Here is a 230,686-nt window from a genome sequence, read left to right as displayed (position 1 = left end):
AATGTGCTCCAGCCCCGGCCATACGCGACCACGGCCATGAAACAGGCGGCGGGTTTCAGTCGGAACGTTGTTCAGGGCGGCGAGTAGATGCTGTTGCAGGATGGCGAGTGCTTCAGGGGTCATGACGAAGGTCGGTTATGAAAGGCGGCGTATGGTAAACGTATTTCAGCAGATGGGAATCGCAGGGTTCAGCGAGGCATGTACCGACGTTGCCAGCGATGCGGGATTTTCAATGAAAGCAGCCCCAGCAATGCCGACAGGCTGCCGCTGATCAACAGGGCATTAAGCCCCAGGCGTTGTTCAAGCAGTGCGCCGATGACCGCCCCGATGAACATGCCAACCCACGGCACCAGTTGCACGCGCCAGCCATCCCGGCGCTCGCCCAGTATCCAGCGGCCCAGGCCACGCCCGAAACGCGACAACGCGCCGGTTACGTAGGTCAGGCCGACCGGCAGCCCGTTGACCTGTTCCACGGCGGCGTTGAGCATACCCATCGCCAGAATGGCCCAGATCAGTGCGAGCATATTGCTTTCCAGCGGCCATGCGGCTGCGGCGCACAGCAGCGTGGCGATCCCCAGCAGCAGGGGCAGGGCGCGCCGGCCGCCAAGCCGTGCAACGACGACGCCCAGCGCATTGCCGGCAATAAAGGCGAAGATGGCGAGTGCCAGGCGAAGGGTCACGCTCAGGTCGCCGGCACTGATCGCGACGGCAAGCCGGGTGGTGTTGCCACTCATGAACGAAACGAAGTCGCCGGTCGCCATGAAACCGATGGCGTCGGTCATGCCCGCCAGAACCGAAAGGCTCGCCACCAGGCACATGCCGACCCGGCCACGCCATTTCTGCATGTTGAGGTGCCTGGGGCTGGCGCTGATTCTGGCGGGCTGTGGCAGCATCGAAGGCCCTCTGGACCAATGGAAGCGCGTCTGATCGTTGGTTTCAGCGGTTCATAGTGGCTTGGCGCGTACGATTCGCTTGGCCCTGACCTCATCGGCATAGGCCTTGAGCTGATCGGCATCGCTGTAAAGGCGGTTGACCATCTGCAGTACTGCCGTCACGTCGACATCTTTCATTTGCGAGGCGAGTTTGAGAATTTCTTCCGCCGTCTTTTCCAGATTGGTTGCTGTCCCTTTCAGGTGCCGCTTTAGCTCCTGAGTCGACTTATTGAGCGCCATACGTGTTCCTGTGCCAAGACCTTGAATTCCATACCCGGAGCATGGCTTTTTCCGCGATAACAAGCAATCAGGCTTATGCCTGTCAGCCAAGGTCATCGGCCGATTCAAGGCGATCTGCAAGGCAGCCCGCTCAATCGTCGCGGGTCAGCACTTCCAGCAGCTCTATTTCAAACGTCAGGTCGGCACCCGGTTTGATGTGCGCGCCCATCGTTCTGTCGCCATAGGCCAGGTGGGCAGGCACGAACAGTTTGCGTTTGCCGCCCACCTTCATGCCCATAAGGCCCTGATCCCAGCCCTTGATAACGCGTCCAGTGCCGATCACGCACTGAAACGGCTTGCCACGCTGGTGAGAGGAATCAAAGACAGTGCCGTCTTCGAGGGTTCCGGTGTAATGCGTGGTGATCAGCGCACCTTTGACCGCTTCCTTGCCTTCGCCGGGATGCAGGTCGGTAATCTGTAATTCTTTGCTCATTACAAGGCTTCCGTTTTTAGCGCGCTCAATGAATGCCGAGAGCGTGCATTTTCGCAGCGCTTTCTCGCAGAAAAGCACGCCTGTGACAAGCGGGCGAAACGAAAACGGGGAAGCTTTCGCTTCCCCGTCGTATTCCGATTGTGTCGTTCGTCAGAGATTCTGCGAACTGACCACCATCGCCTGGGCGATATTCTCTTTCTGCTCCTGGGTGAAACCGTCCCAGATATTGGTCTTGGCGTAGTAACCCAGGCCAGCCAGGCAGTAAAGGCTAAGGGTCAGAACGATGACGATTGAAACAAAGGTCCAGCGGCCTTCGTCATCGTTTTCCCGAGTGAAGCTACGGGAATAGTTGTCCTCGGCGCTGCGGAAGAACAGCGCGGACGATAGGCGCTTGAGCCACTGGAACAAATGAACGACAACGATACGCAGCATGGGAAATCACCTCAAAGGTTAAAAGAAACGGGTCGTCCGCGATGCCGGTCACCGGCGTCGGGGTGCAAAAGCTGAAAACGAAAAAAGCCCGTCTATGACGGGCTTTCTTTTTATGATTCTGGTCAGAGGGCAGGGGATCGTGCATTCACACAAGTCGCGTTGGACACTGCGCAGGCCTGACGTTATTGCAACATTTTAAAACAAATGATTTGTGTGATCTACCCGGACACTGCAGTTGTCAGACAACTGGTCGTACCTGGAGGTGCGGCAAAACGTCGCTCCGGGTTGAGCGAGGCTTAGGAATACGGCGTGCTTTTGGTCAAGTCTTGTAATACTTATACAAAATACGAAACAGTTGTGTGTATTGTACGATCAACGCCCGTATTGATTTTCAGGACCGTATGAATACCCTCCAGGAGCCTCCGAGTTGCCTTCCCTTCACCGCTGATGGCTGGCCAGTGATATCCCATTCACCAGGCAGGCCGTTTGATTCGAACGCCGGTTTACCCTCTCTCTCGTGTTGCAATGGCCCCGACATGCCTGTGCATGGTCGCAAGGCACCTTTGCGCATGGCAATTCATTGCAGTGCGTGGCCAGCTGTGGCCAACGATGAGTTTTCCCGCCATTTTTCTCGTGAGGCTGCATAACTACCATGGAATGGATCGTTGACCCCACGGCATGGCTTGGCCTGCTGACCCTCATCGTGCTGGAACTGGTGCTGGGTATCGATAACCTGGTGTTTATTGCCATTCTGGCGGACAAACTGCCCCCCGAGCAACGCGACAAGGCGCGCGTCATCGGCCTGTCGCTGGCACTGATCATGCGCCTGGGCCTGCTGGCGAGCATCTCCTGGATGGTGACGCTGACCGAGCCGTTGTTCGAGATCTTCGACAAGACGTTCTCCGGTCGTGACCTGATCATGCTGTTTGGTGGTGTGTTCCTGTTGTTCAAGGCTACCATGGAACTGCACGAACGGCTGGAAGGCCATGTTGCCCAGCGCGCTGGTAACGCAGGTTATGCGTTGTTCTGGCCCATCGTTGCGCAGATCGTGGTACTCGACGCGGTGTTCTCGCTGGACGCCGTAATCACGGCCGTCGGCATGGTCGAACACCTGTCGGTGATGATGATTGCCGTGATCTTCTCCATCGGCCTGATGATGATTGCCAGCAAGCCGCTGACCAAATTCGTCAACAGCCGCCCGACAGTGATCATGCTGTGTTTGGGCTTCCTGATGATGATTGGTTTCAGCCTGACCGCCGAGGGCCTGGGTTTCCATATTCCCAAGGGCTATCTGTACGCGGCCATCGGCTTCTCGATCCTCATCGAGGTGTTCAACCAGATCGCCCGCAAGCGCAGCAAGAAGTCTGCTCATGGCCACCTGCCGCGTCGTGAACGGGCTGCCCATGCGGTGATGCGTCTGCTGGGCGGTCGCAAGCTGGAGTCTGGCGATGTCGATGAGGAAATCACCGACATGCTGGAAGGCGAAAGCAGCGAGCCGGTGTTTGACCGTCGTGAGCGGGTGATGATCAGCGGTGTACTGCAACTGGCAGAGCGGCCGATTCGCACGGTGATGACGCCGAGGGCCGAAATCGACTATATCGACTTGAAAGACGATGCCGAGAAAATCCGTCTGAAACTGATGCACTCGTCCTACTCGCGTCTGCCGTTGATTGGCGAGCGAGGCATCGATGAGCCGCTGGGCTTCTTGCACAAGAAAGAACTGTTCAAGGAATTGTTGTCCGGCAACGAGCCCGACCTGAAGCTGATGTCGCGCAAGGCAATCAACCTGCTGGAAAGCTTCACCATCCTCAATGCCCTGGAGCAGATGCGCAAGGAGTCGACGCACATCGCTTTTGTGGTCAACGAGTTCGGTGATTTCATAGGCGTGTTGAGCATGACCGACATTCTGGAATCCATCGCTGGCCAGCTGCCAGACGCCAGCGAAGTGGAAGGCCCGGACATCGTCAAGCAAGGCGAGGACTTCGTGGTATCGGGTGCCTTGAACCTGAGTCTGATTCGCGAACGCACCGGCTTCCAGGCCAAGGCCACCGAGGATTATCAGACCCTCGCCGGACTGGTCATGAGCCTGCTGGATCGCCTGCCGTCCACCGGCGATAGCCTGGACTGGCAGGGCTGGAACCTTCAGGTTGTTGGCGTGGAAGAGCGCCGGGTGACTCGGGTGTTGTTGCAGAAACAGCCTGATATGGGTTCTGGCAAATAAGCACGGAGCTGTAATACAAAACGGGGCCTGCTCATGTGAGCAGGACCCGTTTTCATGTGTGCGCCGCGCTTATTTTCGACGCGGACGCGACACCACAGATTCGATATTCTTGCGGCCGATCAGCTTGGGCTGCGCAGGTTCTTTGGCCATCGGCGCATCAGCCAGCCACTTGAACATCACCAGACAATCCACCAGCCCCAAGCGTGCGTGACGATAAGCCTTGGGCAAACGCCCGACTGTCTCAAAACCCAGCTTGGCCCACAGCGCGACAGCTACTTCATTGCTGGCCACCACCGAATTGAACTGCATCGCCAGAAACCCGCTGTCGCGCGCCAGTTGCTGCGAGTGCTCGCACATCAACCGCGCTACACCACGACCCCGCGCCGCATCCGTCACCATATAGCCGCAATTGCAGACATGATTCCCCGGACCTGCCGCATTGGCCTTCAAGTAATAGCTGCCCAACAGCTGGCCGTCTTCCTCGGCAATCAGCGTGTGCAGCGGCAGCTCCATCCACAGACTGCGGGCCTGCTCCTGAGTGACGGCAGGGTCGTAGGCGTAGGTTTCCTGAGCGATGACGACAGCCTGAAAGGTGGGCCAGAAGCGCTCGAAGTCTTCCGTGGTCATGGGGCGGATATGGATCATGGTGAGGCCTTGGTGGGTATGGCTTGAATTCCGGCGTGTACGTTAGCTTGGGTGTGCTACCACTTCCAGGCTTTTTCGGTGAACTCGGCGGTGGGGGGCAATACGGTGTGGAGAAAATTCAGGTATTTGTTGAACAGTACTTCGTCGACGAGGGTACGCACAGTAGTTTCTCCAACCGGCTTCGCGTTGGACCAAAATGTCAAATCTGTTTTTAATTCTAATCAATATAACGGTCCTGAATTAAAAGATCGTTTTAAATAATGGGGTGAGATATGCGGTCGCACCTTGAATCGTACATTTTTATAAATAAGTAGCAATTAGGACGGTTGTGCTGACCCGCGTAGAAGCAATAGTTGGCAGATGTCGATGTGTTTTGCTGGGTGGGGGTGAGGATAAGTATTGCAGCGCCCGTGTTGTCAGGCCGACCCATGATAATTTGCTATGGCTCGTGGCACCATCGCGTTTTTTGTGATCTTTGTGCAGCGATCTTGAAGAGTCGGCTTTGTCTGTAGTTCAAAGCCTACGTTGTTTTCAGATTTCTCCAGCTAAACCTGTCAGTCGCTGGCCTCTTATGGAGGTTCAGAATGATTGACACTGTTGCATCCGACTGGATCTGTTCATCGGGTTGCGATGTTGGAAATTAATCGCGACACCGCCTCTCGCGTTTTCAAGGATATTCAAATGTTGATGGACCTTGCAGCGATGTACTCGCCACAAAATAGACGTCTGTTCAAATTCAAAAATCTTGCCAATCCTGCGCAGGAGATGCTGCTGGAGTCTTTCAGTGGGACTGAGGGGCTTTCGTACGCCTATAGCTTTGAGCTAACGCTGCTATGCCAAGATTCCGGGATCAAGCTTAAGTCGATGATGGGTCAACACTCACTCACTCACTCACTCACTCATTGAGATTGAGCTTGCTGACGGATCTACACGCCATGTCGCCGGTTACATCACGCGCTTTGCCAGTGTAGGCAGCGATGGTGGTATCGCTCGCTACACCGCGACGCTGAACCCTTGGTTTTCAATGCTTGAAAACCGTATCGATAGCAGAATATTTCAGAACAAGACGGTAGAGGAGGTCGTTGCTCAGGTTTTTGCGTCATGCTCTGCCTATTCTCGCCATGAGTTTCGCCTCAGCAAACCGGCAAAACGCTATGGCTACATCACTCAGTATCGAGAGTCAGACTTTAATTTTGCCCAGCGTTTGCTCGAGCAAGAGGGGATGTTCTATTACTTTGAACATACCTCAGAAGGTCATACGATGATTATCTGCGATGACTCTACGAGGCTGGAGTCGTTGCCTAAGCAACCAAAGATTCGCTTCCACACAGCGTCAGTTACTGAGACCGCTGATTCAATAACTGATTGGCAGAGTAATCGTCAGCTTCAGGCCTCCAGAATATCAGTCCAAACTTTTGACTATTCTCAACCGCGCAATCGTCTGCCCGTGACAATTAACAGTATGAATATACAGGGCGATGTAGAAAATTTTGAGATTTACGATTATCCAGGTCAGTTCAGTCATAGCACCTATGACGAAGGTGGAGCTTTATTACGCTTACGAGTCGAAGCGCTTGAACTTAGAGGTAAAACCTTTCAGGGTTCCAGTAACTGCCGAGCCATGCAGCCCGGTTATAATTTTGAGCTGTTGCAGCATTATAATCACGACTGTGGTTCAGCAGAAGATAGGCAATTTCTGCTTATGAGCGTCCGCAGTGAAGGTCATAATAATTACTCAAATGATCAGCCAGCGAGCTATTTCAATACATTTTCTTGCGTAAGAAGAAAAATTGTTTTTCGTCCACAATCCGTCACACCACGGCCGACTATTTCCGGACCACAGACTGCCATAGTCGTGGGGGCGCCGGGCGAAGAGATATTTACCGACCGTCTCGGCCGAATAAAGGTCCAGTTCCACTGGGATCGAGAGGGTAATCAAGACGATAAGAGCTCTTGCTGGGTCCGTGTAGCCCAGTCTGGCGCAAGTAGTGGATTCGGATGCATTCAGATTCCTCGGGTTGATGATGAAGTAGTTGTAGTCTTTCTTGATGGAAATCCAGATAGGCCTTTGGTAATGGGTAGTCTATATAATAGCTGTAATATTCCACCTTGGTCTTTGCCTGCAAATAAGACGCAAAGTGGTTTTCTTACGCGTTCAATTAAGGGGCATGCTTCTAACGCCAATTTTTTCCGTTTCGAGGATAAGCCAGGGGCCGAGCAGGTCAGTCTACATGCTGAGCGTAATTTGGATACCGATATTGAAGTGGACGAGAGCCATGCTGTTGGAGGTGATCGGACAATCACAGTCAAAGGAAAGCATTCAGAAACTATCAAGCTAGAAACAAGCATCGCTGTTGAAGAAGGATCGTATTTCGTTACTGTAGATAAAGGAGAGGTGAAAATAAAGTCTGCTGAGTCAATTACTCTTGAGGTTGGGGCTAGTAAGCTGATAATGAACAAAGATGGGACGATCACTATCTCGGGCGTAATGGTGAACGTAGAAGGTACGACGAAGATTAATCTCAACAAAGATAAATAACTTTATAAATGAGCAGCCGGACAAGGAATAGCCTAATGCGAAGAACAAGTTTGTTCGACCGTATTTCAGAAGCCCGCATTCGTGAAGAGAAACGTTTGGAAGAGGAGCGTTTGGCGCAAGCGATTGTTGACGCCATTCCAGTACCTGAGCGGTTTCATACCAATGAGCTTAGTTTTATTCGCCCTCTGGGTTTCAAGGACAAGACTTTTCATGTATACACGCTTACAGATGTCGGGCCTAGCCCCTTGTCTGTAGTGATAGGACGTACCTCTATCGAAGGAGATAAAGATCTAGAATATTTATCTCAGCTGCTACTAGCTGATCTGAAAAAAGCACTTTCGCATCTGGAGTGGGTCGAGCCCCTTTTTCCTGTGGAGGTGGCGGGAGTGGAGGGACGACGTGTTGAGTTCAAATGGCGACAGCAAGGAACTCCCGTACATCAGCTCCAATTTATCTTTTTGCATTACGATGAGCACCGACATCCAGTTCTTATGCAGATAACAGGGACTAGTAACCATTCAGGCGGGATGACTGCTGAAGAAAAAGCAGCCTTTCATTTATTGGTTGAAACTCTAGAGTTGCGGTTTTATCCAAGTTCAGGTCAGTCGGTAGATCAGAAATGAGCGCTGCTGCTCGCCTTAATGATCCAATCGAGCACACAGGCTCGCTGACAGGACTGCTCGCTGGCCTTGCGATTGGTGCAATTGGTGCGGCGTTAGTTGTCGGGACAGGCGGCTTGGCTGCCGTTGCTATAGTTGGTGCGTTTGCTGCGACCGGGGCTGGTGTAGGCCAACTGATCGGAAGCCTATCGTGCTGCAATCACCAAACTGGCCAAATTTTGAGTGGCTCGAGTAATGTGTATATCAATGGTGAGCCTGCAGCCAGAGCACACGCTGATCAGGCAAAATGCGATGAGCATAGTTCCACGCCGCAAGTTATAGCTCAAGGTAGTAGTAACGTCTACATCAATGGCCATCCTGCCGCCCGAGTCGGAGATTGCACTGCATGTGATGCCAAGATTGTAGTTGGCTCGAGTAGCGTATTTATTGGAGGAGGAACTGAAACTACTGATCCTATCAATCCCGAAGTTCCTGAGTTGTTAACGCGAGGTATTTTGCTTGTCGGTCTGGCTAGTGCGTTTGTCCTCGTAAGCCCTGTCATTGTAATAGCTGGGCTAGTCGGAGGTATCGCTGGAGGCACTGTCGGAAGTTTGGGCGGAGCGCAGTTATTTGGTGAGGGCACCGACGGACAAAAATTAATGGCATTCGGCGGTGCTTTATTGGGCGGCGGCCTGGGTGCAAAAGGAGGCAAATGGTTTGACACTCGCTATGACATAAAAGTACAAGATGTAGGGTCGAATTTAGGCAATTTGAAAATCACTCCGAAAGGGGCTACAAAGGTTTCAAATATTGCGGAGTCCGAAGCTGCGCTTGGTCGTGCATCACAGGCCAGAGCCGACCTTCCGCAAAGTAAAGAGTTGAAGGTAAAAACTGTTTCATCCAATGATAAGAAAACATTAAGCGATTGGGGTAATAAAAAGCCCGAAGGGTACGAGAGGATTTCTGCGGAACAGGTCAAGGCTAAGTCTGAAGAAATTGGGCATGAGGTGAAATCACACCCATACGACAGGGATTATAAAGGGCAGTACTTTTCATCTCATGCAGAGAAACAAATGTCAATCGCAAGCCCAAATCATCCTTTAGGTGTTTCGAAGCCTATGTGTACTGATTGTCAGGGCTACTTTTCTCAGCTGGCTAAGTATAGTAAGGTTGAACAGACAGTAGCAGATCCTAAAGCGATACGTATTTTTAAGACCGATGGTTCTGTTGAAACAATTATGAGGTCGGAATGAATAACAAAAGTAAAATTTTGATTGAAAAGCTTCTTTTTGAGGTTGCGAAGTCGCCTGAGGGTGAGCTGACACTTCCTCTCAGAAAGCTTTTGTGGAACACCATTACTGAAGATGAGGTAGCTGCTAATAAGAAAGTTATCTTGACCGCTTTAGATGTGATGTGTGTTAGGCAGGGCGTAAATTTTTGGATAAAGAAATTTGGAGATAATGAGCCGTTAAACTGTATTCTAAACATTGCTCTTGAAACTGCTGAGGGGAAATTTGACGAGGCGAAAGCACTTGGTCTCAGGGATGAATTCTATGTTTCAATAGTTGAAGATCAAGAGTACGAGGCCGAAGAGTATCCGGCAATGTTTGTTGGGCATGCTGCTGCTAATACAATTGCAACAGCTGTTGACGATTTTCAATTTGAGCCATATGACCATCGCGTAGATCGCGACTTGGATCCCGAAGGATTCGAGTCTAGCTATCTTGTCGCGTCAGCTTTTGCAGGCGGATTGTCTGAGGATGGAGATCCAAAATTACGCCGTGCTTTTTGGGAATGGTACCTGTCGATTGCTGTGCCGCAAATTGTGTGAGTTCATTAATTGACGCTTTGGCCCTGCAACCTGAATCTCTGCATGCTACTTATGGATGTGGAGATTTGATGGCGGTGACCAAGGGTTGAAACCCTGAAGGACTGAACATGCTCAATCTGGATTGGCTCGGCAACCACATGCATCACAGCGATACGATGGCGCTTTGGCTTCATCGACAGTTTGATTACGAATTCGCATCGCAATCACTCGCTGACTGGCAACTCGATTTTTCTCAAGGACAGGCAAATGGTCGTTGGAAATGCTTGATTGCCTTGGAGGATGGTGAGTTGTTGGGCGGTGCCGCGCTGGCCAGCGACGATCTAGCTGAGCGTCCCAATCTGAGGCCTTGGCTGGGGTGTGTTCTGGTAAAGCCTGAGGCGCGAGGCAGGGGCGTTGCAGTGCTGTTGATTGATGGCATTTGTAGTCATGCAAGGTCTGTCGGTATCACCACGTTGTATCTGCATACCCACGATCAGCACAGGTTCTATGCCAAGCGCGGTTGGAGTGTGTTGGAGCGTATTGAGGCGTGGGGCAAGGAGCATTATTTGATGTCGCAGGATCTCTAGAGATCCTGTGTTGCATCGGCAAATGTAGTGCTCAGCGTTGATCCGCTTGTTACTCAACCAACTGCACCAGCTCAGGCTCCATCGAATCTGCGCCCATCTCAATCAACGCCAGCGTCACTGGCAACTTGAAACGCCGCCGCCCGGCGCTGCCCGGGTTCAGATACAGCGTGTCGCCGCGCCAATCGATGAGGGGTTTATGTGAGTGGCCAGTAACGACCAGTTTCACGCTGTCATCCAGTAGCGCCGGAACATCGGCGATGTCGTGAACCAGCAGGGTTTGCCAGCCTTCGATGTCGAAGCGCAGGTGATCGGCGATGTTTTTTGCCCACTCGGCGTCCTGGTCGTTGTTGCCGCGCACGATGTGCAGGGGGGCGATGGCGCTGAGTTGCTCGACGATGTTCTGGCTGCCGATGTCACCGGCATGGATGATGGCTTCGCAGCCCTCAAGCGCCGTAATGGCTTCAGGACGAAGCAGTCCGTGGGTGTCGGAAATCACGCCAACTTTCATCAGGGGCCTCGGGTCAGGAGCGGGGTAGGGAGGCAGTGTAACCCTTTGAGTTCGAATGGTTGATGGGGGACTGTGGCGTGCGACGCTCAGGAAGTATCCGCGCGTCGCAACCTCAAGACCGTGTCAGGCCTGACCAACCTTGATTACCACCTTACCAAACGCGCCTCTGGCCAAGTGCTCGTATGCCTCGCGAGCTTGCTCAAACGGGTAAGCGTGATCTATTACCGGACGAATCTTGTGCTCGTTGAGAAAGGCGTTCATCCGGTCAAACGACGAGCGAGGTGCTACGGCGATACCGCGAAAGGTGGTCTGGCGGAAGATCATCGGCATCAGGTTCAGCGCCGAAGTCTGGCCGGTCAGAAAACCGATCTGCGCGATGCTCCCGCCCGCTTTGGTGGCCGCAATCGAATGATTGATGCCGTCGCCACCGGCTACGTCCAGTAACAGGTCCACACCCTTGCCGTCGGTGAGTTTCACTACTTCGTCTGCCCACTCGGGATGGGTTCGATCAGCAGGAATGTCGTACGGTTAATTGATTTTGGTTGCCAGTATAGGCCCGTAAGGTCGTCGCCATTGCGGTCTACAGTTTCCCCAAGCAGGGACTCTGCGAAGCTAGCTAAAACCTGCGGTCTAGAACTTTGTTCGCGGAAGTCAACCTGGTTTGCTTTTAGGTAGTCGACGAATAGGCCAACTGCCCTACAGGCATCTCGTTGCCAAGCAGCAGAACGGGTACGCCCCAGGTCAAGAAAATATTCGAGCAATGGCCACATGGCAGTTGGTTGGCCCTGATAGTCATCAAAGAGATAGAGTACATAGTGGCTCTGCCCCTCGACTCCATGCCCTAGTATGAGGGTATGCACGACAGTGTGGTAGCTGGATATATTCGACATAATGCTAGGAGGGTGTAGACAAAATAAATTAAACTTTCACTCCCTTGTCTGAATAGCCCTCAAGCCATGCCTAAAACCGGACGTCCTCGCTCGATTGCCGCCGAGCACTATCCCGTGCTGGTGAAACTCGCTCATGCACAGCCCTATTCCAGCCAGGCCGAATTGGCGCTCGTATTCTTCGCCGAAACCGGTATCACTGCGCATCCCGACACCTTTGCAAAAGCGTTGAAAATGGCAGGGATTACGCGTGTAAAGCAGCGGGCCAAGGGAAGTTTTCAGTCACCTGAACCTAATAAAGCCTATGGCTACAATGAAACCCACCGCCGCCAACTGCCGGAGCAGCTATATCCGAGTTGCTTGACAGATACCGAGTGGGCACTGGTCGCCGACCTGTTTGAAAGCCAGGGCGGACGAGGAGTGCCACCGCTTCACTCTCGGCGCACGTTGCTGGAAGCCTGTTGCTATGTCGTACGCACGGGGTGCTCATGGCGAATGCTACCCCGCGATTTTCCTCATTGGGACAATGTCTACAAAACGTTCCGCCGGTGGAGCGCTCAAGGCAAGTTCGAGCAAATGCATGATCGCTTGCGAGCTCAATGGCGTGAGCGGGAAGAACGCGCTGACAGCCCGTCAGCAGCGATCCTGGATTCACAGTCGACCCGCAGTTCTCCTCAAGGCGGTGACAGCGGCTACGACGCAGGCAAAAAAGTGAAGGGGCGTAAACGAAGTCTGATTGTCGATACATTGGGCCTGCTGCTGGCTGTCAGTATCAGTGCTGCAAGCGTGCAGGATCGTGACGCGGCGGATGATGCGGTGGCGTACTCGAAGGAAAAATATCCGTCACTGAGCACGCTTTTTGTTGATAGTGCGTACGCAGGAAAATGGGCACAGCGCACCCATCAACTGCACGCTATCGATGTTCAAGTGATCCGTGGCCCGAATAACAGAAGAACAGGGCAATGGCACTCTGAACAAGGCGATCTATTTTCCGTGGAGCCTGTTCAGACTGGATTTGTGGTCATGCCCAAGCGATGGGTAGTGGAGCGAACTCATGCCTGGAATGAGAGAGCTCGGCGACTGATCATGCATCATGATCGCCTTTTTGCGGTAAGCGAGGCATGGGTTTGGTTGGCCGAGGCTCGAATACTCGCGCGCCGACTCACTACATGATTTTGTCTACACCCTCTTAGGAGGGTGTAGACAAAATAAATTAAACTTTCACTCCCTTGTCTGAATAGCCCTCAAGCCATGCCTAAAACCGGACGTCCTCGCTCGATTGCCGCCGAGCACTATCCCGTGCTGGTGAAACTCGCTCATGCACAGCCCTATTCCAGCCAGGCCGAATTGGCGCTCGTATTCTTCGCCGAAACCGGTATCACTGCGCATCCCGACACCTTTGCAAAAGCGTTGAAAATGGCAGGGATTACGCGTGTAAAGCAGCGGGCCAAGGGAAGTTTTCAGTCACCTGAACCTAATAAAGCCTATGGCTACAATGAAACCCACCGCCGCCAACTGCCGGAGCAGCTATATCCGAGTTGCTTGACAGATACCGAGTGGGCACTGGTCGCCGACCTGTTTGAAAGCCAGGGCGGACGAGGAGTGCCACCGCTTCACTCTCGGCGCACGTTGCTGGAAGCCTGTTGCTATGTCGTACGCACGGGGTGCTCATGGCGAATGCTACCCCGCGATTTTCCTCATTGGGACAATGTCTACAAAACGTTCCGCCGGTGGAGCGCTCAAGGCAAGTTCGAGCAAATGCATGATCGCTTGCGAGCTCAATGGCGTGAGCGGGAAGAACGCGCTGACAGCCCGTCAGCAGCGATCCTGGATTCACAGTCGACCCGCAGTTCTCCTCAAGGCGGTGACAGCGGCTACGACGCGGAAAAAAAAGTCAAGGGGCGTAAACGAAGTCTGATTGTCGATACATTGGGCCTGCTGCTGGCTGTCAGTATCAGTGCTGCAAGCGTGCAGGATCGTGACGCGGCGGATGATGCGGTGGCGTACTCGAAGGAAAAATATCCGTCACTGAGCACGCTTTTTGTTGATAGTGCGTACGCAGGAAAATGGGCACAGCGCACCCATCAACTGCACGCTATCGATGTTCAAGTGATCCGTGGCCCGAATAACAGAAGAACAGGGCAATGGCACTCTGAACAAGGCGATCTATTTTCCGTGGAGCCTGTTCAGACTGGATTTGTGGTCATGCCCAAGCGATGGGTAGTGGAGCGAACTCATGCCTGGAATGAGAGAGCTCGGCGACTGATCATGCATCATGATCGCCTTTTTGCGGTAAGCGAGGCATGGGTTTGGTTGGCCGAGGCTCGAATACTCGCGCGCCGACTCACTACATGATTTTGTCTACACCCTCTAGGGAAACTCTGAAAAAGACTTCCTAACTTTGGCAAAATCTCCGGACACCAGTCGCCGAGCTTTTCGATGATGAAACAGATGACCTTCGCCGACGCCGAGTATGCCGGCAAGCGCAAGCAGACCCGTAAGGAATTGTTCCTGATCGAGATGGATCAGGTGGTGCCCTGGAAAGGTTTGATTGCCCTGATTGAGCCCTATTATCCAAAAGGAGAAGGTGGCCGGCCCGCCTACCCACTGATGGCGATGCTGCGTGTTCATCTGATGCAGAACTGGTTCGGCTACAGCGATCCGGCGATGGAAGAAGCGCTGTATGAGACGACCATCCTGCGTCAGTTTTCAGGCCTGAGCCTGGAGCGCATTCCAGACGAAACCACGATTCTCAACTTCCGTCATCTGCTGGAAAAGCACGAGTTGGCGACCGGGATTCTCGGCGTAATTAATGGTTATCTGGGCGACCGTGGCTTGTCGTTGCGTCAAGGCACCATCGTCGATGCCACGCTGATCCACGCGCCCAGTTCGACCAAGAACAAGGATGGCAAACGCGATCCTGAGATGCATCAAACCAAGAAAGGTAACCAGTACTATTTCGGCGCCAAGGCTCACATCGGCGCCGACGACGAGTCAGGCCTGGTGCACAGCGTGGTAGTAACAGCGGCCAATGTGGCAGACGTCACGCAGGTTTCATTGTAGCCATAGGCTTTATTAGGTTCAGGTGACTGAAAACTTCCCTTGGCCCGCTGCTTTACACGCGTAATCCCTGCCATTTTCAACGCTTTTGCAAAGGTGTCGGGATGCGCAGTGATACCGGTTTCGGCGAAGAATACGAGCGCCAATTCGGCCTGGCTGGAATAGGGCTGTGCATGAGCGAGTTTCACCAGCACGGGATAGTGCTCGGCGGCAATCGAGCGAGGACGTCCGGTTTTAGGCATGGCTTGAGGGCTATTCAGACAAGGGAGTGAAAGTTTAATTTATTTTGTCTACACCCTCTAACGAAGACCTGAAGGCCTGACTGTTCTCGGTCAGGCCGATGAGTGTGTGGTTATACCCACTATCGACTGTGCTTTATGAGGTGCCGGTGATTGTTAATGCCTGTCGAGCATTAACAGACATCAGACAACTTCACTTATAAAATAAAGCAGATAATGAGGCCGGGAAGTTGTAAAGCGTGTGGAGCATGGTCGTCTCCTTCCGTTCCATTGATAGAGATCACTGTTCGTCGTCTTTTTATGTGATTCTGCAGGCCTGAAAAAAAGTCTATAAAAGTTTTAAACTTCTTGAGTGTCGCTCGGGTCATTAAAGTGTACGCCACACATTTCAGCGTTCACTGCCAATGACTCAAAGGACTCTTATTATGATTCGCGACGACCGTATTGCTCCAGGCTCCCCTGTGTATCAAGACACGCATGCTATGGCTCCTCTGCTTAAACGAATTTCCTGGAGCGCTATTCTGGCCGGTGTTGTATTGGCCATGGTTGTTTCGCTGTTGTTGAACCTGTTGGGCACTGCCATTGGAAGTGCCAGTATTGACCCAATGCAGGAAGCCAACCCGTTGTCCGGAATTGGCACAGGTACGGGTATCTGGGTTGTTGTCAGCTCGGTCATCTCGCTGTTTGTCGGTGGTTGGGCGGCTGGCCGTCTGGCTCAGCGTGAAGGCGCTTTTCATGGTCTTCTGGTGTGGGCGAGCGTATCGCTGATTACTGTCTATCTGGTGTCCAGTGCGGTAACAGGTGTCGTGCGTGGTGGCCTCAATCTGGCAGGCAGCGGTATGTCGGCACTGGGCAGCGGTATTGCTCAGGTATCGCCGGCCGTCGGCGGCAAGATTCAGGATCAGTTGCGCGCTCAGGGTATTGATTTCAATCTGGACGATATCCAGGGTGAAATTGAAACAGCCATGCGCCAGACCGGTAAAGCCGAGCTGAACCCTGACAACGTCAAGCAGGAAGCTCAGGCAACCCAGGAAGATGCTCAGAACACTGCCAAACAAAGTGCACAAAATCCTCAGCAAGCCGATGAGCAATTGGGTGGCCTGATGGACCGCATCAAAGCCAAAGGTGACCAGGCGTGGGATGCTGCTGACCGTCAGGCGCTGGTTAATCTGATCAAGGCGCGTGGCAACAAGACTGATGCCGAAGCCAATCAGATCGTCGATCAGGCTCAGGCCAGCTATCGCCAGGCTTATGCCAAGTATCAGGAGCTGAAAGCTCAGGCAGAACAGAAAGCCCGTGAAGCGGCTGAAGTGACCGCCAAACGTGTTTCGCAAGGTGCCTGGATTCTGCTGATCACTCTGGTGATCTCGGGTCTGGTAGCAGCAGGTGCCGGTGTACTGGGTCGTCGTACTCAGCCGCCAGCCAAAGTTGTTGCTGCTGTCTGATCTAATGCAGCAAGACTGAACTGAAGTACCAGACGGGGAGCGTTAATCGCTCCCCGTTTTTATTTCAGCGTTCGATATCAGGTTGGTGAAGATCATCCTCGGCTACACGTTGGTGAAGTCCATCCCTCAATCTTTTACCTCATCATCGTGAGGCTCTACAGCTGCGTAACAGGGCAACTTTCAAGGAGCAAATACTCTAACAGCGTTCTGCCGGATATATATTCAATCTCAACGCAGGATGCGGACAATGAGCCCGTCAGATTCAGCTGAGTGGTTTATCCGTTCTGGTTTCAAGCGGTTGTGCCAACTGCCGCCAGCCATAAAAAGCGAGCGCGGTAAGCAGTGCACTGAGCCAGACAATCACGCCAGCCCATAATGTGTGGGACATGAAATGCCAGCCTTGAACCACTCGCGTGGTGCCGTAGATTGCGCCCAATAAGGTCGATGCATAGAGGATTGCCTTGGCGTGACGCCAGGAGTAACGGCGTGCAACGAAATACAATGCCACCATGGTAAAACCACCCGAAGCATGACCTCCTGGCCAGCAACGACCCGCGCCCGCTTCATGGAACAGCCTGAAGTTTTCGAACCACTCCTTTTTCTCCATTGTGCCGCCATACAGAGTGGTTTCCACAGGGCAGTAAATGCTCGTGTGACTTTTGAAAAAGTGGATCATGCCGGTGATCACCGCGAAAGAGACCACGACAAACAGCAGGTCACGACGGTGACGAGCAGTGAAGCGTAACAATGGCGCTACCCGAGCGGTTTCCAGCAGGCCAATCATTCGGTCATTGCGCCCGGGTTTCAGCAGTGGCCATATAAAGGACAGCAACAGCCCGATCACCGCGGCTTCTCCCGTCCAGTCGGGGATGATCCTCGGCCAGCGGTGGGTCAGATTTTCAAATCGGCGGTCATGCTCAAACGGAAATACCTGAAGCGGGTAGTACAGCCAGTTGCTGATCGCTTCGTCGAGCGAAGTAAGATCAAAAACGACAAAGGTCAACAGCGCTATTGCCATCGGCACGCCGAAGTTCCACGCATAGAATCTTGATTTTTCGCTTTGCACTCTTTTTATTCCATAGTCATTTGCGTGGTTTGAGAGTTCATATCGATGTGCGCAAGTCTTCTGCGAGGCAGAATATACGTAGCCGCCTGTTCAATTCCTAGCGGGAGTTTCATGAAAACCGTTTCATTCAGCTTTGGCATTTTTTTCACATGTTATTGACCCGACGATGACGCGTCCTTGATTAAGCTGGCGGCCTTATAAGGACAGAGCCAGCGTGTTCGGCTGTCCATTGAACAGGCAGGCATGCGGGGCAACTTGATGAAAAGTTATGGTAAATCCGCGTTCAGGGCATCTTCGCTTCTGAGCGGCAGGATAAACGCTGTTCTGATGGCGGCCGCCATTGTGATTTCCTTGCTCGTGTTGACGGGGTACACCTATTGGCCGCGTTCGCCAGTTCGGCTTGTTCAGGGCGAGAATCTGGCCATGTCCGGTTTGTATGCCAGCTGGAAGAAAGGTGATGTGATGGTACTGGTTCGCCACGGCGAACGCTGTGACCGCTCCAGCAACGAGTGCCTTGGTGCAAACGACGGCATCACTCGCTACGGCAGTTCCGTTTCGACAGATGTCGGCCGGTCGTTCAGCGAACTCGGGCTCGCACACACCGATGTAATAACCAGCCCCTTGACCCGCACCGCCCAGACCGCACAAGCCATGTTTGGCCATCCGGTGGAGGCCCAGGAATGGTTGTACAACTGTGACGAGACAATGCTGAATGAGGTCGTGGCGCACAAGTCTCTGAATCGAAATCTGATTCTGGTGACGCACAGCGGTTGTATCGGTCAGCTGGAAAGTCTGCATGGGTATCCTCATGCTGCCACCAGCGAGTACGACAGCGCGCTTTTCATTTCGCTCGACAGTCGGGGTAAAGCGGTTATCCGGGGGGTTATAAACCCGGAGGACTGGACGCAACTTTCCCGGCTTCATCTGCTGCGGCATTGAACCCAGGTGTATTTTCGCGTTGTCAAATTTCTGTTTATTTATACACAAGGGTGAGTCTTGGGTTGTGCAGGCGTGAAAAGTGTTTAAGAGCTGTTCAACAATTATTCAACAACTCACTGTTTATAATTTATTGCCCTGTGCCTGTCGGTATCCTCTTTCTCATCAAACCGGTATCTTCCTTGATGACGTCTCGTGTGCGTTCGCCATTGCTGTTGCTGCTGTGTGTCTTGCTGTTTTTTCTCGCACTGGGAAATCACCAGTTGCAAAATTCGACGGAGCCGCGCGTTGCTGGCATCGCCATGGAAATGCACTTGAGTGGCAACTGGATTACGCCGAAACTGAACAACCAGCCTTTCCTGGAAAAACCGCCGATGAGTGTGTGGCTGGATGCGGCGGCTATTCGGGTGTTCGGTCCTGCCCCATGGGCGGTGAGACTGGCTTCTGCCTGCGCCGGCCTGCTCAGCGTGTTGCTGCTTTACAGCATGCTGCGGCGTTTCGGCCGGCCGGTATTCGTGGCCTGGGTAGCTGCTTTCATGCTGGCGACCCAGGCCAGCTTTTGGAGCAATTCGCGGCAAGTGGGCGAGGACGCCTTGCTGGCGCTGGGGGTAACCACGGCCTTGCTGGCATTCTTCCATGCCAGTAATCGCCTGCGTGGTGACGGACTCTCTACAGCGCCCTGGTTGCTGTTCACGCTGGGTATCACACTGGCGACCCTGAGCAAGGGCGTGCTGGGGCTGGCAATGCCGGGCGTGGTGATTTTCGCCTGGCTTGTTTGCGAGTCGTTGCAGAACAAACGCATTGCTATTGCTCACTGGTTGCGCCCGGCAATGTTCACCCTTGTTGCTCTGATTCCGCTGCTCGTGTGGCTGTGTTTCCTGTACGGACAGGGTGGCACGCAATCATTGAAGGACGTGCTGTGGACCAACAGCGTTGGACGCTTCAGTGGTTCCTTCGAAGAGGCGGGGCACTACGAACCTGCCTATTACTACCTGACAAAACTGCTTGAAGCATTTTTGCCATGGAATATCCTGGTTTATCTGGGGTTGTGGCATTTTCGAAAGCGGTTAATGGCCAATCGTTATCTGCTGTTCTTCGCCCTGTGGTTGGGCGCGCAGTTCCTGCTGTTGTCGCTGGCCTCCAGTAAACGCATGGTTTATCTGATGTCGCTGGCACCTGCGGCGGCAGTGATTGCTGCGGAATATGCTTTTGTTCTGGGTGAGCGATTGCAGGCTCGTTCGGGACGCTCATTTTTTGCGGCGTCGATCGTGAGGAATGGAAAGGCGCTCATGGCTGCAGGCGTTGTGCTGGTTGTAGCGAGCTATCTAAGTGCAGCCCTATGGCTCGCGCCACAAGCCGACAGGCAGTTGTCATTTCTGCCGCTGACCGACAAAGTCCACACCCTGCAGGTGCAGGGACGGCAGGTTGCCTTGTTCCAGCCCAGCGAACGGCTGGCGGGGGCCAGCGTGTTCTATAGTCAGAGCCTTCTGAAAACACTCAATAGTAACGCTGAATTGACTGGTTTTCTTACCAGCGCTGACGGCAATGTCGCTGTGATGGAAAGCATGCAGCCACCCGAACCGCCTCTGCAGATTATTGACAGCGTAAAGGTCGGGGATCGTGTCTACTATTTCGTCAGTCAGGCACCAGGGGCAGGGGCTGTCAGTAACTGACAGCCCCTCTGTACGGCGGGCGGAGCAGGGCCATTCATATGGCCTGACTGCTGGTTAACTGGTCATAGGGTGTCCACCGCTTCTGCGGGATAGGCAAATCGCATGATTCACCACGACCGATGGGGAAGTAGTGAAAGCCGCGCGTTGCCAGCCGTTCGGTGTCATACAGATTCCGGCCGTCGAAGATGATCGGTGCATTCAGCCGCTGCTGTATCAGCTCGAAATCCGGGGCTTTGAACTGTTGCCACTCGGTGCAGATGATCAGCGCATCGGCATCGTTGAGAACGGACTCAGGTGTTCCCATTAGAATCAGGTCCTTGCGATGACCATATATGCGTTGGGTTTCCTGCATGGCCTCGGGGTCGAATGCCCGCACGCTGGCCCCGGCTTCCCACAGTGCTTCCATGAGCATGCGGCTGGGAGCGTCGCGCATATCGTCGGTATTGGGTTTGAACGCCAGCCCCCATAAGGCAAACGTCTTGCCGCGCAGGTCGCCCTGGTAGAACGCATTGACCCGTTCGAACAGCTTGTTTTTCTGCCGCTCGTTAATCGCCTCGACCACAGACAGCAGGTCATTGGAGCAATGCGCCTCTCTGGCGCTGTGAATCAGGGCGCGGATGTCCTTGCCGAAGCATGAGCCGCCATAGCCGCAACCGGGGTAGATGAAGTCATAACCAATGCGTGAGTCGGCACCGATGCCCAGCCTGACGGACTCAACGTCTGCGCCCAGATGTTCTGCCAGCTCGGCGATCTGGTTGATGAAACTGATTTTGGTCGCCAGCATGCAGTTGGCGGCGTACTTGGTCAGTTCGGCGCTGCGCAGGTCCATGAACATGATGCGGTCATGGTTGCGGTTGAACGGTGCATACAGCTCGCGCATGACTTTGCGCACCGCTTCATTTTCGCAGCCGATGACAATCCGGTCCGGGCGCCGGCAATCGTTGACCGCCGAGCCTTCCTTGAGAAACTCGGGGTTGGACACTATATCGAACTGCAACAGGCGACCGGCCTGACGCAATACCTTGTCGATATGGCCTCGCAAGGCGTCGCCACTGCCGACCGGCACGGTGGACTTCTCGACGATGATCAGCGGCTCGCAGCGATGCCGGGCAATGGCTTCGCCTACCGCAAAAAAACCGCCGAGATCGGCCGAGCCATCTGCTCGGGAGGGCGTGCCAACCGCGATGAAAAGCACCTCGGCATGCTCCACCGCCAGTCGCTCGTCGGTGGTGAAGTGCAGACGTTCATGATCCAGATTGTCACGCACGAGATTGGCCAGTCCAGGCTCGTAAATGTGTACCTGACCCTGACGCAGTTGATCGATTTTGGCCTGGTCAATGTCCATGCAGACAACATCATGGCCGACTTCGGCAAGTACGGTCGCTTGTACAAGACCTACATATCCGCTACCGAAAACGCTGATTCTCATGGGAAAGATCCTGAAGTGACGGGCTGGAGATGCGCCGCAGGTTGATGGTCAAGACACCTGCCACGATCAGCGTGACACCCACAGTTTTCGATACCGTGAACGTCTCGTGGAAAAATGGCAGAGTTGCAGCCAGCGTATAAACCAGTGCATAGCTGATACTGAGGAGCGAATAGGCACGGCTGAGGGGCAAATCACGCAGCGCCAGCAGCCAGAAAAGCATGGAGAGTGCATAGGCTGTGATTGAGGCGCAGATGACGGCGATGGCACTGGACTGAACCTGCCCGATGTCCTGCAGGTCGAGCCATTGTCCAGGTGAGGGCAGGCGGCTCATGCTCCAGCGCATGCCCAATTGCGCCGAACTGACCAGTGCAACGCTGGTCAAGGCGCACATCGTTGCGCTACGGCGGGTCATGCCTGACGTCCCAGCTGAAATACGCCTACAAGGATCAACGCGATACCAAGCCAGTGCTGTGGGTCAACCGGCTCTTTGAAAACATAGCGTCCCACCAGGGTGATCAGCACGAAGTTGAGGCCCAGCATGGGATACGCGATGCCTACATCCATGCGTTGCAACACCAACAGCCAGACCAGCAGACCCAGCCCGAGGCATGCGATCGCCAGCCACAGCCACATAGAACGCAGTGCAGCCAATACGCCGGGAAATGTCTCGCGCCAGCCTTCCACAGCGTACTTTTGCGCGATCTGGCCCAGGCACGTCAGCAGGCATGCGCTCAGGAGCATCAGCCAGGTCATGGCGCTGACTTCTCATAAATGAGGATGGCCAGGTTGCCTTCGTCTTAACGCTGGCCATCCTTGGGAAGCAGTTCAAGCTCCCGCAACTCCTCATCACTCTTGCCGCGCATGATCACGCCGACCCGGCCTTCGCTTCGTGCTTTTGTAACCCAGGCGTCGATGCCCTGCAGACGGACTTGGCGGCCCTGTACATCCGGATAGCCCAAGCCGTATTCAAGCTCGCCCCAGGTATTGAAAAGCGTAATGTCCGGTCGTTTCAGGCGCCACGACAGGGCAGAGGCAGCGCCCAGATCATTGCTCAGCAAATGTGTACAGGCTGCCAGCTCCGCTTGATGTCTGGCGACAAACTGGTCGGGAGTCTTGTTGTACACCACGTCGTTTGGCAGGGCCGCGGGCAGCAATACGATCAGCAACCAGCTTCCCACCGCTGGCAGCGCCCAGAAGGTCAAAGGGCGGATGCCTTGCAGGGCGTTGGTGAGCGTCCACCCGGTAAGTACGATGACCGCCAGCAACAAGTGCATCGGTTCGTTTTCGTACACGGGCTGTTTCAACTGCACGTAGATCAGCGCTAAAAGTCCGAGGAAGGTCAATGCTGCGTTAACTATTCCGTTAACACGCAACGCCCTGCCACGGCCTTGATTGAGATGTTCGACCAGAGCGTCAGCCATGAGCAATGCCAGCGGCAGCAGGCAAGGCAGTATGTAGGTCGGCAATTTACCTTTGCTCAGGCTCAGAAATGCCAGCGGCAGGACCAGCCATAGCAGCAGGAAGGCAGTGTCGGGCCTGCTTTTTCGTTGCCAGGCCTGCTTAAACGTCACTGGCAGCAGCAGCGCCCAAGGCAGGCACGCGGCGATCAGCAGAGGCAGGTAGAACCACCAGGGTTGGGCATGCTGCGCATTGTCCCCGGCAAATCGGCGAATGTGCTCGTGCCAGAAAAAGTAACGCCAGTAGTCGGGCTCTTGCTGGTGTACCGCCAGCGCCCATGGCAGACAGACCGCAATGGCAATCACCACCGCAAGCGGGCCGAACCTGAGCAGTTCAGTCAGGCGTCTTTGCCATAGCATGTAGGGCAGGGTGATGATGGCCGGTAACGCCCAGGCCAGAAATCCCTTGGTCATGAACCCCATACCGCAGGCTACGCCGACCACCGTCCAGGCTACCAGGCGGGCTCGGTCGATGCTGTGCACGGCGTACCAGAACGCTACCAGCGTCAAGTTGGTCCAGAGGGTAAATTGCGGGTCGAGATTGCTGTAACCGGCCTGGCCGGCGACGAAACCGAAACTCATGAAAAGCAGTGCGCTGGCGAAGCTTTTGCGCGGGTCGCTCCAGATCTTTCCTGCCAGCAGGTAGGCCAGCAAGACACTTAAACCGGTGCTTATCGCCGAAGCAATGCGCACGCCGAACAGGTTCTCGCCAAAGACCGCTTGGCCCAAGGCAATCAGCCAGTAGCCGGCAGGCGGTTTTTCAAAGTAACGCAAGCCCATGAAGTGCGGGGCGATCCAGTTGCCGCTGTGAAGCATTTCCTGGCTGATCTGGGCATAACGGGTTTCATCGGGAATCCACAAACCATGGAAACCCAGCGGTAGCAGGTAGGCCAGCAAGAATGCCGCTAACAGGAGTGCGCCATCACGGTATCTGGAGTGCATCACTGTTGCACCCCCAGCCAGCCTTCGCGACCGGGCAGGTGACCGCGAACAACTTGTCCGCAAGGCAGTTGCTCGATGGATTCAGGCAGCAGCTGGCCCAGCGGGTTGAACTCGATTTCCCGTGCATCGGCCTGCCTTAAAAGCTGCCTGAAGCCGTCCGCCATGACAATGCCTTCGACTTCAGCATGAATGGTGTAGACGTTGAGCCGTTGCGCAGCGAAGCGGTTGAGGATGTATTCGTTGAAAGCACCTGGCTGGAGCTGTGGACCGACCACCTCGTCGAAGGTCGGCAAGTCCACCGGGATCTGCGGCGTGCCGAGTCTGCCATCAGCCAGTAACGGGCGAAACAGGGTAGCGCCGCGACTGTCGCTGTTGTAGCGGAAGCCAAACGCCTGCTTGGCCTGCACGACATGCTGGTCGGCACGCCAGCCCGCTGCTGCGGAGCAGATCACCGGGTTGCCTAAAATGTCGCTCAGACAGTCGACCCCACGGTGTATCTGTGCGGTCAACTGGCGATCGTTCCAGCGTCCGGCATTGGCTTGCCAGCCATGATGATCCCACGCATGCAGGCCGACCTCGTGGCCTGCATCCAGAGCGCGACGCATCAACGGGCCAAGGTCACGTCCTATCGGCTTGCCCGGCCACGCCGTACCCGCCAGCAGAATATCCCAGCCATACAGGCTTGCTGCTCTGGAGCGAAGCATCTTCCAGAAAAACGTGGGCCGTGCGAGACGCCACAGGTGACGTCCCATGTTGTCGGGGCCGACGCTGAAAAAGAACGTCGCCTTGACCTGAGCTTCATCGAGTATGTCCAGCAACCTCGGCACGCCTTCACGGGTGCCCCTATATGTGTCGACATCGATTCTTAAGCCTGCCTGCATCAGCGCATATCCGCCTTTTCAGCCATGGCTTCGCGAAGGAAGAAGTCCAGGGTTTTGCCAATCGTTTCGCTCAGCTCGATACCTGGTGTCCAGCCAATCAACTGTCGGGCGTTGTCGATACTCGGTTTGCGATGGCTGACATCCTGATAACCCTTGCCATAAAAGGACTGGCTTTCTACTTCGCGAAAGCCTGCGAATGGCGGGAAGTTGCCGCGCAACGGGTGCGCTTCGAACTGGCGCAGCAGCTCTTCACCCAATTGGCGAATGCTGGCTTCATTGTCGGGGTTACCGATGTTGATGATCTGACCATTACAGCACCCATCACGATTTTCGATAATCCGCGCCAGCGCCTCGATACCGTCGGCGACATCGGTGAAACAGCGCTTCTGGGCCCCGCCGTCCACCAGCCGAATCGGCGTACCTTCCACCAAGTGCAAAATCAGTTGGGTGATGGCCCGAGAACTGCCGATACGCGCCGAGTCCAGTCGGTCCAGGCGTGGGCCCATCCAGTTGAACGGGCGAAACAGGGTGAATTGCAGGCCTTTCTGACCATAGGCCCAGATCACGCGGTCCAGCAGTTGCTTGGACACCGAGTAGATCCAGCGCTGCTTGTTGATCGGGCCAACGATAAGGTTCGATGTGTCTTCGTTGAAGCTTGCGTCCTGGCACATACCATAGACTTCGGACGTTGACGGGAAGATCACCCGCTTGTTGTACTTCACGCAGTAACGGACGATCTTCAGGTTTTCTTCGAAATCCAGCTCAAACACCCGCAACGGGTTGCGGGTGTATTCAATCGGTGTAGCGATGGCCACCAATGGCAGCACCACATCGCATTTCTTGATGTGATACTCGATCCACTCGGTGTGGATGCTGATGTCGCCTTCGATAAAGTGAAAGTTCGGCTTGGTTCGCAGGCGCTCAATGGCGTCTGAACCGATGTCCATGCCGTAGATGTCGTAACGATCGTCCTGCAACAGGCGTTCTGACAGATGATTGCCGATGAAACCGTTGACGCCTAGGATCAGCACGCGGGTACGGCGGGCCGGGCGGCGCTTTTCTGTATCGAGCAGTTGCGAGCCTTCCACCAGCCCGAACTCGCGAGCCAGTTGTGCCCCACTGAGGTACAAGCCGTTGTCGCCGCGCTGCCCTGCGTTGATCACCAGCGAACCCTCACCGCAGGCGATACGCAATGGGTCGTGACTGATGACCGTGCCGGGTGCTTCGCCGTTGTTGCCTGCTTCGGCACTGGCGGCCCAGACAATCAACTTGTTTTCGCCTACCGCGCAAAATGCGCCAGGGTAGGGCTGCGTGACTGCCCGTATCAGGTTGTACAGTTGCGTGGCCGGAAGCGACCAGTCGATCAAACCGTCGGCCGGGGTGCGGCGACCGAAACAGCTTGCACGGGTTTCGTCCTGCGGCGTGCCTGAAAGTTGCCCGAGGGCAAGCAGCGGTAGCGTTTCACTAAGCAGGTCAGCGGCGGCTTCACGCAGTTTGCCGTGGAGCGTCAAGGCTGTATCGGTGGAACTTATCGAGACGCGTTGCTGAGCGACTATCGGCCCTGCATCGGCGCGCTTGACCATCTGATGCAAGGTCACGCCGGTCTCGCTTTCGCCATTGACCAGCACCCAGTTCGCCGGCGCTCGCCCGCGATAGCGTGGTAACAGCGAGCCATGCAGATTCAATGCGCCTTTTTTCGCGCAGGCCAGTAACGGATCACCGAGAAGTTGGCGGTAATAGAAGGAAAAGATGAAGTCAGGGGCCAGTTTATCGATGCGTTCTACCCACAAAGGATGATTAGGGTCCTCAGGAGCATGTACGGGAATGCCATGTCGCGCGCACAGCTGAGCCACGGAACCGAAGAAGGTTTTTTCCTTGGGGTCGTCGGCGTGAGTGAAAACTGCAGCAATTTCATAACCTGCGCCCAGCAGCGCTTGCAGGCCGACACAGCCAATATCGTGATAGGCGAAAACGACAGCTTTAGGGCTCATGGCGCAACCTTGTTCATATAGGGAGTTACAGAGGAATCAACGCTTTCGCTGACAACTTCGGACGAGCTGCGCACGACTTTTTCAATGAAGAAGCGCGGGCGCGCGCGGACATCGCTGTACATTCGGCCCAGGTATTCACCCAGTAATCCCATACCGATGAACTGCCCTCCGGTGAATACGAACAACACCGCAAACAGCACGAACGTGCCGTCACCGGCCCATGGCGCACCGAAGATCAGACGCAGAATGATCAGTAACGCAGCGAACAGCACACCGAGCAGCGCCATGCTGAAGCCGATAATGCTGAGCAGGCGCAAGGGCGTAGTGGTCATGCAGGTGATCAGGTCAAACATGAGGTTGACCAGGCGCATGGGGCTGTATTTCGAGTCGCCATGTTCACGTTCAGCGTGATCGACCAATACCTCCGTCGTGTGCCGCGCAAAACTGTTGGCCAAAATCGGAATGAAGGTGCTGCGCTCCCGGCAGGCCAGCATTGCATCGACAATCGTGCGCCGGTACGCGCGCAGCATGCAGCCGTAATCACTCATAGCTACGCCGGTGGAACGCTGTACTGCCACGTTGATGATCTTTGATGGCCAACGTCGCCATGCGGAGTCCTGACGATTGCTGCGCACTGTGCCGACAACGTCATATCCCTGCTCTGCAAGCGCCACCAGCCGGGGAATTTCCTCGGGAGGGTTCTGCAGATCAGCGTCGAGGGTGATCACCACATCACCTTTGCACTGCTCGAACCCAGCCATAATCGCTGCGTGCTGACCGTAGTTACGATTCAGAATCACCGCAACGAAGGGGCTGGCGCTGCGCTCGGCGGCCTGCTGAAGAATCTCTGCCGAGTCGTCGCGACTGCCGTCATCCACCAGCACGATTTCGAAGCGGTGATTCAAGTGTTTACAGGCCGCTTCAGTACGCCGTAGCAACTCGGGCAAGCTCTGGCGCTCGTTGTAGACAGGGATGACAATCGACACAAACTTGATTGGGTAGGGTCTCAATGGCTGGATTCCACGGTCGATTCAATGGCACTGACAACCCGCTCGACATCATCCAGCGTCATGTCAGGGAACAGGGGGATAGAGCAAAGCCTTGATGAGTTCCATTCGGTGTCTGGCAGGCAGACGTCAGGGAAACGTTTGCGGTAATAGCTGTGCAGGTGAGTCGCTATGAAGTGGATGCCGGTGCCGATGTTTTGAGCCTGCAAGGCCTTCATGAACGCGTCGCGATCCAGCCCGCAGCGCTCGGGATCAATGCGCAGAATGAACAAGTGCCAGGCGTGGTGCTGGGCGTAGCGGGGCAGGGCGAGGGGCAGGACCGGGCTAGAGGCCAGCCGTTCGAGATAGTGGCTGGCGAGCGCCTGACGCTTTGCATTGATTGCGTCAAGGCGTTGCAACTGGACCAGGGCAATACTCGCATTCAGGTCGGCCAGATTGTATTTGAAGCCTGGCTCCATGACTTCTGCCTGGGGTTTGCGACCCAGCGTCAGCCGGTCGTAGGCGTCGACACCCAGACCATGAAATTTAAGTTGGCGCACCCGATCAGCCAGTTGTGCATTGAATGGTGGTCACGTGCGGGGCACGATGCCGGGCAGCCAGCAGCCCAGTTACGTAAGAGGGCGCTCATCGACTTGGCTGAGTCCGGTGTGCGTAACCTTGGCAAAAACATATCCGTGCGGCACCTGAAGGAGGGAACGATCGCTCAGATCGAAGCGCTCAAGACCGATCTGATTATCCGAGAGCAGGATGGTGGGGCCTCATTTTCGTTCACCCATGACATCTTTTTTGAGTGGGCTTTTTTCCGCCTTTTGATTGAACTCAGCCCCGATTGGCAGATAGCGCTGAGCAACGCCGGAGAGCCTCCACTACTTGGGCGCGTGATTGCGCTGCTCGCGCAGAACTCACTTGCTACGCCCGGTAAATGGACTGAAGGCTATCGCGCATTGGAAGGCCAATCGCTGCGACCACAATGGCGGCGGGAATGGCTGACGGCACCGCCCTTTACTTCAGCCTTCATAAAAAGTGAAACCAGAGTGGAGTTTACAGCGTTGCTGCGTGAGGACGACTTCGCTCTCTTGGAAAAGTTACTGGTTTGGTACCAGGCGCAGCACACAATACCCAATCCGGTTGTCCTTCAAAGGCCTGATGAATCAGGGGAGGGGGAGGAGAAAATCCGTGTTGCGCACTTGGTAGGCTGGCCATCTGATGTGCGCAGTTGGGGTCGCCTGCTGGATTGGCTCTTACCGCTCGCGCCTTCACTTCCGGCTCGCCTCGTCTCCCATGTGCTCGAAGTTTTCAGCGTCTGGCAAAACATGTGTGCGAACCTTCGGAACCCTAGAAGTGCTGCGCTCGTACAACAGTGCAGCAGCTGGTTGCTTCAAATGGAGCGGTCCGAGGCCGCGGAACCTGCCGATGAGTCGGGCAACCAGTGGCAAGATCTGATGGGAGATGCCAGCTCCAGTCTCGCCAGCTCGCTTCGCTATACTTTCCTTCGCTCCGCGCGCACCTACCCTGACCCCGCCGTCGCCCTATTGGAGCGCGCTTCCATCGATGCAGATGTGCGCGAGGCGGCGTACAACGATCTCATGACATTTGCCCCGATACTTAGCGAGATCGCCCCCGAATTGCTCGTCGCTGTAACGAAGGCTGCGCTCATGGAGGAGCTGCCACAGGACAGGTTTGACCGTCAGCAACAGGAGAATGAAGCGCAACATCAACGATTAAAGAAACTGCGCGCGATTCCGGAAGCAGAGCGCACGCAGCGCGAGCGTAACGAGCTGGATTCGGCTTTTTTTCCGCTTGGCCAGGACCGCTATAGCCTTGATGACATTGGAATCAATCGACATCACCGCTACTACACTGATCCCTCGGCGCGGCACGAACCGTTTACCAGTCTCTTCGACCATGCACCTGGATACGCGCTTAAGTTAATACGCGACTTGGGCAACCATGCGGTGACCGGCTGGCGGCAAATTTATGCGCTAAATCGACGCACTATGGGCACTCCACTTCCCGTTGTGGTTGAGTTCCCTTGGGGAACACAATCGTTTTGGGGGGATTGGCACGTATACAGTTGGTCACAAGGGCAGCTGACGGCAGCACCGCTTGAATGTGCCTATCTTGCCCTCAGCTACTGGGCCTTTCAGGAGATTGATCAGGGCCGTCCCGCAGGCGATGTCATCAAATTGATCCTCGAAGGTGGAAGCGAGTGTTATGCCTCTTTGGGGCTGGCGCTAGTTCTGGCACTTGAAACCTTAGAAGTCTCAAATGTGACGTTACGTCTTGTGACCTGTCAGAAACTATGGAGTCACGATATTGCGCGCGTGGTGCATGGACCTTCTAAGGACATTGATGTTCTAGGCTTGGGCTTCGTGTCACGACTTACCGGGTCCAGGGCCCTCGCCAAAGCTTTTTTGGACAAGCGCGAAAGTCGCTTACGCGATGTGCACCAACTGGCAATGTCATTTGCGTTGAGCCGCGATGAAAACTTGCGCGAGCAGTTCAAGGCAGGAATCGAGGCGTTCCCCAATAATTTGCCTTTTGAAATCGCGGAATTGCGAGAAGATCCCAGCGCAATCGAGCACCTCAAGGAGCAGGCCAAGCGCTGGGCCGGCCTAGGCGACAAAAAAAACTATCGACAGGCCCCAGCATCCAATGACGGAGTGTTGATCACCTATCAGTCACCAGTGCCACTCGCACCTAAACAGCAAAAGCGACTCGAAGAAGCCACTGCCTTCTTGCAGGCACAATGGGCCTTCGGATGGGCTACGCAATCGCTCTCTGAAAACGTACCGCGGGCCGATTGGGATATAGCCAATGCCGTCGCGTTCGCCAAGGCTCATGACTCCGACTTAATGTTTGCGGTGCGCAGCGATGTCGGCGGCCATGCGGCACAGAGTGCCATCTCAGCCATCGCCGCCTGTGTCATTCGTTTTGATTCGACTACCAATAACCGCCAGGAGTGGGCATGGGGCGTATTAGCTCGTGTCGAGCGTATGGACGAGCCGGAATCCTATCCAGGCGCGCGAATATCATGGCACCCCGCAAACCATCTAATCGTCGCGCTGGTTCACCTGCGCCGCTCGAGAATGGCCAGCGATGACTCCGCTGCACGCTTGCTCAAACTCACCATGCATACGTTGGACGACGTAGCCCATTTCGCTTTTCGGGGCTTGCTGACGGATGCCGACGAACACGTACGTTGGGTCACTGCACAGTTGGCAATGGATCTGTCGATCTATTGGCGGCCGATATACAGCGTACGAGGTGGTCAGGATAACTCAAGAAATCAACGGGTTCGGGAAGAAGGGCTTGCACGCGCGCTGACCAGTCTTACCACCCCTATGGTGACGCCGTTTATTGATGTCCCGCCCCCGTGGACTGAGTCGCCCTCAAGGCGCACCGATGACGAGCAATGGGATGACGAGCAGAGCTGGCAGGATTCCACCCCGTCGTTTGACGCCGAATTTGCCGCCAAAATTGTTCCGCTGTTTCCCATCGAAGCGTGGTGTCAGCCCGGTTGCTATCGTGTGCATTGGCAAAATACGCTAGAGCAATTTGTGTCATGGACCGCCGATCGTTTGATGCCACCCTGGATCAAGGAAAAGGCGCGCCGCTCCCATCAGCCTGAAATTTATCAATGGCAATACGCGCTCGGGGAGGTACTTGCGCGTACCGCTCCCTGGCTGGAACAGGAGTGGGTGCGTAAGAGGTGCCTTGAGCCTTTCCTATCGAATGACGACAAGGCGTTATCGGTGCTTTCGCGATTTGCTGATAGGACGGCCTGCCGCCATGTCATGGACTCCTTGGATGTTCCCGAAAACGTATTGGACCTGTTGGAGTTATGTGTGGATCGCGTCATCAGCGATCCTACTTTCACTAGGGGTAGATACCGTGCAGGGAAGGTTTATGGAAATGACCTGCCGGCTCTCATCGAGGCACTGCTGTTTGTTTCTGTAGCGAATGCGCCCGGTGCCAAAAGATTTGCCAATGGAGACTGGTCGCAGATCGATATGATCATGCCTTTGGTCACCAAGCTCGTTACTGCCGTGGGTTGGTCTGCTTACGTCATGGATAAATTTTTGACGCTATGTGAACGCGCGGACGCTGCATACCCGCTCGATGATTTTATCCTGCAAGTGAACGCCGCCTTAGTGAAATTGCCCTCTGCTGAAGCAACTTGGATTGGAACAACGCTTGCGGCGCGCCTGGCTGGAGTCGTTCAACGTCTTGCGGACAGCAACTTCCCACTGCGTACCGAACAAGCGCAGGGCCTACTGCGCATACTTGATACTCTCATCGACCTTGGGGATCGTCGAAGTGTAGCATTGGAACAGACAGAGGCCTTCCGAGGTGTGCAGGGGCACTAAAGCCATGGTCTGTGGCTGAAGGAGGGTAGCTTGCGATTCGAGGCCCATCGAGTACAAGCACCTGCTTTCTACGCGTCTGTCATCCTCGAGGTCGAGGTTTCGGCGGTTTTTGTCGAGGCGTCGCATCAAGCGGTCGGCGAACAGACGCTGACCGAGTGTCGGCAAGTGCACCGCGGAACGTGAGCGGGCTGCGGTCTCGGAAGATCAGGCGCGGCAGAAAACCACCATGCGCACCAACAGGCAGTAGCCGCCCAAACGGCTGATAAAATTAACGTGCCCCGTTGGCCAACCCATATTGCAGCTAAAGCAGCGTGCCGCGCAGATTCTAGATCTGCATCAGCGCGAGGATTCGCTGCGCGTGGCTCAATCTACAGTGCCAGGGAAGCAGGCAGAGCAGTAACAGCACCGACTTGGAGGCTAGCCAGGTTACATCGCACCTGCTTGATTCGAGGTCACGGCCGCGTTGACCGCTATATCAAAGGTCGCCAACTACCAATAGTGGCTGCCCTGACACCAGACCAGCTTTACCCTGCTCAACAGCAAATTCAAAGGACTGGTTTCAGCCCTACGTGGAGAGTAGCCATGTCCCTCGAAAACAGAACCCGCGTAGGAAGTCTATCGGCTGGATGAGGCATGCCGGAAGGTCACAAGCAGCCTGAAATCCAGCAGACCTGAGGGAATGCCGGCGGAGAGTAGTCACTGGAGCGCGGTTGCTGGAATCCTCTCAACGGCATCGCCAATCTGTACCAGCAGATCGATCACGCGACTCCGCATCCTGGGGTCTTTTGGTGCAATGGATAGAGCGACGCTTCGAGGATCCGCGACCAGTTGTATCAGCGCATCAATATCATTTTCGTTCAGGTCAAGTTCCAGCATCACCCTGCGAGTCATATGTAGCTCCAGTAAATTGCGATGGACAGCTTTTTCAGGTTAACACTCTGAGGTACTGAAGCAGCATGGGTAGAGTTACCCTTATCGGCGGCTCGCTCACACAAGGAGGGAGGCCAGCAGAGTACCGAGAGCCTATAGAACATCCGTAACAGCATTCAATACCCTTTCGATAAGTGCCGATATCTGGACCTGATGGGGCTCTAGGTGTGGTTGCTGACGAAATCCTGGAGGATCGCCCATCTTGTACAAGATTGTGCACTCCTGGATGTTGACCGGGAAAACTAGCGCATCGTCGCTGTACATCAATCCTGAGGCGACTTGGAAAATGTATTTTGTTCGTACCCGCCCGCCCGGGGCCTGGAACCGCCCGTAGGCTATTGCGATGAGAGATTGAGCTGTCCAACGATCCGTAGCATTAAGCCAAGGCGGCAAGGCCAACTGAACATCCACAATGTCAGACGATGAGCCGTCGTAGTGACACCGGTCTAAGAACTGCACCAATTCAGCATCGCACTCAAACCCCTTTATCTGGACGCCAGCCAGGTGATCCTGCTCATCCAGCATTCCAACGTACATACGAGCATTTTCCGGCGGAGCGCTTTTCTCTTTTGCTTGCTTAGCCATAATCAGCCCTCGATGAGTCCTATAGATTGTAGTGCTATAGGTTTCAAAACGGCTTCATCGTTGCTTTTGCACGGTGAGCAAAATGGAATTGAAGGAAGCATTTGCAGAAGCCTTACGGAATATGAGATTACGCAAAGGGCTCACGCAAGAAGACTTTGGCCTGGTCAGCAGCCGAACCTACATCAGTAGTTTGGAGCGAGGTATGAAGGGCGTCACCTTGGAAAAGGTGACTCAGCTCGCAGACAGGATGGAGGTTCACCCCCTAAGCCTGCTTGTAGAATGTTTTAGGGTTCAGTCAGGCGATACGCTGGAAGTGTAGTGGTCAACTGATCCCGGACACGACGTTAAGTCTTTTTTCGGACTGAGCTGGCGGGGAGTATCAGTTTTTTTGTGTTCGGGCTGGTTAGGGCCTGCCGTCAGGCAGGCCCTTGTTTTACCAGCTCGGTCTGGTAAATCGGTCTCCGTACAGGATCGCAAATTGATTCATTGCCACTTTCCAGTCGTGTGCCGCATGACCCCAGTTGGCGGTGATGTTGCGCAACCCAAGCCATATCAGTTTCGTCGCAGCCTCATCGGTCGGGAAGTGCCCTCGAGTCTTGATGATCTTGCGTAACTGGGCATTGATGCTCTCGATGGCATTGGTCGTGTAAACCACTTTGCGAATGCCCGCCGGAAAAACAAAAAACGGTATAACCCGATCCCAGGCGCGACGCCATGCAGCAACTACAGTCGGATACTGCTTGCCCCAGGGGCCCGCTTCAAAGGCGTTAAGCTCTTGCTCAGCCACATCGGCATTGATCGCCTGGTAGATCGGCTTGAGTGCTTTGGCCAGTGCCCGACGTTTATCCCAAGCGGCATAGTCCAAGCTGTTGCGGATCAGATGCACGATGCAGGTTTGCAGCGTCGTGGCAGGAAAAACCGCCCCCAACGCCTCCGGTATTCCTTTGAGGCCATCCGTGACGGCGATCAGAACATCTTCAACGCCACGAGTCTTGAGGTCGTTGAACACCTTCATCCAAAACTTGGCACCCTCGGTGCTCTCGATCCATATACCCAGAATGTCGCGCGTGCCATCAGGTAATACCCCCAGCGCCAGATAAATAGCCTTGTTGCACACTAACCCCTCGTCCCGGATTTTGACCCGTAACGCATCGAAGAAGATCACCGGATACATCGGTTCCAAGGGTCGTTGCTGCCAAGCGCCCACCTCTTCCATGACCGCATCGGTGACTGAGCTGATGAAGTCATGGGACACGTCAGTTCCATACTGCTCAGATAGAAAAGCGCGGATCTCACGCACCGTCATGCCCCGGGCGTACATGGCAATTATCTTGTCGTCGAAGCCTGTAAAACGGCGTTCGTGCTTGGGAATCAGGATCGGGGCGAAGCTACCATCGCGGTCTCTGGGGATATCCAGGCGAAGCGGCCCGTCGTCGGTCAGAACCGTCTTGCTGCTTTTGCCATTGCGCTGATTGGTCGACTCCTCAGGGCGCTCCGCGCCCTGAGGATAACCAAGGTGGTGACCCAGCTCGGCGCCTAGCGCACGCTCGATCAGAGCCTTCTTGAACGCCATGGACGCGTCTTGAATGGCTTCGGCGCTCATCGGGCCTTTAACAAACTGCTCGATCAGCTCTTGGGGAATCGAGGGCAACTCCCTCGCTGTTGCATTGGCGGACTTCTTTTTGGTCGGCATACATGCACCTCTAGCTACATGTTATGCCCGAACACAAAATTTCTGACAGTCTCAGCTGGCGCCAGTCCGTTATTGAACTGGTGTGGCCGAATCCAGTTGTAGCGATGCATCAGATAATGACTGATGTCTCGCTGAGCCTCTTGGGCCGTCATGTAGCCCACGGTCGGTATCCACTCAGTTTTCAAACTCCGGAACACCCGCTCCATCGGCGCATTATCCCAGCAGTTGCCACGACGACTCATGCTCTGGCGTATGCGGTATCGCCAAAGCCGCTGGCGAAATTGTCGGCTGCCATACTGGGCGCCCTGGTCCGAGTGAAACAGCAGGCCCTGCGGCTTGCCGCGTTGTTCGTAGGCCATATCCAGCGCCTTGATTACCAGATCAGTATCCGGTTTGCTCGATAACGCCCAGCCCACCACTCGGCGCGCGAAAAGATCCATAACCACAGCCAGGTAATGCCATTTCCCTTGTGCCCAGATGTAAGTGATATCGCCGCACCACACCTGATTGGGCGCTGGAACATCGAATGCTCGATTCAAAATATTCGGAATATCGGGTCGCTCCACCGTCGCTTTTCTATAAGCATGCGATCCCGGTTGCTTACTGATCAATCCCAGCTCTCGCATCAGGCTACGTACCTTGAACCGGCCAATCTGCTCGCCATCTTCATGCATCATCAACACGATGCTGCGGCTGCCGGCAGCGCTTCGACTTTGTGTAAACAGCTCGTTGACCCGGCTGCGTAGCCGGACTCGCTCAACGTCTGGATTGCGCCGTCTAAGGCGATGGTTGTAGTAGCACGAGCGAGGTACTTCAAAGGCTTCGCACAGCAACTCAACCGATTCACGGGCACTGAGCTGATCAATCAGCGCATGCGCTCGTGCTCTTCCGACATCAAGAGCGCGGTAGCCTTTTTTAAAATGGATTTCTCCCGCTCAAGACGGGCAATCCGGGCTTCCAGCTCCTGAATTTTCTGCTGCTCGGGCGTCAGGGCTTTGCTCTGTGGAGTGACACCGTTGCGCTCCTGTTGAAGCTGGTTAACCCAGCGACGCAGTGCGGACTCGACAACTCCCAGCGAGCGAGAGGCCTCAATGTGGCTATAGCCTTGATCGAGCACGAGGCCTGCGGCCTCGCGTTTGAATTCAGCGGAAAAGGTACGGCGTTGTTTGGTCATCAGACACCTCTATCTGGCGAGCATTCTCGCCTAAATGGGTGTCCGGTTTCATTAGACCACTACAAAGAGCTTTTTGAGACGATTCGAGGGCAGTTGACTGAAGCACATTGATGGGGCTGTGATGATCAAGGCATTGTGAACGTTAAAAGCCCCTTCTGAGCCTATGTCAAAGTTGTCGCCGTAATTGCAGCGCGCCGGATGGGAGGAGGGGGTAGCTAAGTCGAACCAGGCTTACGCTCTTCAAGATCGGGCAGGACCATCAGCGTGTGTTCATCGTAATGCGGAAAAAACCGCTGCCATGCACGAAGTCCACCCAGTTCACCTACGGCCAAGATGATCGCCTTGTGAGAGGCTGTCAGCAAAGCGACTTGCCGCTCTAAGTCCGCTATACGCTCATCTTTCATCGCAAGAGTGGTTATCAAGTGTTTTTGAGAGTTTTTTTTCGCTCGTTCGACCCACTGGTTTCGGACCACTTGCAATTGCTGATACTGCGCAATCAAGTCGCTGCGATAGGTGTCCCGGGTGAGACTGGAAACGGCACCTAGAGTCTCGATTTTACGCACAATGGCATGGGCGGTTATTTTCTCACCGCTGTCCAGCATGGCTTCGAGAACGCGAACGAGATCATCATCAAGCTGACTCGCACTGACGGTGCGGCGGACAGGTTTGCTCAGCGCTGACATATTTTCTCCGCTAGCTAGGTAACAGGGCAGCAGCGTAAAGGTAACTAGCCTTCGAACAAGTCTACTTGATGGACCTGTACCGACAAATCTGGACCATCTGGAAAAGGCTTTTCACCCGGTCGGCACGCCAATGCTCGATCAATATTCTCTAAGGTTTTCTTGGCATGATTCAATTGGTTTGTTCTACCAATACTGTCGCTCACGCGAGCCTCAATTTTGTTAACGGCTAATGCAATTTTTTCACGAAGCCCCACCAAATTTTGCTGATGGGTTTGCAAGTCGGTAACACAAAGATGACGACACCCGCCGTAACACTCTAAGTGTTTTGGACACGGATTGGTTACGAAACTGTTGATGCAAAACCCATAAGGCGTAACGTGAAATCCATCAGCTTCTCCCGCCAGATAGAGAAAGGCTGCCTCATCGCCCATTGTTTTCTGAATCTCTCGAAACTCATCAACAACTGGACCGGAAACCTTTCCACTCAGAACCATCGCTAGCACCTGCGAACTGCCTGCCGACAATACGCCTTGCGCAGCCTGGGGTAAATCCATCGAGGCAAGTTCCTCGAGCAAACTGCGATGATCGTACTGGTACGACTGCTCAACGGTACGACGGCCATAACGTTTAGTTATGATCGTGTCAGCCACACCCATCCTAAAGAGTTCACTGTTTTGAACGTGTCGCAGAGAATGACTATTGATGGTAAGGCCTTGGTTCTCTTCGTCACGCCCATACCGTTGAAAAAATGTGGTGTTTGCACTCTGACTTTTATAGTAATGGTTTCGCAAATCGACCGTATCGAGAATACCAATAAAACAGTATTTTCGAATGTCGCACAGCCCGTCATTTCGCCCCTCTGATAGCGCGCGTATGGGCGCAAGAAATAACAGGTCATACGGCGATATCGAACCCGCAGTGGTGCGCAACGGTTTTAGGGGGGAGAGCTTGGACGGCATTTTTAATCTCACCAGTTGCTCCATCTCCGAAATCTTAAAGCACCCCGTCCTAAAGTTTACCTTACAAGGCGCGCCGGATACTGTGCGAAAAGGGGTTAGCGATTCATAGCCTTTACGCAGCACAGCGAAATACTGACGAACAACATTCTTCAGTTTTCCACCCTGTTCTTTTAATAACAACTGCCGGCGTTCAATTTCATCTAATACATCTATATCGTAATTTTTTCTGTACTGCGCAATCAGTCGAGTTTCCTCGTCATCTTCAAAAACAAACGGATTGCCGGTCAAACACGGATAGAGGTCCGCCGCGGCCACCAATTCGTCCGGTTGAAAATCAGCAAAAATCCGATTGGATTCATACTGTTTCTTAAGAGTGGTGCGGAGCGGTTGGGTAAGCAAAAGCACCCGTCCCAGAAACTGAGTAATAATCTCTCTGAATATCTCGGGAATGTGCTGAATATCTGGATACAAGAGCTTGCCGTCTTTATCCGAAATACTTCTTTTTTCCACAAAATATTTAAGGGCGATCGATGAGGAAATACCACCATACTCGCCTGCGGGAATGCCCTTTTTACTCAGATAAGAAAACTCCTGGCACCAATCGGCTGGTATGAGTGGTGTTTCGCCCATCCGCAGACCACAGAGCACCAGAATTTTGGCTTGCGCAAACCTCAACTCGTCATAAAATGTCTGTGGCTCTTCGGTAAAAACAATCCGAATCAGTTCCCAGAATGCATTGTAATCAGGAAGACGCTCAGAGCGTTTGCGCTCCGAAAGGCTCTGTCGAAAGTTAGACGTATCGTCGCGATTGTTACGGTGTTTAACGCTCACCGCTGGCAACAACGGAGTGCGATCAGTCAAACAATAAAAGTCAAATATATGCTGTACTGAATTGCTGATTCCTCTAGCCAGCTGCCCTGAAGGCTGTAACAGTGATGCGAATTTAAGTGCCGTCGCAATGTGATCAACGCTCAACTCCCACGGCTCAGCGTTGTCGCAACAAGAGGCAATGACACGAATGGTTCGCACGATGTACTGGCTCGCATGCGCTGCGGATGCACCTTTCACATAAATATAATGAATAGCGCATGCTTTGATTAAGTCTTGCCACGCATTCGACAGCATCGTCCTTGTGATGGGGGGCATGCCTTGTGCGCTGCGTTCCGCGTTGATCAACGCTAGGCTTTTTATGTCGGTCCCTAAGTCCGCAAGCCAATAAGGGATTCGGGGATTCCCCGCCATACGGAACAGCGGCCATCCTTCACCTTTTTTTACGGTCCCATCAGGTCCAGTGGGAATGTCCCAGTTGACGCCTTTGGAAGTGGCGAGCATTTTATTATTTTTAATGAAATCTCTAAAATTATTATTCATTATCAACGGCGCCATTTAGCTCATCAATAACATGTTCCACCCGCTCCAGGACATCTTGCAGTTGCGAATAAGCGGGGGAGTAGTTCTCACCTCTTGATGCGTTGTAAAATTGCAGCACAACAGGGCGCAAACCGTCACGAACCTCTTCATGAATCTTAGAATTCTGGACGGCCAGGAAACGATCACAGCCATAACATGACAATACCGGATTTTTCGCACAAAGCCCCTGGCCCAGCGTACACATACCAATTCCCGCTATGGGTATTCCGTGTGGCATACCTCCTATTTGGTGCGCGGGTAGTGCGCTCGATAAGTCCTCCGTACTGATCGTTCGGTTTCTGGCAATACGCTCAATTTTGCTACATATCGGGGAAATGGCCAATGCGCGATTCACCCGCTCAGCCTGCGTCGGTGATGATTCAAAATAAACTAGCCCGGTCATTGACCAAGTGTGCCCCATGTATTCAGCAAGTTCTTCCTGGGTAGCGCCTGCGTCCACCATACGCTGCGCAGCGCTGTGCCTGAAATCAGTGCTACTACGTCCATCCAGCCCAAGCTCTGCGGAAACTCTTGCTAGCGATATGACGACGCCTGCGGGAGTCAGCCCAAACAAGGAGTCTGGAAGGGCACCAGATGCTTGAGGGAACGCTTGGTCCGTAGTTCGCCGGCGATGCAACTCTACAAAGATATTTGCCCACTCGCGTTTTATTTTTCGTAACATCGGTATAGGCGCTGTGCTCTTGCGTTGTTTCCCTCGAAAAAATCGAAACTGCACACTGACGGAGTTTTCAAAATTAAATATATTCAGATGTTCGACTTTAAGTTTGGCGATCTGTTTGGGACGCATTGCGAGCTGATAGCAAATACATAAAATACAAACGCTAATTAAAATAGGGGTTTTGAGGTAAGCCAGATCATGTCTTGAGGCGTCATTGAGCGAATCCAGATAATCAATAACTTTCCGGTCTTCATACAAATCAAGAAATACATCACGGCGTATTTGTCCACGGCGTGTTGAGGAAGTGATGCAATTCGAGGTCTGGAATCGTTGCTCAGAAGCCCCAAGGATTGACCGCAACAAAATAATAGCAACGACTTGAGCGCGCTTAGCTGATGATTGTTACACGCTGTAACTATTTCACGACGCCACTTATCATCGATACTTAGGGTTGGGATTAGTGAGAGTTCTAACGTCGTATATATAAGGCATTTATCGAGCCTTTGCAGCGCCTGGAAATATATCTTAACGGTTGCGCATGCCAATTCAGAAACGGAACGAGCAAGCCACAGCTTCATTAGGTGTACCAATTCTCCGTCAAAGGAACTGAAGTCGAATCTTAGGAATTCACCATTAACCTCGAAGGACCATACGTTTTCCGTGGGATTTCTTATGGTTTTCCAGCAGTCTGCAAAATCATCCCAATAACGGATTACAGAGGGCAGGGGAGGCAGGGGAGCCAACGCCTCTATCAGTCTCGCGATACCGAGAAAGCCCGACTGACTCCGCTGCATGCGCTGCTCCTTCATCTGCCCCTTTTAGGAGCGCAGATGGCTGACATGGACGTCAAATGCATGATTCCAAACGGTGGCTAAGCGATCCTCAAAAAAAGCTCGTGCGTACCGTCGCGGCATATCCGAGGTGCGGGCCCAGCCAAAAAAAGCTCGCAGTCTCTGGATTGCCATCTCGAGGTCGTCACCATTTTCTACAAATTGATGAAGCCTGACAGTCGCACACGTATGCCGCATGTCGTGCGGTGTAATGCGACCGGCCCCGCGATACTGCTGAAGTGTTTGGCGCGCTTCAGCGGTGAGCTCACCTGTGATGGTGACAAAAATACCATTGACCTGGCGTAATGATAGTGGATTGCCTTCCAACGAGGAAAATAAGTAGCTGTGCCGGGTCGAGGGCCGGTAATTATCGACAAAGGTCCTGATGAGGCTGGCCAACGCTGGCGGCACGGGCAGTTGGCGGGCGGCATTGTTGTTTTTTAGGCTGGGTTGTTCCGGGCGTGGATCGCGCTGATACGGATTGTCGCCGACATTCAGCCAGTTGACGATTTCTACAGTTGGGGTGAAGCGCTTTTCGCTTTTCAATGCATCCATAGGCAGCACCAGGGTTTCACCGCGGCGTAATCCAAGATGCAACATGAGTAGGCACAATACGTAATTACGCCAGCGTAATGTACTGTTTCTAAATGGATTTTTCATCGAGTACGGATCAATGATCTGGTAAAACTCATCCAGTACCGGGCTTGGCAAGGCTCGAACAATCTCAGCTGGCGGCGCGGGCGCCATCCCCAGCGAGTCAAACAGTTTCTCCAGGCGCTCCAGGCGCATGCTAAGCCGCCAAAGCATGGCGGGATCGGCATGACTCTTCACCAGGCGCTGAACACAACTTTTGACAAAAACGTAGGCCACACGCCAGTTGGGATGATAGTTGGCTGCAGTCTGGGCGCCATGATTCTTGGCCGCGATGAAAAACGTCTCAAGACAGGCTTCAAGCTCATCGAATTTGAGTTCCGCAATCAGCCGATCAAGGCAGTCAGACTGGTACAGCCGTCTGGCCGACTGATACAGCTGTTCGATCACGGACAACTGGGTTCGTAGTGTGGACGGCGCCAAGCTGGCACCGTCCAGTGCAGACCAGACTGTTGACCAATAGCGCGGTCGTCCACGGTCATCGGTCAACAACCAACCAACGAGTCCGGAAGGCACGGAAATGTCTTTCAAATGAATAACAGGCATAAGCGCAACAGCTGAAGCTGCTCCTTATGGTAGGAAGCGTTGCAATTGAGCCTAGGTAATTTCCTGTGTAACCGCAACACACACGAACAAGCTCGGCTTACGCATAATGTGTGGACGTTATGGTACTTGCGGCCAACGGCCAGAATCGATCGTCGGGACCATTGCGCAGCCCCCGGCGATCGATTTACCCATAACGTCAATTATGCGTGGCACCACCTCTCCTGATCGCGTGTGACGCTCTCAGGCCCTCCGCAAGATCACTTCGCGCCATGATCACCCAGCTTTACCGCAACGGACCCAAATCGCACAGCACAGTCGGTTGTCGGGTCCCGGAGGCAATTTCCTTGCAGCACCTCGGGGCTTCAGGGGCGAGCCCCTGTTCGTAGCGAAGGCGGAGAGCTTCTATCGATCTGCCAGGCTAACTTCGTTTTCCTGGCATATATTCAGCACACGACCCCGTAGGGCCCGTAGGGGCAGGGCGGACAGTTCTATCGTCCGGGCTGAGTTCGGCGCAGGGCGTGGCGCTCTTTCTGTATCAGCCTTTGAATAATTTCAGGAATTTCCTGTCGTTTTTTTCGTTTTCGTCAAAGCAGCTGCCGTTGTACTCCATTTTTCCGTGTTGCCTACTGAAAAACTCTTCCAGTGCTTTCCTGCACTCTGCCTCGGTGCTGTACGGCCTCATGACGCTTGCTGTGCTTGATCCTGTCATCGCTATTGCCAATATCCAGTGCATCACGCCTCCTGCGATTTTGAGCCAGCCGGGTGGGGGTGCTGTTACACCCCCACTTTATTGTGGTTTTCCACAATTTCCGATCCTACGCCACATCGTTTTCCTGCCTTGCTGCTTCTTCCTCGAGGCTCAGAACCAGACCTCTTATCACCGCGCGTGCCTGGCTTTGCATGTTCTCAGGTAGCTGCTCCATCCGTCGGAAAAGAGCTCTCATATCTTCTGAAACACTGCGTTCTGACCTCTCAAATATCAGTTCATCAGTTGAGCATCCTAGGCACCTTGCTATTGCTGCAACCTTGTCTGCTGGCGGCGGATTTTTGTCGTGTTCCCACCCTATGTACGTATTAACCGCTGTATCTATCAGACCCGCCAAGGCTTTTTGCGATAGCCCTGCGGTCTCTCGCTTTGCTTTCAGATTTTCGCCGATGCTCATTGGTATGCCTGACATGTCGTAATTTCCCATGTGAATCTATCTCCTGTCTGCCCATCCAGTATCGGAATAGGAGTGTTGGACTACCGAAATATCGTTTGACTCCATAATCCGAGATATCGTAGCCTTTATCACAAGATTTCGGTATTGACAGGATTTGTGATGATCATCGACTGGCTGACAGTTTCACAGGAGCACGACCACGATCTGCGGGTCGTCTGTGACGTTTTCACGCTCACTATCGATGCCAACACTAACGAAGTCCTCAGCACTCGCCAGCCTCGCTTTAAGCACAAGGCCAGCCATTCGACATCCGTAACGATTCATGTTCAGGGTCGAAAAGTTCGTGTTGAGGGCAACCCCAGCAGAGTAGGTCGCCTTGATAATCTCTTTGGTTTCACCTCAGTTGAACAATGTATCTCTGTTTACAATTCGTTACTGCGCGAATACGGGCTTCCGCCTTTCACCCGTTGCACTCGCGTTGATATCCGTCAGGGAGCGTCAGGCTCTAAATCTGGTGATCGCGTCGCCGATGGGGCCAAGATTGAACGAATCGATTTAACGACTAATGTTTCTCTCGGCGAGGGTAATGTTCTTGCTTACTTGCGAGGCGTATCTAGCCAGCGTATTGGTCATTCTATTGGTTTTCTTTACCCTAACGGCCGCACAGTCTCTTGGACTCCCAAGGGCAACGGCCAGGGTGGTCGTCTTCAATATCGAAAGGCTTACGACAAAGCTTTTGAGATGGATCAAAACATTCTCCCTAAGATCAAGCGTCTATATGGGGAAACTTCGCCTGAATATGCTTATGTTCTTCGTGTACGCAACTACTGCTTTGAGTTTGGTGTTGTTCGAATGGAGCAAGAACTTAAAAGTGAATTCCTCCAGCGAGAGGCCCTATGTTACTGGGGTTTATTTGATGAAAGGCGTTTTGCCGAACTCCATTGTGAGTTTTTAAAAATTGACGAGCGTCTAAAGGTGACGGCTATGGATATTGTTAGTATTAGTGGGCAGCTTGTTGCTGAGGGCATTTGCGATAATCTTCGTTCTGCCCGCACAACCGCTAGTTATGCTCTTGAGTGGATGACTGGTGCTAACCTTGATTTCTCCAAGAAACAAGTTAACACTCACGCCGCGAAACTCAATCGCATAGGCATCAATATTCGCAATGCTCCTGATACATCCCGTTTTGCGCCTGTCTTTGTTCGTCAGTGTCGTGAAGTAACAAAGTCTTCTCTTGCTATTCCTACATGGTATCAGCGACCAAATCACCTTCAACAGGTTGCAGCATGAAGACTGTAAGCCTTCAAGGCATTCAGCTTTCACCTGGACAACGTCGCATGCTTGAACAGCAGCGTCACGTTCGTGCGTTCATGAACCCTGTTTTGACCCAGCAAGTAGCAGAAACACTTGCTGTAATTGAAGTTCGGAAAGAACAGGGCGTTAAACCTGAAAAGATTTGGTTTCATGATCGTGAGTCAAGCTGGCAAGGCACTATTTCTGTAGCTGAATGGATGGGTTACTAATGGACAAGTTCTCATATCAACAACTTCGTTATGCCGTGGAGTCTGAGCTTGATAATTTTAACTCTGGCAACGCTGATGACACTGCTTTCGTCAATTCGCTTATGCGTCTGTTTCTACAGGCTGCATCAACTGAGCAGGTTAAGTCTCAAATAGCTAAGCGTCAGTTCCTCACGTTTCGCCGTGCACCAAATCTTATTCCGCCCAGCTGGGCATATCGCAACCCGAGCCTAAGTTCTCGGCTGCCTACACTGTAAGGGGCTTTACCATGTCCATGACATTGCTTATCGAAGTAACAGGCATTCAGCGTTCTGGCGTTGCTGCCAAGTCTCAAAAACCGTACACGATGTTTCAGGCATTCGTTCACTTGCCACATATTCCTTATCCTCAGAAGACTGACTTCTATGCCTCCACTCCGTCCGAAGTTCCTCAGCCCGGTACTTATGAGTGCGATGTCATTGCCGATGTTCGTGATGGCCGTCTTGAGTTCACCTGTGATCCTCGTCAAGGTCGCCGTAAGAATATTCCGCCTCTTTCTGCTGCAATGAATAAGGCGGGTTAATAAGTGCCGACCCAGTCAGTTTTAGTATGCAGTCGCTTTTCCACTTCGTCAGAGGGTGTGACTTCGTGCGACTCTCAGACTTGGTCGGAAACTTATGTTGTATCACCTGAACAGCAGGCTCAGTTAGAACTGCTTATTACCGGTGGGTTTGACACCGAGATATACCTCCAGTTTTTCTGGGGAACAATCGGTTTGTTACACCCCCACTTTATTGTGGTTTTCCACAATTTCCGATCCTACGCCACATCGTTTTCCTGCCTTGCTGCTTCTTCCTCGAGGCTCAGAACCAGACCTCTTATCACCGCGCGTGCCTGGCTTTGCATGTTCTCAGGTAGCTGCTCCATCCGTCGGAAAAGAGCTCTCATATCTTCTGAAACACTGCGTTCTGACCTCTCAAATATCAGTTCATCAGTTGAGCATCCTAGGCACCTTGCTATTGCTGCAACCTTGTCTGCTGGCGGCGGATTTTTGTCGTGTTCCCACCCTATGTACGTATTAACCGCTGTATCTATCAGACCCGCCAAGGCTTTTTGCGATAGCCCTGCGGTCTCTCGCTTTGCTTTCAGATTTTCGCCGATGCTCATTGGTATGCCTGACATGTCGTAATTTCCCATGTGAATCTATCTCCTGTCTGCCCATCCAGTATCGGAATAGGAGTGTTGGACTACCGAAATATCGTTTGACTCCATAATCCGAGATATCGTAGCCTTTATCACAAGATTTCGGTATTGACAGGATTTGTGATGATCATCGACTGGCTGACAGTTTCACAGGAGCACGACCACGATCTGCGGGTCGTCTGTGACGTTTTCACGCTCACTATCGATGCCAACACTAACGAAGTCCTCAGCACTCGCCAGCCTCGCTTTAAGCACAAGGCCAGCCATTCGACATCCGTAACGATTCATGTTCAGGGTCGAAAAGTTCGTGTTGAGGGCAACCCCAGCAGAGTAGGTCGCCTTGATAATCTCTTTGGTTTCACCTCAGTTGAACAATGTATCTCTGTTTACAATTCGTTACTGCGCGAATACGGGCTTCCGCCTTTCACCCGTTGCACTCGCGTTGATATCCGTCAGGGAGCGTCAGGCTCTAAATCTGGTGATCGCGTCGCCGATGGGGCCAAGATTGAACGAATCGATTTAACGACTAATGTTTCTCTCGGCGAGGGTAATGTTCTTGCTTACTTGCGAGGCGTATCTAGCCAGCGTATTGGTCATTCTATTGGTTTTCTTTACCCTAACGGCCGCACAGTCTCTTGGACTCCCAAGGGCAACGGCCAGGGTGGTCGTCTTCAATATCGAAAGGCTTACGACAAAGCTTTTGAGATGGATCAAAACATTCTCCCTAAGATCAAGCGTCTATATGGGGAAACTTCGCCTGAATATGCTTATGTTCTTCGTGTACGCAACTACTGCTTTGAGTTTGGTGTTGTTCGAATGGAGCAAGAACTTAAAAGTGAATTCCTCCAGCGAGAGGCCCTATGTTACTGGGGTTTATTTGATGAAAGGCGTTTTGCCGAACTCCATTGTGAGTTTTTAAAAATTGACGAGCGTCTAAAGGTGACGGCTATGGATATTGTTAGTATTAGTGGGCAGCTTGTTGCTGAGGGCATTTGCGATAATCTTCGTTCTGCCCGCACAACCGCTAGTTATGCTCTTGAGTGGATGACTGGTGCTAACCTTGATTTCTCCAAGAAACAAGTTAACACTCACGCCGCGAAACTCAATCGCATAGGCATCAATATTCGCAATGCTCCTGATACATCCCGTTTTGCGCCTGTCTTTGTTCGTCAGTGTCGTGAAGTAACAAAGTCTTCTCTTGCTATTCCTACATGGTATCAGCGACCAAATCACCTTCAACAGGTTGCAGCATGAAGACTGTAAGCCTTCAAGGCATTCAGCTTTCACCTGGACAACGTCGCATGCTTGAACAGCAGCGTCACGTTCGTGCGTTCATGAACCCTGTTTTGACCCAGCAAGTAGCAGAAACACTTGCTGTAATTGAAGTTCGGAAAGAACAGGGCGTTAAACCTGAAAAGATTTGGTTTCATGATCGTGAGTCAAGCTGGCAAGGCACTATTTCTGTAGCTGAATGGATGGGTTACTAATGGACAAGTTCTCATATCAACAACTTCGTTATGCCGTGGAGTCTGAGCTTGATAATTTTAACTCTGGCAACGCTGATGACACTGCTTTCGTCAATTCGCTTATGCGTCTGTTTCTACAGGCTGCATCAACTGAGCAGGTTAAGTCTCAAATAGCTAAGCGTCAGTTCCTCACGTTTCGCCGTGCACCAAATCTTATTCCGCCCAGCTGGGCATATCGCAACCCGAGCCTAAGTTCTCGGCTGCCTACACTGTAAGGGGCTTTACCATGTCCATGACATTGCTTATCGAAGTAACAGGCATTCAGCGTTCTGGCGTTGCTGCCAAGTCTCAAAAACCGTACACGATGTTTCAGGCATTCGTTCACTTGCCACATATTCCTTATCCTCAGAAGACTGACTTCTATGCCTCCACTCCGTCCGAAGTTCCTCAGCCCGGTACTTATGAGTGCGATGTCATTGCCGATGTTCGTGATGGCCGTCTTGAGTTCACCTGTGATCCTCGTCAAGGTCGCCGTAAGAATATTCCGCCTCTTTCTGCTGCAATGAATAAGGCGGGTTAATAAGTGCCGACCCAGTCAGTTTTAGTATGCAGTCGCTTTTCCACTTCGTCAGAGGGTGTGACTTCGTGCGACTCTCAGACTTGGTCGGAAACTTATGTTGTATCACCTGAACAGCAGGCTCAGTTAGAACTGCTTATTACCGGTGGGTTTGACACCGAGATATACCTCCAGTTTTTCTGGGGAACAATCGGTTTGTTCGTAGTAGGTTTTGCAGCTGGAATCATCATTTCCCAAGTGCGGAAAATCCGCAGGAGTTAACACAATGAAACAAGCAATCCAGAAGTTCCGTTCCGTACCTTCGTTCCGCCGCTCCGTTGTTGGCATCACCGGTGCTGTTGTTGCCCTCGCTGGCACAGCAGCTTTCGCTGACGCCGTTACTGATGCTCAGGCAGCCCTTGCAGTTGCTCAGACTGGCGGTGAGAGCGTCGGCGGCTCCGTTGTTGCCGTTGTCTGCGCCCTGGCTGTTGTCGGTGTCATCATCGCACTCGTCCGTAAGGTCTAACCAACCTTGATCTGGTCTGCGCTGGTCGGTGTTCTTATGGCCAGCGCACTGGTTTCAGGTATCCGGTGCGCTGAATATCTATGAACTTCAGCCCTCAAACTATTGAGGGCTTTTTTTACAATGGATTTACCATGCGCTCTCTTATTTATATTATCTTTCTTCCTTTGTTTTTTTTATCATTTTCTTCTCACGCTGAAACTCGCGCTTATGGTTTAGGTTCAGGTTTTCCTTACTCTAGCGCTTATTCAGCTTGTCAAGCCTTTATAAGTTCATATCCCGGTAGCTTCTCTTCTAAGTCAGTTGATGGTGTATATTTTAACGGTTATCAAAACGGCTTTCCCTCCTATCAATGTAACGGCACTGTTGTTTATTCTGATGGTGGTACAGGCTATCCCGGCACTTTTGTTTCTTCAACGGGCGACTCTTGCCCTAAAGGAACTGAGTTCTCCGAATCTACTGGTGAATGCAAATCAACTAGTCAGAAGTGTATTGATGCCAAAGGCGCTGTCTCAAAGTCCTACCCTTGGAAGCAATCTAGTGACACTCCCCATCCACCTGATATCGGTGGTTGCGCTACATCCATTCCTGGCGTAGCTATTTGCCTTCCCTCTCGCTCTGGTGCAGGTTTTATCTGTACTGCTGATGTAACTATTACAGGTGATCCTTATGAAGCTCCGGCTCCTGATCCATCCGCCGATTCCGGCAGTGGCTCTGGCGGTAATACTGGCACTACTCCTATGCCTGGCACTGAATCTGGATCAGATTCGGGCACTGGCACGGGTACTGGTTCCGGCTCTGATACCGGCTCAGGCGGTGGTACAGGTACTGGTAACGGTTCTGGGTCTGGTTCGGGTTCCGGCTCTGGTACTGGCTCAGGCTCAGGCTCTGGCAGCGGTTCTGGTTCAGGCTCAGGTAGTGGTTCTGGTTCTGGCACTGGTTCAGGCTCTGGTAGTGGTACCGGTTCTGGATCAGGTAGCGGTTCTGGGTCTGGTTCTGGTACTGGTAGCGGCTCTGGCACTGGCACTGGCAGCGGTGGTAATGGAACTTGTACGTCCGACTGTGGTGAAGGTGATGGCCCCTCGACAACCAAGCTTAAAGCCCCCGAGCAAGGTTCGTTAGATGGTGAGGATGAAAAATGGCAGAAGAAAATCGACGATTCTAAAGATGAGATTAAGGACGGCTTAGACAAGCTTAAAAGTGTATTTTCACCTATTGGTGATCTTTCCCTTGGTGGTGGTGGAAGTCTTTACTGCCCACCGCCCGTTACCGTTTACGGCAAAAGTATAAGTTTCTGTCTTGATAAATACTCGGGCTCTCTCGACTGGATAGCCCAAGCAGTTCTATTTATGTGCGCTGTTATCGCCCTATTTATTGTCTTTGCATAGGTGATTTATGGATTTCTCTTGGTTGGCTGCATGGCTTGATAGTGTTAATACTTTCTTCCAGTACATCTGGGACTTCATGGCCAGTGGTATTTATCAGTTCTTCAAGGATGCTCTCGTTATCATAACGAAAGCGCTTATCTACTCGTACTTGCAGTTCAAAGTTATCATGCTTGACATTGCATACACTGTCGTTAAAGAGATATCAGAAGAGAGCGGGGTGGTTGCGCTTGTAAAGTCCGCATGGGGAAGTATTCCCGGCGATATCCAATCCACACTTGCGTTTTTCAAGATACCTCAAGGCCTGACTATGATCTTTTCCGCTATCCCAGCTCGCTGGGCAATGAAGTTTATTCCCGGAGCCAATTAACATGGCTATCAAAATTCATCACGGTCCCAATGGATCATATAAAACGTCCGGTGCTGTCTGGGATGACGCTGTTCCTGCTGCCAAAGCTGGACGATTGATCGTCACAAATATACGGGGTATGTCTAGTGAAAAGTTCCACAGCTTGTTTCCTGATCTTCCTGATACTTTTGATCTTCTATACATCGATCACGAGTCCCAAGAAGGTATGGAGCGAATTAGAACTTGGTTCCATTGGGTGCCTCGAAACGCCTTTATGATCTTCGATGAGGCCCAAACCTTGTTCCCTCAAAAGTGGACAGACAAATGGGTTGAGCGCTACGACTACCCGGAAGGTATGGATGCAGCCAAGGCTGCTGACCGTCCCATGAACTTTCTCGATGCCTGGACACGTCATCGTCACTGGAACTGGGACATTATTCTTACTACCCCGAATATCAAGTATGTTCATACCGATATTCGTCAGACTTCTGAGGCCGCTTATCAGCACTCTAACCTGATGCTGCTCGGTAAATGGCTTAAGTTCCTTGTCGCCAAAGACTACAAGGAGGCTATGCATTCAGCTCAAGAGAATAGGGCACCTACCGATGGATCAAACATCGTTGCACTCAGAAAAATTGACAAACGAGTCTTCCAGCTCTACGACTCAACAGCAACCGGTCAACATCGAGACACCATGGCGGGCAAAAACGCGCTCGCATCGCCTCGCGTTGTTATTCTCCTCGGAGTATTGGTTGCTATTTTCGGCACTATTTACTGGCGTAACGGGGCTAATGCTTTTAGCAATCCGCTCTCTGTGGGAACTCCTAAGCCCGTTGCGCCGGTTTCTCAAGCTCCTGTTCCTCAAGGTCCTGCTAAAGCTCCTAACGTGGCTCCTGATATTTTACCTAATAAGCAAGTTGTGCCACTTCCTAGCGTAACTTCCGATCCTTTTGGAACTTATGAGATAGTCATTAAGGGAAGTATCACTAGTGAGACTCGCGGCACTATATTCGTTTTTGAGCTATCCAAAGGCGACCGTTCTTTCACTCAAACCACCCGTGACATGCTCGCTGCCGGTTATGCCATTTTTCCACATGGCGGCTGCGTGGCTGAACTGTATTACCTTGGTGAGCAGCGTACCGTTGTTTGTCTTGGTTCATCGTCCAGCGGCGGTGGCGAGAAGTGGCTCGGTGCAGAGCGACGAGCCGCCGCCGCTGGACCGAATCCTTCATCTGCTCATTCGTCGACATCAACCCCAGGTGTACAAACGCCAGCCTCGAAAGGCGCCAGCTTCACCGTGGTTGCTGACAGCAGCCGCACGCCGCGCACGATCAATTGATCAGCGCAACGATGCCCGAGGTGAATTCCATAGGTACGCATAATGTATATTATGTTAAATTGTATCACCCTTACACCCAGGCGTTGATGGCCGCTGTGCCAGTCAGCCACCCGGACCTGCGCCAGCCGCGTCCCTTGCTCGGCGGCGATATGCCCAGCCCCAGCCGCCCGCCTTCGGGCTGCCGTTTTCATACCCGATGCCCGCATGCCCGTGCGCTGTGCAAGGAAGCTGTGCCGGTGATGGAAACAGTCGAGGCCGAACGTCAGGTGGCTTGCCACTTCTGGCGTGAAATCGCCAACGCAGGCAGCGCCACGCTGATCCTTCCGACACCCAGCGCTGCCTACACCCAGCGCCTGAATCTGTTCAAGCATCATCAATCCCTTGCAGTGGAGAGCCAGCCATGAAAATCGCACGCGTCGTGACAGGAACATTGTTATTGCTGGCCGCCAACGCTGCCTTTGCCGAATCGACGTTGCGCATCGGCATTCAGGACGATCCCGACGTGCTTGATCCGCATCGTTCGCGCACCTACTCCGGCCGCCTGGTCTACACCGCGCTGTGCGACAAACTGGTGGACGTCAACCCGGACCTGACCTACTCGCCGCAACTGGCCACCGCCTGGAACTGGAGCGAAGACGGTAAAACCCTGACCATGACGTTGCGCGAAGGCGTGACGTACCACGATGGCGAACCTTTTGATGCCGCCTCGGTGAAGTTCAACCTCGACCGAGCCCGCACCCTCCCCGACTCGCTGCGCAAAAGCGAGCTGGCCTCGGTGGACAGCGTCGAGGTGATAGACGCAAAAACCGTCGCCATCAAGCTCAAGCAGGCCGATGCCACGCTGGTTTCGCAACTCTCGGACCGCGCCGGAATGATGCTCGCGCCGAAAGCTGCGCAAGGCGAATTCGCCTCCAACCCGGTCTGCTCCGGCCCTTACAAATTCGTGCAGCGCGTGCAGCAGGATCGAATCGTGCTGGAGCGTTTTGACAAGTACTGGAATAAACAGGCGTATCACTTCGACAAAGTGGTGTTCCTGCCGATTCCGGATACCTCGGTGCGCCTGGCCAACCTGCGCTCCGGCGACCTAGACATCATCGAGCGTGTTGCACCAACCGATGTGAAAACGGTCAAGGGTGACAGCAAGCTGGCGATCTACAACACACCCGGCCTGGGCTACATGCAACTGATGTTCAACATCGGCAACGGGGAAAAAGCCAACTCGCCGATCGGCAAGGACAAGCGCGTACGCAAGGCATTTGAGCTGTCTATCGACCGCGATGCCATTAACCAGGTGGTGTTTGAGGGGCTGTACGCCCCTAGCGCTCAGCCGTTTCCGAAAAACAGCCCGTATTACGACAAGGACCTGCCGATCCCGGCCCGCGATGTCGAGAAAAGCAAGGCGCTGCTGGCGCAGGCCGGTGTGAAACTGCCGTTGGCGGTTGACCTGAAAGTGGCCAACAACCCTATCGCGCAACAGGTCGGGCAGATCATTCAGGCCATGGCTGAAGAAGCGGGCTTCAAGGTCAACCTGATTGCCACTGAATACGCGACGATGCTCAGCGAACAGGCGAGCGGCAATTTCCAGATCGGCATGAGCGCCTGGTCGGGCCGCCCTGATCCGGATGGCGATATCCATCAGTTCGTGACCTGCAAGGGTGGCCAGAACGACGGCAAATACTGCAACGCCAAGCTCGACGAGCTGTTGAACAAGGCGCGCACGGTCAACGACGTTGCACAACGCCAGGCGCTTTACAACGAAGCGCTGCGTTTGTTGGCCGATGAAGTACCGACCGCCTACCTGTATTTCGACCCGCGAATCATTGCCATGCGTAACAACGTGACCGGTTTCGTCCCTAACCCGGACGGTCTGATTCGTCTGGCCAATGTCGCGTTCAAGCCATGACTGACGGGCGCACCTGCGAGGTTCCGGTATGCTGATGTTCATCCTGCGACGCCTGCTCAGCTCGATACCGACGCTGATTCTGGTTTCGCTGTTCGTCTTCACCCTGCAGAAGCTGCTGCCGGGTGACCCGGTGCTGGCCATGGCCGGGGAAGAACGCGATCCGGCGGTCATGGAATACCTGCGCGACAAGTACCGGCTCGATGACCCGATCCCGTTGCAGTACCTCAACTGGGTCGGCAGCGTATTGACCGGCGACCTGGGCACATCGCTGCGCACCGAGCAACCGGTGACCACGCTGCTGGCGTCGAAACTGCCGGTGACTATCGAACTGGCCGTGCTGGCCCTGCTGATTGCGCTGTTGATCGGCATTCCAACCGGGATCATTTCGGCGGTGCGCAAAGGCACCGCCGTGGATTACGGCGCCAACGTGGTGGCGCTGTCGGGTATTTCCATTCCGCACTTCTGGCTGGGCATTCTGCTGATCATGATCTTTGCAGTGAAACTGCAGTGGCTGCCCGCCTCCGGCTTCGTGCCTATGGGCGAGGATTTCGGGCAAAACCTGAAGACCTTGATTCTGCCAGCCTTCGTACTGGGTGCCGGGCTGTCGGGGATTCTCATGCGTCACACCCGCAGCGCCATGCTGGAAGTATTGCGCACTGACTACGTCCGCACCGCTCGTGCCAAAGGACTGTTCCCGCGCACGGTGATTCTCAAGCATGCGTTGCGCAACGCATTGATGCCGATCATCACCCTCACGACATTGCTGTTCGGCGAGTTGCTCGGCGGTGCGGTGCTGACCGAGCAGGTATTCAGCATTCCGGGGTTCGGCAAGATGATTGTCGACGCCGTATTCAACCGTGACTATGCCGTGGTGCAAGGCGTGGTGTTGTGTGTCGCGATTGGCTTCCTGATCTTGAACCTGCTGGCCGACGTGCTTTATCGCCTGATCAACCCACGCCTGAGGACTGCCTGATGACCGCTATCGCCAGACTGTCGCACAGCGCGATCCTGCCCCGCAGTCGCTCGCCTTTTCTGAAAAAATTCCTGGCCAACAAAGGCGCAGTGATTGGCGCGGCAGTGTTGTTGCTGTTTGTCCTCGCGGCCGTTCTGGTGCCCTGGATTGCGCCCCATGATCCGCTAAAGGCCAACTTTCTCGCCGTACGCAAAGCCCCCTCGCTGATCTATTGGCTGGGTACCGACGAACTGGGTCGCGATCTGTTTTCACGCTTGCTGTATGGCGCTCGGAGCTCGCTGCTGGCCGGTGGCGTATCGGTAGCCATCGCCATGCTCATCGGCGTGCCGCTGGGCCTGCTGGCCGGGTACTTTGGTGGCAAGCTGGACATGCTTATTTCACAGGTCATGGAAGCACTGTTGTCCTGTCCGTTTCTGGTGCTGGCCATCGCTTTGGGCGCCTTTCTCGGCCCAAGCCTGACCAACGCGATGATTGCCATCGGCCTGTCCGCCATGCCGATCTTTGCCCGCCTGACCCGCGGCCAGGTGCTGTCGATCAAGCACGAGGATTATCTGGAAGGTGCCCGCGCCATCGGTCTGCCGGATCGCTGGATCATCCTGCGTTACGTGCTGCCCAACGTGATGTCGCCGCTGGTGGTACAGGCAACGCTGACCATCGCCTCGGCAATTCTGGCCGAAGCCAGCCTGTCGTTCCTTGGCCTGGGCCAGCAACCGCCTTCGCCATCGTGGGGCTCGATGCTCAATACAGCGAAGAATTTCATGGAGCAGGCTCCGTGGATGTCGATCGCGCCAGGTGTGGCGATTTACATCACGGTCCTGTGTTTCAACCTGCTGGGTGACGGCCTGCGCGATGCGCTGGACCCCAAGGGCTAAACCTTTCGTCTTCTGCCAAGAGAAACGCTTATGTTCGATGATCTGGATTACAGCCAACCTTACGCTTCGGCGCGCTCGCCGGTAATGGGCAACAACATGGTCGCCTGCTCTCAGCCATTGGCCGCTCAGGCCGGGCTGGACATGCTGCGCCGTGGCGGTAATGCGGTCGACGCCGCTATCGCAGCAGCCATGGTGCTGACCGTGGTCGAGCCCACTGGTTGCGGGATTGGCAGCGACGCCTTCGCCATCGTCTGGGACGGCAGCACGCTGCAAGGTTTGAACGCTTCCGGCCGCGCGCCACAAGCCTGGACACCTGAATATTTCGAAGGCCATAGTCAGATGCCGCAACGCGGCTGGCCTGCGGTCAGCGTGCCGGGGGCAGTGTCGGCCTGGGTGGCGCTGTCCGAGCGTTACGGCAAGCTGCCCTTCGCTACCCTGGCTGAACCGGCGATTGGCTATGCCCGCGATGGTTATCAGGTAACGCCGATTATCGCCGAGCTGTGGAAACGCGGCTCGCACCTGCTCAAGGATCAACCGGGCTTTGCCGAATGCTTCATGCCGGGTGGCAAAGCCCCCTTGGCCGGAGAAAAAATCCAGCTCAAGGACCACGCTCGCACGCTGGAACTGATCGCCCGGACCAAAGGCGAAGCATTCTATCGCGGCGAACTGGCACAGGCGATTATCGCCCATGCCAACGCCAATGGCAGCGTGATGAGTCTCGACGATCTGGCGACGCACACCGTGGACTGGATCGATACGCTGTCGGTGCCATACGCGGGCGCTGTGGTTCACGAGCTCCCACCAAATGGCCAGGGCATTGCTACTCTTGCCGGCCTGACCATGCTTGAAGCGCTGGGCGTCGGCGAGCACCCGGTGGACAGCCTTGAGACGGTTCACCCGGTGCTGGAGGCGATGAAAATGGCCCTCGCCGACCTCGACGAACATGTGGCCGATAGCGAGCACATGCGCGTCCCTTCAGAGGATTTACTGAGTAAGGCCTACCTGATGGAGCGCGCGGGACTGGTCACTGATCAGGCCGCCAATCCCGGGCATGGCTCGCCAAAACCGGGCGGCACGGTGTACCTGTCAGCGGCGGATGAAAGCGGCATGATGATCTCGTTCATCCAGTCCAACTACATGGGCTTCGGCTCGGGCGTCGTTGTACCCGGCACCGGCATCAGCATGCAGAACCGTGGCGCAGGCTTTTCTCTGGACCCGCAGCACGTCAATTACGTTGCGCCGCGCAAGCGTCCGTTTCACACCATCATCCCTGGCTTTGTCATGAACTCAGACGGTACACCGCTTATGTCATTCGGGTTGATGGGCGGCCCGATGCAGGCGCAGGGCCACTTGCAGATGATGATGCGCATCCTGCGCTACAAGCAAAACCCGCAAGCCGCTGCCGATGCGCCGCGCTGGAGGATCGAAACCGGCTTGAAAGTCGCGGTGGAGCGTGCGTTTGACCCTGATGTGGTCAGCGCACTGCGTGCAAAGGGTCACGACATCGATGTCGAAGAGCCGAGCGGCGTATTTGCCTTTGGCGGTGCGCAGATTATCCAGCGCACGGCGCATGGCTATGTGGGCGGGACCGATCCAAGGAAGGATGGAGTGGTCGCGGCTTATTGACCAAAAGTACCGGCTCGGCCAGCGCAGCAGGGCATTGACGGGAGTATCAGTTTTTTTGTGTTCGGGCTGGTTAGGGCCTGCCGTCAGGCAGGCCCTTGTTTTACCAGCTCGGTCTGGTAAATCGGTCTCCGTACAGGATCGCAAATTGATTCATTGCCACTTTCCAGTCGTGTGCCGCATGACCCCAGTTGGCGGTGATGTTGCGCAACCCAAGCCATATCAGTTTCGTCGCAGCCTCATCGGTCGGGAAGTGCCCTCGAGTCTTGATGATCTTGCGTAACTGGGCATTGATGCTCTCGATGGCATTGGTCGTGTAAACCACTTTGCGAATGCCCGCCGGAAAAACAAAAAACGGTATAACCCGATCCCAGGCGCGACGCCATGCAGCAACTACAGTCGGATACTGCTTGCCCCAGGGGCCCGCTTCAAAGGCGTTAAGCTCTTGCTCAGCCACATCGGCATTGATCGCCTGGTAGATCGGCTTGAGTGCTTTGGCCAGTGCCCGACGTTTATCCCAAGCGGCATAGTCCAAGCTGTTGCGGATCAGATGCACGATGCAGGTTTGCAGCGTCGTGGCAGGAAAAACCGCCCCCAACGCCTCCGGTATTCCTTTGAGGCCATCCGTGACGGCGATCAGAACATCTTCAACGCCACGAGTCTTGAGGTCGTTGAACACCTTCATCCAAAACTTGGCACCCTCGGTGCTCTCGATCCATATACCCAGAATGTCGCGCGTGCCATCAGGTAATACCCCCAGCGCCAGATAAATAGCCTTGTTGCACACTAACCCCTCGTCCCGGATTTTGACCCGTAACGCATCGAAGAAGATCACCGGATACATCGGTTCCAAGGGTCGTTGCTGCCAAGCGCCCACCTCTTCCATGACCGCATCGGTGACTGAGCTGATGAAGTCATGGGACACGTCAGTTCCATACTGCTCAGATAGAAAAGCGCGGATCTCACGCACCGTCATGCCCCGGGCGTACATGGCAATTATCTTGTCGTCGAAGCCTGTAAAACGGCGTTCGTGCTTGGGAATCAGGATCGGGGCGAAGCTACCATCGCGGTCTCTGGGGATATCCAGGCGAAGCGGCCCGTCGTCGGTCAGAACCGTCTTGCTGCTTTTGCCATTGCGCTGATTGGTCGACTCCTCAGGGCGCTCCGCGCCCTGAGGATAACCAAGGTGGTGACCCAGCTCGGCGCCTAGCGCACGCTCGATCAGAGCCTTCTTGAACGCCATGGACGCGTCTTGAATGGCTTCGGCGCTCATCGGGCCTTTAACAAACTGCTCGATCAGCTCTTGGGGAATCGAGGGCAACTCCCTCGCTGTTGCATTGGCGGACTTCTTTTTGGTCGGCATACATGCACCTCTAGCTACATGTTATGCCCGAACACAAAATTTCTGACAGTCTCCATTGACTGTTTCAATCGGCTTCGCTGGCCTCGCCTCGCCACTCAAAAGATCGGACCTTTCCAGCGCACAGGCGTCCAAGCTTGAGATTGCCACTCATCTGACGCCCTACAGCGTTTCAACCCAGGAAAAGCCATGACCTTTTTGATCTTCCTTCTAGCCTGCAGCGCCGCCGCAGCAACCGGCATCATCTTCAAGCCAGGAGCCTGGTACGAATCCCTTCAGAAACCGAGCTTCACCCCACCAAACTGGGCATTTCCGGTAGTGTGGACCGTGATCTACCTGCTCCTCGCCTGGGCAGGGTATCGCCTGACTCTGCTCCCTGGCAGCCAGATCGTGCTTGCCCTGTGGGCTGCTCAGATTGCACTGAATACTTTGTGGACACCGGTATTTTTTGGTGCGAACCGCATTGTCGCTGCGATGGTGATTCTTGCTTTGCTGTGGATTGTTGTCGCCACAATGATCGTAATGGCCTTGCGACTGGACATCATTACAGGGCTGATTTTGTTTCCCTATCTGGTATGGCTCTCGGTGGCAGCGGCGCTGAACTTTTCCATTCTGCGCCACAATAGATAACCGTCCCGGCTTTGCCGTCTATTGGCTCTGCGGCGAAACCGCTACAGCGCGTAAAGGCGGCAATGCTCAAGGTAGCCCTGCTCGTGACTACCGACCAGTTGAACGACGCTCGACCATAGCCAGGAGGGGGCGTCCAGGGTATCGGATCGATTGGTTTGCAGGTCCCTGATCCACGCCGCACGTGTGGCCAGATCCATCTGTCTGGCGTGGGCTTTACCCACAACTTTGGCGAGATACGCTGCGGCCTGCATGGCCTCCTGCTCAGTGAGCTCATCAAGTTCCAGCTTCATGTCCTGAGGAAGTAGCTCACGAATGAAGAACGAATGATCCAGCATTCGCACGGCAACCATTCGGCTACCCAGACCGGGCGATAGGTTCCGGGCGCCCTCCACTACCCGTTTGCCATTGTCTCTGGGCATGCGCGCCCTCGCAGTACGTGGGGCCGCCGCGGCGACGGCTTCCTTGACGTCGAGCAGGCAGAACTCTTCATCTTCTTCATCGCCAACACCCATCAGCACCGCGTAGCGAAGCAGCCCCAGAGAGCTGCAGCCTTTTACCCAGTAGGCGGAGTCGAGTAAACGCACTCGGTCATCCTGTGACCTGCCTTTTAGCGATGTCACCAACGCATGAATCTCCGGCGTCTCACAAAGCGCCTTGATTGCATCGCGTTCCGCACGTGACAGCTGCCAGAAATGTTTGCCCAGCGGAATGGTCGGTTGCGTACCTTCGAAACGCTCCTTTGCCAGATGCTTCCATGTGCGTTGTACCGCGCTACGCATCCCCGCTTTCACTTGCGCAGGACGATCCGGCTCTTCATCGTCGTTGCCAATAAAAGCCTCTTCGTAGCCCTGCATCATCTCTTCCAGCATTCTTGCCGTGGTCACTCCGGGTAGATCCGAGCCACGAGCAGCTGTCGCCAACGACAGCCCCAGCCTCACCAGGTCATGGGCCGGATTACCGATGACGGCTTGATCGAGGTCGCGGATATGCATGTCGATGCGGCCGTTCGAATCCCCAGTGGGCCCCAGATTGCCGGCATGGCAGTCTCCGCATATCCAGACCGGCGGACCGCTGGGCAGACGCCTGCCCGACTGACTGTGAAGCCACTCATAGAACTGCGCGGTATTGCCTCGAACGAACGCGTGCGCAGACCGCGCCATTTTCAGATTGCGCAGGTTGATGAGGGATTTGAGGCGTGTGTCGGGACGAGGCGTTTTCATCGGAAAACCTTGAAGAGGGTTATTCCATTGACTCGTCATGTGACACGAATGTTTCAAGATATTTCAAATCTGATCAGTAGCACTGCATTCAGTGCTCAAGTCCTACTCAGACTCCCGCGCTACATTCCAGAACGCATTCAATCCGAATGTTTTGCCATGCACCTAAAGACAGCGTTGCCTGTTGATCAGCCAGTTGTCGTGAAAATCTCCTGTTTTTTATGCGGTCCGATGTTGGCGGAGTACTCGGTGGCGACAAGACCTCGGCTGAACGCGACATCTTTGAGCAACTGCCGGTTGGACAGGCTATTGCTGTCGTCTGCCAGGTAGGCTGGCAATGCTACCCATCTAGCGTCTTCGATTTCGGCAGTGTCCAGGATGTTGATACGCTGCGTCAGGGCCGTCATTCGGCAGATGAAGTGAATATTCGATTTGCCAAATTGGTAGGGATGTCTGGTGGTAAACGCCACGATGGATTCGCACTTCGATTCGATCCCGGTTTCCTCCAGCACCTCACGCTCGATCGAATCCTGAATTCGTTCGGCGTTGTCTACATGCGCTCCCGGCAGCTTGAACCCTTGGGTGCCTCGCTCCTTCACGACAAGGAGTTCCCCTGCGTCGTTAATCACGATGGCACCCGCCCCTACAGTATGGGTAGGTATGAACGGGACGAATGCCTGCTCAAATGGGCAGCGCACCAGGGTCAGTCGATCGGTCAGACAGCTATGGAAGGAGAACCCGGCAGCCGTGAAGATCGGAATGCTCTGGGCACTGCTTATAGGCAGTGTGACCCATGCCAGCGCCAGGCGCTCGTTTTCGATGAGGGTAACCAGCGCGTCGACAGCGTCACGCAACGCTTGCGGGTCATTTGGCAGTGAAGCTGGTTCGACAATGATCCCGTTGAATTTGTCCCGTGTGAATTCCAATGTACACCTTTGGATTGCTTTGTCTGCCGGGATTGTAGTGAGGCGGGAGCAGCTTTGCGAATGCTCGTGAAAACGGGCACCGCTACGCAGGGTTTGCCAAGCAGAACCCAGGTAGGAAAACGTGTCGGCGTGCCAGGTATTATCAGGCGTTAGCCCGAGTCACCGAGCCTGCGACGATAGCGGATTACACTGTTTTATCGAGGACTGTTTTATCGAGGTCTGCGAAACCATCTTTTTAGTGTCTCGTGGCCATCATCGATATAAGTAAAATAACGGGCACTACCAACAGGCTTAGTACGGTCGATGCCGATAGCCCGCCAATGACGACCACCGCCAATCGACGGTCAGCGCCGCCTTGCGATCACCCGCCCGACACGACACCTTTTCCGCCTTTGGGTATGCGTCTGCATAGGCCCTTCACCTTCACGTCATCCGTAAAACCGTTGCCGCCAGCGCCGATTACGTTTGCAGGCGCGCCCATTACTTGCGCGCATAAAAAAACCCGCCGAAGCGGGTTGTTTTTTCCATCAATACCATTCCGACATCCTGTCGGTAGCCATCCCGGCAATGGTGATCATCCGTGACCTGTGAAGCGCTTCCTGCGCTTGCAGTTGATGGGTGTAGATTGCTCCTTCGCCGTGGCGCCGTACAGAGTGGATCCACTCCAGATCGTGTAAGCCTTTTGCCATTTTCCGGATGATCCTGTGCCCTGCCCTCAGTTGCGCTCAAACTCGATCAATACCTTTCCTATATGCTTTGCCGCAGCAAAATAAGCGTAGGCTTGGGGGGCATCAGCGAATTTGAACGTCCTGGCAACAACGGTTTCAACCCCATTTGCCTCGATTGCGCGTATGAGGTCGACAAACATCGCGCGGCTACCATTGGCAATGCCCCTGATGGTTACATTTTTCAGGATGAGGGACAGGTAATCGGGAATCGGAGAGTGCTTCTCCGGGGTCACGCCAATGACCGCGATACGTCCGTTGACGGCAGCGGCTGCGATTGATTGCCCCAGGGTGTCCTGGCCTCCGGTTTCTAGGATGACGTCCGCACCGGTGTTATTGGTGAGCGCCATGACTTGCGCAGCCCAGTCAGGGTGTGTTCGGTAATTGATGGTAATGTCCGCGCCCAGCTGGCGGGCGATGTCCAGTTTTTCGTCACTTGACGAGGTAATTGCCACGCGCGCGCCGTGGAGCCTGGCGAGCTTCAAAGCGGCCAGCGCCACCCCGCCGGTTCCGAGACAAAGGACCAGCTCGCCCGGTTTGACTTTGCACACCTCCATCAGCGCGTTCCAGGCTAGCGCACCGCTTTTCAATGAGCTCCACGCAACAGTCCGTCTGGCTCGATCAACTGTCATCGCCCCTTGACGAACGATGTCCGCAAGCCCTTAGCCCTGAAACGCTCTGTGTTGTCCGCAGCGCAGACGGCTGCTACTTCAAACGCCAAATCCCCTCCACCCGATGCGCCAGACCGCGCTCGCCGAGCGACTCGATGTACTTCTTCATGCCTTTCTCACCGCGCTTTTGCAGCAACCGGGTGGTGCGCGGCAACAGGTTGGGGAACAGCATAGCCAGACTGGATGCCAAGGATTCGCTCGGTTTCGGTGTCCTTTCCAGGCAAGGCTTGTCGAGCATGAGTAACACCTGACGTGCGACGTCGTCCGGCGATTGTGGCGGTGCAATGAACTGTAAAGCGTTGCCGCCTTCGATCGCTTCCTTGCGCAGCATTTGGGTGTCTGTCGCGGTTGGCAGGATGGAACCGACCTTGATGCCCTTCTCGGCCAGATCCAGTCCGATCGAGAGCATTGCGCCGCGCAGGCCGAACTTGCTGGCGCAGTAGATCGGTGATTCGGGCGTGGGAAATACGCCCCCCAATGAAACAGTGGATATGACCCGGGCGTCGTTCGAGCGCTTGAGCAATGGAATGGCCAGACGAGTCAGGATCAGCGGTGCGACGAGATTGATGTTGAGCTCTCGACTGATGCTTTCCACCGAGCGTGTATCAAACGCTTCGACTACTGCAATGGCTGCATTGTTGATCAACACGTCAAGTCGGCCAAACTCTGACTCTATGTAGGTCATCAAGCCTGCCAGGCTTTCCTGGTTGGTCAGATCAACTACATAGGGAAAAGCATCTTCGCCGAGGCTTTCCGCCAACACGCGCAGCTGCTTTTCGTCGATGTCTGCCAGTATCAGTTGCATGCCCCTGCGGATCAGCTGGGCGCAGATCGCCTGGCCAATGCCGCCGGCCGCGCCGGTAATCAGGACCACCGTTTTCATAAGCACGTCTCCTGAATGGCGACCTTCTGTTGCAGTGGCGCAGGAATATAGCCAGTGCCTTTACGCAGGCTTTTGTAATAACCCTCTTCGACCGCAGGCCAGCCTTGGCTGTGAAACAGCTTGCGCAGGTATTTCTTGAGCGCATGCGCCTCCAGGTACACCTCGTGGCGTTGGGATTTGACGAACTTGATTCCCCCGGAAAGATCCGGGTCGTCCGTAGCAATCAACTGATCGAAATGACTGGCCTGGGTTTTCTGATGCAATTGGTCACGCAAGTAACAAGCGACAGCATGCGCCTCGCTATCAAACAGCTTATAGGCGCTCGAGTTCGTCTCGACGTACCCGATGCCGAACAGGTTGTGATGCTCACGACTGAAAATAGACAGGTACAACCGGGGCCGACCGCCCTGCCACTCGAAATACTTCGCGGCATAGGGGCAGCTCCATTTATACCCGGTGGCATACAGCACCAGATCGAGTGGCTCACGCGTGCCGTCTTTGAACACCACGTGCTGACCCTCGTAGTGGGACACGTCCGGCTTTACCTGAATATCGCCGTGCTGCAGGTAGTGCAGCAACTGGGTATTGAGCAACGGGTGGCTTTCAAAGAGCTTGTGGTCCGGCCTGGGCAAACCAAAGCGCCGGGTATCACCATTTATGACCCGTAAAATGGTCTGGAAAACCGGGCGAGCCAGCCACATCGGCAGTTGCGGTCCCTTTTCACCGAACTCATCAACCGGCATCCCGAACAGGTGCTTGGGAATGAGGTGGTAGCCGCGACGCATGCTGATAAAGGCTTTATCGGCATGTTTGGCCGCATCGCAGGCAATATCGGCACCGGAGTTATCCGCACCGATGACCATCACCCGCTTGCCCTTGAATTCGTCGGGGTTCTTGTACGTTACCGAGTGCCGAACGGTGCCCTCAAACTGACCTTTCACTTCAGGCATGTTAGGGTCCCAGTTACAGCCGGTGGCACACACTACCGCGCGATAGCGGCGTCGTTCACCGCTGGCCAGCGTGACTAGCCAGCGTCCATCCTGTTCTTTTTCAACGTCTTTGACTGCGGTGTTGAAACGGATCCTGTCGTACAGATCGAACGCCACCGCAAAAGAGCGAACGTACTCGAAAATCTGTCGATTGCTCGGGTAATCGGGAAAGTGCGCGGGCATGGGATAGTCGATAAACCCTGACTGATCGCGAGAGGAGATAAAGTGCGCCGATTGGTACATCGGGGTTCCGGGGTTATTGATATCCCATACGCCTCCCACTTCGCCGTGTCGCTCGAACTGCTCGTAATCGAGGCCCTGACGCTTGAGCGCCCTCGCCATACACAGCCCGCCCGGGCCGCTTCCGATAATGCACACCGCGTCGGCGCAATCGTGGATCTTGTTGTTCTCGTGGCTCACTTTGTATTCCTCGGGTTCAACAGCGAGAACCCTAATTTAGCCAAGGAGGCGCGGAGCATGCAGGGGGCCAATGGACGTAAAAGGGGGTGGTAACGGACTTGTTCGGCTGGCGGGTCGGATCAATGATTAATTTAACGATTCGAGGGGTGTTTCGGCTGTTTTTTCAGGCATGCTGTGATTCGATAAAACAATAAAACCTGTCTGTAAAAGGTCCGGATCAACATGAAGCTCATTGCTGACCCACTGTTCTCTGAAGCCTCGGCTCCGCCGCAGGTATCGCGCATGCTCCTGCAGTACGCGACCGAACGTGGCGTCGATGCCGAGTGGTTATGCCGTGGCCTGGGTTTTGCCCCTGATGACCTGAAAAAGCCCGGCTATCTTCTGTCGCATCGGCAAAGCAACCTGCTGGTACGCCGAACAATCACGGTGCTGGGTGATGACGGCTTGGGTCTGTCGGTCGGCGAGCGCCAGACAGCAGTGTCATGGGGCATTGTCGGGCTGGGTATGCAGGCCAGTCCCACGCTGGGTGAGGCGCTGGACCTGGCCATCCGTTACCAGAAGCATGCCGGTGCCCTGCTCCGCCATCGAATGGAGCTTCATGAAGGTCGCTGCCTGACCTACATGGTGCCGCAGTTCTTTGACCCTGACGTGATCAGTTTTTATCTGGAGGAGGCATTCGCCAGCGCGATGGCCATTGCGCGGCATCTGACTGGGCATCATGACATGCTCCCCAGCCGCATCGAGCTTGAATATCCAGAGCCTGCGCACCGGCAACGATACAGCGAAATATTCCGCTGCCCGGTGGTATTTGCCGGTGCTCACAATCTGATCGAATTCGATGCCCTGTGGCTGGACATTCCATTGTTGACGCGCGATGACTTCGTGGCTGCAGAAGTGGCAGAGTTGCTGGACAGTGCAAACTGGGAAGATAAAGGCACGTCAGATCTTGTCGAAACCGTTCAACGGGAAATACGCAAGCGTCTCTGCGCTCCGCCGTCACTCAATGACTTTGCGCAACAGCTCAATATCGGCGAACGCACCTTAAGGCGTCGTCTTGACGAGGCGGGACAGTCCTATCAGGGCGTCATCGACTCGCTACGCAGGACCCGAGCATTGTCACTCCTGAGTCACCGTGAAACGAAATTGATCGACGTGGCGACTGAAACCGGCTTCAGCGATATTCGTGATTTCCGTCGGGCGTTCAAACGCTGGACCGGGGTAACGCCCCGCGAAGCCAGATACGAAATTCAACAATTTCGAAAAGACATCCAGGGCCTGTCAACCTCCTGAGTTTTTGCGTACTCGCAAGAACATACGTGATCATCAAACGTCCGCTGCCGCCCCCTTTTGTGTCCGCTCAACCCCTGATCGTTCTGTGACCGGTTGTTTATCGTAGCTCTCTGCTCTCCATAAATAATCAAACAAGAGATGGGCCGTGATGACAGAACGAGTGCTTGTTACCGGGGGTGGCGGTTTTGTGGCCTGCCACTTGATTCAGCAACTGCTTGCCAGCGGCAATGTCGTCAATACCACCGTGCGCAACCTCACCAACAGGGCAAAAGTGCTTCCTCTGCTGACGTTGCAAAAGCAACATCCAGGCAAACTTTACCTGTTCGAAGCAGATCTTCTTGTAGACGGCGCGTTTGATGCGCCCATGCACGACTGCACGGTTGTCCATCATGTGGCGTCGCCCTTTCTGCTGCCTGAAAAAATAAAGGACGGCCGCCGGGAAATGCTTGAGCCTGCACTGCTGGGCACCCGGAACGTTCTGAGCAGTGTCGATAAAACGCCCAGCGTCCTTCGTGTCGTCATGACCTCCACCGTCGGGGCAATCTTTGGCGATTACATTGACGTTTTGCACATGAAGAACAAGACCCTTACCGAAGACTATTTCAATACCAGCAGCACGCTTGAAACCAACCCCTATCACTACGCCAAGGTCGAGGCCGAAAAAGAAGCATGGCGGATCTGCGAGAAGCAGACTCGCTGGAGCCTGGTCACTATCAATCCGGGCATGATTCTCGGCCCTTCTCTTACGCCGGCCTCGGACTCCGGAAGCCTGTTTCTTCTGGATGAGATGTTCCGCGGTTACTTCTTCTATGGCATGCCCGACCTGAGTCTGACTACCGTGGACGTCAGGGATGTAGCGGCAGCTCATATCATCGCAGCGAACAAGGTTGACGCTCAGGGGCGCTATATCCTTGCTGAACAACATATGATTTCTTTCGTGGAGATAGCTGGCATTGTGCGCCGTTTGCATCGACGCCCCTGGTTATTGCCGCGTTACCGCATTCCCGACGCTATTGTCAGGTTGATTGGTCCCTTCTTCGGACTCACTCAGGATTATCTGAGCAAGCACCTCGGCATTCGCTTTGTGGTGGATAACCAACGCAGCCTGAATGATCTGGGCATCAAATATCGATCCATCACGGAAACGCTGACAGATCATTACCGTTGCTGGGATATGCAGCGTCAGCTCAACAGCCAGGCGAATGAGAAGCATCGGTCGTGACATTCAAGTTGCTTCACTTCCCGTAACGGAATGGAACGTGCATAGACCTCGCTTATCAGGTTTCACCCGAGGTCTCCCTATGCGCCATCTCGATACCGATTGCCTAGCTGCTTTTGTTGCTGTCATCGATTGCGGCGGGTTCACCACTGCCGGTGAGCGTATCGGCAAGACCCAGGCAGCTGTCAGCCTGATGCTGGGCCGGCTGGAATCCCGGGTCGGGCGCAAGCTGTTGGAGCGGTCACGCCGTGGCGTTACGCTGACGGAGCATGGTGAACGGCTGATCGGCTACGCCAGGCGTATCCAGATGCTCGAAGACGAGGCGCTTGCCGCGCTCGATTGCGGGCAGGAAGCCACTCGCGTTCGTATAGGCATGCCGGATGACTATCTTGAGTCGCTGGGCTGCGAGCTCATGCAGGCATTCACCCTGCGCCATCCGCATCTGCAGGTAGAAATCATCTGTGATTTTTCTTCTCGCCTCGAGTCCATGATTACCGAAGGTAGCATCGACCTAGCGATCATCACCCGCTCCGGCACCAAGGTGCAGGGTGAGTTACTTAGGTGCGAACCGATGTTGTGGTGCGCAGCGCCGGGGCATTTTCCCGAGCAACAGAAGGTTTTGCCATTGTCGTTATTTACCGAAAGCTGCCGGGCGCGTCCGCAGATCATTGAGGCGCTGGATATGTTGGGGACGCCCTGGCGGGTGGTCAGTTCTTCATCTCATCTGCCGGGCGTCATGCATTCGGTTCGGCTGGGCACCTCGGTGACGGTATTGCCCGCTTCAGTTGTTCCATCTGGCTGGCGCATCCTGAAATCCGAGCAGTTGCCCCGGCTGCCAAGCATCGAACTGGAGCTGCTGGTGCCCGAACATGCCCTGTTGAACACCCGCCGCCTGGCGCATTTCGTCCGTGATTGCTTTCAGGCCGAAAGCCGTTCTGAAAGCGAGTCTCAAAGCGAAGCGATGGCAGCCTTGTAACCTTCAAGCACCGCTTGCAGCGCTTTTTCCTGATGCGCAAAGGTCAGATAAGTTCGGCCAAAGGCAAACGGCATGCTCATGACCCGTTCACGGCGCAGCGCTTTGTGCAGCGCAAGCGTCCACTCGCTGTCGGCCACATGCGCCGCGTCGGCGTAGGTTCTGGGTGGCGTCGCCGAGGGCCATAACGTGAACACTGACCCGTAACCCGTACTGCTCACGGCCATGCCTTTGCTGGCAAAGGCTGCGACCAGTTGGGCGCGCAGCTGGTCACCGCGTGTCAGCAGTGCGGCATAGTTGGCGGTCGCCAGTTGCTTGAGGGTCGCTAGTACTGCAGCGCACGCTGGCGGCGCTCCACTGTAGGTGCCGGCGCGTACGATTTTTCCCTGCTCGAAAAGACGCATGTATTCGGGTTTGCCAACCAGAGCGGCGACCGGAATACCACTGCCGATCGCCTTGCCGACCGTGGCCAGATCAGGCTCGGCACCCAGCAGCGTGCCGGTCAGCCCTGGACACAGGCGCAACCCCATCAACACTTCATCCAGGATAACCAGTGCGCCATTGCGGTGAGCCAGATCGCTGAGGTGCTTTAAATAGCCCGGCGCAGGCTCGATGCAGCCTGCGTTGGCCAACACGGGTTCCACCACCAGGGCTGCGATGTCGCTGTAATCGCGAAACAGTTGTTCGGCATCCTCAAAATCGTTGTAGCGCAACAGCAGCATGCCATCACGTTCAGGCCGGGTTGTGCCGCTCATCAAGGCCGAGGCCTGCCCCGCATTGCCAAAGGCTACCGAGTCGTACCAGCCGTCATAGCCGGCAGCGAACTTTACAATGCGCTGGCGACCCGTTGCCACGCGCGCGGTGCGGCAGGCCAGGTGCACGGCTTCGCTGCCGGTGTTGAGGAAGATCACCTGGCTGAGATCGCCGGTGAATGTCGCCAATGCGGCAGCAGCGGCCTCCTCGTCCGCGTGGGCAAAGGAAGGCATCGGGCCGTTGAGCATTGCTGCACTGGCCGCTGCCATGACCTCCATCTGAGCATGGCCCAGCATGGTTGCACCAAAACCCATTGCGGTATCCACGTAGCGCACACCCTTGCTGTCCCACAGCCATGGCCCATTGGAGCGTGCGACATTGAAAGCCTGGCCGTCGATTTCGGGCAAAGCGCGGCCGCCGCTGGAAATTCCACCGATCAAATGTTTCATCTTTATTCTCAGGAAATGGGAGGTATCAATAGCCCATGACGCGGGGCAACCATTGGGTCAGATTCGGGAAAAACACGAGCAAGGCGATGGCAAACGCGGTGGCGATCCAGAACGGTATCAATCGTCGTGATACGGCACCGATATCAATACGTCCTACGTTGCACACCACAAAGATGTTGGTGCCGATAGGCGGAGTGAAAAGTCCCCAACCCAGGGTCATGGTGAAGATAAGGCCGATCTGATAGGGCTCGAAGCCCGCAGCCTTGGCCACGGGGACCAGAATCGGCGCCAGAATGATCATTGCCGGGCCAAGGTCCAGCCAGAAACCGACCACTTTGAGTACCAGAATCACCAGCAATATGGTGACCAGCGGGCCGGTATGCAGGCCGACAATCCAGGTGGCCACTGTATGGGGCACCAGTTCGAAGGTCAGGATCCAGCCAAACGGCATGGCCACAGCCATGATGATCATTACCGAGCCGGTGGTGGTCACCGCTTCGGTCACGGCCGGGAATAGATCGCGCCAGCCCAGTTGTCGATAGACAATGGTGCCGACGAACAGCGCATAGAGTACTGACAGCGACGCCGCTTCAGTGGCCGTGGCAAAGCCGGTCACTATCGACCCGAGCACCATGAACGGCATCAGCAACGCAGGCAGCGCGCCACCGGTGTCCCGCAGGAACAGGCCCCAGTCCATCTTGCCTTCAGCTTTTGGAAAGCCCTCGCGAACCCCGACTATGTAAGCGGTCATCATGAAGACTGCGGCGAGCATCAGGCCAGGGATAACGCCGGCCATGAACAGACCACCGATAGACGTGTTGGTCAACACGCCGAACATGATCAGGATGACGCTCGGCGGTACGATAATGCCCAGCGTTCCAGAGGCTGCTGTAACAGCAGCGGCGAAGGCACGTGGGTAGCCACGCGCCTCCATCACCGGAATCATGACCTTGGCAACGGTGCCAGTATCGGCGGTGGCTGATCCGGTCAGACCGCCATAGACGAACGCAGTGGCGACATTCACCAGCCCCAGTCCGCCCCGCAAACGCCCGAAGCAGTGCTCTGCAACACGCATGATGCGCAGCGTCAGACCGCCACGGTTCATCAGCTCTCCGGCCAGCAGAAACAACGGTATCGAGGCCAGGGTCGACGAGTCGGCACCGCGCAGCGTTTGCTGGGCAATCCAGGCCAGCGGCATGTGCAGATCACCCCACAGCAGGGCCGCGATACTGCCACCGGCCATCGCCCAGACAACTGGCAGGCCAGCCATCAGCAAACAGAAAAACGCCAGAAAAAGGATCAGCACGGTCATGGGCGTACTCCGTTGCGAATCAGGCGTGTCAGACGAACCACAGCCAGTAGCGCAAGCATCGCGGCGGCGCTGATCAACGCCAGTGAACTCAGCCCGGCGGGCCAGCGCAGCACTGGGGTTGGCATCCAGCCGGTGCGTGAAATGAACGCAACACCGCTGCTCAGCAGCCAAGCGCTGATACCCAGCAGGGCCACACTGGCAAAGGCATCCAGGGCCTTTTGCAAAGACCTTGGCAGCATGCCCACCAGGCCCTGGAATCGCACGTTTTCGTGCCTGATTTCAGCGATCACGGTGCCAATAAATGTCACCCAGATAAACCCGATCGTGGCGATCTCGAACGACCATTCGAAGCCATGCAGATTCAGGTAACGCGAGAAAACGCCTGCCAGAATGGACAGAAAGGTCACGGCGAACATCAGCGAGCCGAATACAGCAAGGCAGCGTTCAGCCAGACTGCTGGGCGGTTGGTCGGGATGCGGGCTGATAGACATGGCGTCACTCGCCTTGCGCGTCGTGTCGCAGCTGGCTGACGAAGTCTTCGCCCCAGACCTTGCCGAACTGGGCATACACCGGGTTGCTCAGCTCGCGGAATGGACGCGGGTTGACGTCATTGAACTTCACGCCCTTGCCCTGCATTTCCTGCTGAATCTTGCTGTACACCGCTTCCAGCTGCGAGCGATACCAGGCTGTGGTGTCTACCACCGCCTTGTCGAGAGCTGCCCGGTCAGTTGTGCTCAGGCTTTCGTACTTGTCCTTGTTGATGAACCAGAAGTTAGCCGACCACACGTAGTTCGAGAGCGAGACATATTTGGCGACCTCGTACCATTTCTGGTCGTAAAAATCGCGCAGCTCGGGCTCCACACCGTCGACTACACCCGATTGCAGCGAGGTATACACCTCGCCGAACGGAATCGACTGTCCCAGCCCGCCCAGTTGCTTGATGGTTGCCAGGATCACGGGGTTGGGCGGCGTACGTATTTTCAGGCCGCTGAGGTCTGCGGGCTGAAGTATCGGGTGTTTGCTGTTGGCGAACTGACGAAAGCCAGAGTCCAGCGCCGAGAGCATGACGAAGCCATGATCCTGGCCCATGCTGAGGAATTTCTTGCCGGCCTCGCTATCGAGGTAGGCATGCACGGCGACCGAATCTTCGAACAAAAATGGTAGCGACAGCGCATTCAGGCGCGGATCGATGCCGTCGGTCGAGCCGCCCAGGCCAATGTCGATGGCTCCTGCGCCGACCGAATCGACAATAGGCGCTTCATCACCCAGTTGGCCGTCCGGGTAGAGCTGCACTTTCAACTCACCGTTGGTTTGCGCACTGACCTGGGCGGCGAATCGCGTCATCGCCTGATTGATAAGGCTGCTGGAGCTGGAGGCATGGGCTAAACGTAACGTCTGGTCCGCCATCGCGGCGTTTGCGCCGATCAGCAAAGCCAACCCGGTCAGGGCTCCGAAAACAGCGTTTAAACGAGATGAGAATTTGAGCATGGCGGCGAACTCTACGTTGAATAGCGTTGCAGCCATTAACCATGAGTGCCGACCTTAGCGAATGAAAGGGACTTCCCCGTCCCAAGGGCGCGGCGAAAGTCGCGAATCGGCATCGAAGTGCCATGATGAAGTGTCAAACCTGCATCAAAACCACAGGAGGGGAAGTCCATGCCAATTATTACCGTGGGAATCGATCTAGCCAAGGCCGTATTCGCCGTTCACGGCATCGATGAGGCTGGTAAAGCCACCTTGGTGAAGCCCAAGGTTGCGCGGGATCAACTGGTGCCATTGATCGCCCAGTTGCCCCCGTGCTTGATTGGTATGGAGGCTTGCTCAGGCGCTCATCATTGGGCGAGGGTGTTCGCCGAGCACGGCCATACGGTCAAGTTGATGGCTCCTAAACTCGTTTCGCCTTATCGAATGTCGGGTAAGCGCGGCAAGAACGATGCCGCAGATGCGGCCGCGATCTGTGAGGCAGTGACCCGACCCAGCATGCGGTTTGTCCCTGTTAAAGACGAGCATCAGCAGGCCACTCTTTGCCTTCATCGAACCCGCCAGGGATTCATCGAAGAACGCACCTCTACGTACAACCGACTGCGCGGATTACTTTCTGAATTCGGCGTGGTCCTGCCACAAAGCCCAGAGCGATTGAGAAAAGAGATTGGTCCCTGTCTGGACACCTTGCCTGGCTGGGCAAGACGGTGCATGAGTGAACTGTTGGAGCACACCAGCCATATCGAGGATCGGCTGGTGGAACTTGATCGAGCCATCAATCAGATCGCTCGCGAAGATGATCGTAGCCGTAGGCTGCTGCAATTGCGTGGGGTTGGCTCGACCACTGCAAGTGCTTTAGTGGCCAGTATTGGAGATGGGCACGACTTCAGAAACGGACGCCAAGTGGCTGCCTGGCTCGGTTTGACGCCAGGCCAATACAGTAGCGGCGGCAAGCAGCGCCTGGGGAGTATCACCAAAGCCGGGGATGCCTATTTACGCAGTCTACTGGTGCTTGGAGCTCGATCTGTCATGGCCAACCTGGGCGATAAGCAAGACCCTCTCAGTCGCTGGATCCGCAACCTCATAGAGCGACGGGGTTACTGGCGTGCGGCCGTGGCGATTGCCGCCAAGAATGCGAGGATGGCCTGGGCCGTTCTGCATTACGGCGACACGTTCAAGCCTGAACAGGCAGAACCAACGGGCGCGTAAACACCAGAGGTCATGACTGATCACCTTGTAAGGCGTTAGGGCGAGGATCATGAGCGGATAAAAGGATCAATGTGCACTGCCGTCGTTGATGTGAAGCGGGTTGGACCTGCGTGGGGGATACCTGAAAAATCGTATGGGAAATTCAGTCCCGGTTAGCGAACGAGGCCCTCACGTGCGTCTTTCATCAGGGTCCGAGCGATCAGCTCAAGATGACCGTTTGTAGTACCGCAGTCCTTCACCTTCTTACGTCGATCCGGCATATGCAGCTGAGTCAAACAGCAACTATTGGGCTTGTGCTCAATGGGGAAGCCCTTGTAGTCAATTAAGAGATGGCTTTTTGCGATTAGGATGCTTAATGCATCCATACGTTTATTTATGGATGCCATTTCCTGCCATTCCGGCATTCTCAGTCAACGCTCCAGGTACTGAAAACCCGCTCCATGAAGGGAGGATCGCGAGCAAGGCCGGGCCCGCAGCCGAAAGCGGCACCAACCACGTTTCCAGTATCGGGCGTTGCTTCATCCGCTTATGAGTCAAGTGAGTAAAAGCCCCTGTCAACTGATTCGGAGCCCACCGGTCGACGCATCGAGAGGCGAGCCGTTACTATCGGCGGATGACTAAAGGAGCGCTTTGATGTTTCACGTTATGTTCAGCCTGCCCTGCCTGTACGTTATCGCCAGGTTCTTATGGCCAATGCCGTGGGCGCTATCAACCAGAATTGCAGTTGCTCTGCTGCTTGTTCTAGCCTCGCAATATCATCTGTATTGCCGGCTTTCCTCCGGGAGCGTGTTTTCGCCGGAATTTCCACGCACCGTCGTGATGCTGTTCAATTGGGCGTTTGGCGCGATCCTGTTGCTTGCGGTGTTGCAAATCATCGTCGATATCGCAACGTCGCTGACGATGCTGCTGCGCCGGAAAACACTGACCATTCCGGCAAATCTGCGCTACGTCATCGGTGTGGCAGCCTTGGTACTGGCGGCAATCGGCGTCCAGCAGGCCGTGCGCGTGCCGCCTGTGAAAGACGTCCAGATCGCGATCAAAAACCTTCCTGTGCAGTTCGAGGGCTACAAAGTATTGCAACTGACCGACATGCACATCAGTCGCCTGTTTGACGCACCATGGACGCAGGCGGTGGTGCAGCAGTCGAATGCGCTGGGAGTGAATCTGATCGTCATCACCGGCGACCTGATTGATGGCTCACTCAACAACCGAAAGCAGGATGTCGAAGCGTTGCGCGATTTACGGGCGCCTGACGGCGTGTATGTCATACCCGGGAATCATGAATACTTTTTCGACAACCAGACGTGGATGCAGCACTTTGTCTCGCTGGGGATGGTGCCACTCGCCAACAGCCACACTCTGATCGAGCGCGACGGCGCACGGATCGCTCTTGCTGGCGTCACCGATGTGACCGCACCAAAAACCGGCTTCCCCGCGCCAGACGTTGAAAAAGCCATAGCAGGCATCGCAAAAGACACACCGATCATCCTGCTCGACCATCAACCGAGAAACGCGCGAGAAACCGCGGCTAAAGGGGTAACTTTACAACTTTCCGGCCATACCCACGGCGGAATGATCTTCGGTCTTCACCGCCTGCTGGCCCTGGCCAACGGGGGATTTGTGTCGGGGCTTTATGATGTCGGCGGGATGCAGCTGTACGTCAACAACGGCACCGCACTCTGGCCCGGGTTTGCCATTCGTCTTGGCCAGCCTTCGGAGTTGACCCGGATTACGCTTCGGCGTGCACCATAGCTTGCAATTAGTGGCGCGCCACATCCTGTGCGCCCGACGTTCGTGCTACCCGGCACTGGCGCGCGCCCTTATCGGCACTTCGGGCTCGGCCATTGCCAGCAGCGCTGTCACCTGGGCCAAAGGCAAGGGCCGTCCGAACAAGTAACCCTGAGCGAAATCGCACTCGTGGGAGGCTAACCAGTCTGCAAGTTCCTCGTGCTCCACTCCTTCGGCGGTGATTTTCATGCGCAGGCTTTTTCCCAGAGCGAGGATGGCTTTGACCATCTCATTTTGGTTATCCAGTGAGGTGTCAAAGAAAGACCGGTCGATCTTGATTTTGTCGATGGCCAGTTTGGTCAGGCGGTAAAGCCCCGAATAGCCCGTACCGAAATCGTCCAGCGCTACGCTCACACCCATAGCGCGCAAACGCTCCAGGTTCAGGCGTGCACTGTCGATATTGGCCACAAGGGCATTTTCCGTCACTTCCACTTCCAGCCGACTCAGTGGAAATTGACCTTCACTGGCCACGTGGGCCAACCAGTCGGGAAAATCGACACTTTCGATCATCAATGAAGTGACGTTTATGGACAGCGTAAAGTCGCTGGGCCAGTCACGCGCCAGATCGAAGGCCTGAAGCAGGAGACTTTCAGTGAGTTGCTTGATTAGCCCCAACTGTTCTGCCACGGGTATGAAGTCAAGCGGCATGATAGTTCCACGCTCGGGGTGCAGCCATCGCGCCAATAGTTCGAAGCCCGCGAGGCGTTGCTTCGGAAGATTGACAATAGGCTGATAGAACGGCTGGATTTGCTGTCTTGCAAGCGTTGCATCAGGCGCTTCAAAAGAATGAACGGTACGACCATCGACAGCACTGCAAACCCGGTCGACGTTAATACAAAACGCCAGCGCTCGGCATCTTCAAAGTCTTGATCATACGGTAAGTTCATGGCGTACATGGCGAAGGACTCAAGCTTGAATTCCCACGCGATGGCCACCAAAAAAATAGAAAACAGATAAAACCACAGCAGGGTGTAAAGGTATTTACGAACCATGTGCGGACTGCGAATGAATGACATGAACGCTACGCTCAAATGACGACAGGTGTACGACTGCAGGCAGTTCAGCGGTCGCCAGACTTCACACTAGTCGGCATTCGCTACGCCCTATTGCCCCTTGCCAGGATGATGACCGGGAACACCACCGGGCTCGGTAGTGTTCCGCCGTTTGCAACTAACTCGAGCGCTGATCGACAAACCGACTGACGGCTCGAACTACTGTGTTGGCGCCTTGCTGGATCTCCTGGATGACACGATCTGCATCGTTAGCCAGCACCAGCGCCTCGGAAGCCTGCTCGGTACTGCGCACAATCACGCCCACGGCATCTGAAGCAAGGCTCTGATTGGTCTTCACGACGTTTATGATTTCTTCTGCCGCTTTGGTCGTGCGGGAGGCCAACTGACGTACCTCATCGGCTACCACCGCGAACCCCCTGCCCTGTTCGCCCGCCCTCGCGGCTTCAATAGCTGCGTTCAGTGCGAGCAAATTGGTTTGCTCGGCGATTCCACTGATGGTTTTTATGATCGTTCCAATGACCTGACTTTGAGAGTCCAGTGCCTCGATGCCCCGCGTGGCCTCTTCCATCGAAATCGTCAGCTGGCCCAGCATCTGCAAGGTGTCCTTGATGACTTTTCGGCCTTGCTGGGCACTGCCGTCGGTATCGATAGATGTTTGATAGGCCATCTCCGACGCTTCAGCGACAGCTTTCTCACGCTCAACCTGTTCAGTAATGACCGTTGCAAACTTGGCGATTTTATAGAGCTTGCCATTGGCGTCGGTAATCGGGTTATAGGACGCTTCCAGCCATACATCACGACCGGACTTGTCGACGCGCCGGAAACGGTCAACGATAAATTCACCCTGACGCAGCCTTTCCCAAAACAGCGTGTAGGCGTCCGAGGCGGACTCTTCAGGCAAACAAAAAATCTTGTGATGTTTTCCCTTTATCTGATGCAACTCGTAGCCCATTGCTTTCAGAAAGTTGTCATTAGCTGCGATGACTATTCCATCGAGGGTGAAGTCGATAACGGCGGTTGACCGTTGCAGTGCGTTCACGAGGGCTTCGTTCTCGCGAGAGGCTTCGATGGTGCGTGTCAAAACGCTTGAGTACAGCGTGATCTGCTCCACACCGCCGGTTTCGTTTTTAAAGGGGACAACCACAGTTCTCAGCCACACCCTGGCCCCTGTTTTGCTGACCAGGCGCAACGTGCCGCTGAAATGTTTGCCATCCCGAATAGCAGCCAGAGCACGCTTCTGGTGAACATCAGCGCTCAGCTCTGGCGGGCTCAACTCAGAGAGACCGCGCCCGGCAATCTCGGCTTGTGCATAGCTCAGTTCTGTCTCGAACAAGGCATTGACTGACTGCACTTTGCCCGCCCCGTCCAGAACGACGGCAACTGTCTCCAGATTCAGAATTTGCCCTGCTTGTTCAAGCATGGCGAGGCGGCGCTCCAATGCCTTGTTGGTTTTTTTCAACTGAGAGTTAAACATTGCGGCTATCCGGGACAGTTTGGGCTTGCCACCTTCATCGGTCATCGAATCGAAATCTTTAGCGCGCTGGTCAACTAAACGTCGGAAAATCCTGATGTAAATTCCGAAATATGATTAGGATCCAGATTGCCTGTCTGGTCGTACGATAACGGTTAATACATGACAATTAATTGTAAGTTTGCACGGAATTAAATTGTAAGGTAGCTGTCGGTCAGCTATTCACCTGAATAATGGCTGAACAACAACTTGATAACGTCTGTGTGTGACTCATGCAGAACGCTGGAAAGGAGATTTATTCATGTCAGAACCGCGCATTCGTGCCCTCGTTCTTTGCGTTTTTCACCACCAGGGAAAAATACTGGTCAACGAATTCCACGACGTCGTTGCAAAGCAAACGCTTTTTCGCCCTCTTGGCGGAGGCATAGAATTTGGCGAACGGAGTATCGATGCCGTGGTCCGGGAAGTGTATGAAGAACTGGGCTTTTCGATCAGCAACGTTCGGTTGATTGGCACGTTGGAGAGCATTTTTACCTACGCGGGCAAGCCAGGGCACGAGATCGTGCAGGTCTACGATGCAAGATTTGACGACGCAGAAATCTATGAGAAGCCCTGGCTGGCTGGCCTTGAAAGCGACGGGGCAACTTTCAAGGCCGCGTGGCATTCTGCTTCCAGTTTTACCAGTGAATCTGCGCTTGTACCTGAAGGGCTGTTTGATCTACTCAAGAATGCGTCTCTGCTGGATTAATGTGCTAACCGGCAGCAGGTGCTTCATCCCTGTCCAGTCGTCGCAAAAACTCCTCCCGTTTGTCATGGTCCGTTTGTTCCTTGGCCAGCAACCCAGGCAACAACTCACTCGCCTGCTGCGCACTCAGGATGAACACTCCGTCGTCATCGCCAATGGCAATGTCTCCCGGATTAACAACAACCCCACCGATATTAATCTGCCCATTGAGTTCGCCACGTTCCCCCAGACTTCGCGTGGTCACCGCACTGATACCTCGGCTGAATACCGGCAGACGATGTTCGCGTAAGGCGGCGACGTCGGTAACAGCACCTGATATGACTACGCCGGCCAGGCCTTTGATGAGCGCGGCCAGGGTGCGCAGCTCGCCCCAGCAGGCGCAATGATCGTCACCGACGCATTCAATGACCAGCACGTCGCCAGGCAGGCTGTTAAGCAATGCATCGCGCAGGATGCTGCCGTCGGGCAGCTGTACTTTGACTGTAACCACGTTGCCGACCAGTCGCACGCCGTCGAACAGTGGTCTGATCCCTGGCAGATAACCGCTGTCAGTCAGGTGGCCGATGGTGGAGGCGGCAATGCCCCGGTATTGCTCTATCACGGCGTCACTGAGTTGTTGCTGACGGTGTGCAATGTGCTTGTTCATCGACATTTTTTTGGCCTCAATAACGGGCAGGTCGAGCAATACTCGACGGGGTTGCTGGCGTCGTAATAGAAGCAGCAGGTGCGCCGAAAACGGATGCTTTTGCCTTCGGCTTCGAGCAAAACCGGTGGGCGCCGGAAGTGTTTCAACGGGTTGTAGTTCAGGCCGAACAGTGCCGGGTCGGCCTGATTCAGCAGCCAGTCGAAATCCGCATCACAGCGCTGTCGAATCGCCGAGTCTTCAACTTTTTCCATGCGTTTGTCGTACAGCGAATAAACGCGTACGGCGGTGTTTTCCCAAAGGATGCGCCGGGAAATGCCAGTGATACGGTTGAAGGTTTCCCACAGAGGCTGCAGCAGGTCGCGGAACAAGGTGCCGACAATTACCTCCCGCCACGCCTCGCGAGTGCCCGGTTCATAACCCACAGGTGTTACGTCGTCCAAGGACATTGAAGAGGTCCACAGGCCGTCATCGTGTGCGTATTCGATCACGCTGTTGTCCAGCGACAGGATCAAGCCCTTGTCGTAGACCGACATGGCGTACAGGCAGGCACCGGTGCTCAGGAAGGAAAAGCGCTTGGCCAGCAGTGACGCGGTGATCGCCTGCGTCGGAGAGCCGATGATCGGCCCCAATGCTGCAAGCAATTGTTCGCACACCTCGTCGTCAAGCAAAGCACGGGCTGGCAACGAGCGGGTATCGCGGTCAACTGCGTGTTTAAGGCGCAACGCCCCGGACAGTAGTGCCCATTCGGGTTCGCTGAAAGCCTGTGCCAGGCTCATTGCGGCAGTTCCCGGCCAAAGGGAATGCACAGCGGCGTACCAAAGAACGGGTCGGCAATGATCCGGCAATTGAGGCCGAAGACCTGCTTGACCAGTGCTTCACTAAGGATGTCGGCCGGACGTCCCTGGGCAAAGGCGGTGCGCTCGTGGACGGCGACCATGTGATCGGCATAACGGCAAGCCAGGTTCAGATCATGCAGGACCATGACGATGGTCTTGCCTTCCTGGCGATTGAGGTCGCGTAACAAGTCCAGCACTTCGATCTGATGAGCCAGATCGAGAAAGGTCGTCGGCTCATCCAGCAATACGATGTCGGTATCCTGGGCCAGCGTCATGGCGATCCACGCGCGCTGACGCTGGCCGCCTGACAGCGCATCAACGGGCCGCTCGGCCAGTTCCTGCATACCGGTCTGCGCCAGCGCCCGTTCGACCATGGCTTCATCCTGAACGGACCACTGCTGCATCCAGTTCTGATAGGGATAACGGCCCAGTGCCACCAGCTGACGTACGCTGATGCCTTCCGGGGCGCTTGGCATTTGCGGCAGAATCGCCAGTTCGCGCGCGACTGTAGCAGTGGATTTCTGGTGGATATCGGCACCGTTGAGCACCACAGTGCCCTGCTGCGGCTTGAGCAGACGCGCCAGGGATTTGAGCAAGGTGCTTTTGCCGCAACCGTTACTGCCGATCAGCACGCTTACCTCGCCCGCGGGCAACTGCAGATCAAGGCTGTCGATGATCACCTGCCGTTGGTAACTCAGGGTCAGGTCGTGGGTTGCGATTGACGCCATCCGTAATTCCTTAATGCCGCTGGTTGATCAATAAATAGAGAAAAAACGGTGTGCCCAGCACCGCGACAAAAATCCCTGCAGGCAGGTCCAGTGGCAGGAACAGCGTGCGGCCAGCCAGATCGGCGAGCATTACCAGGTTGGCACCGATCAGCGCCGCCATCAGCGCCTGTCCGGTAAACCCCGGTGGCATCAGACGTTTGGCAATGTGTGGTGCAATAAGGCCGACAAAGGCAATTGCCCCGCCCCACGCAACCGCCAGACCTGCAAGCGCAACACTCACCAGCAGCAACCCGGCGCGCAGCCATTGCACGCGCACACCGATGCCCTGAGCCAGATCATCATCGAGCTGCTGCATGCGCACCTGGCGGGCGAGCAGCACCAGCAGCGGTAAAGTCAGTGCCAGCCAGCCCGCCAGGGCGCGGGGCTCCGGCCAACTGGCACCATACACGCTCCCGGTCAGCCAGACATAAGCCGACAAGGTAGTGGTCAGCGGGCTGAACACCAGAACGAACGTCGTCACCGCTGCCAGCAGGGCCGACACCCCTACTCCGATCAACACCATGCGCAATGGTGAAGCGCCCTGATTCCACGCCAGCAGATAGATGACCAGTGCGGCAAGGCCTGCACCAGAGATCGCCGCCAAGGGCAGAAATTGCGCCCCCAAAGCAACCGAGAAGAATGACAGATATAACACTGCTGCCGCACTGGCACCGCTGGTGATACCCAACAGGTCCGGTGAAGCCAGCGGATTGCGGATGATGCTTTGCAGGATCAGCCCGGACACCGCAAGCGCCGCGCCGACGAGTGCTGCCAGCACCAGTCGGGGCATGCGCAGTTGTTCGACGATGAAAACCAGAATTGCATCCGCCTGACCGGTAAAAACATTCAAAAGGGTCGCGGGCGACAGGTTGATTTTGCCCACGGCCAGCGAGCCCAGAGCGATCAGCAATGTCAGCGTTGCGCCGATCAACAGACGTATCAATGCAGTCAGGCTGAACTGCCTGGAAAAACCGCGGTAGCGCAGGGTCAGATGCCTATCCATAACGTGCCCCCCGGCGAACCAGCGCAATAAAGAACGGCGCGCCGAACAGTGCGGTCATCACGCCCACCGGGACTTCCTGAGGCACAATCACCACCCGCGCCAGCGTATCGGCCAGCAGCAACAGCGTTGCGCCCAGCAACGCGCAGCCGGGCAGCAGCCAGCGATGATCGATGGACAGTGTCTTGCGCACCATGTGTGGCACCAGCAGCCCGATGAAACCAATGCTCCCGGCCAACGCTACAGCACTGCCCGCCAGGGCAATGATCACGATGCTCATCAGCAGGCGAATCAAGCCTGTACGCTGGCCCAATGCGGTTGCGATGGCTTCGCCGGTATTGAGCACGTTGACCTGCCCGGCCAGCACCAGTGACCCGGCCAGTGCCACAACCACGCATACCAGTAATGGCGCGGCGGTGGTCAGATCGCGTTCCGACAAGGAACCGGCCAGCCAGAACAATACGGTGTCCAGGCCGTCCTGATTGACCACCAGCAATGCTTGACTGAACGCGGTAAACAGCGCGGTGATCGCCGCACCGGCCAACACAATTCGCAATGGGTTGAGACTGCCCTGCCCGCGGTTGCCGATTATCCAGACAATAGTCCCTGCTACCGCCGCGCCAATGAACGCGCACCACAGCCACTGGCTCATGGACGAAAGCGCAAACAACGACGAACAGGCAATGATCGAAAACGTCGCCCCGGCATTGATGCCGAACAAACCGGGCGAGGCCAGCGGGTTGCGCGTCAGTGCCTGCATCAGCGCGCCAGCAACCGCCAGACTGGAACCCACGGCGACGGCCATCAGGGTTCGCGTCAGGCGCGTATCGAGCAGCACATGCTCGATAGCGCTAAGCGCATCAGGCTGCCACACACTTCGGACAATCGCAGAGGGCGATATCCAGGTGGCTCCGGTTGCCAGGCTCAATCCCATGCACGCTATCAACACCAACAGTCCCAGACCCAGTTTTACCGCAGCGGTCATGAGGGACTATCCGCCATGGCCACGCGAGCGATTTCATCGAGCATGCGGTTGGCACCCAGAATGCCACCGGACAGGCTCCAGGCAACGGCATCCACGCGCCATACCTGGCCGTCCTGCGCCGCGCGCAACTGTTGCCAGAACGGGTGTCGGACCAGCTTGTCGTAGTTTTGCTGCGCGGCTTTGCTGTCCGCGCGCTGAAAAATGAAAAACAGGTCGGCATCGACCACAGGCAAACTCTCTTTGCTGCTGAGTTTAAGGGAAACGCCCGTTGCTTCGCGGGCAGTGGGCGTCCAGGCGAAGCCCAGTTCGGTCAGCACCGAACCTGCAAAGCTGGCGGGCAGATAGCTGCGGATATGATCTTCACGAATGTCGAGCACCGACACGGTGATCGGCCAGCGCCCGGCGAATTTCTCCTGCAACCGACTGCGCAACGCCGTCACACGCTGTTGCCATTGGCCAAGCAGGTCCATGGCTTGCTGTTGACGCAGCATGGCAGCGCCCATCATCGCCAGCGTGCGCTTGAACTCGAACACCTCTTCCAGCATCAGCACGGGGCTGATCTGCTCGAGCAACGGCGCGATGCGTTGATGGCGAAAGCGTGATGCGACGATAAGATCGGGTTTGAGCAGCACGATATCTTCAAGGCTAGGCTGGGTTTCCAGGCCCACATGCGGTACCGCCGCCAGCGCCGGGCGCAGGTAGCGGTACATCGGTTTTTCGCTCCAGGAATCCACCACGCCGCACGGCGTCACGCCCAGGGCCACGGCGCTGTCGGACGCCCCCTGAAACAAGGTGACGACTCTTGGTGGCGTTGCGCGCAATGGCTCTGCCCAGGCAATGCCGGGCAGCGCCAGTAACCCCAATGACAGGCGCAATACCGTGCGCCGCGAAGGATGCAAATGTTGGTCAGGTTGCACGGCGCAACCTATGGAACGGGTTGACCACCTCGCCCTTGCCGAACGGCATGCTGCCCGGTCCGCCTGCGCGCTCAATCATGGGTGTAAGCAGGAGTTTTTGCGGCCAGTTGGGGGCTTCGAACAGTTGATGCCTGATCATGGCACGCGCCTCGTCGTCAAATTCGATGGTTGTAATGAGATTATCCAAAACATCGCGCAATACCGTCCACAGCGCTTTTACCGGTACCTCATACACCTGGGCCAGAGTATCCATGATTGCCCGCACGTTTACCTGAATGCCCAGTGTCTGCAGCCAGAACAACAGGTCTTCAGGACGGTCATGATAAAGCGTATTGGCATGGCCTTTCTTGATTCGATATTCCGGGTCGCGCATGCCGTTACGCTCAAGCCAGGGCACGAAAATACGCAACGAGTCGTGGTCGCGCAACAACAGCCCTTGTGCCTGACCGGCTTTCCAGACTATGACTGCGTTCTGGCCATGCACCTCGCCGAGCATGCCCAGGCGGAACATGCGCAGGTTGATGTCGAAGAAACTGTGGCTCAGCTCGCGGAAAAGTGTCAGTACCGAAGCCTGATTGCGCGGCAGGTCGCGATAGTCCATCCACTCATCGAAGAAATGCCGATTGCTGCCTGGCAACGGTGTACCCAGCGCCGCCATCGGCAGCAGGCGGCATTCCGGATCGTCGAGCAAGGCTGCCGGATAGCCTCGCACCATGGCCGAAAGATGCCGGGGGCCTTCGTCGAACAGAGTGGCTTGGGGGGGCATGAACGCCCACCATTTGCGTTCGTCGCACAGGTGCAGCGAGCGACTCAGGGTTTCATCCTTGTCGACAACCTGGCGCAACAGTTTTTCACTCAGCCCGCCGTTGATCATTTTCACCGCTGGCAGGTAGCGGGACGCGCCGAGCGAATAGATCGCCATGGGCAATTTGAGGTAATCGGGGCTGTCGAGGCACGGTGTCATCGAACGCAGCGATGAGGTGGCGTATACCGCGGCCTCGTTGAAGGCCAGACGTTGACAATCGCCCCTGGCGAAGGCATCGCCCAGCTGGACCTGCAGAACATGCTCGAATTGCCAAGGATGAACCGGCAGCGCAACGTGACTGTCGGCAATGCCGCGCTGTTGCAGTTCCTGCTCAAGGACAGCTTGCAGATTCTCTGGCAGCAGGTGGCGAGCAGGGAAAGACTCGTTCAAATCCCCTACTCCGTCACCGCATTGCAGCAAGGTTTTGTCAACGGCGACCCAGTTCAGCGCCACCGGCCGGGCAAACTCGGCCTGATACTGTTGGTATTCCTGCTCGTTCAAGCCTTGCTTGGCTTTGGCCAGTGGATGGTATGGGCGATCACGTAGCGAAGCCCACTGTTCCATCGTCCTGAAGAACGTAGCGCCGTCCTGTGCCATCAGGTTGTGCTCGTCGACTTTATGGTCCAGCGACAACGCGGTCTGCCAGACACTGATGCGCAACACCTCCAGAAACAGCGCTATGCCCTTTTCATTGTCCTGGCGCTCGCTGTCCTGAAGCAGGGTTGTTTTACCGGCGAATACCCATTTCATGAACTCTTCCGGGGACAACTGTGTCCAGCGCTCAGCCTGACGGCCCAGCACCGGCGTGCCGGGCACTTTCTCCCATTGTTGAGTAATGCCTGGGCGCAGCGCGACGCTGATGAAGCGCTGCTCCGAGTCACCGCAGCGCCATTCCCAGATTTGCTGTGTGCTGCTCTGCCCTTCAAGTTTTGGGGCTTGCGGGTGGCGCGCTTGCCAGTGAGCGGTGTCCTGCAGGCTCAATGGCTCGCGGCCAAAGAAATCTTCAGCCAGCAGGCAATCGACCAGATCCTGCATGACCAGGTCAGCGGCGAGTGAAGTGAAGTTCATCGGATTATTTTCCTTCTGCTGAATGTTGGGCCAGACGCGCCTGAAGTGCGCGAAAGGCAATGCCACGCTCATCGCCGAGGACGAAGGCATTGACGCCGCGAGCCTGCCAGCGGGCAGCGTCGCCGTCTTTACGGGGAATGGTGCAATAGGCGACGTCTGCTGCCTTGGTGGCTTGCCAGGTGGCCAGTAACGCTTGTTGTACATCGGGTTGATCGATCTGCCAGGGCATCCCGAGTGACTGCGACAGGTCTGCGGCCCCTTCCAGAATCATGTCCAGCCCCGGCACACGGGCAATCTCGGCGGCGCGGCGCACGCCTTCGGCGCTTTCGATCATCGCTACCACCATGATCTGTTGATTGGCGGCTTCAACGTACTGCGCCAGGCTGTGCTTGCCGAACGAGCCGGGACGACCGGCGTTGAGGCTGCGGCGGCCCAGCGGGTGGTACTTGCAGGCGGCAATGGCATCCGCCAGTTGCTCGGGGCTCTCGATCATCGGCAAAACGATGCCCTGCGCACCGCCATCAAGCAGGCGCAGCAGGGTTTTCGGATTGAGATCGGCGACCCGCACCAATGGCGTGAGGGCGTAGCTCTCTGCAACACGGATCATGTTCTCCACGGTTTCCGGGTTGATCAGCACGTGTTCCATGTCGATGATCACGAAGTCGAAACCGGCCTCGGCGATCAACTCGATGGCGGCCGGGGCCGGGATCGAACTGATTAGCCCGTACACAGGCTGTCCGCTGCCAAGTCTGCTCTTGAGTGTATTGGTCCTCAGCATCATTGCGGCCTGTAGGTATGCAGCGGGTTAGGCACCGAGCGGAAGCGACGCTCACCGTCACCCAACAGGCGGCGCTTGGTCAGTTCTTCCACTTCATAAGACGGTGCGAAGACATCAAACAGCTCGAAGCGCTCGCGATGCTGCGGGTGCGCACGCTGGTAGTCGAGAATGACGTCGGCGGTCATCTGCCAGAACAGCGCCTCATCCAGCTGGTATTGCTGGCGCAGGAAGATCGCCATTTCGGCCAGGCAGATGAAGAAGAAACAGTCGCAGGAGAAGTCGCGTACCGCATTCACGTCATCGGTAATGATGAACGAGTTACGGTTGAGTTTCGCGTGGCTGTCGGGCAGCGGGACCAGCTCCGGACACAGTTCAGGGCGGCCCAGATGCGCGGGTGAGTAACGCACGCCGTCGTGGAAGTCCTTGAGGGCGATACGCTGCGGCCAGCCCTGCTTGACGATAAGCACGATATTTTGACCGTGAGACTCCATGCCGATGCCTTCGGCGTAGAGCATATGGATGATCGGAGGCACCGTGACCTGCAGCAATTGCCGGGTCCATTCCTTGAGGCCGTACTGGCGGATCCACGCGTCGATGAACGGTGCCTGCTCACCATCGCCATAGCGGTTTTCCACATGGCTCAGGCCATTGAACGGCACCGCCTGCTCATCGTCCTTGAGGTACTGATGCAGGCTTTCGCGCCATATCGCACCCAGCGTGCCGTAGGTCTGCGTCGAACGCGCTTCCGGCAGGTGGCGATAGTCGTAGCTGACACCGGCAACTTCGCCGAGAATCACAAAATTCAGCGCACGCGCAGTGCTGTCGGTGGCGATTAACTGGTGCAGCCAGTCGGTGATGATCGGACCATTAAGCACCGTATGCCGCGCCAGAATGCGCGTGCTGGAAGTGTTGGTCATGCTCATCGCCAGTTTGACGTAAGGTCGTTTGGGCTGGCTGGCATTGGCCAGTGTACGAATCGACTGCTGAGCCTTGTAGACGTCGGTCGAGGTGCCCAGGTAAATCAGCTCGCCGCTGGCCAGTTCCGGGTAGAAAGTCGATACCGTGACGTTGTCCCATTGCCACGGATGCACTGGCATCAGTTGATAGTCCTCAATGGATTTGCCCTGCGCGGCCAGGTCCCGGGACATTTCCTGCCAGCGCTGTGTGCCCAGTTCCTGGCGGATAAACGCCTGGAAATCCATGTTGCGCGCATGACCGACCGACGCGCTCGATTTCGCCACTGCCAGCCAGACCACCCCGAACGGCGTGGCAAATTCGGGCCCGTAGTGACGGTTGTCAGCCAACGAAAAACCGATCCTTGACTTGTAGCACGGGTGGTAGCTGTGGGCGTCCATGAAGTGCTGTTCCAAAGCGTCAACGTCCAGCTCATGTGCGGGTTTTGCGGGCTGATAACCCTGACTGCGCGCTTGCAGGTCCTTGAGCTGGGTCTGCTCGATTTCCTGGATGAAGCGTGCCAGGTGCGGGCTGTCTTTGAACGGGCTGAGTAGCTCGCTCAACGCCAGATGCAAATCCGGCACGCTACGCTCCCCGGCGCTGTCCAAGCGTTCAAGGGTGGCGTGATCCAGGCGTATCAGCTCGAAGCTGGTACTCAGCAGGCCTTCGCAGTGGTACTCCACACCATCACTGACAGCGACAGTGAAACGATGCCGATGATCGTCCAGCGGCTCGCATCGATAAGGCAGTGCAGCCTCGTACAGCAAGGTTTGCAGCAATTGACCGATTACCCGGCGCTGTACTTGTTGGTAGCGCTCGGGGTTGATATCAGCCAGCCAGGCACCGGTGGCCGTTGAGGGTGAAACGGTGTTGCGTTTCAGCGGTAAAGGGGTAGCCATGTTCATACCTCGAACGAAAAATTATCGGGGTTCGACCGCGCCGGGCTGTGCCTCGGTGCGTTCGTCGTTAAGGGGGAAACGCCAGGCACACGGCAGTGCCAGCAGGATCAGCAGGCCGGTGGCAATGAAGACTTCATTGATGGCCGAAGGCGTGGCGGCCGGTCCCGCAGTGTTCAGGCGAAATTCCAGCCACAGCGAGGCGATGACAATTGCCAGCGACGCCACAAGACGGCGGGAAATGTTGTTCATCGCAGCGCCCTGCGTGACCATCGGCTCGGGCAAGGCATTGAGCCCAGCCGTCGTCACCGGCATGTAGGACAGCCCGAGGCCTGCGCCACGAATCATCATCAGCACGAACACCACGCCGATCGCCGTATCCGCCTTGAGCATGCCCAGCGCCAGGGTTGAAGCACCGGTCAGCAGCAGGCCGATGGCGACTACGGTGCGCGGACCATGCCGGTCCAGTGCCTTGCCACCCCACTGCCCGAACAGGCTGGCGAACGCGGCGGTACACAGCAGGGCCAGGCCGGTCCAGATCGGGTTGTAGCCCAGTACCGTCTGCACCAGCAGCGGCAACAGGACCAGGCATTCGAACATGCCGACCGACTGCACGACGGCAACGATCACGCTCAGACGGTAACCGCGCAGGTTGAACAGACGCAGATTCAGCAGCGGTGCCTTGCGACTCAACTCGACCCTGACGAAAGCAATCAGACAGGCCACTGCGACCAGCACCATGCCCTGATTGAACGGGTCGAGCAGCGCTTGGGCGTGATGCATGCGGCTGATGGCGATCATCAGCAAGCCGATGCCCGAGGCAACCAGCAAATAGCCGATAAGGTCGAACGGTTTGCGCTCGACAGGCTCGGAGTCTGGCAGCACGCCGACGCCCAACAGCAAGGCCAGCAGGCCGATGGGCACATTCATCAGGAACAGCGAGCGCCAGCTGAACCACTCCAGCATCAGGCTGCCGCACAGTGGCCCCAATGCCGGAGCGAGCATTACCGCTGCGCTCCAGAGCCCGGTCACCCTGCCCCGCTCATGCTTTTCATACACGGAGAAAATGATCGCCAGCGACAGTGGGATCATCAACCCGCTGGCGATGCCCTGCACCACTCGCGCAGTGATCACCAATGCGATGGAGTTGGCCAGCGCGCCCAGCAGGGAGCCACCGATGAACAGCGCCACACCCCACAGGTACAGGCGTTTGCGGCCAATGCGCTGACTGAGAAAGCTGGTCAGCGGCATGGTCATTCCCATGCTGGTCATGAACCCTGCAACGATCCAGGTGGCCAGCAACGGACCAACCTTAAACGCCTCCATGAAGGTTGGCAGCGCCGGGTTGAGCGAGCTATTGCTAAGGCTGACAGTCAGCGTACCGAGCAGCACATTGAACACCACCCAACGGCGTGGGACGTTCAGACTCATGTGCGAACCCGTTCGCCGTTGCGCACAAAGTGCTGTACCGGTCTTGGGTGGCAGAGAAAATCGACATGGGAGATGTTGTAGCCGTAAGCCCCTGCCAGCGGCAACACCAGCAGATCGCCGATGTTCACGCCTTTGAGCGGCTGCCGGCGACTCAATACGTCCTTTGGCGTACACAACTGGCCGACCACGGTGTAGGCCTGCTCCTCAGATGCGCCCGTCGCTGGCGCACACGGCACATGGATAACCGGATGGTCATGGCCTTGCGCAACCGGCAGACGAAACTGGTGAGTGCCGCCGCGGCAGACCAGAAAATGCTCGCCGTGGCTGGTTTTGCTGTCCAGCACCTCGATGGCGTAATAGCCGCAATAGGCGCTGATGAAACGTCCTGGCTCAAAGCGCAGGATCGGCGCATCACGCTGCTCGCCCAGGCGTTTTTCCAGATAACGGCACAGGCGCTGCCAGTCGAACTGCTGACTGTTCAGATAATCGACGCCAATGCCGCCGCCAACGTTGAAATGGGTCAGCTGCTCCGGGTAGCTGGCCAGTGCTTTCCATTCCTGCCAGCGCTGCAGGTAGAAATCCAGCAACTGCTCGTGACGCTCAACCGACATCTGATGGGACATAGCGTGTACATGGAAACCCTTGAGCGTCAGGTGGCTGGCGCTGTCTACGCGCCTGATCGCCTCGGCCAGATCGGTTTCGTCAATGCCGAACGGTGTGGCGGTGCCAGCCATCGCCAGCTTGCTCGACTGCGCGGCTGGCAACTGAGGGTTGATGCGCAGAAACACCGGCTGCACGCGCCCGGTTTCCTCTGCCAGATGTTGCAGACGCGCAATTTCGTTGAGGCTTTCCAGATGGATGGCTTCAACCTTGTTCAGCAACGCCGAGCGCAAGTCGGAGTCAAGCTTGCCAGGGCCGGAGAACACGTAAGGTTTGCGTGTCGGGCAGGCCATCACGCGCTCGATCTCGCCCCCTGAAGAGATTTCAAAGCCACTGACCAGCGGCGCGAGGGTTTCCAGCATCAATGCTTCGCTGTTGGCTTTGATCGCGTAATACAGCTCTACGCCCGCAGGCAGCGCGGCCATGACGTCAGTGACATGCTGTTGCAACGCATCCAGATCGTAGACGAAAGCCGCCAGCGGGTCGGTTTCCAGTGCCTGAGCTTCTTTGATGGCGCCCAGTACGGTTTCCGGCAACTTATGCATAACGTGCCTCCTTGGCCCATGGTGAAGCGAGGCGCACATAGTTGGCCTCACGGTCGGCCTTGGCGGCGAGCCGGACCTTCAGGTTGGTCTTGCAGGCAATTGACTGGCCGGCAATCAGCGCGTCCAGTTCTGGCGCAGGCAGCACCAACTCGTCGCGGATGCGTTGCAACTGCCGCTCGACCCGCTGCCACATCAGCGGCGCGAGGTGCGGACGTTCCCAACTCAAGGCCAGCACGGCCTCGGACAGGTTGTTGATCAGCAGGCAATAGGTGATGCGGTTCCAGCCTTGTTCGCGGGTGTAGAGCAATGACTGTCGAATCCGCGGGTGCAGCCCGACCTGAATGGCCTTGATGCCCAGTTCATCGGTCAGTTTGACGCCTTCGAAGTCGCGTAACAGCAGCTGTTGAGGGCGTCCGTTATCGTGAATCAATACCGCGTTCTGCAAATGTGGCTCCATCACGATGCCGTGATTGAAGAACAGCGCCATGACCGGGCGCAGCAGCAAGGCCTGGTATTCATCGAACCAGTCCAGCAGGTGCGGGTCCTCAAGTTCACCGCCGTTGAAACGCTCAAGGAAATCGTGCACCAAAGGCCGCGAACGCAGATCACGCGCGAACAATGTACCCGCCATCACGCTGCAGTCCGCGCTGGATCGGCGACAGAAGTTTTCCCGCAGAATCGCGCCGGTCTGCTCGCGAAACCAGTGGCCGTCGGTCTCGCTGGAGCCTTTTGGAGCCCAACTCATCGAACCCGGTTCAGCCACGGTGGACAGCCCGCCGAGGGTTTGCGGGCGGGTCTGCTGCAAGCGCTGAAACAATTCGTCGATGATCAGCGTGCTTTCCAGTTCGTACCAGGCGTTTTTCCTGACGCAGTTGGTAATGCGCACATTCAATGAGCCCTTGATGAAGTAGTCATGCCCTTCGATGTACCAGGTGCGCATCGAAGCCGTCGGGCTGGCCAGCGGCCCGCTGGTGCCCAGATCGGTGATCTGCCCGAGTTCGCTCAGGCGCTGCACACGGCGGTCCTGCATAAATAATTGGGCTTGTACCGGATGCATGCAGATCAGCGCATGCCCGGGCCTGGCCCGCGATTGATCCGCGAACCCTGACATCACCTCGGCTTCGCTCAAGCCATTGGAGGTGATTCGCAACCCGTCCAGAGGCACTTCGAACAGATGCAACGCGGTCTGCGCCTGAAACTCCGGGGCGTAGGTCTCCTGTGCCAGATGCGCAGGCCACAGACGCGCCTTGGGTGCCGGGTGATTGGGATGGCCGAACCACAAGCCCTGTTCGCTGGCCAGATAACCGCTCAGCGGTGCCGGGTGCTGACCGGTCATGTTGTGGGCGACTATAGCTGCAGTCAGGTGCTGGCTTTGCAGGACCTGATCGAGCAGTTCGTCGTTGCTGGCCCGGGTCATATGTTCGCAGGCGGCCAGCAACTGCCGGGCGAATACGGCAAAAGCCAGGCAGCGCCAGGTGCCCTGCCCCTGCCGCGCATAAACATCGGACAGGTAACGATGGCTGCCCAGATGGTCGCGGCGGTCCACCAGCACGAAAAACTGCTGCTCATTAGGCAGTCTGATGGTGAGTGGAATGCCCTTCCATTGCCCGCCATCCACGAAGCTGCCCGGCGCAATACCTTGCATGCCCTGGGGCCAAGTGTAATGAAGGCACTGTTCAGGCAGTGCGAACTCCTTGATCAGGCAATTAAGTAATGCACGAGTGGTTGCCAACTCGCTCACCATGTTTGATAAAACGGTGCGATCGGTATTAGTCATGTCTGCTCCACAGTCGCCTTGACGCTTACTGTTTAAGTGACGTCGCAACAAGCGTTGATTTATCGCTTGCGGCACAACGGCTTAACTGTCGGTATGGCTTATTATCTGCAACAAGCCAATTGATAATCTGTGCACGACGTGCGATGGGGTCGCTCAGTCAAACGTTGTGTGCGTGTTCTGTTTCAAGCGCAGTGATGTCCTCACTGTTAGTACTGCTTACGCGCTATTTACAAGCTGCTTACTTGCGCAGCTGGGCCAGTGCAGCCTTGAGGGCGTCCTCGAATCGCTGGATGACCAGTTGGCATTGTTCTTCGGTAATGATCAACGGCGGCAGCAAACGGATCACATTGCCATTTCGGCCGCCGCGCTCAAGTAACAGCCCCTGCTTGAAACAGTGCTGCTGAATGGCAACTGCCAGTTCCGGATCCATTGGCAAGCTGCCGAGGCGGTCCGCCGGTTTGCGCTCATCGACAATCTCGATGCCCAGCATCAGCCCGCGTCCGCGCACCTGGCCCATCATCGGATAACGTTGCTGCAAAAGGCCAAGCTGTGCCTTGAGCCAGTCCCCGCGCTTTGCGGCCTGGGCAGCCAGGTTTTGCCGTTGCAGCACTTCAAGGGTCGCAAGGCCGGTAGCCATCGCCATTTGATTGCCGCGGAAAGTACCCGCGTGATTGCCCGGAGCCCAGGCGTCGAACTCGCGCTTGAAGCCGAGCACGGCCAACGGCAGGCCGCCACCGACGGCTTTGGACATGACGATGACGTCGGGCTCGATCCCGGCGTGTTCGAAGGCGAACATCTTGCCGGTACGGCCGAAGCCGGCCTGTACTTCATCCAGAATCAGCAGAATGCCGTGCTTGCGGGTCACTTCGCGAATCTGCCGCAGCCATGCAGCGGGCGCTGGATTGACACCCCCTTCGCCCTGCACCGCCTCCAGAATCACGGCGGCCGGGAGCGACACGCCACTTTCCACGTCTTCGATGAACTGGGTGAAGTAATAACTCAGCGCCTCGGTGCCGGCTTCACCGCCAATACCCAGCGGGCACCGGTACTCATGAGGGTAAGGCAGGAATTGCACGCCGGGCATCAGGTTGGTGACGGCATTTTTCGGCGCGGTGTTGCCAGTCAATGCCAGAGCCCCGTGGGTCATGCCATGGTAAGCGCCGGAAAAGCTGATGATGTTGTGCCGGCCGGTGGCAGTCTTGGCCAGCTTGATTGCGGCTTCGACAGCATCGGCACCGGACGGCCCGCAGAACTGCAGGCAGTAATCGCGTCCCTGGCCCGGCAGCAGGCTCAGCAGCGTCTCGCTGAAGGCATCCTTGACCGCGGTGGTCAGGTCAAGGGTGTGCATCGGCATTCCGGACGTCAGGAAGCTGTCGAGACTGGCCATGATAGCTTCGTGATTGTGACCCAGAGCCAGTGTTCCGGCACCGGCCAGGCAGTCCAGATACGTGGTGCCTTCAACATCAGTGACCCATACGCCATGTGCCTTGGCGATGGCCAATGGCAACTTTCGCGGGTAACTTCTTACATTGGATTCAAATCTGCTCTGCCTGTCCAGATAGTTGGCATTGGTTTTCTGCGACGTAGTAGACTGCAATAAGCCATTATTCAACATCGGTTAGTCCTCGCTAAATGCTGGATGCAAACTATTATCATTTCCTTGAAAGTGCAACCCGTTGTTTCAAAAAACAAGATGAAATTTAAATGAACGTTATTGCTTACTTAAAAAGTAGCCAGGCACACGAATACGCCGCCTTATAAGTCGGAGTCATTCAAAGTGCCATCACTCAGTGGGACGATTGTTATTTATGTAAAGCACCTAAAGAGGGTCTTATATAGCAGACTCTTCTATGCTTATACTCAGGTTAATTATTTAATAGCCGCACACGTTATTCCTCGATGAGGACTGCCAGTTTGTTTACTACGCCGGTGAGCCCTTCCCTGGGCGTCGCGGTCGACTCAGAACCCGATAGTCGCTGACAGCAGATAGGTCCGGGGTGTCGACAGGGTCAGGCCCGGCTCGCTGTCATCCGACGCTCCGGCCGAACTCCAGTAATACTTGTTCATGATGTTCTCGACATTGGCCCGCAGTGTGATGTCCTTCTGATCGACCTTGAACGCATACCGCGCGCCCACGTCGAAGCGCTCGGAAGAATCGATGCTTTTGCTGTTGGCCTGGTCCAGGTACTGCGAGCTGGTGTAGATACCCCGCCCGGTCAGGGTCAGGCCCTTGACGCTCGGCACGTCCCATTCTGCGCCCAGATTGACGTTGTACTCGGGGGTGGCAGGTGCGCGATTGCCATCGAACGTGCCGTTGACGGTATTGGTCAGCTCGCTGTCGATGTACATCACCCCGCCCAGCAGACGGAAGCCCTTGAGCGGTTCGCCGAACATGGCCAGCTCGACGCCGTCGTTGCGGCGCTTGCCGTTCGGGCCGAAGACGCGCGAGGTTGTGTTGGTCTCGTAGGCCGGTTGCTTGATACGGAATACGCTGGCAGTGAAGGCGTATGACCCCAGGTCATATTTGGCCCCGACCTCGATCTGGCGGCTGACGAACGGCGGGAAGATCTGGTCTTCGTTCACCGACGTCGACGGCGCGATCTTGCCCTGGCTCAAGCCCTCCATGTAGTTGGCATACACCGAGAAGTCGTCGGTCACTTTGTACAGAATGCCGCCTGAAGGTGAGACCTTTTCCTCGTCGTAGGAGGTGTCGCCCTTGACGTTGTCGGTCCAGTCATCAACCTTGACTCGCTGCCAGCGGGCACCGAGTGTCAGCAGCAGGCGGTCATCGAAAAAGCCCAGAGTGTCGGTCAGGGCCACACCGCTGAAGCGGTTCTCGGTGTAAACCTTGGAGTCGGCCCGCGTGGGGTTGGAGGGGGTCGGCGTGTCGACCGGATTGTAGAGATTGCTCGGCGCGGCTGCGTAGCGTGCACCACCGTTTTCAAAGTCCATGTAGAAATAGCTGGCGGCCAGATTGACCTCGTGGCTGACCGGCCCGGTATTGAACCAGCTGCGTGCGCCGGCAGTGGCTGTGCGAACATTTTCGTCGCGGGTGAAGTCGCGCGGCTGAACGCTGAAGTCACCTGCATCGTTGGTGACCGATACCGCATGGCGCAGGAAGTCATGGTTACTTTTGCGCGCGCCGACACCGCCGTACAGCATCACCGAGTCGCTGAGGTCATATTCGGCATTCACTGCGCCGAAGGTATCCTTGGTGCGCGCCTTGCTCCAGGACTGCGCATAGTTGTCGCGAACATCGTTGGCGTTGGGCACCTTTGCATTGGCACCCACCTGTACGCGCTCCTGCGGGGCATCGGTATCGCGCTCGGTGTGCCCGATATCCGTCGACAGGCGCAAGCGGTCGCCGCGGAAATCCAGGCCCAACACGGCCATTTCGCGATCAACGCTCTGATGATCCCATTCAGTGTCGCCAGACTGCTTCACGCCATTGAAACGGATACCGAACTTGTCGTCCTCGCCAAAGCGACGGGCCACATCCACCGCCGCGCCTGCCTGCCCTTTGGACGCATAGCTGGTGGTCAGCTCGGTGATGGGTTTATCCGTTGCGCGCTTGGGGACCACGTTGATCCCACCACCGACACTGCCACGCGGCGAAATGCCATTAATCAGCTGGCTCGGGCCCTTGAGTATGTCTACCCGCTCGGCCATTTCCATGTCGATGGTGTATGTGGGCAGGATGCCGTACAAGCCGTTGTATGAGACGTCGCTATTGAACAGGCTGAAGCCGCGAATGGTGAACTGTTCGTAACGCCCGCCTGCCGGGTTGGTGGCACGCACCGACGGGTCGCTGGCAATCAGGTCGCCAAGGGTACGGGCCTGCTGGTTTTTCACCGCGTCCTTGGTGTAGGTGGTCATGCTGAACGGCGTTTCCATGAAGTCCCGCGAACCCAGCATGCCTTGCGAGCCTTTACGTGCCACTTGGCCGCCTGCGTATTCCTGGCCATCGGTAGAGCCGCTATCACCGACAATCGAGGTGGGTGCGAGTTGCAGGCCTGCGCTCGCGCTGTCAGGTGCCGGGATCAGCGTGTAAGCCTGCTCTCCGACGGGTACCAGTTGCAGACCGGAACCTTGCAGCAAGCGCGCAAAGCCTTCCTCGACCGCGAATTCGCCGGACAACCCCGAACTGTTTCGACCGTTCACCAGCGCGGGGTCTACCGAGAGGTTGACCCCGGCCTGACCGGCAAAGCGGGTGAGCGCGGCGCTCAGGCTGCCAGCCGGCACCTCATAGGCACGTTTGCCCGAGGTTTCGGCCCAACTGGTCGATACAAACAACGGACTGGAACTCAACGTCAGCAACAGGCTGAAATGCAAAAGCGGACGCAAACGGTAGGAAGACACTGCGGACATAGAGGGAAACTCTCGTATTTTTTGTGCACTTACCTGAAATGACCAGCGAGACAAAAAAAAGGGACAGCTTCACGCATTATTTTTTGTCGAAATGTTTTTTCGAGGCACCAGCGTGACCCAGTAACGGGTCCGCATCTGCACGTCCACCGGCAGGCTGGCAGCCAGTAACGAAAGCACGCGGTCGGTATTGTCGAGTCTGAAACTGCCCGTCACTCGCAGGGTTTCAAGTGCCGGCTCCCAGCGCAGCAAGCCAGGGCGGTAGCGGCCAAGCTCGCGCAGGAAATCGCCCAGAGACTGGTTCTGTGCGGTCAATACATCGTCGCGCCAGCCGGGCAGCAAGGCGTCGAAGGCGCTGACAGGCCCGGCTCCGCCCTGTTTGAGGCTGACCTGTTGTTGTGCATGCAATACCAGCACCGGCCCCTGCAGCGGATAGAGTTGCACCGCGCCGCTGACCACCGACACACGGCAGTCGCTCTGGTTGAGACGTACACAGACTTCACTCTGACTGACCACGACGCGCCCGTAGGGGCCCTCGATGGTCAGTGCTGCCCTGCCCGGCACCTTGAGTGCGATCTCGCCACGCACAAGGGTGACTCGACGTGCACCCAGATCGACATTCACCGCGCTGTCGGTGTTCAGTTGCAAGGTGCTGCCATCGGCCAGGGACAGACGTTTGTGCTCGCCGACGGAGGTTTGCAGGTCGGCACGCCAGACATCCAGCGGCAACTGACGGCCCACCAGCCAGGCGGTAGGGACCAATGCCACAGCGCCCAACGCTCTTTTGAGCGCCGCGCGTCTTGCTTTGTCAGGACGATCCAAAGTAGCCATAGCCAGATTGGCAGGCAGGCCGAAAAAACGCTGCCGCAGCTGTTGCGCCTTTTGCCAGGCACGCTCATGACTGGCAGAGCTGTCGCGCCAGTGCTGCAGCATGGCGTGATCTTCTTCGCTGGCACCGCCGGATTCCAGAAGCGCCAACCACTGCGCCGCCCTGCGTACTACCTCGCGTTCTTCGTTAGAAGGTGCCGAGCGAATCACCAATCCACCAGCAGGCAGTGTTCGTAGGCTTGCGCCATATAACGTTTGACGGTGCGTTCGGAAACATCCAGGCGCTCTGCGATTTCCCGATACCCCAGCCCCTCGAGCTGGCTCCAGAGAAACGCCCGGCGCACCACTGCCGAAAGACCGTCGAGCAACTCGTCCAGCGCCTGCAGGGTTTCCAGCAACAGCCAGCGCTGCTCAGGCGACGGCACGCTGTCTTCAGGCAACTGCGCCAGCGCTTCAAGGTAAGCCTGTTCCAGGCTGCGGCGAGTATAGAAGTTACTGAGCAGGCGCTTGCCCACCGTCAGCAGGTAAGCGCGTGGCTCCTGCATATCGGCGATCTGCTGAGAGCTGGACAGTACACGCAGGAACGTATCCTGACTCAGGTCCGCAGCATCCCAGGCATTCCCCATGCGTCTGCGCAACCAGCTTTCCAGCCAGCCATGATGATCGCGGTAAAGGGAATGCAAGGTCTGCTGTGATAGCGTCGCTGCTTCAGTCATGTCAAAAGCCTTGAGCGATGGGTGCGCCAAATGAGACTGATTCTAATTAGTGTTATATCCCGAGTCCACGCTCTTTTTTTCAAAAAGCCCGCCGCCGCTGCGTAAAATCGGGGTCATTGGTCCGCAACGCGTTGATCTGCGCTGTATACAAGTGATTCACTCGAGCGACAAATAAACGCGATGTGTATCTTTTTTGTACCACTTTCGACGTAAATTTCTTCCGGGAAATCGATCAGTGGTTCGCCCCCGCCAATACGCCAAGTGCCGTACGATCAAGATGTCGCTCGACACGTCCCTCGCGGATCAACAGTGCCCTGTCACACAAATGGGCAACGGTATTCATGTCGTGACTGACCAGAATCATGGTCATGCCCGTGTCACGACGCAGGGCCTGGAGAAGATTGAGTATTTCCGCCTGAACGGTCATGTCCAGCGCCGAGGTCGGTTCGTCCAGCAACAACAGTGCTGGATTCAATTGCAGCGCACGAACGATGGCAACGCGCTGACGCTGGCCGCCGGACAGTTGATGCGGGTAGCGATCGAGCATGTCACCCGACAGGCCCACCTGTTCCATCGAAGCAACCAGATTGGCCTCATCGAAAGGCAGGCCGTTGATCTGCCGCGGCTCGCGCAGGCTGCGGCGGATCCGGTGCAGCGGATGCAATGACGCATAAGGGTCCTGAAACACCATCTGCACCTGCTGACGCAAGGTTCCCGTGAAGGCTTTCTGCGCGTGAAGCGGCTGCCCGAACAGGTTCACACTGCCCTGCCAGTCGCGCTGGAGGCCGGCGAGCACTCGCAACAAAGTCGATTTGCCAGAGCCCGACGTGCCGATCAGGCCAAAGCATTCACCCGGTTCGATTCTCAACTCTGCCATCTGCAGTGCAGTAAAGGCATGCAGGCCGCGTTTGAAACTTACCGTCAGTTCACTGATATCCACCACGCTCATGGCAGCGCCTCCATTAGTTTGCGATCAAGGGTCGCAAGTGCCTGACCATAGGTCAGAGCAGAGGGCTGACAGCGCCATAGCGTCTGCGTGTAGGGGTTACTGGCAGTTGCCAGTTCGGCGGCGTTGCATCGGTCGACAATCCGCCCGCGGTACATGACCAGCGCCCGGTCACAATATTTCGCCACCAGAGGCAGATCATGACTGATCAGCAGTAACCCCATGTTGCGTTGTTCGACAAGGCCCAGAATCAACTCCAGAATCTGATCGCGCAGGTCGCTGTCGAGTGCCGAGGTGGGTTCGTCGGCAATCAAAAGGCGCGGATCATTGATCAGCATCGCGGCGAGCATCACCCGCTGCCCCATGCCGCCGGACAGTTCGTGGGGGTAGCTGTCATACAGCGCCAGCGGGTTGGGCAAGCCTACAGCCTCCAGCATGTCGAGTACTTTTTCGCGACGCTCACGGCGTCCCAGCCGGGTATGCAACACCAGCGCCTCTTCAACTTGAGTGCCGACCCTGAGCACCGGGTTGAGCGAATACCTGGGGTCCTGCAACACCAGTGACAGACGAGTACCGCGCAGGCCCTGCCATTGCTTTGCCGTAAGGCTGCGCAGGTCATCGCCTGCCAGGCTCATGTGTTCGGCGGTCACCTGACCGGGGCGTGCGACAAGCCCCAGCAACGCACGCGCGGTGAGTGACTTGCCCGAGCCGGACTCACCCACCAGCGCGACCTTTTCAGTGCCCACAGTGAAATCGATCCCCTTGACCACCTCGATCAGTTCCGGGCCCGAGCCTGGAAAACCGATCCGCAAGCCCTGCACGTTCAACAGCGATTGTTCATGAGTCATGACGAGGATCCAGTACATCGCGCAGACCGTCGCCCAGCAGGTTGAAAGACAGGCTCGTCAGCAATATCGCGATTCCCGGTGCAGCGGCGACCCACCACTGATCAAAGATGACCCGGCTGCCGTCGGCAACCATCGAGCCCCATTCTGCAGTCGGTGGCTCGACACCCAGGCCAAGAAATCCCAGCCCTGCGGCGGCCAGAATGATGCCGCCCAGGTTCAGTGCTACACGCACGATTACCGAAGGCAGGCACAGCGGCAGGACGTGACCGATCAACAGACGCATGCCACGTATGCCCTGCAAGTGAGCTGCGGCCAGATAGTCGCTGTTGCGCAATACACTGGTTTCCGCCCTTGCCTGACGGGCATACGCGGGCCATGCCGTGAGCGACAGTGCCAGTGCCCCGTTGAGCAGGCCCGGCCCCAGAATTGCGACAAACGCCAAGGCCAGCACCAATTGCGGAAAGGCCATGATTATGTCGGTCAGGCGCATCAGGATTCGCTCGGCCCAGCCGCCGTAAAAGCCGGCAGTAACGCCCACCAGCAAACCGATGGGCAAGGTCAGCAGCAATACCAGCGTTACCAGCAGCAAGGTCGGGCGTGTGCCGTAAAGCAGGCGTGTGAACAGATCCCGGCCAAACGCATCGGTGCCCAGCCAGTGGGTGGCAGACGGCGGCAGCAGACGCTCCTGAATATTCTGCGTATTGGGATCAAAACCACTCAACAGCGGCGCCAGCAACGCCACAAGTACCAGCACCCCGATAATCGACGCGCCGATGAGTAATGCGGGTGAGCGACGCCATCCGCTGCGAGCCACTATATTGTCGAACGCTACGGAAACACTCATGACACCCCCCGTGTTCGCGGATCGATCATGCCAGCCAGCACATCGGCGATGCCGTTGACGACCACAAAACAGAGTCCGATAACCAGCGTGCTACCGAGGATCGCTGGTACGTCACCGGCAAACAACGCCGTGGTGAGGTAGCGGCCGATACCCGGCCAGGCGAAGACCGTCTCGGTGAGAATCGAGCCTTCGAGAAGACTGGCGTAAGACAGGGCAACGACGACCACCAGCGTCCCGGCAACGTTCGGCAACACATGACGCAACAGCACCCGACCACGTCCCGCCCCCTTGGCCAGCGCAGTCACGACGTACTCCTTGCCCATTTCTCCCAGCAGCGCGGAGCGTGTCATGCGGCAAATGCCTGCCATCGAGTAAAACGCCAGGACTAGAACAGGCAAGACCAGATGACTGAAGGCGTTGGCCAGCGCGCCGCTTTCGCCAGAGCGCCAGGTGTCCCACAACATCAATCCACTTCTCAATTCAAGGGTGTAGAAGTACGAATCGTCCAGACGCCCTGGCCCACCTGCCCATTGCAGCCTGGCGTAGAACAGCAGGAGCATCAGCAGACCGAGCCAGAAGATCGGCACCGAATAGCCAATCAGCGAGACCAGCCGCACCAGCCCGTCAATCCAGCCTCCCGGCCGCCACGCTGCCAGCAGGCCCAATGACAGGCCGAGGGTACTGCCCAGCAGAATGGCCAGGGTCGCGAGCTCAAGTGTGGCTGGCAGCGCACGGCTCAAACCTTCCAGCACGGGCTGCCCGGAGGTAATGGAACCCCCAAGATCTCCTTGCCCCAGGTTGTCCAGATATCGACCGAACCGCGCAGGCCAAGGTTGATCAAGGCCCAGATCGGTTCGAACCTGGGCCAGCGACGATTCGCTGGCGTGATCGCCAGCAATCCGTAGCGCCGGATCGACTGGCGATAGAGTGGTCAGCATGAATGTGAAGAACAACAGGCCGATCAGTGTTATCGACAACGACAACAGTCCGCTGGCCGCCACTTTCACTCTGCGTGAAGCCCCTGCTCTCACTTGCTTTTGCTCACCTGATCAAAATACGGCAGCGAAACGGTGATGTTCTGTAACACACCTTGCACGCCGTCATGTACCGCGACCTGGTTCTGACCTTGCAGCGCCACGACAAATGGCGAGCTTTGCTGCACAGTTTTTTGCAGATCGGTATACAGCACAACACGTTTTTGCGGGTCACGTTCGGCAGCAGCCGTGCGGGTTTCCTGGCTCAGTTGCGGGATATCCCACTGAGTGCGCCAGGCGATGGTTTTCGGACCGTTGGCGACGTTGTAAGTGAAGGCGCTCGCGTTGGAGTGAGGATCCAGATAATCCATCCCCCAGTAGGTGAAGATCAGCTGAAAGTCCCGGGCGCGCATTTTCGCCAGTAGCTCGCTTTCTACCAGCGGACGCACTGAAATCTCTATGCCGGCTTTGGCAAAACTGGCTTGCAGCGCCTGGGCAATATCCGTGTAGGGAGGTTGATTGAACACATTGAGTTCGATTTTCGTGCCTTCGGCAATACCACCCGCCTTTAAGGCGGCCTTGGCTTTATCGACGTCCAGTTTGAACGGTTTGTCGACCAGCGAGCCGATGACGCCCGCAGGGAGGAATGCCTGGTGGATGCTGTACTGGTTTTTCAACAGATCTTTGGAAATGCCCTGATAATCAACCAGCCAACGAGCAGCTTCCCAGAACGCCGGGTTCTTCAGTGCAGGCGCCTGCGTGCTGCCACTGTTGATGGCCAGGTAATAGATCATTGAGGACGGGAATCGCTGCACACTGACGCCCTTCTGCTTTTCCAGAGCGCTGAACTGGTCTGCGCCCAGATCGAACGCAAGGTCAGCATCGCCCTGCACCACCAACAGACGTCGGGTTGCCGGGTCAGTGACGTTCTTGAGGATTACTGTTTTCAGCTTGGGGGCCTTGATGGCATTAGGGTTGGCCTGAAGCACCAGCGCCTCGTGCGGCACGTAGCTGCGCAGCGCATAGGAACCCGTACCGGCTGAATGATTTTTCAGCCAGCCGTTGCCCAGATCAGCGTCTTTCGTATGCTTGCCGACCTCTACCGCGTCGACAATGAAGCCCACTGGCGTCGCAGACAGAATGCTCAAGGCAAAGGAACTGCCTACCGCCGCTGGCCAGGAAATCTTCACGTGTGTGTCATCCACGCGGGTCAGGAAACTGTCGACGTTTTCCGCCGTCCAGCCCAACTCACCGAGGATGAAAGCCGGAGATTTGTTCAGTTTGACCACGCGGCTCAACGAGTAAATGACGTCTTCCGGGCGAACACTGTTGCCCGAGGCAAATCTGGCACCGTCACGCAGTTCGAAAACCAGACTCTTGTCGTCGTCACCCGCCTTCCATCTGGATGCCAGGGCAGGCACCAGGCTGGCCGGGTTCTGCCGGTCTGGCTCAAGCAAGCGCTGATAGATATTAGCCAGGGTGTTGGTCGCGGTTATTTCAAAACTTTCGGCGGGGTCCAGGCTGGCAATGTCGTCTATTGAACGCGCCACCACCAACGTATCCGGGGGCGTTGCAGCCCAGGCTGAACCGCTGATTGTGATTGCCATAGCCAGAGCTGTCAGACGCCGCATCGTGAATTCCCTTATGAGCTTGAGTTATTGGGGAATGACGATATAGCGCATTTGGTAATATAAAAAAGACTGTTTAGTCATTAACTTAGAACGTTTTTCCGGGTTGAGACGCTCGGGGATAGGGCTGCGTTGCGGTTTGGGGAGTGGTGCGCAATAGGTTGCGCAATCAGCGGTCGCTTTAGATCACTTAAGCGCTTGCGAGACTCGCTTAGCGGCGCTTTGACGGCGTTGCGCAATATCTTGTAATCGCACGCAGAATCTCGCGCAGGTTTTATTGGATTTTCGACTGAAAAATCACTCCCGACTCAAATTTAACTCCTAACCTTTTGATTTAAATAAGTAAAAAATATTTGGCACTGTTCTTGTTAGCTTTTATGGCATTCAACTAGCCCAACTGTTCGTTTCTGTCTGGGCCTCGACGGTATCGATCACCAACGCCAGAACAGGGAATTCACACAATGACCAACGGCAGCCCTAGCGATGGACCATCCTGCGAAATGGACAAACTGATCGTCCAGATCGTGGGTAAGGATCATTCCCCATAATCGTCACGGTCCTACACACGGACTACTGCTTCAGCATCGCTATGAAGACCGTAAGATCAATTTTCATATGCTGATGAACGCCGACGACTTCCAGCAACGCCCCTGCGCACTCTGGGACTTCCTGCAAAACTACATGGACACCAGCGGCCCGATTCCGGACATCCCGTTGTTTGAACCGTACAGACACCTGGACCCGGTCACTGCCAGCTACGATCAGCAGCGCGGTCGCGACCCTCGCTACTGGATCGACATGGATGACGCCACTTTCAAGGCCGAGGTTGATACCATGTGGCAGCGGGTTTATGCGATCGATACGTTTAGCCGCCCTAACCTTATGGCGCGGTATGTGGATTACGGATCATGAGGTGCCATCTCACGCCTGAGGTGGATCCGCGCTCGATGTCACACGCTGGAGAGGCATAGCGCTTTCGGCAAGTGCCCAAATGCGTCGCGGCAGTCTGCATGTCAGCAGCATCACCTGAACGATCCAGACACCACCAGTTTCAAAATAACTCCGAAGGCGGCGGTGTGCCTTTCAACTGCAATGGCTCCGCCGCTGCTGCTCGCGCACGGTTCAAGCTCTGCGTGCAACGCCAACCCTCCTACTGACGGCCCGCCGGTGCAACAGCGCAACCAGAAACAGCGCCGTAACCGACAGCCAGACACTGACCAGCAGCACCGGTTGAGCGTTGTCGTCAGACACCCACTGCGACGCCAGCAACGGTCCGAATGCGCAGCCCAGCAGTTGCATGCCCGGAATGAGCCCTGCTATGCGTCCCGACGGGTCAATATGAAGCGCAATGCGCACTTGAAAAGGCGTCAACATCAGGTAGATCAGGGCAAAAAGACCGCACAGGCCCAGAAATACGTTCACGCCCTGATCAGCCGTTACATACATGCCCAGCGCAATGCTCGCCAGGAGCAGTGCGGCGGCGGCCAGCATCGAATAGTCAGGCACCCGGCGCACCAGCAAAATGCCCAGACAGCCGCCCAGGACCTGCATGAACAGCATCGCCGAGACAAGCAATTGAGCCGAGTGCGCATCCAGCCCTGCGTGAATGCCCAGCGGTTCCAGGTACGCCCAAAGCACGCCTACCGCCGAGAGCTGCATGAACACCAGCATCAACAGCAGGACCTGCTTCAGGTTCCATTTGAAGCCTGATATATCCGGTTGTTTGTCAGGCTGTTGCGGCAGGCGTTTGGGTAGCCAGGCAACAAACAGCACGGAGCCTGCGGTCAGAATTCCAAGAAACACAAAGCCTGCGTAGACGCTTTGATCAGGCAATATCAGGTATGCAAGTGTTGCAGCTATCAGCGCCTGAGCCAGTGTCTGGACCACCATGAACACACCTGCGACCCGATCCGGCGCAGGCCCCTGAACGATCAGGCTCACGGCCCCCCATAACAGTAGCCCCTCGGTCAGTCCCGCCAGCGCACGAGCCGCCGTTAACGGCCCGTCGCCAGTAACATTGGCCGTAACCAGGTCCATTCCGGCTGCGCACAGAATGGCGATGACCGTAAGCAGGCGCAGGTTGAGCATTGACCGCAGCAAGTCACCCAGTACCACGCCCAGCCCCAGCGCCACGATTTCGCCCATGGCTACCAGCCCTACGCCCTCAAGCGACACATGGTTTTGCGCGAGCAATTCGCCCAGCAGCAGCGGCTGCAGCCCCACCATCAGTACTGCGACAGAGCCCAGTGCCAATGCGGCACTCAAATGCCTGCGAGTTACAGCGGACGACGTTTGCATGGCATGCGCCTCTTGAGAAGTTTTAGTAACCGCGGGTTTCTGGTGGGATCTTGCCTTCGGCAAAGCACTGCGCCGCCCGCTTCTCGTCTTTCATCAGCCTTCCGTTGGCGACCAGCACCACCCACCAAGGCAGCAGCGTGAGGTGTGTGCCGCACGCCTTGGCCAGGGTGTAGGCTTTCGCGCATTTCTCGAACAATTCTGCGTTGAGCACCATTCGAGGGCCTGTGGTGCCCATCACAACCGGGATTCCATCGATAACCGCGGCATTGCCGCCACGCGTCAATGCACATGCCAGGGGCCGGTCAGCACTGGCGGGCGACCCCATGTGGCCTATATGACGTGCCTGCTCATCAAATAGAATCGGCAGGACGCCGCCAAAATCGACAAGGCTTTTTGCAAAGGCTCCACCGCCGATCAGGATTGCGCCGACATCGGTACGAACCCTATAGATCGCCGCGTGGGTCTGGCGCTCGTCCTCTGCGGAATCGGACAACGCGACAGCCTGGGGTGCCAGGTCGTCGAGTTTCCCCAGCCACATGCCCTGTTCGCCTGGCAAGCGCAATGAAATACTGCTGTGTGAGTCCACCTGACCCATCATCCGTTCGCGCAGCTCAAACCACTGTTTTCGAAGTAAATCGCGCATGGTGCTCACCTCACACCAATTGAAAAACGGCGTCGAACCGATCGAGCGCGTCATCAATGACGTCGTCGGTGTCTGCCAGACTGGTGTAGATACGGCTGCCCGCGAGGGTGATCAGGCCATGAGCGGTATACGCAGCCCCCATCTCCTCCATCATGTGCTTGCGGGTCTTGGCCTCATTGCGAGCCCTCAGCAGCTTGAGCGGATTACTGGTGTCGAGCAGCAGCACACCGGAAGTCTGCAGATGCACGATGGAGCCCATGTTGTAGGCAACATAAGGCAAGCCACGTCGATTGATGATTTCATCAAGTCCTGCGCGCATGCGGTCGCCCGCCCTGCCCGCTAGCGCCGGCGCATTCAGGCGGCGCGCCTCCAGCAGCGCGTAATAACCGGCGACGCACGACAGCGGGTTGGCCGACAGCGTCCCTCCTACGAACGCCCTTCGGGAAGATGTACCAATGCCACCGGCAAGCAGTTGCATCACATCTCTGCGTCCGCCAATGGCACCCGCCATCGGGTAGCCTCCTGTCAGGCATTTACCCAGTACCGTGATGTCCGGCATGACGTTGAAATAAGCTTGTGCGCCGCCCAGACCCGCACGGAACCCGGTGACTACTTCGTCGAAAATAAGCAGTGCGCCAAATTCGTTACACAGTGCACGCAACTGTCGGTTGAAGTCGGCGTGTACCGGGCGTGTGCCACTTTCCGGGCCAAAGGGTTCGACCATAATCGCTGCAGTGCCGCCACGAAGGCGATTGATCTGCAGCCTGCGGCGTAATGCATCCAGATTATTGGGCGGGCTCTCCTGGGTGTTTGCCGTGGCACCTCGCGGAATACCCACCGCCTCCATGCGACCGGTACCCGGCAGGCGCATGCCGTAGACCAGTTGATCGCTCCAGCCGTGATAGGCGCCGCCGATTTTAATCACCCACTTCTTGCGGGTGTAGGCGCGTGCCAGGCGTACCGCTGCCATCACCGCTTCAGTGCCCGAGCCCAGCAAGCGCAGCATGTCGACACCGGGCATCACTTCACAGACCAGTTCGGCGAGCTTGACCTCGTACTCATGCAGCAAGCCGGTCACCGGCCCGCATTCATCGAGAATACGGTTGACCTGTTTGCGAATGGCCGGGTGATTCGAACCCAACAAAGTGGGGCCACCCGCCTGTAGAAAATCGGTGTAGCGGTTGCCGTCGACATCCGTCAGGTGCGCACCTTTGGCCTGGGCGAAGGCCAGCGGAAACGGATAGTTGAACGCAAGATTGTGTTGCACACCTCCCGGTATGACTTTTTTGGCTGCCTCGGAAAGACGCTTGGAGCCCTGACAGCGCTCGTCGAAATAGCCCATGACCTTGCTCATTGCTTCGCGTTTGATCGGGCGAATGGGCTGCTTCACCAGTTCGTCGAACCGGCGGTAGAGGGAATCGACGTCCGGCCATTGCGATACAGCCGATTCGGGAATTGCAGGCATGCTGGCAGGATCAAGAGGTTTGTTCATGATTGAGTCTCTGAAAAAGTCTGAGGGCTGAGTGCGTGCGAGCTGGAACTGGTCAGGGCATTGATCAGGTGGGCCACTGCAGCGCGTGACTCAGGTTTTCCACGGGTATTGACTTTGATCTGGTTGACAAGATGATCACGGCAGAATGTTTCCAGGTCCTCCAGGCGCGTCAGGGTGGTTTCGATATCCGCACCGCAACACAGAACGCCGTGATTGCGCATCAGGTAAACGTTGTGATCTGACCGTATGGCCCTGCCGAGCTTGCCGGCCAGCCAGCCGGACCCGGACGGCGCATAACCCACCAGTTGAATGCGTTTGCCCAGCGACTTCCATGGCGGCGGGTAAGGCACGTCCAGCGCTTTGCCGAACAATGTGCAGGCACTGGCCAGGGGTTGGTGGGTATGGATACTGCAATTGACATCCGGGCGGCTGCGCAGGACTTTGGCGTGCAACTCGCTTTCCACCGAAGGCGAACGTTCACCTGAAAGTTGGCGCAGATCCTTGAGTCGCAGAACGCAGACATCCTCCGGTCGCATACTGAAATAATCGGTGGCCGACGGTGTGACCGCGATGTGCAGCGCGTCGATACGCAGCGCAAGGTTGCCGCCGGTGGCGGCGAAGAAGCCGCGGCGTGAGAGGTGCCGCGACAGGTCGACGATCTGTTGTTGGACATTGTTCATGGTGTCGTCTCCTGCGATGGGTTCAACCTGCGATACAGTGGTGCCAGGCGTTTGCGGACTTCCTTGAACGTGGCGAAGCGGTTGTCATACAGGTTTCGGGTTGAGCGGGATGGCTCGTACAGTCGATGCGGCCTTTGCAGTGTCGGAAGATCGTTGAACTGCAACTTCCCGAGCGCTACTGCAGCGATGAACGCAGCGCCGCGGGCGTTGGTCTGAATAGGATTGTGCGGTTGCTGAATGACCCGCCCGCAGACATCGGCCATGATCTGGCACCACACATCCGATTGCGCTCCGCCGCCGGTGGCGACGATGATTTCGCTCGACTGGCCGATAAACCGCGAGAACGGCTCCAGCATCCAGCGTGTGTTATGGGCAACGCCTTCCATGAAGGCCCGGATAATGTCTTCCCTGGAATGTTCGAGTTTCAGGTTGATCAAGCCGGCACGCAGGCTCGGATCACCAACCGGGGAGCGTTCGCCACACAGCCATGGCGTGTAGATCAGCCCCCGCGAACCCGGCGGCACACGCGCTGCAATACGGTCAAGCAAGGCATACACATCCGGCTGTTGCTCATCGCTCAACAGCTCGTCCGGGTGGTAAAGCACCTTGTCACGCAAAAACGACAGGTTGGCACCTGCAGCCGACTGCATGGCCATTGCCAGATAACGGCCCTTGACCGCACTGGGAACCGCAGCAATATGGTGGCGAACACTGGATTTCTTGAACGGTACATGAGCGCCTACCCAGGACGAGGTGCCCAGGTAAAGGTGTGGAGCAAAGTCACGTACCGTGGCACCAACAGCCACTGCCGAAGTGTCTACGGCACCCGCAACCACAGGCGTGGATCGAGGTAGCCCCAGTACATCCGCCAGCTCGGGTTTCAATGTGCCAATGACTTCGGTCGAGCCCACCAGCTCAGGCAGTTTGCCAGCGTCGATGCCCAGCGCCCTTATCAGCCCGTCATCGTAGCGAATGCGGTGAGGGTCCCGATTGTCGGTAATCCAGGCGGTCAGCATCGAGTCGCCTGTCGCACAGTAACGACCCGACAACCGCATGTTCATGTAGTCGAGAACATTCAGGAACTTGTGGGTCTTTTCATACCGTGCAGGGTCATGATCAAGGATGTAGGCCATGTGCCCGGCCGAGTCCATCCCGGACAGAGACGCCACCCCGCCTGTCAGTCGCAACGAACGCCAGAGCTTGAGTGGCCCGTAGCCGCCCAGATTGCACCAGCCTCCGCCCATTCGCTGTTTGATGGAGTCGGCGCCGCGCTTGTCCAGCCACAGCAGTGCCCGGCCAATCGCGGCCCCATTGCGGTCGACACAGACCGTGCCTTCGCTTTGCGTGGAGCAACAGATGGCCACGACCTGACGACGTCTGAGCGGGTCGGCTCCCAGTAACTCGTGGGCGCCAAGCATGAAAGCATTCCACCAGTCCTCCGGCTCCTGTTCTGCACTCAAGCCACTGACATGCAACGGCACACCGTGAAACGCCCAGGAACGGATGTCTACCTCCATGGAGACCAGTGCGCACTTGCAGCCGGACGTTCCCAGGTCAATCGCGAGGACGAGTTGCTCCAGGCCGGTAACCGCCTCAGGCGTCCGGGAAATGAAAAGCGAAGTCATAAAGGTCTACTCAGAATGTGCGGGAAATCGACGCCACCCAGCGATTGCCATCCGTGGTTCGCACATGTCCGTCGTCTTCGGCCATATACAGCTCACGCGCCCGGGTCTTGGTCGTCACCCAGTCGAGTCCCCAGTCAAAGCCCCACCAGTGATGGACCAGACCTACGCCGTAGTCAGCGAAGTTCGCTTCCGAGAAGTTGGCGATCTGCTGATAACCGGCGTGCAGTTTGAGGTTGGTATTGATGCCCAGCGCGTATTTATAATCCAGGTCATACAACATGCTGCCTCGGGAGTTCTGGTCACCCTTGGCGTAGCATTCCAGGCCTTTGGTCGGGTCTTCACGGAACTGCAATTGCGCCCCGCACACGCCACCGCTGTTGGCACCCCGGTAGTTCTTCGACAGCACCCTGGCAATTCGGCCTTCAAGTGCGCCATAACCGATTTCCAGCACGGCAAACTGACTGTTGTAATTGGTCGTATGCTCATCGCCCGGCGTGAAGGTCTCGAAGTCGAAGCGATTGGGCGCTTTGAACTGAGCCCCCGGAAACATCTCCGCCGCCAGCCCTACACCATAGTGCCAGGCATCGGGATCGCCAAAGCGATAACCCCCTGCGAGCAGCACTCCCAGACCATCACCGTCGAGGAACTGCTTCTTGCTGACCGTAGAAAATTCGGCAAGCGCCACCAGGCCTGTTTCATGAGCGACCTGAATGGTTACTCTGGCCCCTGGGCGATTCAGGGAATCGGAAATGCCGCGGGTGCGAATGTCCGAGCTGGCCTTGGCGGTGATATCCACCGCATAGCTCGACATTTCATCGGCGATAGCCAGGGTGCTGCCTGCTGCGGAGCACAATGCTGCAGCCATTACATAGCGAGTTGTATAAGTGCGCATGATTCTCTCCCACGCTGAAGGGCCGGATTTACAATTTGCAAACCGGGGCAGGAGGCAGTGTTGCGATACGCTCGAATTGCTCTGTCTTGCCGAGAACTTCGGTGCCGACAAAAGCCCTTACATTGAGGCGTCCGTCCTTGACCCGGACAGCGCCCTTATATTTTTTCTGATCACGGGGGTCGTACACCCAGCCATCGCGCCAGGCATCCTGGTCATAGCGGGTCAGCTGTAGAATCTGTACACCGCAGTCACTCGACGTCGAGGCAACATCCTTGACCCAGACAACCTGCCCGCAGATGGCGCCTACCTTGTCTGCGCAGTCGTCAAGCTTGACCACGGCGTCTTTTTCCGCCGTCAACCAAAGGCCCTTTGCCTCCAGCGGTCCCGCAGCAGCATGAATACCGGTGGAGCACATCAGAACAGAAGAGAGGAAAAGCCATTGCCGTGCGTTCATAGCGTCACCTTTTTTTATTTTTTGTTTTAACAGACCGTAACACTAACGACGCTTCAGTTATGATAGTCATCGCTACACGATAGTTATAGCTATCATTTTATCGTGGAGCAACTGTTTTTTTCGACCGTCCTGCTGACGCCCCACTCTTTTTTGACAGGTACTTATGGCCAGGCTGAAAACTGAACCCTTTCCTGCGCAGGTCGCAGGCAAAACTGCCGAACGCAAGAAGCTGCCTGCGCAGCAACGCGCTACTGAAACCTACGAACGTATTCTGGTCGCCACCGCGAACACCTTGTGCGAGGTCGGTATAGAGCGCTTGTCGACCAATCTGGTGTGCGAACGGGCTGGCCTTACACCGCCAGCGCTGTACCGCTATTTCCCCAATAAGTACGCGCTGTTGACGGTTCTTGGCGAACGTTTGCTGGAGAAACAGAACGAGCGGATTGATCACTGGATCACCCCCGAGCTGATCGCAGGTACGCCGCAGGCTCTGGAGCAGGCGCTTGCCGAACTGATTCTGGATACTTACCGGGTTACCGAAGCCACGCTGGGCGGCATGTGGACGCTGAAGGCTTTAAGGGCGGTTCCTGCGCTGGAGCATGTGCGGCTCGACTCTCACCGCAGGGTGTCCAAAGCCCAGGCCACGATCATCGCCAGCGCTATTCCCGAGGCTGACCCCAAGCAAATAGCAATGGTTGCCCGTGTGGCGGTCGAGATGATTCACGCCACCATCGAATTGCTGTTCGATGAGCCCCTGGACCCGGCGAAGACCTGCGCCATGGTAGCGGCAATGATCGTCAGCCATCTGGATCGCCTTGATCCCGAACCTGCACCTGACAAATGAATACGCGAAAACAGGTTGACCGTTTCGGCCACTTGAACCGGCCGGATCGCCCCTTCATCGGTTGGCGATGGTTCTGTACGGTTACGTGAGCCAGAACGTAATCGCAACACTGCATCTATCTTATAAAAACACGCAGCCACAGGAGCAGCTTCATGAATCAGCCCGCAAGGATCACGCCCACTACGCCGTCTCCCGCTCCGGGGCTAACCGAGCTGTTTGAGGCGCAGAAAGCTGCAGCTCGCTCTCAAGGGGTGCCCTCTTACGCTCAAAGAATCGCCGACCTCAACGCCATTCTGCGAGTGGTCAGCGACAATCAGGACAGGTTGCTCGAAGCGGTCAGCGCAGATTTCGGCAACCGCTCGTTCGCTGAGACCAGGCTCGGCGAGTTGATGCCTGTCATCAATGGCATCAAGCATATCCGCTCGCATCTCAAGGCGTGGATGCGCCCCTCCCGACGCAAGGTGGGTATTGTTTTCAAGCCCGCGACTGCCAAGGTCATTTATCAGCCGCTGGGCGTAGTCGGCATTCTCGCGCCCTGGAACTATCCGCTGACGCTGACGCTGGTGCCCTTGATAGAGGCACTGGCAGCGGGCAACCGGGTGATGATCAAACCTTCGGAATTGACCCCCAGAACCTCTGAGCTGCTCCGGCAATTGCTGGGTGAAACTTTCTCTGCCGAACAGGTCACAGTGGTCACGGGAGATGCCCTGCTGGCAAGCCAGTTCAGTGAGCTGCCCTTTGACCACCTTGTGTTCACCGGGTCGACCCATGTAGGTCGCCATGTCATGGCGGCGGCTGCGCGTAACCTGACGCCGGTGACACTGGAGCTGGGCGGCAAATCACCGGTAGTGATCTGCGACGACTATTCGATTAAAAAAGCGGCACGGATGCTTGCTATCGGCAAACTGTTCAACGCTGGGCAGACCTGCGTCGCACCCGACTACATATTGGTCCCGCGCGAACATGTAAACAGTTTTGCCGGCGAGTGGCTGGCCGCTGCGAAAAAACTTTATCCGACACTCGAAGGTAACCCGGACTACACCTCGATCATCTCTCAGCGCCACCACGACCGCCTCGTGAGCATGGCTAATCAGGCCCTCTCAAAAGGGGCGAAAGCATGGCAACACGGTGCGTCGGTGTCGACCCTCGAACGTAAAATTGCGCCCATGGCGCTCACGGATGTACCGCTCGATGCGGACCTGATGCAGGAAGAGATTTTTGGTCCGCTGCTGCCGATACTTGCCTATGACTCCCTGGATGAAGCCATAGCCTTCATCAATGATCGCCCCGCGCCTCTGGCCCTTTACTGTTTTTCCAACGACCAGACGTCCGTGAATCAGGTGCTGAACCGGACACAATCCGGTGGTGTGACCATTAATGGCACCATGCTGCACGCGACTCAGGATGATCTGCCGTTCGGCGGCGTCGGGCAAAGTGGCACTGGGGCCTATCACGGCTATGAGGGCTTCGTTCGTCTGTCCCATGCACGCGGTGTTCTCAAGTTGAGTCGCTTCAACATGTCTGACAAGGTCTCGGCACCTTTATGGACGGCTGACACGCCTTGTAACCCGCTTCATGCTCGGCAAATAGACGCTTGCCGAGCAACCGCGTCAGGTGACAGGACGTCGCCCCGGCTCGATATGCCCGCCTGCCCTGCCTTTCGCACCGCCAACGATAATCACTGTTTGTGATGACCCAGTATTTATGTAACATCAGATCGTTATTCTTGGCTCACTTCAACTAGCCGTGTTCTAAGAGGCATCTAACGCGGGCATCTAGCGGCCACATCACCCACGGCCAAGTTGATGTGACCGCTGTTTGCGTTTAACGTCTAAGCTAGCGTCAGCATTTCTGAAATCATGGATGACTCAATGCCACACACACTACTACCCCACATAGGCAGGGCCATAGCCAGCATCGGCAGCGGCCATTTTTCCAGCATGTTCCACAAGCTTATCGATACTCAGCTTGCCGTGGATGCCACCCACCTCTCCTCACTGCCACAGCCATGGCGAACGTTGCCCGCGTCGGCACCCACGGTTTTCAACGAAACGGTGACGTCCTCACCCGGCACCCTGTTGCTCAGCGACTCGATCCATCTTTATCCCGCGCAGGCCTCGGAGAACTTCAGCTGCAAGATAACCGTCTTCAGGGCGCTGCCTGCGCATGAGTTTTCGGACAATGAACGTCGTCAGCTAAGAGGGTGTAGACAAAATAAATTAAACTTTCACTCCCTTGTCTGAATAGCCCTCAAGCCATGCCTAAAACCGGACGTCCTCGCTCGATTGCCGCCGAGCACTATCCCGTGCTGGTGAAACTCGCTCATGCACAGCCCTATTCCAGCCAGGCCGAATTGGCGCTCGTATTCTTCGCCGAAACCGGTATCACTGCGCATCCCGACACCTTTGCAAAAGCGTTGAAAATGGCAGGGATTACGCGTGTAAAGCAGCGGGCCAAGGGAAGTTTTCAGTCACCTGAACCTAATAAAGCCTATGGCTACAATGAAACCCACCGCCGCCAACTGCCGGAGCAGCTATATCCGAGTTGCTTGACAGATACCGAGTGGGCACTGGTCGCCGACCTGTTTGAAAGCCAGGGCGGACGAGGAGTGCCACCGCTTCACTCTCGGCGCACGTTGCTGGAAGCCTGTTGCTATGTCGTACGCACGGGGTGCTCATGGCGAATGCTACCCCGCGATTTTCCTCATTGGGACAATGTCTACAAAACGTTCCGCCGGTGGAGCGCTCAAGGCAAGTTCGAGCAAATGCATGATCGCTTGCGAGCTCAATGGCGTGAGCGGGAAGAACGCGCTGACAGCCCGTCAGCAGCGATCCTGGATTCACAGTCGACCCGCAGTTCTCCTCAAGGCGGTGACAGCGGCTACGACGCAGGCAAAAAAGTGAAGGGGCGTAAACGAAGTCTGATTGTCGATACATTGGGCCTGCTGCTGGCTGTCAGTATCAGTGCTGCAAGCGTGCAGGATCGTGACGCGGCGGATGATGCGGTGGCGTACTCGAAGGAAAAATATCCGTCACTGAGCACGCTTTTTGTTGATAGTGCGTACGCAGGAAAATGGGCACAGCGCACCCATCAACTGCACGCTATCGATGTTCAAGTGATCCGTGGCCCGAATAACAGAAGAACAGGGCAATGGCACTCTGAACAAGGCGATCTATTTTCCGTGGAGCCTGTTCAGACTGGATTTGTGGTCATGCCCAAGCGATGGGTAGTGGAGCGAACTCATGCCTGGAATGAGAGAGCTCGGCGACTGATCATGCATCATGATCGCCTTTTTGCGGTAAGCGAGGCATGGGTTTGGTTGGCCGAGGCTCGAATACTCGCGCGCCGACTCACTACATGATTTTGTCTACACCCTCTAAGCAGCGTGCGATGAAGGTCTGTTGAGTAAGTACCACCACCGGTGCGCTATCGGTCAGCAAGTAGCCAAGGCGTTCCTCGGGATGCGCCGGATCCACCGGCACATAGCAGGCACCGGCCTTGAGGATCGCCAGCAGGCTCACCAGCGTGTCCAGCCCGCGGCGCGCAATCACCGCCACCCGATCATCCGGGCGCACGCCAAGGCTGATCAGATAATGGGCAAGGCTGTTCGCCTGGCGGTTCAACTCTGCGTAGCTCAGCGACTGCTCGCCAACCCGGGCAGCGACTGCTTCAGGCTGACGTGCGGCCTGAGCTTCGATCAGGCCATGAACGGTTTGACCTTGCGGGAAACTCACCGCGCTGGCGTTAAGGCTCTCGAGCAGGTACTCACGTTCCTGCGGACCCACCAGCGGAATATCACCCAGCACCGCGTTTTCATTATTCACCAGTGTATGCAGCAACTGTTCGAAATAGCCGTAATATCGCTGCACCGTGGGCTCATCGAACAGCGCGGTTGCGTATTCCAGCGTGCCAAACAGCGCATCGCCCTGCTCGCTGAGGTTCAACGACAGATCAAACTTGCAGACCTGACTCTCCTGCTCGACCACGCTCAGCGACAAACCGTCCATGTCCGGTAACGAGGTTTCCCCGGCCAGCCAGTTGAGCGTGGTCTGGAACAACGGGGAGTGAGCCAGGCTGCGGGTCGGCCGGACAATTTCCACCACCTGCTCGAATGGCAGGTCCTGATGACCCTGAGCCTCCAGTACCCGCTCCCTGACCTGTGCCAGCAATGCATTACCGGTCAGCGCCGAGGGTGTATCGATGCGCACGGCCAGGGTGTTGACGAACAGCCCGATCAGCTCTTCCAGCTCCGCACGACCGCGTCCTGCAATCGGGCTGCCGACCACCACTTCGGTCTGACCGGAAAGACGCGCCAGCAATGCGCCCCATGCGGTCAGCAAGGTCATGTACAGCGTGACGCCTTGCCGTTGCGCCAGCGCTCGCAAGCCTGCCGTCAGTGGACCGTCCAGCCGCACGTTCAGGCTGGCACCGGCGAAGTCCTGCTGCGCCGGGCGGGGCCGGTCGGCAGGCAGCGTCAGTAGCGTCGGTGCGCCTTCCAGGGCTTGTCGCCAATAGGCTGCCTGATGTTGCAAGCGCTCGCCGCTCATCCAGCCCTGCTGCCATACCGCATAGTCGGCGTATTGAATAGCCAGGACTGGCAGGGGATCGTCCTTGCCTTGATGCAATGCCGGGTACAACGCGAGCAATTCGCGAGTCAGCACGCCCAGCGACCAACCGTCGGCGACGATGTGGTGCACCGTCAGCAACAACACATGCTGCTCGTCTTCCACCTGTAGCAGGCAGCCACGAATCAGCGGCCCACGCGTCAGATCGAACGCTGCGGTAGCCTCTACAGCAACACGTTCGGCCAGTGTTTCCGGCATTTGACGCAGATCTTCAACATGCAGGACCGGCATGGCCGCAGGCGCAGTAAACACCACCTCTGCGCCCTCTTCGCAGGCGATGAACCGGCTGCGCAGGGTTTCGTGGCGCTCGACGATCCGTGATACAGCAGCGGTCAGCGCAGCTACATCCAGCAAGCCCCGTATGCGCAGGGCCAGCGGGATGTTGTACGCCTCATTGCCACCCTCCATCTGCGCCAGGAACCACAAGCGCTGCTGGGCGAACGACAGCGGTAACGACTGATCACGCGGTGCAGGCAGGATCAACGACAGTTCACTGCGCCCGGCACCGGCCAGCGCACTGGCGACGGCAGCCAGCTCGCCCAGCGCAAAGAGCTCGCCCAACGGCAACTCCATGCCCATCTGTTGACGCAGCTGCGACACCATGCGCATGGCCAGCAAGGAATGCCCACCCAGATCGAAGAAGTGGTCGTGGCGGCCTACCTGTTCAATCTGTAGAACTTCAGCCCATATCTGCGCCAGAGTCACTTCAATCTCACCCTGCGGTGGCTTGTAGGTCAGCCCCAGCAGCGCCGAGTGATCCGGTTTGGGCAGTGCACGGCTGTCGAGCTTGCCGTTGGCAGTCAGCGGCAGCGCGGTCAGCTCTATATAGGCTCCCGGAACCATGTATTCAGGCAGGTTGGCCTGCAGATGCGCACGCATTTGCTCCGGCCCGGGGGCATCGGACTCCGGCTGGCTGGTGAAATAGGCAACCAGACGTACATTGCCCGGCTCGTCCTCACGAGCCAGAACAACGGCCTCTCTGCCCCCCGGCAACTGGTGCAGACAATTGACAATTTCGCCCAGCTCAATACGGAGGCCACGGATTTTCACTTGATCGTCGTTGCGTCCCAGGCATTCCAGTTGGCCGTCATCCAGCCAGCGACCCAGATCGCCGGTGCGGTACAGCATGGCGCCAGGCTGATCGCTGAACGGGTCGGTAATAAACTTCTCATCGGTCAGATCCTGGCGATTCAGATAACCCAGCGCCACACCGTCGCCACCGATGTAAAGCTCGCCGATAGCTCCCAGCGGTGTCAGGCGCTGATGAGCGTCGAGCACGTAAACACTGGTGTTGCCGATGGGTCGACCGATAGGCACGTACTCGGCCTCATCGGCCAGCGTTCTTACTTGGCAGGCAGTGGCGAAGGTGGTTGTCTCGGTGGGGCCGTAAGCGTTCAGCAGATGCAGACCCGGTGCCTGGGCAAGCAGTTTGCGGAAGCTGGCCGGGTCTGCGCGCTCTCCGCCTGAAAGCAGCAGGCGCAGCCCCCCAAGTGCCTCTGGAATCAGTTGCACGTATTGGTTGAACAGCGCGGTGGTCAAAAACAGCACGCTGACATTGCACTGACGCAGGGCCGCGCTGAAACGCATCGGGTCAATCAGCGTGGTGTGCTCGATCACCAACAACTGCCCGCCGTTGAGCAACGCACCCCAGACTTCCATGGTGCTTGCATCGAACGCCGGATTGGAGGCAAAAGCGATGCTGTCCTGCTCATTGAAGTCAGCATACCCGTTGTTCAATACCAGTCAGGTGACACCGCGATGGGCGACACGTACGCCTTTTGGCGCACCCGTCGAACCAGAGGTATACATGACGTAAGCCTCTGTATCAGAGGCCTGTGGCAGCCCCGGATCATGCGCAGGCTGGTCGTCGAGAGTCAGGCGGTCCAGATCAATACGCCGCACGGATGAGCCTGTCGACATGGCGCTCTGCGTCAACACGTATTTCGCCTGGCAGTCATCAAGCATGTAATGCTGCCGCTCGGCAGGCGCGTTGACGTCCAGTGGTACGTAGGTCGCTGCACATTTACCGATCGCCAACTGGCTGATCACCAGTTCCAGCGAGCGAGGCAGCAGAATCGCCACATGCTCATTGGGCTTCACACCTTGCCCCAGCAGGTAATGGGCCAGGTGGTTGGCACGTTCGTTCAGCTCCCCATAAGTCAGCGAACGGCGGCCATGCACGGCAGCCACTGCATGCGGATGCAGCGCAGCACGGCGCTCAAACAGGCGATGCACGAGCTGCTCGCGGGGGTATTCACGACGGGTGTTGTTGAAAGTGGCCGACAACAGCGCGTGTTCAGCCTCCGGCAGCACCGATGATTCGATCAAAGCCGTTTCCGATTGCTGCTCCAGTGCCTGCACCAAATGGACAAGGGCTTGTTGCACATAAGCGCAAATCCGTTGCGGATCAATACCCGGCGCAGTCTGGGCAGTCAGGCTGAACGCATCGCCGAAGTCATCGATACACAGGGTCAGCGGGTAGTTGCTGCGCTCTTCTGCATGCACGACCTCAATCCCTTGCCATGCAGCGTTGCTTGCCTGGTCATCGACCTCAGGCACAGCGCTGTGGCGGTAGTTGAGCAACGTATTGAACAGCGGCGCGCCAGCCGGCAAGGCGCTGCATCGCTGGGCCAGTGCCAACTGAGCATGCTCGTGGGTGAGCATGCCGACCAGACGAGCGTGCAGGTCGAGCACCGCACTGCGCGCGCAATGCCCGCCCAGGTCCATGCGCAGCGGCAAGGTGTTGATAAACACACCCAAGGCCCGCTCGCCGCCTTCGCCACCGCGCAACCGTCCAAGCAGTACGGTGCCGAATACCATGCTGTCGCGCCCGGACAACTGCCCCAGGACCTGAGCCCAGGCCAGGTGCATCAAAGTAGCGGCGCTGACGCTCAGTTGCCTTGCCTGATCACGAACCTGACGGCACAGGGCGATGTCCAGTGTGAGTCTGGCCTCGCCAGGAATCTGATCTGCCGATGCCATTACCAGGCCGTAAGGCAGGGTTGGCTCATCGACATCGCCCAACTGCTCGCGGAAGAACGCTTCATGGGCCTCGTCGCCAGGCCCTTGCAGGACGTGGGCAATGTAATTTCGGTATGGCACGGGCGCGACGAGCGAAGCTTCGTTGCCCAGCAGTACGGCCTGCAATTCATGGCTCAGTACATCAAGGGCAATATGGTCCATGATCACATGGTGGTAACGCAGAACCGCCGCAATCCTGTGGTTGGCCGGGTCATGGGCATAAACCAGATGCAGCAGCGGTGCTTGAGTAAGGTCCATGCGTGGGGCATTGAAAAGGTCGTGCAGCGCTGTCTCTTGAACGAGCATGGGAGCCTGACGCCAGACCACCTGCACCGGCGTTTGCAAACCTTCCCAGAACAACACGGTGCGCAGCATATCGTTGCGTTCGATCACCCGCTGCAATGCATCGCAGAAAGCGTTCAGCCGCGACACGTCGGCGAACGCGAACTGCGGCTGCAACAGGTAGGGATCACTGTCCCCGGCGGTCAGATGATGGTAAAGAATGCCTTCCTGCAACGGTGCCAGCGGGTAGATTTCCTGCACGTTGGCAGCATCGTTTTGCCAAGCGGCCAGCGCAGCCAGTGTCGGCTGGCTGAGCAGCGCATGCACATCTGCCGTCAGCCCCGCCTTGCGCAGTTGCTCGGCCAGGTTCACGGCCAGCAAGGAATGACCGCCCAATTCGAAGAAGTTATCGTGTCGCCCTACCCGCTCCACACCCAGGACTCGCGCCCAGATGGCCGCCATTGCGATCTCCACCTCGCTCTTAGGTGCCTCATAGGCTTGCCCCAGCAGGTACGCCGGGGCCGGGTCAGGCAACGCGCGACGGTCAAGCTTGCCGTTGGCCGTCAGCGGCAGTGAAGCCAGACGCGTGAACGCGCGTGGCACCATGTAACCCGGCAGTCGCGCCCGCATCGCAGGGCTCAGTGCGTCGGTGTCGAGCGCAGACGTTTCAGTGAACCAGGCCAGCAGCTGCAAGTCGCGAACCAGTACCACCGCATCCTTGACACCCTCCAGGCCGGCCTGCATCGCCTCGATTTCCCCCAGCTCGATGCGCATGCCACGAATCTTCACCTGATCATCGTTGCGCCCCAGATAATCCAGGGTTCCATCGGCGTTCCAGCGCACCAGGTCACCGCTGCGGTACATACGCGCTTGTTCGACATCGCTGAACGGGTCGACGACAAACCGCTCTTCGGTCAATTGCGGCTGGTTCAGGTAACCCCGCGCAACGCCTGCGCCACCGATGTAAAGCTCACCGGCAACGCCCACGGGCATTGGCTGCAATTGCTCATCGAGCACGTAAACCCGTGTGTTGGCGATGGGGCCGCCGATGTGCAGTGAGCCGTTGGCCAATATCTGGCCAGAGGTGGCGAATACCGTCGTCTCGGTCGGTCCATAATTGTTGACCACCGCATAACGGCGGTTATGAACAAATTGACGAAGGCGGTCGCCGCCGATCAGCAGCGTGCGAGAACATCTGGCTGGGCCGCGAACCGCGCTGGGCCGGGTGCATCGTTGACAGCAAGGAATTGAATCGGCGCACCCGCGAGCTGCTGGAAGAGCTGGAGTTCGATGTCGACGCCACCAGCCCCATGCACTTGCTGAGTGTGGCGCAGATACAACTGGTGGAGATAGCCAAGGCATTTAGTCACGACTGTGAAGTGATGATCATGGACGAGCCCACCTCGGCGATTGGCGAGCGCGAGGCGCAAACCCTGTTCAAGGCCATCCGCCGACTGGCTGCTCGAGGCGCAGGCATCATCTATGTCTCTCACCGCCTCAGCGAGCTGGCGCAGATTGCCGACGACTACAGCATCTTTCGCGATGGCGCTTTCGTCGAAAGCGGACGCATGGCTGATATCGACCGGGCACACCTGGTGCGCGGTATCGTGGGCCAGGAGTTGCAGCGCATCGACCACAAGGTGGGTCGTGAATGCGCCGCCGAGTGCTGCCTGAATGTCGAAAGCCTGAGCCGCAACGGCGAATTCGAAGACATCAGCCTGCACGTGCGCCACGGTGAAATTCTCGGCATCTACGGGCTGATGGGGTCGGGTCGCAGCGAGTTTCTCAACTGCCTGTACGGCCTGACCACGCCCGATTCGGGCAGTGTCACCCTGCAAGGCAAACCCATGCCGATCGGTCTGCCCAAGGCAACCATCCGCGCAGGCGTTTCACTGGTCACCGAAGACCGCAAGGACAGCGGCCTGGTGCTCAGTGGCAGCATTCTTTCCAACATCGCCTTGTCGGCTTATAGACAGCTGTCGAACTGGTCGCTGATCGATGCGCGCAAAGAGCACAAGCTGGCCGAAGACATGGTCAGGCGCCTGCAGATCAAGACCGCATCACTGGATCTGCCCGTTGCGTCGATGAGCGGCGGCAACCAGCAGAAAGTGGTTCTCGCCAAATGCCTTTCGACCGAGCCGGTCTGCCTGCTCTGCGACGAGCCGACCCGAGGCATTGACGAGGGCGCCAAACAGGAAATCTATCACCTGCTGGATCAGTTCGTACGCGGATGCCGATCTTTCCCAGGAAGTCCTGCTGAGTCTTGCCTCATGAATGCCAAAACCATTGTCGCCCCTGCCACCACTGCCACCACTGCCACCACTGCGCCACGCAGCCGCCTGCGCTTGTCCGTTGATCGCTTTGGCCTGCCGCTAGTGTTCATTCTGCTGTGCCTGGTGATGGCCTTTGCCAGCGAATATTTCATGACCTGGCGCAACTGGATGGACATTCTGCGCCAGACGTCGATCAACGGCATTCTCGCGGTCGGCATGACCTACGTCATCCTGACCAAGGGCATCGACCTTTCCGTCGGCTCTATTCTGGCGTTTGCCGGGTTGTGCAGCGCACTGGTGGCAACGCAGGGTTACGGCCTTCTGGCTGCGGTCAGCGCCGGGATGTTCGCCGGGGCCATGCTAGGCGTGGTCAACGGTTTCATGGTCGCCAACCTTTCAATCCCGCCGTTTGTGGCCACTCTGGGCATGCTCAGTATCGCCCGAGGCATGACCTTCATCCTCAATGATGGCAGCCCGGTGACAGACCTGCCCGAAGAGTATCTGGCGCTGGGCATCGGCAGGGTCGGCCCGATTGGTGTGCCCATCATCATCTTTGCCGTGGTCGCGCTGATTTTCTGGATGGTCCTGCGCTACACCACTTATGGCCGCTATGTGTACGCCGTCGGCGGCAACGAAAAGAGCGCACGCACCTCCGGGATCGGTGTGCGCAAGGTGATGTTTTCGGTGTACGTGGTTTCCGGGCTGCTGGCAGGGCTGGCTGGCGTGGTGCTGTCCGCCAGAACCACCTCCGCCCTGCCCCAGGCCGGTATGTCTTATGAGCTGGACGCCATCGCCGCGGTGGTCATCGGCGGCACCAGCCTGTCGGGAGGCACCGGCAGCATCGTCGGCACACTGTTCGGCGCATTGCTGATCGGGGTGATCAACAACGGCCTGAACCTGCTCGGCGTGTCTTCCTATTACCAGCAGGTCGCCAAGGGCCTGATTATCGTGTTTGCGGTGTTGATTGACGTGTGGCGCAAGAAAAAACGCTAAACCGGCATGAACGACTGATTACAACAATAACGAGGTTCTCATCATGAAATTCGGTACATCCCTGGCCGCTATTGCGGCGCTCTCCCTGCTCGCCAGCAGCATCACCCTGGCCGCCGATGGCAAAACCTACAAAATCGGCGCGGCGGTGTATGGCCTCAAGGGCCAGTTCATGCAGAACTGGGTGCGTGAGCTCAAGGAGCATCCGGCGGTCAAGGACGGCACCGTGAAGATCACCGTGTTCGACGGCAACTACGACGCACTGACCCAGAACAACCAGATCGAAACCATGATCACCCAGCACTACGATGCGATCATTTTTGTGCCCATCGACACCAAGGCAGGTGTCGGCACCGTGGCAAGAGCGATGGAGAATGACATTCCAGTGATCGCTTCCAACACCCGGGTTGCCGGCAACAAAGTGCCCTACGTCGGCAACGACGATGTCGAGGGCGGTCGCCTCCAGGCGCAGGCCATGGTCGACAAGCTTAAAGGCAAAGGCAACGTGGTGATCATTCAGGGGCCAATTGGACAGTCAGCCCAGATTGATCGTGAAAAAGGCGAGCTGGAAGTCCTGAGCAAACACCCAGACATCAAGATCATTGAGAAGAAAACCGCCAACTGGTCACGTGCCGAAGCCCAGACGCTGACCGAAGACTGGCTCAACGCGCATCAAAACGGCGGTATCTCCGGGATCATCTCGCAGAACGACGACATGGCTCTCGGGGCCCTGCAAGCGGTGAAATCCCGCAACCTGAAGCCTGCGGACGTGCCGATCACCTCCATCGACGGCATGCCTGATGCCATTCAGGCTGCGAAGAAAAATGAAATCACCACCTTCCTGCAAGACGCCCAGGCGCAATCCCAAGGCGCACTGGATGTCGCCCTGCGCGCCCTGGCCGGGAAAGACTACAAGCCACAGTCGGTGATCTGGCAGCGCTACGCCAAGGACGTCAAATGGGGCGACGGCACGGACAAGAACTACATTCTGCCCTGGGTACCGGTCACCGACGCCAACGCCGATGCGCTGTATCAACAGGTCAGCGGCGGCAAGTAACCGGTCTGAGATTCCCGCTTCTGCCCGAAGGGCGTGGGAGCGAACCGGGCGACGCTTCGTTTGTTCGCGAAGACAGTATTTCAAACGACGCATTTTCGGCGTTCATACCGGCCTCTTCGCGAACAAGCGAGGCGTCGCCCGGTTCGCTCCCACGGCCTTCGGCCAGAATCAAAAGCTGACGTGTTTGAGTCTTCAAAAAACAGCGCTAAAGGAGTCATTTTCATGTCTGAATTCTGGAACAAGGCCTTCGATCTCAATGGCCGTTGCGCGGTCATCACCGGCGGGGCCGCAGGGATTGGTCTTGCCTGTGCCCGCCTGCTGGCCGAGCGAGGCGCTCGGGTCGCACTTCTGGACCGCGACCTTACAGTGGTCGACGTGGCTGCCAGCCTTGGCAGCGGGAACATCGGCATCACGGTCGATCTGCGCAGGATCGATCAGGTCAACAGCACCATCGACACCGTCTTTGAGCACTTCAAGCGCATCGACTATCTGGTCAACAGCGCTGGTGTTGCCGTGCTGGACAAGGCTGTCGATGTCAGCGAAGAGGCTTGGGACACCACTCTGGATATCAATCTGAAGGCCAGTTTCTTCGTGGCGCAGGCCTGCGCCCGGCACATGCTCACCCAAGGCAGTGGGCGCATCGTCAACCTCGCTTCGCAGGCTGCCGTAATCGGCCTGGACCGGCATGTCGCCTACTGCGCAAGCAAGGCTGCCTTGGTCGGCATGACCAAAGTACTGGCCATGGAGTGGGCACCGCACATCAACGTCAACGCCATCTCACCCACCATCGTCGAGACCGCGCTGGGCAAAAAAGCCTGGGCAGGCGAACTCGGAGAGCGGGCCAAATCGCAGATCCCGGCAGGCCGCTTCGCTCAGCCGGAGGAGATAGCCGGGCTGGCCCTGTACCTGCTCAGCGATGCCGCCAGCATGATCACCGGCGAAAACGTGGTGATCGACGGCGGCTACAGCATCCAGTAATTCACTTTTCTGTTGCGAGGTTTATCGTCATGTCCACCGTCATTGAACGCACTGCCGAACAACTCTCTCCCGTGATTCCGTCCACCATGCAGGCAGTGGTTTGCTATGGCCCGGAAGACTACCGGCTGGAGACCGTCGATGTGCCGACGCCAGGCCCCGACGAAATCCTCACCAAGGTAGAGCTGTGCGGGATTTGCATGGGCGACATCAAGACCTACCGCGGCGCTCCGTCATTCTGGGGCGATGCCGAGCAGCCCCGTTACGTCAAACCACCGATGATTCCGGGCCATGAATTTGTCTGCCGGGTGGTTGCGCTCGGCCCAGGCGCAGAAAAGCGTGGCGTGCAGATCGGCGACCGGGTAATTTCCGAGCAGATCGTCCCGTGCTGGGGCTGCCGCTTCTGCAACCACGGGCAATACTGGATGTGTCAGAAACACGACCTGTACGGTTTTCAGAACAACGTGCAGGGCGCGATGGCCCAGTACATGATCTTCACCAAAGAAGGCATCATCCATAAAGTGCCGGATTCGATAGCCCCGGACGAAGCGATCCTGATCGAACCGCTGGCCTGCTCGTTGCACGCGGCAGAACGAGCCAATGTCGATTTCGACGACATCGTGGTGGTCGCCGGTGCGGGCACGCTGGGCCTCGGGATCATTGGCGCAGTGCGTATGCGCAACCCGAAAAAACTCATTGTGCTGGACATGAAACCCGAGCGCGCCGCCCTCGCCTTGCGCATGGGCGCTGACGAGGTGTGGAACCCGGCCGAGGTCGATGTACTGGCGAAGATCCGTGAGATAACCGGCGGCTACGGCTGCGACATCTATATAGAAGCCACAGGGCATCACAAGGCGGTCAATCAGGGCCTGGCAATGCTGCGCAAACTCGGGCGTTTTGTGGAGTTCAGCGTGTTCAACGACGAGGCCACGGTGGACTGGTCGATCATTGGCGACCGTAAGGAACTGGACGTACTCGGCTCCCATCTGGGGCCTTACATGTCCCCGCGTGCCATCGACTTTATTGGCAATCGCAAGATCGACATGCGCGATGTCGTCACGCACAAATTCCCCCTGGCGGAGTTCAAGGAGGCGTTCGCGGTCATGGAGCGTGGCGACAAATCATTGAAGGTCGTTCTGCAACCTTGACCCACCCGATCCTTATAAAAAGAACACAGGAAATTGCGTTATGAACCGAGTGATAAACGATCCGGACCAGGTGGTCGAGGACATGCTGCGCGGCATTCTGGTCGCGCACCCCGAACTGACGCAGAGTGACAGTAATCCACGGGTCATCAGCAAAACCCGGCCTTCGGAGCAAGGGCGCGTCGGTATCGTTACCGGCGGCGGCTCGGGTCGTGAACCGGCCTTTCTCGGCTATGTCGGTCCAGGGCTGGTAGATGCGGTAGCGGTCGGCGAGATTTTTTCCTCGCCTACTGCCAAGAGCTTTTTCGACGCCTTTCGCGCGGCCGATCACGGTGCAGGCATCGCCTGCCTGTACGGCAACTACGCGGGCGACAATATGAACGTGAAGCTGGCGATGAAAATGGCCGCCAGCAAAGACCTGCAAGTGCGCACCGTGGTGGCCAACGACGATGTGGCCTCGGCGCCGAAAGCCGATATCGCCAAGCGTCGTGGCGTGGCCGGGGAAATTTTCATGTGGAAGGTCGGTGGCGCTGCCGCCGCACACGGTTACGATCTGGACGGCGTGATCCGTGTCGCGCAAAAGGCCGTGGATCAATGCCGATCCATCGGTATCGGCCTGACGCCCTGCACCATCGCGGCAGTCGGCAAACCCAACTTTCAGATCCCCGACGGCAAAATGGAGCTGGGCATCGGTCACCATGGCGAACCGGGTATCGAAGTCATCGACATCGAGTCTGCGGCGGCCATGGCAGAACGCATGCTCGCGCCGATTCTGGCCGACCGGGATTTCAGCGTGGACGACAGCGTAGTCGTGCTGGTTTCAGGCCTCGGAGCAACACCGGTAATGGAACTCTACGTGTTCTACGCCGAAGTCGAGCGTCTGCTCAAGGCTCGGGGCTTGAAAATCCATCGTTGCTACGTGGGCAATTACTTCACGTCGCTGGAGATGATGGGGGTAACCCTGACGCTGCTTGGCCTGGACGCCGAACTGAAAACCCTGATCGACCACCCTTGCCGTTCCATCGGCATGACCCAGGCGGAGTGAACCATGAGCGAGCAATTCTCTACCCAACATGGCACTGCCATCGTTGCCGACCTGGTGAGCGTGATCGTCGCCAACCGCGAATACCTCAGCGAAGTAGATGGCGCGATCGGTGACGGCGACCATGGCATCAATATGGCCAAGGGCTTCGCCCACTGCGGTCGTACCATCGAAGGCCGCCAGTTGAGCCTCGCCGAGGCGCTGGATGAGCTGACCCTGAGCCTGATGGAAGGCATCGGCGGATCCATGGGCCCGCTGTATGGCAGCCTGTTTATCGGCATGGCCGATCAGGTACGCGGCTGCGAGGAGATCAATGCCGCGGCCTTCGCCAAACTGCTGCGTGGCGGCCTCACTTCACTGCAGGACATCACCGAAGCCGGCGTCGGCGATAAATGCCTGATGGATACGCTGATTCCGGCCGTCGAAGCCTTCGAGCAGGCTCACGCCCGGGGTGAGTCATTCAGTGCAGCGCTCTATGCAATGAAAAGCGCTGCATCACAAGGTCGCGATTCAACCCGTGATCTGGTAGCGAAGATAGGCCGAGCGAGTCGCCTGGGCGAACGATCGCTTGGCGTGCTGGATGCCGGCGCGGTGTCGTGCTGCCTGATCCTGACGCAATTGGCGGATTCAGTGCAGCCGAGGCTGGTATGAGCGGCTATATGACAGTTCAGTGTGAATAGGCACCTTCATTCATGAAGCAGTTTCATGAGCCTATCCCGATAACACTCCATTGTTGACCAAATGACAGCGCTATAAGGTGATCCGGACATCACGCAGCGAATCTGCACACGCGGATTCGCTCGCGTTTCACCGAGGAACTGTTCATGAAAGACCAGAGAAAAGTCACCGTAGTCATCGGTGCAGGCTCCATAGGGCAAGCCATAGCACGGCGTGTCAGTGCGGGCAGGCACGTCGTGCTCGCCGATTTGCGTCAGGACAACGCCGAGGCGATGAAATCGAAATCGAACTGGCAGGCCTGAGCGACCTGCGCGATACGCCTGCCGGCAAGATCCGCGTCAATGCGATGGCCCACTCGCTGGGAGTTCGCCAAGGATGGCGAGAGCATGAACGTGCGTGTCACCGGTCAGGTCACGTTCAACGGGGTCTATCCACTGCTGGATGCTGCACTCGATGGCTTCGGCCTGAGTTACATCCCGCATGACCTTGTCGCCGAGCATATCGAAGCCGGACGCCTGATTCAGGTGCTGGAGGCATTGCGCTACCGGTGATTCATCAAACGACCGAAACGCGCAGCCCCGCAGCCATCGCTCATTGTGTTTGCACACGCAGCCTGGCGGGCTCGCGGCTTTTCTCGGCGTAATGCCGCGCGCGACGTAAAACATGCTGGGTGGCTCTGCGCGCTTCCTCCTTGTTGAGTTCGACATGCGCTTCCAGCAACTGCTGAGCCTGTTGAGGTTGATGTTGCAAGAGGGCCTGAAGAATGCTGCCATGCTCTTCGTACGTTGCATCGACTCTGGAGGCGCTGAACTCAAGACGGCGGATAGTCCGGGTCTTCTCGGTGATCTCGTAATGCAGCCTCGCCATTTCCCGGTTACCCACCGCCTCTACCAACGCACAATGAAACCGCTCGCCCAGTCTGGCCAGGATATCGGTGTCCCTCAATCGCTCGTGTTTCGGCACCAGCCAGGTGCGTGTGAGTTCATCGATCAGCGGCTCGACGCTCAGGTCCATCAAGCCCAGCCTGGCAAGCGCCTCCAGTTCAAGTACCACACGCACGTCATACAACTCTTCGAAATGTCGGGGATCAAAGGGACGTACTTGCCAGCCGCTGCGGTAATAAACCTCCACGTACCCTTCCTGCTCCAGCCGGAACAATGCCTGTCTGACCGGTGTACGACTGGCCTGAACGCGTTCGGCCACCTCACCTTCAGTAAATCGTTCGCCGGGTAATAGACGAAATTCGGAAATGTCTTCTTTGATGCGAGCGTAAATCCGCTCCGATATATTTTCCGGGCGTTCTTTCGACTTTTTGGCACATGCTGTCTGCATTGATGATTCGTCCTTGTAATCCGGTTACTTAACGTTGGTCATGACGATCTGCGGTATTGCCGGACGCCCACCAGCGCGGAAAATCTGCAATGCCGTCAATCACCGCACCCACGTTGTGCCTATGGGCATCAAAAAGTGCGAGATCATATTTCCCGGTACGCACCAGCAGGCTGCTGGCACCAACGGCTTTCGCCCCGGCGCAGTCGGTCAAAACATCATCACCCACCACCAGGGTGCGGCTGGCGCAGGTATCGAGTTTGCGCAGGGCAGCCTCGAAAAACATCGGTGACGGCTTGCCCATGACCAACGCCTGCACCTGCGCTGCGGCCTCAAGACCAACGATGAAGGCGCCGCAATCGAGACGCTCCCCATCACGATCGAACCAGAACAGGTTTTTTTGCAACGCAATAAGCCGAGCGCCGCCCCGCAGCATGCGGAAGCAGCGATTCAGCGTTGCGTAATCGAATGCCTCGCCAATATCGCTGATGACCACCACGTCAGGGTTTGTATCGTCTGTAAGAATGCCGTTGAAGGCCGCTCTGATCGAGTCGGGCACCAGCAGATGGCACTTGAGTTGCGCATGCTGCTGCAAATAGCCCACACAGGCCGTTGTGGCAGTCTGAATTTCGTCGGGGACCACCTCGATTCCGGCCTGACACAGCTCTTGCGCCAGGGCCTCCGGCATCTTTGCCGTGGTGTTGGTCAGCAGTTGCAGGCGCAGCCCCTGAGCCCTGGCGAAACTCAGTGCCTCGGCTGCACCGGGTAAAGGCTGTCCCTTGAGGATGAGTGTACCGTCGATGTCCAACAGCAGGCTGTCAAAATTCATGGATAAGCTCCCTGGGGCTGAAATGATCGGGGCAGGTTTCACAACGTGGCAGTCAGCCATTGGCGAATCTCGGGCAATGTCAGTTCAGGGTTGGCAGGACGTGGCAATGGCGTGCTACTGGCATCCAGCACCACGCCACGCAACCACGGGTCAGAGGCACACACCGTGTGGTCGCCACCTTTACGGCTAAGGCGGACACAGTGCTCTGAACGTGCCGCAACCAGTCGGGCCCCTCTTGGAGCCTGCCAATAGCAGGAGCCTGTCCAGCCTTCGGGGAAACGCTGCTCGCCCGGACACTCGAACATCGTCCATTCATGTTGAAAAGGCTGCGCAAGGCTTTGCCGCCAGGCTTCGGTGACTGAACGAGGGTCATGCCCCGACATCGCGAGCCGCGCCTCATTGAACAGCAGCAGACCGTTGTCTGCCGGATGAAAGACTGCCGCGCTTTTATGCATATCCGGCACGCCCGCCGAGTCATAGACCAGCCAGCCCTGACGCTCGAAAAATGCATTGGGGTATAGGTCGTGATGGACCGGGGCCATGCCGTGATCCGAATGAGCGACGCAGCGTACCTCGCCACCCGCCGCATCCATGCAGCGTTGAATCAGCTCGTCGACCCAACCCGATACTTCATCGAACAACTGTTGCCCGACCTCGCGCATGCGCTCACTGGCCCAGTCTGGCGTAAGGTATTTGAGCAAATGATGCGAAAGCAGATCGACCACCGGGTAATAACCGATGACTCGCTGTGCATCACCCGCACGGACTGCGCCGACAATGTCACTGCAAAAGCTTTCATGCATCTCCCGCATCAGTTCCAGCAACAGCCACTCCGCTGTGCCCTGCCCGCCTTCATCCAGCCGCTTGCCCAGTTGCCCGCTGCGATACAGCATGGTCAGGTCCCTGGCCACATAAGCCTTGCTTTTGTCGCTCTGCAAATCCAGCGCCTGAACCTCTTGGTAGCCGAAACTGACCACACTTATCCGGTTTTCGACACATACGGCACGCAGCGCAATTGCCTTGCAAACATTGCCAGGCCCTTTCTCCGGCAGCGGCAAGTGCACCGTACTGCCCAGCGGTAACCAGCAGGGTGCACGGCCATCCTCAGCTGGCCAGTCGAGCATTGCACCGTCATCGCGCGAGCTGACCCTGGCAGCCATGCCCAGCCTCTCGATGCGCAGGTGCCCGCCGTTTTCGATCAGCTCGGGAGGTACGGAAAAGCCCTCATACACACAGCTTTGCCCGAGCAATGCGCTGCCCAGCCTGTCCGGCTGGACAAAGGGCACCGCGCACAGGCGAAAAGTAATGCCCTGACGCGCCCATTCGTCCCAAACCATGTCTATATCACGCGGCCAGGCCTGAAAGGCATCCGCCACGGCCAGGCTGTTCCGAGGTGTCGGCGCCGGAACGAGATAACCGGTCAAACCGTGCTCATTGACCTGTGTGCCGCTGAAAATCGACAGCAACGATGGCGGAGTCTGACAATTGGGCGACAACGGCAACAGTGGGTAGCACGGCCAGCGCGCAGAGGGCTGTTCAGGTTTTCTTGTCCGATAACGGTTGACCAGCTCCCACGACAGCCCGTCGATCAACAGCCAGATCAACGGATCAGCGCCTTTCATGAAGCTATCCGGCGCTGAGCACCGTGCATTGCCCATCGGCCCACCACTGCAACACGCTGCTTCAGTTGCGCCAGCGAACCGCTGTTGGGCAGTACGTAATCCGCGTCGATCCGGCGCATCTGTAGATCAAGCGCGCTGTTTTCCACCACGCTGATGTCGCCGCGCAGGCCTAGACGCAATTGCCTCAAGGATGAATCGGCCAGCACCTTAATCACCTGAAAGCCTTGCTCATACAGATACGGCCAGTCGACGGTGTCATCGCGCAGGTCGTCGTTGATGACAACCTGCGCGCGGGACTGCATCAACCGCCGTGCGAAGTTCTTGACCAGCGACTGACCGTCTAGAACCCTTAGTTCGCGCGCGATGCACTCCAGCAGGCGCTGGTTCTGACTGCCGCTTGCCAGCTCCACCCCGGCCTGTTCGTAAAACATGCCTTGCAACTCATACAGTGGCTGGGCCAGCTTGATGACCTCTACCGACAGCCCGGCCTCTTCGAAATGCTCACGCAGCAACTGAGCGGTCGTGCTCTTCCCGGAGCCGCTGGGGGCCACCAGGGCCAGACGCAATTGGGTAGCGTGGTTCATGGGATCTCCTTATCTCAGGCGCTGATGAGTTCACGCGCCACGCCGACACGACTTTGCCATTGCACGCCGAGCAGCCCCCGGACGATCTGCGCTGGCACGGTATCGGTCAGCGAAGTGGCGTCAAGCAGGCCGTGCCAGGTTGAGGTCACGAAACGGTGCGGCCACTCGAAGAGCGTGGGCGAGTGGATTTGCTCCAGAATCGCATCGTGCCCCATCGCATGGATCTGCAACTTGCCCCGCGCCGCTACATTGGGCAGTACGACTGTTTGCAGCCAGCCACACCCCTCAGGGCTGGCCTTGAGTGCGGCGCGCATGGTTTCAGGCATGCACAGGCGTTTTTCGGTGTGTGCAATCGACAGGTCATCGGCCACCGCAGCCAGATCGAGTCGTTTGGCCAGTTCGGGGTGTGTGCGTAGCGTGCCGACACCGACATGCGGGTAGTCCGGCCAGCCACGGGTACGAACCCGGCCGTCGATACAGTCCAGCAACAGCTTGTCACCGGAAAAGTACAGATACCCCTCGGACAGCACCAGATCCAGCATGGTAGTGGTCTTGCCAGCTCCCTTCGCACCGCCGATTGCAACGATTCCACCATCCGGCCCGACCACCGCCGACGCATGCATGATCACACTGCCTTTGGCCTGCTCGACCAGCAGGCCGTAGTAGCGCACCAGCTCGATCAAGTGGATGAATGCATTTTCGTCGCCGTGAAAATCCACAGTGTGACGCGCCCGGTCAATCCGGTAGCCGACCTGCGTATCGGCATCCCAGGCATAGTCCAGACCGGCCTGCGGGTCGTGGCCACGCAGAACACGCAGGGTAAAACCAGGGGCATAGGTTTCGCGGATGATGTCGGGGGTGACGCAGAGGCCAATCCATTCCGGCTTGAAGGCGGTGCTGTCGTGCAGCCGGACCCTCAAGTCGACGGTGGTCTGGCCGTCGTCCGCGACTTCGGCAAAATAAGGTGCGAGGAAGACTCGCAGCCGCTGCGCCAGTGCGGAGCCCGAGGTCTGATCATCCAGTTCGAATCGATAGCGTCCATTGCAAAGATAGCGGCTCATGAGTACAGGCTCTCCCGGGGGGTGATAAAGGGCGATGGCGAGTGCAGAAATGCAAAACGGTCGGCCAGCGGCCAGCATTCCTGGCGACGCTCGTCCAGAAACGCGTGCAGACGTTTCATCAGCTCGCGCAGATCGGCGTTGATTGCTTGAGGGTCTATTACGCCTCGGGACTTGAGAAAGCGCACGTCACCGCGTGTCGTGCTGGCCGAATGCGCAGCGAGTGGCGTGCAGGTCTCGAACGTGATCACGAACAGGTTGCCGCTTTGCACCGACTCGCACGGCGCACTGAATGCATAACGTCGATACTCGCCAAGTGCCTGCAATGTGCTGTCAACGCTCATGGCCATAGCCTCCAGCGTCGGTGAGCCCAGCGACAGGTTCTTCACAGTGCCCGACAAGCTCCCCGGCGCACTGCGAAACAACTGCACGATGGGTTCATTGACCGCCAGCTTGCGTTTGCGGCTGCAATGCTCGACCCACACATAGCCCCCGTCTTCATCACGGGCGGCGGTCACCTGATGATCCCAGACCTGAAATTCGTCACCGCACTGGCTGGTGAACGGCGCCATTGCCGGGCTGAAACTGGCATCGAACCAGGCCTCGCCGAGCATCCGCGCATGGCAGTCGGGGGGCAGTTCGAAGGACTCGACATACGTCTGCTCGGTGGTGGCGTAGCGACATTCCCAATTGTTGATCGCCAAGTGGTTACGTTCGAACGCGTCGCGCAGAGCCATCAACAGGTTCTGCGGGACTGCGGGCTGCTCGATCTCAAGCGGAGGTTGTACGAAAAGCGAACGATGCACATCAATGCGATTCAGCAGGTGACTGATATATACGTGGTCCGCCTGTAACGTGATGATCGCAAGCGGGATGGCGGCTCCGGACAGGTTGTGGCAAGTTTCGTCGCCCAGATCACCGTTTTCATCATCAAGAAGCATTGCCCCATCGGCGTCCCAGCGGGCCAGAACCCGGTGGCTGCCTCGCAGGTCAGCGACCGCGGTCAGCTCGCCCAGCAACGCCGTGTCCGCAGCGATGGCATACAACGTGTGGTCATCGCTACCGAAAGGCTCCTGATGGCGGATCTTCCAGCTACCAAACACAATAGCCGTTTGCGTGGTCGTGGATTGCGACATGATTATCTCCCCGGCAAAGTGAATTCAGAGCCGACTCGCCTCACGGGCAAAGTCGAGTTTCGAATAAAGATCCTGCTGAAACGGCAGGTTTCGCTCCGCCAGAAAATCACGCATCACGTTGGATACGGTTTCAAAGTCTTCTTCAACTTCACGCAGCGTGTGCAATGTTCTGCTGCGGCAATACTCGACCTCGACCTGAGCGAACTCTGCGCTGCCGTCAACCATGCGGCAGACATCGAAATACGCGCCAAAACCATTGCCGGTCCTCAGCGATTCGAAATTGATGTCGATCCGGGTGCGCCTGAACGGCTTGAGCCGACACAGATTTGCCGAGGTCATCGAGCGGGCGTGACTTTCGATGTCGGCAAACGCTACCGGCTGATCGGTGTTGAAGTCCTCGCGGCGCAATTCGGCGTTTTCGAGAAACCATTTGCGTTTGACCGCCATCAGCCCATCGGCCTGAGGAATGAACGAGATGTAACCGGTTTCGAGCGGGTCGCCCGTCACTTCGAAAATGTGCGATTCATAATCATAGGTTTGAAAGTCACGGTCGATTTCCAGCACCAGGTCTTTGAAAGCGCCCTCTCCGAACGCTTTGTGCATCGCGGTGGACAACTGCCACATGTCAGGTATCTGAAACGAGGTGAATTTACGTTCCAGCTCCATTTCCGGGCGCCAGCGCACGTACCAGCAGTCATCGCTGAGCATCGGTTGCGAAGCGGCCACACGCGCAGCGGCGGATCTGGCCAAAAGTTGCCAGGCCCTCCAGGAAGCACGTTCTACCGGTTCGACATCCATCAGGTGCAGGAACAAGGCACCGGCTTCGCCTTCATGGATATAGTGATAAACGCTGCATTTACCGAGGTGATGCGTCACCGCCAGAGTGGCCATCAGCGCCTGATCGGACGGCCGACGGTGAAGCGTCGGGTCCAGCACATGCATGCGTGAACGACTGTCTTGCGTACGCTTGCGCTGCCCGGCATTGAAGACTTGAAAGTCGAAGTCCTTCATCGGCATCGGAACATGGGTGTGATGAGCGTTGGAAAGCCACTGCGCATGCAACGTACCACTGGGAATGAACAGACCGTTGTCCGAGTGACGGGCCCGCGCAGCCTCTGTGTCGACAATGGCAACCAGCGCAGAATCAAGGCTGCCGTTGAGGGTGTGCGGATCGAAGAACAGCAGTGAAATATCCGTAGTCATTGTAGCTCCCGTACTTCGTTGACAGCGTGAGGCAGCGCCTTCGGGCTCTGACTGAAAGTGATCCGTTGTCCGGCAAGCCCCTGTTGATACAGCGCCTCGGACTCCACGGCAGGTATGCCGTGTTCACGCAACAGGATCGAAAGATGACAAAGCATGGACGCCTGCTCGAAGACAAAACCGCGCGCGAACGGCAGCAACGCCGCCAGTGCCGCATAAGGGCGTGGCGAGACGACAATGGCTTGTCCGTCATGAGCACGCAGTTGCCGCTCAAGCTCCTCCAGTTCAGCCCCCAGAGAGCTGGACGTGGGGATCGAATTGATCGACACGGTGGCCGAGATACTCAGTTCTTCCAGTTGCCGCCCGGCAGTCACTACAACCACCGGCCCGTCGGCATAACCTGGAGAAATCAGGCGGATCTCCGTTGAGTCCTCTACCTGCACGAACGTCGACAACGGCGAGAAATCAATCAGGTGCAGCTGCTGGCCCGCTCTCACCCACTCCAGTTGCACCGAGCCCAACAGTTCGCCGGCGGCGTGAGTAATGCTGTGCAATTGCAGGGCATCTGCCGGGCCAGTCGGATCGTGCGCTACCAGCCGGGCGCGTTGTGTTCCGGCGATGCCGCGATTGATCGCCAGCAAGCCTTCCGATGACCATTCGCAGGTCGTGGAGCCGTCATCGCACGCCTGAGTGATAAGCCCTGTTTCACCTTTCAGAAACTCGCGGACCACAAAACACACAACACGCTCATCACTGAGCTCAAGCAGTCGTTCAAGCAATGCGACGCGCTCAAGAATCTGCTGGCGTACCTGATCGGAGAAGTCCAGCACGACCTGATCGGTATTGAGTCGGTCCAAAAGCACCTGGCTCATTGCTGGCTCGACCAGTCCCTGACGGTTTGCCTTGACCAACAGCGCCTGGCCCGCAGAAACGCCGTGGGTTTGCGCGAACAACGCCAGCGGGCGGCGCTTGCTTCGAAAATACTGCGCAAAGGCAGGCAATGGCCGGAAATCCATCAGCGCATCATCACTGGCGATATACAGTTCGGCCCATTCAAGGACCGGCTCCAGGCTTCGTGCTTCGCGCAGGCTGGTGACGGGCCTTGCCTGGAGCAGCCAGAGTTTCTGGTCATCCGCCGCCCACTCGATATCGGCGGGCAGCCCCAGCGCCGCAGATGCATTCGCAGCCAGTGTCGCCACCTCCAGCAGCAACGCATTGTGAGGCTCCAGCGCGGGGTCACAACCCAGTAATTGCTGGTCGCTGACCCGCGCCGACATGCCCTTCTCTACCCCGGAGACCATCGCTTCGCCCAGCGATGCGACGGTTTCAATCAGCGTTACTGCCTCCCCACTCAACGGATCATGGCTGAAGGCAACGCCTGCGAAGCGGGCCTTGACCATGCGCTGCACGATCACCGTCATCTCGACCGGCGTTTCCAGCATCGACGCTCGCAAGCGTTCCAGAATGGCCTGGCGGGAAACTCCGGAGCGCCATACATCGAGCACCGCCGTCTTGAGCGCTGGCAAACCCTGCACCGAAAGGTGTGTACTGAAAATCCCGGCAAAACTGTGCTGATTACCATCTTCGATATTCGCCGAAGAACGTACGGCAAGTTCGCTGCCGGCATCAAAGCCCGCTTGCTCAAGCAGCGCCTGGAGATGGCTGTCGGCAGCCTCACTCCATTCAAACTCGGCCAGCCGGGCTATTCTGTCCATGTGTTCGTCAAGGAAGGCACCTGCGGTGATGCGCACGGTTTTCAACGTGTCTTCAATAGCCTGCTTGCGGTCTGCGAAGTCGTGCCAGAGCACGCGGTAGTCTGCATCGTCCAGTGCGCTCAGGGGCGGCACCGGCAATGTATCGGCAAGCTGTTGCAGGGTTGAGTATTTACTGGACACGACGGCCTCCTGCTATCAGTGGAAGGTCAGTGGCTCTCCGAGCGGGCCCACTGGCCAGTGCATCCGGGACTGCATCAACGTCCTCCTGGGCTGCCAGAACCGGAAACGGCGCAAGATTGGGCACCACCAGTGGCTGTGGGCGTGGCGTCTTTTCGAAATCCATGAATATGCGTGACGCAAAGGCTTCGGTCGCGCCCTGGTACTTCCCGGAATACAGCTCGATATCGCCTTTGACGTTCCAGAACATCATCTGACCGATGTTCATGCCGGGGTAAACACGGATGCGGTTCAACGCATATAACTGCAAGGTCCAACGTCCGACGAAACCAATGTCGCCCAGTGGGGCCGACAGGTTGATGAACATCCCCAGTCTTGCAATCGAGGAACGCGCCGCATAAGTGGGCACAAAATGGGTGCTGCCCATGGTTTCTATGGTTGAAGCCAGGTACAGCTTCATCGGCTGCAATTCATAGCCTTCCGGGCCGATTTCGATGGTTCGGGTGGACGCCTCGGTGCGCACATCGATCACATCGTCTTCGTAGACCTTCATCTGGTCATGCAGGCGGAAGTTGTAACTGTTGGGATTGACGTTCTCATGGGAAAAAGGACTGATGACGATTTCACCCGAACGCACACGATTTTCGATTTCAATACCGGTCAGTATCATGGTCAATCCAGAATGATTTTCGAGGGCACGGTGCTCTTGGAGCCCAAGTAGCGTCCCGCATAACAGGTGGTCAGGCCGAAGTTTGCCCAGAAGCAGACCTTGGCCACTTTGGTGCCGGCATAGACCCGCACCGGCTGGGTAACGACGATCTCCAGGGTCCAGCTGATGGCCGCGCCGGTGTGGCCGAGCGGCGCACTGGTCTGAATGAAAACGCCACAGGAGGCGGTGGAAACGTTGGCGTAAAGCTCACTGGCAAAATCGATACCGCCGATCTGCTCGGCCGTGGCGCCCAGGTAAAAGCGGTTGGGGTACAACACAAAGCCTTCGGGCGGAATATGATGCTCGACCACCTCCAGCTCCCCGTGAGGATCGATGCGGTCGCTGCGGTACTCCAGAAGCAGATCCGCCAGGTGACAGCCGTAGGAATTGACCTCGACATGAATGGGGTCGAAAGGCTCGATGACGACACTGCCGACCTCGCGCATTTTCACTATTTCAGAACCGGTCAGCATCATGGGTTCAAGCCTCCTGATCTAGAGACGCCACGGCGCGTGCCTGCCCGTTCGCACCGTACAATTCGGCCCGCATGCTGCGCGCGCCCCAAAGATAGCCTTCGGTGTTGCAGGCGGCGGCCGAGCCTGGCAGGCGCTGAGCAAGGCGTCGCGACAAGGTGCCCAGGTGATAGCTGGGCACCTGTTGAAAAAGGTGGTGCTCCCAGTGCCTGTTGATATTGCACGGTGCGAACAACCCTCGTTCCAGCCAGCCCGGGCTGACGCTGCGTGCATCGCGCTTCACGCTCCGGGTCGAGAGCCCGGCATGCTCCGACAGACTGCGAATGCGCAGAATCGGCGGAAGAAAGAACACCAGCGGTGCCAGCCAGTACAACAGCACGCCCGGCCAGGCACTGAAAGCGCTGATGAGCAGCACTGCGCAGGCATAAAAAGCCAAAGCCTGATAGCGCTCGGTGCGGGTCGCGGGCGAAGGGCTGGTGAAAAGCCCGATCACGCTGAAACTGTCCATCGTGCGTAACGATTGCAGGGTCGACAACCCGCTGATGTCGCGCAGCAAGGCCTGCCAGAACAACCCCGAACTTGGCGGTGCGAACGCATCGGCGTAGTCCGGGTCGGCAGGCGTATTAAGGTGCTTGTGATGGACAATATGGTGAGCCCGATAACGTGACGTGCTCAATGTCAGAGGAAACGTCAGAAAGACGTTGGAGATCAGGTCGTTACGCCGCTTGTCACGGCTGATCAGCAAATGCGCCGCGTCGTGCATGAGTACCAGCAACGCGTGCTGTCGCGTCGCAATGACGACTACGGCGACAATACAAACCAGCGTCGAATCGCTGACTTCAGCCAGCGTGACTGCGGCGACGATCACCGCCCACTGCACGCCTATCTGCAATGCCTGCCGCCAGTTGCTGAGTTGCTTGAGATCCGAGGTCAGTGACAGGTTATCGCGTGCCAACCTGGCGCGCTCCGAGCGTCGGTCGTAAGCGCCACTGTCCATCGTGTCGAGTTCGATTGTGTCTTCCATCTTTCATCTCCCGTTCAATCGTTGAAAGGGCCTGCTAACCGTGCATTGCCGCTGATTTCGCGACAAGCCTGTCGAGGCTGAGCCGCGCATCAGGCGCATGAGCCAGCCAGTAATCCACCGCTCTGGGTAAAAATATTTCTGCGCTGGGTGCCGGGTGCCGGACATTCAACGGTGGCCTGACCAGATCGCTTTCGGCGTACACGCCGTAGATCTGTAACAAGCGCTCGAAATAGCGGAAATCTCTGGTTGAAATACCCTCCGGCCGCCATGCAACCAGCGAGCGCTTGAGGAACGCCCATTGCCGACTGCGCAGGATCGGTGCCGGGGTAAGCGGCGCAACGCCTGCTGCCTGGCGCGCCCGGTCGACACGCGACTCGATGATGCGGATCACCTGCTCATAAGGCAGCCGCGCATCCCCTGCCGATGCCACGACCTCGCGCGCGTCGCCACCTGCAACGCAATGACTGACCAGGTGGAACAATTCGTCGACCACCCAGTCGATAGGCACCAGGTCAAACAGCCCCAGGCGGTTGCCGACCAGAAACGGCGGTGAAAAGGTATTGATGAAGCGAATCAACGGATACAGCCCATGAAAACGGCTGATTGCGCCGTCGCTCGTAGCGCCGATGACCAGACTGCAACTGAACACGGAAATCGGCATTTGCCTGCCGAAGGTTTCACGTAAACCCCGCTCCGCAGCGGCCTTGCTTTCCTCATAACCGTTGCGATAGGTCCAGCCTTCACACTGCGTGAAAGCCGTGGACACATAGATGAAGTGAGGCTTGCGCACCAGTTTCTGGACAAAACCGCAGAACAGCTGCGCACCTTCGACATTCAGCTCATGCATCTCTTCGAACGTCTTGTCCCAGGCCACATCGGCAGCGAGGTGGACTGCCGTGGCGCTCTCGATGGCTGGCATGGTGTCCGCCAGCGCATTCAGGGAAGCGGCGTCGGTAAGGTCGGCGATCCGGCACTCCAGTCGCGAGCGACTGTCCACTGGCAGGTCTTGCAGGCAGCGACTGGCAGCTTGCCCGGAACGACACAAGGCTATGACATGCGACTCCGGATGCTGACTGAGCCAGTCGCGCACGAACCAGGAGCCCAGTGCGCCGCTGGCACCGGTGATGATCAGTGTCGAACGCATATCAACAGCCCCCTGCCGCAACCGGCTGATGACGGCGAGCGAGCAATTGATTGCGTATACCGTCGAGCATCTGGATGTTATTGGCGCGAATCGCGCGCTCGCCTATGGGGTGCAAAACCTCGGCCAGCGACGGGATGCCAAGGTCGAAGGTGACATTCAGGTCCACATGCAAGCCATCGGCGCGTTGTATCAGCAGCCACTCGCCGTACCAGACCTCAAGGTCGCCATCGGTCTGCTTGAACTCGATGCGCTCGTTGGTCACGAGCCAGTCCTGCTCGGTCCAGGTCAGCTCGCTGCCATTGATCAGCACGCGCCACGTACTGGAGACATATTCACTCTGCCGGGGGTGAACGATCACCTCCAGCACATCACTCATGAAGTCGGGATAGCGGGCGAAGTCCGAGAGGATCGGCCACACTTCGCCAGGCTCGAAGTCACCAAGAAGCACACTGGTTGATACATCAGGCATAGGAACTCTCCGTCATTGGATGGAACGATAGGCCGCATCGACGGCATCACAGAAACTGTTGATGCCCTGTTCGAGGTCGTCCCGGGTGATGGTCGCGTCGGGATAAACCCGCAGTACCCGGGTTGCGCTCAGGCAGAAAGCCAGCAGCACGTTGCGGTGTGCGGCCTCGATCAGGGTCTGCGCCACATAGTTGCTGGAGGTGAACTCCACACCGATCATCAGGCCACTACCGCGTACTTCAGCCACTGCCGGGCAGTCCTGCAGACGTTTGCGCAGGATTTCCATGGCCACTTGCCCAAGCTCATTGACGCGTTCGCAGAATGCGGGATCGCTAACCACGTCGAGCACCGCGTTGACCACTGCCCCGGCCAGGGCGCTGCCCGCATAGGACGAGGCATGCACGACAGGATCACGCGCGGGCGCGCCGAACCGACTGCTGTCGTAAATGGCGGCGGCAACCGGGAACACGCCACCGCCCAGGGTTTTGCCGAACACGATGATGTCGGCTGGCGCGCCGCAAACCAACGAACCACTGCGCCCCAGACCTGACTGAATCTCGTCATGAATCATGAACGCGTCATGCTCGCGGCATAGCCCGGCAAGTTCTCCCAGAAAGCTCAGGTCCACCGGCCTGATTCCGCCCTCTCCCTGAACAGGCTCGGCGATGACCGCTGCAATATCGCCTTCTGCCAGTGTCTTGCGTGCAGCGTCCAAATCACCGGCATCGATGAACACCACATCTTCGGCATGCATCAGCGAGGCGTGCCCCCTGTAGCCATAGCTGACCGCCAGCGCGCCACTCGTGCGCCCGTGATAAGCATGAGTCAACGCGATGATTCGCCGCTTGCCGGTCTGCATGCGCACCAGTTTGAGCGCCGCTTCGATGACCTCCGAACCGCTGTTGCCGTACAGCACGCCATTGCCCGGCCGACCGACACAGGCCACCAGGCGCTCGGCTGCGCTGAGGCTGGGTTCGTTGGCCAATATCCGACTTGAAAGGCCCAGCGACGTCACTTGCCGCGTCAGAGCAGCGACCACCGCGGGGTGCCGATGGCCCAGCAGATGCAGCCCGAATGAACCAAAGTCCAGCCAGCGCCGGCCGGTGTCATCGGTTATCCACGAACCCTGGGCCGAGTGCTCGGCTGCGGTAAGCCCTGCCATTCGCAGCATCAGGCCTTGCTCGCGGCCGAAAACCGCCCCGTAACGCTCGACAAACGATGATTTGCGCACCGGCACACTTGCAGGCGCGGTCATGACATGACTGTTCATAGAGACCTCATCAAAGGAGCCAGAAAGGCAGCATCGCGTCCTGCCAGGCGGCAGGAGCGGTCCCAGTCACGCAGGGTCCGCAGGACCTGGCCCTGAGTACCCGGCAGCAACGGGTTGAACAGCTTTCCGGGAAAGGCCTGCAGAACTTCCTTGAACAGCTCGATCAACCGGCTCGCCTCATCACTGCGGTCGGCATCGGTATCCGTGGGGACGCCCAGCCATTCGACGGCGACTGGCCCGGAGTGAGCAACGACGTCTGTGAGCCCGTATTCACTGAACAAGGCGAACTGGTGCAACTCGTTCGGGGTGTCGGCACCGGCGAGTCGGCAGTCAATGTCGACCATCAATTCAGCCAGCTTGATTCTCAGCGCATCCACCACTTGAGGCTCGTTCGCCGCGCCTTCGAGGTCCTCCAGATAGGCTTCAAGCTCGGTCATCAGCAACCAGGCCACCGATATCAGCTTTTGCGCGTAAGGCCCTGCCGGGTATACGTAGCCGCCACTCAGCCGGGGAAACCACTGGCGACCGGCTGCCTGTGCTGAAATTGCAGTCATGCGTGTGCTCCCTGCATCGGGTTGTGATCCTTGAGTGAGAAGCTGACGAGTCCGGCACGCGCAGCGCGCAGAAGACAGGCGGCAGCCTCAGGTGATTGCTCGGCAAGATTGATCGGGCGGGTGCTGGACAGCTCTGGCACATCCAGACGTGCCAATAGCGTCGCCTGTTGATCGTCGGTGAGCACAAAGTCGACCCCCGGCAAAAACGCACTGGCGGCGGAACGCTCGATACCTGGTTTTAACGCGGCATAGTCCGCTTCGCAGGCAAAGGTTTGCTCGGCGAGCTGGGTCAATTCACACAATTGCATGAGGCCTGCCCCCTGCAATCCATTGCGGCAGGCAGGATAGGCGCGTTGCCACAGCTGCCCGATGGCACGGGCAAGGCCGTCGTCATTCAGCATGCCGTGCCGGTTGAGCGCGCGGTCCCATCGCAGGAGTGTCCACTTGCGATTGGAGTTGACCCAGCCGTGGCTGGCCAGCGTCGCGTTCATCAGAAACAGTGCGGCGTTGCAGGCATAGGCGGCGGCCGCGCGGTATTCGCCACTGCGCCAGGCCAGCACTGAAAAGCAGGCGCTCTGGCGGAAGTCGTCGAACGCTGCCACCGACCAGATCGAACTCAAGTCCTTCTGACTGTCCAGATAAGGAAGCGACTGATCGGTCGACACCGCGCAGACCAGGCGCTCCAGGTACTTTCGCGATACCGCCTGCTGCTTGTCCCACTGCTTGAACGCAACGAGTTTCTGTGCGGTAGTTTTGTGTGCGTCCGTCGCCAGTTGGGAGAACGCGTTGTGAACTTCTTCGCGGGCAAATGCCACCACTTCCATATGGTGTTCATTGTGGTAAATCTGCGAGGCCATCGATTGATCGGACTGCCGATCATCGGTCACACATATCAGGTCTATATCACTGGCCGCATTAGCGATGCCATGTACGGGAGAGCTGCAGATCAGCGCCAGTTGTGCATCGGCATACTGGCGTTTTACAACCTCTTCCAGTTCAGAAAAAGCAAGTTGGCGCGAGGCCAGAAACTGCAGGGCATTGCCTGAATAAAAAGCACGAAAATCCATGTACACCTTCCACTCGATAACGGTGACTTCATTGGGGCTGCTATTCGGCTTGCCGAGCAACCCCCTGCCTGATCCATGACCATGAATTACTTTGTCGTCGTTAACGCGAGCGCTGACGCAATGGAACAAGCCCCCCATTACTTCACGATGTTGTACCCAGCAAGTGGCGTGCCACCGTTATTGATCATCGTGTATTGGCAAGGTTCCAGATAATCGCCGACGCCGGCATTAAGCGTGACTGAAAGATCGGCAAGCCTATAATTTAACTGACTTTTTTACGCAAGCTTTCGAAACATGACAACTTTAATACATGTATCGAATTATGTATAAGCCACTTTTAGAAGTAGCAAATTGCTATCCGTGTTTATTATTTAAGTGCACGTAAGCAACTGCACCATGCCGACTCGATAGCGTCAAAATCGCACTGTTTTGGCTTATCGTCTTGTATACATGTTTATTAGATCACTGCCGTTAAGTTTGTTCAGCCGTCTGATAAAGCAGTGGCACGAAGCTTGCTCAAGCTCTGCTCACACTTCGAAGCCAGGGAAGTTCAACGTGGACACACTTCTTGCACAATTAGCCGACGACACCAACGACACCTTCTATACCGTTGACCCGCGCTGGATCACCCGGAATGCGCAGCAATTCAGTGGCTGTTTTCCAGGTACCGTGCTGTATGCAATGAAGGCCAATCCACTTGAGCAAGTACTTGAAGCCTTGAGCCAGGGTGGTATCAATCATTTTGACGTGGCGTCGCTTGCAGAGGTGCAGACGGTACACAACACGCTGCCCACCGCAGTTCAATACCTGATGAACCCAGTGAAGTCCCGTCATTGCCTCCACGAGGCCTACTATCGGTATGGCGTGCGTTCATTTGTGCTCGACAGTGAGGAGGAACTCTCGAAGTTGCGGGACGTGTTGCCCGAACGCGACAGCACGATCAGCCTGTTCGTGCGCTACGCACCCTCCGAGTCGACGGCGGTTTATGATCTCAGAGGAAAATTCGGGGCAAGTCCGGTGTTAGCGACGCAACTGGTGCATCAAGTGGCGTCCAGCACCGACTGGTCACTCGGGCTGTCATTCCATGTCGGTTCGCAAGCCATTGAAGACGGCCCGTGGCTCGCGGCCCTCAATGACGCCGATGCCATTGTGCGCGACACCGCCGAGCACGTCAGGCACCTGGATATCGGTGGCGGGTTTCCGGGTAATTACCTGAACTCCATGGGTAACACGCCAGACCTGGTTGGCAGAGTCTGCGACCATATCCAGACCAGCCCGACACTGAAGGACCTGAACCTGATCTGCGAAGCGGGTCGTGGTCTGGTCTACGGCGGCATGTCGCTATTTGCACGGGTGCTTTCAAGACGCGAGCAGAGCGTTTTTTGTGGTGCCGGTATTTTTGGCGGTTTGCTCTCAGCCCAGCAGTGGCTGCAATTTCCCGCACGCGTGTGGCGAGACGGCACCCCTTACACCGGTGCTGCGGAAAACACGTTCAATATCTTCGGCCCCACCTGCGACAGCATGGATCGCCTGGCCTTCCCCTACTCGCTCGCCAGCGATATCAGGGAAAGCGACTGGCTGGAATTCCAATCGACCGGCGCTTACTCGGTGTCCCTGCGCACCCCGTTCAACGGGTTTTACGCCGACCGCATCATTTCTCTCCCTTCCTGAATGCCTGAAAAAGCGATCTGCCGCCATGCTCATAAAAGCCTATTTGTTCCTGCTTGCAGGAATTGTCGCTGAAACAGTGGCGACCATCGCACTGAAAGAAAGTAACGGGTTTACCCGTTGGGTCCCGGTTATTGCCTCTATCGCGGGCTACGGGCTCGGAATCGTCTGCCTGGGGTATGCACAACGGGACTTGCCCATGTCCCTGATCACCTCCATGTGGTCAGGGTTGGGCATTACGCTGATCACTGTCATTGCCGCGTTTCGCTATCAACAGGTGCCCACATTAATGGCCGTGAGCGGTATCGGCCTGATCATCGCGGGCATCATTCTGGTCAATCTGGCCAAGGAACAAGTAGCCTGACAGCGCATGGCTGCCAGGCTCATACATCGGTTCAAGCGAAGTCAAAAGGCCCCTCGAAACGGCCTATTGGCACCCAGTGGGTAATAAGACCGGTGTCGGCCTTCCAGTGGTGCAGCAACAGCGCGGGAGGCTCGACATAGGAAGCGTCGGCAGCATCCGGGCGCAGTTGCAAGGCAATGGCCGTCGTCGTGCTCGGGGCCGTGCACATCAGCGTGCCGCCAAAGCGCAGCTGCATGAAACGATGAATATGACCGCAGACGATTCGCTCGACAGCCGGGTATCTGGAGACCACCTCGGCCAGCCGCTCGCCCCTTTCACAGCGATAGGCGTCGATGCAGTGAATGCCACTTGAAAACGGCGGCTGATGCATCATGATCAACGTCGGTTTGTCAGGCTCCAGCGCCAGTGTACGATCCAGCCATTGGGTGGCGGTATCGGTCATGTCGCCGTGGTGCTGGTCGGGCACGCTGATATCCAGCCCGATGATGCGCATCGGCGCGGAACCCGAGTCGACGAAGCTGCAGTTTTCCTCATTGATGAAGTAATCGTGCTCCGGGAAGGCACTACGCAGGTTCTGCCGATGATCATGGTTGCCCGGTATCATCAAAAGCCTCTGGCGCAGCGGCTGCAGCAGCTCTCGGGCCATTGCGTACTCCTCGGGTCGCCCCTCGTCCACCAGATCACCGCTGAACAGGATCAGATCAGGCGCCGGATCCAGGGCGTTTATCGTGTCGACGGCAGCCGCCAGCATTGCATTCGAATCGACAACGCCTTGATAGAGCAGCCCTCTGGGTCGTACATGCGTGTCAGAAATGTGCGCTATCAGCATTCCATTACCTCAATCGTGACCAGGTCGCTTATCCACTAGTACAGCGAACCTGCAACGACCGTGCCAGACTTCGCCCCGGCCATTACTGAAGCGCGGCAGCGATTGAGAACACCGCAGTCTTTAAACCTTGGGAAACACTGGTTCTCCCAGATTGAGCATGAGCCGATTGGCCCAGGCGAATATCGAGATAGCGTGAATCAGGTCCAGCACCTGCGCATCGTCCAGCCCTTGCTCGCGCAGTGCATTGATGTGCCCGGCGTTGAGCGAGGCCGGTTCGAGCGTCAGGTCGATGGCGAACTGCACGATGGCTTTTTCACGCGCGGTCGTACCTGCCGTATGGGGGGCGGCAAATACCTGGGCGATAACATCATTGCGCTTGGCCAGTTGTTCGAAGCGTTGCGCGTGCACTGACGCGCAATACACGCAGCGGTTGATCCGCGACACGACAGTGCTCGCCAGCTCCCGCTCGGCGCGCGACAGGCCACCCGGTGCGTACATGATCGCGTTGAACGCCTGTGAGCGCTGACGAAGGATGTCAGGGTGATGTGCCAGGGTCAGGTAGTAATCCGAGGTCTTGGCCTGCGGGTGGCTTTCTTCAAGCACCGCAACCTGCCCGGCGGTCGCGCTGTTCAGGTCCACGGTTGGCAGCCAGGCTTTCCAGCTCAGTACCTGATTGGTGAAACCTTCAATTTCTATGAGTTCGCTCATCAGGCTGCTCCGGCAGACTTTAAAGCACCCAGCCCTGCGGCCAGACGCACCTGGTAGGACAGAAAGGCGATCAGTTGCGCCAGCACCACTATTTCAGCGGTGCTCAGGCCCTGTTTTTGCAGCGCCTGCAACGCGCTCTGATCACCGTGTACCGGAGACTCGATCAGGGTGCGGGTAAAGCGCAGGATCGCAGCCAGGCGCGGGTCCTCCAGCAGGTCGATTCGGCTGGCGCTCACATCGGCCAGTACGCTTGCCTGCGCGCCAGTCGCCTGCAATTGCGAAAGATAATGCTCGCTGAGGGTCGGTTGCAGACTCAGCAGGGTCGCGTAATAGGCAACCCAGAGACGCTCGTTCAACGATAGGTTGTGCTCCAGCCTCGGAGCAAAAAACAAATCCTGGCTACCCTGGGTGGCCAGTGCGACCTTGTCCCGCGCATGCCGAATTGCGTGCAACGGGCTGGCTGGCGCGATGCCCAACAGGCTATCCAGAGTGTCCGGAGGCGTCGAATGTTCAGTGGTCGATGTCATGACAGGTCCTGCAATGCTGTGGTTGCATGCGCGCAGCCGCTTCAAGAAGCGGCGCGTGAATGAAAGGAGATCAAGGCTGCTCGGTAACCATGGTTGCCGCCGTGCGGTCACTGACCAGCGGCTCGACCTTCAGGCCCTTACGCGCCGCCCAGATGTTCTGGTAATGGAACAGCGGGATGATGCCGACGTCGTCGCTGACCACCTGAACCGAGTCCTGAAGAATCTTGCGCCGTTTGGCCTCGTCGAATTCGGCGGTCGAATCAGCCAGTGCCTTGTCTACCAGCGGATTGCTGTAATGCCCCCAGTTGGACGCGCCCTGCCCCTTGCTGCTGTCGACCGTGGTCAGAATGTTGGTCAGGGCATATGCCGCTTCGCCAGTCCCGTTGCCCCAGGCAATCACACTGATCGCCAGTTCATTCTTGTTGGCCTTGCCCGCGTACACAGCCCACGGCAATACCTCCAGCTGGACCTTGACGCCGATCCGCGTCCAGAATTGCGCCACCGCCTGCATGACCTCCGGTGCCTGCGGATAACGGTCGCCTGGCACATGCACAGTCAGTTGGAAGCCTTCAGGAAATCCTGCCTGCGCCAGCAGATCCTTGGCCTGTTTGACGTCATAGGGAATGTTCTTGATCTGCGGGTTGTAACCGAACGTATTGGCCGGCATCCATTGATTGGCCTCGGTGACGGTGCCTTGCATGATGCGTTCATTGATGGCCGGGCGGTTGATCGCCAGGGACAGCGCCTTGCGCACCCGCACGTCCAGCAGCGGGTTTTCGGCCAGCGGCTTGCCTGCGTTGTCACGAATGAACTCATTCGGCCCGGCACGGAAGCTCGGTTGAATGATCAGCGCACGCAAGCCCTGATAGGCGAAGACATTGACACTCGGCGTTTTGCGCAGGCGCTCCACATCGGTGGGCGACACCTTGTCGATCACGTCCACATCACCCGCCAGCAAGGCCGCACTACGGTTGGCGGCGTTGGCGATGAAGCGAAAATCAACCTTGTCCCAGGTTGGTTTCGCGCCCCAGTAGCTGTCGTTACGGGCAAAGATCGTGCGATCACCCGGCACGAATGAGACAAACCGGTAAGGGCCGGTGCCGATCATGGCCTTGCCCGAGTTGTAATCGGCGCTGCTGGCGGTCGCACCTGCATGGCGGCTGACAATGTAGATCGAATCGACGTCCGGCAGAAGGTTGGCGTTAGGCAGACGAGTCTTGATGATCAGCGTGTGCTCATCCTTGGCCTTGACCGATTCAACGGTGCGCATGGCACCTGCATAAGACGCGACACTGCCGGGTACGCTGCGGGCGCGCTCGAAGGAGAAGACCAGATCGTCGGCGGTCAGCGGCGTACCGTCCTGCCATTTCACGTCATCGCGCAGGGCAAATTCCCAGGTGGTGTCGTCCACGACCTTCCAGCTTTTGGCGAGGCCCGGCAGGGTCTTGTCATCGCGGCGGCTGACCAGCGATTCAAAGGCATGCAGCGCCACCGAACGGTCGCCGGCATAGTTGTTGAGCTGCGGATCGAGCGACGATACCGGGTCGGCATAACCGATACGCAAGTCCTGCGCCGAGACACTGCCAGCGGCCAGAACGAGGGCCGACGCTAACAACGAACGAACGAGTGGTTTCATGGGTGATTCCTTGTACGCAATGGCAGAGGGTGACGAGCTTCAGGCGCTCGTTCAGCGTTGATCATTCAGATGGCACGCGCTCTGGTGGTTCGGCGAAACCTCCCTCAGCGCTGGAACTTCCTCGCGGCAGCGCGCCATGGCGTGCGGACAGCGAGGGTGGAAATGACACCCGGTTGGCGGGTTCAGCGGGCTGGGGATTTCCCCTTGGATCGCGTCATAACGGGTACTGCGGATATCAAAGCGCGGGATCTGCGCCAGCAGGGCCTGGGTATACGGGTGATTGGCACGCGCAAACAGGTCATCGACCGATGCGGTCTCGACCACACGGCCCAGGTACATCACGACCACGCGGTCGCACAGATGCTCGACCACGCCCAGGTCATGACTGATAAACAGATAGGTCAGGCCCAGCTCGTCGCGCAGGTCCATGAACAGGTTGAGAATCTGGGCCTGAATCGACACGTCCAGCGCTGCTACCGACTCGTCGCATACCAACAGTTCCGGCTGCACCGCCAGTGCACGGGCAATGCCGATGCGCTGACGCTGACCGCCACTGAATTGATGAGGATAACGCTGGCGCAACTGCGGGTTGAGCCCGGCACGTTGCAACTGGGCACTGACGTAATCATCAGCCCCTTTGCGGTCGGTCAGGCCATGCAGCAGCGCGCCCTCCCCGACGATACGGTCGACCCTCAGGCGCGGGTTGAGGCTTGACGACGGGTCCTGAAAAATCATCTGTACTTTCAGGCGCAGCGCCTTGCGCTCCTGCGTGGTAAGGCTGTCGAGCGGCTTGCCGTCCACCGATGCGACACCTGACGAGACCGGCAGCAGCCCCGCGACCATGCGCCCAAGGGTCGATTTGCCACAGCCCGACTCGCCCACCAGCCCGACCACTTCGCCACGCATGATCCGCAGATCGACTCGATCCACAGCATGGGTCACCGGTTTCGGACGGGTCAGGTGCAGTCGCTGCAGCAGTCCTTGAAGAGAGTGCTCGGCCACCGGTTTGCCGAAGGTCTTGCTGACCTGGTGCAGCTCGATAAGGGGAATCAGATCACTGGGCATCGGCAGCTCCCGGATGAAAGCAGCGAACCGTCTGGCGCGGTCCCGCCTCGTGGGGTTCGGGGTCGCTCTGTACACATATCTGCGACGCTCTGGAGCAGCGCGCCGCAAAGGCGCAGCCGGCAGGCATAGACAGAAGGTCCGGCGCCATGCCGGTTATCTGACGCAGGCGCTGGCCACGCTTGTTGCGACTTGGCAGGCTGTCGATCAGCCCCTGTGTATAAGGATGTTGCGGGCGATCCAGCACCTCGGCGACCGGGCCTTGTTCGACAATGCGTCCGGCGTACATCACTGCCACGTCATCAGCCAGCCCGGCAATCACGGAAAGATCATGGGTGATCCAGATCAGTGAGGTGCCCTGCTCACGTACCAGCTTCTGCACCTCACTGAGAATTTGCGCCTGAATGGTGACGTCCAGCGCAGTGGTTGGCTCATCGGCAATGATCAGGTCCGGGGCGTGCAGCAGCGCGATGGCAATCGCCACCCGCTGGCGCATGCCGCCAGACAGTTGATGCGGGTAGGCGCGCAGGCGTTCTTCAGGGCTGGCGATGCCCATCAGCGCCAGAGTACGACTGGCATGCTCACGGGCCTCGCGCCTGCCGAGCGGGCTATGCGGGCGCACCGCTTCGATCATTTGCGTGTCGACCCGCAGCACCGGGTTGAGGGTCATCATCGGGTCCTGAAAAATCATCGCCACCCGGTTGCCCTGAATGCCGCGCAGTTGCGAGGCAGACAGTTTGGTCAGATCACGCCCTTTGAACAGCACCTGCCCGCCACTGATGCGCCCTGGCTCATCGACAAGGCCGAGAATCGAAAACCCGGTGACCGATTTGCCCGAACCCGACTCACCGACCAGGCCGAGAATACGCCCCGGCTGCACGCTCAAGGACACATCACGCACCGCTGGCAGCACGCCTGCGCGGGTATGGAACGAAGTGCACAGGCCACGCACATCAAGGGTTGGCTGTGCTGACACCTCAGGCTGGCTCATCGCTGCAACCTCGGGTTGAGAACATCACGCAGACGGTCACCGACCAGATTGATCGCCACAATGGTGATCAACAATGCCAGCCCCGGAAACAGGCTGATCCAGTATTCATTACTGAGCATGTACTGAAAGCCGTTGGCAATCAGCAGCCCCAGTGAAGGCTCGGTCACCGGCACACCCAGACCGAGAAACGACAGGGTCGCTTCCAGGGTAATGGCGCGGGCGATTTGCAGCGCGCCGATCACGATCAGCGGCGGCAGGCAGTTGGGCAGAATGTGGCCGATCACAATGCGCAGCGGACCAACGCCCTGCCCGCGCGCTGCATCGACGTATTCGCGACGGCTTTCGGTTAGCGCCTGACCACGCGCTGTACGGGCGTAATAGGCCCATTCAAGCACTATCAGGGTAAGCATCACGTTGCCGACGCCCTTGCCCAGCCAGGCGAGAATCATCAGCGCCATGAGAATGACCGGGAATGACAGCAGCAAGTCGACCAGACGCATGAGCAAGGCATCGACCCAGCCGCCGACATACGCAGATACAAGCCCCAACAACGTGCCGATCACTGCCGCAATCAGCGCCGAGCCAATGCCGACCCACAGGCTGATGCGCAGGCCATAGATAATCGCCGAGACCAGATCGCGACCCTGTCCGTCGGTGCCCAGCCAATAGGTATAGCCGCTGTCCATATTGAGGCTGCCTGGCGGCATTCGCGCATCCATAACGTTGAGCTGCATCAGGTCGTAGGGGTTCTGCACCACGATCCAGGGTGCCAGGACAGCCACCAGCACAATGACCAAAAGGACCATCAGGCCTGTCACCGCAGTCGGTGAGCTGAAGAACTCGGTCAGCACCCGCCGCCATGGCGATTGAGCCTGCAACAGCGTGCTGCCGATCGGGGCTTTTTCAATGACATTCATCGGGAGGCCTCGATGCGTACGCGTGGGTCCAGCAGGTAATAAAGGCCATCCACGATCAGATTGAGCACCACGAAAATCACCACGACCACCATCAGGTAAGCGACCACCACCGGGCGATCAAGCATGTTGATGCTGTCGAGGATCAGCTTGCCGGCACCGGGCCAGGCAAAAATGCTCTCGGTTACCACGGCGTAGGCGATAGTCGAACCCAGTTCCATGGCCAGCACCGTCACCACCGGGATCATGGTGTTGCGCATGACGTGCATGCACATCACACGCATCGGCGAAAGGCCCTTGGCCCGAGCGAATTTGACGAATTCCTGAGGCAGCACCTCACGCACTCCGGCACGGGTCAGGCGCAGCACCAGCGAAATCTTGAACAGCGCCAGGTTCAGCGCAGGTAGTAGCAGATGTTGCAAACCGTCCAGCGTCAGCCATGACCATTGCACACCCAGCCATTCACGGGTTTCGCCCCGACCGCTGGCCGGCAGCCAGCCCAGCGTGATCGAGAACAGCATGATCATCATCAATGCCACCCAGAACGCCGGCAGCGAAAAACCGACGATGCTGGCAGCCATCATCAGCCGGGAAAGCGGGTGCTCGGGGTACATACCAGCGAACATGCCCAACGGCACACCGATGACTACGGCCAGAAACAAGGCGCTGAACGCCAGCTCAAAGGTCGCGGGCAAGCGCTGCAGAATCAGGCGCATGGCATCTTCGTGGTACACAAAACTTTGCCCAAGATTGCCGTGAACCGCGCCTTTGAGAAAAATCAGGTACTGCTGCCACAGCGGCTGATCAAGCCCCAGGTGAGCGATGGCCTGCAGACGTTCGGCCTGATTGAGGTCTTCACCAACCAGAATATCCATCGGATTACCGATGGCATTGAGGCCGACGAACACCACCACGGTCATCAACATAATGACCAGCAACGACTGAGTGAGCCGGCGCAGCGCCCAGCCGATCATTGGCGCAGCTCTTCGGCGGTCGGCTGGCTGGCCACCCACTCATCGCCCAGCAGCTCTGGCTCGGCGTAATCGAGCATGGTGTCGAAATGCAGAACGATGTCCTCATTGAACAACTGCCCGACCAAGGCATGAGCCAGACGCTTGGAGCCTTCGCTGATGGCAGGAATATCCCCGGACACCGCGCCATAGCTCAGCGCTGCCGGGTAACTGAAGCAGTGGATATGGTTCAGCCCTGGACAGCCGCCGGGGGTCTTTTCCTGAAACTCGAAACAATTGCCCAAATCCGGCAGCATCGCCAGTTCGCTGTCGGTTTCGCCTTGCGGCGCTTCGAAACGATCCTGCCAGACGCGAATCTGCGACGAAAACGGGGCAAATTCAGGGCGCTGGCGGAAGTCGGTACGAAACCCGGTGGCAAACACCACAAAATCGGCCTCGATACGCGCTTTGGGCGTGTTCAGCCACACGCCGCCAGCCGGGTTCTTTTCGACTGAAAGCACCGGGCTGTCGAGCATAAAGCGGGCTTTGCCCGAACCAGAAACTCTGAGCGTACTGCCGCGTGGCGGTGGCACTTGCTGAGTGTTCAGGTAGTGGCGAATGCGCCATTTCCAGATATCCGGCAGGCGCCAATAACCGTGAACCATGCCCGGGTTACCGACCCCCTTGCCTTTGTTGATGCGAGGCAGCTCGGCGCGCCGGATGAGCAGGTCAACCCGCGTTGCGCCCGCTTCAAGCGCAGTGGCGGCGCTGTCCATGGCCGATGCGCCACCGCCAATGACTGCCACACGTTTGCCGGTGAACCAGCCATCCTGCAGGCCCGCCGCCGAATGCGTCCACAAATGCTCCGGCAACTGCCGGGCAAAATCCGGCACCCAGGGGCCGCCCAGACCGTCACGGCCCGTGGCGAGCACCACATGCCGGGCCAGCAGGAATTGCGTTTGCACAGGCGTCACGATATCCAGTTCGATCAGGCCGTCCGCTCTGGGTGCGACCCGGCTCACACGGTGTTCGTTGCGTACGTCCAGCGCCAGCACCTTGCGATACCAACGCAAGTATTCGGCCCATTGCAGGCGTGGAATCTTGTCCAGTAATGCCCAGCCGTCGATACCGAATTGCGCTTCGTACCAGGCGCGGAACGTCAGCGCCGGTAGCCCCAGCGCCGGTCCGGTCAGTTGCTTTGGCGAACGCAGGGTTTCCATTCGCGCGGTGGTTGCCCAAGGGCCTTCGAAACCGGCCGGGGACTGATCGAAAATCACCGCCGCCACGCCGAGGTTGCGCAGTTCTGCGGCCAGAGCAAGACCGGCCATGCCACCGCCGATGATCGCCACATCAAGCACTGCCTGCCCGGCGCTCATCCTGGCTTTGACCCAGGGCTTGGCAGGCAGGTCCAGCCAGGCCAGATCCTGCTGCAAACGAGCTTCCAGGGCCGCCAGACCAACAGGTGAATTTACATCGGACATTGATCGGTACTCGAAAAAATGTTCGGGCCACAAGCCCAAGCGGTGACTCAAGCACTTCAAGAATCATTCCAATGTCGCACTAAATGAATTCTTTAAGCCTTTGAATGCTTAATTCGAATAGTAAGAGGCGCTTTTTATTCTCGCAATGCGCAAAAAAGCATATTGATATTACTGAATGGAATTTTAACGGGCTCTGCGTCCGGTGCCGTGGAGCGTCACGACACGCATTGCACCTCACGCTCACTCGGCATAAATGCTCTGCAACAGGGCATCGTGCGCGCTGGCTTCGTGCATGATCATTGCCGGCAACAGGGTTTTTGCGCTGTCGGCAATCTCATCGATCAGCGCGCTTGCCACATCGGACAACGGGCTGGCGAAGGCTGAAATCAGACCGAAGAAAAACGGGATGTTGCAGGCGATCGGCCGGACCACTACACCTTGCAACGGCACGCCGATAGCGGTGAACGGATCGACCAGCGCAATGCCCAGCCCGACTCTGGCCATTTGCATGGCGATCAGGGACGTATTGGTGTCAAGCATGCGCGGCGGCTGACCGCCCGCGTCCTGAAACGCCTTGTCGATGCGTCGACGAAAGCGATACGGGTTGGCCATGGTGATCAGCGTTTGCTGACGCAGCAGCTCTATCGACAGCACTTCATGCGCGGCCAGCGCAGAATCGGCAGGCAATACCGCCACGCAAGGCGCTTCGCCGATCCAGTGGATTTCCAGGCCGCGATGCTCCAGCGGCAGGCTTACCGCGCCCAGGTCCATGGTTTTCGACAATACAGCCTGAACCACATTCTCCGGGGACATGCTCTGCAACTGGATCTGCTGCGGACGCAGATGTTCAGGCAAGCGCGACAAGGCCGTGGGCAGCAAACCAGCCGCCAGGGCCGAGATCGCTACCAGCTTGATCTGGTGATTTTCTTCCTGGGCAATATGCTGCGCACGTTGGCGGATATTCCGCACGCCCAGCAGCGCGCTCTCCACTTCGCCATACATCATGAACGCTTTGTGGGTAGGCGTGACCTTCGGCCCGCTGCGCTCGAACAAGGCAAAGCCCAATTCCTGCTCAAGCTCCTGAATGGCCCGTGTAACCGATGGCTGAGAACGGCCAAGCATTTTCCCGGCAGCAGTGACACTGCCTGCCGACATGACCGCCGCGAAGGCTTCGAGCTGACGCAAATCCATAAGCATGCCTTGATCGATACATAGCCAATGAGGAAGCGCGACGCAATGCGCCCTCTGTTCAAAGCGCGAAAGTCTACACGCTGATGGAGCACTGGGTGAATGAACACCTCACCCGGCGATCATTACCCGGTTTCGGCCTTGTTGTTTGCCCAGATAAAGCGACGTGTCGGCACGATTGAGGGTTATCTGAAAGGTCTCGCCCGCGGCAAGGGTTGCCATGGCAAGGGTTGCGGTGACCGCAATGCTGCGTTCATCAATCTGACCGGCCTCTTCAGCAATACGCCGCCAGATGCGCTCCGCCACCCGCAGTGCATCATCGGGCGCGGTGTCCGGCATCAGCACCAAAAACTCCTCACCGCCCCAACGGGCAGCCATATCGCTGTTGCGCACGCTTGAACTGATGACTTCGGCCACCCGCTGCAACACCGCGTCGCCGGTCTCATGCCCGTGAAGATCATTGATCTGTTTGAAATGATCGATGTCGAGCAGGATCAGTGAAGCCGAGAACCCCTGACGCCTTGCCTCCAGCTCGCGTATGCGATGCAGGACTCTCCTGCGCGTATAAAGATTGGTCAGGCTGTCGCGGTTGGCAATATGAAACAGGCTCAGTTGCATCGACGACGTGAAACGTACCGAGAGTGCGGTGGCATAAATCGACAGGATAGTGGCCGCCAGCGCATTGACGATACCGAACGCATCAAGCACGTTCTGGCTAAGGCCTGATTCCTGGCCCATGTGCCGGCGAAAGGCGAAGCATCCGACCAGCGACAGGAGTATCGCCAGGCTATAGGCAATGCGTCTGATAGCGACCAGTTGAAAGGTAAAGGCAATGATCGGGATCACGCAGAACAGGTAGAAGCTGAAGTTGCTTTCCCAGCCCAACTCCCATGTCGCGAGCAGTGCATGGCCGATGATTTCCAGACACATTAGCTGTCCGGCCTGGCGATAGCGCTGTCTGCGGATCAGGTAAAGGCAGTTGATGTAGAGCAGAGTGCTGACGATGTTCGCTACCCACAGGACCTTCATGCCCAGCCCCAGGAACACCATCAGCAAGACACAGTGAATGCCCAGCGCGACATACACGATCGGAGTGATGTGTTTCCAGAACTGGATAGCCGTGTCCTTGAACAGCTGGGTGCGGTCTTCCGTCGGGAGGGTCATCATCACGTTATCTCGAAATGCAGGTGGAATATGACCATGAGCGTGGGGTGAAGATCATGATGTGTTGTCGGCCTGAACCGACGCTGCTTGATACGGCGGCTCGATAATATGTTGGTTTGCACAGCGCAAACGCCGCGGCATGTGCCGAAGGAGTCAAATGGACATCACTGATGACAAGTAGTGCAATCAGATACCTGATTTTCCTGAACCACTGGCAGCAGGCACGGGCCTGCACATCAGGCTCGTTGGCGAGATCGGTAAGGGATGACGGCTTTTCTTCAATTTGCAGTAGCGATCCCGGTGTTCTGGAAATACTATCGGGACCGGACATTGTGTTGATCGCGCTGCGCCCATCAGCCCGCCAACACGCAGGCAGCCCTGAATGATTCAGAAGGAAGCGTACTGATGGAACGTCTCACTGCAAAAGACTTTGCCCCTGAATTGCTTGAGCTTTACGACTACTACGCGCACGGCCGGATCAATCGACGCGAGTTTCTCGATCGGGCTGCGCTGTTCACCTTCGGCGGCCTGACCGCCAGCGCGCTGCTCGCCTCCCTCAGCCCCAACTACGCGCTGGCCGAACAGGTGGAATTCACCGATCCGGATATCGTTGCCGAGTATGTGTCCTACCCCTCACCCAAGGGGCATGGTCAGGTTCGTGGCTATCTGGTACGCCCGGCAAAAGCCACCGGCAAAGTACCGGCAGTGGTCGTGGTGCATGAAAACCGCGGTTTGAACCCCTATATCGAAGACGTTGCCCGCCGTGTGGCCAAAGCCGGTTTCATCGCGCTGGCACCTGATGGCCTGTCCTCGGTCGGCGGCTATCCTGGCAATGACGACAAGGGCCGGGAGCTTCAGCAGACCGTTAACCCGGAAAAGCTCATGAACGATTTCTTCGCTGCCATCGAGTGGCTGATGAAGCATGACGCGAGCACCGGCAAGGTCGGCATCACCGGTTTCTGTTATGGCGGCGGCGTGGCCAATGCTGCAGCCGTGGCGTACCCGGAACTGGGCGCTGCCGTATCGTTCTATGGCCGCCAGCCCAACGCCGAAGACGTGGTGAAGATCAAGGCGCCAGTCATGATTCACTACGGCGAACTGGACACCCGCATCAACGAAGGATGGCCCGCGTACGAGAAAGCCCTGAAAGCGGCTGGCACGACGTACGAAACGTACATCTATCCGGGCGCCAACCACGGCTTCCACAATGACTCCACCCCGCGTTACGACGAAGCCGCGGCCAAACTGGCCTGGGACCGCACATTGGGGTGGTTCAACAAGTACCTGGTCTAAGTTCTGGCCGAACGGCGCGGCACAGATCTGTGACGCGCAGCATCACGCAAGGCATTCCCACGCAGGAGCGTGAGGAACGATAGTTTTGTAACTATCGTGCCCATGCTCCGCGTGGGCATGCCGTTCTGGACGCTCTGCGTCCTCTCTATAGCGCCCTCACCCGTTCCAGCAGTACCTGTAGTGGATGCTGCACCACTTTGCCATCCTGGCGCTTGACCTGGCTGCGGCATGAGTAGCCATCGGCGACCAGTCGACCTTCAACGCCATGCCGGGCCACCAGCGGCTGCCAGGACTGACGATAGATGGTGTCGCTGGTTTTCGCGTTTCGGGTTTCATGCCCATAAGTGCCGGACATGCCACAGCAACCGCTGGCCAGCACATCAAGCCTGAGCCCGGCGCGAGCGAAGGCTTTCTGCCAAAGGCCGACACTGGCGGGCTCGTTGGTCTTTTCAGTGCAATGCGGCAGGAAGTAATACGTCTCACCTGACGGAGCGTCACACTGCTCCTCAAGCGCAGAAGCCAGCCATTCCTGCGGCAGCATGACCTCGGGTACATTCTCGCTGCCCAGCGTCTTGCTGTACTCCTGGCGATAGACCAGGGTCATGGCAGGGTCCAGACCGATCAGCGGAATGCCGTACCCTGCCAGCCTGCCAAGCGACTGGCTGTTGAAACTGGCAGCCTTCTCGAACGCGGCCAGAAAACCCTGCACGTGCAGCGGCTTGCCGTTGGGTGCGAACGGTGCGAGATAAACCTGATAACCCATGCGCGAGATCAGCTCCAGCCAGTCTGCTGCAAGCGGGGTTTCAAAGTATCGGGTAAACGCATCCTGAACCAGCACCACCGTACGTTTGCGCTCCTGCTCGCTCAACGCGGCCAGACGCTGCGGCGTGGCAATGCCGACATTCCAGCGGGCGCAGGCCGCGCGAAAGTCCATCAGGCTGAGCAATGGGCTGTCGACCATACCGGCGACGTGCTCAAGCAGGTAACGCACCGGTTTTGCGCCCATGATCGCGTTGTACAACCGGGGAAAGCGCGCCAGGTGCGGAATGCTGAACTCCAGCGAGCCAATCAGGTAATCCTTGATCGGGCGCAGGTAACGGCTGTGGTACAGCTCCAGAAAACGCGAACGGAACTCAGGCACGTTGACCTTGACCGGGCACTGCCCCGCGCAGGACTTGCAGGCCAGACAACCGGCCATGGCATCGTAGACTTCATGAGAGAAATCCTTCTGCCCTGCTACTCTGGCCACGCTGTTGACAGTTCGCTCGGCAAGACTTTTCAGCACATTGGCATTCCGCGCCCTGGCGCTGGCGGTCAGGACGTCGACATCCTGCTCGCCTTGCAGACGCAGCCATTCCCGGACCAGCGAAGCGCGGCCCTTGGGTGAGTGAATGCGGTCGCGGGTGGCTTTCCATGACGGACACATGGCATCGTCGGTGTCGTAGTTGTAACAGGCACCGTTGCCATTACAGTGCAGCGCGCTGTCGTAGCTCTGCCAGACCCGTTCATCGATAGCGCGATCCAGATCACCGCGCAACGTCACTTCATCCACCAGCGTCAAGCGTGATTCCGGCACCGTCGCAGGCGTGGCGATCTTGCCGGGGTTCAGCTGGTTGAACGGGTCGCAGGCAGCCTTAAGGGCCTGCAATGCGGGATACAACTCGCCGAAATACTCAGGCACGTATTGCGAACGCAGGCCCTTGCCATGTTCGCCCCACAGCAGCCCGCCGTAGCGCTTGGTCAGCGCGGCGACGGCGTCGGATATTGGCCGAATCAACGCAGCCTGCGCCGGGTCCTTCATGTCCAGAATCGGTCGTACGTGCAGCACGCCTGCATCAACATGGCCAAACATGCCGTATTGCAGGCCGTAGCTGTCCAGCAGCGCACGAAACTCCTGAATGTAATCGGCAAGGTTTTCCGGTGGCACAGCCGTGTCTTCAACAAACGGCTGCGGCCGCGCTTCACCCTTGACGTTGCCGAGCAGCCCTACCGAACGCTTGCGCATGGCGTAGACGCGGTTTACCGCAGCGCTGCCGGTTGCCAGGGTATGACCTAGGCGCACCACCGAGGTGTCTTTTTGCAGGTGAGCGACGAATGCATGGACGCGCTGTTCCACTTCGTCCAGCTCATCACCACTGAACTCGATCAGGTTGATGCCCAGAGTCGGCGTGGCCGGGTCCTGCGGGAAATACTCGGCCACGCCGTGCCAGACGATATCCTGCATGGCCAGCATCAGAACTTTGGAGTCTACGGTCTCGATGGACAGCGGCTTGTGCGCCATCAACGCCTTGGCATCCCGCAGAGCGTCCATGAAACCGGCATAACGAACGTTGACCAGAATCGAATGTTTGGGGATTGGCAGGACGTTGAGTCGGGCCTCGACGAAAAAACCCAGCGACCCCTCGGAACCGCAAAGCACGCTGTTGAGGTTGAAACACCCGTCTTCCTCACGCAGGTGCGCCAGATCGTAACCGGTCAGGCAACGGTTGAGCGGCGGAAAAACGTCCTTGATCAATTGCGCCTGCGTATCGGCGATCTGCTGCGCACAGCGATACACATCGCCAGCACGGTCAACACGCGCTTGCTCGCTGGCCAGCTGCTCAGCGCTGAATGCCTGACTGTTGACGTAGGAACCACCGAGCAGCACGGTCGTCAGTTCCAGCACATGGTCACGAGTCTTGCCGTAGGTGCAACTGCCCTGCCCGCTGGCGTCGGTGTTGATCATGCCGCCAATCGTGGCGCGGTTGGAGGTCGACAGTTCCGGCGCGAAAAACAGCCCGTGCGGCTTCAGCGCTGCGTTGAGCTGGTCCTTGACCACGCCGGTCTGCACCCGCACCCAGCGTTCCTCGACGTTGATTTCAAGGATATTGTTCATGTGCCGCGACAGGTCGACCACCACGCCGTCGGTCAACGACTGCCCATTGGTCCCTGTACCTCCGCCACGCGGGGTCAGCACCACCTGCCTGTACTCGGGCCGCGCTGCCAGGCGGGCGACAATTGCCACATCGTGGCTGTCCATCGGGAACACCGCAGCCTGCGGCAGGCGCTGATAGATGGAGTTGTCAGTGGCCAGCACAGTACGCGAGCCGAGGTCCCTGGCTATTTCGCCGCGAAAGCCGCCCTCCACCAGGGCGTTGAGGAAACGGTCATAGTGACCGACCTGCTCGGAGGTCGGTTTCAACAGCGCAATCATGGTGGTCTTCCTGGCTGGCTAGGCGTTTTATATGCAAAGCACGTATGCTTCGAAACGCTCGTATGCATGGCGTTATCAACGGTTATCGTGATTCTCCGGTGTGTCATGCTTCAGTGCAAACGTAAAAGATGCCGTTTTTCCATGAGTTTTATGAATGAACACCAGGAGACTGACGCCCTCCATGTCTTTGTTGCTCGCTTTCGAGGCGGCCGCGCGGCATGGCAGCTTTACCAAAGCCGCAGACGAACTGGCCTTGACCCAGAGCGCCGTCAGCCGCCAGGTGCAGGCGCTGGAAGCCCAACTGGAAGTCGAGCTGTTCAAGCGTGATGGCAAACGTATCGAACTGACCACTGCCGGTGCCTTGTACCAGCATGAGCTGGCCGCGGCGCTGGGCCGTATTCGCAGTGCAACCCTGCAAACCATTGCGCACAAGGCAGAAGGCGGCACGCTGCACCTGGCCGTGCTGCCCACCTTCGGCTCCAAATGGCTGCTGCCGCGGATGAATGATTTTTACACCCGGCATCCGGGCTATGTGGTGCACATCCACTCACGCATCGTGCATGCCGACCTGACGCCGGCAGCCAGCGAAATGAACGCGATCATCTGTGCGGGTAACGGCAACTGGCCCGGTTACATCGCCCACCCGCTGGTCAGCGAAAAACTGGTGGTCATTGCCAGCCCTGCTGCGCTTGTCGGCTACCAGACGATCACCCCGGCGCAGGTGGCCCAGCATTCGTTGCTGAGCGTGGTATCGCGGCCCAATGCCTGGTCGGACTGGTTCGACAGTAATCGGCTGGACCACCACATCATGCGCCCCGGCCCGAGTTTCGAACTGACCTCGCACCTGATCCAGGCTGTGGCGGCGGGCATCGGTATCGCACTGGTACCGCGCATTCTGGTGCAGGACGAAATCAACAGCGGCGAACTGGTCACCCTGTTCGAACCGCTGGACAGCGGGCGCAATTACTACCTGGCGTACGCGACGCGCTTTCAGAACCTGCCATCGCTGTGCGTGTTCAGGGACTGGCTGCTGGCGACGCCGTTTCCCGACCCTTTGTAAACCTGCCCGCAACAGGAGCCACTGTGCGTATCGAGCCCCTTCCACCCTTGCAGAACCTGATCGCCTTCGAAGCCGCCGTTCGGCACGCTAGTTTTACCCGTGCCGCCAGCGAACTGAACCTCACCCAGAGCGCGATCAGCCGTCAGGTCGCGCAACTTGAGGAATTTCTCGGCCGCGCGCTGTTTCGTCGCGAGCACAAGCGCATTCACCTGACGGTTGCCGGGCAGGTTTACGCCGAGCAGATCCAGCGCGTGCTGACCCTGTGTGCAGAGGCCACGGCACAAGTCATTACCCATAGCGGCGAACAACAACTGACCCTGGCGTGTTCCAGCGGCGTGGCCGCACTGTGGCTGGGCCCTTTGCTGGGACGCTATCGCGATGCATTTCCCGCCGTGGATATCCGCCTGCGAGTGGTTGACGGGCTGGACTCGCTGATTCGCGCGGAATTCGATTTGGCGCTGTATTTCCTGCGCGAAACATCACCAACGGGCCTCGACAGTCGTTTGCTGTTCGCCGAATCGGTAAATGCCTACTGCTCGCCAGACTACCTGAACGGCCAACTGCTGGAACCTGCACAGTTGCTGGACCACTGCCTGCTGATGCTGGAAGACGGGCAACGCCAGTGGCTGTCCTGGGGAGACTGGTTCGACCGCCAGGGCGTTGATGCGTCGCTGATCCGCAAGCGCATGACCGTCAACCTGTACCCCGTGCTGGTCGACCTGGCCGTCGCCGGGCACGGCATCGTACTTGGCTGGCAACCGATGATTGACCGTCACGTGCAATCCGGTGCGCTGGTGCCGGCCTGCCAGAAAAGCGTCGGTGCAATAGGCGGCTATTACCTGCTGACCCCCAGCGGCAAGACGCCCCGGCGCGCTGCGCGAGCGTTCGAGAAATGGCTGACAGATGAAATAGCCACGCTGACACACCGGCCCTGACGCTTGCATGCATCTGGCGCATGCAAACCTGCGCAATGAGCGTTTTCTTAAAATCGGCCCAGCACCTACTCTCGACTGAAACGGGCAAAAAGACCTGACTCAGCCGCACTTACATCAACCCTGCCCCTTAATCAATGCAGCCACTGCAGGGGCTTCCCTGCGCGCATCGCATGCAGGAGCTTATCCAGTGAGCACATTACGATCCTCTGCTTCACGCACCCATGAACAAAAGGCACGCCGCGCGGTGACCGCTACGGTGATCGGCAATGGCCTGGAATGGTTTGACTTCACGGTCTACAGCTTCTTCTCGGTGATCATTGCCAAAGTGTTCTTCCCCACCGGCAGCGAGCTGACCTCTTACCTGTTGGCGCTGGCGACCTTCGGAGTCGGCTTCTTCATGCGTCCGGTGGGCGGCATTGTTCTGGGCATCAACAGTGACAAGCGCGGGCGCAAGGCGGCTTTATCCCTGACCATCCTGCTGATGGCGCTGGGGACGCTGATCATCGGATTGACGCCCAGCTTCGCGCAAATTGGCTATCTGGCACCGCTGCTGATTGTTCTGGCGCGACTGCTGCAATGGTTCTCTGCCGGTGGCGAGATGGGCAGTGCCACCGCATTCCTGACCGAGCATGCTCCGCCCGGCAAGAAAGCCTTCTACTCCAGCTGGATTCAGGCCAGCATCGGCGTTGCAGTGCTGCTCGGCTCTGCGCTGGGTGCCATTCTGTCCAGTTACCTTACCCAGGCGCAGCTGGAAAGCTGGGGCTGGAGGGTGCCATTTCTGATTGGCACACTGATCGGGCCGGTCGGCTTTTATATTCGCAGCCGGGTGGATGAGACGCCTGCCTACAAGGCCGCCAAACCAGTCGAGTCGCCTCTGCGCGAAGTCATCAAGACCTACCCGCGACAGACCCTGATCAGCTTTTCGCTGGTGGTACTGTGGACGGTCTGCACCTACGCGATTCTGTTCTACATTCCGTCCTACGCCCAACGCGTGCTTGGCCTGCCGTCATGGATGGGTTTCAGTGCGGGCATGATGGGTGGTGCAGTACTGATCGTCGCCACACCGATTGTCGGCGCCCTGGCAGACCGTAGCGGGCATCGCCCATGGTTGTTGGGCTCGGCAATTGCCATCCTCTTCAGCGCCTACCCGATGTTCCTGTTCATCAACCAGATGCCGGGACTGTTTTCGCTGCTGGTCTTTGAACTGGTACTCGGCCTGCTGATTTCCGGATACATCGGTTCGATCCTCGCCGCCTTCGGCGAGTTACTGCCCACCCACGTGCTGTCCACCGGGCTTTCGGTGGCCTACAACTTTGCCGTCACCATTTTCGGTGGCTTTGCCACCTTCACCATCACCTGGCTGATTGCCTCGACCGGCAGCAACCTGGCACCCGCTTTCTACATCATGTTCGCGGCCGTCGTCAGCGGAATTGGTGCGCTGCTGTATCGCGACCGTGCGCCTGCTGCCCATCGTCCCCTGTCTGGAGCTTTCCAATGAGTATTGCTGATCCTACACGCCTGATCCTGCGCAACGGCCGCCTGCTGGACCTGCAAAAAGGGCAATTGATTTCCGGCCAGGAAGTCGTGATCGAGGGTGAGCGCATTATCGACGTGCGTGCCGAAGGCGAGCCTGGCCCGGTTGGCGCGCGGATTATCGATCTGGGCGGCAGAACCCTGATGCCCGGCCTGATCGACTGCCATGTGCATGTGCTGGCTTCCAACGCCAACCTGGGCATGAATGCCCTGCAACCCAACGCAATCATCATGTACCGCGCATTACCGATTCTGGCTGCGATGCTCAACCGCGGTTTTACCACTGTTCGTGATGCTGGGGGCGCCGACTGGGCGCTGGCGCGTTCGATCCAGATGGGGCTGATTCCCGGGCCAAGGATCTTCGCTTCGGGCAAAGCGCTGTCGCAGACCGGCGGCCATGGCGACATGCGCGCACGCGGCGAATTGCTGCTCAACGAGCCCTGCTCCTGTTGCTTCCGCGCCGGGGCCATCGCCCGCGTGGTGGATGGCGTCGACAATGTGCGCCTGGCCGTGCGCGAAGAGCTGCAACAAGGCGCCAACCAGATCAAGATCATGGCTTCGGGCGGCGTCTCGTCACCAACCGATCCGATTGCCAACACCCAATACAGCGAAGCTGAAATCCGCGCCATCGTTGACGAAGCCGCCGCTGCGAACACCTACGTGATGGCCCATGCCTATACCGCACGAGCGATTCGGCGCGCCATAGAATGCGGCGTAAGAACCATCGAGCACGGCAACCTGGTGGATGCCGACACCGCCCGACTGATGGCCGAAAAAGGCGCATTTGCGGTGCCGACTCAGGTCACCTATGAAATGCTTGCCGAGTACGGCGAGCGCCTCGGCCTGCCAGCGGACTCGGTGGCCAAAATCGAGGATGTGCGCCAGGCCGGCCGCAACGCCCTGCTGCTGTTCGCCGAAGCGGGCGTACCGATGGGCTATGGCTCGGATTTACTGGGGGAAATGCACGAGTACCAGACCCACGAACTGAAGATTCGCGCCGAACTGCTCGGTAATCTGGCGGCGTTACGCAGTGCAACAAGTGTTGCGGCGCAGATACTCCAGCGCGAGGGTGAACTGGGTTGCATCAGCGCCGGTGCGATAGCCGATCTGCTGGTGGTGGATGGCGACCCGCTGAGCGATATCGGTTGCCTGGTCGGTCAGGGCGAGCATCTGGCGATGATTGTTCAGGGCGGTCACGTGCGTAAGAACACCCTGGTCTGACCGGGCGTCAGTGAGCGTTGTGGTCCCAGATCCAGTTCCATGCGCCGGGTAGCCTTACAGGCTGCCCCGCGTCCTTGACCGTGCGCGCCAGGGCAGCGCGCTGCAACTGCGCGCTGTCGTCGTAGAACGGCTTGTCGGCAAGTCGCACGCCGGTCTGATGGGCACTGTCGACCAGAATCTGCAGGTACTCCCGCGCATGCCGCGCGGTGTAGCGGTTCAGGTCGTGAAAGGTCACCACCACCGGAATCACCCCGTCCACCGCAGGCAGCTCTCCTGCGGCAATGCGCTCGCGCACCTGCGAGAGCTGGCTGACCATGTTGGAACGGCGTCGCAGGCTGAAGTTATAGCCCCAGATCTTGCCGTCATTGGCGCTCAGGTCAGTCAGTAATACATGCAGGTCGTGACGCTGGTAAGCGCTGAACGTGCGCTTGTCGTAGTTCCAGAACGGCGGGCGCAACAACGTGGTCGGCACGCCGGTAATCGAGGCGATGATGGCGCAGCCCTGGGTCAGGGACTGCTCCAGTTCCTCATCGGTCAACGAACGATGATTGGTGTGGTGCGGCGTGGCGGTATGAAAGCCGAGCAAATGCCCCTCTGCATGCTGACGATGCATGATCGCCCGCCCCTGATCACTGTTGCCTGCGCCTGTGGCACCGGTCTGCACGAAGAACACGGCCTTGATGTTCGGCTGCAACGGATTGTCGGCCAGGCTGTCGAGTACGGTGATACTGGGGTTGTAAAAAGTCGACGCACTGGGGCCGTCATCAAAGCTCAGCAGAAAGCGCACCGGAGGCTGCTGCCGCAACTGTTCGACAGTTTTTGGCGTCAGAGGGACTGGCGCGCTGATGCAGGCCGACAGGCTCGCGGCGATGGCCAATGCGCAAAGGGCCTTGAGGGCTGACTTGATCAATGTACGGGATCCTGTGGCCGGGCTGCTGAAGCCGCTTGGGAAGCGCACGCATGATCATCCACAGGCGCGGCAAACACAATCACTGCGGCGCGCAGTTTATCGCTGCCGAAACAACTCATGCGGTTGAAGTCGGCATGGCTTACCGGCATATGCTGGCAGTCGATGGCCTGGCGATGCAGGCTGTGATCAATATCAGGATCGTGCAGGTAGACGAAATCGCTGTCGCAATCGGTGACCATCACCCAGTGCGGTGCCTTGGAGCGTGTCAGGCGATAGCTGCTGATCAGCACCAGCGGCTTGCCACCCTCGGCCAGTAAGCGCGGCAGGTTCAATGAGCGGTTGGGCAGCGTCTCTACACCGCAGGTTCGCAGCTCATGACAGAACTGCTCATGAACCAGGCGAATCACCTGTTTCTTGTTGTCGCTGCGCACGCCGCCCAGAAACAGCGGGCCTGCTACCGACACCAGCAACTTCACGGCAAAGCCCCGTCGCCGGGCAGCCAGCGACAGCCCTTGAGGGCTGCATCCACCGTGGCCGGAGGTCATGAACACCGTGGTCGCCTCGCGCCAGATCTGCAGTTCTTCGGCGCGATCCATCAAACGCGCAGGATGCAGAGCCTTCATCGCCATCAACAGGCAGGCAGGACCACAGGTGAACTCCAGGGTCTGCTGGTAGTAAGGCACTGGGCGGCTGTCCAGTCGGGCATGCTCGACGATGCGCTTCTCGTAACGCAGCGCCGGGGCATGGTCCTGGTAATAGTCGTCGACCTGAGCGAAGCGCCGGTAACCGTTGCGTTCGTACAGCCCGATAGCCGCGTGGTTATCAGGGCGCACCTCAAGGCGCAGGTAAGCGCAGTCGCGGCCCACGGCCTGCTGCTCGGCACGTTGCAACAACTGCCCGCCCAGCCCCTTGCCCCGCGCCGCATCGGCAATCGCCAGCGAATACAAACGTCCCAGCGAGGTGCCCCGATGAAACAGCACCAGCGCGTAGCCGGTGAGCTTTCCGACCTGCTCGGCGACGATCAGGCTGGCATTGGCGCGGCGAATCATCCAGTGAAAGCTGCGCGCGGTCAGACGGTCGCCGTCAAAGCACTGGTTCTCCAGAAGCAGCAAGTCGTCGACATCGGTTTCAACTGCATCGCGAAATATAAAGTCCATCTGCACCGCCGTAAAAGTTGTGTAACGAAACGGGACATTTCAAAAAGCACATGCTTAATAGAAAGGACTTGTTTCCCATCGGATCGATTACACATGTCAGCGGCACAGGTGAAGATGAACGAAGTATCTGCGCAACTTGCGCTTTCAGCAACAACCAGACGTGCAGACCCCACAACGCTTTTTGCGGCGCAGAGGCAACTGGTGATTATTGTCGAACGGCTTGAAGACTGGGCATCGTACTTCCCCAGCGAAAACCTGATCAGCGCCCAGGATTATCTGGAAAAGCCGCTGAAAGCCACGGCAGGCAAGCGTGTGCAAGTCATAAACCTGTGCCGCAGCTACAAATACCTGGGCCACGGTTATTACTGTTCCCTGCTGGCCGAAGCACGCCAGCACAATGTCATTCCCTCGGTAAAGACCATCAGCGAGTTGACCCGCAAGTCACTCTACGGCCTGGCCCTCGATGACCTGGACAAGTTGCTGGACACCGCACTTCAGGATCATCCCTATGACGACACCGAAGGGTTTACCCTGACACTTTATTTCGGCCAGACCACACTTGAGCCATTGAAGGATCTCGCCCGTCAATTGTTTGAAGTCTTCCCCTGCCCAATCCTCATGGTGGAGTTTCGCAAGCGCGACAATTGGCACATTGCAGGTATCAAGGCCGGTGCTCTGCCGCGCCTGCGCGATGATCAGCAGGATGAGTTCGCCATGGCGCTGGAAGGCTTCAGCCGCAACGTCTGGCGCCAGCCCAGTTCCCGACGCATGGCCCGCTACGACCTGGCGATTCTGCATGACCCGCAGGAACAGCTGCCGCCGTCCAACCCTCAGGCGCTGGCCAATTTCATCCGCGTCGGCCAGCGCCTGGGCATCGATGTCGAGCTGATCGAAAAGAAAGACTACGCCCGACTGGCCGAGTACGACGCGCTGCTGATTCGCGAAACCACCAGCGTTGACAACCACACCTACCGCTTTGCCAAGAAAGCCGAAAGCGAGGGGCTGGTGGTCATGGATGACTCCACCTCGATCCTGCGCTGCACCAACAAGGTGTACCTGACTGACCTGCTCAAAAGCCATGATCTGGGCATGCCGCGAACGGAAATCCTCTACAAGGACCGCCCGGAAGAACTGCAACACGTGGCCACACGCCTGGGTTTCCCGCTGGTATTGAAGATTCCCGATGGCTGTTTTTCCAGAGGCGTGATCAAAGTCAGTACGCCCGAGGAAATGCATACGGCGACAGCCCAATTGTTCGAGCATTCGGTGTTGTTGCTGGCTCAGGAGTTTTTCTACACCGAGTACGACTGGCGCATCGGTATTCTCAATCGCAAACCGATATTCGCCTGCCAGTACTTCATGTCCAAAGGGCATTGGCAGATCTACAACCACAAGGCAATCGGTGCCGAGGTCATTGGCGAATGCCGCACGCTGGCGGTGCACGAAGCGCCGCGCGCCGTGGTCGAACTGGCGCTCAAGACTGCCAACCTGATTGGTGACGGGTTGTATGGCGTGGACCTGAAACAGTCAGGCGATCAAGTGGTGGTGATTGAGGTCAACGACAACCCGAATCTGGATGCCGGCATCGAAGACGCTTATCTGCAGGATGATCTGTACAGCCTGGTGCTGGAAGAGTTCGTACGCCGTCTTGAGCTCAAACGCCTCGGCCAGGCATGGTGAAACGATGATTCAGGGCCTGAAGCTCGACAACAACCAGTTGCTGGCATGTGACCCACAAAAGGCTCAGGTGCTGTGGTTCAGCAAACCCGATGCCGGGGAACGCAGATTATTGCTGGAGCGATTTCACCTTGATGAGCATGCTGTTGCCTCGGCACTCGACCCCGACGAAATTTCGCGCATCGAGTTTCACCCTGATGCGTTGTTCGTTATCTGGAAACGTCCCGAGAACTATTCGGGCAAGGACAGCTTCTCGTTCGACGTTTCATCCTTTGGCGTGCTGCTGAGCCAAGACCAGTTGGTGCTGATCTGTGATGACGATCAACCCTTGAACGCGCTGGGGCTTCATCGGCCGTTGAACCAGCCGCTGGATATCCTTCTGGAACTGCTGTTCAACAATATCCATCACTATCTGGGCCACTTGAAAGTCATCAAGATGGTTGCCCGGGAATTGCAGCAGAAATTCAACTCTTCCCTGGAAAACCGCCATTTGCTGCAGATGTTCAACCTCAGCGAAAGTCTGGTGTATTACATCAATGCCATCCACAGCAACGGTGCGGTCCTGACGCGTCTGCGCAACCATGCGCAAGGCCGGCAATACGCAGCCGACAGCCTGGCGCTGATCGACGACATGATCATCGAGAACGACCAGTGCTACAAACAGGCGGAGATCTATTCCACGGTGTTCGCCGGGTTGATGGATGCACGCGGAAATCTGGTCAATAACAGCACCAACACCCTGCTGCGCAAACTGACGCTAATCAATGTGGTGTTTTTGCCCCTGAACCTGATTGCCGGGATCGGCGGCATGTCGGAATTCAGCATGATGACCGCCCCGCTGCACTGGTGGGTGGCCTACCCGGCACTGCTTCTGGCCATGCTCGGGCTGGGGGCGGTGATGGTCTGGGGGCTGCGCAAGATGGCTCGCGCAGCCTGAGCGGTTATTTTTCCCATTCAGCCTTGGCAATCTGCAAGCCATGCTGACCATTATAAGCTGCACGTTCGGGAGACTGCCAACCCTCCAGCAACGCAGCGTCGAGATCGTAGATTTCGACGCCCAGCGGACGGCAAACGCTTAACGGGTCCTGCGCGTCAGGCCCCCACATCGGCAGTGACAGGTCGCCACCCGGACAGGTCGACAAGGCGCACAGCAGGTCGATTTCAGCAAAGAACTCCAGGTAATCGCCCTTTTGCGCCGGACAGGCTTTCATGAAGTACATGTCGTCATGGTTCAGGCCGGTGCACTGGAAGATATTCAACACGTCATGCACATCGAATTCGGTCAGCCCGTGCGGTAACACTGCGCGGGTCAGGTTCGAATGGCAGTGATGATGAAAGTCTGCGCCGGTCAGCATCTTGTTGACGTAGGGATCACAGCGCGTGCCGAGCAAATCGTGCAGGCGGCCACCATGCTCGTCGATCCCGTAGCTGGCCAGGCTGTCATCGGTGATGGTGACCAGCGGCCGTAAAAACGGCAGGTTCGACCACAGCCGGTCATGGGTGCTGACATGCGCGCCCTGCAACTGACGCGTACGCGCCGCCCACAGGCGTTCCCGGGGGTCGTTGGCGTTCCAGACATTGAAATCGCCCACCTGCGGGCCAAACGGTGTGGTGACACGAAACACCTGACCGGCCTTGACCTTCCAGGCCCGCCCGGTACGAATCGGCACTTCGAATTGCTCGACGAGGGTACGCTGCTGCGCATTCGTGCGGATACGCTCGTAAAAGGCCGTATCCACTTGCAGCGCCGCGCCTTTGCTGACCTGGTAAGCGGCTGGGTAGTCTTTGTACATACAGGGCTTCTCGTTGGCAGGATGTACCGATTGCTACTGCAAATTACAGGCCCGATTACTGGAAGTCCCGGCTGCGCACATCCAGTCCGGTCAACAGCGGCGTCAGGTCATAAAGCCGCTGGGCGATCAGGTGCCGTACGCCGCTTTTTGATTCCAGCCTCCCGAACACCTGCAGCAATTGCGAGCCCACCAGCACCTTGCGCTGACGTTCGGCCAGGTCGCGCCAGACCACGACATTGACCATGCCGAATTCATCTTCCAGCGTCACGAAGGTCACGCCACTGGCGGTGCCCGGTCGTTGGCGGCCGATGACCAGCCCCGCCACGCTGAGGGTTCGGTCGTTTTCCAGGCTCAGCAAGTCTTGTGAGCTGCGAAAGCGTTTGGCAGCCAGTTGCCGACGCAGCAAGGCCAGTGGGTGCGGACCGAGGGTGGTGCCCAGAGTGGCGTAGTCGGCCATCAGGTCTTCGGCCACCGTCGGCAGCGGCAGCGTTACCTGTGTGTCTTCGCTGGGCAAGTCGTTGAACAACGGTCGCTGGGCTTCCACCCCTGCCACTTCCCAGCGCGCCCGGTGCCGATGACCAATCAGGCCACGCAAGGCCCCGGAATCCGCCAGTGCTTCAGCGGCGCGAGCGTCCAAACCGGCACGCAGGGTAAGGTCTGTGGCATCGCTGAACAGCCGTTTCGAGCGGGCCGTTTCGATGCGCCGGGCATCATCCTCGCGAAAACCACGCACCATGCGCAGCCCCAGGCGAATCGCCAGATTGCGCGTGCTGTCGGGATGATCGAGCGGCTCCAGCGAACAATCCCAGTCGCTGTAGCGAACATCCACCGGGCGGATTTCAATGTGGTGGCGACGTGCGTCCTGTAACAATTGATCCGGGCTGTAAAACCCCATCGGCCAGCTGTTGATCAGCGCACAGGTGAACGCTGCCGGTTCGTGGCATTTGAGCCAGCAACTGGCGTAGGTCAACAAGGCGAAACTGGCGGCGTGGGACTCGGGGAAACCATAACTGCCAAAGCCCTTGATCTGTTCGAAAATCCGGTCGGCAAAATCCGCTTCGTAGCCGTTTTTCAGCATGCCCGTACGCAGCCGTTCGCGATGCGGCTCCAGCCCGCCGTGGCGTTTCCACGCAGCCATCGCGCGGCGCAACTCGTCCGCCTCGCCCGGCGTGTAACCGGCAGCGATGATCGCCACTTCCATGACCTGCTCCTGAAACAGCGGCACGCCCAGGGTGCGCTCAAAGACGCTTTTTAGTTTAGGCGGATAGGTGATGGCTTCCTCTTTATTACGCCGCCGCAGATACGGATGAACCATGTCGCCCTGGATCGGCCCCGGCCGGACAATCGCGACTTCGATGACCAGGTCGTAGAATTTTTCCGGTCTGAGGCGCGGCAGCATGGCCATCTGCGCACGCGACTCGATCTGGAACACGCCGATGGTGTCGGCGCGGCTGATCATTTCGTAGGTTTCCCGGTCGTCGCCCGGCAGGTCTGCGAGGGTCCAGCGCTTGCCCCGGTGCAGATGCACCAGATCGAACGTGCGGCGCAAAGCGCTGAGCATGCCCAGTGCAAGTATGTCGACTTTCAACAGGCCGACCAGGTCCAGATCATCCTTGTCCCACTGAATGATCGTGCGGTCGGCCATCGCGGCGTTCTCCACCGGCACCAAGGTCTCCAGTGGGTGTTCGGAAATCACGAAGCCACCCGGGTGTTGCGACAGGTGCCGGGGAAAACCGATCAGTTCGCCGGTCAGCGCCAGCACGCGCTTGAGGATCGGCGTGTCCGCATCGAAGCCGTATTCGCGTAAGCGTTCAGGCGACGGCAATGAATCGCTCCAGCGGCTGAAGGCTTCGGCCAGGGCATTGATCTGGTCTGGCGGCAAGCCCAGCACCTTGGCCACGTCACGCATCGCGCCGGAGCCGTGATAAGTGCTAGCGACAGCAGTCAGCGCGGCGCGGCCCCGGCCATAGCGCCGAAAGATGTACTGAATGACTTCTTCGCGGCGGTCATGCTCGAAATCCACGTCGATGTCCGGTGGCTCGTTGCGCTCTCTGGAGATGAAGCGCTCGAACAGCAGATTGCTCTTTTCCGGATTCAGCTCGGTGATCCCCAGCGCATAACACACTGCCGAGTTGGCCGCCGAGCCGCGTCCCTGACAAAGGATGTGCTGGCTGCGGGCAAACTCGACGATGTCATGCACGGTCAGAAAGTAGCTGTCGAACTTCTTTTCCGTGATCAGGGCCAGTTCCTTCTCGACCTGCGCGCGGGTGGCTGGCGTCAGCCCGTTCGGCCAGCGTTTGCGGGCACCGCGCTCGGTCAGTTCACGCAGCCACGACGTGGGTGTCTGGCCTTTGGGGACCAGCTCGTGCGGGTATTCATATTTCAATTGTTTGAGATCAAACGTGCAGCGCCGGGCAATACGCACCGATTCGGCCAGCAGCCAGTCCGGGTAATGCTCGGCAAGCGCATCCAGTGGCCGTAAATGGCGCTCGCCGTTGGCAAACAACAGGTGCCCTGCTTCGGCCACGGTCGTGTGATGGCGAATGGCAGTCATGGTGTCCTGCAGGGCACGCCGACCGCGCGCGTGCATGTGCACATCACCGCTGGCAACTGCCGGGATACCCAACGATTGCGCCAGCGCCAGCAAGTCGGCCAGACGCTGCTCGTCATCAGCGCCGCGATGTAACTCCACGCCGAGCCAGAGGCGCTCGGCAAAGCGCTCACGCAACCAGCGTCCATGCGCCAGACAGGCTTGCGCGTCGCCTTCGATGTCCGGCAGCCAGATGGCCAGCAAACCGTCCGACGAAGGCTCAAAATCTTCACGCAACAACCGGTACTCACCTTTTCTGGCTCTGCGGCGTGCCACCGTGATCAATTTGCACAACGCCTCATAACCTGTCTGGCTTTCCACCAGCAGCACGGCTTTCGGCCCGTTCTCGATGTGCATTTCGCTGCCGATGATCAACGGCAGGCCGGTGCTGATGGACGCCTGCCACGCACGTACGATACCGGCCAGCGTGCACTCGTCAGTGATGGCCAGCGCCTGATAGCCGTGGCGCGAGGCACGTTCGAACAGCTCACGGGCGCTTGAGGCGCCGCGCTGAAAACTGAAGTTGGACAGGCAATGCAGCTCGGCGTATTCGCTGGTCATGCGAACCAGCCATGCAGCAGCAGTTCACCCTGCTCGCCCACGCTGCGATAGGCCCAGGCGCGCTGGCCGCTGGAGGTTTCGACCAGATAGTAGTCGCGGCGTACATCGCCGCCGTCCCACCAGCCTGATTCGATTCGCTCGGGCCCCGCCACGATGCGCGTGGCATGAAGTGGCAGCGGCTGGGGTTCTCGCAGCAACCAGCCCGGGCGCATACAAGCTTTGGCCGGCAAGGCCGGTTTGCTTGTGCTGTGTGGTTGCCAGGCACATTCAGGACGGTGATCGGCCTGGGCGCGCAAGCCATTCACAGACTCGTCACCCAGTCGTGCACGCAGGCGCTCGCGCAGTTGCTCCCAAGGCAGGGTCTGCTGCACGCGCTCATCGAACAACTGCCGGTGCGCCGGGACAAAATCCGGCAAATCCTGCGCCAGCAAGCGCACGGCACGTACCGGCGACGCCACCAGCACTTGTTCCAGCCTGCCGCGGGCCAGTTCGAACAGCATCGACGCATCGCGCTCGGCACTCAGCAGCCCGACTGGCACCACAGTCTCCGGACCTTCAACGTGCTCCAGATGCAGGAAAAATCGCTGCACACCGCTGTCGCGTCCGGCCAGGAACAAAGCCAGATCGGCGATCAGCCGCTTGAGCGGAAACAACAGGGCCTGATGCGACTCGACGTCGAAATTCAGCTCAATACGTACATCGAAGAAGTCCGGCGGCGTGTAGCACTCCAGTGCCACCGGTCGTTCGCCAAGCAATGTATCGAGATGCTGCAGCACGCTGGCCGGGAACCGCCGCGCCAGTGTATCGCGCGGCAGGGCCAGCACCTGCCGCACAGAGCGCAGCCCCATGCGTGTCAGGGCCGTGGCGGTTTCACGGCTCAGACCGATGCGTTCCAGCGGCATATGCTCCAGGCTGCGGCGCAACGCCTGCGGGCAATCAATGCTCAGCCCGTCATGCAGGTTGGCCAGCATCCGCGCGGCTATCGGGTTGGGCGCGACCACGATGCGATGCCGGAAACCCTGCGTGGTCAGCTCTTCACGCAAGCGTGCCTCGAATACCGGCCAGGGGCCGAACAGCTTGAGGCTGGACTCGATTTCCATCAGCAGCACTCGAGGGTACTTGAGGCTGACATTGGAGCTGAAACCGTACGCCCAGGCCGCGAGCAGTTGCTGCAAGCGCTCAATGTCGGCCGGGTCATGCTCGACCGTGGAGAAGTTCGACACCAGCGCCTGAGCGGCCGTCAGCGACTGCCCGGCTTTCAAACCCAGCGCACGCGCCGCCGGATTGACGGCTTGCAACACTCGACGTTGAGCACTGCCGCTGATCAGCGCCAGAGGTTCATCGGGATCGTTACGACGACGCATGACGCCGTCGAGCGCCAGTTGCGGCAGCAAGACACAGGCCCAGAGCATACGAACCTCAGGCGTCGGTCGAAAATGGAATGGGGAAAGGCGGCGCAAGCCCGCCACGGCACTTGAGCACCCGCAATTGTGCAGGACGGGTATCGACAGCGATGCGCAGGGCCGCCGGTGACGGATTGGCGGCGGCCTGCTGCGGGCGACAGGCAAACGCCAGGGTCTGCCCGGTTTCGGCAGCGACCTGCAAACGTCGCAGCGCACGGTCATCGACCATGCCGGGCCAGCACACGACCGCGCCACAGCTGCCGGAGCGCAGGCATTGTTCGGCAGCCCACAGGGCATCGCGGGGACCGGCCTCGATGACGACCAGTTGGCGCAGATCGACCCCGGCGGCCAGCCAGGCTTGCGGGTAAGGAATGTAGGGCGGTGCAATCAGCACAATGCGCTCACCGATCGCGGACAACCTTGCCAGACTTGGCCACAGCAGACGCAATTCCCCACTGCCATTGGCCGGGATGAGGATTTCAGTCAGGGCGGCAGCAGGCCAGCCGCCAGTGGGCAAGGCGCTATCGAGCAGCGCATGGCCACTGGGGTGCGGGCTGACCTGCGGCGCGCCCTGCTGACGGCCTTTCCAGACCCTGCGCTCATCCAGCAAGGCTTCAAGGCTGACCACCGCGCCCATCATTCGCGCCGGACCAGCCCGCAGAATACGCCTTCGATGGCGAAGTCCTGATCAGGCGTGACAATGATCGGTTCGTAGGCCGGGTTGCGCGGCAACAGGCGCACCTGATCGGCACTGCGATGCAGGCGCTTGATAGTGACTTCGCCGTCCAGGCGGGCAACGACGATCTGGCCGTCACTGGCCTGCGGGTTACGGTGCACGCCGACCAGATCGCCATCGAGGATACCGTCTTCGATCATCGAGTCGCCCTGCACGCGCAGCAGGTAGTCCGGCACACGGGTAAACGTGCTGCGATCCAGATGCAATGTGGTGTGAATATCGAGATCCGGCCCGATAGGTGCGCCCGCTGCTACGCGCCCCAACACCGGAATTTCGAGCAATTCGGGCCGTGGCTCACTGTTGAGCAGGCGAATACCACGGGCCTGATGCGCTACGACCTCGATCAGACCGGCTTCAGTGAGGGCCATAATGTGCTTGCGCGCCACGCTGCGCGAAGCAAAACCGAAAGCCTCGGAAATTTCCGCCAGGCTCGGCGATTGCCCTTGCTGCGCGATGCGATCGCGGATGAAGGTAAGGATTGCGCTGCGACGGGGAGATAATGTGCTCATGGAGTACATTTGTACTCCACTGGTGATTTTGTGACTAGTACGGTTTGTCGGATTGACGCCGCACGCTCTTGCGCTTCGTGGACGTTAATTATTCGGATTTTCACAACAGTGAAATAAGAAACTCCCGGTTTATTGCGCCAGCCAAAGCGTAGAGACTTGACGGCTGTTTCAACGATCAGGAGAGTTCATTGTGATCACGCGCCAACTGGGTCACCACGGTCCGCTGGTTTCTGCCATCGGGCTGGGCTGCATGGGAATGTCGGACTTCTACACCACCGGCATCGACGAAAAGGAATCCATCGCCACCTTGCACCGCGCACTGGAGCTGGGTGTCACCTTTTTCGATACAGCGGACATGTACGGCCCGCACACCAACGAGACGTTGCTCGGCCGGGCTCTTGAAGGCAAACGCGAAGGTATTTACCTGGCCAGCAAGTTCGGCATCGTGCGTGGCGACGATCCGCATGCACGTGGCGTGAATGGCAGCCCTGCGTACATTCACCAATCCATCGATGCCAGCCTGAAACGGCTGAATACCGATTATCTTGATCTCTACTATCAGCACCGTGTCGACCCCAATGTGCCCATTGAGGACACCATCGGTGCCATGGCCGAGCTGGTCAAGGCTGGGAAGGTTCGCCATATAGGTATCTGCGAAGCCAGCGCAGCGACCATCGAAAGAGCCCACAACGTGCATCCGCTGGCGGCCGTGCAAAGTGAATATTCGTTATGGTCACGCGATCCGGAGCACGACAATGTGCTCGCCACTTGCCGTCGCCTGGGTATTGCTTTCGTGGCTTACAGCCCGCTGGGCCGTGGCTTTCTGACTGGCGCATTGCGCACGCCGGACGATTTCGCTGCCGATGACTATCGTCGTTTCAGCCCGCGCTTTCAGGGTGAAAACTTCAAACGCAATCTGGCACTGGTAGAAAAGGTCAAGGCACTGGCTGCGGCCAAAGGCGTCAGCGCGTCGCAACTGGCGCTGGCCTGGATACTTGCTCAAGGCGACGACATCATTCCGATCCCGGGCACCAAACAGCGCAAGTACCTGGAAAGCAACGTGGCAGCGGCTTCATTGACACTGAGTACCGATGAGCTGGCTCAACTGGATGCGATCTTCCCGGCGCAAGGGGCCGTGTCAGGCGAGCGTTACAGCCCGGAGTCGATGAAGTCTCTCAACGGCTGAAAACGTTTGCGGTTCGAGATCAGGTCGCCTCAGGGCAGGTCTCGGTGCCGTTGTTGAGGCCCTGTTTTTGATTCTTGTAATCGAGCGTGGCCTTGCCATCGACCCATTTCAGGGTGACGACAATCACTGAGTCGAAATCATCGTTCGTCCAGTCATCAAGCAGGTTAGTGCTCTTGCCGGACGCTTCTTCAGCAACCTTGTTGATCAGCTCCGGCAGGTAGCCATGCGACCAGGCGGTGTAGATAACTGCGTTGTGGTACTTGTCCCGCATCAGCTCATCGGCCAGGTCTGCGGTGTCGTTGGCACCAAAGTCGAGGTTGACGGGCAGCCCCAGTTTGATTGCGCTGGGCCCTACCGTCATCAGCGGACGCACGTAGCTGTAGGACAGGTCGCCCTCACCCTCTTCCACGTGTCGGCTGGGGTTGGCAGCGAAGATAAAGTCAGCTTTGCCGAATTCCCTGGGCAAGACCTCCGACAGTTCGATGGCCCGGTTGAGCCCTTGGCAGTTCAGTTGCCCCAGCCCCATGGCCGGTTTTTCGGCATGACGAAGAAATACCAGTGTCTGCGTGCCGTTCTTGGGCTCGGCATGAACACCCTTGCCCATGGTGAACAGGGCCAGGGCCGAAGCCACCAGTAATGATGGGAAGAAGCACCATGCGATGCGGCGCTGGAGTCGGGTGATCGAAGGCATTTTCGGCATATTCATTATTTTCTGAGTCCGGTGCGTATTTGAAAGGGATCAGCCATCTGGCTGGTGCGAATACGCAGGCTTATGCAGCTCGCCCCAAGAATTTCTGCGGATCAGTCAAACAAGGGCGCAGTGGGCGCACACTCATGGATCACGCGCGAATCTTAGAGCTCACATGTTTCGAAATTAAGAATGTGGACGATTAGGAGTGTCAAAAAACGATTCTGTTGCAAACCTGGCGAAAAAAAATCACCCGAAAAGCAGAAAAACTGTCAGAAAATCGTCGAAAAACAGGCCGTGAGCCTTACTGTTTACCAAGCAACAACAGTTCAACACCTTGCTGCCAGATCAACATCACTCACACTGGAAAATTGCTCTGATACCTTGCTGTTCAAGCACCCGGACCCTTGGCACAGAGCATGCAATATTCCATTTGTGAATTTCATGCTCTCTGGACTGCTGTTTTTGAAATATGCAAACCAGTCTTGCAGCCCTTGTCTCCCCGATCTGGACGCTCACTATGCCACAACCCCCTATTTCTTTTTGGTTGCAAACGCCGCGAGCCCTGATTCGCTGGATGGTAACGACCTGCACATTGGCGATTAGCCTGCAGGGAGTAGCACAGGCCGCTGAAACCGCGCCTGCCGAAGTCCGCCTGGATTACGCCTATTATTCGCCGGTCAGCCTGGCGCTCAAGCATTTTGGCTGGCTGGAGAAAGCCCTGCCGGAGGCGAAAGTCACCTGGGTGTTGAGCCAGGGCAGCAACCGCTCGCTGGAATACCTGAACAGTGGCAGCGTCGACTTTGCTTCGTCGGCCAGCCTGTCTGCGGTGCTGGCCCGGGCCAACGGCAGCCCGATCAAATCGGTGTATGTCTACAGCCGGGCAGAATGGACGGCTCTGGTGGTGCGCAAGGATTCTCCCCTGCAATCGGTTGCCGAACTCAAAGGCAAGAAAATCGCCGCCACCAAAGGCACCGACCCTTATCTGTTCACCTTGCGCGCGCTGCAGAAGGCCGGGCTGAAAAAGGATGATGTCGAGTTGCTGCACCTGCAGCATCCCGATGGACGCACCGCCCTCGAAAAGGGCGACGTAGATGCCTGGGCAGGGCTTGACCCGCACATGGCGGCCAGTGAAATACAGTCCGGCTCGCGCCTGCTTTACCGCAACAAGGACTTCAACAGCTATGGCGTACTGAGCGTCACGGAAACCTACGCCAAGGAACATCCACAGGCGATCAGAACAGTATTGAGCGCTTATGAGCAGGCTCGGGAATGGGCAGTAAAAAATCCTGATGAGCTGGCCAGGCTGCTGGCGACCGAGTCAGGCCTGCCGCTGGAAGTCGCCAGGTTGCAATTGACCCGTACAGACCTGAGCAACCCGCAACTGAGCGAAAAAGATGTAGAAGCATCCAAGTCTGCAGCACCGATTCTGGTGTCCGAGGACCTGGTGCGCAAAGGCGTGAACGTCGAACAAGTGATCGATCAGTTGATCACGCCAGAGTTTTCCAAAGCCGTGATCGCAACGCCATGACCAGCCCAGACAAGTCCCTGCCTGCCTGTGCGCAGGCGGCCTTGCCTGAAAGGGCGCAGCGCACGTTTTGGCAGCGCTACAAAACGCCGCTCAAAGGCCTGGTAGTCCCCGCTGTAATCATTGTTTTGCTGGAAATTATCGTGCGCATCGGCTGGCTGCCCTCCTACCAGATGCCAGCACCCAGCGAGATCGTGCTGACACTGCGCGATCTGGCCGATGGTGCGTTGTGGAAACACATAAGTGCCAGTCTGTTGCGTGTGCTCAGCGGCTTTGTGATCGGCGCGAGCCTGGCCTTGGTATTTGCTGCGTGGGTGGGGCTCAGTCGTGAGGCGGAGGCGTATCTGGAGCCGACGTTCGCCGGGCTTCGTTCCATCCCCAGCCTGGCCTGGGTGCCGCTTCTGCTGCTGTGGCTGGGCATTGGCGAAACATCCAAGATTGTGCTGATTGCCATCGGTGCGTTTTTTCCGGTCTACCTCAACGGCGTGGCCGCGATTCGGGGCATTGACCGAAAGCTGGTGGAAGTCGGCCAGATGTATGGCTTCAGCCGCTATCGCCTGACCCGGCGTATTCTTCTGCCCGCCGCCCTGCCCGGCCTGTTCACCGGTTTGCGCAGCGGCATGAGCCTGTCATGGATGTTTCTGGTAGCCGCCGAGCTGATCGCGGCCACCAAAGGCCTGGGCTACCTGCTCAGTGATGGACGCGAAACCTCGCGCCCGGACATCGTGCTGGCGGCCATCATCGTTCTGGCGACACTGGGCAAGTTGAGCGACGGCCTGTTGGCAGGCCTGGAAAAACGCTTTCTGGCCTGGCGGGACACATTCACCGGTCAAAGCCGCGAGGGTCGATAGATGCCGGAATCGTTGATGAACATACGCGTAGACCGCAAAGCATTCGCTGGCAATACCGTACTGCAGGATATCGATCTGTCATTACAGTCAGGTGAGATCGTCAGCCTGCTGGGGCCAAGCGGTTGCGGTAAAAGCACGCTGCTCAGAATTGTCGCCGGGCTGGAGCAGGACTTTCGTGGCTCGGTGGACAACATTGAGGGAGAAGTCGCGTTTGTGTTTCAGGAACCGCGCCTGATGCCCTGGCTGACCGTCGAACAGAATATCGGCTTCAGTGACGATGCCGGCTACGACCGCAGATGGGTCGGTCAATTGATCGAAGAAGTGGGCCTGTCCGGTTTCGCCGATGCCTTGCCAAAAGCATTGTCCGGAGGCATGGCGCAACGCGTGGCCATTGCTCGCGGTCTGTACTCGCACCCTACGGTATTGCTGCTGGATGAGCCTTTCAGCGCAGTGGACGCGTTTACCCGAATGAAGCTTCAGGACCTGCTGCTGCAATTGGCCGAGCGTCACGCTATCACCCTGTTGCTGGTGACTCACGATGTCGACGAGGCGTTGTACCTGAGCGACCGGGTATTAGTGATGGGCAGCCGCCCCGGCACGATCACCCAGCAACTGCCGGTCGGGCTGCAAGCACCAAGGGATCGCCGCGATCCGTTACTGGCTCGACTGAAAGCTCAGGCACTGACCGAGCTGCATCAGGCGCATATCATTTGACGTCGGTCGCCTCGCAGCCTTACTTGTCGGCCTTGAACTCTTTCCAGAGTCCCTGGCGCAACGCCTCGATATTAACCGGGACCTGAGACATCACGAACAAGCGGCTCAGCATGTCGGCGTCTGGATAGACAGTGGTATCCGTCCACAGGCCGGGATTGATCAGGGCGTCGGCCTTTTCGTTACCGTTGGCGTAATGCACCGTATTGGTAATGTTGGCGATCACTTCCGGGCGCAGCAGGTAGTTCATGAACGCGTAGGCACCTTTGACATCAGGGGCATCAGCCGGGATGGCGATCATGTCAAACCACATTGGCGCGCCCTCCTTTGGAACCACATAGCTGATTGTGATGTTGTTGCCCGCTTTTTGGGCCTGCTCCTGCGCCAGGGAAATATCCCCTGAGTAGCCTACTGCCACACAGATCTTGCCCGTAGCGAGGTCGCCAATATAGTCGGCTGAACTGAAATTGCGCACATACGGCCGTACCTCATCCAGCAGCGCCTTGGCCTTTTTGTAGTCGTCCGGCACCTCGCTGTGCGGTGGCAGGCCGAGGTAGTTCAGAGCGATAGGGATCAGCGCCGGTGCGCTGTCCAGAAAAGCGACACCACACTGGGCGAGCTTTTTCATGTTTTCCGGCTTGAGCACCAGATCCCATGAGTCAAGCGGTGTGTCCTTGCCAAGAATGGCCTTGACCTTCGCCATGTCATAGCTGATTCCGGTGCTGCCCCACAGGTAGGGAAACCCATGCTGGTTGCCCGGATCACTGCCCTCCAGTGCCTTGAGCAGAACCGGGTTGAGGTTTTTCCAGTTGGGGAGCTGCCGTTTGTCGAGGGTCTTGAGCAAGCCGCTTTCAATCTGTCGACCCATGAAATGAATGGACGGAAAGACCAGGTCGTACCCGGAATGGCCAGCAATCAGCTTTGTGTTCAGCGTCTCGTTGGTTTCGAAAGTCTCGTAAGAGGTCTTGAAACCGGTGGCCGCTTCAAAATTTTTCAAAGTGTCCGGGGCGATATAATCCGTCCAATTGTAGATATTGACCGTCTCCGCCGCATGGCTGGTCGAGACCAGCAACATCAGTGCAGCAAGGGATCTTCTCAGCATTTTCAGCTCCTCGGGTCAATATCGATAGCTTGCCCCAGACCGGGCATGAAAACCACCTTCGTCAAGCAAATTCAGTTCACTACGGGGCCTTCTCCGGGGTGAATGACAAATGCATGGAACGTGCCCATTGATACCTTGCGATGATGACAGCCATATAACTGATTTTTTTGTGCTGCGTCATAAAAAATTTTTCCAGAACGGTGCTGGCAAATGCTATTTTCAGTACTCGTCAGACCGCTCAGCGATCCTGCTGGAAAGCAACCCGACCGACCGATAGTCCGCTGCGCTGATTATCTTCTCGTCATCATGCTTTACCGGACGAATTCTGGCTGTCTGCCTACCCATTGGAGCAAGGGAAATGCTCGATTGATTAAGGTGGGCCATTGTCATGAACAAAGTCACATTCCCCAATGCGTGCCAACTGATGCGCTGGCACTTCCATCCGGTAGGCTTTGAAGCCTCGATGGATGCTCCCGGCAGCATGATTGCACGACTTTTCGACCGCGCCAGCGGTGAAACAGTCGTCGCCATCGCCGGCCTGCCGTGTTCCACGGTGATGAATGCCGCAGATGTAGAGCGCATCATCGAAGCCATCTAGGATGAGCTGGAATTGTTCGGCACTCATACGCAGCAACAGGTCGCCGGTTTTTCCTGAGATGACAGCCTCAGCCTGTTCGGACTTTACCGCGCAAGTCTTCGAAGAAAGGCTTGTCCTGGGCAATTCTGTCTGAAGCTTTAGGCATCTGGGCGTTTTCCCCGCCGCCGGTGCCTTGATCGATATACCAATAGCAATGCCGCGCCGCACGAGTAATGGCGACATAAGCCAGGCGCAAGACTTCATCCTTCTGCGCTGTATCAAAGGGCTGAAGATCGCTCGCATCACCCAGCCCTGCCAAACGGTAAACCTGATTCTTGTAAGGCGAGACAGTCAGATGCTGGCAGTCGCCCAACAAAAACACGGCATCCGCCTGCAAGCCTTTGGAACTGTGGTACGTCAACGTCCTGATGCGACGACCTTGCGCGCCCATCGCCGCGTCAGCATCGATCAATGCCTGCAAACGCTCCGAGAACCGGCTTTTCTCGCTGCCTTTGCGGTACAGCAGCAGAATCGAGTCACCGTCGTTGTAGTGCTCGGCTACACGCTCGGCCAGTTCGTCTTCGTCACGATCCAGCACCGTGACCGGCAGCAACTCTTGCGGCATGCCGCTGGCACGAGCCTTCTTGCCCGCAATCGCCGGAGCTGCCCGGACAATATGCTCGGCGGCATCGATAATGTGCTGATGGCTGCGGAAGTTGTCACTGAGCATGACTCTGGTGGTCGCCGGTGACGAAAACTCGCTGGCGAACTCCATGAAATACTTGGGTGAGCTGCCGCGCCAGCCGTAGATCGATTGCCAGTCATCGCCGACACACAGCAGTGATGAATGCTGAGCGATCCGGCCTGTATGCAGAGCGGGACCACGACGCCGGATTTCGCGCAAGCTGGCGCGTATCCATGAGACGATCTGCGGCGACACATCCTGGAACTCGTCGATCATCAAATGCGACAGCGGTCTGAGCATCTGGTCGCTGACGTGTTTGAGGTTTTCCGGCGATGTTTCACCGAACAACGCAAACATCCGGTTATAGGTCATGATCGGAGGCGACTGAGCCAGCAGGTGCGTTTCGAAAGCTTTCCAGAACAGACTCAGCGCTTCGAAGAAGAAACGATCCGGGTCGTCGCTGGCAAAGCTCATCTCGGACAAGGCATTGGGTACATCCAGCCCGAGGTTCTCGATAAAGCTGGCGGCGGTGACAAAACAGTCCAGTAGCGGCGCAGCACCGAGCTCACCCTTGACCCGATAGTCGAATCCGGGCCCGGCAACTGCGTCGCCCGCCAATGACTGCAATAGCTTGCTGGCAGACTGATAGTTATCCAGCCAGATCAAAGGCTTACTGCAGAAAGCTTGAAACAGGGTGCGCTTTATGACCCCCTCGGCCCACACTGGCAATTTGGCACCCGGCCGCTTGAGTTGCTGGTCTTCACTGGCGTCCAGGCCCAGCACAACCCAGGCGTCCAGCTCGGCAATATAGCCGTGAAAACAAAAGGGAAATCCATTTATTTCAATAGCTTGGCGCATAGGCTCAATGCCCTTTATAGGCCATGCTCCTGCGCGAATCCACAAGTCCTCGACGGTGTCACACCACTCCTCATCCCGTTTCGAGGATAGCTCGGTCACCGCAACACGCTTCTGCACGTCAGGATGGTCGCGATCCAGTTCCTTGAGCTGCAAGGCATGGCGATACAGCGGCGCCATGACTTCGCGGAAACGCTCATTGCCGGCGTACAGGTCGCGGTAGCAGAGATTGAGTTGCTGACGCTGCGCGTCGTTGATCCGCAGGTCGAAAGGATTGCTGTCCGCCTCTTCCAGGCCGGATGACTGGCTGCTCAGGTTCTCGAACGCCCTGAGCTGCTCAAAACCCGGCAGGCTGCGCACCAGCGGCAGAATACGCGAATGAAAGGTGCGAACCAGGTCACGAGCCTGTTTCTGCCCCGTCACATGCCCCCACAAGGCCATCACCTCGATCAGCTTGCCGATGAAGTCCTTGCGCGACTCACGGGTGAAGGTCACGACTGTCATCGCATTCAGTTCAAAGCCCAGGTAGTGATGCAACAGCAGAATGCGCAGCACCAGCGATGTAGATTTGCCTGCGCCCGCCCCGGCAATGACGTAGGTAGATGGCGTATCGCTGAAAATCATCTTCCACTGCGCCGTGCTGGGCTGAGCATGCGCAGGGAGCTTTACGGCGACATCGGCCTTGATACGCTTTTTCAGTTCAGGCGTGAGCGCCAGCCGCCAGTCGTCGAACAGATGGTCGTCAACTCTGGGGCCGCGATGTCGGACAGGCCGGGTATCGTTGATGACCAGCACCTGACGCGCTGCTTCCTCACCATCCAGGTAGCCGTCGGCATAACCCTCGCGCACGCCCTCTATGTGCCCATTCAGATAGCCGTCGGCATGGCCCTGGAACCACGACGGCGTGTGCTGCGAGCCCAACGCTGTAAGGCCGCGGCCCATCAGGCGCGATAACAGACGCCTGAAAAACGGCAGTTGCCGAGGCGGCATGAGATCGACATCCAGGTCATGAGGAAGCGCAGAAGGAAGGTCGTCAGGCACGCAGACTCCGGTGGATGGCTTGCAGGCAAAAAGGTCGCCTATGGTGGCCGGATTTGCGCGCAGGTTCCAGCGAAATGCTTGTCTGTCAGTGCGTTAGCCGATCAACTGCATGTTCCGTCGCAGGTGCCATCAGACTGGCATGACCGATTTTGGTACCAGCGCACCCGGGTGTTGAATCACCACACTGGCCAGACGATGACCTGCTTCGGCAGCCTGTCGCGGGTGTTCCCCCATGAGCCGGGCGGCCAGATAGGCAGCGCTGAACGAGTCCCCTGCTGCCGTGGTATCGACGACATGCTCGACCTTTTGCGACGCAATGTCGAAACGCTCGCCGCCGGCTTCCACAAGACAACTTTGCGCGCCGCGCTTGACGACGATCTCACCGATGCCGCGACCTCGATAGGCCGCCAGTAATTGCTCACTGTCGGCATAACCATAGAGCGCCTGCTCATCGTCTTCGGTGAGCAACGCCAGATCCACATGCTGCAGGCATGCCTGATAGGCCTCGCGAGCCTGCTCCACGCTGGCCCACAGCCGAGGCCGATAGTTATTGTCGAAGGCAACCCTGACCCCACGTTGACGAGCACGGTCCAGTGCTTCCAGCAATCGGGCGCGGCCTTGCTCGCCAAGTACCGCCAGGGTGATACCACTGAAATACAGCACGTCGTAGCTGGCCAGCGCCGCGAGGATCGGCTCGGCCGCAGGCGTCATGAAACAGTCCCGCACGGCGGCTTCGTTGCGCCAGTAGAGGAAACGACGCTCGCCATTGGCATCGGTCTGAATGCAGTAGAGCCCGGGTAAACGCCCCGGCAGGCGTTGCACCTTGCCCAGACCAATGCCTTCATCGGCCCAGATCCGGCACATTGCATCGCTGAAGCTGTCGTCACCCAGCGCCGTGACGTAATCCACCTTGGCCCGCTCACCCAACAATCGGGCAAGGTAAACCGCCGTATTGAGCGTGTCACCGCCGAAGCTCTGACGCAGGCTGCCGTCGGCATGCTGCTGTAACTCGATCATGCATTCGCCGATCAGGGCGACCCGTGGAAAGCTCATGAGACGATTACTCCTGCCAATACCGGAATTAGAAATACGTGCTGAAAGGCTCGATCACTCGCATGTCATTATCCACCAGACAACCTGAACGCCACTTGTCGAAGGTCAGACACGGGTGTGAGGTACCGAAGGAAATGATATCGCCGACCTTCAACTCGCATCCGGGCGCGACTGTCATGAAAGCGTGCTGATCCATCACGGCGGTCACCTTGCAGGCACTGACGTAGTCGCCTGATGCAGGCTGCACACCCGCCTTGTAACGCAGCAGCGGGTTGGGCAAGCCGGCATCGTAGGCAACGTCGCGCTTGCCCATGGCGATCACCGCAAAACCCGGCTCCGGCATGGACTGCACATGCGCCCAGACCTCCAGCGCAGGGCGCAGCGCTTCGCTCAGCTCGGCACGTCGGTCCAGCACGCAGCACTGCGCGTCCTTGTAGATGCCGTGGTCATGCACCACATAACTGCCGGGGCGCAGCACGCTGAGGAACCGTTCGCGAACGGCCCGGGCATCGAATGCTTCAGCGATCAGGTCGTACCACGCCGAGCCGGATGCAGTGACAATCGGGCGATCCAAAGCGAATGCGCCCTTGTCCTGCAGGTCGACAGCCAGGCGCACCAGCGACGCCGCAAAAGCCTTGATGCCATCGATGGCATGGTCGCCGTGGATGACGCCTTCGTAACCCTCGATACCCGTCAACGCCAGCGCCGGTTGCGCCTGAACAGCATCCGCCAGGGCCAAGACCTGCTCTTCGGTACGGCAGCCGCAGCGTCCACCGGGTACGCCATATTCGATCATCACGTACAGGCGCAGGCCGCGTGCCGCGAAAAACTGGCCCAGTGCAGCGACATTGTCCGGGTGATCGACCATGCAGTGAAACTCGAACATCGGGTCAGCCAACAGATCGGCAATCACCGCCATGTTCGGCGCGCCGACCAGCTGATTGGCCATTAACACCCGCCGTACGCCATGCGCATAAGCGGCCTGGGTCTGGACCGCCGTGGCGAGGGTCATGCCCCATGCGCCCGCGTCCAGCTGTCGCCGAAACAGCGCTGGCACCATGCTGGTCTTGCCATGCGGTGCAAGCTCTGCACCGCTGTCAGTGACAAAACGTTGCATCCAGCGAATATTGTGATCCAGCGCCTGACGATGGATGACCAGTGCAGGCAGGCTGACATCAGTGACCAGGCTGTCACCCGGTTGCGCAATACCCTTGTCCATTACGGCGGTGCTCATCAGTAATCTCCTGCAGTTATTCGTTGATTCGACGAGCCAGGCCGTTGGCGCTGTCGATCAGCACCCGCCGATAATCGTCGTAATCGGTCTTGGCATCGGCACGCGGCGCGACAATGCACAGGGTTGCGATGCACTGACCGTGCTCGTTTTTCACCGGCGCGGCGAAACAGTGCGTGAAGGTGTCGGCCACGCTATCGAAGGAGAAAAAGCCCTCTTCGCCTGCCTTGCGGATCTCCCGCAAAAAGGTTTCCAGCGGCAAACGCTCGCCACCTGGGAGGATGAAATCGTCGGGATCAATCAGGTCGATGATCTGCTGATCGCTCAGGTGGCTGAGCAGCAGACGTCCGGAAGCAGTCCACGGGATGGGCGCGTTTTCACCGATGTCCGAGGAAATCCTGAAATGCCGCTCACCCTCTTTCATCAGCGCAACGGTGTATTTCCGGCCGTTGAGCAGGCACATCTGCGCGGTTTCCCGCGTCTGGCTGACGATCTCGCCCAGGCAGACTTCCGCCTCGCGAGTGAAATCGAAGTGGCGCAAGTGCGCCTGACCGAGGAAGTACAACTGACGGCCAAGGTAGACATGCCCGTCCTTGCCGACCGTCTCCAGAATACGCCGCTCCAGCAGCGACGCCACCAGCTCGTAAACCGTCGATTTGGGGCTGCCGATTCCGCTGGCAATTTCGTTGGGACGCATGGGTCTGGCCTTTTCCTTGAGGAAATCCAGAATATCGAACGCCCGGTCCAGTCCACGTGCCCGGCGCTTGATTGTGTCTTCAGTCATGGCTCATTCCTTAAGTAGAGCTGTAAGCCAGATAACCCGAGGCTTCTGGCTTGAAGCTGCTACTTGCGCCTATAAGCAATACAGTCGATTTCGACCTTGCAGTCGACCATCATGCTGGCCTGCACGCAAGCGCGCGCCGGTGCATGCTCGGGGCTGAAGTATTCACCGAACACTTTGTTGAAACTCCAGAAGTCCCGTGGGTCTTCCAGCCACACGCCGACACGTACTACGTCTTCGAGCGCATAACCGGCTTCGTCGAGGATCGCGATCAGGTTACGCATGGTCTGGTGGGTCTGCTCGACGATACCGCCGACGATAATCTCGCCATCCTGCGCAGGCACCTGGCCAGAAACGTGCAACCAGCCGTCGGCCTCGACTGCTCGGGCGAATGGACGTGGCTGGCCGCCCCCTGCGGTGCTGCCTGCGCCATAACGGGTAATAGTCATGAGTTTTTCCTTGTCTTGAAGCATTGGACGTCGTGAAACGTTAAAAACGGATGTTCTTGAGAAACTCGCTCAAGCGCGTCGATTTCGGTTGTTCGAACAGTGTCTTGGGTGGCCCCTGCTCCTCGATGCGCCCCTGATTCATGAATACAATCTGGTCTGAAACCTCATAGGCGAAACGCATTTCGTGAGTCACCAGCAGCATGGTCATGCCGTCTTCGGCCAGGTCCTTGATAACGCTCAGCACTTCGCCGACCAACTCCGGGTCGAGCGCAGAAGTGACTTCATCGAACAACATCAGGCTGGGATTCATGGCAATGGCACGGGCAATTGCGACCCGCTGCTGCTGACCACCGGACAGTTGACCGGGGAAGTGATTGCGGCGCTTCAGCAGCCCGACCCGGTCCAGCCACTTTTCCGCCAGGGCAATGGCCTGATCCTTGGGCATCTTCTTGACCTTGAGCAGGCCCAGGGTCACGTTCTGCAGAGCGCTGAGGTGCGGAAACAGGTTGAATTGCTGAAATGCCATGCCAGTCATTGCCCGGTGCTGTGCAATAACCCGCTCCGGATGACGGGTGCGCTTGCCGTCTACGTCGCTGTAACCGATATCCTGCCCTTCAAGCCGGATATGACCGCCCTGAAACTCTTCCAGCAGATTGACGCAGCGCAGCAAGGTGGTCTTGCCCGACCCACTGGAACCGATCAGGGTAACAACGTTGCCTTTCTGCATACGCAGATCGACCCCCTTGAGCACTTCCACTGCGCCATAGGACTTGTGCAGGCCTTCGATGCTGAGCAGCGCCGGGCCGGGGGTTGCGGTATGAGTCAGTGTCATGGCAATGCCACCCGTTTTTCGATTTGCCGCCCAAGAAGCTCGATGGCGTAATTAATGAGAAAGAACAGAAAACCTGCAAACAGGTAGAACTCCAGGGTCATGAACGTGCGCGCAATTACCTGCTGAGTGCTCAACAACAGTTCAGCCACACCGATGACTGAAAGCAGTGTCGAAGCCTTGACGATCTCGGTCGAGGAATTGACCCACGTCGGCAGGATCTGGCGCATGGCCTGCGGCAACAACACATAGCGCAGCGACTGATTGAAACGCAGCCCGATCGCCTTCCCAGCCTCCAGCTGGCCAGCGGGAATGGCCTGCAGGGCACCGCGCACGATTTCCGATACGTGAGAGCCGCAGAACAACGTCAGGCCTATTGCGCCAGCTTGAAACGCGCTGATTTGCCAGCCCAGCGCTGGCACCATATAAAAGACTGCCAGTACCAGCACGAACACCGGCGTACCGCGTATCAGATCCACATAGAGTCGGATCGGCAACCGTGCGAAGAATCCGCCGTAGGTCAGCACCAGACCGGCCAGCATGCCGATCAGCGTGCCCGCAGCAATCGCCAGCGCCGAGCACTGGATACTGGTCAAAAAGCCGGACCAGAGCACTTCTCGCGCGGTCCACAATTCCTGCAACCAGCCAGGGGGTTGATACATGACAGCCTCCTAGCGGCGAATCGCCAGACGTTGTTCGAGGGTGCGCAAGAGCATGGCGATCACATAGCAGGCCACTACATAGAGTGCAGTAGTCACCAGCCAGGTTTCGATCACCCGGTAGCTTTCGACGTTGATCTTGCGCGCGTAGTAGGTCAGCTCCGGCACCGCAATGGCGGCTGCCAGTGAAGTGTCCTTGAACAGCGAAATGAAGTTGTTGGATAGCGCTGGCAACACGTTGCGCAACATGACCGGCACGATGATGTATGCCCTCACCTGCCACTCGCCCAGACCGATGGCCAACCCTGCTTCGCGCTGACCTTTGTGGATGCTCAGCAAACCGGCACGGAAAACTTCGGTCAGATAGGCGCCAGCGTACAGCGACAGCGTGACAATGAACGGCGCCAGCTTGTCCAGGCGAATGCCCAGCCCGGGCAAGGCGAAGTAGATCAGCAGGATCAACACCAGAATGGGCGTGTTGCGCACCACGGTGACGTAGATCGACGCGACAATGCGCAGTGCCTTGTAACGTGACAGCAGCGCAAATGCATTTGCCAACCCGATCACACAGCCGATAGCGATCGAGATCAGGGCCAGTTCCAGCCCCAGGCCCAATCCCGCCAGCAAGCTGGGGAAGTCACGCCATACGGCATCAAAATTCAATTGATAATTCATGCTTGCCCGTACCTCGCAGGGAAAGCCCGAAGGCCTGCCCTGCCCTTGAAGGTCAGAGTGGACTTATTTGTATTCCATCGGAAAACCGATTGCAGGCACAGGCAGATCGACACCGAACCATTGCTTGAACGAGGCGGCGTAAGCCGGGAACTCGACACCGGTCATGGCTTCATGCAACGCGGTGTTGACGAAGTTCAGCCAGTCCTGGTCGCCACGTTTGACCGCACAAGCGTAGGTTTGCGGGCTCCAGGCAAAAGCCGGCGAGCGGTAGCGGCCGGGGTTCTGCACCATCAGGTACTTCACCGAAGACTGGTCGGTGGCTGCCGTGTCGGCGCGCCCCGAGTTGATCGCCTGGTACATCAGGTCAACGCTGTCGTACTGATCGACCTTGGCCTTGGGCAGTGCCTGATGCACCAGTTCTTCGGCATATACGTTCTGCAGCACGGCAACGGTCACGCCGTCGCCTGCAGCTTTAAGGTCATCTATTTCCTTGTATTTGCTGTTGGCAGGCAGCAACAACGCTACGCCTTCGCGGTAGTACGGCAAGGTGAACGCCACCTGCTGTGCACGACTGGCGGTAACGGTGATGAACTGGCAACTGATGTCGACCTTGTCGGTCAGCAGGTTGGGAATTCGCGCATCCGAGGACTGCACCACGAACTCGACCTTGCTCGGGTCATTGAACAGGCCCTTGGCGATGATCCTGCCGATGTCGATATCGAAACCCTGCAACTTGCCGTCCGCTCCCTGAAAATGCCATGGGGCATTGGTACTGCCTGTACCCACCACCAGATTGCCACGTTTCAATACTGCATCCAGCTTGCTGCCTTCGGCGGCCTGAGCCGCGTTGGCCAGCGTGAATGAGGCTGCAAGGACAAACGCACAAGCTTTCACAAAAGAAGGTCCGCGATGCATGACATAGACTCCGCCGAAGTATTTTTATTCCGCTATAGCGGACAATGGTATGAGGGTGTAGACAAAATCATGTAGTGAGTCGGCGCGCGAGTATTCGAGCCTCGGCCAACCAAACCCATGCCTCGCTTACCGCAAAAAGGCGATCATGATGCATGATCAGTCGCCGAGCTCTCTCATTCCAGGCATGAGTTCGCTCCACTACCCATCGCTTGGGCATGACCACAAATCCAGTCTGAACAGGCTCCACGGAAAATAGATCGCCTTGTTCAGAGTGCCATTGCCCTGTTCTTCTGTTATTCGGGCCACGGATCACTTGAACATCGATAGCGTGCAGTTGATGGGTGCGCTGTGCCCATTTTCCTGCGTACGCACTATCAACAAAAAGCGTGCTCAGTGACGGATATTTTTCCTTCGAGTACGCCACCGCATCATCCGCCGCGTCACGATCCTGCACGCTTGCAGCACTGATACTGACAGCCAGCAGCAGGCCCAATGTATCGACAATCAGACTTCGTTTACGCCCCTTCACTTTTTTGCCTGCGTCGTAGCCGCTGTCACCGCCTTGAGGAGAACTGCGGGTCGACTGTGAATCCAGGATCGCTGCTGACGGGCTGTCAGCGCGTTCTTCCCGCTCACGCCATTGAGCTCGCAAGCGATCATGCATTTGCTCGAACTTGCCTTGAGCGCTCCACCGGCGGAACGTTTTGTAGACATTGTCCCAATGAGGAAAATCGCGGGGTAGCATTCGCCATGAGCACCCCGTGCGTACGACATAGCAACAGGCTTCCAGCAACGTGCGCCGAGAGTGAAGCGGTGGCACTCCTCGTCCGCCCTGGCTTTCAAACAGGTCGGCGACCAGTGCCCACTCGGTATCTGTCAAGCAACTCGGATATAGCTGCTCCGGCAGTTGGCGGCGGTGGGTTTCATTGTAGCCATAGGCTTTATTAGGTTCAGGTGACTGAAAACTTCCCTTGGCCCGCTGCTTTACACGCGTAATCCCTGCCATTTTCAACGCTTTTGCAAAGGTGTCGGGATGCGCAGTGATACCGGTTTCGGCGAAGAATACGAGCGCCAATTCGGCCTGGCTGGAATAGGGCTGTGCATGAGCGAGTTTCACCAGCACGGGATAGTGCTCGGCGGCAATCGAGCGAGGACGTCCGGTTTTAGGCATGGCTTGAGGGCTATTCAGACAAGGGAGTGAAAGTTTAATTTATTTTGTCTACACCCTCTATGTAACAACGGAATAAACAGCAGAAAGTGTGCCATACGAGGCCTGCGAAAAACACCGCATAAAAATGTCGAGGCAAATCAAAAGGCTGGAGATGAAGGAGTTGATAGCTGGGTGATATTACGGCTTGAGGGCATCGCTACCATTTGTCACGTTTGAGTGGTAAGGCCCCACTCTTGTGCGCGCGCTATCGAGTACGCAGTACTGGTGCAGGCGCAATGGTCGCGCCGCAGTGAAGATAGGAGGCAAAGCGCCATGAACTACTTGCCAATGCGGGAGCATTGGCAAGAGATTCAGTCAGAGGCAGGTAGCAATCGCAGCAGATCGCAAGGCGGCCTGGGTATCGCCCTGCGGGGCGTAGAACTCGACAGCAGTGGCAGGACCTTTGGCGTGTACGTCTGCGAAATACCTGGATTCGGTAGTGAACACGGTGAAGCCGCCACCGGAAAGATCATGCAGGAACACATCTGAAGATGTGCCAAACATCGCTTCGTTCTGCCAGGTCACCTGAATGCACTGGGCAACGGCGGCATCCTGCTTGGCACTCGACAGGACCTTGAATGGCCCTGCCGCACGTGCTGAGTTTGAAGGCGCTGCGCACCCGGCCAGAACCGTTGCCGCAATCACCGTTGCGCTCGTCAAAAACAGAAGCTTCATGTCGTGCCTTCGCTAATGAAAAAGCCGATTCTAGCACTGCACGGGCCTGTTACCCCTCAGCCAATTGCTCTTCGTATTCCTTCACGTATTCGCCAGCCAGGCTCTGTTTCTGCTTTTCATCAAGTAACTTGCCCGCCATCTGAAAGAACTTCTGCTCTTCTTCCTTCAAGTGGTGATGCACTTTTTCCGACAACTTTTTCGCAGTCGCCAGCCAGGCCGGGCTCGACATCTCGGTTTCATCGAGTTCTTCCATCATCTCGTCCATTTCATGATGCTCGGAAATGGCATGGCGACTGAGGTCCACGCCATTGTCGTGGGCCATCAGGGGAATGTAGAAAAACCGCTCTTCGGCTGTCTCGTGAGCCTGAAGCTCATCCTTGAGCTGTTTGTAGGCTTTTTCCCGTTCGACACTGTCGCCGCTGGTCTGGATCAGTGCGTCAGCGTAACCGCGCTGACGATCATGGCTTTCACGCAATGCTTCAAAGATATTCAAGGTCTTGTCTCCAGGTCGGCTTCCGGGAGCTGGAAGCATTGTGGACTAGACCCCTGGCGAAGATCAGCAGTTCCGAAAAATGCTGGCAAATGACTACTGCGCAATAACCACAGGCTCAGGCCAGCTCGAAAACCACATCCTGAGCGCCTTCCCAAAGCGTCTTGACGCCCAGTTTGCGCAGGTTTTCCTTGCCTTGAGTGATGGTCAGAAAGTGATTGCCGGCCAGTTGCCCCATCTTGCTGGCGAAACAGCACGAACCGTACGCCAGGATAATCTCGGTTTCGCTGTAACCACCCGGATAAAACAGAATGTCGCCCACAGAAGGATGACTCGTTGCGTTCTCGAAACCGATCAACGTGTCATTCAGCTTCAGTTGATAATCATCCAGCGGCACCCAGCAGCCTTCGCCACTCCAGCGCACATGGATGAATTTCTGCCGATAAGGCAGCAGCTTGAGAAACGCTTCCACCGTTTGCGGCGCATCCGGATTGGCTTCGGCCAGAAACTCGTATCCGCCCGCGGTAATTTTGATGGTGGTCACTGCAACGACTCCTTGAAGGCAACAATGCTCAGAATGATGCGCAAGGATAAACGCGAGTCTTGTGAGGCGTCACGGAGTTCCGCTGCGCTCACAGGGACACACATCTGCAATCGTTGATCAAACAGAATTCCGCGTCAGATTTGACCCGCCGAGCAGTTTGGCGAATAGCCTATTCTCATGCGTTTCGCCCTGAAACTCATAACGTGGCGAACCTTTCACTTCATAACCCTGCCGCGGGTAAAACCCCAACGCGCGCGGGTTTCCAACCCAGACAGTCGCCCACATCAACGCCGCCTTTCTGGCCGTAGCGCGCTGCTCGGCGGCTTCGAGTAACAGTCGCCCTGCTCCACATCCAGTGAAACGTTCCTGCACATAGAGGCGTTGCAACTCGGCAGCCGTCGATACGCCAAGCATCGGGTGATCGACGCACAGCGTTACCTGAACGAAGCCGATCAGATGCCCTAGAGATTCAGCCACGATAATGAGCGCTTCCGGTTTGCCAAGCAGATGCGCAAACGCCTGCGGGGAGAACGCGTCGAGGGCTTCGCGTGCGATGGACTCACGGATGCCCTGCGTTGCGTAGGTGTCGAGAAAGACCTGCATGCCCAGCGCGCTCAGGCATATAGCGTCAGCGGGCACTGCTTCACGCAGGGCAATCGTCGATAAGAGAGGTTTGATTATCAAACAGGCAGACGCTGGGTCAGGCAAACAGACACGCAAATCATACCCGACACACGGCCTGGCCCGGCAACAAGGCCGGGGCAAGCCGCCAGATCAGTCTCAGCGACCGGTCATGAGCGATTGCAGGCGAGCCTGAGCCTGCTGAGCGTTTTTGCCCTGCTCGTTCAGCTCTTGCAGCAATTTGTTGAGTTCAGTCTGTACGACCGGATCCTTGACGGTTATCGCCGAACCGGAGATATCGATTTGCGATTTGTGCGCGTCCACATAATCGGCAACCTTCAGGCCGCTCGAAAACGTGCCCTTTATTTGCGGCAAGACTTCACGGAACGTGTTGGCGGGCACGCTCACAGTCCGGTCATACGCCTTGTCGTAAACGACTTTCAAGTCATCGGGCTGCTTGAGTTTGGCATGTGCCGCATCGGCCTTGCCCTGCTCGATGGTCAACTTCTCGCCGACCTCATCCAGACCTGTCTGCACGGCAGCCAGGTCTGCGCGACGTTGAATGACATCGCTTACCGAGCGAAAGGATCCTTTCTGCATCAAGCCAGCGAGAGGCTGCACTGCAGTGTCCATGCCCGCGCCGAAATCGGAAATAACAGCATAGTGTGAGCTGTAGTCACCAAAGGCTTTCTTTTCATCGTCCGTCAGTTTGGGAGCGTGCACGCCTGGCTTGTCGATAATTCGGGTTTGCAGGAACTGAGTGAACGCAGTGCGTTGTTCGGGCTCCTTATCCCCGCAGCCAGTCAGCAACAGGGGTAAAGCAACAGCCAGCAGCAAGACTGGACGGAAAAGGGACTTCATGTCAGGAACCTCCGGGTGATGAGAATGCGCGCTCATAGGCACGGCCCGATGAACGCGAGCGTGCTTATAGTCTCGTCATCACCTCATCTAGTTCCGCGACGGGTGAATTTTGAGAAGTCCCGTCCCCAGACCGGCTCACGGAAAATCCGCTCCTTCTCAGCTATTTGAGTCAACAAACGCGAGTACTTCATAGCTTCGGCGCGACAGCACTAGCCAGGCAAAAGCTCGCCTCGCGGCCCCCGCCAGGAAAGTTCATTAACATTTCTTCATGAGGTGAAACGTTTCAGCGGCTAGTCTTCAGCGGACCGACAAAGTGAACAACAGGAGTCAATCACTATGTTTGCACACGAGGGCCTGGGCCTGATCCTTGTCTTCATCGTCTTTCTGCTCGGAGCGATTGCGATGTTCATTCACCCTTTCCACGCGCTGGGGAGCTGGTTCAGGAGGAAGCGGCAGGAACGGAAATCCGATTAGCCATCAATAAATTCGCCACAACAAGGAGGCCCGGTAATAGCCGGGCCTTGCAGCCTCACCCTCTCCCGGCTTCCTTCCCCCGCACAGCGCCAAGACTGTGTGCATACACAGTATTGTTGCGTTAAGTGCATCTAGCGGCAGAAGCATTAACCACTAGTTTGATACTAGCCAATTAACATTAAACAATGCCGCGCGCCATGCCTTACATCCGAGAACATTGTAAAGGAATAGCAAATTCTCAAAAATGAGCCATCAATCTGTGGCGTGATGTTTCCAGTATGATACGCTTTCGAAACTCTTTGATGTCGAACTAATGGCCACCAGCCAGTAGTATTGCGCGCAAAATGTCCCAACTAATTTGCCACTAGTGCTTACAGGGTAGTCATGACTAGTCAATCCATCAATGCGACTGCTTATCTTCGCAAATCGGCTGAAGACCACACTCCGAAGCCGACCCGCGTACTTGATTTCGGCAAATGTAGAGGCACCAGAAAAGGCCCGGTTCTTCTGATTGGCTCAGGTCAATCTGCCCGAAACTTCCCGATTCAAGATTTTTCGGACGTCCCCATGATTACCATGAACGGGGCGTTCTCGATGTTTGCAGAAACGAACATCAAACCATTGTTCTACGTGTGTACTGACCGGGACTTTCCCAATCAGCAGCCCGAGCTGTTCGCTGCGGCAATGCGCGAGAGCGAGAATGTCGGCCTCTGGGAAGACCAGTTCAGCTCCGGCATTCCCAGGCCTTCCGGGCGCGCCTATGCACTGAAGAAATCACCGAGGTTATCCACGGTTGCGGCGCTCTGCTCACGAGACGACGCACTGGTCAGAAAAGTGTCTTTATGGAGTCATAGAAGCAGGGATATCGGCTTCAGCAAAAACCTGGAATTGGGGTTTTTCGACGCCCGCACGGTCATGTATCTCGCCTTGCAATTGTCCTATCACCTTGGTTTTGATAGCGTCTTTCTCGTGGGCTTTGATATGAACCAGTCTGCAGGCCGGTTCTATGAATCGTCGACAGATGTGTGCTCGCCTTGTGGACTGGACCAGCACTACGAATCAAGAATTCTCCCGTCACTGGAACTTATGTCGAAGCATGTAGTCGGGGATGATTTTCAAGTGTTCAATTTATCCGACAGCTCGCGAGTTCCGGATGAAGTCATTCCCAAGTTGAGCATTGATGAGGCTCGACTTAAAGTGAGCGTTGCCCGTTACAGCGCTAGCCGAACGTAAACGACCTCCCGATCAGGCAATGTGACGACTCAGTATCTTTCTTCTGCGACTTCTTTTGAAATCGCGCCTGCCTCTGCCTTGTGCACACGCTTTGAGCAAGGCTACCCAACAGGCTCCTGAGCAGGCCGGAACGTGGACAACTCGGCAATCCGGCACTGTCCACCATGTCACTGCCGCCCGACCTATGCGACAATGCGCGCCAATGTCTGGCATGAACCCCCACATTCATATCCCGGCAACGCGGCCATGGCAGGCTGCCGTTGCTGTAGACGTATGCCCGTTGGATCAGCTCATGCTCAGGCGGAGCAGGCTGAACAGCTCCGGTCGTGTCTCGAACACGACACCGCTGACACCAGCGCTCCCCAGTTATTGCCCAAGTTATTGATAGGTAAAGTAATTGATCTCCACAGCTAACATCACGATGCAGTTCGGCCCCAAACCCTTGTTCGAGAATGTCTCGGTGAAGTTTGGCGCCGGTAACCGTTACGGCCTGATTGGCGCGAACGGCTGCGGCAAGTCCACCTTCATGAAAATCCTCGGTGGCGACCTCGAGCCTTCGGGCGGTCAGGTGATGCTGGAGCCGAACGTACGACTGGGTAAGCTGCGCCAGGATCAGTTCGCCTACGAAGAATTCACGGTACTCGACACCGTGATCATGGGCCATGAAGAGCTGTGGAAGGTCAAGGCCGAGCGCGACCGCATCTACTCGCTGCCGGAAATGAGCGAAGACGACGGCATGGCCGTGGCCGAGCTGGAAACCGAATTTGCGGAAATGGACGGCTACACTGCCGAGTCCCGTGCCGGCGAATTGCTGCTGGGCCTGGGTATCGGCATCGAACAGCACAACGGTCCTATGAGCGAAGTATCGCCCGGCTGGAAACTGCGCGTTCTGCTCGCGCAGGCACTGTTCTCCGATCCGGAAGTGCTGTTGCTCGACGAACCGACCAACCACCTGGACATCAACACCATTCGCTGGCTGGAAAACATCCTCACCCAGCGCAACAGCCTGATGATCATCATCTCCCACGACCGTCACTTTTTGAACAGCGTGTGCACGCACATGGCCGACCTGGATTACGGCGAGTTGCGCCTGTTCCCGGGCAACTATGACGAGTACATGACTGTCGCGACCCAGTCCCGCGAGCAATTGCTGTCCGACAACGCCAAGAAGAAGGCACAGATCTCCGAGCTGCAATCTTTCGTCAGCCGCTTTTCGGCCAACGCATCGAAAGCCAAGCAGGCAACGTCCCGAGCCAAGGCGATCGACAAGATCCAGCTGGCCGAGGTCAAGCCGTCCAGCCGTGTCAGCCCGTTCATTCGTTTCGAACAAACCAAAAAGCTGCACCGTCAGGCGGTCATTGTCGATCGCATGGCCAAAGGCTTCGACGGCAAGACACTGTTCAAGGACTTCAGCTTCCAGGTCGAAGCCGGCGAACGTGTTGCAATCATCGGTCCGAACGGCATCGGCAAGACCACCCTGCTGCGCACCCTGGTCAACGAGTTGCAACCGGATGCAGGCACGGTCAAGTGGACCGAAGCAGCGGAAATCGGTTACTACGCTCAGGACCACGCTCACGATTTTGAAGACGAATCTACCCTCTTCGACTGGATGGGCCAGTGGACGCAAGGCGGCGAGCAAATGGTACGTGGCACTCTGGGCCGCATGCTGTTCTCCAATGACGAGATCCTCAAGTCGGTCAAAGTGATTTCCGGTGGTGAACAGGGCCGTATGCTGTTCGGCAAGCTGATCCTGCAAAAACCGAACGTGCTGGTGATGGACGAACCGACCAACCACCTGGACATGGAATCCATCGAAGCGCTGAACCTTGCGCTGGAAAACTACCCGGGCACCCTGATTTTCGTCAGCCACGACCGCGAGTTCGTGTCCTCGCTGGCAACCCGCATCATCGAACTCAGCCCAAGCGGCGTGATCGACTTCAGCGGTACCTACGACGACTACCTGCGCAGCCAGGGCGTTTCGTTCTAAGCCTGTCAGGCTGCTACAGCAAAAAGCCCTGTCTTGTGACAGGGCTTTTTATTTTCAACCCGCTATTGGCCCGGCTGGCTGAGCATTTCAATCCACAACGCACCCTTGCCCGAGGGCGCTTCGCTGACCCGCTGCAAGGCACCGTTCGCCGCAATGGCGTAACTGCCGACCTTGTCGCTTTTCTCACCGCTCACCAGCAACCAGCGCCCATTGGGTGACACCGCAATGTTGCGTGGCTGTTTTTCCTGCATCGGATAGTTTTCGACAAACGTCACCTTGCCACTGGCAGGCTCGACCTTGAACACCGACACGCTGCTGGAAGTGCGCTCGCTGATAAACAGCCACTTGCCATTCGGCGCGAGGCGAATGTCTGCCGCCCAGATACGCGGGGTAGGGTCATCCTTGAGATCATTGTTGCGCGCATCGCGGGCCTGCCCCGGCGCCAGATTCAAGCGTTTCGGGATACCGTCCGCCGTGCTTGTCTGCTTCAACGCACCGGTTTTCTGGTTAATCGCGAACGCAGTGACAGTGCCACTCATTTCGCCGACCACGTAGAGAAATTTGCCATCGGACGAAAATGCCAAGTGGCGTGGGCCGGTATTCTCGGTAACCGCAACATAGCCCTCGCCAATGGGCACAAGCTTGCCGTCCTTTGGCTCCAGCCGGTATTGCAGAACACGATCAACGCCAAGATTACCGGCGTATACAAAACGGTTGCTCGGGTCGGTGCGCACCGAATGCGCATGCATGCCGGTCTTGTAGGTCTGGATACTGTCGCTGGGGCGGTGTTGCGCATCGATGGGCTGTACGCTGAGCAAATCGGCACCATAGGATGCGCCGAACAGGAAGCGCCCGCTGCGATCGGTAGACAAATAGGCCAGGCTCTCGGCCAATGGTGCCTGGCTCAGCGGCTTGAGATGCCCTGTTGCAGGCTCGATGCTGAAACTCAGCACTTGATAAGGCTTGGAACGCAGCGCTGCAAATAACGCTTTGCCGTCCGATGAGATGGCCATCGGATTGACCTGGTCTCCGGCTTTGGTCTGCTCGACCAGGCTGAGCGCGCCGCTCTGCTCATCCAGACGGCATTGGGATATAAGGCCGTCAGTGGGACTGGAAATGTAAGCAAACGTGGCTGCCTGGGCAGGCAGGCCAAACGAACAACCGACTGCAGCGGCCAGCAACAGAATATTTCTCATGGTGAACCTTTTTATTATTGTGGTGTGATCAGTCATCCTATGACCATATCTGCAGAACAGCAACTGCCTGATAACCCGCCCATATAAAACCGTTAGCCTGCTTTCTTTTAGTCACAGCGCACGCCATGATGAGGCACTCCCACCGCCTGCCAGCGAAGAGCCCAATGCCTGCCGCACACTCCGGTTCCATGACGATTACCCTGCAGATCGTTTCCATCGTTTTCTACACGTTCATCGCCTTCCTGTGCATCGGCCTGCCTATTGCGGTGCTGCCCGGCTATGTTCACGACCAGCTGGGTTTCAGCCCGTTGATTGCAGGCCTGACCATTGCCTCGCAATACCTGGCAACGCTGCTGAGTCGACCTTTTGCCGGCCGGGCGACCGACACGCTGGGCAGCAAGCGCTCTATCGTGTTCGGACTGTGGGGCATCGTCATCAGTGGCAGCATGACGTTACTGGCAACGCTGCTTCAGGAGTTCGCCACGTTGAGCCTGTCGATTCTGATCGTTGCGCGACTGTTTCTCGGCGTTTCCCAAGGGCTTATCGGAGTTGGCACTATCAGTTGGTGCATCGGCAAACTCGGCGCAGAACATACGGCCCGATCAATTTCGTGGAACGGCATCGCGTCCTATGGTGCGATAGCCATTGGTGCACCGCTGGGCGTGCTAGTCATAGATACTGTGGGTTTCAACAGCCTGGGGGTCGCCTTGATCGTGATGGCCGGGCTGGCGCTGTGGCTGATCCGCAACAAGCCATCGGTGCCGGTCGTAGCCGGTGAGCGCCTGCCCTATTGGTCAGTGTTCGGCCGTATCGCGCCTTATGGCCTGGGACTGACGTTGTCCTCCATCGGCTACGGCACGCTGACCACCTTCATCACCCTGTTTTATCTAAGCCGCGGCTGGGAAGGTGCGGCCTATTGCCTGAGCATGTTTGGCGTGTGCTTTATCCTCGCCCGCCTGCTGTTCATCGGTGCCATCAACCGCCTCGGCGGCTACAACGCGGCCATCGTCTGCATGGCTGTGGAGATCTGCGGACTGCTGATGCTCGGGCTTTCACCGAGCAGCGGCATTGCTCTGGCTGGGGCAGGACTGACCGGTGTGGGGCTTTCACTGGTCTACCCGGCGCTGGGCGTGGAAGCGATCAAAAGCGTACCTACCCCCAGCCGAGGCGCAGGACTGAGTACCTACGCTGTGTTCTTCGATCTGGCCTTGGCAATTGCCGGCCCTGTAATGGGGGCTATTGCCTTGGGTCAGGGCTATGACTGGATATTTTTTTACGCGGCGTTGCTGTCGGTGTGCGCGCTGGCGCTGACAATCTGGTTATCACGCCGCACCGCCAACCAAACATATCCAGCATGAACACTACTTTTAGCGCATAAGTTTTTTACTTGTAATTCCAATAGTTGGTAGCAAAAGTTTAAATCTCGCCACCGGTCGGTCAACTTCTTGACGCATCGGCCAACGACCTCTTGACTTCGTACTGCGGGCCTTGAAAACAGGCCCGCAAAGCGACCGTCGCCAGCCTTGGTGCGACGTCACTGAGCGTGGCAGTCTGGCGCCTTGATCCGTTTCGATTGCCTCCCTGCTGCCTGCCTGGCCGGGAGAGCTGTCGTGAAAATTCGTTGTATTCATCTGTACCACACCCGTAATGTTCTGCCATTCATTATGCTGGCCTTTATCCCGTCCTGTGCGGAGGGAGCCTGCGCACTGGGGTCCTCGACGTCGTCCGGCGTTCAAGTCTGCGACAGTGACATCAGCGGCTCATTTATCGGTCTGAGCGGCGATCACATTCTGATATTTCCCAAAGGCGGAACAGGCACGGTCGCCGGCGATATCAGCTATGGGTCAGGAATCGACAGCGTTGATATGCAGTCAGGCCGTATTCTCGGCAACGTCACCCAGAGTGCCGGAATCGACTCATTCACGTTGTCGGCGGGCGAGATCAGCGGCGGCCTGAACCAGGGCGACGATCCCGACGACTTTTTCATGAGCGGCGGTACGCTGGGCTCGCTGGCCCAGGGCGACGGGCGAGATACCTTTCTGATGACCGGAGGCACCATCACTCGTGCGTTCGAGGACGGCGACGTTGCGGTGATGACCGGCGGCAGCATTGGCCGAGTTGACATGAAGCTCGACAATAACGTGTTCGAGATGTCCGGTGGCACGATCATCAACAACCTGATAACCGGCTTTGGCAGGGATACGATCACCCTCTTGGGTGGCTCTGTGGGCGGCAATGTCAGCGTCAGCGGCGGCGACGACCTGATCACCCTCAGCGGTGGCGATATTCGTGGTGAAGTTCGTGCCAGCGCCGGTAATGACAGCTTCAATTGGCTGAATGGTGGCTACGCCCGCAACAGTGTGTTGATGGCCGACGGCGATGATGCGGCGCGGCTGTACAACCTGAGCGAATATTACCTGAGCGCCAATCCGCTGCTTGACGGCGGCCCTGGCAATGACGTGCTGACTTTCGACAACGCTGTATCGTCGCAGCCGGGTCGCTATGCCAACTGGGAGACGGTCAACGTGAGTAACGGCTCGCAGCTGAATCTGGCCGGTAAGCTGGTCCTTGGTGACGGCGTGAGTAACACCGGCGTTCTGAGCATTGATTCCACCAGTACGCTGATCTCGACCTCGGGCAGCATTGCGCCCTTGCGCGCAGCATCCCTCGCTTCACTGGAGAATGCCGGAACGCTGGACGTGAGCGATGCAGGACGCGCGCTCACTGGCACATTGACGGTGAACGGCAATTACACCGGCCAGAACGGGCGGCTGCTGTTGCTCTCGGCACTGGGCGATGATGCATCCGCCAGCGACCGACTGGTGGTGGCACAGGGTAGGATCAGTGGTTCTACGCGCATGATCGTCAGCAACGCGGGTGGGCTGGGCGCCCTGACCCTTGGCAACGGCATTGAAGTGGTACAAGCCATCAACGGTGCAACCAGCGATAGCAGCGCCTTTTCGTTGCAAAGTCCGCTGTCTGCAGGCGCTTATCAGTATTACCTGTTCAAGGGCGGCGCCACTGCCGGCTCGGAGAACAGCTGGTTCCTGCGCTCTGCGGTGATTGCGCCGCCAACGCCAGCGCCGCCCCCTGTCGAGCCCCTCCCCGAACCTGCACAGCCAACTCCCCAGCCGACACCTGAGCCGACTCCCGAACCTGCTCCCGAGCCGACACCAACACCGCAACCTGTGCCCGCCCCGCTCCCAAACCCTGAGCCTGAGCCTGCGCCGACCACCCCGGCCCCGGTCCTCCCGGCAGCCGCACTGCCAGTGCCCGCGATCGGAACACCGCCACTGCCGGAACCCGTTCGCGGAGCCGCGCCCATCGCGTTGTACCGCCCCGAGGTCGCCAACTATTCAGTGGCAGCGCCAAGCGCTGCGGTCCTGGCGCTGAGTTCACTGTGCACTTTTCATGAGCGCCAGGGTGATCAGGCGCTACTGGCCCAATACGGCATGACACCTGCCGGCTGGGCACGCGTGCTCGGCAGCAACTTCAGGCAACGCTGGTCTGGAGACGTGAGCCCAAGCCTGGACGCTTCATTCAAGGGCTACCAGATCGGCCATGATCTGTATGCCTGGCACTTGGACAACGGGCGGAGCCAGCGCGTCGGGCTGTTCGTCGCGCATAACCGTCTGGATGGCAAGGTGAAGGGTTTTGCTGAAGGTTTCAGAAACTACGAAACAGGCCACCTGAAACTGAACGGGGAAAGCCTGGGCGCCTACTGGACGCTGACGACACCCGGTGGCGGGTACGTTGACGCAGTCGCGATGGGCACTCGCCTGGACGGCCGCAGCCGCTCCGTCAGGGGCACAGGTGTCGACATTGAAGGCCATGTGATGAGCCTGTCTGCAGAGGCCGGTATCCGCTGCCACTCTCACAGCGCTGGGTTGCAGAGCCTCAGCTACAGATCATCTACCAACGCATAGACCTTCAGGATCAGCATGACGGCATTACCCATCTCGGATTCGACAGTCAGTCTTACACCACAGGGCGCATCGGCATACGTTTCAAGGGGCGCTATCAATTCAGTAGCGTACCGATAGCGCCTTATCTGCGAGCCAACCTCTGGCACACCAAAGACGGCCATGACACGCTGACATTCGATCATGCAGAGCAGATAAGAACCGAGCATCGATCAACGACGGGCAGTATCGGCGCCGGGATGATAGCGACATTGAGCAGCAAGGCCAGTCTGCACTGGAGCGCTGATTACCTTGTTGATCTGGGCGAACAAGGAACGGAGGGAGTAAACACCAGCCTGGGTTTCAGGCTGGTGTGGTAATGCGACCGTCAGCGCGGGGATGCGCCCTGGTCAGTCTTTCTTCGGTTTGAGGATCAGCACGGCAAGCGGCGGCAGGTTCAGTTTCAGAGAAGCCTCCATCCCATGTGCTGGCTCGTCTTCGGTGTTCACTTCCCCACCATTGCCCATGTTAGAACCTGCGTAGGTTTCCGCGTCGCTATTCAGCAACTCAGTCCATGCACCTGACACCGGCGCGCCCACACGATAAGCCAGGCGCGGCACTGGCGTCATGTTGGCCACCACCAGCAGCGGCTCGCCATCATTGCTCCAGCGCAGGTAGGCAAACACGCTGTTGGCCTGGTCGTCGCCGATCAGCCACTGGAAGCCGGCTGGATCGGCATCGCGCTGGTGCAGCGCCTTTTCCTGACGATAGAGGCGATTCAGATCGCCAACCAGATTCTTTACGCCAACGTGGTCGGCGTATTGCATCAAGTACCAGTCCAGTTGCTCGTCATGATTCCACTCGCGCCATTGGCCGAACTCGCACCCCATGAACAGCAGCTTCTTGCCAGGGTGCGTCCACATGAATGAAAGGTAGGCGCGCAGGTTGGCGAATTTCTGCCAGCGGTCGCCAGGCATTTTGTCGATCAGCGAATGTTTACCGTGTACCACTTCATCGTGGGAAATAGGCAATACGAAACGCTCGGACCACGCATACACCAGGCCGAAAGTCAGAGTGCTGTGGTGGTGCCTGCGATGTAACGGATCCCTCATCATGTACTGCAGCGAATCGTGCATCCAGCCCATGTTCCACTTGTAGTTGAAGCCTAGCCCACCCTGCTGGGTCGGCTCGCTGACACCCGGCCACGCGGTCGACTCTTCCGCAATAACCATGGTCCCAGGGGCTTCCAGCGCAACTACGTCGTTCAAATGACGCAGGAAGTCGATGGTTTCGATATTCTCTCGGCCGCCAAAGCGATTCGGCACCCATTCGCCAGCATTACGCGAATAGTCGCGGTACAGCATCGAAGCCACTGCATCCACTCGCAGACCGTCAATGTGATAATGCTTGAGCCAGTGCAACGCCGAGGCCAGCATGAAGCCGTGAACTTCGGTGCGCCCCAGGTTGTAGATCAGCGTGTTCCAGTCCTGATGGAAGCCTTCCTTAGGGTCGGCGTACTCGTACAGCGCGGTGCCGTCGAACTGCGCCAGGCCGTGGGTATCGGTCGGGAAATGCGCAGGCACCCAGTCAAGAATCACGCCTATTTCAGCCCGATGACAGGCGTCAACGAACGCGGCGAAATCTTCCGGCGAACCGTAGCGAGCAGTCGGTGCAAACTGGGCCAGCAACTGATAGCCCCATGACCCCCCGAACGGGTGCTCCATGATCGGCATCAGCTCAATGTGGGTGAAGCCGAGTTCCTTCACATAGGGAATCAAGCGGTCAGCCAGCTCGCGCCAGTTGTACTGTCGCCATTGACCGTCTTCGTGCTGCTCCATCTGCCACGAGCCTGCGTGCAGTTCGTAGATCGACAGCGGCGCGGCAACATCGTGGCGGCCTGTCCGTGATCGCAGCCATTCCTGGTCGTTCCACTCGAATTGCAGTGGCGCAGAGACCTTTGACGCGGTGTCGGGCGGCAGCGTAGTGGCCAGAGCCATAGGGTCGCTTTTCAGCGGCAGAATCCCGTGGGCACCGAGGATCTCGTATTTGTAGACTTCACCGGGCTGCAGACGCGGAACGAAAATCTCCCATACGCCGGTCGGGTGACGCAGGCGCATCGGGTGACGACGACCATCCCAGCTGTTGAAACTGCCGACCACCGACACACGGCGGGCATTCGGCGCCCAGACCGCAAAGCGCACACCGTCGACGCCATCGACTTTGGTCACTTGCGCGCCCAGGCAGCTGCTCAGGTCGCGGTGGTTGCCTTCGGCAAACAGATAAAGGTCCATCTCGCCCAGCAGCGGACCGAAGCTGTAGGGGTCCTCGGTAATCTGTTCACCGCCAGCCCATTGGACCTTCAGAAGGTAAGGCTGTGGCTGCTCGAGATGACCGACGAAAAACCCCGGCACCTCGCTCATTTCCATCTCGCCCAGCTCACGACCATCATCTTTGGCCAGCAGACGCACGCTCAACGCTGCGGGCAGATAGGCACGAACGTATTGCCCGCTGCCGCCATCACCGTGCGGCCCCAGGATCGAGAAAGGATCACGGTGTTCAGCGCGGATCAGCGCATCGATGTCCACAGCAGCGGGAATCGCGCGGCGGCCTGTGCCGGTTTTGTGAGGCGCATTCATATTGGCTCTCCATCAGACGGTTGCAGCAACCCACGCAAGCCTTGCAAGGGAACGGCCAACCAGGCTGGACGATTCTCGGCTTCGTAGATCACTTCATAAGCAGCTTTTTCAAGGGTGAACAATTCCAGTGCGGCGTCCTCCCCTTTTGCATCTTTCCAGGCATGAGCCATTCCGCTCGTTGCCGAGCGATAACCTTCGATAAAGGCTTCCCGCGCCTGCGCCAGGTAGGTCTCGGCGACACGTTTGCGAGCACCGGCAGCCTCAGGCGAGGTATCGACGTTTTGTGCGCTACGTACTGCCATGGCGGCAGCGTAGTCAAACGAGCGCAAAACACCGCTGACATCCTTGAACGGGCTGTGCTTGGCACGGCGTTCTTCAAGTGCGCGGGCCGGTTCACCCTCGAAATCGATCAGGTAGGCATCGCCTTTGACCACCAGCACTTGCCCGAGGTGCAAGTCACCATGCACGCGAATCCGCAGGCCACCTGCCGAGCGCTTGGCCAGACCTTCGACGCGCCGACGAATCTGCTTGCGCTGTGCAAGCAAATCGCTGACCAGTTGCTGATCGTCCTGTTCCAGATCGCCCTTGCGCTGCTCAAGCAGTTGCAAGGCGCGCTCAAGCTGAGCATTGACGCTGGTTCCGGAGGCCTTGCTGTCCTGACTGCTGGTGACTTCAACAGCGAAGTCTGAATTGTCGGTAGGCGACGCCAGAATCTGGTGCATTTCACCGAGACGCTGACCAAGGCTACGCGAAAAGTCCGCCAGCTCCAGCAACGCATTGTAATGCTGTTCCTGGCCGGAAACGCCATGCGCCAACTCATCGCGTACTGCGCGTTCCAGATTGTTCTGTGTCCACTCCCAAGCGTCACCCTGATTGCTCAGGTAGCCTTGGGCAATCATCAGCAGATTCGGTTTTCCGTCGTTGCCGACACGCACCACAGAGCCCAGCAACGGCGAGATATTCTTGAAGCCAGCGTTGGTCAGGAAAGCACCCATTTCCAGCTCCGGGTGCGTCCCGGCACTGACTTTACGAATGAGTTTGAGCACTAGGCTGCCACCGACGACCGCCGAGCTGTTCGACTGCTCGGCAGACAGGTAGCGCACTTCCGACTCTGCGGTGAGGGCGAGCGGTGCCAGCTGCGAACTTTGCTCGAAACGCAACTCGCCGTCAGCGCAGGGGATGACCGTATCCGACTGCATGCCCTGAATCACTGCACGAATGAAGGTTTCCAGAGTAAACGCATCGGTGATCAGCCCTACATCACGATTACGCCGCACTCTGGCAAGTGCCAGTTGCTGTGGCAACGCGCTGCTGATGTCGTCTTCGGCGAGCAAGCCGAATGGCAGCTGATAGCGATCGGTCTGGCCGTCTGCAGTCACTTCTATTTCGCTGAGCAACACAGGGTGCGCCTCATCGCCGAAACGCACCGCATACGCGATATTGACCTGCTCTATGTCCTTGCCCTTGCCTGCGAACCAGCGGCGTTTTGGCAAGTAAACAGCCAGTGACGTTTTTTCCATGGTGCTGCGCAGCGGCTCTTCGAGCAACTCCTCAAGGCGCTTCTTGAGCACCAGAGTCGGGAAGTCCGGCATGCTCTGCGCGGGTTCAACGTGCCAACTGGGCATTTGATTCTCCGAAGCCAGTAAAAACCAGTAAAAACCATACGGCGGGAGCGTCAGCAAATAGCTTAACTGCCCGATAGGCGGAAATGCGCTGCCACCGAGCATTTCCACCGGCACTGTGCCTGCGTAAGCCGACAGCTCAAGCTCTGCAGCCTGAGCGGCGCTGGAAACGTTGGCAACACACAACACCACTTCGCTGTGACCATCGGGTGCCGTGTACTCGCGGGTATACGCAAGAATGCGGCGGTTCGACGGCGAGAGCATTTTCAGCGTGCCACGCCCGAATGCCTTCTGCTGTTTGCGCACCGCCAGCATGCGTCGATTCCAGTTCAGCAGCGAGTGCGGGTCACGCTCCTGAATTTCGACGTTGACCGACTGAAAGCCGTACATCGGGTCCATGATCGGCGGCAATACCAGGCTGGCCGGGTCGGCCCGCGAAAAGCCGCCGTTGCGGTCGATGGACCATTGCATGGGCGTGCGCACACCGTCCCGGTCGCCCAGGTAGATGTTATCGCCCATGCCGATCTCGTCGCCGTAATACAGCGTCGGTGTGCCGGGCATCGACAACAACATGCTGTTGAGCAACTCGACCCGACGGCGGTCGCGATCCACCAACGGCGCCAGGCGCCGACGAATACCCAGGTTGATCCGTGCACGGCGGTCGGCGGCGTAGTAATTCCACAGATAATCACGCTCACGATCGGTGACCATTTCCAGGGTCAGTTCATCGTGGTTGCGCAGGAAAATCGCCCACTGGCAGTTTTCCGGAATCTCCGGCGTCTGCCGCAAGATATCGGTGATCGGAAAACGATCTTCCTGAGCCAGCGCCATGTACATGCGCGGCATCAACGGAAAGTGAAAAGCCATGTGACATTCATCGCCATCCGGGCCTTTGCTGTCGCCAAAATACAGTTGGGTGTCTTCCGGCCATTGGTTGGCCTCGGCCAGCAGCATGCGGTCCGGATAATTAGCGTCGATCTCGGCACGGATGCGCTTGAGCACCTGATGGGTTTCCGGCAGGTTCTCGTTGTTGGTGCCGTCCCGTTCGATGAGGTACGGAATGGCATCCAGACGCAAGCCGTCAATGCCCAGATCCAGCCAGAAGCGCATGACTTCCAGTACCGCATCCAGCACGTGCGGGTTGTCGAAGTTCAGGTCCGGCTGATGCGAGTAAAAGCGGTGCCAGAAGTATTGCCCGGCGACCGGGTCCCAGGTCCAGTTGGACGTTTCTGTGTCGAGAAAAATGATCCGCGTGCCGTCGTACTTCTGGTCGGTGTCCGACCAGACATAGAAATCCCGTGCCTTGGAGCCGGGCTTGGCATGACGCGCTTTCTGAAACCACGGGTGCTGGTCGGACGTATGGTTGATAACCAGCTCACTGATCACCCGCAGGCCACGCTTGTGCGCCTGGGCAATGAAGCGCTTGGCATCGGCCATGGTGCCGTAATCGCTATGCACATCGCGGTATTCGGAAATATCGTAGCCATCGTCCCGGCGCGGCGACGGGTAGAACGGCAGCAACCAGATAGTGTTGACCCCCAGCGCGGCAATGTAGTCGAGCTTTTCGATCAAGCCCGCGAAATCGCCGATCCCGTCGTTATTGGAATCGAAGAACGATTTCACATGAACCTGGTAAATCACCGCATCCTTGTACCAGAGCGGGTCTTTGATGAATGTCGCGTCACCGGGCTTCTTGGCCATTACTGACTCCTTGGGAGTGTTAATGCGCAGCCTGGATACGCCAGATTCCAAACGGTTGTGATGGATCAAGACGCGTGTGCTGATACTTGCCGTACCAGGTCCAGCGGTGTCCGGTCATCAGGTCTTCACCCGACGTCGCCGCGTCATCCGGCAGGCCCATTTCCCACAGCGGCAGCTCGAAATCTGCTTCCTGTGCGTTGAAGGGGTCAAGGTTGACGGCAATGAGAATGAAGTTGCTGCCATCCGCCGAACGCTTGCCGAAGTACAGAATGTTGTCATTCCACGCGTTATACAGTTTCAAGCCCAAGTGCGTTTGCAGCGCGGGGTTCTGCCTGCGAATGCGATTGAGCTGGGCGATCTCGGCAATGATGTTGCCCGGTGCGGCATAGTCCCGAACGCGAATCTCGTACTTTTCCGAGTCCAGATACTCTTCCTTCCCGGGAATCGGTGCCGCTTCACACAACTCAAACCCCGAATACATGCCCCACAGCCCGGAGCCCATGGTGGCCAGCGCTGCACGGATCAGAAATCCAGGACGGCCAGACTCGTGCAGGAAGCGCGGGTTGATATCAGGTGTGTTGACGAAAAAGTTCGGGCGATAGCAGTCACGCCAAGGCACTTCGTTGAGCTGGGTGAAATACTCGGACAGCTCTGCCTTGGTGTTGCGCCATGTGAAATACGTGTAGCTCTGGCTGTAACCGACCTTGCCCAGCCGCGCCATCATGGCAGGCTTGGTGAACGCTTCGGCAAGGAACATGACCTCAGGATGCTGATTGCGCACCTCGCCAATCATCCACTGCCAGAAAGGCAGCGGCTTGGTGTGCGGATTATCGACGCGGAAAATCTTCACGCCTTCATTCACCCAGCCCAGAACGATGTCACGCAATTCCAGCCACAGACCAGGAATGGCATCAGGCGCGTAGAAATCGACGTTAACGATGTCCTGATACTTCTTCGGCGGGTTTTCCGCATAGCGGATCGTGCCGTCCGGACGCCATGAGAACCAGCCCGGATGCTGCTTGAGCCATGGGTGGTCCTGCGAACATTGAATGGCGAAGTCCAGTGCGATTTCCAGCCCGTGATCGGCCGCAGCCTTCACCAGGTTACGGAAGTCTTCACGGCTGCCCAACTGCGGGTGAATGGCTTCATGGCCGCCATCCTCGCTGCCAATTGCGTACGGGCTGCCCGGATCATCCGGCCCTGCGGTCAGAGAGTTGTTCGGTCCCTTGCGATGGGCACGGCCGATAGGGTGAATCGGCGGGAAGTACAACACGTCGAAACCCATGTCGCGGATGATCGGCAGACGCGAATGGACATCGTTGAAGGTGCCGTGGCGCGCAGGGTCATCAGTGATCGAGCGAGGAAACAGCTCGTACCAGCTGGCGAACTGCGCCAGCTCACGCTCGACATCCAGCGGAAATTCAACGCTACGACTCAGGAAGGCCTGATTATCAGCCAGTTTCATCAGGTTTGCGGTTTCGCTGTGCAACAGCAACGCGACTTTCTCGTCTTTATCGCCCTGCTCCAGCTGACCTAGCAGGCTTTCAATCTGCTGGCGCTGCTCGTGCTGGCTGCGCTCAGCGGCATGCACCAGATGAATGCGCCCCTCTTCCAGTTCCAGGTCGACAGGCACGCCGGCGCCGAACTTCTTGTCCAGTTCGTAACGATAGGTGCCGAACTGATCGATCCAGGCTTCAAGGCGAAACACATAGCGACTGACCGAAGTCGGGGTGAACTCACCGACCCAGCTGTCATTGCCCAGTTCGTGCATTGGCGCGCTATGCCAGGTGTCCTCATCGGCAGCACGCCAGCGGATATTGACCGCCATTTTGTCGTGCCCGTCGGCGTAGACCTTGCTGGTCACGGTGACCGGTTGCCCGATGATCGCCTTGGCCGCAAACAGGCCACCGTCGATCACTGGCAGCGTGTCTTCGATCACGATGCGGGGCAATTGCAGTGCCTGGGTCAGTGACAAGGGTTGGGTTGGGTGCGGTACATCGGTGGCCAGGGAATCCGGACCGTATGGCTGTTCACTCATCGAGCATCACTCCTCACGCCCCAGGGACGCTCCTGTGCATTCCATGCAATGGAAAAATTGACGGTATGGCAGCGGAAAATCGCGAAATGCAGAAGACTCGTCGAATTCAGCTGCCTAGGTTCCGAGCGGTCAACGAAGGTAAAGTTCAAAGGTTTTGAGGTTGTCAGGTGGGCGAATTGAACATGAGCCAAACGCAGGGCAGAACAATCGGGCAAGGGTTATCCGGTTCAAATCAATTGAATCATCAATCAGGCCGGGGGGTCGTAAAAAGGGTCAACAAGGAGGCTGCAACCATGACTCTACCCAATCCAGTAGAAGTACCTGATCCAAACATCGACGACCCCGTTCTGCCCGAGCCCGTACCCGAGCAGGAGCCACCGCCCTCAACACAGCCCCCCGATCAAACACCGTTAGGCGACCCGCCCGCCAATGCGCCACCTGTAACGGTGTGACGAATCAGTAAGCGGTATCTGAAGGCGCTTGCCAGACAATGCACGCCTTCAGCGCCCGCCCGCCAGATCGATAAACGTTCCTGTGGCATACGACGCATTGTCCGACAGCAGCCAGAGAATGGCCTCGGCCACTTCCTCCGCCGTACCCCCACGGCCCATGGGCAGTGCGCCCTCGAGTTTGCTGACGCGGAACGGATCGCCGCTCAGGGCGTGAAAGTCGGTGAAGATGAACCCCGGCCGCACCGCGTTGACGCCAATGTTCTCCCCGGCCACTTCCCTGGAAAGCCCGATGGTGAACGTGTCCAGCGCGCCTTTCGAAGCGGCGTAATCCACATATTCGCCCGCCGAGCCCAGGCGGGCCGCGAGCGAGGATACGTTGACGATACTGCCACCGTGCCCGCCGTGACTCGGCAGCATGCGTAACAAGGCATGTTTGCTGCACAGCATCGGTCCGACGACGTTGGTCATCATCATTTTGAGCATTCGGAATTCGGACATGTCCTCGACTCTTGAAGCCTGAGCGAGCGTGCCTGCATTGTTGACCAGATGGGTAACGCGGCCGAGTTCCGAATCGACCCTGGAGAACAGGCGCATGATCTCGTCTTCGTTGCTGACGTCCGCCTGCAAGGTGATCGCCTGAGCACCCAGGGCCCTGACCTGCCCTGCCGTCTTTTCGGCTGCGGCATGGTCAGACAGATAATTGATACAGATCCGATAGCCCTGTACAGCGGCCAGACGCGCAGTGGCTGCGCCGATTCCGCGCGAGCCACCGGTAATAATGAGGACTTTTTCCATGATTTTTCTCAGAAGCCAGCATCAAGGCGCAGCTAACACCCGCAGGTTAGCCAAACGGTTCTGATCGTGCCAGCCTTTGCCGTTCAGCGCCATCCATGCGCTTCAGAAAGCCGGTTGCCCAACATCGGGCACGTCGACTGCCGCTTTCGCCTCGGCGGCGCGAATTTCGTCGAGAAAATTGCTCAGCCGGCAAAGGATAACCGAGCAGGAAGCCTTGCAGGGAGTGACATCCCAAGTGCGTCAGGAAGCGCTTCTGAACCGCTGTTTCTACGCCTTCGGCGACGATCCGCAGGTTCAACGCCTGCCCTACCGCAACGATGGCCGACACAATGGCGGCATCGTCGGTGTCATGCTCAAGGTCACGCACGAAACCTCGATCAATCTTGATTTCATTGGCGGGTAGGCGCTTCAGGTACATCAGGCTGGAGTAACCGGTGCCAAAATCGTCAATCGATAGATCCACGCCCATTTCCGACAGCCTTTGCAACACCGCCAGGCTGGCATCGGCGTCATGCATGGCCGTAGTCTCGGTGATTTCCAGGGTCAGGCAGTTGGCCGGGAGCTGATGTCTGGCCAGAGTATCCGCCACCGCAGTGACCAGCCCGGCATGACAGAACTGCAACGCTGACAGGTTCACCGCAATGCGCCAGTGCGCGTAGCCCTGGGTGTACCACTCACGCATCTGTCGGCAAGCCTCATCCAGTACCCACTCGCCGATCTGAATGATCAGGCCGGTTTTCTCTGCCATGGCGATGAACTGATCGGGGCCCATAACGCCTTGTTCCGGATGGTTCCAGCGCAATAGCGCTTCTGCGCCCAGGGGCAATCCGGTCAAAGCGTCGAACTTGGGCTGGTAATAGATACAGAACTGCCTGTGCTTGATTGCCTTGCGCAAGTCCTGAGACATCTGCAGCTGATTGCGTGCGTTGCTGTTCATCGACGCATCGAAAAAGCTGTAGCCGTTCTTGCCGGCCGCTTTGGTGTGATACATGGCGGCATCGGCGTTGATCAGAAGTTCGTGCTGGGTATTGCCATTGCCCGGGTACATGCAGATGCCGATGCTCAGCGAGATCTGCAATTGATGCTCGCCGATGGTAAACGGATTGCCTATTTCATTGACCTGACGCGTTGCGACAGCCAACGCATCCTGCGGGTCATGCAGTTCGACCAGCAGCACGAATTCATCACCACCGATCCTTGCCAGCGTGTCGTGCCGGTGCAGGTTGTTACGAAGACGCAAAGCGACCTGCCGCAACAGCAAGTCCCCGGTATGGTGGCCGAATGCGTCATTCACCGGTTTGAAACCATCCAGGTCCATGAACATCAACGCAAAGCAGCCGCCGCTTTCGCTGACTTTCTTCATCGCCTGCTCGATGCGATCCGTCAACAACACACGGTTCGGCAGCCCGGTGAGGTTGTCATGCAGAGCCAGGTGAGTAAGTTCCTGATTGGCTTCAGTCAGGGAATTGGCCAGGACAGCGGTACGTGTCTCGAGGTGGGAGTCGAGAATACAACTGAACAGCGCGATACCCAGTATCGAAAGACTGGCGACCAGAACAATCCTGTCCAGTCCATTGCTGCTCAATCCATCGGGCAACGCACCACAAAAGCTGCCATCGGCAAAGGTGGCCGCCGCCATGCCGGTGTAATGCATACCGATGATGGCCGTTCCCAGCAGAATTGCCGCTACCGCACGCATCAGGTATACCCTGGGCCGTTGCTGGCGAAGACGAAACGCTATCCATAACGCCGCCGCAGAGGCGGCAATGCTGATCGCCAGGGAAAGCGCAAACAACCAGGGTGTGTATTCGATGCCGGGTTGCATGCGCATTGCCGCCATGCCGGTGTAATGCATGGCGCTGATGCCAAGCCCCAGCAACAACCCACCCAGGCCAATCTGCGCGGCGGATAATAGCGGCCGGGCGGCCAGCCACAGCGCGAAACCGGAAGACAGTATTGCGATCAGCAAGGACAACAGCGCCAACGGCACATCATAGCCAACGTCGATAGGCAGGACGAATGCCAGCATACCGATGAAGTGCGTCGACCAACTGCCAACGCCCATTGCGAAAGCACCTCCCGCAATCCATACATAAACGGCGCGGCCCCTGGCCGAAATAATACGGCCAACCAGATCGAGAGCAGTGTACGCAGCAACAATTGCGACGAGAACGGAGACCACGACGAGCTACGGGGTGTAGCTGCCAATCAACATAAACGCACCTGGAGCCCAATGAGCGCGTCCATGCCGATACTGCGGGGGATGATTGTACGCAATAGCTGCCAAATGTCGCGGTATCTGGTTGAAAAGATGGCAACCAGCTATTGATTTTTCATTTATCACGAACAGTTCAAGAAAAACCGCCTTTGCCACGTGAAGCACTCACTCCCTGAGGGTCAAACCTGTTTCGGCATTCCAGCCGCCACCCAATGCGGCAATCAACTGAACGCTGGCAATCAAGCGACTTTGCAGAACGTTCAGCACACTGCGTTCATTGCTCAAAGCAGTGGCCTGTACGTTGACGACGTCAAGATAACCGATCAGCCCGGCCTTGTACTGGTTGTTGGTCAGGCGCAACGAGTCGCGAGCCGATACCAGCGCTTCCTGGCGCACGGCGGCCTCCTGCTCGTAGACCTTGAGTTGAACGAGGTAATTTTCGACTTCCTGAAAACCATTCAGCACGGTCTGCCGGTACTGGGCGACAGTCTGGTCGTACACGGCCTCGGTACGGTCAACTTCCGCCGTCCGCCTGCCACCGTCGAACAACGTCAACGCCAGTTGCGGCCCTACCGACCAGAAGCGGTTGGGCAGGCTGATCCAGTTGGCGAACGTACTGCTGCTGTAACCGCCGCTCATGCTCAGCGTGAAGTCTGGGTAGTAAGCGGCCTTGGCGACGCCGATGTTGGCATTGGCGGCCATGACCGAGCGTTCGGCCGCGGCAATGTCCGGTCGGCGCTCAAGCAACTGTGACGGCAGCCCTGGCGGGATCTGCGGCAATTGCGGAATCGAAGTGCTGGCCGGCAGATTGAAGTCAGCGGGCGCCATACCCACCAGCACGGCAATGGCGTTCTCGAATTGTGCACGCTGCCAGGCCAGATCGATCAGGTCGGCCTGAGTACTTTTCAACTGCGTCTGCGCCTGGGCGACAGCGTCACTTCCTGAAATACCGGCGCGGTATTGATTCTGGGTGAGGGTCAGAGAGCGCTGATAGGTGTCCACAGTGGATTCCAGCAGGCGTTTCTGTTCGTCAATGACCCGCAATTGCAGATAATTCTGCACCAGCTCCGATTGCAGGCTGAGGCGCATCGCTGCCAGGTCCGCAAGACTTGCCTGCGCACTGGCGGTGTCAGCCTCCAGCCCACGGCGCAACTTGCCCCACACATCGGCTTCCCAACTGACGCCCAGTTGAGCGTTGTAACTGTTGCGAATTCCCGAGGCGCCGGTATTCGTGCCGGTATTGGATGTGCCTGTGCCCTGCCCCGAGCGGGTCTTGCCGGTGGTCAGATCCAGTGTCGGCAGAAATGCGCCTCTGGAGCTACGCACCAGTGCTTGTGCCTGCCGGTACTGCGCATCGTACTGGGCGACGGTCTGGTTGGAGGTGTTGAGCCGTTCGACCAGCGAGTTCAGTTGCGGATCCCTGTACACCTCCCACCATGCACCTTTGGCCATCGCGTCACCGGGTGTGGCTGCACGCCAGCCTTCGGCGGCCTTGAACTGCGCAGGCGCGGCCATCGACGGCGTCTGGTAATCAGGACCGACAGCACAAGCGCTGAGCAGCACAACGCAGAGCCCCAGCGCGAGTGGACGAATCAGCCCTGTCGGGCGGGATATAAAGGCCAGGTGTTCGGTCATAGCGGGGTTTCCAGAGCAGCATCGGTACGCACGCCACGCCATTTATTGTAACGGTGGCGCAGACGGTCGAGATAAAGGTAAACCACCGGGGTGGTGTAGAGAGTCAGGACCTGGCTGAAGATCAGTCCACCAATAATGGTCAGGCCCAGCGGTTTGCGCATTTCAGCGCCTTCCGCGGTACTCAGCAGCAACGGCAATGCACCCAGAATGGCGGCCATTGTGGTCATCAGAATGGGGCGTAGCCGTTGCAGACAAGCGCTGCGGATCGACTCTTGCGGCGTCATTCCCTGATCACGCTCAAGGTGCAGGGCCAGGTCGATCATCATGATTGCGTTCTTCTTCACCACGCCAATCAGCAGGAACAGCCCCAACAGGGAGATCAGGCTGAATTCGCTGCCCAGCACGTAGATCGTCAGCAATGCGCCCACACCGGCCGATGGCAGCGTCGAGAGTATCGTCAATGGATGGATGTAGCTTTCATAAAGAATCCCCAGCACCAGATACACCGCCAGCAACGCACCGAGAATCATCCAGGGCTGGCTTTTCTGGGTTGAGGCGAAGGCGTTGGCGGTCCCGGCCATCTTGGAAATGATGTCGGACGGCAGTCCGATGGCGGCAATTGCGCGCTCGATAGCCACCGTCGCCTTGTCGAGGCTGACACCTTCGGCCAGATCAAAGGAAATGTTTTCGGCAGCGAACTGACCGTCATGCGAAACCCGATCATTCGCCAGACTGCGCTCGTAATGAGCAATGCTCGACAGCGGCACGCGCTGCCCGTCGGCAGTAATCACCTGAACCTGCTCCAGCGTCGCCGGGTCCTGAGCGTATTTGGGATTGACCTCCATCACCACCTTGTACTGGTTGAGGCTGTCATAGATGGTCGAGACCTGACGCTGGCTGTAGGCATTGTTGAGCACCGCCGTGACCATGTTCATATCGATGCCCAGCCGTTTGGCCGTATCACGATTGACCACCAGGGTCACTTGCTGCGCCCCGCGCCCTTCCCTGGCGTCGATAGCCGTCAGCTCCGGAATCGATTTGAGCGCCGCAACGATCTTCGGATACCACAGCCGCAGGCTGCTCAGGTCTGCACTTTGCACAATGTACTGATACTGCGAACTGGTCTGCTCGCGACCACCCCCCAGTTGCAGGTCCTGATCAGGCGCCAAGAATAGTCTGCCACCGGGCACATGCGGCATGTTCTTGCGCAGGCGCTCGACCACTTTTTCGGCAGACAGCTTGCGCTCGGCAATCGGCTTGAGGCGTACGATCATGAAGGCGTTATTGGTGCCACCGCTACCGCCGATAAAACCGGCAACGCTCTCCACCGCAGGGTCTGCCAGAATCGAACGGCGAAAGATTTCCATTTTCGGCTGCATGACCGAGAACGAAAGACCGTCGTCACCGCGTACAAAACCCATCAGTTGCCCGGTGTCCTGCTGTGGCAGAAAGGTCTTGGGCACCACCACATACAGCGCGACATTCACCACAACGGTAATCAGCAGGCTGAGCAGTGTCAGCCTGCGATGCCGCATGACCCAGCCGAGCGAGCGGTCATAGCCGGCGACCATGCGGTCGTTGACCCGCTCGCTCCAGCGCTGAAAGGCATTGTCCTTGCCCGAATCGTGGGGTTTGAGCCAGCGCGCGCACAACATCGGCGTCAGGGTCAGGGATACGATCAGCGAGACGACGATCGACACCGACAAGGTAATGGAAAACTCGCGAAACAGACTTTCGACCAGCCCACCCATGAACAGAATGGAAATGAACACCGCCACCAGCGAGACGTTCATTGACAGCAAGGTGAAACCCACCTCTTTGGCCCCCAGAAAGGCCGCTTTCATGGGGTCGAGACCGTTGTGAATGTGCCGGGAAATGTTTTCCAGCACCACGATTGCATCGTCCACCACCAGTCCGGTGGCGAGGATCAAAGCCATCAACGACAGATTGTTCAGGGAAAAACCGAGCAGGTGCATGATCGCAAAGGTGCCTACCAGCGATACCGGAACCGCCAGAGTGGGGATCAGCGATGCACGAAAACTGCCGAGAAACAGAAATACCACCATCACCACCAGAACCACGGCAATCAGCAGGGTCATCTCTGCCTCGTGCAGCGTCGCCTTGATCACCGGCGAGCGATCCATCGCGACGTTGAGGCTCACGCTGGCAGGCAGCACGGCCCGCAGGGCTGGCAATTGCGCCTTGATCTGCGCCACGGTTTCAATGATGTTGGCACCCGCCTGGCGGTTGACGACCAGTAACACCGCCCGGTCATTGTTATAAAACCCGCTGTTGTAGCGATCTTCCACGGCATCGCTGACTTTCGCGACGTCCTTGAGGCGCAAGGTCGCCCCATCCTTGTAGCGAATGATCAGCGGCGCATAGTCCTTTGCGGTTTCCAGCTGGTCGTTGGCCTGAACCTGCCAGTTATGCTGATCATCCTCCACAAAACCCTTTGGCCGCCGCACGTTCGCACCGGTAATCGCGGTGCGCACGTCGTCAAGCGATACGCCGTACTGGGAGAGCATCTGTGGCTCCAGCTCGATACGAACCGCTGGCAGCGAACTGCCGCCGATCTGCACTTCGCCGACCCCGGAAACCTGCGACAGGCTCTGTGACAGGATGGTGGATGCCAGGTCGTAAAGCTGACCTTTTTCCAGCACCGTCGACGTCATAGACAGGACCATGATCGGCGCCTGGGACGGGTTGACCTTCTTGTAGGTAGGCATGCTGCGCATACCGCTGGGCAGCAGGTTGCGTGAAGCATTGATTGCCGCCTGCACTTCCCGCGCCGCGCCATTGATGTCGCGATTGAGATCGAACTGCAGAATGATCCGTGTCGTGCCCTGGCTTGAATTGCTGGTCATGGTATTGACCCCGGCAATACTGCCCAGCGAACGCTCCAGCGGAGTGGCCACAGTGGAGGCCATTACCTCGGGGCTGGCACCTGCCAGACTGGCGGACACCACAATCACCGGGAAGTCCATATTCGGCAACGGCGCGACCGGCAACAAGCGGAAGCTGACCGCGCCCAGCAGCAGGATCGCCAGGCTTAGCAGTACGGTCGCAACCGGGCGACGGATAAACGGCGCTGACAGGTTCATGCGTCAGCCCGTTCCAGTCGGTCCGGGTCGGCAGGCCTGCGACTCCAGCGACGGCCAAGCCGGTCGAAATACAGATAGATGACCGGCGTGGTAAACAGCGTCAGTACCTGGCTGACGAGCAGACCGCCGACCATCACCAACCCCAGTGGCTGGCGCAACTCTGCGCCGGAGCCGCTGGCAAGCATCAACGGAATGGCGCCGAACAATGCTGCCAGGGTGGTCATGAGAATCGGCCGGAAACGCAGCAGCGCCGCTTCGTAGATCGCCGTTTCCGGTGCAACACCCCGGTTGCGCTCTGCGTCGAGCGCGAAGTCGATCATCATGATCGCGTTCTTCTTGACGATGCCGATCAGCAAAATGATACCGATGATCGCGATCATCCCCAGGTCATTGCCGCTGATCAGCAAGGCCAGCAAGGCACCCACTGCTGCCGACGGCAGTGTCGAGAGGATGGTGATCGGGTGGATATAGCTCTCGTAGAGCACGCCCAGCACGATGTACATGGTCACTACAGCCGCCAGAATCAGCAGCAGCGTGCTCGACAACGATGCCTGAAATGCCTCGGCAGCGCCCTGAAACTGGGTCTGCACACCAATCGGCATGCCGATGTCCTGCTCAACCTGTTCGATGACCTGCACGGCCTTGCCCAATGCAACGCCGGGCGCAAGGTTGAACGACATCATCACTGCGGGAAACTGCCCGAGGTGAGCAATGGCCAACTGCGCCTGACGCTGCTCGACGCGTGCCAGGCTCGACAGTTTTACCTGTGCGCCATCGGTGGTCTTGACGTGGATCTGCTCAAGTGCGGCAGGGCCGAGTTCACTGCCCGACGCGGCTTGCAGCACCACGCGGTACTGGCTGGCCTGGGTATAGATGGTGGAAATCTGTCGCTGACCGAATGCGTCGTACAGCGCATCGGTAATATTCGCAACGGTGACCCCTACCCGACTGGCCGCATCACGATCGATGTTCAGATATACCTGTAGGCCCTTGTCCTGCAGGTCGCTGGCCACATCCGTCAGCTCGGACCGTTTGCCGAGCGCCTCGACCAGCCTTTCGCTCCACAGCGTCAGCAGCTCGGCGTCGGGCGATGACATGCTGAACTGATACTGAGTACGACTGACCCGGTCTTCAATGGTCAGGTCCTGCACCGGCTGCATGAACAGACGAATGTCCGAAAGCTTGTCTACCTCTGGCTGCAGGCGCTGGATCACCTCGGATGCGGTGAGGTCACGCTCTGAGTGGGGCTTGAGGTTGATCAGCAGACGCCCGCTGTTGAGCGTTGCGTTATCACCGTCAACACCAATGTAGGAAGACAGACTGACCACGGCAGGGTCCTTGAGAATGATGTCAGCCAGCGCCTGCTGACGCTGGCTCATGGCAGCAAAGGAGACCGACTGTGGCGCTTCCGAAATACCCTGGATCACGCCGGTGTCCTGCACCGGAAAAAAGCCCTTGGGCACAACGATGTACAGCAGCACAGTCAGTGCCAGAGTGGCCAATGCCGCCAACAGGGTCAGTGGTTGATGCCTGAGCACCCAGCGCAACCCGCCCGCGTAGATATCGATCAGCCAGTCGATCCAGGCACCGCTGGCACGATAGAAACGGCTCTGCTCTTCTTCCTTTGGCTCGCGCTTGAGCAACCGCGCGCACATCATGGGCGTCAGGGTCAGCGATACCACCAGCGATATCAGGATGGCGACTGCCAGGGTTATCGCGAACTCGCGGAACAGTCGCCCGACCACATCAGCCATGAACAACAGCGGTATAAGCACTGCAATCAGCGACAGGGTCAGGGAAATCAGGGTGAAACCGATCTGTTTCGCGCCCTTCAGGGCGGCCTGCAGAGGTGTTTCGCCCTCCTCGATATGCCGGGAGATGTTTTCCAGCATCACGATGGCGTCATCAACAACGAAACCGGTCGCGATGGTCATGGCCATCAGCGTGAGGTTGTTGACCGAGAAGCCCGCCAGGTACATGACGCCGAAGGTGCCTACCAGTGACAGCGGGACGGCGATAGAGGGAATGATCGTCGCGCTGAAACGACGCAGGAACAGGAAGGTTACCAGCACCACCAGGATAATCGCGATCAACAGTTCGTGCTGAACATCGGTCACCGACGCGCGGATCGTCTGAGTGCGGTCCGTCAGTACCACGACGTCGAGGCCGGCCGGAAGGTTCTCGGTGATTGACGGCAGCAATGCCTTGATCCGGTCGACCACTTCGATCACGTTGGCGCCCGGCTGGCGCTGAATGTTCAGCAGCACCGCCTGACTCCGATTGGCCCAGGCCGCCAGGCGTTCGTTTTCGGCACCGTCGACGATTTCGGCCACATCCTTCAGACGCAGGGGAGCGCCATCCTTGTAGGCCAGAATAAGGTTGGCGTACTCCTCTGGAGACTTCAACTGATCGTTGGCATCCAGCATCGAAACCCGGGTTGGCCCGTCGAAGTTACCCTTGGGCTGGTTGACGTTGGACGCGCCGATCAGGTTCCGCACATCAGACAGGTTCAGGCTGTTGGCGGCCAGCGCTTCCGGATTGACCTTGATCCGCACAGCCTGACACTGGCCGCCGGCAATGCTGACCATGCCGACACCGCTGATCTGCGAGATTTTCTGCGCCATGCGTGTATCGACCAGCTCATTGAGCTTGGGCAGCAGCATGGTTTTCGAGGTAATCGCCAGGGTCAGAACCGGCGTGTCTGCCGGGTTGACCTTGTTATAGACCGGCGGTGCCGGAAGATCGGTAGGCAGAAGGTTGGTGGCCGCGTTGATCGCGGCCTGGACCTGCTGCTCAGCCACATCCATATTGATTTCGAGGCTGAAACGCAGGGTAATGACCGACGCGCCGCCCGAGCTCGTCGAGGCCATCTGGGTCAAACCGGGCATCTGCCCGAATTGACGCTCAAGAGGCGCAGTGACGGAGCTGGTCATGACCTGCGGACTGGCACCGGGATACAGCGTCATCACCCGAATGGTCGGATAGTCGACCTGAGGCAGCGCCGACACCGGCAGCAAGGTGTAGGCGATCAGACCCGCCAGGACGATTGCCAGCATACTCAGCGTGGTGGCAACCGGACGCAGGATGAACAGGCGCGACATGTTCATACGTTTGGTTTTTCCACCTTGCCGAGTGCTGCCGACTTGTCTGTCTTGCTGTCAGGCTTGCCCTGCAGCTTCTGAACCGGACCCGCCGGTACATCCTTGCTGTCGTTGACGACCTCGACTTCAGCGCCGTCGCGCAGACGGTCGGTGCCTTCGAGCACGACCCGTTCTCCGGCTGCCAGACCTTCGGTGATCACCGTCGATGTCTCGTCGCTCGGGCCGGTCTTCAACAGTTTGAGTTTGACCTTCTTGTCACCGTCCAGGACATAGACAAAGGTCCCGTCGGTGCCGAACTGCACGGCAGCCGTTGGCACCAGTGTCACCTGTTTCAACGTATCGGCGCGCAGACGCACATTGACGAACTGGTTGGGGAACAGGATCTCGTCACCGTTATCGAAACGGGCCTTGAACTTCAGTGTGCCGGTCGTCACATCGATCTGGTTATCGAGGCTGGCGAGTACACCGGAAGCCTGCATTTTCGTATCGCCACGGTCCCAGGCTTCGACGGGCAGCTTGTCGCCGGTGCGGTAGCGGGAAATGACTTTCGACAGGTCCTTTTCCGGGAGCGTGAAGGCGACCGAAATGGGCTGGGTCTGGGTAATCACCACCAGCGCCGTGGTGTCGTTGGCGGCAACCAGGTTGCCGACATCCAGCTGTTTGAGGCCGACACGACCTGCAATAGGCGCACGAATTCGTGTGAAGTCCAGGCTCAGCTTCGCGTCAGCCACGGCAGCCTGATTGGTCTTGATCGTGCCTTTGTACTGATGGACCAGCGACTCGGCAGTGTCGAGGGTCTGCTTGGCAATGCTGTCCTCGGCAAAAAGCCCACGGTAACGCTGTACGTCGAGCTGAGCATTCTTGAGCAGCGCCTGATTGGTGGCCAGCGTACCTTCGGCCTGCTGCAATGCGACCTGATAGCTGCGCGGATCGATTTCCGCCAGCAGGTCACCCGCCTTGACCATCTGCCCTTCCTGGAAATAAAGCTTGACCAGCTCTCCCGCCACACGGCTGCGCACATTGATGGTATTCATCGCCGTTACCGTGCCAAGCGCCTTGTAGTAGATAGGGAAATCGCCTTCGGTTGCCGGGGCGACCCGCACCGGGACAGCGACAGCCGATGCACCGAAGCCAGGCCGTGCCATGCCACCTGCACCATGCTTCTTGCTCTCGGCCCCTTTGCCGGGAGTGGAGGCAGGCCAGAGCCACCAGCAAAGGGCAACAATGGCCAACAGGATCAACAAACTGATCAACCAGCGACGGGATTTACGAGAGCCAGACGATTGCATGAATAAATCAACCATTACAGGTGGGGGCTTCTTCAGAAGGCTGAACAATAAGCACAGATGCGTTACAAGCAAAGCGCCTTTACCAAGCGCTTACTTTCGATAAACGTATGAAGCACAAACAAAAAAACGGCCTGAGCGGATTCAGGCCGTCGAAGTGTTGCGGAAAGTTACTTAAGCACAGCCAATGCAGCGTCGTAGTCGGGTTCGTTAGCGATCTCTGATACCAATTCGCTGTGCAGCACTTTGTCGTTTTCGTCCAGAACAACCACCGCACGAGCGGTCAGACCTTTCAGTGGACCGTCTGCAATTGCAACGCCGTAATGCTCGCTGAAATCGGCAGCGCGGAAAGAAGACAGGTTTTTGACGTTTTCCAGACCTTCGGAGCCGCAGAAGCGGGACTGGGCAAACGGCAGATCAGCAGAGATACACAGAACAACGGCATTGCTCAGCTCGTTTGCCTGGGCGTTGAACTTGCGTACCGACGTTGCACAGGTCGGTGTATCGACGCTCGGAAAAATGTTCAGCACCTTGCGCTTGCCAGCGAAGTCAGCCAGGGTCTTGTCGACAAGACCTTCACCCACCAGTGTGAAGGCAGGTGCCTTGCTGCCGACTTCAGGCAGCTTGCCATTGACTTGAACAGGGCCGCCTTTGAGGGTTACTTGAGCCATGAAACACATTCCTTTTTTGAGATGAATAAAAGAACCGGAAGTTAAACACGAAAGTGTGCCGTGTCCTATATAGGATAATTCCGAATTTTCTCAGGAAACCAGTCTGTCCCTGATATCTGGGTGGGCACATAATTCCACGAGCCAATCGACGAATACCCTGATCCGTCGTGACAACTGGCGATGAGGTGGGTAAAGCACCGTCAACGCCAGCGGCGGCGGACGATGCAACCGCAGCACCTCGACCAGTATGCCGCTGCGCAACTGTGCGGCGACATGGTAACGCGGCACCTGTATCAGGCCGAAACCCGCCTCGCAAGCCGCTACATAACCGTCGGCACTGTTGACCGAAATAGAACAGGCCAACGCTTGATCGACCTCCACGCCATCGGCCATAAACTCCAGACCATAGCGTTTGCCGGTGCTGGTCGAGAAATATTCGATTACCTGATGTTGCGCGAGGTCCGGCAGGTTCAGCGGCGTACCGTATCGCTGCAGGTACTCGCGACTGGCGCAAGTGATCTGGGTCAGGCTGCCCAGCGGCCTGGCGACCAGCGTTTCGTCCAGTGCTGCTCCGGCGCGCAAGACACAGTCCACGCCCTCGCGGATCAGGTCGACCGGTCTGTCGCTCATGCCGATTTCCAATCGGATCTGCGGGTAGCGCCGGGCAAATTCAGGCAGCGCGGGTATCACGACCATGCGCCCCAGGCTCACCGGCAGGTCGACACGCAGCAGCCCCTTGGGCTCGGCCCCCGCCGCTGAGAAGGACGCTTCGGCGTCGTCCAGATCGGCCAGCAGGCTTACGCAGCGCTGGTAATAGGCCTTGCCGTCAGGCGTGGTGCTGACCTGACGCGTAGTGCGCTGCAAGAGCTGCACCCCCAGGTGAGCTTCC

General features: G+C 57.5%; 190 protein-coding genes and 15 pseudogenes (2 of these 205 running past the window's edge). 70 read left to right on the top strand and 135 right to left on the bottom strand.

Annotated elements, in window-relative coordinates:
- The 5 genes from FFH21_RS15065 to FFH21_RS15045 form a co-directional block, all read right to left on the bottom strand.
- Nucleotides 1-123 carry the 5' portion of a class I SAM-dependent methyltransferase gene (locus tag FFH21_RS15065; protein WP_011168808.1) on the bottom strand. Its footprint begins 840 nt before the window's first position, so 123 of the gene's 963 nt are visible here — the first part of the coding sequence; its start codon is at nucleotides 121-123; the stop codon falls past the left edge of the window.
- 65 nt (nucleotides 124-188) lie between these two features.
- Complete coding sequence (locus FFH21_RS15060; protein WP_004667683.1) at nucleotides 189-893, bottom strand: YoaK family protein; 705 nt, start codon at nucleotides 891-893, stop codon at nucleotides 189-191.
- 51 nt (nucleotides 894-944) lie between these two features.
- Nucleotides 945-1,172, bottom strand: a complete 228-nt coding sequence (locus FFH21_RS15055) for a hypothetical protein (protein WP_054073206.1) — start codon at nucleotides 1,170-1,172, stop codon at nucleotides 945-947.
- A gap of 130 nt (nucleotides 1,173-1,302) precedes the next feature.
- Nucleotides 1,303-1,644 (bottom strand): FKBP-type peptidyl-prolyl cis-trans isomerase, encoded by a 342-nt coding sequence (locus tag FFH21_RS15050; RefSeq protein ID WP_002553777.1) that lies wholly within the window; start codon nucleotides 1,642-1,644, stop codon nucleotides 1,303-1,305.
- A gap of 150 nt (nucleotides 1,645-1,794) precedes the next feature.
- Nucleotides 1,795-2,076 (bottom strand): hypothetical protein, encoded by a 282-nt coding sequence (locus FFH21_RS15045; RefSeq protein ID WP_002553776.1) that lies wholly within the window; start codon nucleotides 2,074-2,076, stop codon nucleotides 1,795-1,797.
- Between the two features lie 652 nt (nucleotides 2,077-2,728).
- Here FFH21_RS15045 and FFH21_RS15040 point away from each other — a divergent pair.
- Nucleotides 2,729-4,297, top strand: a complete 1,569-nt coding sequence (locus FFH21_RS15040; RefSeq protein WP_004665092.1) for a TerC family protein — start codon at nucleotides 2,729-2,731, stop codon at nucleotides 4,295-4,297.
- Between the two features lie 69 nt (nucleotides 4,298-4,366).
- On the opposite strand, the gene FFH21_RS15035 is transcribed toward FFH21_RS15040, so the two are convergent.
- The gene (locus tag FFH21_RS15035; protein WP_004658458.1) at nucleotides 4,367-4,942 is read right to left on the bottom strand and encodes a GNAT family N-acetyltransferase; all 576 of its coding nucleotides are present in this window, start codon (nucleotides 4,940-4,942) and stop codon (nucleotides 4,367-4,369) included.
- 56 nt (nucleotides 4,943-4,998) lie between these two features.
- A pseudogene (locus FFH21_RS30340) lies at nucleotides 4,999-5,085 on the bottom strand (permease); the annotation flags it as partial.
- A gap of 538 nt (nucleotides 5,086-5,623) precedes the next feature.
- Here FFH21_RS30340 and FFH21_RS15030 point away from each other — a divergent pair.
- From FFH21_RS15030 to FFH21_RS15010, 5 genes and pseudogenes are all read left to right on the top strand, one after another.
- Nucleotides 5,624-7,481: pseudogene (locus tag FFH21_RS15030) on the top strand (type VI secretion system Vgr family protein).
- A 35-nt stretch (nucleotides 7,482-7,516) separates the two neighbouring features.
- Nucleotides 7,517-8,104, top strand: a complete 588-nt coding sequence (locus FFH21_RS15025; protein ID WP_041924568.1) for a DcrB-related protein — start codon at nucleotides 7,517-7,519, stop codon at nucleotides 8,102-8,104.
- Nucleotides 8,101-9,333, top strand: coding sequence for a PAAR domain-containing protein (locus FFH21_RS15020; protein WP_011168804.1), 1,233 nt, complete (start codon nucleotides 8,101-8,103; stop codon nucleotides 9,331-9,333). Before FFH21_RS15025 ends, FFH21_RS15020 begins: the two co-directional genes overlap by 4 nt.
- Nucleotides 9,330-9,911: an Imm5 family immunity protein gene (locus FFH21_RS15015; protein WP_041924567.1), complete on the top strand. Its 582-nt coding sequence runs from the start codon at nucleotides 9,330-9,332 to the stop codon at nucleotides 9,909-9,911. The genes FFH21_RS15020 and FFH21_RS15015 overlap by 4 nt, the downstream gene beginning before the upstream one ends.
- A gap of 107 nt (nucleotides 9,912-10,018) precedes the next feature.
- Nucleotides 10,019-10,477 carry a GNAT family N-acetyltransferase gene (locus FFH21_RS15010; protein WP_011168803.1) on the top strand — a complete coding sequence of 153 codons (459 nt, stop codon included), beginning with the start codon at nucleotides 10,019-10,021 and terminating at the stop codon, nucleotides 10,475-10,477.
- Nucleotides 10,478-10,526: 49 nt separating this feature from the next.
- On the opposite strand, the gene FFH21_RS15005 is transcribed toward FFH21_RS15010, so the two are convergent.
- Both FFH21_RS15005 and FFH21_RS15000 read right to left on the bottom strand, forming a co-directional pair.
- Nucleotides 10,527-10,985: a metallophosphoesterase family protein gene (locus FFH21_RS15005; RefSeq protein WP_004658452.1), complete on the bottom strand. Its 459-nt coding sequence runs from the start codon at nucleotides 10,983-10,985 to the stop codon at nucleotides 10,527-10,529.
- 123 nt (nucleotides 10,986-11,108) lie between these two features.
- A pseudogene (locus FFH21_RS15000) lies at nucleotides 11,109-11,492 on the bottom strand (zinc-binding dehydrogenase); the annotation flags it as partial.
- A 449-nt stretch (nucleotides 11,493-11,941) separates the two neighbouring features.
- Between FFH21_RS15000 and FFH21_RS14990 the strand changes: the two are divergent.
- From FFH21_RS14990 to FFH21_RS14980, 3 genes and pseudogenes are all read left to right on the top strand, one after another.
- Complete coding sequence (locus FFH21_RS14990; RefSeq protein ID WP_004663854.1) at nucleotides 11,942-13,045, top strand: IS5-like element ISPsy19 family transposase; 1,104 nt, start codon at nucleotides 11,942-11,944, stop codon at nucleotides 13,043-13,045.
- Between the two features lie 78 nt (nucleotides 13,046-13,123).
- A complete protein-coding gene (locus FFH21_RS14985) occupies nucleotides 13,124-14,227 on the top strand; it encodes an IS5-like element ISPsy19 family transposase (protein ID WP_011167789.1) in 1,104 nt (367 codons plus the stop codon).
- Nucleotides 14,228-14,314: 87 nt separating this feature from the next.
- A pseudogene (locus FFH21_RS14980) lies at nucleotides 14,315-14,926 on the top strand (IS5-like element ISPsy2 family transposase); the annotation flags it as partial.
- On the opposite strand, the pseudogene FFH21_RS14975 reads toward FFH21_RS14980, so the two are convergent.
- A pseudogene (locus FFH21_RS14975) lies at nucleotides 14,923-15,174 on the bottom strand (IS5/IS1182 family transposase); the annotation flags it as partial. The pseudogenes FFH21_RS14980 and FFH21_RS14975 sit on opposite strands and share 4 nt — an antisense overlap.
- A gap of 422 nt (nucleotides 15,175-15,596) precedes the next feature.
- On the opposite strand from FFH21_RS14975, the gene FFH21_RS14970 reads away from it, so the two are divergent.
- The gene (locus tag FFH21_RS14970; protein ID WP_011168801.1) at nucleotides 15,597-16,616 is read left to right on the top strand and encodes a hypothetical protein; all 1,020 of its coding nucleotides are present in this window, start codon (nucleotides 15,597-15,599) and stop codon (nucleotides 16,614-16,616) included.
- Nucleotides 16,617-16,878: 262 nt separating this feature from the next.
- Here FFH21_RS14970 and FFH21_RS14965 read toward each other — a convergent pair whose 3' ends face one another.
- Nucleotides 16,879-17,682 (bottom strand): phosphatase PAP2 family protein, encoded by an 804-nt coding sequence (locus FFH21_RS14965; protein ID WP_004662208.1) that lies wholly within the window; start codon nucleotides 17,680-17,682, stop codon nucleotides 16,879-16,881.
- Nucleotides 17,683-17,940: 258 nt separating this feature from the next.
- Here FFH21_RS14965 and FFH21_RS14960 point away from each other — a divergent pair, with 258 nt between their 5' ends.
- Nucleotides 17,941-18,621 (top strand): histidine phosphatase family protein, encoded by a 681-nt coding sequence (locus FFH21_RS14960; protein ID WP_011168799.1) that lies wholly within the window; start codon nucleotides 17,941-17,943, stop codon nucleotides 18,619-18,621.
- A gap of 182 nt (nucleotides 18,622-18,803) precedes the next feature.
- Nucleotides 18,804-20,291: a glycosyltransferase family 39 protein gene (locus FFH21_RS14955; RefSeq protein ID WP_004665474.1), complete on the top strand. Its 1,488-nt coding sequence runs from the start codon at nucleotides 18,804-18,806 to the stop codon at nucleotides 20,289-20,291.
- Nucleotides 20,292-20,325: 34 nt separating this feature from the next.
- On the opposite strand, the gene FFH21_RS14950 is transcribed toward FFH21_RS14955, so the two are convergent.
- The 8 genes and pseudogenes from FFH21_RS14950 to FFH21_RS14915 all read right to left on the bottom strand — a co-directional run.
- A complete protein-coding gene (locus FFH21_RS14950; protein WP_004667617.1) occupies nucleotides 20,326-21,720 on the bottom strand; it encodes a UDP-glucose/GDP-mannose dehydrogenase family protein in 1,395 nt (464 codons plus the stop codon).
- Entirely contained in the window at nucleotides 21,698-22,132 is a 435-nt protein-coding gene (gene arnF, locus FFH21_RS14945) for a 4-amino-4-deoxy-L-arabinose-phosphoundecaprenol flippase subunit ArnF (protein ID WP_004667618.1), read from the bottom strand. Before arnF ends, FFH21_RS14950 begins: the two co-directional genes overlap by 23 nt.
- Nucleotides 22,129-22,473, bottom strand: a complete 345-nt coding sequence (gene arnE / locus FFH21_RS14940; protein WP_004662222.1) for a 4-amino-4-deoxy-L-arabinose-phosphoundecaprenol flippase subunit ArnE — start codon at nucleotides 22,471-22,473, stop codon at nucleotides 22,129-22,131. The genes arnF and arnE overlap by 4 nt, the downstream gene beginning before the upstream one ends.
- 44 nt (nucleotides 22,474-22,517) lie before the next feature.
- Entirely contained in the window at nucleotides 22,518-24,119 is a 1,602-nt protein-coding gene (arnT, locus tag FFH21_RS14935; RefSeq protein ID WP_011168797.1) for a lipid IV(A) 4-amino-4-deoxy-L-arabinosyltransferase, read from the bottom strand.
- On the bottom strand, nucleotides 24,119-25,000 hold the full coding sequence (gene arnD / locus FFH21_RS14930) for a 4-deoxy-4-formamido-L-arabinose-phosphoundecaprenol deformylase (protein WP_011168796.1): 882 nt from the start codon (nucleotides 24,998-25,000) through the stop codon (nucleotides 24,119-24,121). The genes arnT and arnD overlap by 1 nt, the downstream gene beginning before the upstream one ends.
- Nucleotides 25,000-26,991 (bottom strand): bifunctional UDP-4-amino-4-deoxy-L-arabinose formyltransferase/UDP-glucuronic acid oxidase ArnA, encoded by a 1,992-nt coding sequence (gene arnA / locus FFH21_RS14925; RefSeq protein WP_011168795.1) that lies wholly within the window; start codon nucleotides 26,989-26,991, stop codon nucleotides 25,000-25,002. The genes arnD and arnA overlap by 1 nt, the downstream gene beginning before the upstream one ends.
- Entirely contained in the window at nucleotides 26,988-28,001 is a 1,014-nt protein-coding gene (gene arnC, locus FFH21_RS14920; protein WP_004665471.1) for an undecaprenyl-phosphate 4-deoxy-4-formamido-L-arabinose transferase, read from the bottom strand. Before arnC ends, arnA begins: the two co-directional genes overlap by 4 nt.
- Nucleotides 27,998-28,558: pseudogene (locus FFH21_RS14915) on the bottom strand (DegT/DnrJ/EryC1/StrS family aminotransferase); the annotation flags it as partial. The pseudogene FFH21_RS14915 and the gene arnC, both read right to left, overlap by 4 nt.
- Before the next feature lie 72 nt (nucleotides 28,559-28,630).
- Between FFH21_RS14915 and FFH21_RS14910 the strand changes: the two are divergent.
- Nucleotides 28,631-32,368 (top strand): hypothetical protein, encoded by a 3,738-nt coding sequence (locus tag FFH21_RS14910; RefSeq protein WP_178114224.1) that lies wholly within the window; start codon nucleotides 28,631-28,633, stop codon nucleotides 32,366-32,368.
- A gap of 514 nt (nucleotides 32,369-32,882) precedes the next feature.
- Nucleotides 32,883-32,948 (top strand): annotated as a pseudogene (gene flgB, locus FFH21_RS14905) (flagellar basal body rod protein FlgB); the annotation flags it as partial.
- A gap of 116 nt (nucleotides 32,949-33,064) precedes the next feature.
- Here flgB and FFH21_RS14900 read toward each other — a convergent pair.
- Both FFH21_RS14900 and FFH21_RS14895 read right to left on the bottom strand, forming a co-directional pair.
- The gene (locus FFH21_RS14900) at nucleotides 33,065-33,259 is read right to left on the bottom strand and encodes a hypothetical protein (protein WP_017683871.1); all 195 of its coding nucleotides are present in this window, start codon (nucleotides 33,257-33,259) and stop codon (nucleotides 33,065-33,067) included.
- A 132-nt stretch (nucleotides 33,260-33,391) separates the two neighbouring features.
- Nucleotides 33,392-33,883, bottom strand: coding sequence for a hypothetical protein (locus FFH21_RS14895; protein WP_020313861.1), 492 nt, complete (start codon nucleotides 33,881-33,883; stop codon nucleotides 33,392-33,394).
- Nucleotides 33,884-34,004: 121 nt separating this feature from the next.
- On the opposite strand from FFH21_RS14895, the gene FFH21_RS14890 reads away from it, so the two are divergent.
- Nucleotides 34,005-34,202: a helix-turn-helix domain-containing protein gene (locus tag FFH21_RS14890; protein WP_230383591.1), complete on the top strand. Its 198-nt coding sequence runs from the start codon at nucleotides 34,005-34,007 to the stop codon at nucleotides 34,200-34,202.
- 114 nt (nucleotides 34,203-34,316) lie between these two features.
- On the opposite strand, the gene FFH21_RS14885 is transcribed toward FFH21_RS14890, so the two are convergent.
- From FFH21_RS14885 to FFH21_RS14850, 8 genes are all read right to left on the bottom strand, one after another.
- Nucleotides 34,317-35,576, bottom strand: a complete 1,260-nt coding sequence (locus FFH21_RS14885; protein ID WP_004666928.1) for an IS256-like element ISPsy17 family transposase — start codon at nucleotides 35,574-35,576, stop codon at nucleotides 34,317-34,319.
- A 14-nt stretch (nucleotides 35,577-35,590) separates the two neighbouring features.
- A protein-coding gene (locus tag FFH21_RS14880) for an IS3-like element ISPsy24 family transposase (protein WP_371215761.1) occupies nucleotides 35,591-36,750 on the bottom strand; the annotation gives its coding sequence in 2 pieces (ribosomal slippage) (nucleotides 35,591-36,495 and nucleotides 36,495-36,750; 1,161 coding nt in all).
- Nucleotides 36,751-36,965: 215 nt separating this feature from the next.
- Nucleotides 36,966-37,352, bottom strand: a complete 387-nt coding sequence (locus tag FFH21_RS14875; RefSeq protein WP_017683874.1) for a hypothetical protein — start codon at nucleotides 37,350-37,352, stop codon at nucleotides 36,966-36,968.
- A 125-nt stretch (nucleotides 37,353-37,477) separates the two neighbouring features.
- Nucleotides 37,478-39,763 carry a hypothetical protein gene (locus FFH21_RS14870; protein ID WP_011168789.1) on the bottom strand — a complete coding sequence of 762 codons (2,286 nt, stop codon included), beginning with the start codon at nucleotides 39,761-39,763 and terminating at the stop codon, nucleotides 37,478-37,480.
- Nucleotides 39,756-40,739, bottom strand: coding sequence for a site-specific integrase (locus FFH21_RS30610; protein WP_230383531.1), 984 nt, complete (start codon nucleotides 40,737-40,739; stop codon nucleotides 39,756-39,758). Before FFH21_RS30610 ends, FFH21_RS14870 begins: the two co-directional genes overlap by 8 nt.
- A 560-nt stretch (nucleotides 40,740-41,299) precedes the next feature.
- On the bottom strand, nucleotides 41,300-42,508 hold the full coding sequence (locus tag FFH21_RS14860) for a tyrosine-type recombinase/integrase (RefSeq protein ID WP_011168788.1): 1,209 nt from the start codon (nucleotides 42,506-42,508) through the stop codon (nucleotides 41,300-41,302).
- A gap of 535 nt (nucleotides 42,509-43,043) precedes the next feature.
- Nucleotides 43,044-43,241: a hypothetical protein gene (locus FFH21_RS14855; RefSeq protein WP_041924565.1), complete on the bottom strand. Its 198-nt coding sequence runs from the start codon at nucleotides 43,239-43,241 to the stop codon at nucleotides 43,044-43,046.
- Between the two features lie 82 nt (nucleotides 43,242-43,323).
- Nucleotides 43,324-43,701, bottom strand: coding sequence for a helix-turn-helix domain-containing protein (locus FFH21_RS14850; protein ID WP_116818349.1), 378 nt, complete (start codon nucleotides 43,699-43,701; stop codon nucleotides 43,324-43,326).
- Between the two features lie 129 nt (nucleotides 43,702-43,830).
- On the opposite strand from FFH21_RS14850, the gene FFH21_RS14845 reads away from it, so the two are divergent.
- From FFH21_RS14845 to FFH21_RS14830, 3 genes are all read left to right on the top strand, one after another.
- Nucleotides 43,831-44,961, top strand: a complete 1,131-nt coding sequence (locus FFH21_RS14845; RefSeq protein WP_011168786.1) for a phage/plasmid replication protein — start codon at nucleotides 43,831-43,833, stop codon at nucleotides 44,959-44,961.
- Nucleotides 44,958-45,194, top strand: a complete 237-nt coding sequence (locus FFH21_RS14840) for a hypothetical protein (RefSeq protein ID WP_041924563.1) — start codon at nucleotides 44,958-44,960, stop codon at nucleotides 45,192-45,194. Before FFH21_RS14845 ends, FFH21_RS14840 begins: the two co-directional genes overlap by 4 nt.
- 265 nt (nucleotides 45,195-45,459) lie before the next feature.
- The gene (locus tag FFH21_RS14830) at nucleotides 45,460-45,753 is read left to right on the top strand and encodes a hypothetical protein (protein ID WP_041924562.1); all 294 of its coding nucleotides are present in this window, start codon (nucleotides 45,460-45,462) and stop codon (nucleotides 45,751-45,753) included.
- 236 nt (nucleotides 45,754-45,989) lie between these two features.
- Here the strand turns inward: FFH21_RS14830 and FFH21_RS14825 are convergent, their stop codons facing one another.
- On the bottom strand, nucleotides 45,990-46,367 hold the full coding sequence (locus FFH21_RS14825) for a helix-turn-helix domain-containing protein (RefSeq protein WP_116818349.1): 378 nt from the start codon (nucleotides 46,365-46,367) through the stop codon (nucleotides 45,990-45,992).
- A 129-nt stretch (nucleotides 46,368-46,496) separates the two neighbouring features.
- On the opposite strand from FFH21_RS14825, the gene FFH21_RS14820 reads away from it, so the two are divergent.
- The 12 genes from FFH21_RS14820 (at nucleotide 46,497) to FFH21_RS14760 (ending at nucleotide 57,365) form a co-directional block, all read left to right on the top strand.
- Nucleotides 46,497-47,627: a phage/plasmid replication protein gene (locus FFH21_RS14820; protein ID WP_011168786.1), complete on the top strand. Its 1,131-nt coding sequence runs from the start codon at nucleotides 46,497-46,499 to the stop codon at nucleotides 47,625-47,627.
- Entirely contained in the window at nucleotides 47,624-47,860 is a 237-nt protein-coding gene (locus FFH21_RS14815; protein ID WP_041924563.1) for a hypothetical protein, read from the top strand. Before FFH21_RS14820 ends, FFH21_RS14815 begins: the two co-directional genes overlap by 4 nt.
- Nucleotides 47,861-48,125: 265 nt before the next feature.
- Nucleotides 48,126-48,419: a hypothetical protein gene (locus tag FFH21_RS14805; protein WP_041924562.1), complete on the top strand. Its 294-nt coding sequence runs from the start codon at nucleotides 48,126-48,128 to the stop codon at nucleotides 48,417-48,419.
- 262 nt (nucleotides 48,420-48,681) lie between these two features.
- The gene (locus FFH21_RS14800) at nucleotides 48,682-48,921 is read left to right on the top strand and encodes a major capsid protein (protein WP_041924561.1); all 240 of its coding nucleotides are present in this window, start codon (nucleotides 48,682-48,684) and stop codon (nucleotides 48,919-48,921) included.
- A gap of 666 nt (nucleotides 48,922-49,587) precedes the next feature.
- A complete protein-coding gene (locus tag FFH21_RS30240) occupies nucleotides 49,588-50,040 on the top strand; it encodes a hypothetical protein (protein ID WP_050772266.1) in 453 nt (150 codons plus the stop codon).
- 273 nt (nucleotides 50,041-50,313) lie between these two features.
- Nucleotides 50,314-50,673 carry a DUF2523 family protein gene (locus tag FFH21_RS14790; protein ID WP_041924560.1) on the top strand — a complete coding sequence of 120 codons (360 nt, stop codon included), beginning with the start codon at nucleotides 50,314-50,316 and terminating at the stop codon, nucleotides 50,671-50,673.
- A gap of 1 nt (nucleotide 50,674) precedes the next feature.
- Nucleotides 50,675-51,991 (top strand): zonular occludens toxin domain-containing protein, encoded by a 1,317-nt coding sequence (locus FFH21_RS14785; protein WP_011168783.1) that lies wholly within the window; start codon nucleotides 50,675-50,677, stop codon nucleotides 51,989-51,991.
- A gap of 20 nt (nucleotides 51,992-52,011) precedes the next feature.
- Nucleotides 52,012-52,395, top strand: coding sequence for an oligopeptide/dipeptide ABC transporter ATP-binding protein (locus FFH21_RS14780; protein WP_267886316.1), 384 nt, complete (start codon nucleotides 52,012-52,014; stop codon nucleotides 52,393-52,395).
- On the top strand, nucleotides 52,392-53,894 hold the full coding sequence (locus FFH21_RS14775; RefSeq protein ID WP_011168781.1) for an ABC transporter substrate-binding protein: 1,503 nt from the start codon (nucleotides 52,392-52,394) through the stop codon (nucleotides 53,892-53,894). Before FFH21_RS14780 ends, FFH21_RS14775 begins: the two co-directional genes overlap by 4 nt.
- 28 nt (nucleotides 53,895-53,922) lie before the next feature.
- Nucleotides 53,923-54,867 (top strand): ABC transporter permease, encoded by a 945-nt coding sequence (locus FFH21_RS14770; protein ID WP_004665418.1) that lies wholly within the window; start codon nucleotides 53,923-53,925, stop codon nucleotides 54,865-54,867.
- Entirely contained in the window at nucleotides 54,867-55,739 is an 873-nt protein-coding gene (locus tag FFH21_RS14765) for an ABC transporter permease (protein WP_011168780.1), read from the top strand. Before FFH21_RS14770 ends, FFH21_RS14765 begins: the two co-directional genes overlap by 1 nt.
- Nucleotides 55,740-55,769: 30 nt before the next feature.
- A complete protein-coding gene (locus FFH21_RS14760) occupies nucleotides 55,770-57,365 on the top strand; it encodes a gamma-glutamyltransferase family protein (protein WP_011168779.1) in 1,596 nt (531 codons plus the stop codon).
- A gap of 100 nt (nucleotides 57,366-57,465) precedes the next feature.
- On the opposite strand, the gene FFH21_RS14750 is transcribed toward FFH21_RS14760, so the two are convergent.
- Nucleotides 57,466-58,725 carry an IS256-like element ISPsy17 family transposase gene (locus tag FFH21_RS14750; RefSeq protein WP_004666928.1) on the bottom strand — a complete coding sequence of 420 codons (1,260 nt, stop codon included), beginning with the start codon at nucleotides 58,723-58,725 and terminating at the stop codon, nucleotides 57,466-57,468.
- A gap of 186 nt (nucleotides 58,726-58,911) precedes the next feature.
- On the opposite strand from FFH21_RS14750, the gene FFH21_RS14745 reads away from it, so the two are divergent.
- Entirely contained in the window at nucleotides 58,912-59,352 is a 441-nt protein-coding gene (locus tag FFH21_RS14745; protein WP_004665414.1) for a TspO/MBR family protein, read from the top strand.
- A gap of 41 nt (nucleotides 59,353-59,393) precedes the next feature.
- Here the strand turns inward: FFH21_RS14745 and FFH21_RS14740 are convergent, their stop codons facing one another.
- The 5 genes from FFH21_RS14740 to FFH21_RS14720 all read right to left on the bottom strand — a co-directional run bounded on the left by FFH21_RS14740 (nucleotide 59,394) and on the right by FFH21_RS14720 (nucleotide 65,141).
- Nucleotides 59,394-60,572 (bottom strand): DUF2252 domain-containing protein, encoded by a 1,179-nt coding sequence (locus tag FFH21_RS14740; protein WP_019740988.1) that lies wholly within the window; start codon nucleotides 60,570-60,572, stop codon nucleotides 59,394-59,396.
- A 185-nt stretch (nucleotides 60,573-60,757) separates the two neighbouring features.
- Nucleotides 60,758-61,495, bottom strand: a complete 738-nt coding sequence (locus tag FFH21_RS14735) for an NUDIX domain-containing protein (RefSeq protein ID WP_011168777.1) — start codon at nucleotides 61,493-61,495, stop codon at nucleotides 60,758-60,760.
- A gap of 715 nt (nucleotides 61,496-62,210) precedes the next feature.
- The gene (locus FFH21_RS14730; protein WP_019740990.1) at nucleotides 62,211-62,777 is read right to left on the bottom strand and encodes an NAD(P)-dependent alcohol dehydrogenase; all 567 of its coding nucleotides are present in this window, start codon (nucleotides 62,775-62,777) and stop codon (nucleotides 62,211-62,213) included.
- A gap of 148 nt (nucleotides 62,778-62,925) precedes the next feature.
- Nucleotides 62,926-63,774, bottom strand: a complete 849-nt coding sequence (locus FFH21_RS14725; RefSeq protein WP_011168775.1) for an SDR family oxidoreductase — start codon at nucleotides 63,772-63,774, stop codon at nucleotides 62,926-62,928.
- Nucleotides 63,771-65,141 carry an NAD(P)/FAD-dependent oxidoreductase gene (locus tag FFH21_RS14720; RefSeq protein WP_011168774.1) on the bottom strand — a complete coding sequence of 457 codons (1,371 nt, stop codon included), beginning with the start codon at nucleotides 65,139-65,141 and terminating at the stop codon, nucleotides 63,771-63,773. The genes FFH21_RS14725 and FFH21_RS14720 overlap by 4 nt, the downstream gene beginning before the upstream one ends.
- 264 nt (nucleotides 65,142-65,405) lie before the next feature.
- Between FFH21_RS14720 and FFH21_RS14715 the strand changes: the two genes are divergently transcribed.
- The 3 genes from FFH21_RS14715 to FFH21_RS14705 all read left to right on the top strand — a co-directional run bounded on the left by FFH21_RS14715 (nucleotide 65,406) and on the right by FFH21_RS14705 (nucleotide 68,668).
- Nucleotides 65,406-66,473 carry an AraC family transcriptional regulator gene (locus FFH21_RS14715; RefSeq protein ID WP_011168773.1) on the top strand — a complete coding sequence of 356 codons (1,068 nt, stop codon included), beginning with the start codon at nucleotides 65,406-65,408 and terminating at the stop codon, nucleotides 66,471-66,473.
- Between the two features lie 148 nt (nucleotides 66,474-66,621).
- On the top strand, nucleotides 66,622-67,695 hold the full coding sequence (locus FFH21_RS14710) for an NAD-dependent epimerase/dehydratase family protein (protein WP_011168772.1): 1,074 nt from the start codon (nucleotides 66,622-66,624) through the stop codon (nucleotides 67,693-67,695).
- Between the two features lie 79 nt (nucleotides 67,696-67,774).
- Nucleotides 67,775-68,668: a LysR substrate-binding domain-containing protein gene (locus FFH21_RS14705; RefSeq protein WP_011168771.1), complete on the top strand. Its 894-nt coding sequence runs from the start codon at nucleotides 67,775-67,777 to the stop codon at nucleotides 68,666-68,668.
- Here the strand turns inward: FFH21_RS14705 and FFH21_RS14700 are convergent.
- From FFH21_RS14700 to FFH21_RS14685, 4 genes are read right to left on the bottom strand one after another with little or no spacing between them, the layout of a single operon-like run.
- Nucleotides 68,641-69,867 carry an aminotransferase class III-fold pyridoxal phosphate-dependent enzyme gene (locus FFH21_RS14700; RefSeq protein ID WP_004665403.1) on the bottom strand — a complete coding sequence of 409 codons (1,227 nt, stop codon included), beginning with the start codon at nucleotides 69,865-69,867 and terminating at the stop codon, nucleotides 68,641-68,643. The genes FFH21_RS14705 and FFH21_RS14700 overlap by 28 nt on opposite strands.
- A 25-nt stretch (nucleotides 69,868-69,892) precedes the next feature.
- A complete protein-coding gene (locus FFH21_RS14695; RefSeq protein WP_004665402.1) occupies nucleotides 69,893-71,179 on the bottom strand; it encodes a TRAP transporter large permease in 1,287 nt (428 codons plus the stop codon).
- Nucleotides 71,176-71,670 carry a TRAP transporter small permease gene (locus FFH21_RS14690; protein ID WP_004665401.1) on the bottom strand — a complete coding sequence of 165 codons (495 nt, stop codon included), beginning with the start codon at nucleotides 71,668-71,670 and terminating at the stop codon, nucleotides 71,176-71,178. Before FFH21_RS14690 ends, FFH21_RS14695 begins: the two co-directional genes overlap by 4 nt.
- 4 nt (nucleotides 71,671-71,674) lie before the next feature.
- Complete coding sequence (locus FFH21_RS14685) at nucleotides 71,675-72,667, bottom strand: TRAP transporter substrate-binding protein (protein WP_032704177.1); 993 nt, start codon at nucleotides 72,665-72,667, stop codon at nucleotides 71,675-71,677.
- 168 nt (nucleotides 72,668-72,835) lie between these two features.
- Here FFH21_RS14685 and FFH21_RS14680 point away from each other — a divergent pair, with 168 nt between their 5' ends.
- On the top strand, nucleotides 72,836-73,870 hold the full coding sequence (locus tag FFH21_RS14680) for an IS110-like element ISPsy16 family transposase (protein ID WP_011168770.1): 1,035 nt from the start codon (nucleotides 72,836-72,838) through the stop codon (nucleotides 73,868-73,870).
- Between the two features lie 633 nt (nucleotides 73,871-74,503).
- Nucleotides 74,504-75,622, top strand: coding sequence for a metallophosphoesterase (locus FFH21_RS14670; protein WP_011168769.1), 1,119 nt, complete (start codon nucleotides 74,504-74,506; stop codon nucleotides 75,620-75,622).
- 45 nt (nucleotides 75,623-75,667) lie between these two features.
- Here FFH21_RS14670 and FFH21_RS14665 read toward each other — a convergent pair.
- Nucleotides 75,668-76,674: pseudogene (locus FFH21_RS14665) on the bottom strand (EAL domain-containing protein).
- 154 nt (nucleotides 76,675-76,828) lie between these two features.
- Nucleotides 76,829-78,190 (bottom strand): PAS domain-containing methyl-accepting chemotaxis protein, encoded by a 1,362-nt coding sequence (locus tag FFH21_RS30855; RefSeq protein ID WP_004667638.1) that lies wholly within the window; start codon nucleotides 78,188-78,190, stop codon nucleotides 76,829-76,831.
- A gap of 253 nt (nucleotides 78,191-78,443) precedes the next feature.
- On the opposite strand from FFH21_RS30855, the gene FFH21_RS14655 reads away from it, so the two are divergent.
- Complete coding sequence (locus tag FFH21_RS14655) at nucleotides 78,444-78,890, top strand: NUDIX hydrolase (protein ID WP_011168767.1); 447 nt, start codon at nucleotides 78,444-78,446, stop codon at nucleotides 78,888-78,890.
- Between the two features lie 4 nt (nucleotides 78,891-78,894).
- On the opposite strand, the gene FFH21_RS14650 is transcribed toward FFH21_RS14655, so the two are convergent.
- The 21 genes from FFH21_RS14650 to FFH21_RS14550 all read right to left on the bottom strand — a co-directional run bounded on the left by FFH21_RS14650 (nucleotide 78,895) and on the right by FFH21_RS14550 (nucleotide 104,104).
- Entirely contained in the window at nucleotides 78,895-79,533 is a 639-nt protein-coding gene (locus FFH21_RS14650; RefSeq protein WP_011168766.1) for an RraA family protein, read from the bottom strand.
- Nucleotides 79,530-80,309 (bottom strand): IucA/IucC family C-terminal-domain containing protein, encoded by a 780-nt coding sequence (locus FFH21_RS14645; protein WP_004665394.1) that lies wholly within the window; start codon nucleotides 80,307-80,309, stop codon nucleotides 79,530-79,532. Before FFH21_RS14645 ends, FFH21_RS14650 begins: the two co-directional genes overlap by 4 nt.
- The gene (locus FFH21_RS14640; RefSeq protein WP_004665393.1) at nucleotides 80,306-81,097 is read right to left on the bottom strand and encodes an ABC transporter ATP-binding protein; all 792 of its coding nucleotides are present in this window, start codon (nucleotides 81,095-81,097) and stop codon (nucleotides 80,306-80,308) included. Before FFH21_RS14640 ends, FFH21_RS14645 begins: the two co-directional genes overlap by 4 nt.
- 10 nt (nucleotides 81,098-81,107) lie before the next feature.
- Nucleotides 81,108-82,139: an iron chelate uptake ABC transporter family permease subunit gene (locus FFH21_RS14635; RefSeq protein ID WP_011168765.1), complete on the bottom strand. Its 1,032-nt coding sequence runs from the start codon at nucleotides 82,137-82,139 to the stop codon at nucleotides 81,108-81,110.
- Nucleotides 82,132-83,121 carry an iron ABC transporter permease gene (locus tag FFH21_RS14630; protein ID WP_004665389.1) on the bottom strand — a complete coding sequence of 330 codons (990 nt, stop codon included), beginning with the start codon at nucleotides 83,119-83,121 and terminating at the stop codon, nucleotides 82,132-82,134. The genes FFH21_RS14635 and FFH21_RS14630 overlap by 8 nt, the downstream gene beginning before the upstream one ends.
- Complete coding sequence (locus tag FFH21_RS14625; protein WP_011168764.1) at nucleotides 83,118-84,038, bottom strand: ABC transporter substrate-binding protein; 921 nt, start codon at nucleotides 84,036-84,038, stop codon at nucleotides 83,118-83,120. The genes FFH21_RS14630 and FFH21_RS14625 overlap by 4 nt, the downstream gene beginning before the upstream one ends.
- Nucleotides 84,028-85,911: an IucA/IucC family siderophore biosynthesis protein gene (locus FFH21_RS14620; RefSeq protein ID WP_011168763.1), complete on the bottom strand. Its 1,884-nt coding sequence runs from the start codon at nucleotides 85,909-85,911 to the stop codon at nucleotides 84,028-84,030. Before FFH21_RS14620 ends, FFH21_RS14625 begins: the two co-directional genes overlap by 11 nt.
- Nucleotides 85,912-85,915: 4 nt before the next feature.
- Nucleotides 85,916-86,689: an HpcH/HpaI aldolase/citrate lyase family protein gene (locus FFH21_RS14615; protein ID WP_004662649.1), complete on the bottom strand. Its 774-nt coding sequence runs from the start codon at nucleotides 86,687-86,689 to the stop codon at nucleotides 85,916-85,918.
- Nucleotides 86,689-88,542 carry an IucA/IucC family siderophore biosynthesis protein gene (locus FFH21_RS14610; protein ID WP_004665382.1) on the bottom strand — a complete coding sequence of 618 codons (1,854 nt, stop codon included), beginning with the start codon at nucleotides 88,540-88,542 and terminating at the stop codon, nucleotides 86,689-86,691. The genes FFH21_RS14615 and FFH21_RS14610 overlap by 1 nt, the downstream gene beginning before the upstream one ends.
- A 21-nt stretch (nucleotides 88,543-88,563) precedes the next feature.
- Entirely contained in the window at nucleotides 88,564-89,970 is a 1,407-nt protein-coding gene (locus tag FFH21_RS14605) for a DHA2 family efflux MFS transporter permease subunit (protein ID WP_004665379.1), read from the bottom strand.
- Nucleotides 89,967-91,175, bottom strand: coding sequence for a type III PLP-dependent enzyme (locus FFH21_RS14600; RefSeq protein WP_004662637.1), 1,209 nt, complete (start codon nucleotides 91,173-91,175; stop codon nucleotides 89,967-89,969). The genes FFH21_RS14605 and FFH21_RS14600 overlap by 4 nt, the downstream gene beginning before the upstream one ends.
- Entirely contained in the window at nucleotides 91,168-92,952 is a 1,785-nt protein-coding gene (locus FFH21_RS14595; protein ID WP_054073175.1) for an IucA/IucC family siderophore biosynthesis protein, read from the bottom strand. Before FFH21_RS14595 ends, FFH21_RS14600 begins: the two co-directional genes overlap by 8 nt.
- A 238-nt stretch (nucleotides 92,953-93,190) precedes the next feature.
- Nucleotides 93,191-94,567 carry a diaminobutyrate--2-oxoglutarate transaminase gene (locus tag FFH21_RS14590; protein WP_002553746.1) on the bottom strand — a complete coding sequence of 459 codons (1,377 nt, stop codon included), beginning with the start codon at nucleotides 94,565-94,567 and terminating at the stop codon, nucleotides 93,191-93,193.
- A gap of 344 nt (nucleotides 94,568-94,911) precedes the next feature.
- The gene (locus FFH21_RS14585) at nucleotides 94,912-97,320 is read right to left on the bottom strand and encodes a TonB-dependent receptor (protein WP_011168761.1); all 2,409 of its coding nucleotides are present in this window, start codon (nucleotides 97,318-97,320) and stop codon (nucleotides 94,912-94,914) included.
- 69 nt (nucleotides 97,321-97,389) lie between these two features.
- Nucleotides 97,390-98,355: a FecR domain-containing protein gene (locus FFH21_RS14580; protein ID WP_004665372.1), complete on the bottom strand. Its 966-nt coding sequence runs from the start codon at nucleotides 98,353-98,355 to the stop codon at nucleotides 97,390-97,392.
- Nucleotides 98,352-98,861 carry a sigma-70 family RNA polymerase sigma factor gene (locus FFH21_RS14575; protein ID WP_005757773.1) on the bottom strand — a complete coding sequence of 170 codons (510 nt, stop codon included), beginning with the start codon at nucleotides 98,859-98,861 and terminating at the stop codon, nucleotides 98,352-98,354. Before FFH21_RS14575 ends, FFH21_RS14580 begins: the two co-directional genes overlap by 4 nt.
- Nucleotides 98,862-99,093: 232 nt before the next feature.
- On the bottom strand, nucleotides 99,094-99,810 hold the full coding sequence (locus FFH21_RS14570; protein ID WP_004662624.1) for an ABC transporter ATP-binding protein: 717 nt from the start codon (nucleotides 99,808-99,810) through the stop codon (nucleotides 99,094-99,096).
- Nucleotides 99,807-100,655: an ABC transporter ATP-binding protein gene (locus FFH21_RS14565; protein ID WP_011168759.1), complete on the bottom strand. Its 849-nt coding sequence runs from the start codon at nucleotides 100,653-100,655 to the stop codon at nucleotides 99,807-99,809. Before FFH21_RS14565 ends, FFH21_RS14570 begins: the two co-directional genes overlap by 4 nt.
- Nucleotides 100,645-101,499 (bottom strand): ABC transporter permease, encoded by an 855-nt coding sequence (locus FFH21_RS14560; RefSeq protein WP_002553740.1) that lies wholly within the window; start codon nucleotides 101,497-101,499, stop codon nucleotides 100,645-100,647. Before FFH21_RS14560 ends, FFH21_RS14565 begins: the two co-directional genes overlap by 11 nt.
- On the bottom strand, nucleotides 101,496-102,506 hold the full coding sequence (locus FFH21_RS14555; RefSeq protein ID WP_004665365.1) for an ABC transporter permease: 1,011 nt from the start codon (nucleotides 102,504-102,506) through the stop codon (nucleotides 101,496-101,498). Before FFH21_RS14555 ends, FFH21_RS14560 begins: the two co-directional genes overlap by 4 nt.
- A gap of 20 nt (nucleotides 102,507-102,526) precedes the next feature.
- Nucleotides 102,527-104,104 (bottom strand): ABC transporter substrate-binding protein, encoded by a 1,578-nt coding sequence (locus FFH21_RS14550; protein ID WP_011168758.1) that lies wholly within the window; start codon nucleotides 104,102-104,104, stop codon nucleotides 102,527-102,529.
- 531 nt (nucleotides 104,105-104,635) lie between these two features.
- Here FFH21_RS14550 and FFH21_RS14545 point away from each other — a divergent pair.
- Entirely contained in the window at nucleotides 104,636-105,013 is a 378-nt protein-coding gene (locus tag FFH21_RS14545) for a hypothetical protein (RefSeq protein WP_050542009.1), read from the top strand.
- 210 nt (nucleotides 105,014-105,223) lie between these two features.
- On the opposite strand, the gene FFH21_RS14540 is transcribed toward FFH21_RS14545, so the two are convergent.
- Genes FFH21_RS14540 through FFH21_RS14510 form a run of 7 tightly spaced genes read right to left on the bottom strand, consistent with a single transcriptional unit; the run spans nucleotide 105,224 to nucleotide 112,185 of the window.
- The gene (locus tag FFH21_RS14540; RefSeq protein ID WP_011168756.1) at nucleotides 105,224-106,399 is read right to left on the bottom strand and encodes an MFS transporter; all 1,176 of its coding nucleotides are present in this window, start codon (nucleotides 106,397-106,399) and stop codon (nucleotides 105,224-105,226) included.
- A gap of 22 nt (nucleotides 106,400-106,421) precedes the next feature.
- Nucleotides 106,422-107,042: a hypothetical protein gene (locus FFH21_RS14535; protein WP_011168755.1), complete on the bottom strand. Its 621-nt coding sequence runs from the start codon at nucleotides 107,040-107,042 to the stop codon at nucleotides 106,422-106,424.
- A 10-nt stretch (nucleotides 107,043-107,052) separates the two neighbouring features.
- Nucleotides 107,053-108,534: an aspartate aminotransferase family protein gene (locus FFH21_RS14530; RefSeq protein WP_011168754.1), complete on the bottom strand. Its 1,482-nt coding sequence runs from the start codon at nucleotides 108,532-108,534 to the stop codon at nucleotides 107,053-107,055.
- On the bottom strand, nucleotides 108,531-109,214 hold the full coding sequence (locus FFH21_RS14525) for a class II aldolase/adducin family protein (RefSeq protein ID WP_054072838.1): 684 nt from the start codon (nucleotides 109,212-109,214) through the stop codon (nucleotides 108,531-108,533). Before FFH21_RS14525 ends, FFH21_RS14530 begins: the two co-directional genes overlap by 4 nt.
- Nucleotides 109,211-110,839: an FGGY-family carbohydrate kinase gene (locus tag FFH21_RS14520; protein ID WP_011168752.1), complete on the bottom strand. Its 1,629-nt coding sequence runs from the start codon at nucleotides 110,837-110,839 to the stop codon at nucleotides 109,211-109,213. The genes FFH21_RS14525 and FFH21_RS14520 overlap by 4 nt, the downstream gene beginning before the upstream one ends.
- Nucleotides 110,840-110,849: 10 nt before the next feature.
- Nucleotides 110,850-111,731, bottom strand: coding sequence for a TorF family putative porin (locus FFH21_RS14515; protein WP_010210556.1), 882 nt, complete (start codon nucleotides 111,729-111,731; stop codon nucleotides 110,850-110,852).
- 28 nt (nucleotides 111,732-111,759) lie between these two features.
- A complete protein-coding gene (locus tag FFH21_RS14510) occupies nucleotides 111,760-112,185 on the bottom strand; it encodes a DUF2147 domain-containing protein (protein ID WP_005732110.1) in 426 nt (141 codons plus the stop codon).
- A gap of 163 nt (nucleotides 112,186-112,348) precedes the next feature.
- On the opposite strand from FFH21_RS14510, the gene FFH21_RS14505 reads away from it, so the two are divergent.
- From FFH21_RS14505 to FFH21_RS14490, 4 genes and pseudogenes are all read left to right on the top strand, one after another.
- Nucleotides 112,349-113,029: a TetR/AcrR family transcriptional regulator gene (locus FFH21_RS14505; RefSeq protein WP_011168751.1), complete on the top strand. Its 681-nt coding sequence runs from the start codon at nucleotides 112,349-112,351 to the stop codon at nucleotides 113,027-113,029.
- Between the two features lie 152 nt (nucleotides 113,030-113,181).
- Nucleotides 113,182-114,619: pseudogene (locus tag FFH21_RS14500) on the top strand (coniferyl aldehyde dehydrogenase).
- Nucleotides 114,620-114,900: 281 nt separating this feature from the next.
- Nucleotides 114,901-115,227: pseudogene (locus FFH21_RS30595) on the top strand (LuxR family transcriptional regulator); the annotation flags it as partial.
- A 59-nt stretch (nucleotides 115,228-115,286) separates the two neighbouring features.
- Nucleotides 115,287-116,390, top strand: coding sequence for an IS5-like element ISPsy19 family transposase (locus FFH21_RS14490; protein ID WP_004663854.1), 1,104 nt, complete (start codon nucleotides 115,287-115,289; stop codon nucleotides 116,388-116,390).
- Here the strand turns inward: FFH21_RS14490 and FFH21_RS29990 are convergent.
- Nucleotides 116,383-122,145 (bottom strand): annotated as a pseudogene (locus FFH21_RS29990) (amino acid adenylation domain-containing protein); the annotation flags it as partial. The gene FFH21_RS14490 and the pseudogene FFH21_RS29990 overlap by 8 nt on opposite strands.
- Here FFH21_RS29990 and FFH21_RS14475 point away from each other — a divergent pair.
- The 9 genes and pseudogenes from FFH21_RS14475 to FFH21_RS14440 all read left to right on the top strand — a co-directional run.
- Nucleotides 122,145-123,185, top strand: a pseudogene (locus FFH21_RS14475) (sugar ABC transporter ATP-binding protein); the annotation flags it as partial. The pseudogenes FFH21_RS29990 and FFH21_RS14475 overlap by 1 nt on opposite strands.
- Nucleotides 123,186-123,227: 42 nt before the next feature.
- Nucleotides 123,228-124,223, top strand: coding sequence for an ABC transporter permease (locus tag FFH21_RS14470; RefSeq protein ID WP_041924810.1), 996 nt, complete (start codon nucleotides 123,228-123,230; stop codon nucleotides 124,221-124,223).
- Between the two features lie 43 nt (nucleotides 124,224-124,266).
- Complete coding sequence (locus FFH21_RS14465) at nucleotides 124,267-125,277, top strand: substrate-binding domain-containing protein (RefSeq protein WP_011168747.1); 1,011 nt, start codon at nucleotides 124,267-124,269, stop codon at nucleotides 125,275-125,277.
- A gap of 222 nt (nucleotides 125,278-125,499) precedes the next feature.
- Nucleotides 125,500-126,255 (top strand): SDR family oxidoreductase, encoded by a 756-nt coding sequence (locus FFH21_RS14460; RefSeq protein ID WP_004662162.1) that lies wholly within the window; start codon nucleotides 125,500-125,502, stop codon nucleotides 126,253-126,255.
- Nucleotides 126,256-126,284: 29 nt separating this feature from the next.
- Entirely contained in the window at nucleotides 126,285-127,400 is a 1,116-nt protein-coding gene (locus FFH21_RS14455) for an alcohol dehydrogenase catalytic domain-containing protein (RefSeq protein WP_041924557.1), read from the top strand.
- A 40-nt stretch (nucleotides 127,401-127,440) separates the two neighbouring features.
- Nucleotides 127,441-128,442, top strand: a complete 1,002-nt coding sequence (locus FFH21_RS14450) for a dihydroxyacetone kinase subunit DhaK (protein ID WP_011168745.1) — start codon at nucleotides 127,441-127,443, stop codon at nucleotides 128,440-128,442.
- Between the two features lie 3 nt (nucleotides 128,443-128,445).
- A complete protein-coding gene (dhaL, locus tag FFH21_RS14445; RefSeq protein WP_011168744.1) occupies nucleotides 128,446-129,090 on the top strand; it encodes a dihydroxyacetone kinase subunit DhaL in 645 nt (214 codons plus the stop codon).
- Nucleotides 129,091-129,263: 173 nt separating this feature from the next.
- On the top strand, nucleotides 129,264-129,419 hold the full coding sequence (locus tag FFH21_RS29985) for an NAD(P)-binding domain-containing protein (protein WP_011168743.1): 156 nt from the start codon (nucleotides 129,264-129,266) through the stop codon (nucleotides 129,417-129,419).
- A 57-nt stretch (nucleotides 129,420-129,476) separates the two neighbouring features.
- Nucleotides 129,477-129,650, top strand: a pseudogene (locus tag FFH21_RS14440) (LysR family transcriptional regulator); the annotation flags it as partial.
- A 58-nt stretch (nucleotides 129,651-129,708) separates the two neighbouring features.
- On the opposite strand, the gene FFH21_RS14435 reads toward FFH21_RS14440, so the two are convergent.
- From FFH21_RS14435 to FFH21_RS14360, 16 genes are read right to left on the bottom strand one after another with little or no spacing between them, the layout of a single operon-like run.
- Nucleotides 129,709-130,449: a GntR family transcriptional regulator gene (locus tag FFH21_RS14435; RefSeq protein ID WP_005732092.1), complete on the bottom strand. Its 741-nt coding sequence runs from the start codon at nucleotides 130,447-130,449 to the stop codon at nucleotides 129,709-129,711.
- A gap of 28 nt (nucleotides 130,450-130,477) precedes the next feature.
- Nucleotides 130,478-131,275 carry an HAD-IIA family hydrolase gene (locus FFH21_RS14430; RefSeq protein ID WP_011168741.1) on the bottom strand — a complete coding sequence of 266 codons (798 nt, stop codon included), beginning with the start codon at nucleotides 131,273-131,275 and terminating at the stop codon, nucleotides 130,478-130,480.
- Nucleotides 131,276-131,313: 38 nt separating this feature from the next.
- On the bottom strand, nucleotides 131,314-132,897 hold the full coding sequence (locus tag FFH21_RS14425; protein WP_011168740.1) for an alkaline phosphatase family protein: 1,584 nt from the start codon (nucleotides 132,895-132,897) through the stop codon (nucleotides 131,314-131,316).
- Entirely contained in the window at nucleotides 132,894-133,481 is a 588-nt protein-coding gene (locus FFH21_RS14420; RefSeq protein ID WP_004642676.1) for a hypothetical protein, read from the bottom strand. Before FFH21_RS14420 ends, FFH21_RS14425 begins: the two co-directional genes overlap by 4 nt.
- Before the next feature lie 14 nt (nucleotides 133,482-133,495).
- The gene (locus FFH21_RS14415) at nucleotides 133,496-134,542 is read right to left on the bottom strand and encodes a hypothetical protein (protein WP_004667603.1); all 1,047 of its coding nucleotides are present in this window, start codon (nucleotides 134,540-134,542) and stop codon (nucleotides 133,496-133,498) included.
- Nucleotides 134,539-135,675: a hypothetical protein gene (locus tag FFH21_RS14410; protein ID WP_011168739.1), complete on the bottom strand. Its 1,137-nt coding sequence runs from the start codon at nucleotides 135,673-135,675 to the stop codon at nucleotides 134,539-134,541. The genes FFH21_RS14415 and FFH21_RS14410 overlap by 4 nt, the downstream gene beginning before the upstream one ends.
- A gap of 24 nt (nucleotides 135,676-135,699) precedes the next feature.
- Nucleotides 135,700-136,878 carry a hypothetical protein gene (locus tag FFH21_RS14405; protein WP_011168738.1) on the bottom strand — a complete coding sequence of 393 codons (1,179 nt, stop codon included), beginning with the start codon at nucleotides 136,876-136,878 and terminating at the stop codon, nucleotides 135,700-135,702.
- A complete protein-coding gene (locus FFH21_RS14400; protein WP_011168737.1) occupies nucleotides 136,875-138,770 on the bottom strand; it encodes a PEP/pyruvate-binding domain-containing protein in 1,896 nt (631 codons plus the stop codon). Before FFH21_RS14400 ends, FFH21_RS14405 begins: the two co-directional genes overlap by 4 nt.
- Entirely contained in the window at nucleotides 138,760-139,437 is a 678-nt protein-coding gene (dcd, locus tag FFH21_RS14395) for a dCTP deaminase (protein ID WP_004667601.1), read from the bottom strand. The genes FFH21_RS14400 and dcd overlap by 11 nt, the downstream gene beginning before the upstream one ends.
- A gap of 2 nt (nucleotides 139,438-139,439) precedes the next feature.
- Nucleotides 139,440-139,952 carry a deoxycytidine triphosphate deaminase gene (locus FFH21_RS14390; RefSeq protein ID WP_004667600.1) on the bottom strand — a complete coding sequence of 171 codons (513 nt, stop codon included), beginning with the start codon at nucleotides 139,950-139,952 and terminating at the stop codon, nucleotides 139,440-139,442.
- Nucleotides 139,953-139,956: 4 nt separating this feature from the next.
- Entirely contained in the window at nucleotides 139,957-140,973 is a 1,017-nt protein-coding gene (locus FFH21_RS14385) for a fatty acid desaturase family protein (protein WP_011168736.1), read from the bottom strand.
- 34 nt (nucleotides 140,974-141,007) lie between these two features.
- A complete protein-coding gene (locus tag FFH21_RS14380) occupies nucleotides 141,008-142,117 on the bottom strand; it encodes an SDR family oxidoreductase (RefSeq protein ID WP_011168735.1) in 1,110 nt (369 codons plus the stop codon).
- 1 nt (nucleotide 142,118) lies between these two features.
- Entirely contained in the window at nucleotides 142,119-142,586 is a 468-nt protein-coding gene (locus tag FFH21_RS14375; RefSeq protein WP_004662138.1) for a type II toxin-antitoxin system RatA family toxin, read from the bottom strand.
- 12 nt (nucleotides 142,587-142,598) lie between these two features.
- On the bottom strand, nucleotides 142,599-143,855 hold the full coding sequence (locus FFH21_RS14370; protein ID WP_005743670.1) for an aspartate aminotransferase family protein: 1,257 nt from the start codon (nucleotides 143,853-143,855) through the stop codon (nucleotides 142,599-142,601).
- Nucleotides 143,852-144,409, bottom strand: a complete 558-nt coding sequence (locus FFH21_RS14365) for a DUF6031 family protein (RefSeq protein ID WP_005743669.1) — start codon at nucleotides 144,407-144,409, stop codon at nucleotides 143,852-143,854. The genes FFH21_RS14370 and FFH21_RS14365 overlap by 4 nt, the downstream gene beginning before the upstream one ends.
- A complete protein-coding gene (locus tag FFH21_RS14360) occupies nucleotides 144,406-145,476 on the bottom strand; it encodes a DUF6001 family protein (protein ID WP_041924809.1) in 1,071 nt (356 codons plus the stop codon). Before FFH21_RS14360 ends, FFH21_RS14365 begins: the two co-directional genes overlap by 4 nt.
- A 555-nt stretch (nucleotides 145,477-146,031) precedes the next feature.
- On the opposite strand from FFH21_RS14360, the gene FFH21_RS14350 reads away from it, so the two are divergent.
- On the top strand, nucleotides 146,032-147,147 hold the full coding sequence (locus tag FFH21_RS14350) for a decarboxylase (protein ID WP_011168733.1): 1,116 nt from the start codon (nucleotides 146,032-146,034) through the stop codon (nucleotides 147,145-147,147).
- 25 nt (nucleotides 147,148-147,172) lie between these two features.
- Nucleotides 147,173-147,508 carry a multidrug efflux SMR transporter gene (locus tag FFH21_RS14345; RefSeq protein ID WP_004662130.1) on the top strand — a complete coding sequence of 112 codons (336 nt, stop codon included), beginning with the start codon at nucleotides 147,173-147,175 and terminating at the stop codon, nucleotides 147,506-147,508.
- A 31-nt stretch (nucleotides 147,509-147,539) separates the two neighbouring features.
- Here FFH21_RS14345 and FFH21_RS14340 read toward each other — a convergent pair whose 3' ends face one another.
- The 11 genes from FFH21_RS14340 to FFH21_RS14290 form a co-directional block, all read right to left on the bottom strand.
- Nucleotides 147,540-148,337 (bottom strand): phosphodiesterase, encoded by a 798-nt coding sequence (locus tag FFH21_RS14340; protein ID WP_004662127.1) that lies wholly within the window; start codon nucleotides 148,335-148,337, stop codon nucleotides 147,540-147,542.
- A 120-nt stretch (nucleotides 148,338-148,457) separates the two neighbouring features.
- Complete coding sequence (locus FFH21_RS14335) at nucleotides 148,458-149,045, bottom strand: peroxidase-related enzyme (RefSeq protein WP_011168732.1); 588 nt, start codon at nucleotides 149,043-149,045, stop codon at nucleotides 148,458-148,460.
- Nucleotides 149,045-149,572 carry a CMD domain-containing protein gene (locus FFH21_RS14330; protein ID WP_004665489.1) on the bottom strand — a complete coding sequence of 176 codons (528 nt, stop codon included), beginning with the start codon at nucleotides 149,570-149,572 and terminating at the stop codon, nucleotides 149,045-149,047. Before FFH21_RS14330 ends, FFH21_RS14335 begins: the two co-directional genes overlap by 1 nt.
- 70 nt (nucleotides 149,573-149,642) lie before the next feature.
- Nucleotides 149,643-151,208 (bottom strand): ABC transporter substrate-binding protein, encoded by a 1,566-nt coding sequence (locus FFH21_RS14325; RefSeq protein ID WP_011168730.1) that lies wholly within the window; start codon nucleotides 151,206-151,208, stop codon nucleotides 149,643-149,645.
- Nucleotides 151,209-151,259: 51 nt separating this feature from the next.
- Nucleotides 151,260-152,273: an ABC transporter ATP-binding protein gene (locus tag FFH21_RS14320; protein ID WP_011168729.1), complete on the bottom strand. Its 1,014-nt coding sequence runs from the start codon at nucleotides 152,271-152,273 to the stop codon at nucleotides 151,260-151,262.
- A complete protein-coding gene (locus tag FFH21_RS14315) occupies nucleotides 152,263-153,261 on the bottom strand; it encodes an ABC transporter ATP-binding protein (RefSeq protein ID WP_041924556.1) in 999 nt (332 codons plus the stop codon). The genes FFH21_RS14320 and FFH21_RS14315 overlap by 11 nt, the downstream gene beginning before the upstream one ends.
- Nucleotides 153,258-154,178: an ABC transporter permease gene (locus tag FFH21_RS14310; protein WP_005743660.1), complete on the bottom strand. Its 921-nt coding sequence runs from the start codon at nucleotides 154,176-154,178 to the stop codon at nucleotides 153,258-153,260. Before FFH21_RS14310 ends, FFH21_RS14315 begins: the two co-directional genes overlap by 4 nt.
- Entirely contained in the window at nucleotides 154,175-155,149 is a 975-nt protein-coding gene (locus FFH21_RS14305) for an ABC transporter permease (RefSeq protein WP_004665494.1), read from the bottom strand. The genes FFH21_RS14310 and FFH21_RS14305 overlap by 4 nt, the downstream gene beginning before the upstream one ends.
- The gene (locus FFH21_RS14300) at nucleotides 155,146-156,606 is read right to left on the bottom strand and encodes an NAD(P)-binding domain-containing protein (RefSeq protein ID WP_011168727.1); all 1,461 of its coding nucleotides are present in this window, start codon (nucleotides 156,604-156,606) and stop codon (nucleotides 155,146-155,148) included. Before FFH21_RS14300 ends, FFH21_RS14305 begins: the two co-directional genes overlap by 4 nt.
- 240 nt (nucleotides 156,607-156,846) lie before the next feature.
- On the bottom strand, nucleotides 156,847-157,797 hold the full coding sequence (locus FFH21_RS14295) for a LysR family transcriptional regulator (protein ID WP_041924555.1): 951 nt from the start codon (nucleotides 157,795-157,797) through the stop codon (nucleotides 156,847-156,849).
- Between the two features lie 108 nt (nucleotides 157,798-157,905).
- Complete coding sequence (locus tag FFH21_RS14290) at nucleotides 157,906-158,961, bottom strand: GGDEF domain-containing protein (protein ID WP_004662108.1); 1,056 nt, start codon at nucleotides 158,959-158,961, stop codon at nucleotides 157,906-157,908.
- A 402-nt stretch (nucleotides 158,962-159,363) separates the two neighbouring features.
- On the opposite strand from FFH21_RS14290, the gene yghX reads away from it, so the two are divergent.
- Nucleotides 159,364-160,251 (top strand): YghX family hydrolase, encoded by an 888-nt coding sequence (yghX, locus tag FFH21_RS14285; RefSeq protein WP_004665497.1) that lies wholly within the window; start codon nucleotides 159,364-159,366, stop codon nucleotides 160,249-160,251.
- 145 nt (nucleotides 160,252-160,396) lie between these two features.
- On the opposite strand, the gene FFH21_RS14275 is transcribed toward yghX, so the two are convergent.
- Entirely contained in the window at nucleotides 160,397-163,444 is a 3,048-nt protein-coding gene (locus FFH21_RS14275) for an FAD-binding and (Fe-S)-binding domain-containing protein (protein WP_011168725.1), read from the bottom strand.
- 154 nt (nucleotides 163,445-163,598) lie between these two features.
- Between FFH21_RS14275 and FFH21_RS14270 the strand changes: the two genes are divergently transcribed.
- The 4 genes from FFH21_RS14270 to FFH21_RS14255 all read left to right on the top strand — a co-directional run bounded on the left by FFH21_RS14270 (nucleotide 163,599) and on the right by FFH21_RS14255 (nucleotide 168,193).
- A complete protein-coding gene (locus FFH21_RS14270) occupies nucleotides 163,599-164,504 on the top strand; it encodes a LysR substrate-binding domain-containing protein (protein ID WP_011168724.1) in 906 nt (301 codons plus the stop codon).
- Nucleotides 164,505-164,527: 23 nt separating this feature from the next.
- Nucleotides 164,528-165,439: a LysR substrate-binding domain-containing protein gene (locus tag FFH21_RS14265; protein ID WP_004665502.1), complete on the top strand. Its 912-nt coding sequence runs from the start codon at nucleotides 164,528-164,530 to the stop codon at nucleotides 165,437-165,439.
- Between the two features lie 187 nt (nucleotides 165,440-165,626).
- Nucleotides 165,627-166,937, top strand: a complete 1,311-nt coding sequence (locus tag FFH21_RS14260; protein ID WP_011168723.1) for an MFS transporter — start codon at nucleotides 165,627-165,629, stop codon at nucleotides 166,935-166,937.
- Complete coding sequence (locus FFH21_RS14255; RefSeq protein WP_004665504.1) at nucleotides 166,934-168,193, top strand: amidohydrolase family protein; 1,260 nt, start codon at nucleotides 166,934-166,936, stop codon at nucleotides 168,191-168,193. Before FFH21_RS14260 ends, FFH21_RS14255 begins: the two co-directional genes overlap by 4 nt.
- Nucleotides 168,194-168,200: 7 nt before the next feature.
- On the opposite strand, the gene FFH21_RS14250 is transcribed toward FFH21_RS14255, so the two are convergent.
- Both FFH21_RS14250 and FFH21_RS14245 read right to left on the bottom strand, forming a co-directional pair.
- On the bottom strand, nucleotides 168,201-169,103 hold the full coding sequence (locus FFH21_RS14250; RefSeq protein WP_004667594.1) for a polysaccharide deacetylase family protein: 903 nt from the start codon (nucleotides 169,101-169,103) through the stop codon (nucleotides 168,201-168,203).
- Complete coding sequence (locus FFH21_RS14245) at nucleotides 169,100-170,260, bottom strand: GNAT family N-acetyltransferase/peptidase C39 family protein (RefSeq protein ID WP_004665506.1); 1,161 nt, start codon at nucleotides 170,258-170,260, stop codon at nucleotides 169,100-169,102. The genes FFH21_RS14250 and FFH21_RS14245 overlap by 4 nt, the downstream gene beginning before the upstream one ends.
- Before the next feature lie 93 nt (nucleotides 170,261-170,353).
- Here FFH21_RS14245 and FFH21_RS14240 point away from each other — a divergent pair, with 93 nt between their 5' ends.
- Both FFH21_RS14240 and FFH21_RS14235 read left to right on the top strand, forming a co-directional pair.
- Nucleotides 170,354-171,940 (top strand): RimK family alpha-L-glutamate ligase, encoded by a 1,587-nt coding sequence (locus tag FFH21_RS14240; protein WP_004665507.1) that lies wholly within the window; start codon nucleotides 170,354-170,356, stop codon nucleotides 171,938-171,940.
- Between the two features lie 4 nt (nucleotides 171,941-171,944).
- The gene (locus FFH21_RS14235) at nucleotides 171,945-172,874 is read left to right on the top strand and encodes a magnesium transporter CorA family protein (protein ID WP_004667592.1); all 930 of its coding nucleotides are present in this window, start codon (nucleotides 171,945-171,947) and stop codon (nucleotides 172,872-172,874) included.
- A gap of 4 nt (nucleotides 172,875-172,878) precedes the next feature.
- Here the strand turns inward: FFH21_RS14235 and FFH21_RS14230 are convergent, their stop codons facing one another.
- The 5 genes from FFH21_RS14230 to lexA are packed head-to-tail and all read right to left on the bottom strand — an operon-like array spanning nucleotide 172,879 to nucleotide 179,538.
- Nucleotides 172,879-173,730: a DUF1989 domain-containing protein gene (locus FFH21_RS14230; RefSeq protein WP_004665509.1), complete on the bottom strand. Its 852-nt coding sequence runs from the start codon at nucleotides 173,728-173,730 to the stop codon at nucleotides 172,879-172,881.
- Between the two features lie 55 nt (nucleotides 173,731-173,785).
- Complete coding sequence (locus FFH21_RS14225) at nucleotides 173,786-176,881, bottom strand: error-prone DNA polymerase (protein ID WP_004667591.1); 3,096 nt, start codon at nucleotides 176,879-176,881, stop codon at nucleotides 173,786-173,788.
- Nucleotides 176,878-178,293, bottom strand: a complete 1,416-nt coding sequence (locus tag FFH21_RS14220; RefSeq protein WP_004665511.1) for a DNA polymerase Y family protein — start codon at nucleotides 178,291-178,293, stop codon at nucleotides 176,878-176,880. Before FFH21_RS14220 ends, FFH21_RS14225 begins: the two co-directional genes overlap by 4 nt.
- Nucleotides 178,294-178,300: 7 nt before the next feature.
- Nucleotides 178,301-178,921 carry a translesion DNA synthesis-associated protein ImuA gene (imuA, locus tag FFH21_RS14215; protein WP_004665512.1) on the bottom strand — a complete coding sequence of 207 codons (621 nt, stop codon included), beginning with the start codon at nucleotides 178,919-178,921 and terminating at the stop codon, nucleotides 178,301-178,303.
- Nucleotides 178,921-179,538, bottom strand: a complete 618-nt coding sequence (gene lexA, locus FFH21_RS14210; protein ID WP_004665513.1) for a transcriptional repressor LexA — start codon at nucleotides 179,536-179,538, stop codon at nucleotides 178,921-178,923. Before lexA ends, imuA begins: the two co-directional genes overlap by 1 nt.
- Nucleotides 179,539-179,719: 181 nt before the next feature.
- Here lexA and FFH21_RS14205 point away from each other — a divergent pair, with 181 nt between their 5' ends.
- Nucleotides 179,720-180,715 (top strand): aldo/keto reductase, encoded by a 996-nt coding sequence (locus tag FFH21_RS14205; protein ID WP_011168720.1) that lies wholly within the window; start codon nucleotides 179,720-179,722, stop codon nucleotides 180,713-180,715.
- Between the two features lie 19 nt (nucleotides 180,716-180,734).
- On the opposite strand, the gene FFH21_RS14200 is transcribed toward FFH21_RS14205, so the two are convergent.
- Nucleotides 180,735-181,421 (bottom strand): hypothetical protein, encoded by a 687-nt coding sequence (locus tag FFH21_RS14200; protein ID WP_011168719.1) that lies wholly within the window; start codon nucleotides 181,419-181,421, stop codon nucleotides 180,735-180,737.
- 502 nt (nucleotides 181,422-181,923) lie between these two features.
- On the opposite strand from FFH21_RS14200, the gene FFH21_RS14195 reads away from it, so the two are divergent.
- The 3 genes from FFH21_RS14195 to FFH21_RS14185 are packed head-to-tail and all read left to right on the top strand — an operon-like array spanning nucleotide 181,924 to nucleotide 184,496.
- Nucleotides 181,924-182,934: an aliphatic sulfonate ABC transporter substrate-binding protein gene (locus FFH21_RS14195; protein WP_005743639.1), complete on the top strand. Its 1,011-nt coding sequence runs from the start codon at nucleotides 181,924-181,926 to the stop codon at nucleotides 182,932-182,934.
- Nucleotides 182,931-183,782 (top strand): ABC transporter permease, encoded by an 852-nt coding sequence (locus FFH21_RS14190; protein WP_004665516.1) that lies wholly within the window; start codon nucleotides 182,931-182,933, stop codon nucleotides 183,780-183,782. The genes FFH21_RS14195 and FFH21_RS14190 overlap by 4 nt, the downstream gene beginning before the upstream one ends.
- A complete protein-coding gene (locus FFH21_RS14185) occupies nucleotides 183,783-184,496 on the top strand; it encodes an ABC transporter ATP-binding protein (protein ID WP_005743637.1) in 714 nt (237 codons plus the stop codon).
- 19 nt (nucleotides 184,497-184,515) lie between these two features.
- Here the strand turns inward: FFH21_RS14185 and FFH21_RS14180 are convergent, their stop codons facing one another.
- Nucleotides 184,516-185,595 carry a polyamine ABC transporter substrate-binding protein gene (locus FFH21_RS14180; RefSeq protein ID WP_054073025.1) on the bottom strand — a complete coding sequence of 360 codons (1,080 nt, stop codon included), beginning with the start codon at nucleotides 185,593-185,595 and terminating at the stop codon, nucleotides 184,516-184,518.
- A gap of 388 nt (nucleotides 185,596-185,983) precedes the next feature.
- On the opposite strand from FFH21_RS14180, the gene FFH21_RS14175 reads away from it, so the two are divergent.
- On the top strand, nucleotides 185,984-186,193 hold the full coding sequence (locus FFH21_RS14175; protein WP_054088537.1) for a DUF1652 domain-containing protein: 210 nt from the start codon (nucleotides 185,984-185,986) through the stop codon (nucleotides 186,191-186,193).
- A gap of 67 nt (nucleotides 186,194-186,260) precedes the next feature.
- Here FFH21_RS14175 and FFH21_RS14170 read toward each other — a convergent pair whose 3' ends face one another.
- From FFH21_RS14170 to FFH21_RS14100, 15 genes are all read right to left on the bottom strand, one after another.
- Nucleotides 186,261-188,753, bottom strand: coding sequence for a UvrD-helicase domain-containing protein (locus FFH21_RS14170; RefSeq protein ID WP_011168714.1), 2,493 nt, complete (start codon nucleotides 188,751-188,753; stop codon nucleotides 186,261-186,263).
- Nucleotides 188,754-188,882: 129 nt separating this feature from the next.
- Complete coding sequence (locus FFH21_RS14165; protein ID WP_011168713.1) at nucleotides 188,883-189,806, bottom strand: sugar kinase; 924 nt, start codon at nucleotides 189,804-189,806, stop codon at nucleotides 188,883-188,885.
- Between the two features lie 28 nt (nucleotides 189,807-189,834).
- On the bottom strand, nucleotides 189,835-191,040 hold the full coding sequence (locus FFH21_RS14160; RefSeq protein ID WP_011168712.1) for an amino acid deaminase: 1,206 nt from the start codon (nucleotides 191,038-191,040) through the stop codon (nucleotides 189,835-189,837).
- A 16-nt stretch (nucleotides 191,041-191,056) separates the two neighbouring features.
- A complete protein-coding gene (locus FFH21_RS14155; protein WP_011168711.1) occupies nucleotides 191,057-191,821 on the bottom strand; it encodes an IclR family transcriptional regulator in 765 nt (254 codons plus the stop codon).
- 59 nt (nucleotides 191,822-191,880) lie between these two features.
- A complete protein-coding gene (locus FFH21_RS14150) occupies nucleotides 191,881-192,267 on the bottom strand; it encodes a RidA family protein (RefSeq protein ID WP_002553703.1) in 387 nt (128 codons plus the stop codon).
- A gap of 40 nt (nucleotides 192,268-192,307) precedes the next feature.
- Complete coding sequence (locus FFH21_RS14145) at nucleotides 192,308-193,099, bottom strand: amino acid ABC transporter ATP-binding protein (protein WP_011168710.1); 792 nt, start codon at nucleotides 193,097-193,099, stop codon at nucleotides 192,308-192,310.
- The gene (locus tag FFH21_RS14140; RefSeq protein WP_004665521.1) at nucleotides 193,096-193,758 is read right to left on the bottom strand and encodes an amino acid ABC transporter permease; all 663 of its coding nucleotides are present in this window, start codon (nucleotides 193,756-193,758) and stop codon (nucleotides 193,096-193,098) included. Before FFH21_RS14140 ends, FFH21_RS14145 begins: the two co-directional genes overlap by 4 nt.
- Nucleotides 193,759-193,767: 9 nt before the next feature.
- Nucleotides 193,768-194,430, bottom strand: coding sequence for an amino acid ABC transporter permease (locus FFH21_RS14135; protein ID WP_011168709.1), 663 nt, complete (start codon nucleotides 194,428-194,430; stop codon nucleotides 193,768-193,770).
- 63 nt (nucleotides 194,431-194,493) lie between these two features.
- Nucleotides 194,494-195,345 (bottom strand): transporter substrate-binding domain-containing protein, encoded by an 852-nt coding sequence (locus FFH21_RS14130; RefSeq protein ID WP_002553699.1) that lies wholly within the window; start codon nucleotides 195,343-195,345, stop codon nucleotides 194,494-194,496.
- A 67-nt stretch (nucleotides 195,346-195,412) separates the two neighbouring features.
- A complete protein-coding gene (locus tag FFH21_RS14125; protein ID WP_004663854.1) occupies nucleotides 195,413-196,516 on the bottom strand; it encodes an IS5-like element ISPsy19 family transposase in 1,104 nt (367 codons plus the stop codon).
- Nucleotides 196,517-196,870: 354 nt separating this feature from the next.
- Nucleotides 196,871-197,230, bottom strand: a complete 360-nt coding sequence (locus FFH21_RS30850; RefSeq protein ID WP_004665522.1) for a hypothetical protein — start codon at nucleotides 197,228-197,230, stop codon at nucleotides 196,871-196,873.
- 49 nt (nucleotides 197,231-197,279) lie between these two features.
- Complete coding sequence (locus tag FFH21_RS14115) at nucleotides 197,280-197,723, bottom strand: hemerythrin domain-containing protein (RefSeq protein ID WP_002553697.1); 444 nt, start codon at nucleotides 197,721-197,723, stop codon at nucleotides 197,280-197,282.
- A 115-nt stretch (nucleotides 197,724-197,838) separates the two neighbouring features.
- The gene (locus FFH21_RS14110) at nucleotides 197,839-198,264 is read right to left on the bottom strand and encodes a DUF3830 family protein (RefSeq protein ID WP_002553696.1); all 426 of its coding nucleotides are present in this window, start codon (nucleotides 198,262-198,264) and stop codon (nucleotides 197,839-197,841) included.
- Nucleotides 198,265-198,381: 117 nt separating this feature from the next.
- On the bottom strand, nucleotides 198,382-198,948 hold the full coding sequence (locus tag FFH21_RS14105; protein WP_011168706.1) for a GNAT family N-acetyltransferase: 567 nt from the start codon (nucleotides 198,946-198,948) through the stop codon (nucleotides 198,382-198,384).
- Between the two features lie 96 nt (nucleotides 198,949-199,044).
- A complete protein-coding gene (locus FFH21_RS14100) occupies nucleotides 199,045-199,746 on the bottom strand; it encodes a DUF3053 domain-containing protein (protein ID WP_011168705.1) in 702 nt (233 codons plus the stop codon).
- Between the two features lie 858 nt (nucleotides 199,747-200,604).
- Here FFH21_RS14100 and FFH21_RS14090 point away from each other — a divergent pair.
- Nucleotides 200,605-201,453 carry an LPS biosynthesis protein gene (locus FFH21_RS14090; protein WP_004667587.1) on the top strand — a complete coding sequence of 283 codons (849 nt, stop codon included), beginning with the start codon at nucleotides 200,605-200,607 and terminating at the stop codon, nucleotides 201,451-201,453.
- Nucleotides 201,454-201,850: 397 nt separating this feature from the next.
- On the top strand, nucleotides 201,851-203,440 hold the full coding sequence (locus FFH21_RS14085) for an ABC-F family ATPase (protein WP_002553692.1): 1,590 nt from the start codon (nucleotides 201,851-201,853) through the stop codon (nucleotides 203,438-203,440).
- A 62-nt stretch (nucleotides 203,441-203,502) separates the two neighbouring features.
- Here the strand turns inward: FFH21_RS14085 and FFH21_RS14080 are convergent, their stop codons facing one another.
- The gene (locus FFH21_RS14080) at nucleotides 203,503-204,636 is read right to left on the bottom strand and encodes a lactonase family protein (protein WP_041924553.1); all 1,134 of its coding nucleotides are present in this window, start codon (nucleotides 204,634-204,636) and stop codon (nucleotides 203,503-203,505) included.
- A 164-nt stretch (nucleotides 204,637-204,800) separates the two neighbouring features.
- Between FFH21_RS14080 and FFH21_RS14075 the strand changes: the two genes are divergently transcribed.
- Both FFH21_RS14075 and FFH21_RS14070 read left to right on the top strand, forming a co-directional pair.
- A complete protein-coding gene (locus FFH21_RS14075) occupies nucleotides 204,801-205,994 on the top strand; it encodes an MFS transporter (protein WP_041924552.1) in 1,194 nt (397 codons plus the stop codon).
- Nucleotides 205,995-206,246: 252 nt separating this feature from the next.
- Nucleotides 206,247-208,918, top strand: a pseudogene (locus FFH21_RS14070) (autotransporter outer membrane beta-barrel domain-containing protein).
- 30 nt (nucleotides 208,919-208,948) lie between these two features.
- Here the strand turns inward: FFH21_RS14070 and glgB are convergent.
- Genes glgB through FFH21_RS14055 form a run of 3 tightly spaced genes read right to left on the bottom strand, consistent with a single transcriptional unit; the run spans nucleotide 208,949 to nucleotide 216,535 of the window.
- A complete protein-coding gene (glgB, locus tag FFH21_RS14065) occupies nucleotides 208,949-211,174 on the bottom strand; it encodes a 1,4-alpha-glucan branching protein GlgB (RefSeq protein ID WP_004665074.1) in 2,226 nt (741 codons plus the stop codon).
- Nucleotides 211,171-214,497, bottom strand: coding sequence for a maltose alpha-D-glucosyltransferase (gene treS / locus FFH21_RS14060; protein WP_054073024.1), 3,327 nt, complete (start codon nucleotides 214,495-214,497; stop codon nucleotides 211,171-211,173). Before treS ends, glgB begins: the two co-directional genes overlap by 4 nt.
- A 19-nt stretch (nucleotides 214,498-214,516) precedes the next feature.
- Nucleotides 214,517-216,535 carry an alpha-1,4-glucan--maltose-1-phosphate maltosyltransferase gene (locus FFH21_RS14055; RefSeq protein WP_011168701.1) on the bottom strand — a complete coding sequence of 673 codons (2,019 nt, stop codon included), beginning with the start codon at nucleotides 216,533-216,535 and terminating at the stop codon, nucleotides 214,517-214,519.
- Nucleotides 216,536-216,828: 293 nt separating this feature from the next.
- On the opposite strand from FFH21_RS14055, the gene FFH21_RS14050 reads away from it, so the two are divergent.
- Nucleotides 216,829-216,987: a hypothetical protein gene (locus tag FFH21_RS14050; RefSeq protein WP_080394727.1), complete on the top strand. Its 159-nt coding sequence runs from the start codon at nucleotides 216,829-216,831 to the stop codon at nucleotides 216,985-216,987.
- A 48-nt stretch (nucleotides 216,988-217,035) separates the two neighbouring features.
- On the opposite strand, the gene FFH21_RS14045 is transcribed toward FFH21_RS14050, so the two are convergent.
- The 8 genes and pseudogenes from FFH21_RS14045 to FFH21_RS14010 all read right to left on the bottom strand — a co-directional run.
- Nucleotides 217,036-217,782: an SDR family oxidoreductase gene (locus FFH21_RS14045; RefSeq protein WP_011168700.1), complete on the bottom strand. Its 747-nt coding sequence runs from the start codon at nucleotides 217,780-217,782 to the stop codon at nucleotides 217,036-217,038.
- A gap of 102 nt (nucleotides 217,783-217,884) precedes the next feature.
- Nucleotides 217,885-219,964, bottom strand: a pseudogene (locus FFH21_RS14040) (putative bifunctional diguanylate cyclase/phosphodiesterase).
- A gap of 201 nt (nucleotides 219,965-220,165) precedes the next feature.
- Nucleotides 220,166-221,635: an efflux transporter outer membrane subunit gene (locus tag FFH21_RS14035; RefSeq protein WP_011168698.1), complete on the bottom strand. Its 1,470-nt coding sequence runs from the start codon at nucleotides 221,633-221,635 to the stop codon at nucleotides 220,166-220,168.
- The gene (locus tag FFH21_RS14030; RefSeq protein ID WP_011168697.1) at nucleotides 221,632-224,739 is read right to left on the bottom strand and encodes an efflux RND transporter permease subunit; all 3,108 of its coding nucleotides are present in this window, start codon (nucleotides 224,737-224,739) and stop codon (nucleotides 221,632-221,634) included. The genes FFH21_RS14035 and FFH21_RS14030 overlap by 4 nt, the downstream gene beginning before the upstream one ends.
- Nucleotides 224,736-227,846, bottom strand: a complete 3,111-nt coding sequence (locus FFH21_RS14025) for an MdtB/MuxB family multidrug efflux RND transporter permease subunit (protein WP_011168696.1) — start codon at nucleotides 227,844-227,846, stop codon at nucleotides 224,736-224,738. The genes FFH21_RS14030 and FFH21_RS14025 overlap by 4 nt, the downstream gene beginning before the upstream one ends.
- Nucleotides 227,843-229,144, bottom strand: a complete 1,302-nt coding sequence (locus FFH21_RS14020; RefSeq protein ID WP_041924551.1) for an MdtA/MuxA family multidrug efflux RND transporter periplasmic adaptor subunit — start codon at nucleotides 229,142-229,144, stop codon at nucleotides 227,843-227,845. Before FFH21_RS14020 ends, FFH21_RS14025 begins: the two co-directional genes overlap by 4 nt.
- Before the next feature lie 152 nt (nucleotides 229,145-229,296).
- Nucleotides 229,297-229,797, bottom strand: a complete 501-nt coding sequence (tpx, locus tag FFH21_RS14015) for a thiol peroxidase (RefSeq protein WP_011168694.1) — start codon at nucleotides 229,795-229,797, stop codon at nucleotides 229,297-229,299.
- 90 nt (nucleotides 229,798-229,887) lie between these two features.
- Nucleotides 229,888-230,686: the 3' portion of a LysR family transcriptional regulator gene (locus FFH21_RS14010; protein ID WP_011168693.1), read on the bottom strand. It continues 119 nt past the right edge of the window; 799 of the gene's 918 nt are visible here — the last part of the coding sequence; its start codon lies beyond the right edge, outside the window; it ends in the stop codon at nucleotides 229,888-229,890.

The sequence above is a fragment of the Pseudomonas sp. KBS0707 genome (assembly GCF_005937945.2).
In the GTDB taxonomy this organism is placed as follows: Bacteria; Pseudomonadota; Gammaproteobacteria; order Pseudomonadales; family Pseudomonadaceae; genus Aquipseudomonas; species Aquipseudomonas amygdali.
The sequence above is the reverse complement of the archived record's forward strand: the minus strand, read 5'-3'. Positions and strand labels throughout refer to the sequence as shown.

What these genes read in the sequence shown, in the direction of transcription:
- FFH21_RS14630 (WP_004665389.1), bottom strand. Translation starts at nt 83,121, where the DNA reads ATGACCGCTGCGGTAAAACTGGGTCTGGGACTGTTGGTGTTGATAGCG.
- FFH21_RS14325 (WP_011168730.1), bottom strand. Translation starts at nt 151,208, where the DNA reads ATGAAACCACTCGTTCGTTCGTTGTTAGCGTCGGCCCTCGTTCTGGCC.
- dcd (WP_004667601.1), bottom strand. Translation starts at nt 139,437, where the DNA reads ATGATACTGACCGGTATTGAAATCGAAAATCGTGTGCGTTCGGGTGAA.
- FFH21_RS14960 (WP_011168799.1), top strand. Translation starts at nt 17,941, where the DNA reads ATGAAAAGTTATGGTAAATCCGCGTTCAGGGCATCTTCGCTTCTGAGC.
- FFH21_RS15020 (WP_011168804.1), top strand. Translation starts at nt 8,101, where the DNA reads ATGAGCGCTGCTGCTCGCCTTAATGATCCAATCGAGCACACAGGCTCG.
- FFH21_RS14570 (WP_004662624.1), bottom strand. Translation starts at nt 99,810, where the DNA reads ATGAGCGTGGTGGATATCAGTGAACTGACGGTAAGTTTCAAACGCGGC.
- FFH21_RS14610 (WP_004665382.1), bottom strand. Translation starts at nt 88,542, where the DNA reads ATGGCTACCCCTTTACCGCTGAAACGCAACACCGTTTCACCCTCAACG.
- FFH21_RS14520 (WP_011168752.1), bottom strand. Translation starts at nt 110,839, where the DNA reads ATGACTTCGCTTTTCATTTCCCGGACGCCTGAGGCGGTTACCGGCCTG.
- FFH21_RS15060 (WP_004667683.1), bottom strand. Translation starts at nt 893, where the DNA reads ATGCTGCCACAGCCCGCCAGAATCAGCGCCAGCCCCAGGCACCTCAAC.
- FFH21_RS14575 (WP_005757773.1), bottom strand. Translation starts at nt 98,861, where the DNA reads ATGACTGAAGCAGCGACGCTATCACAGCAGACCTTGCATTCCCTTTAC.
- FFH21_RS14800 (WP_041924561.1), top strand. Translation starts at nt 48,682, where the DNA reads ATGAAACAAGCAATCCAGAAGTTCCGTTCCGTACCTTCGTTCCGCCGC.
- FFH21_RS14090 (WP_004667587.1), top strand. Translation starts at nt 200,605, where the DNA reads ATGACTAGTCAATCCATCAATGCGACTGCTTATCTTCGCAAATCGGCT.
- FFH21_RS14860 (WP_011168788.1), bottom strand. Translation starts at nt 42,508, where the DNA reads ATGCCTGTTATTCATTTGAAAGACATTTCCGTGCCTTCCGGACTCGTT.
- FFH21_RS14525 (WP_054072838.1), bottom strand. Translation starts at nt 109,214, where the DNA reads ATGAACAATGTCCAACAACAGATCGTCGACCTGTCGCGGCACCTCTCA.
- FFH21_RS14235 (WP_004667592.1), top strand. Translation starts at nt 171,945, where the DNA reads ATGATTCAGGGCCTGAAGCTCGACAACAACCAGTTGCTGGCATGTGAC.
- FFH21_RS14950 (WP_004667617.1), bottom strand. Translation starts at nt 21,720, where the DNA reads ATGAGAATCAGCGTTTTCGGTAGCGGATATGTAGGTCTTGTACAAGCG.
- FFH21_RS15025 (WP_041924568.1), top strand. Translation starts at nt 7,517, where the DNA reads ATGCGAAGAACAAGTTTGTTCGACCGTATTTCAGAAGCCCGCATTCGT.
- FFH21_RS14340 (WP_004662127.1), bottom strand. Translation starts at nt 148,337, where the DNA reads ATGCTGATAGCGCACATTTCTGACACGCATGTACGACCCAGAGGGCTG.
- FFH21_RS14840 (WP_041924563.1), top strand. Translation starts at nt 44,958, where the DNA reads ATGAAGACTGTAAGCCTTCAAGGCATTCAGCTTTCACCTGGACAACGT.
- FFH21_RS14380 (WP_011168735.1), bottom strand. Translation starts at nt 142,117, where the DNA reads ATGCGTTCGACACTGATCATCACCGGTGCCAGCGGCGCACTGGGCTCC.
- FFH21_RS14055 (WP_011168701.1), bottom strand. Translation starts at nt 216,535, where the DNA reads ATGAGTGAACAGCCATACGGTCCGGATTCCCTGGCCACCGATGTACCG.
- FFH21_RS14890 (WP_230383591.1), top strand. Translation starts at nt 34,005, where the DNA reads ATGAGATTACGCAAAGGGCTCACGCAAGAAGACTTTGGCCTGGTCAGC.
- FFH21_RS14405 (WP_011168738.1), bottom strand. Translation starts at nt 136,878, where the DNA reads ATGACTACGGATATTTCACTGCTGTTCTTCGATCCGCACACCCTCAAC.
- glgB (WP_004665074.1), bottom strand. Translation starts at nt 211,174, where the DNA reads ATGAATGCGCCTCACAAAACCGGCACAGGCCGCCGCGCGATTCCCGCT.
- FFH21_RS15045 (WP_002553776.1), bottom strand. Translation starts at nt 2,076, where the DNA reads ATGCTGCGTATCGTTGTCGTTCATTTGTTCCAGTGGCTCAAGCGCCTA.
- FFH21_RS14335 (WP_011168732.1), bottom strand. Translation starts at nt 149,045, where the DNA reads ATGAGCGAACTCATAGAAATTGAAGGTTTCACCAATCAGGTACTGAGC.
- FFH21_RS29985 (WP_011168743.1), top strand. Translation starts at nt 129,264, where the DNA reads ATGAAAGACCAGAGAAAAGTCACCGTAGTCATCGGTGCAGGCTCCATA.
- FFH21_RS14490 (WP_004663854.1), top strand. Translation starts at nt 115,287, where the DNA reads ATGCCTAAAACCGGACGTCCTCGCTCGATTGCCGCCGAGCACTATCCC.
- FFH21_RS14785 (WP_011168783.1), top strand. Translation starts at nt 50,675, where the DNA reads ATGGCTATCAAAATTCATCACGGTCCCAATGGATCATATAAAACGTCC.
- FFH21_RS14710 (WP_011168772.1), top strand. Translation starts at nt 66,622, where the DNA reads ATGACAGAACGAGTGCTTGTTACCGGGGGTGGCGGTTTTGTGGCCTGC.
- FFH21_RS14650 (WP_011168766.1), bottom strand. Translation starts at nt 79,533, where the DNA reads ATGAACAAGCACATTGCACACCGTCAGCAACAACTCAGTGACGCCGTG.
- FFH21_RS15005 (WP_004658452.1), bottom strand. Translation starts at nt 10,985, where the DNA reads ATGAAAGTTGGCGTGATTTCCGACACCCACGGACTGCTTCGTCCTGAA.
- arnD (WP_011168796.1), bottom strand. Translation starts at nt 25,000, where the DNA reads ATGCAGGCAGGCTTAAGAATCGATGTCGACACATATAGGGGCACCCGT.
- FFH21_RS14745 (WP_004665414.1), top strand. Translation starts at nt 58,912, where the DNA reads ATGACCTTTTTGATCTTCCTTCTAGCCTGCAGCGCCGCCGCAGCAACC.
- FFH21_RS14410 (WP_011168739.1), bottom strand. Translation starts at nt 135,675, where the DNA reads ATGTCGCAATCCACGACCACGCAAACGGCTATTGTGTTTGGTAGCTGG.
- FFH21_RS14175 (WP_054088537.1), top strand. Translation starts at nt 185,984, where the DNA reads ATGAACAAAGTCACATTCCCCAATGCGTGCCAACTGATGCGCTGGCAC.
- FFH21_RS14245 (WP_004665506.1), bottom strand. Translation starts at nt 170,260, where the DNA reads ATGGACTTTATATTTCGCGATGCAGTTGAAACCGATGTCGACGACTTG.
- FFH21_RS14645 (WP_004665394.1), bottom strand. Translation starts at nt 80,309, where the DNA reads ATGAGCCTGGCACAGGCTTTCAGCGAACCCGAATGGGCACTACTGTCC.
- FFH21_RS14455 (WP_041924557.1), top strand. Translation starts at nt 126,285, where the DNA reads ATGTCCACCGTCATTGAACGCACTGCCGAACAACTCTCTCCCGTGATT.
- FFH21_RS14695 (WP_004665402.1), bottom strand. Translation starts at nt 71,179, where the DNA reads ATGACCGTGCTGATCCTTTTTCTGGCGTTTTTCTGTTTGCTGATGGCT.
- FFH21_RS14565 (WP_011168759.1), bottom strand. Translation starts at nt 100,655, where the DNA reads ATGACTCATGAACAATCGCTGTTGAACGTGCAGGGCTTGCGGATCGGT.
- FFH21_RS14705 (WP_011168771.1), top strand. Translation starts at nt 67,775, where the DNA reads ATGCGCCATCTCGATACCGATTGCCTAGCTGCTTTTGTTGCTGTCATC.
- FFH21_RS14135 (WP_011168709.1), bottom strand. Translation starts at nt 194,430, where the DNA reads ATGAATTATCAATTGAATTTTGATGCCGTATGGCGTGACTTCCCCAGC.
- FFH21_RS14140 (WP_004665521.1), bottom strand. Translation starts at nt 193,758, where the DNA reads ATGTATCAACCCCCTGGCTGGTTGCAGGAATTGTGGACCGCGCGAGAA.
- FFH21_RS15040 (WP_004665092.1), top strand. Translation starts at nt 2,729, where the DNA reads ATGGAATGGATCGTTGACCCCACGGCATGGCTTGGCCTGCTGACCCTC.
- FFH21_RS30850 (WP_004665522.1), bottom strand. Translation starts at nt 197,230, where the DNA reads ATGAAGCTTCTGTTTTTGACGAGCGCAACGGTGATTGCGGCAACGGTT.
- FFH21_RS14270 (WP_011168724.1), top strand. Translation starts at nt 163,599, where the DNA reads ATGAACACCAGGAGACTGACGCCCTCCATGTCTTTGTTGCTCGCTTTC.
- FFH21_RS14150 (WP_002553703.1), bottom strand. Translation starts at nt 192,267, where the DNA reads ATGACTATTACCCGTTATGGCGCAGGCAGCACCGCAGGGGGCGGCCAG.
- FFH21_RS14825 (WP_116818349.1), bottom strand. Translation starts at nt 46,367, where the DNA reads ATGGGAAATTACGACATGTCAGGCATACCAATGAGCATCGGCGAAAAT.
- arnF (WP_004667618.1), bottom strand. Translation starts at nt 22,132, where the DNA reads ATGACCCGCCGTAGCGCAACGATGTGCGCCTTGACCAGCGTTGCACTG.
- FFH21_RS14715 (WP_011168773.1), top strand. Translation starts at nt 65,406, where the DNA reads ATGAAGCTCATTGCTGACCCACTGTTCTCTGAAGCCTCGGCTCCGCCG.
- FFH21_RS15015 (WP_041924567.1), top strand. Translation starts at nt 9,330, where the DNA reads ATGAATAACAAAAGTAAAATTTTGATTGAAAAGCTTCTTTTTGAGGTT.
- lexA (WP_004665513.1), bottom strand. Translation starts at nt 179,538, where the DNA reads ATGTACTCCATGAGCACATTATCTCCCCGTCGCAGCGCAATCCTTACC.
- FFH21_RS14320 (WP_011168729.1), bottom strand. Translation starts at nt 152,273, where the DNA reads ATGCCCAGTGATCTGATTCCCCTTATCGAGCTGCACCAGGTCAGCAAG.
- FFH21_RS14130 (WP_002553699.1), bottom strand. Translation starts at nt 195,345, where the DNA reads ATGCATCGCGGACCTTCTTTTGTGAAAGCTTGTGCGTTTGTCCTTGCA.
- FFH21_RS14740 (WP_019740988.1), bottom strand. Translation starts at nt 60,572, where the DNA reads ATGAAAACGCCTCGTCCCGACACACGCCTCAAATCCCTCATCAACCTG.
- FFH21_RS14510 (WP_005732110.1), bottom strand. Translation starts at nt 112,185, where the DNA reads ATGAACGCACGGCAATGGCTTTTCCTCTCTTCTGTTCTGATGTGCTCC.
- FFH21_RS15055 (WP_054073206.1), bottom strand. Translation starts at nt 1,172, where the DNA reads ATGGCGCTCAATAAGTCGACTCAGGAGCTAAAGCGGCACCTGAAAGGG.
- arnT (WP_011168797.1), bottom strand. Translation starts at nt 24,119, where the DNA reads ATGCACTCCAGATACCGTGATGGCGCACTCCTGTTAGCGGCATTCTTG.
- FFH21_RS14435 (WP_005732092.1), bottom strand. Translation starts at nt 130,449, where the DNA reads ATGCAGACAGCATGTGCCAAAAAGTCGAAAGAACGCCCGGAAAATATA.
- FFH21_RS14050 (WP_080394727.1), top strand. Translation starts at nt 216,829, where the DNA reads ATGACTCTACCCAATCCAGTAGAAGTACCTGATCCAAACATCGACGAC.
- FFH21_RS14300 (WP_011168727.1), bottom strand. Translation starts at nt 156,606, where the DNA reads ATGTCCGATGTAAATTCACCTGTTGGTCTGGCGGCCCTGGAAGCTCGT.
- FFH21_RS14360 (WP_041924809.1), bottom strand. Translation starts at nt 145,476, where the DNA reads ATGGATTTTCGTGCTTTTTATTCAGGCAATGCCCTGCAGTTTCTGGCC.
- FFH21_RS14025 (WP_011168696.1), bottom strand. Translation starts at nt 227,846, where the DNA reads ATGAACATGTCGCGCCTGTTCATCCTGCGTCCGGTTGCCACCACGCTG.
- FFH21_RS14990 (WP_004663854.1), top strand. Translation starts at nt 11,942, where the DNA reads ATGCCTAAAACCGGACGTCCTCGCTCGATTGCCGCCGAGCACTATCCC.
- FFH21_RS14315 (WP_041924556.1), bottom strand. Translation starts at nt 153,261, where the DNA reads ATGAGCCAGCCTGAGGTGTCAGCACAGCCAACCCTTGATGTGCGTGGC.
- FFH21_RS14875 (WP_017683874.1), bottom strand. Translation starts at nt 37,352, where the DNA reads ATGCTGGACAGCGGTGAGAAAATAACCGCCCATGCCATTGTGCGTAAA.
- FFH21_RS14225 (WP_004667591.1), bottom strand. Translation starts at nt 176,881, where the DNA reads ATGACCAGCGAATACGCCGAGCTGCATTGCCTGTCCAACTTCAGTTTT.
- arnE (WP_004662222.1), bottom strand. Translation starts at nt 22,473, where the DNA reads ATGACCTGGCTGATGCTCCTGAGCGCATGCCTGCTGACGTGCCTGGGC.
- FFH21_RS14345 (WP_004662130.1), top strand. Translation starts at nt 147,173, where the DNA reads ATGCTCATAAAAGCCTATTTGTTCCTGCTTGCAGGAATTGTCGCTGAA.
- FFH21_RS14855 (WP_041924565.1), bottom strand. Translation starts at nt 43,241, where the DNA reads ATGCACTGGATATTGGCAATAGCGATGACAGGATCAAGCACAGCAAGC.
- FFH21_RS14160 (WP_011168712.1), bottom strand. Translation starts at nt 191,040, where the DNA reads ATGAGCACCGCCGTAATGGACAAGGGTATTGCGCAACCGGGTGACAGC.
- FFH21_RS14895 (WP_020313861.1), bottom strand. Translation starts at nt 33,883, where the DNA reads ATGGCTAAGCAAGCAAAAGAGAAAAGCGCTCCGCCGGAAAATGCTCGT.
- treS (WP_054073024.1), bottom strand. Translation starts at nt 214,497, where the DNA reads ATGGCCAAGAAGCCCGGTGACGCGACATTCATCAAAGACCCGCTCTGG.
- FFH21_RS14615 (WP_004662649.1), bottom strand. Translation starts at nt 86,689, where the DNA reads ATGCTGAGGACCAATACACTCAAGAGCAGACTTGGCAGCGGACAGCCT.
- FFH21_RS14035 (WP_011168698.1), bottom strand. Translation starts at nt 221,635, where the DNA reads ATGACCGAACACCTGGCCTTTATATCCCGCCCGACAGGGCTGATTCGT.
- FFH21_RS14790 (WP_041924560.1), top strand. Translation starts at nt 50,314, where the DNA reads ATGGATTTCTCTTGGTTGGCTGCATGGCTTGATAGTGTTAATACTTTC.
- FFH21_RS14275 (WP_011168725.1), bottom strand. Translation starts at nt 163,444, where the DNA reads ATGATTGCGCTGTTGAAACCGACCTCCGAGCAGGTCGGTCACTATGAC.
- FFH21_RS14760 (WP_011168779.1), top strand. Translation starts at nt 55,770, where the DNA reads ATGTTCGATGATCTGGATTACAGCCAACCTTACGCTTCGGCGCGCTCG.
- FFH21_RS14535 (WP_011168755.1), bottom strand. Translation starts at nt 107,042, where the DNA reads ATGCGCGATTTACTTCGAAAACAGTGGTTTGAGCTGCGCGAACGGATG.
- FFH21_RS14595 (WP_054073175.1), bottom strand. Translation starts at nt 92,952, where the DNA reads ATGACTAATACCGATCGCACCGTTTTATCAAACATGGTGAGCGAGTTG.
- FFH21_RS14420 (WP_004642676.1), bottom strand. Translation starts at nt 133,481, where the DNA reads ATGAACCACGCTACCCAATTGCGTCTGGCCCTGGTGGCCCCCAGCGGC.
- FFH21_RS14620 (WP_011168763.1), bottom strand. Translation starts at nt 85,911, where the DNA reads ATGAACTTCACTTCACTCGCCGCTGACCTGGTCATGCAGGATCTGGTC.
- FFH21_RS14415 (WP_004667603.1), bottom strand. Translation starts at nt 134,542, where the DNA reads ATGAGCCGCTATCTTTGCAATGGACGCTATCGATTCGAACTGGATGAT.
- FFH21_RS14125 (WP_004663854.1), bottom strand. Translation starts at nt 196,516, where the DNA reads ATGCCTAAAACCGGACGTCCTCGCTCGATTGCCGCCGAGCACTATCCC.
- FFH21_RS14030 (WP_011168697.1), bottom strand. Translation starts at nt 224,739, where the DNA reads ATGAACCTGTCAGCGCCGTTTATCCGTCGCCCGGTTGCGACCGTACTG.
- FFH21_RS14635 (WP_011168765.1), bottom strand. Translation starts at nt 82,139, where the DNA reads ATGGATAGGCATCTGACCCTGCGCTACCGCGGTTTTTCCAGGCAGTTC.
- FFH21_RS14600 (WP_004662637.1), bottom strand. Translation starts at nt 91,175, where the DNA reads ATGCATAAGTTGCCGGAAACCGTACTGGGCGCCATCAAAGAAGCTCAG.
- FFH21_RS14750 (WP_004666928.1), bottom strand. Translation starts at nt 58,725, where the DNA reads ATGCCGACCAAAAAGAAGTCCGCCAATGCAACAGCGAGGGAGTTGCCC.
- FFH21_RS14655 (WP_011168767.1), top strand. Translation starts at nt 78,444, where the DNA reads ATGTCAGAACCGCGCATTCGTGCCCTCGTTCTTTGCGTTTTTCACCAC.
- FFH21_RS14255 (WP_004665504.1), top strand. Translation starts at nt 166,934, where the DNA reads ATGAGTATTGCTGATCCTACACGCCTGATCCTGCGCAACGGCCGCCTG.
- FFH21_RS14700 (WP_004665403.1), bottom strand. Translation starts at nt 69,867, where the DNA reads ATGAAACATTTGATCGGTGGAATTTCCAGCGGCGGCCGCGCTTTGCCC.
- FFH21_RS14505 (WP_011168751.1), top strand. Translation starts at nt 112,349, where the DNA reads ATGGCCAGGCTGAAAACTGAACCCTTTCCTGCGCAGGTCGCAGGCAAA.
- FFH21_RS14670 (WP_011168769.1), top strand. Translation starts at nt 74,504, where the DNA reads ATGTTTCACGTTATGTTCAGCCTGCCCTGCCTGTACGTTATCGCCAGG.
- FFH21_RS14765 (WP_011168780.1), top strand. Translation starts at nt 54,867, where the DNA reads ATGACCGCTATCGCCAGACTGTCGCACAGCGCGATCCTGCCCCGCAGT.
- FFH21_RS14450 (WP_011168745.1), top strand. Translation starts at nt 127,441, where the DNA reads ATGAACCGAGTGATAAACGATCCGGACCAGGTGGTCGAGGACATGCTG.
- FFH21_RS14550 (WP_011168758.1), bottom strand. Translation starts at nt 104,104, where the DNA reads ATGCGGCGTCTGACAGCTCTGGCTATGGCAATCACAATCAGCGGTTCA.
- FFH21_RS14870 (WP_011168789.1), bottom strand. Translation starts at nt 39,763, where the DNA reads ATGAATAATAATTTTAGAGATTTCATTAAAAATAATAAAATGCTCGCC.
- FFH21_RS14185 (WP_005743637.1), top strand. Translation starts at nt 183,783, where the DNA reads ATGCCGGAATCGTTGATGAACATACGCGTAGACCGCAAAGCATTCGCT.
- FFH21_RS14465 (WP_011168747.1), top strand. Translation starts at nt 124,267, where the DNA reads ATGAAATTCGGTACATCCCTGGCCGCTATTGCGGCGCTCTCCCTGCTC.
- FFH21_RS14640 (WP_004665393.1), bottom strand. Translation starts at nt 81,097, where the DNA reads ATGGCGTCAATCGCAACCCACGACCTGACCCTGAGTTACCAACGGCAG.
- FFH21_RS14365 (WP_005743669.1), bottom strand. Translation starts at nt 144,409, where the DNA reads ATGACTGCAATTTCAGCACAGGCAGCCGGTCGCCAGTGGTTTCCCCGG.
- FFH21_RS14805 (WP_041924562.1), top strand. Translation starts at nt 48,126, where the DNA reads ATGTCCATGACATTGCTTATCGAAGTAACAGGCATTCAGCGTTCTGGC.
- FFH21_RS15035 (WP_004658458.1), bottom strand. Translation starts at nt 4,942, where the DNA reads ATGATCCATATCCGCCCCATGACCACGGAAGACTTCGAGCGCTTCTGG.
- FFH21_RS14180 (WP_054073025.1), bottom strand. Translation starts at nt 185,595, where the DNA reads ATGCTGAGAAGATCCCTTGCTGCACTGATGTTGCTGGTCTCGACCAGC.
- FFH21_RS14690 (WP_004665401.1), bottom strand. Translation starts at nt 71,670, where the DNA reads ATGTCTATCAGCCCGCATCCCGACCAACCGCCCAGCAGTCTGGCTGAA.
- FFH21_RS14200 (WP_011168719.1), bottom strand. Translation starts at nt 181,421, where the DNA reads ATGAATATGCCGAAAATGCCTTCGATCACCCGACTCCAGCGCCGCATC.
- FFH21_RS14775 (WP_011168781.1), top strand. Translation starts at nt 52,392, where the DNA reads ATGAAAATCGCACGCGTCGTGACAGGAACATTGTTATTGCTGGCCGCC.
- FFH21_RS14970 (WP_011168801.1), top strand. Translation starts at nt 15,597, where the DNA reads ATGATTCGCGACGACCGTATTGCTCCAGGCTCCCCTGTGTATCAAGAC.
- FFH21_RS14425 (WP_011168740.1), bottom strand. Translation starts at nt 132,897, where the DNA reads ATGAAAGGCGCTGATCCGTTGATCTGGCTGTTGATCGACGGGCTGTCG.
- FFH21_RS14460 (WP_004662162.1), top strand. Translation starts at nt 125,500, where the DNA reads ATGTCTGAATTCTGGAACAAGGCCTTCGATCTCAATGGCCGTTGCGCG.
- FFH21_RS14290 (WP_004662108.1), bottom strand. Translation starts at nt 158,961, where the DNA reads ATGATGACCCTCCCGACGGAAGACCGCACCCAGCTGTTCAAGGACACG.
- FFH21_RS14730 (WP_019740990.1), bottom strand. Translation starts at nt 62,777, where the DNA reads ATGGAGGTGTGCAAAGTCAAACCGGGCGAGCTGGTCCTTTGTCTCGGA.
- FFH21_RS14310 (WP_005743660.1), bottom strand. Translation starts at nt 154,178, where the DNA reads ATGAATGTCATTGAAAAAGCCCCGATCGGCAGCACGCTGTTGCAGGCT.
- FFH21_RS14585 (WP_011168761.1), bottom strand. Translation starts at nt 97,320, where the DNA reads ATGTCCGCAGTGTCTTCCTACCGTTTGCGTCCGCTTTTGCATTTCAGC.
- FFH21_RS15010 (WP_011168803.1), top strand. Translation starts at nt 10,019, where the DNA reads ATGCTCAATCTGGATTGGCTCGGCAACCACATGCATCACAGCGATACG.
- arnA (WP_011168795.1), bottom strand. Translation starts at nt 26,991, where the DNA reads ATGAGCCCTAAAGCTGTCGTTTTCGCCTATCACGATATTGGCTGTGTC.
- FFH21_RS14190 (WP_004665516.1), top strand. Translation starts at nt 182,931, where the DNA reads ATGACCAGCCCAGACAAGTCCCTGCCTGCCTGTGCGCAGGCGGCCTTG.
- dhaL (WP_011168744.1), top strand. Translation starts at nt 128,446, where the DNA reads ATGAGCGAGCAATTCTCTACCCAACATGGCACTGCCATCGTTGCCGAC.
- FFH21_RS14230 (WP_004665509.1), bottom strand. Translation starts at nt 173,730, where the DNA reads ATGTACAAAGACTACCCAGCCGCTTACCAGGTCAGCAAAGGCGCGGCG.
- FFH21_RS14305 (WP_004665494.1), bottom strand. Translation starts at nt 155,149, where the DNA reads ATGATCGGCTGGGCGCTGCGCCGGCTCACTCAGTCGTTGCTGGTCATT.
- FFH21_RS14295 (WP_041924555.1), bottom strand. Translation starts at nt 157,797, where the DNA reads ATGGATTTGCGTCAGCTCGAAGCCTTCGCGGCGGTCATGTCGGCAGGC.
- FFH21_RS14370 (WP_005743670.1), bottom strand. Translation starts at nt 143,855, where the DNA reads ATGAACAGTCATGTCATGACCGCGCCTGCAAGTGTGCCGGTGCGCAAA.
- FFH21_RS14080 (WP_041924553.1), bottom strand. Translation starts at nt 204,636, where the DNA reads ATGAGAAATATTCTGTTGCTGGCCGCTGCAGTCGGTTGTTCGTTTGGC.
- FFH21_RS14430 (WP_011168741.1), bottom strand. Translation starts at nt 131,275, where the DNA reads ATGAATTTTGACAGCCTGCTGTTGGACATCGACGGTACACTCATCCTC.
- FFH21_RS14955 (WP_004665474.1), top strand. Translation starts at nt 18,804, where the DNA reads ATGACGTCTCGTGTGCGTTCGCCATTGCTGTTGCTGCTGTGTGTCTTG.
- tpx (WP_011168694.1), bottom strand. Translation starts at nt 229,797, where the DNA reads ATGGCTCAAGTAACCCTCAAAGGCGGCCCTGTTCAAGTCAATGGCAAG.
- FFH21_RS14845 (WP_011168786.1), top strand. Translation starts at nt 43,831, where the DNA reads ATGATCATCGACTGGCTGACAGTTTCACAGGAGCACGACCACGATCTG.
- FFH21_RS30240 (WP_050772266.1), top strand. Translation starts at nt 49,588, where the DNA reads ATGAAGCTCCGGCTCCTGATCCATCCGCCGATTCCGGCAGTGGCTCTG.
- imuA (WP_004665512.1), bottom strand. Translation starts at nt 178,921, where the DNA reads ATGGGCGCGGTGGTCAGCCTTGAAGCCTTGCTGGATGAGCGCAGGGTC.
- FFH21_RS14770 (WP_004665418.1), top strand. Translation starts at nt 53,923, where the DNA reads ATGCTGATGTTCATCCTGCGACGCCTGCTCAGCTCGATACCGACGCTG.
- FFH21_RS14075 (WP_041924552.1), top strand. Translation starts at nt 204,801, where the DNA reads ATGCCTGCCGCACACTCCGGTTCCATGACGATTACCCTGCAGATCGTT.
- FFH21_RS14330 (WP_004665489.1), bottom strand. Translation starts at nt 149,572, where the DNA reads ATGACATCGACCACTGAACATTCGACGCCTCCGGACACTCTGGATAGC.
- FFH21_RS14820 (WP_011168786.1), top strand. Translation starts at nt 46,497, where the DNA reads ATGATCATCGACTGGCTGACAGTTTCACAGGAGCACGACCACGATCTG.
- FFH21_RS14165 (WP_011168713.1), bottom strand. Translation starts at nt 189,806, where the DNA reads ATGAGCTTTCCACGGGTCGCCCTGATCGGCGAATGCATGATCGAGTTA.
- FFH21_RS30855 (WP_004667638.1), bottom strand. Translation starts at nt 78,190, where the DNA reads ATGACCGATGAAGGTGGCAAGCCCAAACTGTCCCGGATAGCCGCAATG.
- FFH21_RS14985 (WP_011167789.1), top strand. Translation starts at nt 13,124, where the DNA reads ATGCCTAAAACCGGACGTCCTCGCTCGATTGCCGCCGAGCACTATCCC.
- FFH21_RS14240 (WP_004665507.1), top strand. Translation starts at nt 170,354, where the DNA reads ATGTCAGCGGCACAGGTGAAGATGAACGAAGTATCTGCGCAACTTGCG.
- FFH21_RS14375 (WP_004662138.1), bottom strand. Translation starts at nt 142,586, where the DNA reads ATGCCTGATGTATCAACCAGTGTGCTTCTTGGTGACTTCGAGCCTGGC.
- FFH21_RS14145 (WP_011168710.1), bottom strand. Translation starts at nt 193,099, where the DNA reads ATGACACTGACTCATACCGCAACCCCCGGCCCGGCGCTGCTCAGCATC.
- FFH21_RS14560 (WP_002553740.1), bottom strand. Translation starts at nt 101,499, where the DNA reads ATGAGTGTTTCCGTAGCGTTCGACAATATAGTGGCTCGCAGCGGATGG.
- FFH21_RS14100 (WP_011168705.1), bottom strand. Translation starts at nt 199,746, where the DNA reads ATGAAGTCCCTTTTCCGTCCAGTCTTGCTGCTGGCTGTTGCTTTACCC.
- FFH21_RS14900 (WP_017683871.1), bottom strand. Translation starts at nt 33,259, where the DNA reads ATGACTCGCAGGGTGATGCTGGAACTTGACCTGAACGAAAATGATATT.
- FFH21_RS14605 (WP_004665379.1), bottom strand. Translation starts at nt 89,970, where the DNA reads ATGAGTCTGAACGTCCCACGCCGTTGGGTGGTGTTCAATGTGCTGCTC.
- FFH21_RS14390 (WP_004667600.1), bottom strand. Translation starts at nt 139,952, where the DNA reads ATGATGCTGACCGGTTCTGAAATAGTGAAAATGCGCGAGGTCGGCAGT.
- FFH21_RS14385 (WP_011168736.1), bottom strand. Translation starts at nt 140,973, where the DNA reads ATGGAAGACACAATCGAACTCGACACGATGGACAGTGGCGCTTACGAC.
- FFH21_RS14020 (WP_041924551.1), bottom strand. Translation starts at nt 229,144, where the DNA reads ATGGTTGATTTATTCATGCAATCGTCTGGCTCTCGTAAATCCCGTCGC.
- FFH21_RS14680 (WP_011168770.1), top strand. Translation starts at nt 72,836, where the DNA reads ATGCCAATTATTACCGTGGGAATCGATCTAGCCAAGGCCGTATTCGCC.
- FFH21_RS14540 (WP_011168756.1), bottom strand. Translation starts at nt 106,399, where the DNA reads ATGCAAACGTCGTCCGCTGTAACTCGCAGGCATTTGAGTGCCGCATTG.
- FFH21_RS14515 (WP_010210556.1), bottom strand. Translation starts at nt 111,731, where the DNA reads ATGCGCACTTATACAACTCGCTATGTAATGGCTGCAGCATTGTGCTCC.
- FFH21_RS14590 (WP_002553746.1), bottom strand. Translation starts at nt 94,567, where the DNA reads ATGTTGAATAATGGCTTATTGCAGTCTACTACGTCGCAGAAAACCAAT.
- FFH21_RS14220 (WP_004665511.1), bottom strand. Translation starts at nt 178,293, where the DNA reads ATGCTCTGGGCCTGTGTCTTGCTGCCGCAACTGGCGCTCGACGGCGTC.
- FFH21_RS14470 (WP_041924810.1), top strand. Translation starts at nt 123,228, where the DNA reads ATGAATGCCAAAACCATTGTCGCCCCTGCCACCACTGCCACCACTGCC.
- FFH21_RS14195 (WP_005743639.1), top strand. Translation starts at nt 181,924, where the DNA reads ATGCCACAACCCCCTATTTCTTTTTGGTTGCAAACGCCGCGAGCCCTG.
- FFH21_RS14885 (WP_004666928.1), bottom strand. Translation starts at nt 35,576, where the DNA reads ATGCCGACCAAAAAGAAGTCCGCCAATGCAACAGCGAGGGAGTTGCCC.
- FFH21_RS14530 (WP_011168754.1), bottom strand. Translation starts at nt 108,534, where the DNA reads ATGAACAAACCTCTTGATCCTGCCAGCATGCCTGCAATTCCCGAATCG.
- FFH21_RS15050 (WP_002553777.1), bottom strand. Translation starts at nt 1,644, where the DNA reads ATGAGCAAAGAATTACAGATTACCGACCTGCATCCCGGCGAAGGCAAG.
- FFH21_RS14815 (WP_041924563.1), top strand. Translation starts at nt 47,624, where the DNA reads ATGAAGACTGTAAGCCTTCAAGGCATTCAGCTTTCACCTGGACAACGT.
- yghX (WP_004665497.1), top strand. Translation starts at nt 159,364, where the DNA reads ATGGAACGTCTCACTGCAAAAGACTTTGCCCCTGAATTGCTTGAGCTT.
- FFH21_RS14685 (WP_032704177.1), bottom strand. Translation starts at nt 72,667, where the DNA reads ATGCTCAAATTCTCATCTCGTTTAAACGCTGTTTTCGGAGCCCTGACC.
- FFH21_RS14725 (WP_011168775.1), bottom strand. Translation starts at nt 63,774, where the DNA reads ATGAAAACGGTGGTCCTGATTACCGGCGCGGCCGGCGGCATTGGCCAG.
- FFH21_RS14045 (WP_011168700.1), bottom strand. Translation starts at nt 217,782, where the DNA reads ATGGAAAAAGTCCTCATTATTACCGGTGGCTCGCGCGGAATCGGCGCA.
- FFH21_RS14830 (WP_041924562.1), top strand. Translation starts at nt 45,460, where the DNA reads ATGTCCATGACATTGCTTATCGAAGTAACAGGCATTCAGCGTTCTGGC.
- FFH21_RS14850 (WP_116818349.1), bottom strand. Translation starts at nt 43,701, where the DNA reads ATGGGAAATTACGACATGTCAGGCATACCAATGAGCATCGGCGAAAAT.
- FFH21_RS14155 (WP_011168711.1), bottom strand. Translation starts at nt 191,821, where the DNA reads ATGACTGAAGACACAATCAAGCGCCGGGCACGTGGACTGGACCGGGCG.